General features: G+C 45.0%; 160 protein-coding genes, 7 tRNA genes and 2 rRNA genes. 96 read left to right on the forward strand and 73 right to left on the reverse strand.

Annotated features, from left to right (window positions below; genetic code table 11):
- The 3 genes from L870_RS0104355 to L870_RS0104365 form a co-directional block, all read left to right on the forward strand.
- A 23S ribosomal RNA gene (locus tag L870_RS0104355) occupies positions 1 to 150 on the forward strand; the annotation flags it as partial.
- Positions 151 to 223: 73 nt separating this feature from the next.
- Positions 224 to 340: ribosomal RNA gene (rrf, locus tag L870_RS0104360) — 5S ribosomal RNA — on the forward strand.
- Between the two features lie 287 nt (positions 341 to 627).
- Entirely contained in the window at positions 628 to 2,193 is a 1,566-nt protein-coding gene (locus L870_RS0104365; RefSeq protein WP_242836486.1) for an ArnT family glycosyltransferase, read from the forward strand.
- A 42-nt stretch (positions 2,194 to 2,235) separates the two neighbouring features.
- On the opposite strand, the gene L870_RS0104370 is transcribed toward L870_RS0104365, so the two are convergent.
- From L870_RS0104370 to rplM, 5 genes are all read right to left on the reverse strand, one after another.
- Positions 2,236 to 3,492, reverse strand: a complete 1,257-nt coding sequence (locus L870_RS0104370) for an AbiH family protein (protein WP_028517095.1) — start codon at positions 3,490 to 3,492, stop codon at positions 2,236 to 2,238.
- A 114-nt stretch (positions 3,493 to 3,606) separates the two neighbouring features.
- Positions 3,607 to 5,130, reverse strand: coding sequence for a diguanylate cyclase domain-containing protein (locus tag L870_RS0104375; protein ID WP_028517096.1), 1,524 nt, complete (start codon positions 5,128 to 5,130; stop codon positions 3,607 to 3,609).
- A gap of 31 nt (positions 5,131 to 5,161) precedes the next feature.
- Complete coding sequence (locus L870_RS0104380; protein ID WP_028517097.1) at positions 5,162 to 5,878, reverse strand: cytidine deaminase; 717 nt, start codon at positions 5,876 to 5,878, stop codon at positions 5,162 to 5,164.
- A 1,203-nt stretch (positions 5,879 to 7,081) separates the two neighbouring features.
- On the reverse strand, positions 7,082 to 7,483 hold the full coding sequence (gene rpsI, locus L870_RS0104385) for a 30S ribosomal protein S9 (protein WP_028517098.1): 402 nt from the start codon (positions 7,481 to 7,483) through the stop codon (positions 7,082 to 7,084).
- A gap of 17 nt (positions 7,484 to 7,500) precedes the next feature.
- A complete protein-coding gene (gene rplM / locus L870_RS0104390; RefSeq protein ID WP_028517099.1) occupies positions 7,501 to 7,929 on the reverse strand; it encodes a 50S ribosomal protein L13 in 429 nt (142 codons plus the stop codon).
- 807 nt (positions 7,930 to 8,736) lie between these two features.
- Between rplM and L870_RS0104395 the strand changes: the two genes are divergently transcribed.
- From L870_RS0104395 to nifU, 7 genes are all read left to right on the forward strand, one after another.
- Entirely contained in the window at positions 8,737 to 10,785 is a 2,049-nt protein-coding gene (locus tag L870_RS0104395) for an endo-1,4-beta-xylanase (RefSeq protein WP_028517100.1), read from the forward strand.
- A 162-nt stretch (positions 10,786 to 10,947) separates the two neighbouring features.
- A complete protein-coding gene (locus L870_RS0104400) occupies positions 10,948 to 11,631 on the forward strand; it encodes a hypothetical protein (protein ID WP_028517101.1) in 684 nt (227 codons plus the stop codon).
- Between the two features lie 103 nt (positions 11,632 to 11,734).
- Positions 11,735 to 13,180: a proline--tRNA ligase gene (proS, locus tag L870_RS0104405; RefSeq protein WP_028517102.1), complete on the forward strand. Its 1,446-nt coding sequence runs from the start codon at positions 11,735 to 11,737 to the stop codon at positions 13,178 to 13,180.
- Between the two features lie 177 nt (positions 13,181 to 13,357).
- Positions 13,358 to 13,798, forward strand: a complete 441-nt coding sequence (gene rnhA, locus L870_RS0104410; protein ID WP_028517103.1) for a ribonuclease HI — start codon at positions 13,358 to 13,360, stop codon at positions 13,796 to 13,798.
- A gap of 12 nt (positions 13,799 to 13,810) precedes the next feature.
- Entirely contained in the window at positions 13,811 to 15,001 is a 1,191-nt protein-coding gene (gene nifS / locus L870_RS0104415) for a cysteine desulfurase NifS (RefSeq protein ID WP_028517104.1), read from the forward strand.
- Positions 15,002 to 15,025: 24 nt separating this feature from the next.
- Positions 15,026 to 15,430: an EF-Tu/IF-2/RF-3 family GTPase gene (locus L870_RS0104420; protein ID WP_028517105.1), complete on the forward strand. Its 405-nt coding sequence runs from the start codon at positions 15,026 to 15,028 to the stop codon at positions 15,428 to 15,430.
- Positions 15,431 to 15,504: 74 nt separating this feature from the next.
- On the forward strand, positions 15,505 to 15,921 hold the full coding sequence (gene nifU, locus L870_RS0104425) for a Fe-S cluster assembly scaffold protein NifU (RefSeq protein WP_028517106.1): 417 nt from the start codon (positions 15,505 to 15,507) through the stop codon (positions 15,919 to 15,921).
- Between the two features lie 28 nt (positions 15,922 to 15,949).
- Here the strand turns inward: nifU and L870_RS0104430 are convergent, their stop codons facing one another.
- From L870_RS0104430 to L870_RS0104460, 7 genes are all read right to left on the reverse strand, one after another.
- Positions 15,950 to 17,479, reverse strand: coding sequence for a leucine-rich repeat domain-containing protein (locus L870_RS0104430; protein WP_028517107.1), 1,530 nt, complete (start codon positions 17,477 to 17,479; stop codon positions 15,950 to 15,952).
- Complete coding sequence (locus L870_RS0104435; protein WP_028517108.1) at positions 17,469 to 19,799, reverse strand: leucine-rich repeat domain-containing protein; 2,331 nt, start codon at positions 19,797 to 19,799, stop codon at positions 17,469 to 17,471. The genes L870_RS0104430 and L870_RS0104435 overlap by 11 nt, the downstream gene beginning before the upstream one ends.
- Before the next feature lie 117 nt (positions 19,800 to 19,916).
- On the reverse strand, positions 19,917 to 20,963 hold the full coding sequence (fliB, locus tag L870_RS0104440) for a flagellin lysine-N-methylase (protein WP_028517109.1): 1,047 nt from the start codon (positions 20,961 to 20,963) through the stop codon (positions 19,917 to 19,919).
- A 38-nt stretch (positions 20,964 to 21,001) separates the two neighbouring features.
- A complete protein-coding gene (locus tag L870_RS0104445) occupies positions 21,002 to 22,948 on the reverse strand; it encodes a polysaccharide biosynthesis protein (protein WP_028517110.1) in 1,947 nt (648 codons plus the stop codon).
- Between the two features lie 39 nt (positions 22,949 to 22,987).
- Entirely contained in the window at positions 22,988 to 23,710 is a 723-nt protein-coding gene (locus L870_RS16635) for a CpsB/CapC family capsule biosynthesis tyrosine phosphatase (protein ID WP_207637711.1), read from the reverse strand.
- 302 nt (positions 23,711 to 24,012) lie between these two features.
- Complete coding sequence (locus tag L870_RS0104455; RefSeq protein WP_028517111.1) at positions 24,013 to 26,286, reverse strand: cellulase family glycosylhydrolase; 2,274 nt, start codon at positions 26,284 to 26,286, stop codon at positions 24,013 to 24,015.
- Positions 26,287 to 26,662: 376 nt separating this feature from the next.
- Complete coding sequence (locus L870_RS0104460; RefSeq protein ID WP_028517112.1) at positions 26,663 to 30,166, reverse strand: YfhO family protein; 3,504 nt, start codon at positions 30,164 to 30,166, stop codon at positions 26,663 to 26,665.
- A gap of 279 nt (positions 30,167 to 30,445) precedes the next feature.
- Here L870_RS0104460 and L870_RS0104465 point away from each other — a divergent pair, with 279 nt between their 5' ends.
- From L870_RS0104465 to L870_RS0104480, 4 genes are all read left to right on the forward strand, one after another.
- Complete coding sequence (locus L870_RS0104465) at positions 30,446 to 31,996, forward strand: glucosyltransferase domain-containing protein (RefSeq protein WP_028517113.1); 1,551 nt, start codon at positions 30,446 to 30,448, stop codon at positions 31,994 to 31,996.
- 272 nt (positions 31,997 to 32,268) lie between these two features.
- A complete protein-coding gene (glmM, locus tag L870_RS0104470; protein WP_028517114.1) occupies positions 32,269 to 33,654 on the forward strand; it encodes a phosphoglucosamine mutase in 1,386 nt (461 codons plus the stop codon).
- A gap of 215 nt (positions 33,655 to 33,869) precedes the next feature.
- On the forward strand, positions 33,870 to 35,450 hold the full coding sequence (locus tag L870_RS0104475; RefSeq protein WP_028517115.1) for an LPS biosynthesis protein: 1,581 nt from the start codon (positions 33,870 to 33,872) through the stop codon (positions 35,448 to 35,450).
- A 147-nt stretch (positions 35,451 to 35,597) separates the two neighbouring features.
- Positions 35,598 to 37,406: a Na/Pi cotransporter family protein gene (locus L870_RS0104480; protein ID WP_028517116.1), complete on the forward strand. Its 1,809-nt coding sequence runs from the start codon at positions 35,598 to 35,600 to the stop codon at positions 37,404 to 37,406.
- Positions 37,407 to 37,734: 328 nt separating this feature from the next.
- Here L870_RS0104480 and L870_RS0104485 read toward each other — a convergent pair whose 3' ends face one another.
- From L870_RS0104485 to L870_RS0104510, 6 genes are all read right to left on the reverse strand, one after another.
- A complete protein-coding gene (locus L870_RS0104485) occupies positions 37,735 to 38,511 on the reverse strand; it encodes a hypothetical protein (RefSeq protein WP_028517117.1) in 777 nt (258 codons plus the stop codon).
- Positions 38,508 to 40,688, reverse strand: coding sequence for a ribonuclease R (gene rnr, locus L870_RS0104490; protein ID WP_242836487.1), 2,181 nt, complete (start codon positions 40,686 to 40,688; stop codon positions 38,508 to 38,510). Before rnr ends, L870_RS0104485 begins: the two co-directional genes overlap by 4 nt.
- 71 nt (positions 40,689 to 40,759) lie before the next feature.
- Complete coding sequence (gene secG / locus L870_RS0104495) at positions 40,760 to 41,017, reverse strand: preprotein translocase subunit SecG (RefSeq protein WP_028517119.1); 258 nt, start codon at positions 41,015 to 41,017, stop codon at positions 40,760 to 40,762.
- A gap of 217 nt (positions 41,018 to 41,234) precedes the next feature.
- Complete coding sequence (locus L870_RS18360; RefSeq protein WP_051411412.1) at positions 41,235 to 43,871, reverse strand: glycoside hydrolase family 9 protein; 2,637 nt, start codon at positions 43,869 to 43,871, stop codon at positions 41,235 to 41,237.
- 257 nt (positions 43,872 to 44,128) lie between these two features.
- Positions 44,129 to 46,627: a glycoside hydrolase family 9 protein gene (locus tag L870_RS18365; RefSeq protein ID WP_051411413.1), complete on the reverse strand. Its 2,499-nt coding sequence runs from the start codon at positions 46,625 to 46,627 to the stop codon at positions 44,129 to 44,131.
- A 251-nt stretch (positions 46,628 to 46,878) separates the two neighbouring features.
- On the reverse strand, positions 46,879 to 48,276 hold the full coding sequence (locus L870_RS0104510) for an ABC transporter substrate-binding protein (RefSeq protein ID WP_028517120.1): 1,398 nt from the start codon (positions 48,274 to 48,276) through the stop codon (positions 46,879 to 46,881).
- Between the two features lie 346 nt (positions 48,277 to 48,622).
- On the opposite strand from L870_RS0104510, the gene L870_RS0104515 reads away from it, so the two are divergent.
- The 12 genes from L870_RS0104515 to L870_RS0104570 all read left to right on the forward strand — a co-directional run bounded on the left by L870_RS0104515 (position 48,623) and on the right by L870_RS0104570 (position 57,060).
- The gene (locus tag L870_RS0104515; protein WP_028517121.1) at positions 48,623 to 49,747 is read left to right on the forward strand and encodes a D-alanyl-D-alanine carboxypeptidase family protein; all 1,125 of its coding nucleotides are present in this window, start codon (positions 48,623 to 48,625) and stop codon (positions 49,745 to 49,747) included.
- Between the two features lie 221 nt (positions 49,748 to 49,968).
- Positions 49,969 to 50,694: an RsmE family RNA methyltransferase gene (locus tag L870_RS0104520; RefSeq protein WP_028517122.1), complete on the forward strand. Its 726-nt coding sequence runs from the start codon at positions 49,969 to 49,971 to the stop codon at positions 50,692 to 50,694.
- 109 nt (positions 50,695 to 50,803) lie between these two features.
- Positions 50,804 to 51,076, forward strand: coding sequence for a YtxH domain-containing protein (locus L870_RS0104525; RefSeq protein WP_028517123.1), 273 nt, complete (start codon positions 50,804 to 50,806; stop codon positions 51,074 to 51,076).
- A gap of 169 nt (positions 51,077 to 51,245) precedes the next feature.
- A tRNA-Pro gene (locus L870_RS0104530) sits at positions 51,246 to 51,322 on the forward strand.
- Positions 51,323 to 51,397: 75 nt separating this feature from the next.
- Positions 51,398 to 51,473 (forward strand) — tRNA-Thr (locus tag L870_RS0104535).
- 36 nt (positions 51,474 to 51,509) lie between these two features.
- Positions 51,510 to 51,595 (forward strand) — tRNA-Tyr (locus tag L870_RS0104540).
- Positions 51,596 to 51,759: 164 nt separating this feature from the next.
- Positions 51,760 to 52,290: a hypothetical protein gene (locus tag L870_RS0104545; RefSeq protein ID WP_028517124.1), complete on the forward strand. Its 531-nt coding sequence runs from the start codon at positions 51,760 to 51,762 to the stop codon at positions 52,288 to 52,290.
- A gap of 1 nt (position 52,291) precedes the next feature.
- On the forward strand, positions 52,292 to 52,930 hold the full coding sequence (locus L870_RS0104550; RefSeq protein WP_028517125.1) for a hypothetical protein: 639 nt from the start codon (positions 52,292 to 52,294) through the stop codon (positions 52,928 to 52,930).
- A gap of 67 nt (positions 52,931 to 52,997) precedes the next feature.
- Positions 52,998 to 54,821 (forward strand): translational GTPase TypA, encoded by a 1,824-nt coding sequence (gene typA / locus L870_RS0104555; RefSeq protein WP_028517126.1) that lies wholly within the window; start codon positions 52,998 to 53,000, stop codon positions 54,819 to 54,821.
- 58 nt (positions 54,822 to 54,879) lie between these two features.
- On the forward strand, positions 54,880 to 55,566 hold the full coding sequence (locus L870_RS0104560) for a leucine-rich repeat domain-containing protein (RefSeq protein ID WP_028517127.1): 687 nt from the start codon (positions 54,880 to 54,882) through the stop codon (positions 55,564 to 55,566).
- A gap of 25 nt (positions 55,567 to 55,591) precedes the next feature.
- Positions 55,592 to 56,377, forward strand: a complete 786-nt coding sequence (locus L870_RS0104565) for a hypothetical protein (RefSeq protein ID WP_028517128.1) — start codon at positions 55,592 to 55,594, stop codon at positions 56,375 to 56,377.
- Positions 56,378 to 56,391: 14 nt separating this feature from the next.
- The gene (locus L870_RS0104570; RefSeq protein ID WP_028517129.1) at positions 56,392 to 57,060 is read left to right on the forward strand and encodes a hypothetical protein; all 669 of its coding nucleotides are present in this window, start codon (positions 56,392 to 56,394) and stop codon (positions 57,058 to 57,060) included.
- Positions 57,061 to 57,189: 129 nt separating this feature from the next.
- Here the strand turns inward: L870_RS0104570 and guaB are convergent, their stop codons facing one another.
- The 8 genes from guaB to fabD form a co-directional block, all read right to left on the reverse strand.
- Entirely contained in the window at positions 57,190 to 58,662 is a 1,473-nt protein-coding gene (guaB, locus tag L870_RS0104575) for an IMP dehydrogenase (RefSeq protein ID WP_028517130.1), read from the reverse strand.
- A gap of 157 nt (positions 58,663 to 58,819) precedes the next feature.
- Complete coding sequence (locus L870_RS0104580; protein ID WP_028517131.1) at positions 58,820 to 60,028, reverse strand: leucine-rich repeat protein; 1,209 nt, start codon at positions 60,026 to 60,028, stop codon at positions 58,820 to 58,822.
- A 1-nt stretch (position 60,029) separates the two neighbouring features.
- Positions 60,030 to 61,199: an amidohydrolase gene (locus L870_RS0104585; protein ID WP_028517132.1), complete on the reverse strand. Its 1,170-nt coding sequence runs from the start codon at positions 61,197 to 61,199 to the stop codon at positions 60,030 to 60,032.
- Between the two features lie 7 nt (positions 61,200 to 61,206).
- Positions 61,207 to 61,704 (reverse strand): shikimate kinase, encoded by a 498-nt coding sequence (locus L870_RS0104590; protein ID WP_028517133.1) that lies wholly within the window; start codon positions 61,702 to 61,704, stop codon positions 61,207 to 61,209.
- Between the two features lie 13 nt (positions 61,705 to 61,717).
- A complete protein-coding gene (locus L870_RS0104595) occupies positions 61,718 to 62,605 on the reverse strand; it encodes a CE1 family esterase (RefSeq protein WP_028517134.1) in 888 nt (295 codons plus the stop codon).
- Positions 62,602 to 63,057 carry a GNAT family N-acetyltransferase gene (locus L870_RS0104600; RefSeq protein ID WP_028517135.1) on the reverse strand — a complete coding sequence of 152 codons (456 nt, stop codon included), beginning with the start codon at positions 63,055 to 63,057 and terminating at the stop codon, positions 62,602 to 62,604. Before L870_RS0104600 ends, L870_RS0104595 begins: the two co-directional genes overlap by 4 nt.
- Position 63,058: 1 nt before the next feature.
- Entirely contained in the window at positions 63,059 to 63,895 is an 837-nt protein-coding gene (locus L870_RS0104605; RefSeq protein ID WP_028517136.1) for a shikimate dehydrogenase family protein, read from the reverse strand.
- Positions 63,892 to 64,800, reverse strand: a complete 909-nt coding sequence (fabD, locus tag L870_RS0104610; RefSeq protein WP_028517137.1) for an ACP S-malonyltransferase — start codon at positions 64,798 to 64,800, stop codon at positions 63,892 to 63,894. The genes L870_RS0104605 and fabD overlap by 4 nt, the downstream gene beginning before the upstream one ends.
- 287 nt (positions 64,801 to 65,087) lie before the next feature.
- On the opposite strand from fabD, the gene L870_RS0104615 reads away from it, so the two are divergent.
- The 21 genes from L870_RS0104615 to L870_RS0104715 all read left to right on the forward strand — a co-directional run bounded on the left by L870_RS0104615 (position 65,088) and on the right by L870_RS0104715 (position 81,851).
- Complete coding sequence (locus tag L870_RS0104615; protein ID WP_028517138.1) at positions 65,088 to 66,074, forward strand: beta-ketoacyl-ACP synthase III; 987 nt, start codon at positions 65,088 to 65,090, stop codon at positions 66,072 to 66,074.
- Between the two features lie 107 nt (positions 66,075 to 66,181).
- Complete coding sequence (fabK, locus tag L870_RS0104620) at positions 66,182 to 67,108, forward strand: enoyl-[acyl-carrier-protein] reductase FabK (RefSeq protein ID WP_028517139.1); 927 nt, start codon at positions 66,182 to 66,184, stop codon at positions 67,106 to 67,108.
- Positions 67,105 to 67,311 (forward strand): DUF4177 domain-containing protein, encoded by a 207-nt coding sequence (locus tag L870_RS16655; protein ID WP_037271224.1) that lies wholly within the window; start codon positions 67,105 to 67,107, stop codon positions 67,309 to 67,311. The genes fabK and L870_RS16655 overlap by 4 nt, the downstream gene beginning before the upstream one ends.
- Before the next feature lie 108 nt (positions 67,312 to 67,419).
- On the forward strand, positions 67,420 to 68,160 hold the full coding sequence (gene fabG, locus L870_RS0104630; RefSeq protein WP_028517140.1) for a 3-oxoacyl-[acyl-carrier-protein] reductase: 741 nt from the start codon (positions 67,420 to 67,422) through the stop codon (positions 68,158 to 68,160).
- Between the two features lie 75 nt (positions 68,161 to 68,235).
- A complete protein-coding gene (gene fabF, locus L870_RS0104635; RefSeq protein WP_028517141.1) occupies positions 68,236 to 69,492 on the forward strand; it encodes a beta-ketoacyl-ACP synthase II in 1,257 nt (418 codons plus the stop codon).
- Between the two features lie 12 nt (positions 69,493 to 69,504).
- Entirely contained in the window at positions 69,505 to 69,975 is a 471-nt protein-coding gene (accB, locus tag L870_RS0104640; RefSeq protein WP_028517142.1) for an acetyl-CoA carboxylase biotin carboxyl carrier protein, read from the forward strand.
- Positions 69,975 to 70,550: a DmsC/YnfH family molybdoenzyme membrane anchor subunit gene (locus L870_RS0104645; protein ID WP_028517143.1), complete on the forward strand. Its 576-nt coding sequence runs from the start codon at positions 69,975 to 69,977 to the stop codon at positions 70,548 to 70,550. The genes accB and L870_RS0104645 overlap by 1 nt, the downstream gene beginning before the upstream one ends.
- Positions 70,551 to 70,554: 4 nt before the next feature.
- Entirely contained in the window at positions 70,555 to 71,217 is a 663-nt protein-coding gene (locus tag L870_RS0104650) for a hypothetical protein (protein ID WP_028517144.1), read from the forward strand.
- Between the two features lie 5 nt (positions 71,218 to 71,222).
- Positions 71,223 to 71,666 (forward strand): 3-hydroxyacyl-ACP dehydratase FabZ, encoded by a 444-nt coding sequence (gene fabZ, locus L870_RS0104655; protein ID WP_037271227.1) that lies wholly within the window; start codon positions 71,223 to 71,225, stop codon positions 71,664 to 71,666.
- A 22-nt stretch (positions 71,667 to 71,688) separates the two neighbouring features.
- Positions 71,689 to 73,041, forward strand: coding sequence for an acetyl-CoA carboxylase biotin carboxylase subunit (gene accC, locus L870_RS0104660; RefSeq protein ID WP_028517146.1), 1,353 nt, complete (start codon positions 71,689 to 71,691; stop codon positions 73,039 to 73,041).
- A 9-nt stretch (positions 73,042 to 73,050) separates the two neighbouring features.
- Entirely contained in the window at positions 73,051 to 73,911 is an 861-nt protein-coding gene (accD, locus tag L870_RS0104665; RefSeq protein ID WP_051411414.1) for an acetyl-CoA carboxylase, carboxyltransferase subunit beta, read from the forward strand.
- A gap of 2 nt (positions 73,912 to 73,913) precedes the next feature.
- The gene (locus tag L870_RS0104670; RefSeq protein WP_028517148.1) at positions 73,914 to 74,720 is read left to right on the forward strand and encodes an acetyl-CoA carboxylase carboxyltransferase subunit alpha; all 807 of its coding nucleotides are present in this window, start codon (positions 73,914 to 73,916) and stop codon (positions 74,718 to 74,720) included.
- Positions 74,721 to 74,762: 42 nt separating this feature from the next.
- Positions 74,763 to 74,999 (forward strand): acyl carrier protein, encoded by a 237-nt coding sequence (acpP, locus tag L870_RS0104675; protein ID WP_028517149.1) that lies wholly within the window; start codon positions 74,763 to 74,765, stop codon positions 74,997 to 74,999.
- Positions 75,000 to 75,177: 178 nt separating this feature from the next.
- Positions 75,178 to 75,744, forward strand: coding sequence for an RNA polymerase sigma factor (locus L870_RS0104680; RefSeq protein WP_028517150.1), 567 nt, complete (start codon positions 75,178 to 75,180; stop codon positions 75,742 to 75,744).
- Between the two features lie 13 nt (positions 75,745 to 75,757).
- Positions 75,758 to 77,698, forward strand: a complete 1,941-nt coding sequence (locus tag L870_RS0104685) for a hypothetical protein (RefSeq protein WP_028517151.1) — start codon at positions 75,758 to 75,760, stop codon at positions 77,696 to 77,698.
- A gap of 246 nt (positions 77,699 to 77,944) precedes the next feature.
- A complete protein-coding gene (locus L870_RS0104690) occupies positions 77,945 to 78,601 on the forward strand; it encodes a cobalamin biosynthesis protein CobQ (RefSeq protein ID WP_028517152.1) in 657 nt (218 codons plus the stop codon).
- Between the two features lie 125 nt (positions 78,602 to 78,726).
- Positions 78,727 to 78,933 (forward strand): 4Fe-4S dicluster domain-containing protein, encoded by a 207-nt coding sequence (locus L870_RS0104695; protein ID WP_019680241.1) that lies wholly within the window; start codon positions 78,727 to 78,729, stop codon positions 78,931 to 78,933.
- A gap of 45 nt (positions 78,934 to 78,978) precedes the next feature.
- A complete protein-coding gene (locus L870_RS0104700) occupies positions 78,979 to 80,022 on the forward strand; it encodes a 3-methyl-2-oxobutanoate dehydrogenase subunit VorB (RefSeq protein ID WP_037271267.1) in 1,044 nt (347 codons plus the stop codon).
- Positions 80,022 to 80,795, forward strand: coding sequence for a thiamine pyrophosphate-dependent enzyme (locus L870_RS0104705; RefSeq protein ID WP_028517154.1), 774 nt, complete (start codon positions 80,022 to 80,024; stop codon positions 80,793 to 80,795). The genes L870_RS0104700 and L870_RS0104705 overlap by 1 nt, the downstream gene beginning before the upstream one ends.
- Entirely contained in the window at positions 80,795 to 81,328 is a 534-nt protein-coding gene (locus tag L870_RS0104710) for a 2-oxoacid:acceptor oxidoreductase family protein (protein WP_028517155.1), read from the forward strand. Before L870_RS0104705 ends, L870_RS0104710 begins: the two co-directional genes overlap by 1 nt.
- A 55-nt stretch (positions 81,329 to 81,383) precedes the next feature.
- Positions 81,384 to 81,851, forward strand: coding sequence for a hypothetical protein (locus L870_RS0104715; RefSeq protein ID WP_028517156.1), 468 nt, complete (start codon positions 81,384 to 81,386; stop codon positions 81,849 to 81,851).
- Between the two features lie 186 nt (positions 81,852 to 82,037).
- Here the strand turns inward: L870_RS0104715 and L870_RS18370 are convergent, their stop codons facing one another.
- Positions 82,038 to 82,967, reverse strand: a complete 930-nt coding sequence (locus tag L870_RS18370) for a hypothetical protein (RefSeq protein WP_028517157.1) — start codon at positions 82,965 to 82,967, stop codon at positions 82,038 to 82,040.
- Positions 82,964 to 84,019, reverse strand: a complete 1,056-nt coding sequence (locus L870_RS0104725; RefSeq protein ID WP_028517158.1) for a TFIIB-type zinc ribbon-containing protein — start codon at positions 84,017 to 84,019, stop codon at positions 82,964 to 82,966. Before L870_RS0104725 ends, L870_RS18370 begins: the two co-directional genes overlap by 4 nt.
- A gap of 228 nt (positions 84,020 to 84,247) precedes the next feature.
- Here L870_RS0104725 and L870_RS0104730 point away from each other — a divergent pair, with 228 nt between their 5' ends.
- From L870_RS0104730 to L870_RS0104760, 7 genes are all read left to right on the forward strand, one after another.
- Positions 84,248 to 85,615: a citrate/2-methylcitrate synthase gene (locus L870_RS0104730; protein WP_028517159.1), complete on the forward strand. Its 1,368-nt coding sequence runs from the start codon at positions 84,248 to 84,250 to the stop codon at positions 85,613 to 85,615.
- Between the two features lie 8 nt (positions 85,616 to 85,623).
- Complete coding sequence (locus tag L870_RS0104735; protein WP_028517160.1) at positions 85,624 to 86,058, forward strand: hypothetical protein; 435 nt, start codon at positions 85,624 to 85,626, stop codon at positions 86,056 to 86,058.
- 64 nt (positions 86,059 to 86,122) lie between these two features.
- Positions 86,123 to 87,136, forward strand: a complete 1,014-nt coding sequence (locus L870_RS0104740; RefSeq protein WP_028517161.1) for an aldose 1-epimerase — start codon at positions 86,123 to 86,125, stop codon at positions 87,134 to 87,136.
- A gap of 877 nt (positions 87,137 to 88,013) precedes the next feature.
- Positions 88,014 to 88,478: a hypothetical protein gene (locus L870_RS0104745; protein ID WP_028517162.1), complete on the forward strand. Its 465-nt coding sequence runs from the start codon at positions 88,014 to 88,016 to the stop codon at positions 88,476 to 88,478.
- A gap of 1 nt (position 88,479) precedes the next feature.
- Complete coding sequence (locus L870_RS0104750) at positions 88,480 to 88,872, forward strand: hypothetical protein (RefSeq protein ID WP_028517163.1); 393 nt, start codon at positions 88,480 to 88,482, stop codon at positions 88,870 to 88,872.
- Positions 88,872 to 89,075 (forward strand): helix-turn-helix transcriptional regulator, encoded by a 204-nt coding sequence (locus tag L870_RS0104755; RefSeq protein WP_028517164.1) that lies wholly within the window; start codon positions 88,872 to 88,874, stop codon positions 89,073 to 89,075. Before L870_RS0104750 ends, L870_RS0104755 begins: the two co-directional genes overlap by 1 nt.
- A 148-nt stretch (positions 89,076 to 89,223) precedes the next feature.
- Positions 89,224 to 91,710, forward strand: a complete 2,487-nt coding sequence (locus L870_RS0104760) for a glycoside hydrolase family 94 protein (protein ID WP_028517165.1) — start codon at positions 89,224 to 89,226, stop codon at positions 91,708 to 91,710.
- A 233-nt stretch (positions 91,711 to 91,943) separates the two neighbouring features.
- Here the strand turns inward: L870_RS0104760 and L870_RS18375 are convergent, their stop codons facing one another.
- Positions 91,944 to 92,357 carry a zinc-ribbon domain-containing protein gene (locus L870_RS18375; protein ID WP_051411415.1) on the reverse strand — a complete coding sequence of 138 codons (414 nt, stop codon included), beginning with the start codon at positions 92,355 to 92,357 and terminating at the stop codon, positions 91,944 to 91,946.
- A 117-nt stretch (positions 92,358 to 92,474) separates the two neighbouring features.
- Here L870_RS18375 and L870_RS0104770 point away from each other — a divergent pair, with 117 nt between their 5' ends.
- Both L870_RS0104770 and L870_RS0104775 read left to right on the forward strand, forming a co-directional pair.
- Positions 92,475 to 92,711, forward strand: a complete 237-nt coding sequence (locus L870_RS0104770) for a helix-turn-helix domain-containing protein (protein WP_028517166.1) — start codon at positions 92,475 to 92,477, stop codon at positions 92,709 to 92,711.
- Positions 92,712 to 92,887: 176 nt separating this feature from the next.
- Complete coding sequence (locus tag L870_RS0104775; RefSeq protein ID WP_028517167.1) at positions 92,888 to 93,613, forward strand: hypothetical protein; 726 nt, start codon at positions 92,888 to 92,890, stop codon at positions 93,611 to 93,613.
- A gap of 40 nt (positions 93,614 to 93,653) precedes the next feature.
- Here L870_RS0104775 and L870_RS0104780 read toward each other — a convergent pair whose 3' ends face one another.
- The 5 genes from L870_RS0104780 to L870_RS18380 form a co-directional block, all read right to left on the reverse strand.
- Positions 93,654 to 94,184: a TIGR04002 family protein gene (locus L870_RS0104780; protein ID WP_037271236.1), complete on the reverse strand. Its 531-nt coding sequence runs from the start codon at positions 94,182 to 94,184 to the stop codon at positions 93,654 to 93,656.
- A gap of 159 nt (positions 94,185 to 94,343) precedes the next feature.
- Positions 94,344 to 94,643, reverse strand: coding sequence for an AzlD domain-containing protein (locus L870_RS0104785; RefSeq protein WP_028517169.1), 300 nt, complete (start codon positions 94,641 to 94,643; stop codon positions 94,344 to 94,346).
- The gene (locus tag L870_RS0104790) at positions 94,640 to 95,344 is read right to left on the reverse strand and encodes an AzlC family ABC transporter permease (RefSeq protein WP_028517170.1); all 705 of its coding nucleotides are present in this window, start codon (positions 95,342 to 95,344) and stop codon (positions 94,640 to 94,642) included. Before L870_RS0104790 ends, L870_RS0104785 begins: the two co-directional genes overlap by 4 nt.
- A 58-nt stretch (positions 95,345 to 95,402) precedes the next feature.
- Positions 95,403 to 96,206 (reverse strand): LytR/AlgR family response regulator transcription factor, encoded by an 804-nt coding sequence (locus L870_RS0104795; protein WP_028517171.1) that lies wholly within the window; start codon positions 96,204 to 96,206, stop codon positions 95,403 to 95,405.
- Positions 96,184 to 97,503 carry a sensor histidine kinase gene (locus L870_RS18380; RefSeq protein WP_051411416.1) on the reverse strand — a complete coding sequence of 440 codons (1,320 nt, stop codon included), beginning with the start codon at positions 97,501 to 97,503 and terminating at the stop codon, positions 96,184 to 96,186. The genes L870_RS0104795 and L870_RS18380 overlap by 23 nt, the downstream gene beginning before the upstream one ends.
- Before the next feature lie 811 nt (positions 97,504 to 98,314).
- On the opposite strand from L870_RS18380, the gene L870_RS0104805 reads away from it, so the two are divergent.
- Both L870_RS0104805 and L870_RS0104810 read left to right on the forward strand, forming a co-directional pair.
- Entirely contained in the window at positions 98,315 to 101,107 is a 2,793-nt protein-coding gene (locus tag L870_RS0104805; RefSeq protein ID WP_028517172.1) for a 1,4-beta-glucanase, read from the forward strand.
- Positions 101,108 to 101,222: 115 nt separating this feature from the next.
- Positions 101,223 to 103,094: a leucine-rich repeat protein gene (locus L870_RS0104810; protein ID WP_028517173.1), complete on the forward strand. Its 1,872-nt coding sequence runs from the start codon at positions 101,223 to 101,225 to the stop codon at positions 103,092 to 103,094.
- Positions 103,095 to 103,150: 56 nt separating this feature from the next.
- Here L870_RS0104810 and L870_RS0104815 read toward each other — a convergent pair whose 3' ends face one another.
- From L870_RS0104815 to L870_RS0104855, 9 genes are all read right to left on the reverse strand, one after another.
- Complete coding sequence (locus tag L870_RS0104815; RefSeq protein ID WP_028517174.1) at positions 103,151 to 104,074, reverse strand: hypothetical protein; 924 nt, start codon at positions 104,072 to 104,074, stop codon at positions 103,151 to 103,153.
- On the reverse strand, positions 104,071 to 104,460 hold the full coding sequence (locus L870_RS0104820) for a hypothetical protein (RefSeq protein ID WP_028517175.1): 390 nt from the start codon (positions 104,458 to 104,460) through the stop codon (positions 104,071 to 104,073). Before L870_RS0104820 ends, L870_RS0104815 begins: the two co-directional genes overlap by 4 nt.
- Entirely contained in the window at positions 104,457 to 104,867 is a 411-nt protein-coding gene (locus tag L870_RS0104825; protein ID WP_028517176.1) for a hypothetical protein, read from the reverse strand. Before L870_RS0104825 ends, L870_RS0104820 begins: the two co-directional genes overlap by 4 nt.
- Positions 104,867 to 105,235, reverse strand: coding sequence for a hypothetical protein (locus tag L870_RS0104830; RefSeq protein ID WP_028517177.1), 369 nt, complete (start codon positions 105,233 to 105,235; stop codon positions 104,867 to 104,869). The genes L870_RS0104825 and L870_RS0104830 overlap by 1 nt, the downstream gene beginning before the upstream one ends.
- A 9-nt stretch (positions 105,236 to 105,244) precedes the next feature.
- Positions 105,245 to 106,075, reverse strand: a complete 831-nt coding sequence (locus L870_RS16675; RefSeq protein ID WP_051411417.1) for a hypothetical protein — start codon at positions 106,073 to 106,075, stop codon at positions 105,245 to 105,247.
- A gap of 195 nt (positions 106,076 to 106,270) precedes the next feature.
- Positions 106,271 to 107,236 (reverse strand): phage major capsid protein, encoded by a 966-nt coding sequence (locus L870_RS0104840; protein WP_028517178.1) that lies wholly within the window; start codon positions 107,234 to 107,236, stop codon positions 106,271 to 106,273.
- A gap of 13 nt (positions 107,237 to 107,249) precedes the next feature.
- Positions 107,250 to 108,386: a hypothetical protein gene (locus tag L870_RS0104845; RefSeq protein WP_028517179.1), complete on the reverse strand. Its 1,137-nt coding sequence runs from the start codon at positions 108,384 to 108,386 to the stop codon at positions 107,250 to 107,252.
- 36 nt (positions 108,387 to 108,422) lie between these two features.
- Positions 108,423 to 109,670 carry a PBSX family phage terminase large subunit gene (locus L870_RS0104850; RefSeq protein ID WP_028517180.1) on the reverse strand — a complete coding sequence of 416 codons (1,248 nt, stop codon included), beginning with the start codon at positions 109,668 to 109,670 and terminating at the stop codon, positions 108,423 to 108,425.
- The gene (locus tag L870_RS0104855; RefSeq protein WP_028517181.1) at positions 109,657 to 110,142 is read right to left on the reverse strand and encodes a terminase small subunit; all 486 of its coding nucleotides are present in this window, start codon (positions 110,140 to 110,142) and stop codon (positions 109,657 to 109,659) included. The genes L870_RS0104850 and L870_RS0104855 overlap by 14 nt, the downstream gene beginning before the upstream one ends.
- 427 nt (positions 110,143 to 110,569) lie before the next feature.
- Between L870_RS0104855 and L870_RS0104860 the strand changes: the two genes are divergently transcribed.
- Complete coding sequence (locus tag L870_RS0104860) at positions 110,570 to 111,112, forward strand: hypothetical protein (RefSeq protein ID WP_028517182.1); 543 nt, start codon at positions 110,570 to 110,572, stop codon at positions 111,110 to 111,112.
- Between the two features lie 136 nt (positions 111,113 to 111,248).
- Here L870_RS0104860 and ispD read toward each other — a convergent pair whose 3' ends face one another.
- The 4 genes from ispD to L870_RS18385 form a co-directional block, all read right to left on the reverse strand.
- The gene (gene ispD / locus L870_RS0104865; protein ID WP_028517183.1) at positions 111,249 to 111,923 is read right to left on the reverse strand and encodes a 2-C-methyl-D-erythritol 4-phosphate cytidylyltransferase; all 675 of its coding nucleotides are present in this window, start codon (positions 111,921 to 111,923) and stop codon (positions 111,249 to 111,251) included.
- A 33-nt stretch (positions 111,924 to 111,956) separates the two neighbouring features.
- Positions 111,957 to 112,826, reverse strand: coding sequence for an alpha/beta hydrolase (locus tag L870_RS0104870; protein ID WP_037271243.1), 870 nt, complete (start codon positions 112,824 to 112,826; stop codon positions 111,957 to 111,959).
- A gap of 33 nt (positions 112,827 to 112,859) precedes the next feature.
- Positions 112,860 to 113,393 (reverse strand): dCTP deaminase, encoded by a 534-nt coding sequence (gene dcd, locus L870_RS0104875; RefSeq protein ID WP_028517185.1) that lies wholly within the window; start codon positions 113,391 to 113,393, stop codon positions 112,860 to 112,862.
- 69 nt (positions 113,394 to 113,462) lie between these two features.
- Entirely contained in the window at positions 113,463 to 114,191 is a 729-nt protein-coding gene (locus L870_RS18385; RefSeq protein WP_028517186.1) for a M48 family metallopeptidase, read from the reverse strand.
- Positions 114,192 to 114,354: 163 nt separating this feature from the next.
- Between L870_RS18385 and L870_RS0104885 the strand changes: the two genes are divergently transcribed.
- Both L870_RS0104885 and L870_RS0104890 read left to right on the forward strand, forming a co-directional pair.
- Positions 114,355 to 116,052: a S41 family peptidase gene (locus L870_RS0104885; protein WP_028517187.1), complete on the forward strand. Its 1,698-nt coding sequence runs from the start codon at positions 114,355 to 114,357 to the stop codon at positions 116,050 to 116,052.
- Between the two features lie 122 nt (positions 116,053 to 116,174).
- Positions 116,175 to 117,566, forward strand: coding sequence for a sensor domain-containing diguanylate cyclase (locus L870_RS0104890; protein WP_028517188.1), 1,392 nt, complete (start codon positions 116,175 to 116,177; stop codon positions 117,564 to 117,566).
- Between the two features lie 94 nt (positions 117,567 to 117,660).
- Here L870_RS0104890 and L870_RS0104895 read toward each other — a convergent pair whose 3' ends face one another.
- From L870_RS0104895 to L870_RS0104975, 16 genes are all read right to left on the reverse strand, one after another.
- Positions 117,661 to 118,122, reverse strand: a complete 462-nt coding sequence (locus L870_RS0104895; protein ID WP_028517189.1) for an NUDIX hydrolase — start codon at positions 118,120 to 118,122, stop codon at positions 117,661 to 117,663.
- Between the two features lie 129 nt (positions 118,123 to 118,251).
- Positions 118,252 to 119,019: a hypothetical protein gene (locus L870_RS0104900; protein WP_028517190.1), complete on the reverse strand. Its 768-nt coding sequence runs from the start codon at positions 119,017 to 119,019 to the stop codon at positions 118,252 to 118,254.
- Between the two features lie 246 nt (positions 119,020 to 119,265).
- Complete coding sequence (locus tag L870_RS0104910; RefSeq protein ID WP_028517192.1) at positions 119,266 to 119,721, reverse strand: S-ribosylhomocysteine lyase; 456 nt, start codon at positions 119,719 to 119,721, stop codon at positions 119,266 to 119,268.
- Between the two features lie 4 nt (positions 119,722 to 119,725).
- The gene (locus L870_RS0104915; RefSeq protein ID WP_028517193.1) at positions 119,726 to 120,892 is read right to left on the reverse strand and encodes a pyridoxal phosphate-dependent aminotransferase; all 1,167 of its coding nucleotides are present in this window, start codon (positions 120,890 to 120,892) and stop codon (positions 119,726 to 119,728) included.
- A 164-nt stretch (positions 120,893 to 121,056) separates the two neighbouring features.
- Positions 121,057 to 122,397, reverse strand: a complete 1,341-nt coding sequence (locus L870_RS0104920) for a phenylacetate--CoA ligase family protein (protein WP_028517194.1) — start codon at positions 122,395 to 122,397, stop codon at positions 121,057 to 121,059.
- Between the two features lie 205 nt (positions 122,398 to 122,602).
- Positions 122,603 to 123,496, reverse strand: a complete 894-nt coding sequence (locus L870_RS0104925) for a thiamine pyrophosphate-dependent enzyme (RefSeq protein ID WP_028517195.1) — start codon at positions 123,494 to 123,496, stop codon at positions 122,603 to 122,605.
- Positions 123,486 to 124,658 (reverse strand): transketolase C-terminal domain-containing protein, encoded by a 1,173-nt coding sequence (locus L870_RS0104930; RefSeq protein WP_028517196.1) that lies wholly within the window; start codon positions 124,656 to 124,658, stop codon positions 123,486 to 123,488. The genes L870_RS0104925 and L870_RS0104930 overlap by 11 nt, the downstream gene beginning before the upstream one ends.
- Entirely contained in the window at positions 124,655 to 124,948 is a 294-nt protein-coding gene (locus L870_RS0104935) for a 4Fe-4S binding protein (RefSeq protein WP_028517197.1), read from the reverse strand. Before L870_RS0104935 ends, L870_RS0104930 begins: the two co-directional genes overlap by 4 nt.
- The gene (locus L870_RS0104940; protein WP_028517198.1) at positions 124,945 to 125,460 is read right to left on the reverse strand and encodes a 2-oxoacid:acceptor oxidoreductase family protein; all 516 of its coding nucleotides are present in this window, start codon (positions 125,458 to 125,460) and stop codon (positions 124,945 to 124,947) included. The genes L870_RS0104935 and L870_RS0104940 overlap by 4 nt, the downstream gene beginning before the upstream one ends.
- 89 nt (positions 125,461 to 125,549) lie before the next feature.
- Positions 125,550 to 126,461 (reverse strand): LysR family transcriptional regulator, encoded by a 912-nt coding sequence (locus tag L870_RS0104945; protein ID WP_028517199.1) that lies wholly within the window; start codon positions 126,459 to 126,461, stop codon positions 125,550 to 125,552.
- A gap of 69 nt (positions 126,462 to 126,530) precedes the next feature.
- Positions 126,531 to 127,442 carry a PLP-dependent cysteine synthase family protein gene (locus L870_RS0104950; RefSeq protein WP_028517200.1) on the reverse strand — a complete coding sequence of 304 codons (912 nt, stop codon included), beginning with the start codon at positions 127,440 to 127,442 and terminating at the stop codon, positions 126,531 to 126,533.
- Between the two features lie 10 nt (positions 127,443 to 127,452).
- Positions 127,453 to 128,613 carry a trans-sulfuration enzyme family protein gene (locus L870_RS0104955; protein WP_028517201.1) on the reverse strand — a complete coding sequence of 387 codons (1,161 nt, stop codon included), beginning with the start codon at positions 128,611 to 128,613 and terminating at the stop codon, positions 127,453 to 127,455.
- A gap of 258 nt (positions 128,614 to 128,871) precedes the next feature.
- On the reverse strand, positions 128,872 to 129,768 hold the full coding sequence (locus tag L870_RS0104960; RefSeq protein ID WP_028517202.1) for a class I SAM-dependent methyltransferase: 897 nt from the start codon (positions 129,766 to 129,768) through the stop codon (positions 128,872 to 128,874).
- A gap of 666 nt (positions 129,769 to 130,434) precedes the next feature.
- A complete protein-coding gene (locus tag L870_RS0104965) occupies positions 130,435 to 131,355 on the reverse strand; it encodes an ABC transporter permease (RefSeq protein WP_028517203.1) in 921 nt (306 codons plus the stop codon).
- Positions 131,352 to 132,170, reverse strand: coding sequence for an ABC transporter ATP-binding protein (locus L870_RS0104970; RefSeq protein WP_028517204.1), 819 nt, complete (start codon positions 132,168 to 132,170; stop codon positions 131,352 to 131,354). The genes L870_RS0104965 and L870_RS0104970 overlap by 4 nt, the downstream gene beginning before the upstream one ends.
- The gene (locus tag L870_RS0104975; protein ID WP_028517205.1) at positions 132,157 to 133,362 is read right to left on the reverse strand and encodes an ABC transporter substrate-binding protein; all 1,206 of its coding nucleotides are present in this window, start codon (positions 133,360 to 133,362) and stop codon (positions 132,157 to 132,159) included. The genes L870_RS0104970 and L870_RS0104975 overlap by 14 nt, the downstream gene beginning before the upstream one ends.
- 446 nt (positions 133,363 to 133,808) lie before the next feature.
- Between L870_RS0104975 and L870_RS0104980 the strand changes: the two genes are divergently transcribed.
- Complete coding sequence (locus L870_RS0104980) at positions 133,809 to 134,294, forward strand: hypothetical protein (RefSeq protein WP_028517206.1); 486 nt, start codon at positions 133,809 to 133,811, stop codon at positions 134,292 to 134,294.
- Between the two features lie 212 nt (positions 134,295 to 134,506).
- Here the strand turns inward: L870_RS0104980 and L870_RS0104985 are convergent, their stop codons facing one another.
- The 3 genes from L870_RS0104985 to ppdK form a co-directional block, all read right to left on the reverse strand.
- Complete coding sequence (locus tag L870_RS0104985; protein WP_028517207.1) at positions 134,507 to 134,998, reverse strand: methylated-DNA--[protein]-cysteine S-methyltransferase; 492 nt, start codon at positions 134,996 to 134,998, stop codon at positions 134,507 to 134,509.
- Positions 134,999 to 135,013: 15 nt separating this feature from the next.
- The gene (locus L870_RS0104990; RefSeq protein ID WP_028517208.1) at positions 135,014 to 135,478 is read right to left on the reverse strand and encodes a hypothetical protein; all 465 of its coding nucleotides are present in this window, start codon (positions 135,476 to 135,478) and stop codon (positions 135,014 to 135,016) included.
- Positions 135,479 to 135,824: 346 nt separating this feature from the next.
- Entirely contained in the window at positions 135,825 to 138,452 is a 2,628-nt protein-coding gene (ppdK, locus tag L870_RS0105000) for a pyruvate, phosphate dikinase (RefSeq protein WP_028517209.1), read from the reverse strand.
- A gap of 303 nt (positions 138,453 to 138,755) precedes the next feature.
- Here ppdK and L870_RS18390 point away from each other — a divergent pair, with 303 nt between their 5' ends.
- Genes L870_RS18390 through glmU form a run of 3 tightly spaced genes read left to right on the forward strand, consistent with a single transcriptional unit; the run spans position 138,756 to position 142,148 of the window.
- Positions 138,756 to 139,556 carry a hypothetical protein gene (locus L870_RS18390; protein ID WP_028517210.1) on the forward strand — a complete coding sequence of 267 codons (801 nt, stop codon included), beginning with the start codon at positions 138,756 to 138,758 and terminating at the stop codon, positions 139,554 to 139,556.
- Positions 139,557 to 139,590: 34 nt separating this feature from the next.
- On the forward strand, positions 139,591 to 140,742 hold the full coding sequence (locus tag L870_RS16690) for an alpha/beta hydrolase (RefSeq protein ID WP_051411418.1): 1,152 nt from the start codon (positions 139,591 to 139,593) through the stop codon (positions 140,740 to 140,742).
- A 26-nt stretch (positions 140,743 to 140,768) separates the two neighbouring features.
- Entirely contained in the window at positions 140,769 to 142,148 is a 1,380-nt protein-coding gene (gene glmU / locus L870_RS0105015; RefSeq protein ID WP_080676353.1) for a bifunctional UDP-N-acetylglucosamine diphosphorylase/glucosamine-1-phosphate N-acetyltransferase GlmU, read from the forward strand.
- A gap of 1,106 nt (positions 142,149 to 143,254) precedes the next feature.
- On the opposite strand, the gene L870_RS0105020 is transcribed toward glmU, so the two are convergent.
- Complete coding sequence (locus tag L870_RS0105020) at positions 143,255 to 143,956, reverse strand: hypothetical protein (RefSeq protein ID WP_028517212.1); 702 nt, start codon at positions 143,954 to 143,956, stop codon at positions 143,255 to 143,257.
- 336 nt (positions 143,957 to 144,292) lie between these two features.
- On the opposite strand from L870_RS0105020, the gene L870_RS0105025 reads away from it, so the two are divergent.
- Complete coding sequence (locus tag L870_RS0105025; RefSeq protein WP_028517213.1) at positions 144,293 to 144,961, forward strand: response regulator transcription factor; 669 nt, start codon at positions 144,293 to 144,295, stop codon at positions 144,959 to 144,961.
- A gap of 17 nt (positions 144,962 to 144,978) precedes the next feature.
- Complete coding sequence (locus L870_RS18395) at positions 144,979 to 147,084, forward strand: sensor histidine kinase (RefSeq protein ID WP_051411419.1); 2,106 nt, start codon at positions 144,979 to 144,981, stop codon at positions 147,082 to 147,084.
- 277 nt (positions 147,085 to 147,361) lie between these two features.
- On the opposite strand, the gene L870_RS0105035 is transcribed toward L870_RS18395, so the two are convergent.
- Positions 147,362 to 148,684: a hemolysin family protein gene (locus L870_RS0105035; protein WP_028517214.1), complete on the reverse strand. Its 1,323-nt coding sequence runs from the start codon at positions 148,682 to 148,684 to the stop codon at positions 147,362 to 147,364.
- A gap of 374 nt (positions 148,685 to 149,058) precedes the next feature.
- Positions 149,059 to 149,337 (reverse strand): hypothetical protein, encoded by a 279-nt coding sequence (locus tag L870_RS0105040; protein WP_028517215.1) that lies wholly within the window; start codon positions 149,335 to 149,337, stop codon positions 149,059 to 149,061.
- 182 nt (positions 149,338 to 149,519) lie between these two features.
- On the opposite strand from L870_RS0105040, the gene L870_RS0105045 reads away from it, so the two are divergent.
- The 4 genes from L870_RS0105045 to L870_RS0105060 all read left to right on the forward strand — a co-directional run bounded on the left by L870_RS0105045 (position 149,520) and on the right by L870_RS0105060 (position 155,893).
- Complete coding sequence (locus L870_RS0105045; RefSeq protein ID WP_028517216.1) at positions 149,520 to 150,293, forward strand: histidinol-phosphatase; 774 nt, start codon at positions 149,520 to 149,522, stop codon at positions 150,291 to 150,293.
- 147 nt (positions 150,294 to 150,440) lie between these two features.
- Positions 150,441 to 151,067, forward strand: a complete 627-nt coding sequence (gene pth, locus L870_RS0105050; RefSeq protein ID WP_028517217.1) for an aminoacyl-tRNA hydrolase — start codon at positions 150,441 to 150,443, stop codon at positions 151,065 to 151,067.
- Between the two features lie 17 nt (positions 151,068 to 151,084).
- On the forward strand, positions 151,085 to 154,546 hold the full coding sequence (gene mfd, locus L870_RS0105055; protein ID WP_028517218.1) for a transcription-repair coupling factor: 3,462 nt from the start codon (positions 151,085 to 151,087) through the stop codon (positions 154,544 to 154,546).
- Between the two features lie 213 nt (positions 154,547 to 154,759).
- Entirely contained in the window at positions 154,760 to 155,893 is a 1,134-nt protein-coding gene (locus tag L870_RS0105060; protein ID WP_028517219.1) for a hypothetical protein, read from the forward strand.
- Positions 155,894 to 155,933: 40 nt separating this feature from the next.
- On the opposite strand, the gene L870_RS0105065 is transcribed toward L870_RS0105060, so the two are convergent.
- From L870_RS0105065 to L870_RS0105080, 4 genes are all read right to left on the reverse strand, one after another.
- Positions 155,934 to 156,143: a helix-turn-helix transcriptional regulator gene (locus L870_RS0105065; RefSeq protein ID WP_028517220.1), complete on the reverse strand. Its 210-nt coding sequence runs from the start codon at positions 156,141 to 156,143 to the stop codon at positions 155,934 to 155,936.
- A 15-nt stretch (positions 156,144 to 156,158) separates the two neighbouring features.
- The gene (locus tag L870_RS0105070; RefSeq protein WP_028517221.1) at positions 156,159 to 156,488 is read right to left on the reverse strand and encodes a DUF6442 family protein; all 330 of its coding nucleotides are present in this window, start codon (positions 156,486 to 156,488) and stop codon (positions 156,159 to 156,161) included.
- Positions 156,489 to 156,502: 14 nt separating this feature from the next.
- Positions 156,503 to 156,826 carry a DUF6442 family protein gene (locus tag L870_RS0105075; RefSeq protein ID WP_028517222.1) on the reverse strand — a complete coding sequence of 108 codons (324 nt, stop codon included), beginning with the start codon at positions 156,824 to 156,826 and terminating at the stop codon, positions 156,503 to 156,505.
- 504 nt (positions 156,827 to 157,330) lie between these two features.
- Positions 157,331 to 159,748, reverse strand: coding sequence for a glycoside hydrolase family 94 protein (locus tag L870_RS0105080; protein ID WP_028517223.1), 2,418 nt, complete (start codon positions 159,746 to 159,748; stop codon positions 157,331 to 157,333).
- Between the two features lie 499 nt (positions 159,749 to 160,247).
- Between L870_RS0105080 and L870_RS0105090 the strand changes: the two genes are divergently transcribed.
- The 25 genes from L870_RS0105090 (at position 160,248) to L870_RS18400 (ending at position 180,001) form a co-directional block, all read left to right on the forward strand.
- The gene (locus tag L870_RS0105090; protein WP_028517225.1) at positions 160,248 to 160,769 is read left to right on the forward strand and encodes a hypothetical protein; all 522 of its coding nucleotides are present in this window, start codon (positions 160,248 to 160,250) and stop codon (positions 160,767 to 160,769) included.
- Between the two features lie 323 nt (positions 160,770 to 161,092).
- A complete protein-coding gene (locus L870_RS0105095; RefSeq protein ID WP_028517226.1) occupies positions 161,093 to 161,566 on the forward strand; it encodes a ribosome maturation factor RimP in 474 nt (157 codons plus the stop codon).
- 44 nt (positions 161,567 to 161,610) lie between these two features.
- On the forward strand, positions 161,611 to 162,846 hold the full coding sequence (gene nusA, locus L870_RS0105100) for a transcription termination factor NusA (protein ID WP_028517227.1): 1,236 nt from the start codon (positions 161,611 to 161,613) through the stop codon (positions 162,844 to 162,846).
- 2 nt (positions 162,847 to 162,848) lie between these two features.
- Positions 162,849 to 163,127, forward strand: a complete 279-nt coding sequence (rnpM, locus tag L870_RS0105105; RefSeq protein ID WP_028517228.1) for an RNase P modulator RnpM — start codon at positions 162,849 to 162,851, stop codon at positions 163,125 to 163,127.
- On the forward strand, positions 163,096 to 163,410 hold the full coding sequence (locus tag L870_RS0105110) for a L7Ae/L30e/S12e/Gadd45 family ribosomal protein (protein ID WP_028517229.1): 315 nt from the start codon (positions 163,096 to 163,098) through the stop codon (positions 163,408 to 163,410). Before rnpM ends, L870_RS0105110 begins: the two co-directional genes overlap by 32 nt.
- Positions 163,411 to 163,493: 83 nt before the next feature.
- Positions 163,494 to 166,235 (forward strand): translation initiation factor IF-2, encoded by a 2,742-nt coding sequence (gene infB, locus L870_RS18935; RefSeq protein WP_028517230.1) that lies wholly within the window; start codon positions 163,494 to 163,496, stop codon positions 166,233 to 166,235.
- Positions 166,236 to 166,276: 41 nt separating this feature from the next.
- Complete coding sequence (locus L870_RS0105120; protein ID WP_028517231.1) at positions 166,277 to 166,828, forward strand: hypothetical protein; 552 nt, start codon at positions 166,277 to 166,279, stop codon at positions 166,826 to 166,828.
- Between the two features lie 17 nt (positions 166,829 to 166,845).
- Positions 166,846 to 167,184 (forward strand): 30S ribosome-binding factor RbfA, encoded by a 339-nt coding sequence (gene rbfA, locus L870_RS0105125; protein ID WP_028517232.1) that lies wholly within the window; start codon positions 166,846 to 166,848, stop codon positions 167,182 to 167,184.
- A gap of 11 nt (positions 167,185 to 167,195) precedes the next feature.
- On the forward strand, positions 167,196 to 168,152 hold the full coding sequence (locus L870_RS0105130) for a DHH family phosphoesterase (protein WP_028517233.1): 957 nt from the start codon (positions 167,196 to 167,198) through the stop codon (positions 168,150 to 168,152).
- Positions 168,149 to 169,042: a tRNA pseudouridine(55) synthase TruB gene (gene truB / locus L870_RS0105135; protein ID WP_028517234.1), complete on the forward strand. Its 894-nt coding sequence runs from the start codon at positions 168,149 to 168,151 to the stop codon at positions 169,040 to 169,042. The genes L870_RS0105130 and truB overlap by 4 nt, the downstream gene beginning before the upstream one ends.
- Before the next feature lie 4 nt (positions 169,043 to 169,046).
- Complete coding sequence (gene ribF / locus L870_RS0105140) at positions 169,047 to 169,931, forward strand: riboflavin biosynthesis protein RibF (protein WP_028517235.1); 885 nt, start codon at positions 169,047 to 169,049, stop codon at positions 169,929 to 169,931.
- Between the two features lie 119 nt (positions 169,932 to 170,050).
- Entirely contained in the window at positions 170,051 to 171,172 is a 1,122-nt protein-coding gene (locus L870_RS0105145; protein ID WP_028517236.1) for an ABC transporter ATP-binding protein, read from the forward strand.
- Positions 171,172 to 171,891 (forward strand): ABC transporter permease subunit, encoded by a 720-nt coding sequence (locus tag L870_RS0105150; protein WP_028517237.1) that lies wholly within the window; start codon positions 171,172 to 171,174, stop codon positions 171,889 to 171,891. The genes L870_RS0105145 and L870_RS0105150 overlap by 1 nt, the downstream gene beginning before the upstream one ends.
- 29 nt (positions 171,892 to 171,920) lie before the next feature.
- Entirely contained in the window at positions 171,921 to 173,513 is a 1,593-nt protein-coding gene (locus tag L870_RS0105155; RefSeq protein WP_028517238.1) for a motility-associated ABC transporter substrate-binding family protein, read from the forward strand.
- Positions 173,510 to 175,036 (forward strand): DUF4340 domain-containing protein, encoded by a 1,527-nt coding sequence (locus L870_RS0105160; protein WP_028517239.1) that lies wholly within the window; start codon positions 173,510 to 173,512, stop codon positions 175,034 to 175,036. The genes L870_RS0105155 and L870_RS0105160 overlap by 4 nt, the downstream gene beginning before the upstream one ends.
- Positions 175,037 to 175,055: 19 nt before the next feature.
- Positions 175,056 to 175,337, forward strand: a complete 282-nt coding sequence (locus L870_RS0105165; RefSeq protein WP_028517240.1) for a hypothetical protein — start codon at positions 175,056 to 175,058, stop codon at positions 175,335 to 175,337.
- A gap of 277 nt (positions 175,338 to 175,614) precedes the next feature.
- Positions 175,615 to 175,690: transfer RNA gene (locus L870_RS0105170), tRNA-Val, on the forward strand.
- Positions 175,691 to 175,693: 3 nt separating this feature from the next.
- A tRNA-Asp gene (locus tag L870_RS0105175) sits at positions 175,694 to 175,770 on the forward strand.
- A 4-nt stretch (positions 175,771 to 175,774) separates the two neighbouring features.
- A tRNA-Phe gene (locus tag L870_RS0105180) sits at positions 175,775 to 175,850 on the forward strand.
- Between the two features lie 30 nt (positions 175,851 to 175,880).
- Positions 175,881 to 175,956, forward strand: a tRNA-Gly gene (locus L870_RS0105185).
- Positions 175,957 to 176,062: 106 nt separating this feature from the next.
- Entirely contained in the window at positions 176,063 to 176,587 is a 525-nt protein-coding gene (locus L870_RS0105190) for a hypothetical protein (protein ID WP_028517241.1), read from the forward strand.
- A 22-nt stretch (positions 176,588 to 176,609) separates the two neighbouring features.
- Positions 176,610 to 177,143: a hypothetical protein gene (locus tag L870_RS0105195; RefSeq protein WP_028517242.1), complete on the forward strand. Its 534-nt coding sequence runs from the start codon at positions 176,610 to 176,612 to the stop codon at positions 177,141 to 177,143.
- Between the two features lie 63 nt (positions 177,144 to 177,206).
- Positions 177,207 to 177,725 (forward strand): hypothetical protein, encoded by a 519-nt coding sequence (locus L870_RS0105200; protein ID WP_028517243.1) that lies wholly within the window; start codon positions 177,207 to 177,209, stop codon positions 177,723 to 177,725.
- A 253-nt stretch (positions 177,726 to 177,978) separates the two neighbouring features.
- Complete coding sequence (locus tag L870_RS0105205; protein ID WP_028517244.1) at positions 177,979 to 178,890, forward strand: NYN domain-containing protein; 912 nt, start codon at positions 177,979 to 177,981, stop codon at positions 178,888 to 178,890.
- Between the two features lies 1 nt (position 178,891).
- Positions 178,892 to 180,001, forward strand: a complete 1,110-nt coding sequence (locus L870_RS18400) for a transglutaminase domain-containing protein (protein WP_028517245.1) — start codon at positions 178,892 to 178,894, stop codon at positions 179,999 to 180,001.
- Positions 180,002 to 180,248: the final 247 nt, after the last annotated feature.

Genomic DNA, 180,248 nt, shown 5'->3' on the forward strand with positions numbered 1-180,248 from the left:
GAAGGCATCTAAGCGTGAAGCCGACCTTAAGATAAGATATCCCTTCGTAAGAGTAAGACCTCTCAAAGACTATGAGTTTGATAGGCTCAAAGTGTAAGCGTGGTGACACGTTCAGCTTGCGAGTACTAATCGGTCGAGGGCTTTTCCTTTTTACTTCATTAAGAGTTCTTGCCTCGCATTACGCTTTATTCGTTTCAAAACTTCAAAAGTATGTATATATTAAGTCGGTGCTTATGGCAATGAGGTCACACCCGTTCCCATTCCGAACACGGAAGTTAAGCTCATTCGCGTTGACGATACTTGGCTGGTGACGGCCCGGGAAACTAAATCAGTGCCGACACTTTAAAGGACTACTTCACGTAGTCCTTTTTTATTTGACATCTTTTCTCTTATATGATAAAATTAAATATCTGATAAAATAAGGAGTATTATATGAATAATAATTCGACCTGCGAAAAAGGATCTGAGAACGCGTTAAGCCGCTTATTTTGCTTTTTCGCTGCTCACTCGTATATTACAGCTTTTCTGCTCTGTATAGCGACTGTTCCGTTGTTTTTTTGTTCGATAGATACGTCAGCAGGCTGTTCGGTATATGTATTGCTTATTGTCTACTGTTTAACGGCAGGCTTGGCTGTCGCTGTACAGTGTATAAAGAACGGTTTTGATCTGAAGGTATCACTGCCTCTGACTGTCGCGGCTGTAGCAGTCGGGCTGCTGGGGGTTACATATTTTGAAGATCACAAGCAAAGGCTCACAACGGTTTTTGTATTTGGTATACTTATTTCTTTTGCGCTGTATGCTGCACTTTTTAATGAGAAATTCAAGCGTCAGTGCAATGCGCTGCTTATATTCTGTCTTAGCTTTACGGTGAAGCTCACATACGTACTTGGCACATCTGTTTATGAGCGTCAGCATGATGTTAACTGGTTCGGAGCTCCCGACGAAGCAGCTCCCGGACATCTTGGCTATGTGGCTTATCTGTTTTATAATCATAAGCTTTATGACGCTGATTACAGAGGGATATCCCAGTATTGCCATCCGCCTCTGCATCACGCTTTATGTGCTGTATGGATAAATCTTATGAACGGGGTATTCGGTGTGGATATGAACAAGGCGGTGGAGTCGGTGCAGATCCTTCCTATGTTTTACTCATTGACTATAATCATCACAGCATATAAGATATTCCGCCATTTCAGGCTTGACGGAGCGGCTCTTTATATTCCTTTTATAATTACTGCATTTCACCCGTGTTTTACGTTCCTTGCAAGCCTTGTAAACAATGATGCTCTTGCGTGGGCGCTGACTATGGGAGCTGTTCTTCTCACCCTTAAATGGTACAAAGAGCCGACGCTGAAGAACATCATAGGCATTGCTCTTTGCATTGGTCTTGGTATGATGGCGAAGCTCTCTGCTGCTCTGATAGCTATACCTGTTGCAATTGTATTTCTTGTGGTTTTAATAAGGAGCTTCAAGAAATTGTGGAAGAAGCTTCTGGGACATTTTGTGGCTTTCGGAGCTGTATGTGCTCCTCTCGGGCTCTGGTTCCCTGTGCGCGGACTTATCCGCTGGGGCATACCCCTTACGTATGTGCAGGAGCTCCCCGAAATGGATCAGTCTATAAAGGGGATAACCTTCTGGGAGCGCATTACGGATTTCTCTCTTGTACAGGTGAAAAATGTCTACGAAAACTGGCTGTGGCGCGATGAATATGGCGAACCTCAGGGCTTTAACGAGCATAATCCGCTGATCGCTATTCTCAAGAACTCCGTTTTTGGTGAGTTCATCAACGGAAATAATTTTGCGACAAGGCAGTATATGAATAAAGTCTGCGCTGTATTTTTCTGGCTTGCTGTATTTATTGCTGCTGTAGCTTTTGTGTGCATAATTACGGGAACTATCAGAAAAGGCGCAGCAGACAGAGTTCAGAAGGTATTTTTGGTGTATACCTACGCTTTCCTTGTAGGCAATCTTTATGTTCTTTCGATGAATTATCGGTTTGTTTGCAGTATGAATTTCCGCTATCTCATGCCGACTGTCATTATCGGAGCACTTTTCCTCGGCTTTGAGCTTTCAAATGCGGAGAAAAGCGGCATAGCAGCTGCAAAGGCGCTGAAGATATGTCTTGCACCTGCCTCGGTGGTTTTTGCGGTTTTGTCATCGTTTATTTATTTTATGGTAGCCTTAGGCGAATGAAAAAAGTCCGAAAGTGTTTTGCTTTCGGACTTTTTTGTCATTTTATGCTTCTTCAAAAATGATGCTTTGATTATCGGCTGAGGTGCGTGTTATAAGTTCTTCTTCGCCTATTATCTGTACAAGGTTAAGGATAATATCATGCAATGCACTTTTACTATGGTAGTAGATCGTTGTTGATTTAGATGCTTTTATAAGATCTTCTATTATATCGCCGTCTGTTGTTGCAACCGAATGACCGTAAATATATGTATTTATATTTCTGCCCATGCTTAGCCAGTTTTTGTAATTATCTCCTGTTCCCTTGAAGATGCGCTGATAGAATTTCTTGAATTCTATATACTCGTTGTCTTTATTTTTATCATCGCCTTCGAGGTATTCTTCTATTCCAAGGACAAGATCGCAGGTCTTTGTTTTATATTCCTTTACAAATTTATCATGATATTTTATTGTTTTATCTTCGGCTAATTTCTCTTTTAGTTTTTCCTCCAATTCTTTATTGCTTATTTTCTCGTATTGTTCTTTTATTTCTTTTTTGATCTTTTCTTTGAATATCTTTTCTGCTTCGTCGTTAAGTTCTTGTTCTGTTTTATTACGTGCTCGGCCGTGTATGTAGTTGCTTGCGCTGTTTACCTCATCTTTTTTTATTTTTTTATACACTCGATTAAAAGTATCTGTATAATTGAAGTTCAGAACATGAATCGGCATCATTTTTTTGAAAAATTCTTTTTCAGTGCAATCACTATATTTTATAAAGTCGGAAAGATATAATTCGAGACATCGTGTAAGGCGGTCTAAGTCATCAATAAGCTTTTCTTTAAGTTCCTTTATTTTTTTTGTAGAATTATTTTGGCTTGTTAGATATGGTGCTAAAGACATAAGAATGTCGTAATTTTGATTAATTTCAATGTTTGTGTTGGGGTTTTTTGTAATATTATATTGTATTACTTCCTTTCTTATTCTGTCCAATTCCTGTACAACATCTGATATTTCTGCTTCAAAATCCAGCCAGTTCTGTTTTTCTTTCAGATTATTTTGAAAGGCTTTGTCGAAATGGTGAAACCATAGGTTGTTTTCTATTAACGACAGATATTCATCTCGGACTGATTTCTCCATTTTTTCAAAGTATTCACGATATTTTTCGTAATGTTCTTCATTTCCGTAAGGTTTAAATTCTTCTATTTTATCAAGATTTAAAGAACATTTTTTTTTAAAGAAAGCTACAAACTCCAGAAAATCCTGATACTTTGTAGGCAGTCCGTGTGCAATATCAAATCCGTTGCCGATGACAAGAATATTCATAAATATCTCCTCCGTCGAATAGTGTAGAAAAGAGTCGGTTTTTAACATTATATCACGATGAGCAGGAGCTTGTCAACAAAAAAAGTCCCTGCAAAAGCAGGGACTTGTGAGGTATTATGAATCAAGGTCATTGTAAGTGATCTGACCTACTGTTGCATTGCTGTTTTTGTTTATCATATCCTTGAGGACAGTGATAACAGAAGTATTGATATTTCCGCTCTTCTTACATACAGATGATCTGAATTCAAAATTGATTCTTCCCATAGGGGTATTCTGACCTGCTGTAAGACGTTTGTAAGCGTCTGTAGCGTCCTCGATTATGTCTGTATAAGCAACATCGTTGATATTGCCCTTTATTGCAACGATGAACTCGTCTGAGCCTGTACGGTAGATCCTGCTGCCCTTGAATACCTGATTGATTATATCAACTGTTCTGACGAGCAGCCAGTCGCCGACGTCGTTGCCGTACTGGGTATTTACTCTGCTGAAGTTGTTTATATTATACATAACGAAGTAATAAGGTTCATCGGGAGTAGCATCTTTTCCCTCAAAATCCATAGAGAAAGCGATTCTGTTTCCGACTTCTGTAAGAACATCCTTGAACATAGCAGTATAAAGTGATTCCTTGGTTTTGTTGCTTTTGATGATAGTAGAAGCAAGCTTCTGGTTTGCTTTTTCCTGCATCTTGTTGATGAAGTTGAATATTATCATAAGGATAAAAACAGCAACACCGAATATTGCCATATAGATACGCATTACATTTGTAAGCGAATAAACCTCGCTCTTGGTATCATTGAGAATGAATATCCAGTTATAGTCAGGTATATAGGAGTATATACCGATATACTTCTTGCCGTTTTCCTTATATTCAAAGCTGCCCTGAGCTGCTTCCGCAGTACCGCTGAGCTTTTTGCAGATAGCCTTTATCTCTTTATTTTCTGCGGCAGTACCGATAAGCTCTGAGTCGTTATTGAAAACGAAGTTACCGCTCTCAACGTTTACCATTGTGTAGGTAACATCTTTTACGCCATTGATAGGGAGCTGATTAAGGGTGTCAATAAGACCTGCTGTATAGATACCGAGTCCCACGAAGCCGACAGGCTCTCCGTTGTCATCGTATACAGCTTTATACATTGAAACTATCTGTTTTCCCGAAGCGGGCGAGATTATCATACCTGTGTTGTAAACACCGTTTCCTGCCTTTACCAGTGCGTCCTGAAGCTGGCGGAGCGAATCGGCTTCTTTTCTTGTAGTGATACCGACTGTTTCGGGATTTGTATGTGCGATACAGTGGGTATTCCATTCGCCTATCCAGAGACCTTCAAGATTGTCTATATCGTTTGAATAATCCTCTGTGTAAGCCTGAGCCTCAGCCTGAAGTGCAGTATTTTCGGGGCTTTTAAGGAACTTCTTGACAATGGACGCTTTACTGAAGTAAGTGAGCTTGTCCTCAGAGTTCTTAACGTAGGCCTCGATAATACTTGCGCGTTCGTTGGTGATAGTTTTAAGATTACGGATAGAATTGTTTCGTGTTGCTGAGCTGACGGTCATTGTGATGACCAGAGACAGCACAAGCAAGATAATAAGCTGTACTATAAGCACTATGCTTACAGTTGACATCTTTTTTTGTCCTCTCATATTAAAAAATCCTCCCTGTTTTTACTTCATATCACTTCCTGAAAAAGCCGAACTTCTTTTTCTTTGTCGGCAGACTTTCAAGAAACTCATCAGTGTCATCGTCAACAGATCTTAAAAGGCTGTTGACTTTGTTTTTCAGCAGATCGCCTTTGGCGTTTTCCGTGTTTGCTGTGGAAGTTTCTCTGACAGTTTTGATATCAGGTTCCTGTATTTCTTCAGGTTCTGATGAAGGGACAGGTTCGGGAGCTTGTGGAGCAGCAGGTGCAGTAATTGGTTGAGGGACAGGTGGTGGAGCGACAGCGTGTGCTGAAATAAATTGCGGCTGTACAGGTGTATGTCCGACGAAATTAGGGTTATCCATCATTCCGCCCATAGGCGCGGCAAACATTCCGACCTCGTTTATGCTGATCATCCTGTCCTGAAGCATGACCATACACCCGATATTTTCCTGTGCAAGCGACAAAATATAGCCAAGACAATTATTGCAAGGCAGCATAGGAGTCCTCATCTGTGTGCTGATCAGAAGAAGCCCTATTATGATATTTTCGCCTGCTGCGAGCATATTCCTTACCGCGTCCACTTCTGCGTGGATCGAGTTATTCATATCTGTATGGCTGATGCCTGTATAGATCCTGCCTGAATCGGTCTGCAAAGCGCAGACTGTATCGGACGGGGTAACGAAAGCTCCTGATTCTAAAAGTCTGATAGCTGTTGAATGAGCAGCATTAAATATCGCCTCTGAATTCATTATTTCACCTCACATCTTAAATTAGTAGCCATTAGCATTTCGTGTTTGGTGATAAAAAAATCCCTCTTAATCGAAATACTAATTGATTTTGATCGGAAGGCTTGTTACTGCATATGTTCTTTATAATAAAATTATACACCTAAATGCAAATTTGCTCAACCCCAAAAATGAAGAAAAGGTGCATTTTTTAACTCCAAAAAATGTTCGTATTGTGCTATAAGATGCGCATTTGACAGCTGAGCGTTTTTGCAAACGGCAGATTTTAGACATATTTCAGCATTAAATAAAAAGTATGCGCTGTTAACTGAAAATTCATAATACATATATAATATTAAATAAAAATAAATACTCCAAGTATAAATGGTAATCTCTGATTATAAAAACCATATATCGTTAAACAGTATGTATATATCAAAAACTTTAAGTATTTAAGCTTATAATAACAATATTTATACTTTTTGAGCGGCAAGGCACAAGAAAATAGCGGTTTTTACGGGAGTTATTGTGGCTTTTGACGAAATGAAGGCGAGGCAAACTGCCCCGAATCAGAGGGCGATATAATAATACTATATGATGAGATATAGGTACGGTTTTTATATAAAAAATGAGCGATTTTAAGTGCTGAACAGCGCCACGATAGCCAAAATGTGATATTTTTGATGAGATATCCCTTTTGTAGAACCTTCAATGTATACGGCGTATGCATTTTTTACTACGGAGAATAACAATTTTTTGCATCAAATTTAATGGAAAACTCGATAGGAGAATACCTGCGATTTTTTTGTGGGCTTATCGAACTTTTTATTTTCAGAGCTTCTGAACGGCGGGCCTGATCTGTAGTTCTGTAAATCTCACCGGTTCCGGCAAAAGGTGTCCGGCCTGTATTTGCTAAGTGCAATCTGTATTTGATAGTGTATATATGTGGAAACAATATAAATGCTTTGTTAGCTACCGCTGGCCGAGGAGTACATTTCTGAATAAAAAAATTCCCGATTCGCTTGGAATCGGGAATTCTGTGTAATCCCAGCAGGGATAAAATTATCTCTTTGAGAACTGTCGGGGCGTTAAGAAAACAGTCCTGTGGACTGTTTTTAGCCATGACCGCAGCAGCTGAGCTGCGAGGATTTCTCAGAGGTAAAAGAAAAGTACCTCTGCAAAGCAAAGGTACTTGTATTTCTTTGAATTCTCTCAGCAGGGATAAAATTATCTCTTTGAGAACTGAGGAGCGCGACGAGCAGCCTTGAGACCGTACTTCTTTCTCTCCTTCATTCTTGGGTCACGAGTGAGGAAGCCAGCCTTCTTGAGGGTTGGACGGAGCTCGGGATCGAATTCAAGAAGAGCTCTTGAAACGCCGTGTCTGATAGCGCCAGCCTGACCTGTAACGCCGCCGCCTGCAACAGTGCAAACGATATCGAACTTCTCAACATTGTCAGTAAGAGCGAGAGGCTGACGAACGATGAGCTTGAGTGTTTCGAGACCGAAATACTCATCAATGCCTCTGCCATTTATAGTAACATTACCTGAACCTGGGTAAATTCTTACTCTTGCTACGGAGTGCTTTCTTCTGCCTGTTCCGTAGTAGTATTTAACTTTTGATTCGTACATTTAAAAGCACCTCCTAATTAAAGCTCGTAAGCAACAGGCTTCTGAGCCTCCTGCTTGTGATTAGCGTCCTTGTAGGTTCTGAGTCTCTTGAGCTGAGCTCTGCCGAGGCTGTTGTTAGGGAGCATACCGTTAACAGCGATCATCATAGCTCTGTCAGCCTGCTCAGCCATCATATCCTTGTAAGAAATGGACTTGAGACCGCCGATCCAGCCTGTGTGCCAGTAGTACTTCTTCTGCTCGAGCTTTCTTCCTGTAAGAACAGCCTTAGCGCAGTTAATAACGATAACGTGATCTCCGCAATCTACGTTGGGAGTATAAGTAGGCTTATGCTTGCCTCTGAGAATGTGAGCAGCCTTAGCAGCAACACGACCGAGGGACTGACCCTCAGCGTCGAGGATATACCAAGTACGGCTTACTTCAGCGGGTTTTGCCAGTGTAGTTGACATAATATTTTCCTCCTGTAATTATATTTCGGAAGGAAAGCGAATTCGGAAACAAGAGGCAGAGCCTCCGAATAAAGCTTTAAGGACCTGCCTCTTGCTTCCCGAAAAAACGCCTGTTCCTTCACAGTGCAAGATTTATTATACACGATATAAAGTAGTATGTCAAGGGATTTTTAAGGATTTTTTTAATATATACCCTATTTTCTCTTAAAATCTCTCGCTTATGCTCTGTTTCTCTCTGTTTCTCATGTTTCATTTCATCTTTTTGAAGTAGAAAAATGCGGAGATATTCCGTGAAATTGTGTGCAAATTGTCGAGCGTTAGCCCTTAGCCTTTAGCTTGTAGGGGCTGCCTTTGGCAGCCCGTTGATTTCGATGATACACCTCGTGCTGAGAAACGACTGCCATTTTGATGATATGCGAGCGAGCAAGGGGTGCAGGCTCTGCGTCCGTGATTCCTTTACGCAATAAATACTATAATATGTTATTGTAGGGACGCGCATTGCGCGTCCGCAAACATACAACATCAGATACGGACACGGACAGCCAGCTCTGCATATGGCATTGCTAACCAAATCAAAGATTTGGAGCACTGCTTAAATGGTCGTCTATACGATTCGCTCATGTGCCTGCAGCGTAATTAACGGATAATATCCGCCCCTACGACTAACTCGTACGCTGCCTGACCATTTTTATTGTCATATATGTAATCTTGCCAATTATTGCTCTTTATGCCCTGTAATCATTGACTTATTTGTACAAACATGATACAATATATACACAAAAATTTATTTTTGGAGGGAATTTTACTATGAAAGGAAAACACATCAACAAGCTGATTGCAGGTGTTATGGGTGCAGCTATGACACTGACAGCAACAGCATCAGCTGTTCATGCAGTAGCACTCGCAGACGTACAGCTGTCAAACAACAAGGTATCCGCATCAGCAGAGGGTAAAGTAGTATTCGACCTCGGCTTTGAGAGTGAGGACGATCTCGCTAACTGGTCAAACAGAGGCGGCGACGATACTACAAAGGTGTCAATTTCGGCAGATGCTGCAAAGAGCGGCAAGAGCGGACTTCTTGCAAGCGGCAGAAGCGAGAGCTGGAACGGTCCTGCATTCCGTCTTGACGGCGTACTCGAACCAAATAAGCAGTATTACCTCAGTGCTTCTGTAAAGGGTAAGTACTACACAAGCGCAATGCTCAGCTTCCAGTCAACAGCTGACGGAGTTACATCTTACTCCAACCTCGTTCAGAACCTGAACGGCAGCGACTGGTCAACAGTCAAGGACGTACCGATCAGCTACAGCGACGGTATGGAGGGAGTTTACGTTTACTTTGAGGGCGGCTCGGACGATCTTTACATTGACGACTTCAAGATCGTTGAAGCTCCGCATATAGATATCGAGAAGGATCTTCCTTCACTCAGTGAGTTATACAAGGATCAGTTCAAGGTAGGTACTGCTCTTACTCCTGATGACCTCGCTTCACAGCCATTTATGGATCTGGTTCAGAAGCACTTCGGCGAGAGCATTACAGTCGGCAACCAGATGAAGCCCGATTATGTTCTTAACAAGGAAGCTACACTTAAATATTTCGAGGAGACAGGCGACGATACGACTCCTCAGATAAGCTTTGCACAGGCTAAGCCTGTTCTCAATTATGCAAGAAAATACGGTATTCCTGTAAGAGTTCACACTCTCGTATGGCACAGCCAGACTCCTGAGTGGTTCTTCAAGGAGGACTTTGATGAGAAGAAAGACTATGTTTCTCCCGATAAGATGAAGAAGCGTATGGAGAACTATATAAAGGCATATTTCGAGACTCTTACAAAGCTTTACCCTGATATAGACTTCTATGCCTGCGACGTTGTAAACGAAGCATGGACAGATGACGGTAAGCCGCGTGAGGCAGGTCACTGCGCTCAGTCAAACAACTACGCTGCCTCTGACTGGGTAGCTGTATTCGGCGACAACTCATTTATCGACTACGCTTTTGAGTATGCAAGAAAGTATGCTCCTGAGGGCTGCAAGCTCTATTACAATGACTTTAACGAGTACATGACAGGCAAGATGAATGCTGTATGCGAAATGGCTGAAAGGATCAAGAAGGCAGGCAATATCGACGGTATCGGTATGCAGTCTCACCTTGATGTAAGAGAGAGCCTTTCAGCAGCATTCCCGTCACTTGGTATGTATGAGACAGCTCTCAAGAATTACACAGAACTCGGTCTTGATGTTCAGATCACAGAGCTCGATGCTACTGTACAGGATAAATCGGGCGACAAGTATTTCGATGTTCAGGCTGATTACTACAAGGGACTCTTCAAGCTCTATGAGAAGTATGCAGACAAGATCTCAGCTGTTATCTTCTGGGGCGTTACAGATACAAAGAGCTGGAGAGCTTCGCAGAATCCGCTTATCTTCGATAAGGACTTCATGGCTAAGCCTGCATTCAAGGCTATCGTAGGCGACAGAACTGCTTCTGATCCTGTAAGAACTACTATTGCAGACGGCGGCAAGGTAACTACAACAACAACTACTACAACCACGACTACATCAGTTACAACTTCTGCTCAGACAACAACATCTGTGGTTGAAGAAGTTAAGGCAACTAAGCTCGGCGACGCAAATAACGACAGCCAGATCGACATGGGCGACGTTGTTATCATCATGCAGGCACTTGCTAACCCTAACAAGTACGGCATCGGCGGTACAGACGAGCATGCTATCACAAAGCAGGGCTGGGCAAACGCTGATATAGCAGGTACAAGCAAGGGCATTACAAATGACGATGCACTTGCAATACAGGAGCATCTCCTCGGCAAGCGCAGTCTTGAAGAGAAGATCGCTGATTGATCTGTGATTTACGTGATATAGTTAATATAAAAGGCTGCACGGCGAGTCTGTGCAGCCTTTTGCTGTATATTGACATTTTTCGGCAATTGTGATATCATAGACCTATATCATGCACCCCGTAAATATCAATATTCTTACGAATACTATCAAAGGAGAATTATAATGGATCTTAGAAATTTTTCAGATGGGAATCCCACATTTGAGGGTGGCAGGAAAAATGTATCGCCTGTACCTGCTATAATAGTATTAGCTGTTTTGGCAGTACTGGGCTTGTTTATGGGCATATCAGGTATGACCAAGAAAAGCCAGTCACTTGATGATGCTTTCAAATTTGGATATAAGGACGGCAGCTGCGTAAGCGGTGAGCCGGCATATGGCGCACATCACCCGAATTTTGAGTATTCTCATAGAATATGCGGTTTGCCGATACTGAAAGAATACTACTATATCATTCTGTCAGATGATGAGCAGAGCGGACTGTTGGTACGTGCCGATAAGGACTTCGGCGAAAATTTCGACAGCGAGAATTATAATAACATAAGCGGCATCAAAATAAAGGGCAACGTCAAGAGCACAAGCCGAAAGGTAAAGGAAAACTTCTCAGGCTCGGATTACAGAATACTCCCAAATGAATACTACATTGATCTGCTCAGCAATAAAATGAATATCAGATGGCTCATAATAGGCATTTACAATGCTCTGGCAGTGGTGCTTCTGACAATACATTTCATAAAGAACCGCGGTTCAGCTCCCGAAACAGCTGTCGGAAAGATCATGGCGGCAGTAATGATCATCGGTGCTTTGGTCTGCACATACCTGCTCTTATATATGATAGTTCAGATATAAGCAAGGAAATTGCGTAAATTGGGTATGCTCCGATTGACAACAGTAAAAATAGATGATATAATAATTGTATCTATTGAAATATAACAGAAAGAGGTCATAATATATGGCAAAAGATAAAAAGCTGGTATCCGAGATAACCTCAATGGACGAGGATTTTGCTCAGTGGTATACCGATATCTGCAAAAAGGCAGAGCTTATCGAATATACAAGCGTTAAGGGCTGTATGGTAATACGTCCCTATGGTTACGCTATATGGGAGAATATGCAGCATATCCTTGATACTACTTTCAAGGAGCTGGGACACGAGAATGTTTGTATGCCTATGTTTATCCCCGAGAGCCTTCTCCAGAAGGAAAAGGATCACGTTGAGGGCTTTGCTCCCGAGGTTGCATGGGTAACTCACGGCGGCAGCGAAAAGCTTGAGGACAGGCTCTGTGTACGTCCTACTTCCGAGACTCTTTTCTGTGAGCATTATGCTAATATAGTTCATTCATACCGTGATCTCCCTAAGCTCTACAACCAGTGGGTAAGCGTTGTGCGCTGGGAAAAGACAACTCGTCCTTTCCTCCGTTCAAGAGAGTTCCTCTGGCAGGAGGGTCATACTATCCACGCAACAGCTGAGGAAGCTATCGAAGAGACAGAGCGTATGCTCAATGTGTATGCTGATTTCTGCGAAAAGTCTCTCGCTATGCCTGTTGTAAAGGGCAAAAAGACAGAGAGTGACAAGTTCGCAGGTGCTGTTTCCACCTACGCTATCGAAGCTCTTATGCACGACGGTAAGGCTTTACAGGCAGGTACTTCACACTATTTCGGCGATGGCTTTGCAAAGGCTTTCGGCATTGAATATACAGATAAGGAAAACAAGAGAGTAAATCCTCATCAGACAAGCTGGGGCGTAACGACTCGTCTTATCGGTGCAGTTATCATGACTCACGGCGACAACAGCGGACTTGTTCTCCCACCTGCTGTAGCTCCGATTCAGGCTGTTATCGTACCTATCGCACAGCACAAGGAGGGCGTTCTCGACAAGGCTGGCGAGCTTCTCAACGAGCTCAAAGCCGCAGGCATCAGAGTAAAGGTCGATGACAGCGAGAACTCACCGGGCTGGAAGTTTGCCGAGTACGAAATGAAGGGCGTACCTGTTCGTATCGAGATAGGACCTCGTGATATAGAAGAAAATCAGTGCATCGTAGCTGTACGTTACAGCGGCGAAAAGAAAACAGTAGCTCTCGGCGATCTTGCTGTATATGTAAAGGCTCTCCTTGAAAAGGAGATACCCGAGGGTATGTTCAATAAGGCTGCCGAGAACCGTGCAAACAGGACTTATACCTGCACAACTCTCGACGAGATCAAAAATGCTCTTGAAGAGAAGGGCGACGGCTTCGTAAAGGCAATGTGGTGCGGCGAAGAGGCTTGCGAGGACGAGGTAAAGGAAAAGACAGGCGTTGGCTCAAGATGTATCCCATTCGAGCAGGAACAGATCAGCGACAAGTGCGTATGCTGCGGCAAGCCTGCTAAGTATATGGTTTACTGGGGCAAGGCTTATTGATAAGTCTGTGAGATCACAAAGCCTGAGAAATAAAAGCTTTCTCAGGCTTTATTTATATGTACTATAATTATTGACTGCGAATATGAAATATTTTAGGTTTACCAAGGTTAACACCTACCAATTTTGTATATTTAATATGATAGAATATATCATGTAAAGTTTTCAGAGGTGAGAGATATAAAAACAGTTGAGATATTCACTGACGGCGCATGCAGCGGCAATCCCGGACCCGGAGGCTACGGCGTGGTACTTCGTTTTGGCAGCATCGAAAAGGAACTTTCGGGCGGAGACAGCGCAACTACCAATAACAGAATGGAGCTTCTCGGAGTCATTACGGGACTTTCGGCTTTGAAAGAGCCGTGCAAAGTCATTCTTACCACCGACAGCAAATACGTTGTAGACAGCGTAACAAAGGGCTGGGTATACGGTTGGAAGAAGAAAGGCTGGATAAAATCCGACAAAAAGCCTGCTCTGAATGTTGACCTGTGGGAACAGCTTCTGCCGCTCCTTGAAAAGCACGATGTTACATTTAATTGGGTAAAAGGACACGCAGGACACCCCGAAAACGAACGCTGCGACAGGCTTGCAGTCGAGCAGCGTGATAAATATGCAAAATAGGAGGATAAATCGTTGGAAAAAAGATTTATTTACGCAGATAATGCAGCGACTACCGCGGTTTCGGAGGAAGTTCTGAACGCTATGCTCCCTTATTTCAGAACGGCTTACGGAAATGCATCAAGTATATACAAGCTTGGACGCGATGCACAGAGAGATGTTGAGATCGCCCGTGAAAAGGTAGCAAAGGCTCTGGGAGCTGAGCCGAGGGAGATATTCTTTACAAGCTGCGGTTCAGAGTCCGACAACTGGGCTATCAAGGGTACTGCGGAGCTTATGGCTAAAAAGGGAAAGAAACACATCGTTACTTCCGTATTTGAGCACCATGCAGTTCTTCATACCTGTGAATACCTTGAAAAGCACGGCTTTGAGGTAACATATGTGCCTGTAAGCGACAAGGGCCTCATCGACCCCGAGGACGTAAAAAAGGCTATCCGCGAGGATACCGCACTTGTTACCATAATGTATGCAAATAACGAGATAGGCACTATACAGCCTATTGAAGAAATAGCCGCAGTCTGCAAGGAAAAGGGCGTTCTTTTCCATACCGATGCAGTACAGGCTGTGGGACATATTGATATAGATGTCCACAAGCAGGGAATAGATATGCTTTCCCTTTCAGGACATAAGATACACGCCCAGAAGGGCATAGGCGCACTTTATATCCGCAAGGGTATAGTTCTGCCTAATCTTATACACGGCGGCGGTCAGGAACGCGCAAAACGTGCAGGCACGGAAAATGTACCTGCTATCGTAGGTCTCGGAGTTGCTATCGAGGCTGCAACACGCAATATTGCCGAAAAGGCTGCTGTCATAACTCCAAGGAGAAACCGTCTTATAGACGAGCTTCTCAAGATACCGTATACCCGTCTTAACGGCGACAGAGACAAGAGACTCCCCGGAAATCTGAATATTTCCTTTGAGGGCTTGGAGGGAGAATCACTCCTGCTCATGCTCGACCTTAACGGTATATGCGGTTCATCGGGCTCAGCCTGCACATCAGGCTCACTCGACCCGTCACACGTTCTGCTTTCCATCGGTCTCGTTCATGCAGTTGCTCATGGTTCGCTGAGACTTTCTATCGAGGAAGATGTAACAGATGAGGATATCGACTATATCCTTGAAGTTATCCCGAAGGTAGTGGACAAGCTGCGTTCAATGTCACCTGTATGGGAGAGAATGATGAAGGGCGAGAAATACGAATAAAACACCATAATAGGGGGCGTATTTATGAATTTTCTGGATAAGCTCAAGGAAATGATATTTAACCGCGATAAGTCTGATACAGGATTTATGACTGATGATGAAAAAGAGCTTCGTGAATACGAGGCGTATTATACCCCGCAGTCAGGAGTTGCCGAAGGTACCTATTCTGAGTTCGTTGTTACAGATGTATTCACTATATCAGGAAGAGGAACAGTAGTTACAGGTACAGTAACAGGCGGTATATTTCGTGTTGGCGATGAGGTTCTGCTCATACACAATGGAAATGCAGGTACTCCGACGACTATCGTTGGTATAGAGCAGTTCCGTAAGGTCTGTGAATTTATTTCCGAGGGTGCAAATGCAGGTATCATGCTGAAGGATATCGACAGGAAGCAAGTATCCAGAAACGACATAATCAAGAAGAAGTGATTCCCTGTTAATATACTTTTTTCGTGAAATACAGCGGCATGAGACCGCGAAAGAATAACAAAGGAGCGATTTTTATGTTATACAGTGAAAAGGTAATGGATCATTTCTCAAATCCGAGAAATGTTGGTGAGATAGAGGACGCTGACGGCGTAGGCGAGATCGGTAACGCAAAATGCGGCGATATTATGAAAATGTATCTGAAGATAGACAATAATATCATCACAGATGCAAAGTTCAAGACATTCGGCTGCGGTGCGGCAGTTGCCACATCTTCAATGGCTACAGAGCTTATAAAGGGCAAGTCTGTAGATGACGCACTGAAGCTCACAAACGAGGCTGTTGTGGAGGCTCTTGACGGACTTCCGGCAGTAAAGATACACTGCTCAGTGCTTGCGGAGCAGGCTGTAAGATCGGCACTTTCCGATTACTATACAAAGCAGGGCATTGACCCTATACCGATAGTCGGCGAGATCAAAGAACCAGAAGAATAAAAAAGAGGACGGCGTGAGCCGTCCTTTTTTATTCATTATCTTCATCTGATTCATCATCAGATTCTTCGTCCTCGTCGCTGTCTTCCTCGTCTTCTTCCTCATCAGCCTCGTCTTCTTCCTCATCAGCCTCGTCATCGCCAATGATCTTTTTGTATTCCTTTTCCTCTGCCTCTTCCTTGGCTTTTTGTGCAGCAGCCTTTGCAGCTTTTCTTGCATTTGCAGGAGCAGACTTTTTGCTGCGCTTCATAAGGACTAAAGCAAATACTATAACGATAATGACAATGCCTATCATTGCGGTGATAAAAGCGATCTTGGCGATATTTACGTCCTTGGCATCATACTTTATACTCTGAGCCTTTGCGTATTTTTCGCCTGCCGAGCCTGAGAACACGCTCATTGAGAAGCCCTCAACAGCCTGACGCTGCTCGTTTTCGTAGGTAAAGCCGAAAGCGTCCTCGTCTATCTGGGTAACGCTTTTAGGGATATTTACCTGTTTAAGCTCTTCGCAGGCAAGAAAGGCTTCCTTGCCTATGGTCTTGATGCCCTCAGTAAATATGACCCTGTTGAGCTTCATACAGTACGCAAAACCGTATTGATCTATTTTTTCGAGAGAAGCAGGCAGGTCAACGGATTCAAGAGCCATATCGAACATGAAAGAACCGAAGCCTATGCTTTTGAGTCCGTCAGTAAAATCAACTTTTTGGATAGACGAGCAGTTCCTGAAAGCCTCGTCGTCTATGTATACCAGTGAAGATGGCAGGAACACGTTGGTTATATCCGCACAGGTGGAAAAAGCACCGCCCTTGACAGTGTTTATGCCGTCAGGGATAACAACATCTCCGCTTATATCCGTTGATGCACGATAGACAGAGTGTTTGCCGCTGTCCATGAGCATATCGTTTTCATAGATGAAATTAGCTGCTGCGGAAGCGTCTATATCCTTTACAGAGAACCAGCAGCCCATAGCGTTATCGCCTATTTCCGTAAGCGAAGCAGGAAGGCGGAAGGATTCTATCATGCCGCACTGATAAAAGGCATATTCACCTATTGAGGTTATTGTATCGGGCAGCTCTACATCTTGCAGATTGTCGCAGAGAGCAAATGTAAACGGCGAGACCTCTGTAAGAGTATCGGGCAGCTTTACGCTTTCAAGGGAGCTGCATGAGAAAAACGCATATTCGCCGAGAGTTTTCAGTTTTTTCGGCAAGGTAACGGATTTAAGGGAAGTACAGCCATAAAATGCTCTTGCATCTATGGAAGTGATAGAATCGGGGATAGTGAGCTGTGATATTCCGGTGCAGTTTAAAAAAGCCCCTTCGCCTATAGCAGTAACAGCAGTACCGTTTCTCATTGAAGGCACCGAGTCTACTATTGTTGCCGTACATTGTTTTATCTTGTAAGTATTGTCATCTTGGAGCTCATAGACGAATGAACCATCGGTAAGCGGATCGTCCCCTGCGCCCTGTAAATTATCGGCAGCGGCGCTGAAAGGCATACTGCATAATGTCATAAGTCCTGCCGCAATAAAGGCGGCAGCCTTTTTAATATCAATCCTCATCGGATTCGTCCTCCTCATTGTCGTCCTCGTATTCATCATCATTTTCTTCAGCTTCGTCCTCGGCAGCTTCTTCCTCAGCCTTCTTCTTGCTGCGGAGCTCGGCTGCTTTTTCTTTTCTTTTGGCTTTTTCGGCAGCAGCCTTTTTCTTTTTTGCGCTCTTGCCGATAAGGATTCCAAGCACGGTGAGGACAGCTGCACCGATTATTCCTATGAGTGCATAAAGGAAACGGGTATCCATATTCTTTCCGAATATCTCTGTTGTATTTGCGATGACTTCTATGCCGTTTGCCTTAGCGAATTTATAAGCTTCGGAGCCCTCAGGTGCATAAAGCTTGAAGCCCTCAACAACAGCGTCCTTGCCGTTTTCGTCGTCTTCGGTCTCGGAGTCGGTGTCAGAGTCGGCATCAGAGCTGTCGGCAGAATGGTCTTTGTAGTATCCGAAAGCATAGGGCCCGATAGTTTTGAGGTTTTCGTAGAGTCTCAGGCTTTTCAGTGAGGTACAGTTATAAAAAGCGTCAGCTTCAAGGGTATTAAGGCATTCGGAGACCTCAACGGAGCTGAGATTTGAGCAGCCCTCAAATGCATATGCCAGTATTTTTTCCACCTTTGACATTTTCACGCTTTTGATATTCTTATTGTTAAGGAAAGCTGAAATGCCTATCTCTTTTACACTGTCGGGTACAGTGAAGCTGTCGCCCGATTTATTTGCAGGGTAGCAGAGAAGAGTAGTCTTGTCTTTTGAGTAGAGTATGCCGTTATCAGAGCTGTAGTTTCCGTCGCCTTCACCGATGTTTATTTCTTCAAGCATCGGGCAGTATACGAAAGGCTCTTCGTCCTGCCATTCCTTCAGACAGCCTGCGGCTGTTACCTTTTTCAGTGCGCCGCAGCCGCTGAAAATACCGCGTCCTATGGTCTCAGCGCCCTTGAATTCGATAGTCTCGAGCTTTGCGCACTCAGCGAAAGCAGCTTCGCCTATTTTCTTTACACTCTCGGGTACAGTAATGGTTTTCAGCTCGGGACATTGCAGGAAAGCACTTTCTCTTATTTCCGTAACAGTGTCAGGGAGGACTATCTCCTCAGCCTGACAAAGTGAAAAACAGCCCGGATATATTACGGTTATTGTATTTCCGTCTATTTCCGAAGGAACATTAACGGTCGTACCCTCGGCTCTGCATGAGATGAGAAGTGTGTTATTGTTCTTTATAGCGTAGGTATAGTCGCCCGAATTGACAGTTTCGAGATCCATGATCTCTTTTTCCTGAGTATACTGTTCACGGGTAAGGAAGGTAAAGTCGTTCTTGTAATCATAGTCGCTGTCTGAGTCTGTAGAATAGGTGTAAGCTGCACCGCCGATACTGCCGACTAATGTAAAGTCGTTCATAGGTATTATACCGCCGTTTGGCGATGAACGGTATCCGAAAGCGGAATAGCCTATATCCTGTACAGAATCGGGGATAATTGCGGTATCGAGACCTGCATCCACGAAAGCGTACTGTCCGATAGAGGTCAGGGATTCGGGGAACTCTATATCCTTGATACCGGTACAGCCTGCAAAAGCACCGCCTCCGATAACTGTAAGAGCGCTTGGGAATATTACATTTTCCAGCGCACTGCACTGTGAAAAGGCATAGTTGGAGATCTCTGTTACAGCAGTTTTGCTGAGATCGGCTGATTTGAGATTTGTCATATCGCCGAATGCGAAAGCGTCCAGTTCTGCCAGAGAAGACGGAAACTCAAGAGAAACGGGCTTTGCGTTGTAGAACGCAGCAAAACCGATAGTTGTAACTCCCTCGGGGACAGTAAAGCTGTCACCCTCTTTGCAGCATGGGTAGCTCAGGAGAGTTTTCCTGTCCTTGCTGTAGAGAACGTCGTCCTCGGCGGTATATTCAGTATTTCCGCTTTCCACCTTTATTTCCTGAAGGTATGTGCAGTACATAAAAGGATTATCGGCGGAGATATATTTGATAGAAGCAGGGATTGTAACAGAGAGATAAGGATTGTTTTCCTGATCAGTTCCCAGCGCGGTCCTGCCAAGCTCTGTTACCTTTTTGCCGTCGAGAGTATCAGGTATGACAAGAGACTCCGCACCGCTGGTGCAGCCCTCGATACGTACATTTCCCTCGGAAGTAAGAGAATACTTGAAATCGCCGCTGTACTTGTAATCATTTTCCTCAGCGGCATCTGTGGTTGCTTCGCTGCCGTCCTCGTCTTCGACGAGCGCACCGTCAATGGCAGCAAAAGATACCAAAGGTGAAGCCGCAGATGAAGCGCAGAGTATAAGACCTGCGATAAAAGCGGCAGTTTTTTTACAGTTAAACATAAATATTACCCTCTCATTATTTATGCGGCAGAAGCCGTTAATTCTCATTCATTATATCATAAAACGTGTTTTTTTTCAATGAATTTCACTCAGTTTTCGCATTTAAAGGCGGATATTTCAGATATTGTCCACATTTCCGCCCAATATTTCTTTCAGCTGAGCTTTCAGAGACGATATGCTGAAAAAGGGCTCGTCTGCGAAAAGTTCAAGGAGCTTTTCCATATTTTCCTCGCAGTACTCTGTCTCTTTTGAGTAGTTTTTGGCAATTTCGGCATAGTCCGAAAGGCTGAGGTCTGGCTGTTTCAGTGCGGAATATCTGAACAGGCAGCCGATAATGATAATGCTCACTGCGGCAAACTTGGTATATCCCAGTATTTCGCCGTCATAAACGCTTTTCAGCAGGTATCGGAATATGAGATACTGTGCTATCCTGCGGAGATATACGTCAGCGGAGTCGTTGTGGGCAGGCAGACAGTCAAGGTGCTCGGTGCAGTCCTTTATGTAGGGAAGCCAGTTTTCGTCAATAGGCTCAAGCTCTGCAAAGCAGCCGAAAATACAGCGTAGATCGCTGCCGCTGACTTTGGTTTCCGTGTCGGGAAAGGGCATATCAATGCTTTCCTGTACATCTGCGGCAATATCAAGGATACGGCAAAGTGCGTCGGCAGGGGAGATGCTTTCATCACCGAGTATACCAAGCATATGACTTCTTGCGGAGAAGATAAGCGAGAAAAGCTCCTCGTCATAGCTGCCTGCTGCTCCCTCATCGGGGATATCAGTCTCGGACAGGGTGAACGGACGGGAGAGTATAAGCTCCGCAGCGGCTTCACAGCAAAGTCCCGTGCCACCCTCCTTGAGTCCGTCGAACCACTCGAAGTACCGCGGGTGATCGGAGCATATGCGGCACAGCCTGTCCTCGCCAAGCTCGGTATAGATATCACAGAGCCCTTTCTTATTCAGAAAGGGGCAGCGTTCATCTTCCGTGAGGACAAAGCAGCCGTCACGGATATTGTCCCTGAGTCTTTTGCCGAATTCTCCGCCTACGCTGTTGTAATACTTCGCGGTGTCGGGGTCAATGTCTATCTCCCAGCCCTTACAGCAGCTGTCCCTGCATTTATCTGCGATACAGCAGAAATCCCTGCAGTATTCGGGTGTCCTGTATATCATATGGCATCTCCTTTACGGCAATAGTAAAGGGACTGAAGTCAGTCCCTTACATTTTCGATAAATTCTGTTTTGCTGTGCTTGATTATCTCGGCTCTGTTGAACTCCTCTGGAGTAATGAAAGTAGGAACTATCTCATGGAGCTGAGCAATAACGGTCTCGCAAAGATTTTCGTTTGCGGCATTGCGCAGCCTTCTGAGCTTTCTGATGAAGTCATCGCCGTCAAGCTCTATCTGCTGACCGATAAAGATAAGCTCGTTTGAGGTCTTTCTGAGACCTTCCTCGTTCATGAGAAGCTCTTCGCGTAGCTTTTCGCCGGGACGGAGACCTGTGAACTTGATCTCAACATCTTTATATGGCTCTTTTCCGTACATACGTATAAGGTTTTCTGCAAGCTTTACGATATGTACGGGCTTACCCATATCAAGCACGAATATCTCTCCGCCCTGTGCAATGGCAGCGGCTTCGAGGACGAGGCTGACAGCCTCCGGAATGGTCATAAAGTATCTTATAACGTCGGGGTGAGTTACAGTAACGGGCTTGCCCTGCTCTATCTGCTTCTTGAAGAGCGGTATTACAGAGCCGTTAGAGCCGAGAACGTTTCCGAAACGTGTTGTTACGAACTCGGTACAGCCGTCCTTCTGCTGTGAGAGGTACTGTATTATCATTTCGCAGCAGCGTTTTGAAGCGCCCATGACGTTGGTCGGATTGACAGCCTTATCCGTAGATATCATAACGAATTTCTTTACCTTGTGGAACTGTGCCAGCGAAGCGGTATTGAAGGTACCTATAACGTTGTTCTTGATAGCCTCCATAGGCGAATTTTCCATAAGAGGAACGTGCTTGTGTGCAGCTGCATGGAACACGATATCGGGCTTGTACTTTTCAAATATGCGGTTCATGCGGTAATAGTCTCTTACAGAAGCGATAAGCACGGTAAGATTAAGACTGTCGCCGTAGTCCATGACAAGCTCCTGCTGGATAGCGTAGGCGTTGTTCTCGTAGATATCCACAATGATTATCTGCTGAGGACCGTATTTTGCGATCTGGCGTACAAGCTCAGAGCCGATGGAACCGCCTCCGCCTGTTACCATACAGACCTTGCCGTATATGAAATGGCGTATTTCTTCGTTATCGAATTTTATCGGAGCGCGTCCGAGAAGGTCCTCCACATTGATGTCGCGCATCTGTGTAAGGAGCGGAGTATTTCCGTTGTCAAAGATAAGGTTTCCGATGAAGGGAACTACCTTGACAGGGAGATTTGTTCCCGAACAGATATCGAGGATACGTTTTCTTTCGTCCTCAAGACATGAGGGGATAGCGAAGATGATCTGCTCGATATGCTGCTGGTCAGCGAACTTTATTATCTCGTTTGTATTGCCGACAACAGTAACTCCGTCTATTACGGTGCCTATCTTTGATCTGTCATCGTCGATGATGCATACAGGCTCATACTGAGCGCTTATCTTGTCGTCAGCCAGAGATGAAGCAGTGGCATTTTTTATTTCTGTAAGTATCATGCGGCAGGTCTGACCGCCGCCGACGATCATGGTACGTTTTTTGCCGCTGTCGCTTATAGAGTTTTTAAATGTAACGAAGGTCTCTTTAAAAAACAGTCTGAAGAGGCATATGCCTGTAAGAGCTATAGCTCCGTGAACGCAGGCAAAGGTTATGTCTACGTTTTTCCTGATGATGTAAACAAAGACACTTGCAACGACAAATCCGCAAATGACTCCGTAAACACAGGAGAGGTAATCACGCTTGTGGAAGAATCTCCACAGCTTATTGTAAGCTCCGAATATCAGCAGCGCACCACAGCAGGTGACGGAGCAGACCACAAAGCTCATAAGCATATCAGAGCGCGAGATCTCCGAACCGAAGAACGAAAGAACGAAATTTGCGATAAGTGCAGAGGCTATGACAATAAAAGCATCTGCAAAGGCGAGAATTACTCTGCGGAAACTGAACTTTTCTAATAAATTTTTCATCTTTTTCCCCCATAAGCTCATTATATAAAGCCGCTTAAATTATTCCCCCTGCTCCTCGGCCACTATGGGAGCAGCTTCCTGAAGCGGTTCTGCGTTTACTTTCAGCAGATCATTTGAAGCTTCAAGGATCTCAGGGTCACATACCTCCAAACAAACATCCCAGTTCGGACACCTCGTGTCCGTATTGTGCGCATCGCTTCCGAAAACGATAGTCCGTTTCTCCTTGACCAGCCGTTTTAACAAGTCTCTCTCTCTCTGTAATAAGAACGCATCATTATTAAACTGAAAAACAGCGTCGGTTTTGAGAATCTTTTCAAAATTTTCGGGCGAATAATATGTGAGGTATCGGTGTATGTGGGCAAGCACTATCGTCAGCCCGTACTCCGAAGCGATAGCGTTTATTTCCTCAGACATCCAATCCTCATAATCGCGGAACGGCAGCTCGAGAAGTATCATTCCTGAATCCTCTATAGCAAGCTGCTCTATTCCGTGGATTTTCGATATTCCGTGTTCTATGGCGACCTCTGCGCCAAGGATTATATTGGGTATTGCAGAAAAATCGGCAATACTTTCAAAGGCGTCCTCACGCCTCAGCAGATATTCTGTCAGTGAACGCTCCTCATGGGCATAGAAATGAGGAGTTGCGACGATCCTTTCAACGCCCTGCTCCTTCATTATATCTATCATATCCAGAGCAGTGTCAGCGTCAGGTGCACCGTCGTCCATACCGGGCAGAATATGGCAATGGTAATCAGTAAGCATATTCAGTTGTCTTCCTTTTTTCTACATTAGTGCGAATTTATACAAGATAAAAAGCATATTTTTCTCTTTGCTTTTTGTTATAAAATTTGTCTTATTGGCACAACTGCTTCTCATTATCTGTACAGCGATACCGTTATAATTATATAACAGTTCCTATTGTTTTGTCAATAGGTAACAAATGTTAATATTATTTCATAATTGACTTAGGATAAGAAATTATTATATTTTCGTGAAATAGAAAATGCAGCTGCAAAATGCAGCTGCATTCAGAGGTATATGAGAACCTATATTGCGGTGTAGAATTAGTCTACTACTGTGCCTTCTGCAACAGGGAGTGAATTAACCTTGTGGAGAAGGAAGAGCTGGATAACCTGAGCGTCCTTTACAGTAACGCCGTCGTTGCCGTAAACGTCAGCAGCCTTAGCAGCAGCATCGCTGAGCTGATACTTGTTAGGATTTGCGAGAGACTGCATGATAAGAACTACGTCGCTCATGTCAACTTCGCCGTCCTGGTTAGCATCGCCGTTGCCTGTGCTCTTTGTGTTAGGAGTGCTTACTGTTGTTGTCTCAGTAACAGTAGTTGTTGCACTTGTAGTTGTAGTAGTAGATGTAACTGTTGTAGTAGTTGTGGTTGTAGTAGTTGTAGATGTAGTAGTTGTTGTTGTCTGCTGAGCAGCACCGACCTTATAATCCTTCATCTCAACCTTCTCTGGGTTGTACCAGATCTGGAACTCTATAGAAGTTGCATCAGCAGGGATCTTATCAAGAGCGATAGTAACTGCTGCTGTACCGTCAGAACCGATAGTTGTTTCCCACTCGATCTGTGTCCAGTCAGGAGTCTTGAAGCCGAGGCAGCCGTTTGTAAGTGTGCCAGCTTCACCTGTGAGGTTGATTGTGAGGTTGCCGTTTCTGTTGCTGTCGAGGTCGATCTTGTACTTCTTTGTCTTGTCAACAGGAACTTCAACTTCTACGTCAGGAGCATTGAGAACTACCATCTGCTTAACAACTGTAACAGCAGCAGTTCTTGCCTGAATGTGGTTAACGTTTGAGAGATCGCCGCTCCATGAAGCAGGGAGCTGCTTGTCAACGAGATAGTAAGCAATACCGTTCTTCTCGTCTACTGTGTAAGGTGAGATCTCTGTCCAGTTGTCATAGCTCTTGTCTGAGAAGCAAAGAACAGGTGTATCGCCTGTGTACTTTATAGCAACTTCCTTGCCCTTGAGATCGTTCCATGAGATCTCTACGCCCGGAGTTGTGTTTCCGTATACAGGAGCAGCAGCCTTAGCAGCGTCGATCTCAACGTCTGAGCTGATGAGAGCCTTGCCTGCTGAGAGATCCTGATGGCTGTACTCAGGCATCTTGCCTTCGCTGCCCCAAACGATAGAATCATCGTTCATGATCTCCATCATCTTGTTGATGATAGGAAGGCTTGAAGAATACCATTCACCAGTCTCACGGTTGATATAGCCGTGGCACTCGCCGGGAGCCTTAGGATTTGACTCAATGTTGTTGTCCCAGAGACAGCATGGGATACCGTACTTCTTAGTTGTTGTGAAGTACTGAGTTGTCCAGTCTACACGAGCCTGTGTGTTGCCGAAGTTAGATGTACCCATCTCACCGATAACTACAGGAACGTCCTTATTGATGAACATATCGCGGAAGTTCTGGAGGTTGTAAGCGAGGTCGTTGCTGAACTCCTTTGTGAAGGTGTCGTGATATGCACCTTCCTTCTCGTTTGTGTTCATTGTGAAGTTGTAAGGAGTGTAAGCGTGGATAGAAACAGCGAGGAAGTCGTCATTCTCGGGAAGAACGATCTGATTGAGGAAGGTCTTGTCAGAGCTTGCAACATAGCCCGGGAGCATAAGAAGTCTGGTCTTTGCGTAGGGACCGTCCATGCCTCTGATGAGCTTAACGAAGTCAGCCTCCAGCTTGTTGATAACGTCAGCCTCAGCAACAGGTGTTGCATACCACCATTCGTGGTCTGTGCCCTTAGCACGTGGCTCGTTCATGCACTCAAATATGAGGTGCTGATCGTAATCCTTGAATTCTGTAGCGATCTGCTCCCAGAGCTTCAGGAGTCTGGGCTTGATATCGTCATAAGCTGTAGCGAGATCGGGTCTGTTGATCCAGCCCTCCTCGTGGTGAATGTTGAGGATAACGTACATACCGTTCTTGTAAGCGTAGTCAACTACCTCGTGAACTCTTGCCATCCATGCAGGGTCAACGTTGTCGTTTGAGTCAAGGTGCTGGAACCATGTTGTAGGGATACGAACAGTGTTGAAGCCCTTTGCCTTGAGAGACTTGAAGAGTGTCTCATTTGCCTTCGGGCAGCCCCAGCAGGTCTCTGAATCAAGACCGTAGGTGCTGAGAGCAACGCCGTTCTCGTCCTGAGCATAAGCATCAAGTGTGTTACCGAGATTCCAGCCCACCTTCATATTCTGTGTGATCTGAAAAGCCGTCATTGTGTTTGCTGCCTTTGCGTAGTTGATCGGAGCTACGCTGAGTGTAGATAAGAGGCATGCTGCAGCAGCAGAGATGCTAACAAAACGTTTAACATTCTTTGAACCAATAAACATAATGTTTTCCTCCTTAATAATAATGATATTTGATTTATTCGATCGAAGCTCAGTGCAAAAAGCTTCAATCTAACTTTACACCTAAATTTTATCATATGTGTAGAATAAAGTCAAGCGGATTTGTGCAAATTACATAATATGTTATATAGAATTATAATTTGTTATTTTAGTACAATTGTCCAGAGAAAAGCTATATACCGAGGAATGATTGTTTCTAATTTTTTATTTTGATATAACATTTCACACGTATAGAAAAAGTTGTTACTTTTTATGATAAAGGAGTTAATAATGTAACTATTTATTAATATATAAGTTCTCATTTTACTATGTATTTTTGCAAAAGGAAAAGCCCCCGCACATTTGCGGGGGCATGATATTACTTCTTCTTTTTCTTGTTTTTATTGTTTGAAGACTTAGAAGCAGGATTTTTTACGGCTTCCTTTACAGTCTCAGTTGCATTTTGTGCAGCCTCTTCGACTTCCTCTGCTGCTTCCTCAGCAGTTTCCTCAACTGCTTCTTCTGCTGCATTTTTCATCTCTGCGGCAGTCTCGTCAACAGCGTCTTCGATGGCTTTTAATGCATCTTTTGATATAGTCTCGGTCTTTTCCTTGACCTCTTCTGCGGTATCCTCGGCTTTTTCCTCAGCTTTTTTGAGTGACTCTTCGGCAACCGCACCCTTTGATTTGATTATCTGTGACTTTTTCTTGCCCTTCTTCTTTACTGCCTTTTCCTGAGCAGCTATCTCAGCAAGATATTCGTCAGCCTTGCCGCTCTTGATTATCTCTTTAGCCTTCTGCATTTCGAGGAGCACCTTGTTGTGCTTCTTGTCATACATATAGAACAGTACAAGGATAGCTATGCCGAGTATAAGTGTGAATATACCGAAGTTAAATCCGGGAGGAGTATACTTCATTGAAACGGTATGGTGACCTGCGGGGAGTCGTACACCTATCATAGCACCGAGAACGAGGACCTCGCCTGTTACATTTGCATTTTTGGGGAGAGCTTTGTCCTGGTTTTTTAGTGTAGGCTTGTCGGAGCCTTCAGGTATTACTTCTTCAATAAGGCTGTCAACAGTTTTACCGTCGATCTGTATCTTCCAGCCGGGCTCGTAAGGAATGGTGGTCATGAGTATCTCGCCTTCCTGAGCATCAACATCACCTACGAGGTAACGGTCGGTAGTCTTGCTCATATCGAGATTCCACTGACGCTCCTTGAGCTTGTTGATATCCTCAGCAAAAGCATCTTCATCAAGGTAATAGAAGTTGAAGCCCTGATCCTTTCTTACCATGATGTACTCGTTGCTTCCTGTGTATCTGCCGTCTGTAGGCGGGATAGTGAGTCTTATCTCAACTTCGTCTCCTGCCTCGAACGGGCCCATTCTTACAATAGGTGAAGAGTTGGTGTTGAAGTAAGTGCCGTAGCCGTCATAAGCTTCTGTACCTGACTTCTGACCTCTGTATACGCCGTCCTCGCCCTTTACAGCGACCCATACGTTACAGGTCTTTCTCATTTCAGAGCCGAGGTGCATATAGATGTTTCCGTCCTTCGGAACAGTAACATCAACGTTTACAACAGCGTCGTCAACGCCTGCAAATGCTTCGTAGCAGTCGTGGAGAGTGCCGTTGTTATTATAATCGTGGAGGTATACCTTTGTATCGTCGTAGCTGACTGTGCAGTCGAAAGGAACGTAATACTGCTTAGGAACTATCGGAATAGTTGAGTAATCAGTTGTGTTTCCTGTCATTGAGCTGAGGAAGTTGTTAAGGCTGTTGAAGGGGTTGTCGTTGCCGAGACCTGAAAGCTTCAGGATATCGTCGTTAGCCATATAACCGATATTCAGCGCATTGGGGTTTTCGTAGATATCAACTGTTGCAGGAACGTCCTTGTCCTTGGTGTAGGAAGTTGAGAAACGATAGATGTAGGAATGATCCAGCATTTCGGTGCTGCCGCTGCTTCTTGCAGGGTCATCGAGGATATACTTGAATCCGAGGATAGAGTCGGCAACAGGGTTGCAGCCCTCATACTTTGACTCAAAGCTCTGAGTGAAATAGCCCATAGCCTCGATGAATGTGATAGCTCTTGCGTTCATTACCGAGCTGGAGTGGGAAATACCCTTGAGACCGTATGCAAGGTCGTCGTTTACCATACGTGAATAGGTCTTTTCAGCGCGGTAGAAGCCGTTGTCGTAGTTTTCGAGTTCCTTTACCACATCGGGAGCGGAAAGGATCTCGGTATAGGTGCTCTTGTCGGAGTTTCCGACTTCCTTGAATATCTTTCTGAAGGAGTCGTAGCAGTTATAGCCTGTCTCAAAGAATATGAGCAGAGCGCATACGACGGATATAGCGTTTTTAGCCTTGCGTGTCTTTGAATGGCTGTAAAGGTAAACGCCTGTCAGATAGATACCTGCAAGTATCATACCGAAAGCGATAGTGCCGAGCCATACCTCTTCCCAGTTTTCAGAGCCGCGCTCCATTTTATCCGTGTAGGGGAGTATAGCAACGTACTTGTATTTGCTCTCGTTATAGTCGAAGGATTTCATCATCTTGCAGAATACTGCTGTCAATATACCGATAACAGCTGCCGATGAACCTACACTCAGCGGTGAAAGCTTATAGCCGTCAAGCTTTGAGAATACCTCTGCTGCCATTGATACAAGAACGAATGAGAGCAGGAAAGAATATCTGTATGGGAGCCAGTTAGGATCCTGACCGCCGTGCCACATCATGTTGATAGGCTTTACATACATACTGAACAGAAGGGCAAAGGTCATAAGACCGTAGCCTATCTTGTTGTTTGTCTTTATCTTCTTGTTCATGAAGAACAGCGGGAGAAGAACGAATGTGAGTACGCCGCAGTATATCTCGGGGCGTCCGTAGAAACGAGTTCCCTCGTCAACGTTTACCGAGTAATACTGGTTCGGGAGCAGACAAGGAACAAGCTCGATAGGATTGAACATAGCTCTGTAGCTGTAATCAGGAACAGAGAAGTCAAACTTACCAAGTGCAAGAGCGTTGTAGACAGGCAGTATCATGAACATGCTGCAAAGCAGTACAACAATGGTGGAAATGCCCATAAGACCTATAGTCTTTGCGTATTCCTCTATGCTCTTGAATTTGCGCTTAGTACCGAAGAACAGGTAGTAAACGAAGTAAATGGCAATGAATATGGCTATCATGAAGCCGATATAGAAGTTAGCCACGAACATTATGGCTGTAGGAATTATGAAATCCAGCTTTCTGCCGTCATCAATAAGGCGTTCAAGGCCGAGGATTATGAGTGGCAGGAATATAGGACCGTCGATCCACATTGGGTCGATGAGCTGGATAACAACATATGCCATCATGGAGTACATTGTTGAGAACATGATGGACTGGAGCGGTCTGAGTCCCTTGGACTTCTGTGCGTAGATACAGAATGTAAGACCTGCCGCACCCACCTTTGTCATCTGCATTATCATAACGCTTTCGATTATCATTTTTCTCGGAAGTATCATGACGATCAGGGTGAACGGGCTTGCGAGGTAGTATCCTATGATACCCATGAAGCCGCCCGAAAGGTTTCGGCTCCAGTTGTAGAAAATACTTCCGTCGCCCCAGAAAGCATCTCTCAATGCTTCAAAGTAGTAGATGTACTGACCGTTAAGGTCAAGCGTCAGTACAGAACGCTCGCCGAATGGATAGACATCAAAGCAGATGTACGACACGAATGTCAGAAGAAAAGGTACAAGAAAAGCAACGACATAGTAAAGCGGCTTGAACTTCTGTCCCTTTTTCTCGGCTATGATGTCTGCGGCAGTGATTGCAGGTCTGATGCTGCCGATCTTGTTGCGGGATGAGGACGAAGCAGTCTTCGTTCCCGTAGCTGTTGACTTAGCCAATTTTGTTCCTCCTTTTGTTTCGGGCGATGAAAGCCATAATACCCGATTTTAATACTATTTTCTATTATACTACAAAACTCCGCGCTTTGCAATAGAAATTTTATCTTGTCTGTGTAAAAAACAAGCATCTACTACTTAGACGTATTTGTCATGCTTTTCTCTCGGCAAAACAATGCGGAAATTTTGAAAAAACGGATGCAGGAAGAGAAGCATTGACAGGGCTTGAGGATTTGATGTATAATATGTTTAACGGCAGTATGCAAACGGGGGGGATGTACTTTGCTGAATGAAAAGAAATATGACATAAAGCGGCTCGCACATTTTTTTGCGGTCAGCTGGATATTATGCACACTTGCCTATATCGTACTGATATCAAATGAGCTGACGAATACATATGACGGACTCTGGAAGGGCTCATACGATATCGGATATCAGTGGGTGATTTCTATAGGAAGGTGGTTCTGGCCTACTATAGGAAGATTGAGGGAGAATTATTCCCCCGAACCCTTTACATCAATGTTTTCGTTAGCCTGTCATGTATGCGGCGGTATCATTGTGGCATATATTTTCGGGCTGAAGGACTCGTTCAGGGGATATATCGTTGTTCTCATAAGTGTAGTAAATACTGCGGTATGTTCGTTTTTGTCATATCGCTATATGTCTCCGACCTTTGCGTTTGCGTATCTTTTTGCTGTGATAGGAGCATGGCAGCTCAGGGACTGCTCTGTCAGGTCGCTTATCATATCAATAGTTATGTTTACGCTTTCGCTGGGCTGTTATCAGATGAATATAGGCTGTGCCTGCGTCCTTATCCTTGTACTTTTATTATGGTATCTGCAAAATGAAGCTGAAAACAGGAAGATAGTAAAATTCATGGGATATGCCGTTGTCTCAATGCTGATCTCATTTATCAGCTACAAGATAATATGGGACATTTTCCTGAAACTCAATCATGTGGAAGCGAGCGCATATAAATCTGCTGATAAGATATCCTTGATCTCGCTTATAAAGTCATTTCCGAAAACATTTGTAAAGACATATACTACCTTTGCAGAGTTCTTTTTTAATGACAATTTGAAACAGAATGTTTATGAAAATACTGTTATATTCAAAGTAGGCATCGTTGTCTTTCTCCTGCTTGCATGTGCTCATATCGTATCCGTTGCGCGTTCAAAAGATCAAAAACGGGCGATCTTTGCTTTGGCAGCGTTTATTCTGCTGCCGCCCGCTGCAAATGCGGCACTTATTTTAGCTCCCGGAGCTGACGACTTTCAGATACAGATGTCACTGCCTATGGTGCTGATTCTGCCTCTTTTGCTTTGCATCATTGATGTTGATGTGGCAAAAGAAAAGATCATGAAAAATATAGAAAAGGCTTATCCATTTGCATTTGTTATGCTGCTTGCAGGCAATTTCATAATGATATCCATAGATCAGCATACCATGCTTTCGGGCAGGACAGCCTCTGCGTCTGTTCTGAACATGATCGCAAATGATCTGGATTTTGACGAGATCGAGGGAAAAGAATGCGCTTTTATAGGAAGAATATCTGACAATCCTATGTTTGTGAAGGATGAACTGTGGAGCTGCTCAAATGATTACGCACAATACGGTGATATATGGCTTGTAAATATCTGCTCCACTCAGTCTTACTGGGGGATGATGAGAGATTCGGGAATAAAGATAAATCAGATAAACGATCCTGATGTCGGGCATGAACTCGAAAGATCGGAGGAAGTGAAAGCTATGCCTTTGTACCCGCATGATGGCTGTATGAAGGAAATAGACGGAGTGATAGTTATCAAGCTCTCAGAACCTGAGATCACATAAATATGCAAACGTCGGTGCTGCTGCGCCGGCGTTTTTATTTTGTTGCTGAGAGGCTTTTGCATAAAATATGCCGGAACAGCAGATGAAGCTTTTGTATCAGCTATTAGAAATTTTAAATAAAAATGAGCGGCAGTGTTGCAGTCTTTTGTAAATTTTCTTGGCAAGGCATTGACTTACATTACATAAAGTGCTATAATTTGAATGTTATGGGTCTGTTACAGGATCTTGAATCTGTACAATTATAATAATTTATTTTAAGGAGATAATTAATAGTGGGTAAATATTTTGGAACTGACGGCTTCAGAGGAACAGCAAACGAAAACCTTACTGCTGACCATGCTTATAAAGTAGGCCGCTTTCTTGGCTGGTATTATGGAGAGCTTAAAAGAAGAAACGGTTCGGACGAAGCTCCGCGTATCGTTATAGGCAAGGATACACGCCGTTCAAGCTATATGTTCGAGTATTCGCTTGTTGGCGGACTTACTGCTTCGGGTGCTGATGCATATCTTCTTCACGTTACAACAACACCTTCTGTAGCTTATATATCAAGAGTTGACAGCTTTGACTGCGGAATAATGATATCCGCAAGCCATAACCCTTACTATGACAACGGTATCAAGCTTATCAACGGACAGGGCGAAAAGATGGAAGATACAGTCATCGACCTTGTTGAGGCATATCTGGACGGAAATCTCAAGGCTTTCGGTCAGGAGTGGAAGGAAGTTCCCTTTGCTCACGGTGACAAGATAGGCAAGAGTGTTGACTATGTTTCAGGCAGAAACCGCTATCTCGGTTATCTTATATCCCTCGGAATGTACTCATTCAGAGGAATGAAGATAGGACTTGACTGCGCAAACGGTGCAGCATGGAATATTGCAAAGTCGGTATTTGATGCTCTGGGTGCAGAGACTTACGTAATAAATGCAGAGCCTACAGGCGTTAACATCAATAACAATGCAGGCTCAACACATATTGAAGGACTCCAGAAATTTGTGGTCGAAAAGGGTCTTGATGCAGGCTTTGCCTATGACGGCGATGCTGACCGCTGCCTCTGTGTTGACGAAAAGGGCAATGTCATCACAGGCGACCATATCCTCTATATATACGGAAGATATATGAAGGAGCGCGGAAAGCTCATAAACAATACTGTAGTAACTACCGTTATGTCAAACTTCGGACTTTACAGAGCTTTTGACGAGATCGGTATAGACTATGCAAAGACAGCAGTCGGCGATAAGTACGTATATGAGTATATGAAGGAGAATAACTGCTGCATCGGCGGCGAGCAGTCAGGACATATAATCTTCTCCAAGTATGCTTCAACAGGTGACGGTATCCTTACCAGCCTGAAGATAATGCAGGTAATAATGTCACGTGAGAAGAAGCTCAGCGAGCTTGCTGCACCTTTCACAGTATATCCTCAGGTGCTTGAGAATGTAAAGGTAAAGGACAAGGCTGCTGCACAGGCTGACCCCGATGTACGTGCAGAGGTAGACAAGGTTGCCGCAGAGCTCGGTGACGGAGGAAGAATACTTGTCCGTGAAAGCGGTACAGAGCCTCTTGTAAGAGTAATGGTAGAAGCTCAGGACGAGTCTGTATGCAGAAGCTGTGTTGACAGGGTAGTTTCAGTAATCAAGTCCAAGGGTCATGCAGTCTGATATATTATAATAGTAGTAGTATAGCGGCGCTCCGAAACAGGAACGCCGCTTTTGGTTAGTGTGATATGTCAAAGTCATAAAGCAGCAAAATTATAAATTAGGTCAAATACTGGAAATTTCATAAAACTATTGACGAGGATTTTTTTTGGTGATATAATGATTATTACGGCGTGTTGTGCCGTAAAATAAGTATACGTAGTTAATTGGAGGTCAAAATGGCTAAGAATAATGAGCGCAATCTGAATGTTACGATCAAAAATAATGATGAAGATAAGGACGCGATCGTTTTATCCTTGTCTACAATAATCAAACAGCTTAAAAGATTTTTGGTTTTATGGCTCGTAGTAGCTATTATAGCAGGTATTCTTGTTTTCTCATTATCCGCAATAAAAACTTTTTCCAAAGTATCGCCTGCGAAGGCACTTGTAAGCTTTTCATACAGCGGAATTGAAAAAGGACTTGATCCTGCGGGACGAAAGTTTGATATCAATTCAATGAAAAATCCGCTTGTTATTGAAAGAACACTTACAAAGATGGGTCTTGATCTTGAAAAGGTAGAGGCTATAAGAGAAAATATTACTTTTGATTCAAAGATACCTCAGGACGCTTATGAGAGACTTACTACATATAAAAGTGTAATGGAAAGTGCTTCAAACGGAAACCTTGCAGCAGCACAGTCCATGCTCGATGTTACATGGTATCCTACACAGTTTACGGTATATTTTGATTTCGGAAAAGCAGGCTTTGACAGAACAGAGGGCGTTGAGTTCCTAAACACTATGCTTAAATGCTACAGTGATGTTTTCTATGAGCAGTACGGATATAACGAGTCTCTCGGAGCAGCTGTAAAGGTCGTTGATTACGAAAACTATGACTATTCACAGCAGATAGATCTTTTCAGAAATTCACTCAGAACAGTAAGAAATTACATCGCATCACTTTCAAACGATGATAATACTGCATTCCGTTCAAGCGTTACAGGCTATAGCTTCAAGGATCTTTCCGAGTATGCAAAAACAGTATACAGCATCGACCTTGACAGAATATCTTCTTACATCTCTGTAAACAACGTAACAAAGGATAAGGATGCAGCAATTGCATACTATGAATACAGAATAGAAAATCTCAACCGTGATAAGGATGAGTACGCAGAGCGCCTTGCTTCTATTGATTCTTCTATATCACAGTATCAGAAGGATAATATCACTGTATACGGAGATAACGTAAATTCAGAGTCTACAGTTCATTCAGACCAGTACGATTTGCTGTTCAGACAGAAGACATCAGTACAGTCAAGTCTTGCACAGGTAAAGCAGGATATCAAGTTCTATGAATCAAGAAGAGATGCTCTCAAGGAAAATAAGAACAGCTCAAAGGCAAACATTGAAAAGGTAGAGGCTGATATCAAGTCACTTGACGAGAAGGTATCAAAGATAGTTGAGCTTACAGAGCAGACAGCTGATGATTATTACGAGAATGTTCAGTTTGCCCATGCATATAATATCCTCGTTCCTGCTTCAAGATCTGTTGCAGCAGGAATAAAGGAAGCTGTAAGTGATTCAATGAAGGTTATCGTTGTTGTTGAAGCACTTCTCTTTGTTATTTATCTTTGTGTGGCATTTGCTTCTGCTCTAAGCCTTGACAGTAAGAAAAGAGCAAAGGCTGTAATGGCTTCAGGAGATGACGATGATGCGGAAGAAGTCGAGCTCGATGAAATCGCCGATATCATCGAGGAAGAAGCCGACAAGGCAAAAAACGCATCACAGAAAAACGCAAATAAAAACAAGAAAAAGTAATATATAAGGGCTGCCTGAGGGCAGCCTTTTTCTTTTGCGGTCAATGTTAAATCCACGTAAAAAAATAGGAGGAATTATTGACTTGTCTCTCTTTCCTGTTATAATAAATATTAGAAAGAATAAAGGGAAAAGGAACAGGAGAGAAATATGGAAGAGTTTTCGATATTTAATATTTTCACACTTCTTGGAGGACTTGCTTTCTTCCTCTACGGAATGAATGTAATGTCAACAGGACTTGAAAAGCTTACAGGAGGCAAGCTTGAAGTCGCACTTAAAAAAATGACCGAGAACAAGCTTAAAGCTATTCTTCTCGGAATGGGCGTTACAGTTGCAATACAGTCCTCATCGGCTATGACGGTAATGCTTGTGGGATTTGTTAACTCAGGCATTATGACTCTTGAACAGACTATCGGAGTCTGTTTCGGTTCAAATATAGGCACGACCTTTACAGCATGGATCCTTTGTCTTGACGGCATACAGGATTCGGGTGAGGGCGGTGTCGTAAGCTTTATACTCAGACTATTGAAGCCTGTGTCGTTCTCGCCGCTCATAGCTCTTGCAGGAACGATACTCATAATGTTCGCAAAGAAGAACAAGAAAAAGGATGTAGGACGTATCCTTGTAGGATTTGCTGTTCTTATGACAGGTATGTCCCTCATGTCTCAATCTGTTGATCCATTGGCAAATTCACCTGACTTCCAGAAGACACTTACTGCTTTTAAAAATCCGATTCTCGGCGTACTTGTAGGTACGGTATTTACAGGCATAATCCAGAGCTCGGCAGGTTCTATCGGTATTCTTCAGGCGTTTTCAAAGACAGGCGGACTGACATGGGGAATGTCGCTTCCTATAATCATGGGCTGCAATATCGGTACTTGTGTGACTGCGCTTCTTTCAACAGTCGGCGTAAGCAAGGACGCAAAGAGAGTTGCATGGACTCATATAATCATCAAGATAATCGGTACACTTGTGCTCCTTCCTGTTATAATACTGCTTCAGAATGTTATTAATCTCGGTATTATGGAAAAAACTGTCGGCTACGTAGGCATCGCCATAATGCATACCATATTCAATGTGGCTACTACAGTAATGTTCATGCCTTTCACAAAGCAGCTCGTAAAGCTGTCAAAGATACTTGTAAAGGACGGCAAGGAAGAGGTCAAGGATCCGAGAAGAACTCTTACAGGTCTGGACGATATCCTTCTCAAGACTCCTGCTGTAGCTGTTCATACCTGTTTATCCGCTACTTCGCAGATGGCAGAGCTTACAAGAGAGACTATCATCATGGCATTGAAGCTCCTTGTAGAGTATAACGGCGAGGCTTGCGAGACGGTTATCGAGAACGAGGATATAATCGACAGCTTTGAGGACAAGATAAACAGCTATCTGATAAAGATAGCAAAGAGCAGTGTTACAGGCGCAGACAGCCGAAGCGTATCGAAGATGATGCATTGTGTGGGCAATTTCGAGCGTATTTCCGACCACGCTGTAAACCTTGTGGAATCGGCTCAGGAGATGCACGAAAAGGGTATAAACTTCTCTGAGGAGTGCATAAACGAGATAATCGTTATCACTGACGCTATCACGGAGAACGTAAACAAGGCATTCGATTCGTATGAGAATAACGACCTCGCTATCGCACATAAGGTCGAGCCGCTCGAAGAGGTAGTGGATAATCTGAGCACAGAGCTTAAAAACAGACATATCCGCAGACTCCAGAACGACGAATGTACAGTTGAGCTGGGATATATCTTCCAGGATGTTCTTACCAATCTGGAGCGTATTTCCGACCATTGTTCAAATATTGCAGGCTGTCTTATCGAGACAGACGAAAAGACCAATATCCACGCATATCTCCACGATGTAAAGGAGAATGACGAGGGATTCAGAAACGAGTACAGAGAGTATGCAGAGGAATATTTCCGCAGACTCGGTGCATCGGAAGTTAAAGTATAAAAACAAGCGGCTGACATTTCGTCAGCCGCTTTTGCGTATATAACGGTATTTTGATATCTTGTGTGCAGGGGAGGATAATATCCGCCCGTCAATTACGCATAATCTCTAAATGACATACTGTAGGGGCTGGCGTTCTCGACAGCCCGTTATAATCCCATTATACTTTGCGGACGCGCAATGCGCGTCCCTACAATCGTTTTATAAGCGCAAGGTGCAGCGTCACGTATTCACGCGATGATATTTTCCTATTGATTTATTATCCTCTCGCGGCTGTTTTTGATTGTCATAAGCATTTCGGCGCGGAGAAAGTATGCAGCGTCACGCTGTCTTAATACGGAAGTACGAACTGTCCTGCTTTCCACACGCCGTTCTCGATTACTACCGAGAAATCATCGGTTTCGGTATAGGACTCATCGCCGTAATCGCTTCCGTCGTAGAAATTATCCACTGAGAATAATATCTCATCATCGGACTTTGACTTTATCTCTGTGACCTTTGATGAGGAGTAGAAGATATTGCCGCCGCGGTTGCCGCAAAGTGCATAGAGCGAGCCGTCTTTTTCGAGATAGAGCTTGGAAAGCTCTGCACATGGATAACGTGAGCTGAATACCTTGAAGTATTCTTTTTCCATGTCGCTGAATGACTTTATTTTGCTGTCGGTTATACGATAGAAGCTCCAGCCCATATCGTTCTGAGCGATGTCATTATAATCAACATCGAAGGGACAGCCTACAGTGAAGCTCATCTGAGTATTGCAGGCGGACTCGAAAAGAGCCTGAGCAGCTGCAATGAGTGTACGGTCATCGGCTTTATCCTTGTCGGCTTCAAATACGACAGCACCGTCCTCGTTGTATGAGAAAGCACCGCCGCCCAGCGGATCAGCCTGTGTAGTTTTTACTGTAGTGACCGCAGTTGTAGTAACAGCCTTTGTGGTAGTCTTTGCAGTTGTGGTAACTGTGGTAGTGGTATCGGTCGTTTCTGTCTGTGTAGTTGCCTCAGTAGGCTTTTTCTTAGCGGTATTAGGAGATTTGCCTGTTTTCTCTCCGCATGAAACGGCTGAAATTGCAATGGCTGATACTGCGATGATTGATAATATTTTTTTCATTCTTCTTCCTCCTGTTCGTCATCGTCAAGGACGAAATCAATAGTTCCGTCACTGACATTAACAGCGGCACATATTACCTGAACGGTCTGTCCGAGAGTATAGGAAACGCCGCTGAATTTCTCTGTAAGTGCAACGGGCTCGGTATAGTCATATTCGCCCTCGGGGAGAGTCCTTATGTGGACAAGTCCCTCAACTGTATTTGGCAGCTCGGCATAGAAACCAAACTCGGTAACACCTGATATCTTAGCTGTGAAGCTCTCGCCTATGTGAGCTTTCATATACTCAGCCTTGTAGCAGTCCTCGCATTCGCGCTCGATAGTTACAGCGCGTACCTCCGCAGCAGAAGAACGTTCCGAAGCATTGACAGCGAAGCCCGAATAGCGTTTGCTGAGCCATTCGTTGTTGTAGCCTGCAAGTATATCCGTGATTATGCGGTGTATAGCAAGGTCGGGATAACGTCTGATAGGCGAGGTGAAGTGGGCATAGTCATCGAGCACAAGACCGAAATGTCCGAGAGGCTCGGGAGAATACTTCGCCTTAGCCATTGAGCGGAGCACAAGCATATTGATAGCCTCGAACTTCTCCGTACCTCTTGCACTTTCCAATATTTTTGCTGCATGAGCAGGCTTGAACTCGCTGAATGGCGGACATTCAAAGCCGTATTTCGGCAGCATTTCGTGAAGAAGCTCTGATTTTTCCTCGGGGGGAGCTTCGTGTATGCGGTAAACGAATGGGACTTTCTTATCCTTTGCAAGCTTTGCGGCAGCTTCATTGGCTGTGAGCATGAATTCCTCGATTATACGCTCAGCCTTTCCGCGCTCACGGGGCTGTACATCGCAGCATATGCCGTCCTCATTGATAATGAGCTTGCTTTCGGTAGTTTCTATCTCGGGAGCATGACGGAGCTGCTTTTTGGCGATAAGCTTGTCCGCAAGCTCGTTCATAAGCGTGATATTATCGCGGACAGCCCCGTATTTTTCAGCTATCTCGGCAGTTTCCGAGCCCTCAAGTATACGGTTTATCTCAGAGTAAACACCCTTGACTCTTGAACGGATAACGCTCTTGCAGAAGCGGTAGGAAAGCATATTGCCGTCCTTGTCAAGCTCCATGAAGGCTGACAGCGTGAGCCTGTCCTCATTTGGATTGAGGGAGCATATGCCGTTTGAAAGCTCCTTCGGCAGCATAGGTATGACCTTATCAGCGTAGTAGATACTTGTTCCGCGCATGAGAGCTTCCTTGTCGAGGGCACTGTTGCCCTTTACGTAGTGGGAAACGTCAGCGATATGGACTCCGAGGCAATAGCCTTTTTTAGTTTTCTGCACCGATACCGCGTCATCGAGATCCTTTGATTCCGCACCGTCAATGGTGAATATGGTCATATTGCGGAGATCCTCGCGGTTGTTGAAGCAGTATTCCTGCACACCGCCCTCGGATATTTTTCTTGCCTCCTTCAGTACTTCATCGGGGAAGGCTGTGGGAGCACCGTGCATTACAAGTATTGAAGCGGCAGTAGAAGCTGCGTATTCCGAGCTTCCGAAAACAAGGGTTATCTTGACCTTGTGCTCGGCGTGTCGTCTGCCGCGGTAAACTATCTCAGCCAGTACCTTATCGCCGTTTTCAAAGGGGATACTTTCCTCGCGGACGATGATGATATGATTCCGTGAAGCTGTGTCGGGGACGAGATAGGGTCTGCCGTCCTCGAATTCGATCTTGCCTGTAAGCTGCGAGCTTCCGAATTCAAGTATATCCAGCACCTCGCCCTCAGGCTCACCCGAGCGCGAAGCAATAGGGGAGATGAGCACCCTGTCATTTGGCATAGCGCCAAGCATACATTTTCCCGGGATAAAGTATTCCACGCCGTCATCTGTCATGGCAAAGCCGAATGTACGGCTCAGGCGTGTGACAGTTCCGGGATAAGCCTTTACACGTGAACACAAAGCAGCCTTCATGCCCTTTTTCATCATGATAACGCCTTCGGTGCGGAGCTGTGAAAAAGCTTCGGTGAAGTTTTCTCTGCCTGATTTCTTGGTCTTGCATTTGGACTCAAGCTCGCTCAGGGGCATGGACTTTTTACCGTAAGCTTTCAGGAAAGTGACTATTTTATTTTTATAGCTCTCAACTGATGCAGCAGAGCTGTTCTTTTTGATTATCTGCTTCTTTTTATTTTTTTCAGACATACAAGTCTCCTTTTGCAGTTTATCCCATAAAAATTTAAGCCCCATGACTGTTAGTCACAGGGCGGCTTTTCTTACTTTGTGAAGATCGGTACGATATTAACAGCAAGGATTACAACGAAAAGGAGTATCGCAAGAAATCTTGTTATCTTAGCGAGAATAGCTTCCTTTGTTCTGCCCTCGTTTTTACCGTAGAATGAATCAGCACTTGCACCTGTGAGAGCAGCTGTCATGCTGTCCTGTGATTTCTGCTCTTGTGAAAGGCAAAGCATAATTGTAAGAAGACTGATTACAAGAATTGCAATTCCGCCGATTATCTCTAATGTTGACATAAAAAACTACCTCCGAAAAAACAGTTATAGATTACGGCATAAGCCGATACATTTCAATTAGCTATACTATTATATCACAGTCTTAGCTGATTTGCAAGGGTTTTCACTGAAAAAGCGAGACAAAAAATACAGTTAAAATTGTTGAAATCATACAACTTGCCGTCATACAAACAAAAAAGCAGCTCCGAAGAGCTGCTTTTCGATGTTCGTTTTAAGATCAAACGTTATCAGGTTGTAATGATACAAGACCGAGGCAGTATTTCTGTATAGCCAGAGCATCGTTTGAAGAAACGCCGTTGCCTCTCTTGTGAACGTCTGCGTTTACCCAACCCTGAGCTGAGATACGGTGACGGTCTGTACCGCTTACGCCGTACTTGTTAGGATTAGCAAGAGCCTGCATGATGATAACAGCGTCTGAAAGGTCGATACCTCCGTCGTTGTTAGCATCGCCGAGGATTGTTGGCTGAAGAGGAGGATCAGTAACTACATATGGCTCAGTTACTACAGGAGCTGTTGTAGTAGTTGTAGTAGTAACCTTCTTTGTTGTAGTTGTTGTTACCTTTGTAGTAGTTGTTGTCTGAACAGAAGGTGTTGAATTACCGTCCATGTGGAGAACTATCTTTTCGATAGTAACATCGTCATCGTGCGGCCACCAAACCATAGCCTTGATAGTTGCACCTACGTTTGAAGGAACCTTATAGTCGATAGCAACTGTCTTGTCAGAGTTGATCTTGACACCTGAGAACTCTTCCTGCTCCCATTCGCCTGTCCATGTACCGAAACCGCCTGAAACCTCAGTATCGTTTGAGTTAACCTTGAGGTACATAGTAACTGACTTAGCGCCCTGTGGCTTGAACTCAGCAACATTGTTGATAGCGCCGTCTGTCTGGCTTTCTTCCTTCTTAGCGTTGAGGCTTGAGCCTGAGAGAACGATGTCGTTTCCGCTTGAAGGTGTTGAAGGCTCGTACTTGGTTGTAGTAGTAACTACCGGTGGATTTGTTCTTGTTGTTGTAGTAACAGAAGGTGTAGATGGAGTTGAGCTGCCCTTGTGGAGAACGATCTTCTCGATAGTAACATCGTCATCGTGCGGCCACCAAACCATAGCCTTGATAGTTGCGCCTACGTTTGAAGGTACAGTGTAGTCGATAGCAACTGTCTTGTCAGCGCCTACCTTTACGCCTGAGAACTCTTCCTGCTCCCATTCGCCTGTCCATGTACCGAAACCGCCTGATACCTCAGTGTCGTTTGAATTTACCTTGAGGTACATTGTAACTGACTTAGCGCCCTGTGGCTTGAATTCAGCAACATTGTTGATAGCGCCGTCTGTCTGGCTTTCTTCCTTCTTAGCGTTGAGGCTTGAGCCTGTGAGAACGATATCATCGCCGTCTGAAGGTGTGCCCGGATTGTAAGAAGTTGTAGTTGTAACTACAGAAGGATTGTTCTGAGTTGTAGTTGTTACAGAAGGTGTAATTGTTGAACCGCCCGCCGGGTAGATCTTTGATACACCTGTGATAGTTGTGTCAATAGAGCCTGTCTTATAGAAGTGGTAAAGACCTGCTGCTGCACCAACGAGACCTGCGTTATAGTCGATAGCTACCTCGTTGCCCTGATAGTCTGAACGGATATCCTGATATGTTCCGTTAGCATCTAAAGGACCGCCGCAGAGAGCACCTATAAGGAGATACTTGTTCTGGATTCCGTCATTCTGCTTGCCTGCGTCTGCATCAGGAGAAGCAGCTCTGTGGTGAGGATTCTTTGAAGAATTAGACTTGAAGCCTACAACGAGACAGTGTGACTGTCCGTTAGCGAATGACTTGTCACCTGTGAGGTACTGCATCTGACCCTTAGCCCATGAGGAGTCTGCCTTATTGTACTTAGCAGCTACGAGAGAACAGAGCTGAGCTGTTGCATTGTGTCTTGCGCTGCCCCACTCGTTAGCGAAGTAGTAGTTGTTGCCCTGGAACTTGCCGAGCTCTGCTGCGCTGCCCCAGTCGCCTGTGATCTCACCCTTGAGGATAGCAGCACCGAGCTGAACGCTTTCCCATGAGTGTACTGAATAAGCTGTAGGACAGTTCTTGAGGTCATTGAGGTAACCCTGATCCTTTGTAGCAAGGTAGAGCCAGCCTGCTGCCCAAGCCATTTCGTCGGAAGAACCTGTCCAGTGAGCATCATAGAAAGTACCTGCTGAATAATAGCCTGTATCCTTCTTTGAGAACTCATAAAGAGCCTTAGCGTACTTGAGGTCGTCAGCGTTGCCGAAGTTTACGTAGTTAGCTGCAAGAGCTGCTGCGTATTCAGCAGTAACGTTAGCTGCACCGCCTGTTGTCCAGAGCATACGTCTGTTTCCGCTCTGAGTCTCGGGAGCGCCCCAGTAAGCGTGGTCGGAATCACCGTCACCCTTTTCGATAAGAACTCTTGATACTGTATTTCCGTTGAGCTCTGTAGCGTCACGGAAGAATTTAGCGAATTTGTCTGTTATAACCTTAAGGTGAGCACCCTGTCCTGTAGCCTCGTATGCGTCTTTGAATTCGTAGTAGGACCAGCCAAGTGTAGAAGCTGCGTAGCCCTGTGGCTGACCGAACATTACGTGGTCGCCTGCGTCGTGGAAACCGCCCGGCTTTTCGTCATTTGTATGGCAGTTACCTCTCCATGAGAGACCGCAGTCCGAGTTGTTGCCGCACATATTTGCGTCATAAAGATAGAGGGAGTACTGAAGGAGCTTTGCATAGTTATCACCGTCTGCCGCTGTTGCTGGGAGAGGGGTAGCAACCATCGAAGAGAATGGGGCAGCAAATGAAGTAAGAGCTACAGCTCCACTGATTAATGCAGATTTAAACCTATTGAGTTTATGCATATTATCACACTTCTTTCATAAGTCTTTGCCTATAATATGTCTCATAGTACATTATACAGGGTTTGTCTGCAAAAGTAGTTACAAAATGGTGACAAAAATATTACAATATGGTAAAAAATAGCTATAAATGGTCAAATTCGGCATAGTGCGCAAAAAACGCACACTCCTATTGGTCACAATCACGATGAAAATATGCGGTTGAGGTGGACAAAACAAAGGAGCAGGATATCGCTGTCCTGCTCCTTGTCTTAGATATTTTATTTTCCGTTATAGAAATATGGTATCCTATCAATACTGTGGAGCAGGTAAAGCTGCAATACCATAGCATCGTTAACTGTTATGCCTTCTGATGAAAGGTCAACATCGGCATTTGCCATGCCTGTTTCGGTGATATGGGTCGGGTCTGAGCCGTTTTCACCGTATTTATTCGGATTAGCCATAGCCTGCATTATGAGTACAACGTCTGCAAGGTCTACCTGACCGTCGCAGTTTGCATCGCCCGGATCAACATATATCTCTACAGCTATCCAGAGGTACTTGCTCTGACCTGAAGGAGCTGTGAAAGTAAGCTTTGTCTGACCTGATTTCAGAGCCTTGATAGTGAATGAACTGTCAGCATTCTCTGTAAATGATATGATCTTGTCATCATAATCAAATCTGCCGAAGGGGATAAGGTTCGCGCCCTTTGAGAATGTGAGCGTAGCTGTCTGACCGATGTAAAGCTTGTCGCGGTTAATGTCCATTTCAAAGTCAGAGCCTGTAAGCCCGGTGGTCACTGTAGGTGTAGATGTCGTTGGGGGAGTGGTGGTGGTCACACTGTTTCCGACAATGGTTATCTCGTAATCAAATTCTACATCGTTAAGCTCGATATTTGTACCAATGACGCCGCCGCTGTATTTTGCAGTGTATTTGCCTGCGGGAAGAGTGTTCATCTCGGTAGCCTTGAACTCCTGTCCGTTTGCGTTTACGAGAGTTACTGACTCAGGTCTGACACCATAGGTGATAGTTTCTTTTTTGTCGATATAAGTTACCTTGCCTGATGCGTGTACAGCAGAATAGCGTGTGATGACGTTTATCTTGATATCCTCGGGCGTGAAGCTGTCACCCGTATTGTAAACAGTCTTTGTTGGGTATGTAGCCACACTGTCGAACTTCTGGCTGTCGAAATATGTAAGAGTAACATCTGCTGTTGTTACTGTAGTAGTAACTACAGTCGTAGTTGCTGTGGTAGTAGTTACAACAGGAGCGCTGTTACCGAACTTGAAGTCAGCGTTTATCTCAGCCGCACTCTTTGCAAGTGCAGGCATCGAAGTCGGATCACCGCCGTAAAGATCAGCTATACCTGCGCAGGCGATAGCGAAACAGCCGTTGTAGTCGAGAGCACCCTCTGTGTACTGGTATTTGTCGGTCTGATCCTGATATCCGCTCTTGTCGTCGCCGCCTACGAGGAGACCGTAAGCTGTGTACTTAGCGGACGGATTTCCCGAAGCACCTGTGCTGTCCGTACCCGGGTTAGCAGCACGGTGGTGGATATGAACAGGCCATTTGTCGCCGTATCCGAGGAGGAAACTATAGCCTAAGCTGTTGTCTCCGAGGATGTGATCCATCTGATACTTGGCAGCCTTTGCGTAGCTTGACTCAGGGTCGCCCTTTGCAAGAGCGAGAGCGTCCATTTGCTTAGCGCAGTTATAACGTGAAGCTCCCCAGCCGTCGGCATTGTAAGTGCCTACTGTAAGGTCGCCCTGCTTCTTGAGCTCGGTCTGGAGCTCATCTGCAAAAGCCTGTTCGCCTGTAGCTTTATACATAAGAGCTGCATATCCCTGCCAAACCTTGTTCCAGCAGTATATCCAGCCGTCGTATTGATTGTCGCCGTAATTTGCGTCCTTTGGAACGCGGGTAGGCTTGTCTGCTGCACCGTTTATCCAGAGCCATGCATTTGCCCATGCTTCTTCGTCCTGATACTGAGCCTCGGTGTCGTAGAATGGGGATAGTCCGCTGGTATTGTTTCCAACGTTCTTCTTGCCGAACTCATATATAGCCTTTGCGTATTTCAGGCACTTTTCAGCATAATCGGGCTCTGACTCCTTCACAACGTAAGCGGTACCTGCGAGAGCCGCAGCCATTTCGCCGCATACAGCAGAATTGTTATTGCCTGCTGTAAGCCAGTAAGCAGGTCTTTCATATGTCTGAGTCTCAGGCGGACCCCAGAAATCGTGGTCGTTGCCGCCTGCGACAACGTGTGCGATCGCAGCAACATTTCCCGAGCTGTCGAGGAATGTTGTTTTCATAAGGTAATCTGCGCCCCATTTCAGTTCATAGATAAGGTGGTCTTTGCAGCCTGCCTTTTCGTATACTCCCGGGTTAAGGTAGTCAGAGAGTGCAAGGCTCGACATACCGAAACCGATAGTGAGATTGAACTTGATGTGGTCGCCTGCGTCGTGGAATCCTCCCGAAAGATCGACTTTTCCGTCGCCGTCAGGGTCAACAGCGGATTTTGCAGAGCCGTCGAGACTTCCCACAGCACAGCTGCTGTCGTAAGTGTGGCAGTCGCCTCTCCATGTGAGCGGACCGTCGGAAATTCCCTTTCCGCAGGCATTGGCGTCGTACATATAAAGCGACATTGCCAGAGCTTCGTAGTAGTTCTTATCCGCAGCGTGTGCTACAGCAGGCACGGACACTCCGAGTGAGGTCACAGCCATGACAGCTGATGCTGCCGCCGCAGTCAGCTTCCGGGATAACTTCTTTAAATTCTTCATTGTTAAAAACTCCTCTCATAAATACGTCTTTAAAGAAGACATACTTCCTCACTATCATTATAACATTTTTACCACTGCTTTTGTGAACAATTTATGTAAAACTGCATAAATAGCGGTAACTTTGGAGAATGTGATAAAAAAGGGGTTTTCTTATTGTTGGATTTTACTATCATAAAAATCCGATATCATGTATATACTATTATAAAAAAGTCCCCGAGGAATTCGGGGGCTGAAATATCATTATATTGCCATTAGTTGTTGTATTGTGCTATCTGCTCATCAATGACGGGAGAGAATGTATTTTTGAGTGCCTCCCAGTCTTTGCCGACTTCGGTATCGGTGATGCGGTACATCACACCTCTTGTGTCGTTGGTGTATATTCCGTAGCCTGTCATAGCTTCGCCCATGCCGTATCCGTAATCGAAAACGGGAGTGACTTTGGAAAGGTCTGTGTATTCCATAAGTGCGTCGTACTGCTCTTCGGTGACGAAGCTCCTGAAAGTGCCAGACTGATGCTTGACAACAGTTGTAGCAGCTTCCTTTGCGGCTTTTTTCATCTTTTCATCGGAAGCTGCAAGGCGTTCACATTTTATATAGGTTGCTACAGCCTTGCTCTTGTCGGAATTCTTTACCAGCATACGCGCGTCAAAATTGCAGGAGATATAGTTCTTGTCTGCATTTGGAGCCTTCGGGAAAGGCACTATCATAAGGTCTGCTTCTGGATTTGCCGCATTGGATATGGGCAGAGTCCAGTCAGACGACGCAAGGAACAGCGTATTGAAATCCGTAGGGAATGTATCGCGCCAGTTTGCGCTGTACCAGCCGTTGAGCAGTATATCGTTGGTAAGACTTACGGCGTTTGCTATTTCGGGGTCATACATATTGTTTTTAAGTGTATTGCCGTCAAAATCCACTACTTTATGACCTGTAGACGCTAAGGCAGCCTGTCCGTACCAACCGTTTATGCCCCATCTGTAAGCGCCGGGGTTGTTGGATATGAATTTTTCTATCATGGACTTCATTGCATTCCAGTCCCATTTGCCTTCCTGCCAGAGCTTGCGCGGGTCGTCGATGCCCTCCGACTGCATGAGCTTGCGGCTGTAGGTCAACAGGAAAGGGTCTGATATCGAATAGGGTACAACATAGTGCTGACCCTTGTAGGCAAACATATCCATAACGCCCGACATCTCGTCCCAGAGACCGCTGTCGTTCATGCCCATATCCTCGAAATAAGGGTCGAGGGGGTCAAAAAGCTGCTTCATTACGCCGTTAGGAAAGGCTGCTGCATCGTATGGGAACATATCCACAGCTGCGCCTGCGTTTATCTGTGAAGCAAGCTCGTTGTACTTATCCTCGGCAGTTGTGGGAAGGTAGGTCACCTTTCCGCCGTAAACGTCCTCGAAGAGAGAAAGAGCCACCGACTTCTTTTCAGCCTCTCCCGGGTTGATATCATAGTCGGAGAGCCAGTATATCTCCATTGAGGGATCGGGTGTATCAGACGAAACAGCGACTGTTTCTGTGGTAGTCTGAGCTTCTGTGGTGTTTTCTTTTTTATTGCCGTCCTTCTTTTTGCTGCTGCACGAAACGGCAGTTGACATTACAGCTGTAACAGCAAGGATAGCTGCTGTCAGCCGTTTTGAATCTTTCATGTGCTTAACTCCTTTCATGACCGCCTATCTTATCTTTAATGCGGTATGAACCACTCTATATTATACTCGTTCACAGCCAAACTGTCAAGGCGGTACTGCGGAACGGGTTTAAGCGAAAATTTACTGTAAGAAATTGCGTATTTGCAGCTAAAGGGGCGGATATTGCGAAATGCTTTGTTAAAAAATGCCAAAAATGAGCGGCGTTATATGTGAAGTTGTTAAAAATTTGCGGAATTGAAGTAAAATTGCGTGACATTTCATAATCATTATGTTATAATGTTAATAAGATTTTTATGCAGATGCGAAGAAGGTCTGCATCAGTATACATCAGGAAGGGATTTATAATATGGACAATAACAGATACGATAGATACGATTCACATCGTCCCCGTAAAAGAGTATCCCGTAAAACGCTGAGAAGGAGACAGCTCACTGCACTTTTCATAATTGCATTGCTGGTTCTGCTGCTTATTCTTCTTATAGCTCACGCTTGTTCGGGTAAGCCGAAGAAGGAGGAAAAGGGCAAGGTAGGCAAGGCGACCACAACAACTACTACAGCTGTAGTTACCAATACAGATCCTGCCATAACCACCACAACAGTGACTACAACTTCGGCAGATCCTGTAAATAAGAGCGATTTCAAGCTTGACAAGTATTCTGTATTTATCGAAGTCGGCGAGACTGATACACCTATGGTACAGCAGTATCCTGACGGTGCATCTGAAGCTGATGAACGCTGGTCATCAGGCGATAATACTATTGCTACAGTAGATGACTACGGTCACATCAAGGGCGTTTCGCCGGGAACCTGCTACGTTACACTTAGATCTGCACAGGATGCAAATCAGGAAGTAATGATAAAGGTAACTGTCCGCGGCGACGGAACTACAAACGATACAGCTTCGCCTCAGTCCAACAGGACTGAGGCTCCTGAGCCCCCTGTTTATGATGCAGAGGGGCTTACTTATGTACAGGGAGTTTTGATAGCCAATAAGAGCTACAGCCTTCCGTCCACATTTGAACCCGGACTTGAGCCGCTGGTCTATGAGCAGTTCCAGAAGCTTTCAAGCGACGCCGCAAAAGAGGATCTGAAAATATACGTAGGTTCGGGATACCGTTCATACAGCGATCAGGAAAAGATATACGACAACTATGTACAGCAGGATGGCAAGGAAGCAGCCGATACCTATTCTGCCCGTCCGGGGTATTCTGAGCATCAGACGGGGCTTGTTATCGACGTAAATACCATCGACGATGCATTCGGATATACTCCCGAAGCTGCATGGCTCGCGGAACACGCTCACGAGTACGGATTTATAATCCGTTATCCGCAGGGCAAGGAAGCTTATACAGGCTATAAGTACGAGCCTTGGCATATAAGATATGTAGGCTCAAAGCTGGCAACAAAGCTCTATAACAGCGGACAGTGCCTCGAGGAGTACCTCGGCATCAAATCCGAATACAAGGAATAATTGATCCCCTGTCAGCAGACGGGGGGATTTTTGTTAGCTGAGAGTTTAGATTTGAAAGTTGTGGAGTCGCCTGCGGCGATATTACTTTAATAATGTGAGCGAAGCGAACACTTTAATTCTCAATTCTCAACTTCATATTTTTGCTGCGCAAAAATATGATTTATTGACTATTCTTCGGATATGTGGTAAAATCAGAGTACAGAATGTAAAGGCGGTGCGGTATGCCAAGATTTTTTACGAATGAACTTGATGAAAACAACATAGTACTTACAGGCAGCGATGCCAACCATATAGGGCGCTCCCTGCGAATGAGAGCAGGCGAGGAGGTGACGGTCTGCTGCAACGGCATAGACCATCACTGTACCATAAGAAGCATAACTCCCGATGAAGTCTATCTCGACCTTGTGGACAAGCAGATATGCGCAGCAGAGCCCGATATCGAGGTGACTTTGTTTCAGGCAGTGCCTAAGCTTGACAAGCTGGAGTATATAATCCAGAAAAGCGTGGAGCTCGGTGTTTCGAGGATAGTTCCCGTACTTACAAGACGCTGTGTATCCCGTCCCGATGAAAAGGACTTCACAAAGAAAAAGCTGCCCCGTCTGAACAAAATTGCTGAGGGAGCTGCAAAGCAGTCGGGCAGAGGTATGATCCCCGAGGTCACACCAATGGTGAGTCTTAAAGAAGCTCTTGAAATGATGAAGCAGCTTGACCGTAATATTCTGCTTTACGAAGAAGAGGGCGGAGTATCCTTCGGAGAGGTGAAGCTTGACGGCGCAAAGACTGTGGGACTGTTTATAGGCAGCGAGGGCGGTTTCGACAAGGAAGAGGCGGAAGCGGCAGTAAATATCGGTGCTTCGCAGGTTTGGCTTGGCAAGAGAATACTGCGTTGTGAAACAGCACCAATAACAGCCCTTTCAATTTTGATGTTTTTAACAAATAATATGTAAAGAGTTGAAATTGGAAAAAAAGTATGTTATAATAATTTATAGATTATCGTAATCCGATCGCAAGCGGTTCGGTAAGTACTATTTCTTGCGGAGAAAAGAGGAAAATAAAATGAATAAGTTTTTAGGTGCTATTTTAGGTATTGGTGCAATATCTGTAGTAGGTTATATCGCATCACAGGTTCTCAAGGATAAGCCCTCAGATTCAGATTATGATGACGATGATTACGATGATTTCGATAATTTTGATACAGACGAGAGCATCGACTTCGAAATCAGCGATGATGTAAAGGACGCTGCTGAGGAGATAAAGGACAAGGCAGAAGATATTGCAGATGATATCAAGGATGCTGCTGAAGACATCGTTGACGATATCAAGGACTAATGACTTTGAGGGAGCTTAAAGCTCCCTTTTTTGTCACCTGAACAATTAACGCGTAGAATAATGTTGAATATTGTGCAGTTATACAAAAACTGAAATTTTGTATTGACAACTTGACATTGCTTTGATATAATATAAAAGCTGTTTATCACGGGTACAGCTTTATGAGTTTCGAGGCGTAACTCAGTTTGGTAGAGTGCTTGCTTTGGGAGCAAGATGCCGCAGGTTCGAGTCCTGTCGCCTCGACCAGAAATTTTTTGAAAAAATTCAAAAAAAGGTCTTGACAACTCGAAAGAAATGTGATATAATAATTAAGCGTTAAACGCTGGTGTAGCTCAGTTGGTAGAGCAGCTGATTTGTAATCAGCAGGTCGGGGGTTCGAGTCCGTCCACCAGCTCCATTATTTTGCCTTGATGCAAAAAACAATCTAATCAATGGGAGAGTTCCCGAGTGGCCAAAGGGGGCAGACTGTAAATCTGTTGCTTTTCAGCTTCGATGGTCCGAATCCATCCTCTCCCACCAGAAACGCCCCGAAAAATTCGGGGCTGTTTTTGTTTCCGACTATCCGCCGCACTGACCTTGCAAATCCTCTGCAAGGGCTTTTTTATGCCTGAAAAAAAAGAGAAATTGTACGGAAACGCAGTTTCTGTGTTAAGAATTTTATAAGGAATGTAGGAGAAGTCGCTATGAAGATCGAGGTAAAAGATTTTGATATAAGGCATTATTCCGCACTTGTAAACAATTCGCCTTTGTATAACAGAATAAAGAAGTTCACTGTATTATGCGGAGCTGCATTCGTTTTTGTGGCTTTGCTTACAATACTGGTCGCACTTAAAGATCATAAGGCCGATCCTGTGATGATAATATGCCTTACAACTATATTCTTCGTGTTTGCCATATATGTACACAGGACAAGGAAGTCAAATCCTGCTGTCAGCTTTAATAAATTCACTGCAAAAAATCCCGATTATAAGCTGAAGGTCTCTTTTGAGGAGGAAGATATCGTCCTCAATTCCAGCACATCGGTCTCAAATACCAACAGTACATATAAATATGTCCGCCTTGCAAATGCAGCGGAAAAAGACGGATTTTTCGTCATACTGATCGAAGGTACGGGCTATATCGTGTTCGATCACAGCGAGATAACAGAAGGCACAGCAGAAGAGATGAGAGCTTTGCTTCACAGCAAGCTTGGCCGTAAGTTCAGGGAGAAGTAATATGACAGTATGCAGGATAGATGACGCAGACAGACTTCACACTACATATCAGAGTAAGATGTCCGCGGGAACAGGCGTTACAATAATACTTTCGGTACTTATATTGTTTTTTGGACTGGTGGCATATGGCTTTATCGCTCTTTCCGACAGCGGTATAAAAGCAGGCTTCATTCTGTTTCTGATACCTCTGCTGATCGTGCTTCTGCTGATTCTGAGGATAATAAGAAAAACAAAGAATGCAGGCTATTTCATGGCTTATGTTATTGATGAAAATGAAGTGTTTCAGATAGATATTGCAAAAGCCTGTACAAATGATACGCTTTTCGGTGAGCAGTACAGCATACTTCTGGACAGCGGTCTTGCGCGTATGAACCGCATTATGAAAAATCTGAAAAAGCTCCCCACATCTTCTTATGTAGATGAATTCGTCTGCAACAGACGGGTGGCTGAATACAGCGGAAGCGTTATAGACAAGGTATTTTCCATCAGTGAGGGCAAGGAGTTCCTTACAGTAAAGGCACAGCTTACTGTTGTGAATAAGAGCTCCACTTTTGTTCCAACACGTAAGAAAACACTTTATATCCCACAGACATTCACGAATATGGACCAGCTCCGTTCGCGTCTGGAATATCTTATGTAAAAATCGGTGAAAGCCGTTTGCATATAAAGAAAGTTCAAAGTTAAATATAACTTGGAGGAAAGAAAATATGATAAGAGAAGATTTAAGAAACATCGCCATTATCGCTCACGTTGACCACGGTAAGACTACCCTTGTTGACGAAATGCTCAAGCAGGGCGGCGTGTTCCGTGAAAATCAAGAAGTTGCCGAGCGTGTAATGGACTCAAACGACATCGAGAGGGAAAGAGGTATCACTATCCTTGCGAAGAATACCTCAGTAATGTACAACGGTACCAAGATCAACATTATCGACACCCCGGGCCATGCTGACTTCGGCGGCGAGGTAGAGCGTGTACTTGAAATGGTTGACGGCGTACTCCTGCTTGTTGATGCAGCAGAAGGCCCTATGCCCCAGACACGTTTCGTACTTTCAAAGGCTCTCGAAATGGGTCACAAGATAATCGTAGTCGTAAACAAGATAGACCGTCCTGACGCTCGTCTTGACGAGATAGGCGACGAAGTTCTCGAGCTTCTCCTTGATCTTGACGCAAACGAGGAACAGCTCGAAAGCCCGCTCCTTTTCTGTTCGGGCAGAAGCGGTACAGCTTCACTCAGCCAGTATGAGGCAGGTACAGACCTGAAGCCTCTTTTCGATACTATCATCAACTACATCGAGCCTCCGAAGGGCGAGGAGAATGATCCTCTCCAGATGCTCATTTCCTCTATCGACTATAACGAATACGTAGGACGTATCGGTATCGGACGTATCGTAAGAGGTAAGATAGGTGTAAACCAGCAGGTAACAGTCTGTGATTATACAGGTTCAAAGAAGAACTACAATGCCAAGATAGTTTCACTTCTCCAGATACAGGGACTCAACCGTGTTCCGGTTCAGGAAGCACAGATGGGCGATATCGTATGGATATCGGGTATCGAGAACATCACTATCGGCGATACTATATGTGCAACAGATGCTCCTGATCCGCTCCCGTTCGTAAAGATCAGCGAGCCTACAGTTGAAATGACATTCTCCGTAAACGACAGCCCCTTTGCAGGACGCGAGGGCAAATTCGTTACTTCCCGTCAGCTCCGTGAGAGACTTTTCAAGGAGCTTCTCAAGGATGTTTCTCTCCGTGTTGAGGAAACAGAGTCTACAGACGCATTCCGCGTAGCAGGCAGAGGTGAGATGCACCTGTCTATCCTCATCGAGAATATGCGCCGTGAGGGCTATGAGCTGGGAGTATCGACTCCGCGTGTACTCTTCAAGCAGGACGAGAACGGCAGAAAGCTTGAGCCAATCGAGCGCCTCGTTATCGACGTTCCCGAGGACTGCGTTGGCTCTGTAATGGAGAAGATAGGCGCACGTAAGGGCGATATGGTTGATATGCACCCGCAGGGAAGCCGTATGCGTATCGAGTTTCTTATCCCTGCAAGAGGACTTTTCGGCTATAAGAGCGAATTCCTCACTGATACAAAGGGCGAGGGCATCATGAGCCACGTATTCGACGGCTATCAGCCGTACAAGGGCGATATCGAGCGCAGAAACACAGGCTCTCTTGTATCCTTCGAGACAGGCGAGGCTGTAACATACGGTCTTTACAACGCACAGGAGCGCGGACAGCTCTTTATCACATCGGGTACTCCTGTATATGAGGGCATGATCGTAGGTGCTTCACCTAAGACAGAGGATCTTGTTGTAAACGTCTGCAAGAAAAAGCATCTTACAAATACACGTGCAAGCGGAAGCGATGACGCTCTCAGACTTGTACCTCCGAGAGTTCTCAGCCTTGAGGATTGTCTTGAATTCCTTGCTGATGACGAGCTCCTTGAAGTAACTCCCGAGTCGCTCAGAATCAGAAAGAGAGTCCTCAGCAATACACAGAGAGCTAAGGACAGAAGTAAAAAAGCTTGATTTTTTCACAGAATCAACACATATAAACCATATAATTTGCAGAATTTGAGGTTATAATATGAAAAAGCTTATTATGACATCGCTTTTATCAGCTGTATTGATAACTCTGACAGGGTGCGGAGATAAAGTCAAGGGCAGCACTGAAAAGCCCACAGAGAAAGAAACGACTTCCACCGCCGGTGAAGAGACTACAGAAGCAGGCTCCTATGCGCAGCTTGCCACTGTACGTGAGCGTAATATAGTTTCATCTGATAATTATGATTATGAGATATATGAGGGCGGAGTCATCATAACAAAGTATAAAGGCAAGGATACAGCGGTAGAGATACCTGCCGAGATAGATGGTACTCCCGTAAGAGAGATAGGCTTCTTTGCATTTGAAGCCAATGAGAATATCACCTCGGCGGCTCTTCCCGAAAGCATTCAGACTGTCGGAGAAGGCGCGTTTATCGACTGCACCTCGCTTAAAGAGATAAATTTACCCACAGGGCTTACCACAATAGAAAGAGGAGCTTTTGCAGGCTGTACATCTATTGAGGAAATAACTATACCTGAGGGAGTACAGAGCATACATGACGGCGCTTTTGCAGGCTGTATTGCTCTTTCTCAAATGACGGTGCTGAGCCGCGAACTTAAATATGAGAACTGGGGATTGGATGAACTTCCGAATTTGGTGATATCTGCACCTGAGGACTCGGCAGCTGCCGAGTGGGCGAGTGCAATGGGAAAATACACCATATACTAAATTATTTTTTACTGGGAGGAAAACCATGAAAAACATGAAACTTACAGCAGCAGTTTTAGCTGTTGCAGCTGCACTCCAGTGCTTTACAGGCTGCGGAAAGAAAGATCAGATCAAGGTCGAGGAAACAACTGCTCCGTCAGTCGGCGGCAGCGAGCTTTCGGGAGAAAACTTCGATCAGGAAGCTTACTTCAACAAGGTAATGGAAAAGATCCAGAATGCAGAAGTAGCCACCGAAGCACCTAAGCTTGGAACTCTCGGAGATAAGGTCACACCTGCCGAGGACTCCGAAGAAGCTAATTTAGGACCATATTATGTCAGCAGCAACGGCGTGAAGATGTACTTTAACGACGAAGATTTCTCAAGCAACCTCATGCTCACACTTGAGCAGTATTTCCTTTCATTCCCTTCAGCTGACTATACTAAGTATACAAGCTGTGTGTTCCCGAGCTATATTGATGAAATGGGAGCATTTCTCCAGAAGGATTATAATTATGACCTCAAGACTTCATTTGCTAAGCAGTGCTCAAGCCTTGCAAAGCTTATGAACGGCGACTATAAGATAACACGTATCAGAGTTGAAAAGCCCGAGCAGTATACAGAGGGCGTAGACAACCTTGATAATTACTTCAAATCACTTGACGACGTATTCGGCAAGGCATATTACGATCAGGTAAAGAGCGAAAGCGACGGTATCGTTGATGCCTGCTTCTATGTAATGGGTCAGGATTCCACAGGAAAAGAGACTATGATAGTAAGCGGATACGAAATAGTCTTTGCTCAGAAAGACGGCAGATATTATACATTTGGATAAGAGGCGACTTTTTAATGTATAGGTTTATCACAAGGGCAGCAGCTTTGATAGCAGCTGTGACGATATCGTTTACAGCTGTATCGTGCAGCAGTGAAAAGAAAAGCGAAGAAAAGAATGCAGGTGCTCATCAGGATCATAATATGGCAGCAGTAAGCGCTGACGACGGTGATTATACTGACTATGCCGAAACAGAGCTGAAGCCCGATACTTCAGATGTGCCGCTGATGATAACTTTCCGCAAGACATTTGCCACAGATGCAGAGGCTGCGAAGGTAGCTGAATTCTACTATTCGATATCCGAAAAGAGCGTGGAGTATCTGGAGAGCAGTGTTCAGCCCGATGTGCTCAAATACAAGCTTGACGGCTCGGACGAACAGGAATACCTTGATGCTGAGTATGACTATATAAAGGATACTCTTGTCAAAGATGATTACAAGTTCACGGCAGTCACAATTGATGATGATGCCTCAAGCGATGAAAATATAAGCTATTATGATTCGCTGCTTGCAAAGGCGGCACCTGACTTAAAGCCAACAAGCAAAAAGGTGTTCAAGGTAAACTGCCTTTACGAAAAGGGCGACGGCGGACAGCTTTCACTGGCAGCAAGACTGAGCGAAAACAATATGGACGAAATACAGGTAGCGGTCTATACCATAGACGGCAAGCCCTATGTCATATTCTGATAAAAAGCAAAGGGACGGCATATGCCGTCCTTTTTCATTTGGAATATGTAATTATAGGGGACGGCGTCCTCGCCGTCCCCTATAAAGGCTAACAGATGAAAAAGGCGGACATCAAGTCCGCCTTTGCTGTTATATCTGAGTTGAATAGTTAGGAGCTTCCTTAGTGATATATATATCATGTGGATGGCTCTCTTTAAGGCCAGCGCCTGTGATACGAATGAACTTAGCCTTTTCGTGGAGAGTCGGGATATCCACACAGCCGCAGTAGCCCATACCTGAACGGATACCGCCCACAAGCTGGAAGATAGTATCAGCAACAGGACCCTTGAAAGGTACACGACCTTCAACGCCCTCAGGAACGAGCTTCTTTGCACCTTCCTGGAAATATCTGTCCTTAGAGCCGTTAGCCATAGCGCCGAGGCTTCCCATACCTCTGTATACCTTGAACTGACGACCCTGATAGATCTCTGTTTCACCTGGAGCTTCTGCACAGCCTGCAAGGAGTGAGCCGAGCATAACAACGTTAGCTCCTGCTGCGAGAGCCTTAACGATATCACCGGAGTACTTGATACCGCCGTCGGCAATAACAGGGATACCGTACTTCTGAGCAACACAGGCTACGTCATAAACAGCAGTGATCTGCGGAACACCGATACCAGCAACTACACGGGTAGTACAGATAGAGCCCGGGCCGATACCAACCTTGAGGCAGTCTGCACCTGCTGCGATAAGAGCCTCAGCAGCCTCAGCAGTAGCGATATTACCTGCGATAACAGGGATATCGGGATAAGCTTCCTTGACCATCTTCAGGCACTTGATGATGTTTGCGCTGTGACCGTGAGCCGAGTCAAGAACGAGAACGTCAGCCTGAGCGTCAATAAGAGCCTTAGCTCTTTCGAGTACATTAGCTGTAACGCCGATAGCAGCGCCGCAGAGAAGTCTGCCCTTGCTGTCACGGGCTGAATTAGGATACTGAACTGACTTTTCGATATCCTTTATGGTGATAAGTCCCTTGAGGATACCAGCCTCATCAACGAGCGGGAGCTTTTCGATCTTATGTGCACGGAGAATTTCCTGAGCCTGCTCCAGAGTAGTACCTACGGGAGCTGTGATAAGGTTGTCCTTAGTCATTACCTCTGAGATCTTAGCGGTGAAGTCTGTAAGGAATCGCATATCTCTGTTAGTAATGATACCAACGAGCTTGCCGTTTCCGTCAACGATCGGAACGCCTGAGATCTTGAATTTACCCATAAGCTCGTCTGCATCGGCAACGATGTGATCCTCGGTAAGGGAGAAGGGATTTACGATAACGCCGTTTTCACTTCTCTTTACCTTGTCCACTTCTTCTGCCTGCTGTTCGATGGACATATTCTTGTGGATAATACCGATACCACCCTCACGAGCGATAGCGATAGCCATACGAGAATCTGTAACTGTGTCCATAGCTGCGGTCATAATCGGAGTATTGAGACGGACAGTTTTTGTGAGCTGTGTACCGATCTGGATCATGTTGGGAGTAACATTTGATTCAGCGGGTATCAGCAGCACATCATCGAAGGTAAGACCTTCCTTCTGAAATTTGCTGTTCATGTCGGTCAGCATAATAAAATTCCTCCTTGCATTGATATTAACTTTAATGATACTATTTTTCGCGGCTTCTGTCAATAGTTTGGACGGTTTATGAACGTGAAAAATTTATGGTCAAATATGGTCGGGTTTTGGCGAAAAAAGCAATTTGATATATTAAAGTAACCAAGTGTTAAAGCGTCTGCACTCTTGCGTACTCGGCAAGAATAGCGGAAGCGTCCACGGAATCAATATTTCCGTCGCTGTTCCAGTCCGCAGCCTTTGACTGTTCCTCGGTAAATTTTCCTTTTTTGCCCGATGAGAGCAGAGCATACTCGGCAAGTACAGCGGAAGCGTCTACAGAGTCGATCTTGCCGTCGCCGTTCACATCTCCTCTGGTATCCTTACCCGTAAGGAAAGATATTTCCTGCTCCGAAGCATATTTCTCCGCAGCCGAGCCTTTTTCTCCTCTTAGCTGAAATCCTGAGATATTTATAGCGTCAGAGTTCAGGGAAATGTATTTTTTTCCGACAGCGTCTGTTCCGATAGATTTAACGGTGGGCGGGATATATATACCGCTGATATCCGCACAGCAGTAAAAGGCTCTGTCGCCTATAGATGTGATATTATCGGGAATTGATATATCACTCAGAGCGGTGCAGCAATAAAAGCAGTTTTCGGGTATCTCCGTCACGGACTTGCCGAATATGACGCTTTGCATGGCATTACAGCTCATAAAGCAGCCTTTTCCCAGTTTTGTCACAGAGTCGGGGATAGTTATTTTTTTCAGTGAAAGACAGCCCGAAAAGGCGTGGTCATCTATAGTTTTTACAGTGTTTGGCAGAGTCACGGAAGTGATATCAGCCTTGCCGAAGAAAGCTCCCTTGCGAATGACAGTAGTCTTTTCGTATATCTCAGCGTCCTTGTCGCCTGCATAAAGCAGGAGAGTATCGCTGTTTTCGTAAAGACAGCCGTTTATATTGCTGTAGGTTGGATTTTTCTTGCTCACGTCGATATACAGGAGCGACGGGCAGGCAGTAAAGGCGTAATCGCCTATTTTTGCAACGCTGCTTCCGAGAGTTATTGTAGTAAGCTCAGTGCAGGCACTGAAAGCTCTTGCACCTATAGTCTTTACACTGTCGGGTATCATGCATACGGTTATATTCTCATTGCCCGAAAAAGCGTTTTCGGCAATTGAAGTAACGGGACAGCCTTCTATCTCGGAGGGTATCTGGAGCAATACATCATTTCCTGTACAGCCCGTGACGCTGACCTCCTTATTGCTTATTGTATAGCTGAGCTTGAAGCCTTCGTATATATTTTCGGCGCATACGGGAGCAGCCGAAAAGGCTGCGCTGATAATAACAGCAACGGCAGCTATAGCAGAGATCTGCCTTTTCATTTTATACCTCCCTGCGGCATATCTCGCCGCTTACCATTACGAGAACCGGTTCGCACATAAGGTCGAGGGGATTATCGCCCTTGCGGTAGAGCTGCAAGTCAGCGTCCTTATCCTCAATGAGTGAGCCTGTGACATCGTCTATACCCAGTATCTCAGCAGGGTACAGGGTAATAGTCTTTACAGCCTCATCGAAGCTGAGACCGCCCTTTACAGCTGCCTGAGCCGAAAGAGGGAGGTACTGTATAGGGGTAACTGTATGATCTGTGCATATGGCTATCTTTACTCCGTTTTCGTGGAGCACCGCAGCGTTTTTCAGTTCAAGTCCGCGCATTTCGGGCTTGCAGCGGTCACACATGAGAGGACCACATATCACAGGGACTTTTTCCTCAGCAATGATATCGGCTATCTTGTGACCCTCGGTTCCGTGTATGATAACGGGGTCAAGTGCAAATTCCGAAGCTATGCGCATAGCCGTGCAGATATCGTCTGCGCGGTGACAGTGGAAGAAAGCCTTTATCTTACGTTCCAGCAGTGGCATGAGAGCCTCGCATTTGATATCGTACTCAGGGGGATCGTAGTTCTCGCTGTCGGAGTAATAGCTGTCCATATCGTGAACATAGCGGCGAGCCTTGTAGAGTCCCTCGCGTATAAGAGCGGTTATCGCCATGCGTGTAATGGGAGTTTCTTCCCGTCCGTTGTACACATTCTTGGGATTTTCACCCAGAGCGAACTTGATGCCGCACTTCTTTATGAGCATATTGTCTACGCGCCTGCCGTTTGTCTTTATGGCAGCTATCTCGCCGCCGCAGGGGTTTGCACTTCCGGGGCTTGAAGCCGCAGCGGTTATGCCGCGCATACGTGCTTCCTCAAAGCAGCGGTCGAAAGGGTTGATGCCGTCGATAGCTCTCATCTGAGGGGTGAACGGGTCTGTGGACTCGTTGCAGTCATCGCCCTCAAAGTCGAGGCCGTCCTCAATTATACCGAGGTGAGTATGAGCGTCGATAAAGCCGGGCATGAGCAGACCGCCCTGAGCATTGATGCTGCCCTCGGGTATCTCCTCGGGAGCCCCCTCGCCTATAGCCTTTATCTTGCTGTTTTCGGTTTCTATCCAGCCGTTTTCGATGACTCCGCGGGAGTCAAGGGTGTGTATCTCAGCATTGTAGATAAGCATGGTATGCTCACTTTCTCAGGACTTCAACGATCCTGTCTGTGTTTTCAACGGGGCTGCCCGTGCAGTCTATCCTTGCTGTGCAGTGTTTGAGGTAGATATCTCTGCGAGAATTATAAAGTGCCTCAAGCTCTTCCTTTGTAGACTTTACAACGATAGGACGGTTAGTATCGTCCTTGATGCGCTGATAGCAGGTCTCGAAAGGAACATCGAGGAAGATAACAGCCGAGCCCGAATCCTTTGCTGCCTTTGCAGTATCGGGATTGAGCATAGCACCGCCGCCGCAGGCTGCAACAGTAGTCTTGCCGCAGAGTGACTTCACTATCTCCGCCTCTGTCTGACGGAAGAATGGTTCGCCTTTTTTCTCAAATATCTCGGGGATAGTCATTTCGAGAGTTCTTACGATTATGTCATCGGTGTCGCAGAAGCCGCAGCCCAGTTTTTTAGCTGCAAGCTTGCCTATAGTTGATTTTCCGCAGCCCATAAAGCCGCATAAGAATACAGTCATATTTTACTCCTTTTTACTTTTGAGTCTCAAAGAAATCAAGTATCAGTTCATTCGTATCGAATCTGTTGTATTTTTCGGAATACCACGAATGACCGCCGCCCTTTACAGTAAGCTCCCGGATCTGTCTGTGAGTTTTAGGATTTTCGTATATGTTCAGCACCGAACCGTTGCCGACTTCGTGGGACTCAGACAAATCGGCATTTATGGAGCTTATTCTGTGCTCCATGACCTTTTCTATGGACGGTGCGGGATTAGTCTCGGCAGTACCGTCCCATTCCTTCGGAACAAAATCATCATTTTCGCCTGTAAGCTGGAAAAAGCTTATATCCGAGCCTTTCCGCTTATCCCATATGCTCTTCTGCATATATCCTGCAACACAGGCAAGTGCAGAGAAGGTGCCGTCCGCCTTTTCGGCAAGGGTATGCATCATACACGCACCGTTGCTGAAGCCTGCGGCGTATATCCTGTCTTTGTCGAGGGAATACTTATTTTGCAGATATTCAGCCAGTGATACAAGAAATTCCGTATCCTTGTTGTCGAATGGGACAGCAGCCGAATTCCAGCCGTTTGCAGAGGTTTTGTCTCTCGGGGAAGGTGCTCCCGTAACATATACCACGGCATATCCGAGGGGATTGGCTTTTTCTTCAAAACGGATACTGTTCCGGAAGCCTTCCGCCGAGTCTCCATAGCCGTGAAGCATTATCACAAGAGGAGCATTTTCAGTATTATGGGGCATATCTGCGATAAAATCATGCTTTACGCCGTCAAATGTGCAGGAATACTTGTTTCCGCCTATGCAGGAAATATCCTGAAGCCGAAGCTTTTCAGCCTTTTTCTGTTCGCAGCCCGAAAGGACTATTGCGGCAGCCAGCAGAAAAGCAGCTGTTTTTGTGACTTTCATTTTTTTGCACTCAGTGCCATTTTTGAAAGGGGCACCTTGTCATCTTCTATCATTTTCTCACCTGTAAACTCGAAGCCGTGGTGCTTATAGAAGGCTTTTGCGCGTATATTGTATTCAAGGACCCACAGCCATGCTGCGCCCAGTTCATTTACAGCATAGTTAAGAAGAGTCTGACCGATGCGCATATTCTGAAATTGCGGTTCTACGAAGAGCTTTTCTATCTCATCGCCCTTTACACGGACAACGCCCTTGACTACGCCGCAGTCATCATAGACCCATGTATTTTTCAGTTCTTCCGATCCGGCTGCATATTCCGAAGCCATATCCACAACATTCAGCTCGTTGAAGTAGTAATCGTCGTTGAGAAAATAAGGATAGAAGTTCACGCGGTAATTTGTTATGATTATTTCTGCGATTCGTGAAGCATCGCGGGCTTTGGCAGGTCTTATCATATTACTTGTTCATGCTTTCAACAGCATTTTCCACATCGGTGATTATCTTAGCGATATCTTCGGCTGCGAACTGACCGCCGTACCATATCTCATGAGCCTTTACAGCCTGATATACAAGCATTGAAGCTCCGCCTACAGCTGTTTTGCCGAGAGCACGGGCTTTTTTCATGAGCAGTGTCTCGATAGGGTTATAAATAACGTCGAATACGCTGCCGCTGTTTTCGATGACCTTATCGCTTACAGCGCAGGCATCTGCCTTCGGATACATACCAACGGGAGTTGCATTTATGAGCAGGTCGAAGCTGCCTTCAAGTGCCGATATCTCCACTATCTTTATTGAAGCGCCGCTGCACTTTGACATTATCTCAGCCATGAGGAGCTGAGCGTTCTTGAAGTCCTGAGGTATAACAGCGAGAGTTATATTGCCGCCGTGACGTGCGACCTCGATAGCTATCATTCTGCCGACACCGCCGCAGCCAAGTATAGCAACATTTCCGCCGATAGGGAGCTTCTCTGCCGAGCGCAGGAAGCCGTCACAGTCCGTATTGTAGCCTGTGAGCTTTCCGTCCTTGTTGCTGATGCAGTTTACGGAGTTATAGCGGAGAGCACTTTCTGCAAGCTCGTCCAGAAGCGGTATAACAGCCTGCTTGTGAGGGATAGTAACGTTGAGTCCGCGGAGACTTTCGAGAAGTCCGCGGCTGTTTGCCATATCCTCGGGAGCTATGTCGATAAGCTCGTATGAAGTATCGTCAAGTCCGCTTAGAGCGAACAGTTTTTCGTGGATAAGAGGAGACATGGAGTGTCCGAGAGGGTGTCCGATAAGCGCAAATTTATTCATGATAATGCTCCTTCGAGAGTTTCGAGATTTTCAACATTTACAGCTGTTACATCTTTGAGAGTCTTTTTAACAAGACCTGTGAGAGTTCTTCCGGGACCGAATTCAACGAACCTGTCCGCACCTGCCTCCTGCATAGCAGCAAGCTCGGAAGTGAAGCGTACAGGGGAAACGATATGCTTTGCAAGCATTGAAGCCATATCTGAGAAGTCATTGAGCTCGCCGCCTGTGAGGTTTGAGTAATACTTCACCTGCGGAGCCTTGAAAGTGATAGTCTTTGCTGTTTCGTAGAATTTATCCGCAGCAGGCTGCATGAGCTTTGAATGGAAAGCACCTGCAACGTTGAGAGGGATAACTCTTGCCTTCATTTCGGCAAATATCGCGCTTACCTCAGCGATGCCCTCGGGAGTGCCTGCGATAACGGTCTGTACAGGGGAGTTGTAGTTTACAGCGGTGACATATTCCTTAGCCTCGCCGCATACTCTTTCAACTTCCTCGGGAGCTATCTTCATTATAGCAGCCATTGCACCCTTAGTGGAAGCCGTAGCCTCCTCCATAGCAGCAGCTCTTGCCTTTATAAGGCGGAAAGCGTCCTCAAGGGTTATCATTCCCGATGCGTACATAGCAGCGTATTCACCGAGAGAGTGACCTGCAACGCCGTCAAATGTGAAGCCCTTAGCCTGTGCAGCTTTAAGGCACACGATAGAAGTAGCCATGATAGCAGGCTGAGAGTTTATAGTTCTTGAAAGCTCATCAAGAGGCGCATTGAAGCATATATCCTTCAGATCAGCGCCAAGTACAGCCGAACCTGTTTCATAGACTTCCGCCAGTTCAGGCATGGCTTCCGCAATATCCTTTCCCATACCTTCATACTGCGAGCCCTGTCCTGAAAATAGTGAAATTGTCATAATAGATAACATCCTTTCTGTGTGGTATACACAAACCAATGGTGAAAATATCTGAATGCTATATTGTAAATTTGTGAGAAATGACGATATTTTGATTTCGGGGTGTTAAAGTGACAAAATATCGTTGCAAAAAAACTCAAAATGCTTTACAATATATTATGTGTGGTATTATGTCCGTACAGATGATAGACTGTATGACTATATACTGATATTACTACTATAACACAAAATTTTGGTTTTTACAACCATGTTCAAATAATTTTTTATAGAATCTAAGGAGCTTTTTGATGGGAATCAGCATTTTGGGAATGGGCAGGTATGTGCCCGAGCAGAAATTGAAAAACGATGATCTTACCCGTTTTATTGAGACAAACGATGAGTGGATAAGAACAAGAACGGGCATAACAGAGCGTCCTATGGCAGGCTGGGAGCCCACATGGTATATGGGAAAGCAGGCTTCCCTCAAAGCAATAGAAGCAGCAGGCATCGACCCTTCGCAGATAGGTCTGGTAATATCCTGCACTATAACTTCCGATTTTCTTACTCCGAGCATGGCAAGTGTCATACAGCATGAGATAGGAGCTGTGAATGCAGCAGCCTTTGATCTTGGTGCAGCCTGTACGGGATTCGTTTACGGCGTGGATACCGCAAGGCGTTTCCTTGAGACAGACAGCTCGCTTAAATACGTGCTGGTAGTTGCCAACGAAGCTCTTTCACGCTTCCTTGATTTCAGTGACCGTACTACCTGTATACTGTTCGGTGACGGTGCGGCAGCAGCAGTCCTTGAAAGAAGCGATAAGCTGTTCTCGTCTGCACTTTTCTCGGACGGCGGCGGTGCAAAGCATCTCTTTGCAAGATCACTCAGTCCTGCTCCCGAGGTGGCAACAGAGAGCGATTTTGAAGATCCTTTCCCCGACGCACCTATGCACAAGCTCCAGCAGAACGGCAAAGAGGTGTACAAATTTGCAACACAGGCTCTGCCTAAGGCGTTTGAAAGTGCAGCAGAAAAGATCGGCATAACAAAGGACGATATAGACTGGTTCGTGCCTCATCAGGCAAATATAAGGATAATCGAAACAGCTGCAAAAAAGCTCGATGTATCCATGGATAAATTCATAATCACCCTTGACCACTACGGGAATACCTCCAGTGCGTCCATACCGCTGGCACTTTCCGAGGGTATAGAAAAGGGACTTATCAAGCGCGGACAGAAGATCGCTCTCATAGGCTTCGGAGCAGGTCTTACCTACGGCGGAATAATACTTGAGTATTGATCAAGAACTAAGTGTAGGGGCTGGCGTCCTCGACAGCCCGTCAGTTTTGATCATATTTACGGGACGTCGAGACACCGTCCCCTACAAAGGCAAAAAGGAGAACTATTATGAAAACACGCATTACTGAACTTCTCGGCTGCGAATACCCCATAATACAGGGCGGTATGGCTTGGGTAGCCGAGCATACACTCGCTTCCGCAGTATCCAACGCAGGCGGTATCGGACTTATCGCAGGCGGCAGCGCACCTATCGACTATCTTCGTGAGCAGATACGTCTCTGCAAGGAAAAGACAAACAAGCCTTTCGGCGTAAATATCATGCTTATGAGCCCCAATGCCGACGACCTTGCACAGCTCTGCATCGATGAGGGCGTAAAGGTTATAACAACAGGCGCGGGCAATCCTGGCAAATACATGGCTGCATGGAAAGAGGCAGATATAAAGGTAATGCCTGTTGTACCGTCAGTAGCACTTGCAAAGAGAATGGAAAAGGCAGGAGCTGACGCTGTTATCGCTGAGGGAACAGAGTCGGGCGGACATATCGGTGAGAATACAACAATGTGTCTCGTGCCTCAGGTAGTAGACGCAGTTGAGATACCTGTTATCGCAGCAGGCGGTATTGCAGACGGCAGAGGAATGGCAGCAGCCTTCATGCTGGGCGCCGTGGGCGTTCAGATAGGCACACGCTTCCTTGCTTCCGAGGAGTGCCAGATACACCCTACCTTCAAGGACCTTGTAATAAAGGCAAAGGATACCGATAATATCGTAACAGGAAGATATACAGGTCACCCTTGCAGAAATATCAAGACAAAGTTCGCAAAGAAGCTCGCTATGGGCGAAAAGGAAGGTACTCTTACTCCCGATGAGTTTGAAAAGCTCACACTTGGTGCACTCCGCAGAGCTGTAGTTGACGGCGATGTGGACAGCGGTTCATTCCTTTGCGGAGCTATCTCAGGTATGGTAAACGATATAAAGCCGTGTGCCGAGATAGTCAAGGAAATAAACGACGGAGCAGAAAAGCTCCTGAAGCTATGATAAGATATAAGTATGTAAGGATCAGGAGCAGCATCGGCGGCACCTATTATTACAAAGGCGAAAACGGAAAGATCAGTCCGCGTCAGGTGATAGATGATTTGGCGGCTCAGGGCTACAGGTATGTGGGAAATATACCGATAAAGCAGGGCGGCTACGGCTCTTTGATGGAGTATGACATGATATTTGAATACTGCTGTCAATAAAAAAGTTACATATGTAACTATGAAAAGTGACATTTTTCCCGTTAACAAACTGCGGAAAAAGTGATAAAATAAAAGTATCAAAAAACACCATAAACGGAGGTAAACAATATGGCAACAGCAATTATAACAGGTGCATCACAGGGTATAGGTGCCTGTATCGCAAAAAGACTTGCACAGGACGGTTTTGACGTAGTAATAAATCATTATCCAAGCGACGGTGATAAGGAAAAGGCACTTGCGGTTGCTGAGGAGTGCCGTTCATTCGGTGTAAAGGCTGAATGCTATGCGGCTGACGTATCAAAATTCGACCAGTGCGAGGCTATGGTAAAGCAGATAAAGACTGATTTCGGAACAATAGACGCACTTGTAAACAACGCAGGCATCACAAAGGATAAGCTTCTTGCAAGAATGAGCGAGGAGGAATACGATGCAGTCATTGCTGTAAACCAGAAGAGCGTTTTCAATATGACAAAGAATGTGACAGCTGTAATGATGAAGCAGAGACACGGAAAGATAGTAAATGTGGCTTCTGTTGCAGGACTCTACGGAAATCCCGGACAGATGAATTACTCTGCATCAAAGGCAGCTATCATAGGTATGACAAAGACAACAGCCAAAGAGTTCGGTTCGCGCAATATCACCTGCAACGCAGTAGCTCCCGGATTTATACATACACCCATGACAGATGTGCTTTCCGAAGAGTTAAAGGCTAAAATGATAGAAGCCATAGCACTCAGACGTTACGGTGAACCCGAGGAAATAGCTTCCGTGGTATCATTCCTTGTATCCGAAAACGCTTCTTATGTTACGGGTCAGGTCATCGAGATATCAGGCGGACTTGCTATGTAAGACCTTTAATATTCGCAGCATGGAGCGCAGGCTCTGATCACACTAAGTACAGAGAGGTTTAAGAAAGGAAAAAATATGAGCAGAAGAGTAGTTATCACAGGACTTGGGGCAGTTACTCCCCTTGGAACAGGAGTCAAGAAATTCTGGGAGGGCATCAGGGCAAACAAGCTTGGCATCTCCTATATAGATATGTTTGAAACAGAGCGCATAGGTGTCAAGATAGCGGGAATAATACGCGATTTCGATGAAGAGCAGTATTATGATGTTGAGGGCTGCTTCGACAAAAAAGAAGCCAAGCGCATGGATACATTCACAAAGTATGCCGTAGTTGCTGCACACGAGGCTCTTACAGATGCAGGAACAGACTTCAAGGACATTGACCCTTACAGAGTGGGCGTACTTGTAGGTTCTGGCATCGGCGGTGTAGACCTTACACTTACAGAGCATAACAAGTATCTCGAAAAAGGTCCGGGAAGAATGTCTGCATTCTATGTTCCCATGATGATAAGCAATATGGCAGCAGGCACTATCTCCATGAAAACAGGCTTCAGAGGAGCAAACTTCGATGTGACCACAGCCTGCGCTTCAGGAACAAATTCCATCGGTGAAGCATTCAGAAAGATAAAGGACGGCTACCTTGATGCTTGTCTCGCAGGCGGTACAGAGTCCACAAGAGTAGAGTTCACATTCGGCGGCTTTGCAAATATGAAGGCTCTTACAAAGAGCGAGGACCTCACAAGAGCTTCCATACCTTTCGACAAGGAGCGCAGCGGCTTCGTTCTCGGCGAGGGAAGTGCAGTACTGGTACTTGAAGAATACGAACACGCAAAGGCAAGAGGAGCTAAGATATACGCAGAGGTAGCAGGCTACGGAGCTACCTGTGACGGCTACCACATGACATCACCTATGCCCAGCGGCGAAGCCGCAGGCAAGGGCATGAGCCTTGCAATGGAAGAGGCAGGACTTACTCCTGCTGACATAGATTATATAAATGCACACGGCACTTCCACAGGTCTCAACGACAAGTATGAGACTGCCGCTATAAAGCTTGCTTTCGGCGACGAGGCAAAGAACGTAAAGATAAGCTCAACAAAGTCCATGATAGGACATCTTCTCGGTGCAGCAGGAGCAGTTGAGGCTGTAGTCTGCGCAAAGAGCATCGAAGAAGGATTTATCCACGCAACAGTCGGCTATAAGGTGCCTGATGAGGAGTGCGACCTTGATTACTGCGGAAGCGGTAATATTGAACAGGAGGTAAATGCTGTGCTTTCAAATTCACTTGGATTTGGCGGACACAATGCAACTCTCTGTTTCAAAAAGGTAAAGGATTGAGGAGGACATTAAATGGAGAAAATCTACGGTCAGTTTGACCTTGAAACCATAGAAAAACTGGCAGACATAATCAATAAGAAGGAGCTCTCGGAGCTTACTATATCAAGCGGCGACAACACCATTACTATCAAGGGCAAGAAGAGCGTTCCCGCAATGTCCGTACCTATGATGGCAGCTGCTCCCGCACAGCCGGCCTCTATAGACAGCACCCTTGCTGCAAGCGAGGCATCAATGGCTGAGGAGGTAAGCGGAAAGATAGTAAAATCACCTATAGTCGGCACATTCTACTCAGCACCTTCACCTGATAAGCCGCCTTTCGTAAAGACAGGCGACGAGGTCAAGAAGGGCGATGTTATTATGATAATCGAGTCAATGAAGCTCATGAACGAGATACAGTCGGAATATGACGGCGTTGTAGAGCAGATACTCGTATCAGACGGACAGGCAGTAGAATTCGACCAGCCTATCATGGTCATAAAGTAATGGATTACAAGTACCTCACTCAGGAAGTAATAGATTCGGGCGGCAGGAACATAACCTCTCCGGAAATGTTCGCGGAAGCCCGTCTGTATAACATTGAGGCTATGAAGAACAATGTCAGGCGCCGCCGCGTACACGCATTGTTCAACACATGGGTAATAACCCAGTATGTACTTGTTATCTGGTTCATGTTTTCGCTTATAATGGTATATAGCAATGATTATGTACCAGACTGGCGGATAGCACTGGCAGCATTGGGATTTTTTGGCTATCTTATACTGGTGACCTATTTCGTATACATGAAGAACTGTCGTGAAAGGTATGTACTATGCCTTGTGTCACTGCCTGCCATACTGATATCATTTATTTTTCTGCTATTCCCTGTGGCGAATTTCGGAATCGGCTGGTATTACAACAACGAAGAGAACAAGCTTTCAAAAGAGCTTGGCTATCCCTCGTTCCCGAGGCTGCTGATAACTACCGTAAACAGCGATGCAGACAGAATAACTAATCTGACATACGACAGCATACGTGAAAAGGCTAACAGAGACCACCCACACGACGGTACTTTTCTTTGATATTATGGAACTTAAATTTATAACACAGGACAATATAGACGAGTCTCACATCAACATTACCTCTGCGGAGATGTACACCGAATTCAAGGAATACAATCAGCATATGCTTGATATGCAGAAGAAGCGCTGGAGATTTCTCCGCGATTTCTGGGCATTGTGGATAATGAACGCCATACTTCTCTTTGTGGGTATAATGACTGCTTTAATGTTAATGTGGAACGGCTCGCTGATATACATGGCAAGCGGAACGTTCATGCCCTGTTGGCTGCTTGTAGCCATATACCTGTTTCTGATGATATACTTTATAGGTATACGCAAGCTGTACAGCTGGAAGGCAGGGCTTCTGATATCTGCCATACTTGTACCCGTAAACCTTGCGTTTATAGCCCTTGCTGCTGCAAATGCCGTTGTTATCTATTTCATGGATAAGGAGGACAGCAGCATCAGGAACGAGATCGGCTATCCCCATTTCGCGCAGCTTGTAGGCTCGTTCAAGAGCTTTGTCAAGGACGGCGAGGTATACGGAGTAGGAGATGGCGTTGTTTACGGAGCAGGGCTTCAGTCCGAAAGTGCAGAGCAGGTACCCGAGGATCCGTTTGCGAAATACAGGATAAAACCCGAAGATGATATGGGTATGCTTGCGGATAACGATATAAATAAGGAGTAATCAAAATGGCTGATATACTTATGAATAAAGAACAGATAATGGAAATAATCCCTCATCGCGATCCCTTCCTTCTCATAGATGAGATATTGGAACTGGAAGTAGGCATGAAGGTACACGCAAGAAAGTACATCAAGGAAGATGATTTCTGGTTTAAGGGACATTTTCCGGGATATCCTGTTACCCCCGGTGTGCTTATGGTTGAGATGATAGCACAGGCAGGAGCAGTATGTCTGCTGTCAAAGCCCGAATTCAAGGGTAAAGTAGGACTTTTTGGCGGTATTGACAAGGCTAAGTTCCGCAGACAGGTAGTTCCCGGTGACGTACTTGACATTGAAGTTGAGATGATACGCCAGCGCGGTCCTGTAGGAACAGGCAAGGCTGTTGCATCAGTAGGTGGTGAAAAGGCTGTATCTTGCGAGATAACATTTATCATTGCAGATAAAAAATAAGTGACACAGGAGATCAGTATAAATGTTCAGAAAAGTTCTTATCGCCAACAGAGGCGAGATAGCTGTACGAATAATAAGAGCCTGCCGAGAGCTGAGTATACGCTGCGTAGCAGTATATTCCACAGCTGACCGCAATTCGCTCCATGCTCAGATAGCAGACGAGGCAGTATGCATAGGACCTGCTGCAACAAAGGACAGCTATCTGAATATGAACGCTATCGTACAGGCGGCGTTGAATACGGGAGCTGACGCAATCCACCCGGGCTTTGGTTTTCTCTCTGAGAATGCAGAATTTGCAAAGCTCTGTGAGGCAAACGGAATAGTTTTCATCGGTCCGTCATATAAGTCTATAGAAATGCTTGGCGACAAGGCAGCTGCAAAGGAGACTATGGCAGCAGCAGGAGTACCCGTTATCCCGGGCTCTAAGGGAGCTGTAAAGTCTCTTGAGGAAGCCCGCAAGATAGCCGACAAGGCAGGCTACCCCGTACTTGTAAAGGCTTCGGCAGGCGGCGGCGGACGCGGTATACGCCGTGTTGACAGCGCAGATGAGCTTGAAGCTCAGATGACAGCCGCACAGCAGGAGGCTAAGAACTTCTTCGGCGATGACGCGGTATATATCGAGAAATTCCTTATAAATCCGCATCATGTTGAGATACAGATAATTGCTGACAAGTACGGAAATTATTTACATCTCTGCGAGCGTGACTGCTCAATGCAGCGCCGCAACCAGAAGATGATAGAGGAGTGCCCCAGCCCTATAGTTGACGCAGAGCTCCGTGCAAAAATGGGTGCAGCAGCAGTTACTGCGGCTAAGGAGTGCGGCTACTACAACGCAGGTACTATCGAGTTTCTCGTTGACGAGAACCACGACTTCTATTTTATGGAAATGAATACTCGTATACAGGTTGAACACCCTATAACCGAGGAAGTTACGGGCTTTGATATAGTAAAGGCACAGATAGAGATAGCAGACGGCAAGCCTCTTGAGGTAAAGCAGGAGGATATAGTAATGCGCGGTCACGCTATCGAATGCAGAATAAACGCAGAGGACCCTTCTCACGGTTTCAGGCCGTCACCGGGTACCATCACGGCACTTTATATGCCCGGCGGTCCCGGAATAAGAATAGACGGAGCCGTATATCAGGGCTATACCATAACACCTTTCTACGATTCTATGATAAGCAAGCTAATTGCTCACGGCTCTGACCGCGAGGACGCAATAAACAAGATGAGATGGGCACTTTCGGAATTTATCGTGGAAGGCGTTGACACAAATATAGATTTTCAGCTGGAAATGATAAGGAATGCCGATTTCAGAGCAGGCAAGTATGATATCGGTTTCCTCGGAAGATATATGGAAGAAAAGAAGAACTAATAATAGTGAATGGGGAGAAAACAATTGTTTGAAGATTTTTTTAACGTTGTAAAGAAACGCTTCAATGACGGTGAGGAAGAATACAAACCGCCTATGTTCAAATGCCCGCGCTGTCAGGATACGAGTCCTCTGTCGAAGTATGAGGAGCTTCACAGAGTATGCCCTAAGTGTAATTACCACGGAAGGCTTTCATCTGCCGAGCGTATCGCCATAACAGTAGACAAGGGAAGCTTCAAGGAGCTTTTCGGCGGCATGAAGAGCGCAAATCCGCTGGATTTTCCTGATTATTCCGAAAAGCAGGCGGAGCTTCGTGCAGCTACAGGTCTCAGTGAGGCAGTCATCACAGGTACGGCAACCATCAAGGGCTCACCTGTAGTTATCGGCGTAATGGACTCACGTTTTATGATGGGTTCTATGGGAAGTGTCGTAGGCGAAAAGATAACCCGCGCCTTTGAGTATGCAACAGAGAATAAGCTCCCTGTTGTAATGTTTACGGCTTCGGGCGGAGCACGTATGCAGGAGGGTATCGTTTCTCTCATGCAGATGGCTAAGACATCGGGAGCTGTAAAGCTCCACAGCGATGCAGGCGGACTTTATATAGCAGTAATGACAGATCCGACAACAGGCGGCGTTACAGCCAGCTTTGCGTCACTTGGCGATATAATCATCGCAGAGCCTAAGGTGCTTATCGGTTTTGCAGGCAGAAGAGTTATCGAGGGAACTATCAAGCAGAGACTTCCCGAGGACTTCCAGCTTGCAGAATTCATGTACGACAAGGGCTTTGTGGATATGATAGTTGAGCGCAGAAAGATGAGGAGCGTACTCTCGCATCTTCTGAAGCTCCACGGATTTTACCCTAAGGAGGCGTGAGCATGGAAGACAAGAAAACAGCGTGGGAACGCCTTCAGCTCATTCACACCAAGGGCAGACCCACTATAAAGGACTATATACCGCAGGTATTCACAGATTGGTATGAAATGCACGGCGACCGTCTTTTCGGCGATGACAGAGCTATCATCGGCGGACTTGCAAGACTTGACGGCGAGCCTGTTACAATAATAGCAGAGGTAAAGGGCAGGGATATCAACGAGAATAAATCCTGCAACTTTGCAATGCCCCACCCCGAGGGCTACAGAAAGGCACTCAGGATAGCCCGTCAGGCTGAGAAGTTCCACAGACCAATAATATGCTTTATAGATACTCCCGGCGCATTCTGCGGAGTTGCTGCTGAGGAGCGCGGACAGGGCGAGGCTATCGCAAAGAATATCGCAGAGTTTATGACTCTCCGTACACCTATAATATCTATCGTGCTTGGTGAAGGCGGAAGCGGCGGCGCACTTGCTCTCGGCGTATGTGATGAGCTTGCTATGCTTGAAAATGCAGAATACTCCGTATTATCGCCAAGAGGCTTTGCAAGCATACTCTGGAAGGACGCATCACGCGAGCAGGAAGCAAGCGAAATAATGAAGATAACCGCAGAGGATATGGTGCGTTTGGGCGTTGCCGAAGCCATAATCGAAGAGCCTCTCGGAGGCGCACATAACGATTTAGACAAAATTTCAGAAAATATACACGAATATTTGTCACAGAAAATACCTGAAAAATGCAAAAAAGATATTGACGTTTTGCTTAAAGAACGCTATACTAAATTTAGAAAAATCGGAGCGTTCACAGAATGATCCGGTTTTGAGAAAAAATAAAGAAAAATGGAGGACCTTGTAATGATTTTTGAAAAACTCAAAGATATTATTGCAGAACAGCTCAGCGTAGAGGCAGATGAGGTTAGCCTTGAATCTAATATCCAGGATGATCTCGGTGCAGATTCACTCGACGTTGTAGATCTTATCACAACTATCGAGGACGAATTTGACATCTCTATCCCCGATGAGGCTGTAGAGGAGATAAAGACAGTAGGAGATATAGTTAACTACATCGAGAAGAATACAGACGCTGAGTAATAAGCGTATAACTTCCCCCGATTTATAGTCGGGGGATTTTTTTATTATTGCGGCGGTGTAAAAAGTATGGTAATATAAAATAAGAAATTTTTTTTGTAATTTTGCAGCACTTTCGTTTTTTCACCGAATGTTATTTATGAAAGGTCGATCTTCATTATATAGATAAGGAGGGAAGAACATGACAGGGAACGAGCTGAAGGAGCTTCTCGGCACATCTCCTGCGGAATGCCACAGGAGACTTATGAAGGAATACGGCAGATATGTTTATGCTATAGTGTTCAATAAGCTGAGAAGCTGCGGCGTACGTGAGGATATCGAGGAGTGTGTCTGCGATGTGTTCACAGATATATTCATAAAGTTCGAGTACGACGAGAAATACGTAAACGATATCAAAGGCTATATCGGAACTATCGCAAAGCGCAAGGCAATAGACCGTTTCAGAGTCCTTTCAGCCGCAAACATTCATAACGCATACACAGACGAAGAGGAAATGGCGGAGCTTGTTTCCGATTTCAGCGTTGATGAACACGTTGACAGTTCTGAACTCCGCAAGATCCTCCTTCAGAAGATAAAAGAGCTGGGCGAGCCTGATAGCACCATACTTATGCAGAAATTCTATTACAACCGCAAATCAACGGAGATAGCGGAGGCTGTATCTATGACGGCATCGTCCGTTCGCTCTCGATGTACAAGGGCTATGGAGAAACTTCGCAGAAAGCTTGCCGAAGTCGGTATTACAAGGTAAAGGAGGAGCAGCTATGAAAAAAATAGATCTATTCGATACGTTTGAGAATGCTGAGGACGAGCTTATGGAAGATTTTACTGATATGAGTCCCGAGATAAGCGATGAAAAGCTTGATAAGCTGCTCGCGGTAAGTGAAAGGAACTATGAAAAGAAAAAGGCAGAAATAGAAAGAACAAGGAAAGCAGATAATACAGATGATGAGAATATGGTAAGTGGCGTTGAACGTGTAAAGAGAACCGTATGGCTCAGACCTGCTGCAATGGCGGCATCTTTCGTGCTCATAGCAGGCACGGTAATCGGCAGCATAGTTTTGTTTAACAGGGGTAAAAGCAAAAAGGATCTGTTTAATAGCGATGACCTGAGCAATACGGATAATGGTGCTTTGCCGGATGTCTATACCGATAAAGAGGCTCTTATCGAACTCTGTTCCAATGCAACAAAACATTATGACAAGATTGAAGCAACATATGTACACGAGTTTTCAAATAGCGATTATATAAGGACCACAAATACTAAACTTGAATATGATGTCAAAGGAAATTATTTGTTTGCCGATGAAAAAGAACGTCAGGACAGTTTAAAAGGATTATACTCAACCTTTGATAGTCGGTTTGTTAGCTACTTTTACAACAATAAAGGGGTACACATTAATAATGAAGAAACATTCGAGGTATCTACTTACGAGGATGATTGGTATAAAGAAAATGTATATATAGTATGTGAGGATTTCTATGATCCGAAATACATCTTTAGTACAGAGCCTGACAGTTATATCAGATCGGAAAGAATAAAAAGATCAGATACATGGTCGATAACAGGCAAGGACACCGTCTGCGGCAGAGAATGTGTAGTTGTTGAGACAGAACATGAATACGGTAAGGAGACTGAGTATATTGATGCTGAGACAGGAGTAGAGCTAAAATATGTATATGACGGAAACTACGATGATGAAAAGGCAAAATTTGAGGTAACGGATATAAATTATAATGACGAAGCTCATGTTACTTCTCCTCTTGAATTCAGACAGAGGATAGAAGAGAACGGTTATGAGTCCTTCGTAAGCTTTGCAATTGATGAAAACGGCAACAGAGTTGACCCTGCCGTTCAAAACAACCTTGATTTCCTCGGTATCCCCGATAAGCCGTTCACAACGGCAGCAAAGACTACGGCTGTAGCTACTACAGAGACTGCAACAACAGAGACGATACGGGCAGACTCGTCTTATACTGATGATATGGATCAGGAAAGCATCATAAAGCTTTGTAAGACTGCTGCCAAGCATTATGACAGAGCATATGCCGTTTACAAGGAAGAAAGTACGACCAAGGAAAGCGGTGAAAAAAACACAAGAAAATATTTGGTGCAATATGATACGATAAATAAAACTATCATGTCTGAATGTAATGAAGTTTCTTCAGGCGGTGATGATGGAAATGATTTTGAAAGAAATACTGTTGGTTATTGGTATAAGGACAGAAATGTCACCGTACACCCCGAGAACGGAACTTATGATATAGCAGATACATCCGAGAATCCGAAAATGTTTTATAGATATGAATTTGCGCTTGATCTGTCATCTGATATGTTTGCCGAAGAATTGGAACGTGAAAAGCAGTACTGGTCGATAACGGGCAGAGATACGGTTTGCGGCAGGGAATGTATAGTTATAACTATGGAATATCCATACACGGGCTCTTATATATATATCGACATTGAAACAGGTGCAGTACTGAAGAAAATATGCGATTTGGGCAGTACAAATTATGAACTTCAGGCATTGACTGTAAAATATGATGATGAAGCGGGAGAATTTATGACACCTGCCGAATTTAAAAAGAGAATTGAAGATGTCGGATTTAAGCTTAACAAAAAGTATAAGGCTGACGGAATGGCAGCAATGGAGACCGATGACCCCCTTGACCTCAATTTTCTTGATATACCGCTTGTAAGATAGAACGTGACATCACAAAAACATGATATAAAAATTATTGGGGAAAATAATTTATATAGGGTATTACAATAACTTGCAGCGGATAAAAAAGAAAATTTGTGTTTAAAGCCCCGACTTTACAGTCGGGGCTTTTGCCTGCTTTCACAAAAATCCGGCTGTTGAATGTTAAAAATTCCACTTGCAATTGACTATTTAAAGTGGTATAATATAAGTTGTAGGATTTTTCACAAACAAGCTAAGAGGATATTTATGAAGAATATAAAGATAATCACAGGTCATTACGGAAGCGGAAAGACCAATTTCTCGGTAAATCTTGCGGTAAAAGCCGCAGCCGAGGGAAAGTCCGCAGCCATAGTCGATCTTGATATAGTAAATCCCTATTTCCGAACAGCGGATTTTCGTGATCTTTTCGAGGAAAAGGGCATAAGGCTCATCGCTCCCGATTTTGCAAGGAGCAATCTCGATATCCCGTCCATACAGTTCGATGTAGTCGAGCTGGCTACCGATGAGGACTGCCTTATAATAGATGTAGGCGGCGACGACGCAGGTGCTGTTGCACTTGGACGCTATGCCGATGATCTTGAGCAGTTCAAGGACAGTATCGAGATGTATTACGTCATCAATCAGCGCCGCTACCTTACCAATACAGCAGAAGAGGTAACAAAGCTGATGTATGAGATAGAGGCTGCATCACGCATGAGGCATACCGCTATCATAAACAACACAAATCTCGGATGTGAGACAAGTCTTGAGATAATAGATCAGTCCCGCAGCTTTGCTGAAGAGACCTCAAGACTCACAGGACTTCCCGTGAAGTATACGGTATATCCCGAGGACATCGCAGAGCTTTCAGACAAGCCCGATGTTTTTTCGGCTAAGATATATGTAAAGCCCATCTGGGGCTGATTATGATAATTCGGAATGCGGAATTCGGAATGCGGAATTGAGTGTGAAAGCTTGATCACGGATTCCAAACCCCGAATTCCTGATTAGACCATAGAATTTATCAATCTGAAAGGAGCGAAAGGTGTATGGAAAAAATGACAGTAATAACTGAACGCTGCAAAGGCTGCGGACTGTGTACAGCTGCCTGTCCTAAGAAGATCGTTGTTCTTCAGAAGGAGCACCGTAACAAGAAGGGCTATTTCTATGCAGAGTGTACCGACCAGTCAGCTTGCATAAGCTGTGCAATGTGCGCAACAATGTGTCCTGACTGTGCTATCGTTATTCAAAAATAATTTATATTCGTTGAAAGGAGCTGTTTAGCTTTGGAAAGAAATCTTATGAAGGGTAACGAAGCACTGGCAGAGGCTGCTATCAGAGCAGGCTGTAAATGCTTCTTCGGCTACCCGATCACTCCTCAGACAGAGCTTGCCGCTTATATGGCAAAGCGTATGCATAAGGCAGGCGGCGTATTCTTACAGGCAGAGTCCGAGATCGCTGCTATCAACATGGTACTCGGCGCAGCATCAACAGGTGTTCGTGCAATGACATCATCATCTTCACCCGGAATCTCACTTAAGAGTGAAGGTGTATCATATATCGCAGGTTCAGATCTTCCTGCTGTAATCATCAACGTAGAGAGAGGCGGCCCGGGTCTCGGCGGTATCCAGCCATCACAGGCTGACTACTGGCAGGCTACAAAGGCTCTCGGTCACGGCGACTTCCAGCTCCTCGTATATGCTCCTGCATCAGTACAGGAAATGGTAGACTACGTTGTAAAGGCTTTCGACCGTGCTGACAAGTACCGTATGCCTGCAATGATCCTTGCAGACGGACTTCTCGGACAGATGATGGAGCCTGTTACATTCCCTGAGATCAACCCCGAAGCTTACGACAAGAGCGGCTGGGCTGCAAACGGACATAAGATGAAGAGAGAGCATCACATCATCAACTCACTTTATCTTAAGCCTGACGAGCTTGAAAATTCTATCCTTGACCGTTACAAGAGATACGAGATAATCAAGGAGACAGAGACAGAAGCAGAGCTTTACCTCACAGAGGACTGTGATATACTCGTATGCGCATTCGGTGCAACAGCAAGAGTTGCAAAGTCTGCTGTAAACGATGCAAGAGCACAGGGCATCAAGGCTGGTCTCTTCCGTCCAAAGACACTGTGGCCATTCCCTGTAAAGGAGATCAACGAGGCTGCTAAGAACGCTAAGAAGCTTCTCAGCGTAGAAATGTCAATGGGACAGATGATAGAGGATATCAAGCTTGCTATCAACTGCTCAAAGCCTGTAGAGTTCTTCGGAAGAACAGGCGGCGTAATCCCTTCACCTGCTGAGGTGCTGGGCGAGATCAAGAGAATGGGAGGTGCTCTCTGATGGCTGTAGTATTTGAAAGACCAAAGTCACTTATCGATATTCCTACACATTACTGCCCGGGATGCACACATGGTATAGTTCACAGAATACTCTGTGAAGTTATCGACGAAATGGGCATCGAGGGCGATACTATCGGAGTATGTCCTGTTGGCTGCTCTGTTATGGCATATGATTACTTCAACTGTGATATGATCGAGGCTGCACACGGACGTGCACCTGCTGTAGCTACAGGCGTAAAGCGTACAAATCCTGATAAGTTCGTATTTACATATCAGGGCGACGGCGACCTTGCTGCTATCGGTACTGCCGAGACAGTTCACGTTGCAACAAGAGGCGAGAATATCGTCGTTATCTTCATCAACAACACTATCTACGGAATGACAGGCGGTCAGATGGCTCCTACAACACTTCCGGGACAGATAACACAGACAACACCTTTCGGAAGAAGCCCTGAGCTTGCAGGCTATCCTGTAAAGGTATGTGAGATGCTCTCAACACTTACAGGTACAGCATATGCTGAGCGTGTTGCAGTTGACAGCGTACCACACATCAAGGCTGCAAAGAAGGCTATCCGCAAGGCATTCGAGAACCAGAAGGCAGGAAAGGGCTTCTCTATCGTAGAGGTACTTTCAACTTGTCCTACAAACTGGGGACTTGCCCCTCTTGACGCTATCAAGAGACTTCAGGACGAAATGATCCCATACTATCCTCTCGGCGTATACAAGGACGTTGAAGAGGGCGTATTCCCAAAGACAGAAGGAGGTAACGAGTAATGGCTACTACAGAAATACTTCTTGCTGGCTTCGGCGGACAGGGTATCCTTTTCGCAGGAAAGATACTTGCATACTGCGGACTTATGGACAATAAGGAGCTTTCATGGCTCCCTTCATACGGTCCTGAGATGAGAGGCGGTACTTGTAACTGTTCAGTTACTATCTCCGATGATCCGATCGGTTCACCACTCGTACTTACACCACATCTCCTCATCGCTATGAACCAGCCTTCATTCGACAAGTTTGTAAGCTGTGTACGTCCCGGCGGTAAGGTATTCTTCGACAGCACAATGATCGAGCCTGATACAGACAGAACTGACATCGAGCTTCACGGTATTCCGTCACAGCAGATGGCTGATGATAACGAGCTCAAGGGCGGTTCAAACATTATCCTTCTCGGCAAGCTTCTCAAGGAGACAAATATCTGTTCACTTGAGACAATGCAGAAGGCTATTGAAAAGGTAGTTCCGCCTAAAAAGGCAGCACTTATCCCTAACAACTTCAAGGCTATCGAGCTTGGTATGAACGCATAATAGATCATATGGCGGCAAAGAGTATTTGCCGCCATATTTGTTATTGAGGATATTTATGGAAAAAGAGATTTTAATAAGCTGTTCGGGAGCAAATCTTGAATTGATAATCGTAGCAATTATGATACTTATCAAGATCAAGATAGCTTATACCCCAAAACAGTTTGCGTGTCTGGCATCATGGGTGGTAAGTTCGGTTATGGCATTTGTTATTGATTATTATTTGTACGTAAATGACAGTATTAAGGCGGTTCCGGTTATGCTTGTAATGCTGTGTGTGATAATACCGCTAAATATCGTGTTTGCTCAGAGAGTATTTTGCGGATTTGAAGTTGTAGATGCCTATGTTTACGTGTCAAAGTTTATACTATATTTGATTCTTATAATAACTTCCATAATACAGTTGTTCACGGATTATGGAAGGTTAGGCCTTATAGCAACAGGTCTTGGCATTACATTTGCCATATTTGAACTTAATGAGATGATGCTCGAAATGAAAAAGCGATGTAAAGGAAAAAACTCCTGACCAATGTCAGGAGCTTTTTTAGTTTGTAGGAACTGATGCCTACATCAGCCCGTAAGTGTTTAGTTATTAGTAGGGGCGCATTCCGTGCGCCCGTCGGTTGCGCATAAATCACAAATGCCACATGGTGTTTAAAAAAGCCCGAAAGCAATTGTACTTTCGGGCTTTTATGCATATTCATGCAGCTTATCATCTGTGATGACCGCCGCCGCCGAAGCCGCCGCTGCTGTGATGACTGCCACCGCCGCCACCGCCGCGTGAACCGCCGCCGCTGCTTGTCTCGATCTTGTGCTTTGTCACATATGAGCGGATAAGCGTATCTGATCTTTCAGTAAAATTCACATCATTGCCTGCAAGATAAACACTTGGATTGGTCTTGCTTTTGAATTTGTAATTGCTTTTTGCCACGAAATAGGTGATAAGACCCACAAGAGCGCCTATAGCAGCACATACAAGGAATATGTACATCCAGATCATGAACGGCTTACTCTTTGATACCGTAAAATTGCCGTCTTTGTAATAAAAATACTTACCTGTTTTTTTGTCGTGATAATAAGCAAATGAAGAAGGCTTGTTTTCCGAGTAGTAGCTCAGCTGAGACAGGAAGGAGTTTACAGCGTCGTATATATCCTGTTCATATATTGGCTGACCTGAGGCAGGCAGGTAATTATCAAGGTGATCGAAAATATCGTTCTTGTTTTTCTCATAAAGCAGGACAGCTTTGCCTGATGTGGCAATATAATCGTAAGCAGGCGACTTGCCTGAGAGGTCAATGTAATAGAACACGCCGTCGGTATCTTCTCCGAAGTTTTCGGTATATGTATCTCTGCAAAGCCATTCTGTATCATCATCGCTTCTGTACATACCGCCGATGTACACGATGATGTTCATTTCAAGGTCTCTTGCGTAGGTGCGTATCTTTTCGTTAAGATTATTCCTGTTATCCTGCGAGAAAAGTCCCGAATTGCCGTATTCGTTATCTACAAGCTTTGAAGCTCTCCAGTCACCGTCCCAACCCTGATAGTAATTATCCTCTGCATGAGCATTGAGCACCGTAAATGGCAGCAGACACATACAAATTACGCATGAAGCTATGAGAGAGATGAATCTTTTCATCATAGGATAGCACCTCCTATAGCGGTAAGTATACCTGCCACTGCAAGACCTACTCCTGCGCAGAAGAGTGCCAGCTTACCCTTTGAAAGAGGCGGAGTGCCTGCAAGCTTTCCTGTCTGACCGTTTACAGCGAATTCGTATACTCTGCCCTTGTAGTTGTAGGACAGGAACCAGACAGGCAGCATGGTATAGTTCCAGTCGGTGTTGGTGATATTGTACTGCTGAACAGAAGGTATTACCGAAGCATAACCGCTTATGGTGCTGTTTATGAGAGAAGTACACGCCTGAGTTGAGCGAACACGTATACGCGGGAATACGGCAGCCTTGTCAACATCGTATTTATCTGCATAGAAGCCGCTGAGGTAGGACATAGAGAAGTCCTTGAGCTCGCGGTAGTCAAAAGGCTCGATAGCCTCCATGAGCAGGTCCTCTATCTTGGTCTCACCGTCGGCAGGAATGCCTCTTGTGACCAGATTGCCCTGACGGATAACGCGGAATTCCTTAGTCTCCGTGTATCTGTAGCTGCCCGAGGTCCAGCTGCGTATCTGCTTGCCGATAGCGCGGTAGTCCGCATTTACATGGCAGTCAGCCAGCCAGAAGGGGACGTACAGCCCCGTGAGCTTTTCTATCTGCTGTTCAGATTTGAAGTCCGATGGCACGAACCAGCGCTTTTTTACCCAGTTTTCAAAGCTTGCTATAGCGTTTTCCTTGGTCAGCTTGAAGGCAATGACCTTATCGGGCTTGAATTCGCCGCCCATTTTACCAGAAAGGATAACAGGATTATGGCAGTAATAGCAGAAAAGAGCGGTCTGCTCGCTGTCCGCCATGATCTCCGCACCGCAGCTCTTGCAGCGGTAAAGATGAGTATTATTTTCAAAATCTTCCTTCAGCTGAACAGCCTCGGGAGGGATACTGTTTTCTGTATTTGCACAGATCTGTTTTATCTCATCGACAGTGAAAGAACTGAGACAGTATTCACAGTCGAGCTTTTGTGACTGAGGATTGAATTTAAGGTCCGCATTACAATTGGGACATTTGTATTCTACAGCTTCCAAATGATCATCTCCTTTATCTGAAACGGTCAGAGACCGATACATATATATATTACCATAATACTCAGTATTTTTCAAGAGAAAAGGTCGAAAAATACTGATAAAATAAATATTTTCGTTTGTAAACACAAATAACATTTTGTAGAGCCTTGACAAAATTATTGAAATCTAATATAATTGTAATATGCATATTTAATGTTACAAATTGTAAAAAGAAAGGGATGACGATACATGAGATATAAATTTTCAGAACTGACTCCGGAAATAATCAGACTTGCAGATATGTCACTTGATGGCTATAGGATAGACCCGGAGCTCTACACTCAGTATGACGTAAAACGCGGGCTTCGTGACATAAACGGCAACGGCGTAGTTGCGGGTCTTACAAATATAAGCACCATAAAAGTACTTGATATGGGCGACGGTATGCCTAATCACGGCGACGGCAAATTATACTACAGAGGAATAGACGTAGAAGATATAGTAGCAGGCTTTATAAAAGAAAAGCGTTTCGGATTTGAAGAGACCGTGTATCTTCTCCTTTTTGGCAAAATGCCTTCAGAGGCAGAGCTTGCAGAGTTCAAAAAGATACTTGCGGAATTCCGTGAGCTCCCGTCCAATTTCATGAGAGACGTTATAATGAAAGCCCCGACAGATAACATGATGAATACTCTTGCAAAGAGTGTTCTTTCACTGTATTCCTATGACAACAGGGCTAATGATATATCTATACCAAACGTGCTGAGACAGAGCATAGAGCTCATAACTCTTTTCCCTGTTATATCAGCCTACGCTTATCATGCTTACAAGTATGCAAGACTTGGCGGAAGCCTGTTCATACACAGTCCTCAGCCTGATCTTTCAATAGCTGAAAACCTGCTTTATATGCTCCGTGAGGACAGAAGGTATACCGAGCTGGAAGCACGTATACTCGACCTTGCAATGGTGCTGCATGCAGAGCATGGCGGCGGAAACAATTCAACATTTACCGTTCATGTCGTATCATCATCGGGTACAGATACCTATTCCGCAATAGCTGCTGCACTTGGTTCGCTGAAAGGCCCTAAGCACGGCGGTGCGAATATAAAGGTAGTCATGATGATAGATGATATGAAGAAGAATGTGAAGGACTGGACTGACGAGGAGGAGGTAAAGGGTTATCTCCGCAAGCTTCTCCATAAGGAAGCCTTTGACCATGCAGGTCTTATCTACGGTATGGGTCACGCTGTATATTCACAGTCAGACCCGAGAGCGAAGGTGTTCAAGGGCTTTGTAGAAAAGCTCAGCTCGGAAAAGAACAGACACGAGGAATTCGCGCTGTACTCACTGGTAGAGCGTCTTGCTCCCGAGGTAATAGCAGAGGAACGCCGCATATATAAGGGAGTCTGTGCTAATGTTGACTTCTACAGCGGCTTTGTATACAGAATGTTAGGCATACCCGACGAGCTGTTCACACCGCTTTTTGCAACGGCAAGAATAGCAGGCTGGTCTGCACACAGAATAGAGGAGCTTATCAACTCCAACAAGATCATACGTCCCGCATATAAAGCTATATCGCCTATGCGCGAGTATACCGACATGGAGAACCGCATAGACTGACGCAGCGTATGAAGAAAAGGCATCTTTTAAGATTTTTCCTTATGGGATATTTCATACCTCTTTCGATATTCCTGATATCGGACCTTATTGATATAATCTGTAAGGAGTACGGAGTTATGGGGCTCCTTGTGCTTGAAGGCTCAGCGCTTTTTATACTTCCCATAATAATGCTTGGCAAGGAGCAGAGAGCGCCAAAGGGTAAAGCGTTAAAGCGGACTTCGGTGATGTTTCTGTGCGGATATGCAGCAGCTGCTATAACGGCATTGATAATACAGATGATAATTGAGGATACAGATCTTGCTGACAAGCTGTTTCCGGGAGTATTTTTGCGCGGAATAGGATTTACGCTTATATGCATGGTATTGGTGGGCGGCTTTTTCTGGGCAGTCATCTTCCGTGTAACAGTAGCTATGATACGCTTTATAAAAAGCAAGAAAAAATAACGGGGATATGCCGTCGGCATTGACGGCTTTCGATAAAACATAAATAAAAAGGAATGTGGTAAAAATGGCAAACACAGCAGAATTATTTGAATGGAAGGGAACTACCTGCGTAAAACTCAGCGCAGGGGGCTATGAAGCATGGGTGGCAAACGAGATAGGCTCAAACGTTATCCGACTCCGCGACAATGTGAACGGACTGGAGTTTTTCCGCTTCAGCGATGAAAATACAGCCGATACTATAAAGCAGTCCGCAGAGGTATGGGGACTCCCCACACTTTATCTGCCTAACCGTTTTGCAGACGGTATACTCAAGACATCTGATGCAGTATATCATCTTCCCGTAAACGAGAAAGCTCCGTATAACAATCATATACACGGATTTATCCACAGAAGGAAGCACGAAGTCGTTGAATACAAGGCTGACGACAACTGCGCATGGGTAAAGACACGTTATGTATATGACGAAAAGGACGAGTTCTTCCAGTATCTTCCTGTAAGATTTACAGCCGAGTACACATTCACACTGTCAGCACAGGGACTTGAGCAGAATATCCGCTTCATCAACACAGACGGAGAAAAGGTGCTTCCTATGTCTCTTGCATCGCATACAGCTATCAGCTCACCGTTCGTTGACGGCGGAAAGGAAGAGGATATCCGCCTCACTGTGCCGATAGGAAAGAGATGCGAGCTCAATGAGCGCTGCCTGCCGACAGAGCAGCTGAAAGCTCCTACAATGCACGACCTTGAGTACAAGAACGGTGTAAAGAAGCCTGTATTGCAGGTAGTTGACAACGAGATGTACTTCGGCGAGTATATCGACATTGACGGCGAGAAGTTCCACGGTGTTATCGCAGAGGATATTGCAAGCGGCAAGAAGCTCTGCTACGAGGTATCCGAGGAGTACGGCTTCTGGATAATCTGGAACGACCGCGGCTTCAATCATTACTTCTGTCCCGAGCCGATGACAGCAATGATAGACGCTCCGAACCTTAGTCTGCCTGCTGATGTAACAGGCTACCGCGAGGTAAAGCCTGGAGACACATTCGAGACACACGAAAGATTTTTCACTAAATTATGATAAAAAGCGGACTTTAAAGTCGATACTGATATATAAGTATAGCCCCAACGCATTTGAACTGCTTTGGGGCTATTTTTTTAAATATGATTCACCAAATACTTGCTGAATGTATGAACGGGATTCCAAAGGGACTGTGTTCCTTTGGCAGAGTGACTCCCCATAAAATGGGGAGATGTCCGTAGGACAGAGGGGACGTACCGGTTAGGTCAGAGACGGCGTCTCTGGTCGCTGTTCCAAGCTTTAAGAGAACAGCGAAATAATACGAAGGCGCACCGCAAGGGTGAATTCCGAAAACAATCCAGTGAATTGTTTTAGGAAGAGGGTGACTCCCCACGGTGTGGGGAGATGTCGCAGCGCGACAGAGGGGACGGACCCGATTAGGGGGTCCTGCAAGAGAGGGCGTCCTTATAATCAATTAACCTTCTATCTCTATATGAGCATAACGATTATGTCCGTTTTTTGTTATATTATGAGTAATGACGGACGACCAGCTCTGCATATAGCATTGCCGGTCAAATCACAGATTTGGGGCACTGCTTAAATGGTCGTCCCTACAAGGCTAACGGCTTTGGCGGATATTATCCGCCCCTACACTGAATACGTGTTTTTTATTACGCAGGGCACAAACGGGCGCGCGGAACGCGCCCCTACAAGGGACGCCATTTCGGCGTCCCTTTCTGATCACTAACCACTAATCACTACACACTAACCACTGTTTCATGTGACAAATGTATCACACTGCACTAAAAACCGACTCCTTGATTGTGCACTCTTCCAAAAGTGATAAATTTATCACTTTTACTGTTGACAAACGGATATGCGAGTGATATAATTGTCACAGAAAGTGATGAATACATCACTCCAAGGAGGGAACATTATGAAAAATAAAGGACGGAAAACGCTTTCACTGAAGGCACAGGCAGTATCAGAACTTATATTAGCTATGATAATGATAGTGCTTTTTATTGGAAAAATGTACGAAAACATATTCCATAGTCGTGCATTGCATAATATTATCAATTATGGTGCGCCGTTTATAATCATTGCAATATCAGCAGTTTTTGTGATCGCTGTAAAATTCAGATACCAGCCCAATGACGAGCTTTCCCGCGAGCTGACGCTGAAGGCAACGGAAATAGCGGTAAAGATCGAATTGTGCGTAGCTGTGTTCTGCGGAATAATCATGCATTTGCAGGGCAATAGAAGCGGTGATGAGTATTACAGGATAATGGGCAGTGATGTGTGTATGTTCGGAGTATTTCTCAGCGGAGTCTTTTTTGCAGCCAAGAACATTGTTTTCCTCTGGCTCGACAGAACACCAAAAGCAGAGGAGGAAGAATGATATGGAAAAGAATAATTACCGCAATATCCATATAATCAGTATAATAAGTATCGTAGGTGTAATGCTGGTTTATATTTTATGTGATATTTTCCCGAATAAAAAGTGGGTCACGCTCGTTATCTCGTTAGCTAATATAACTCTTATCGGCAAGTTCGGCGGACCATATGAAAATAAAGATGAGCTCACAAGGCTCACTCTCGGCAGGGCTAACGGGATAACTCTTATCGTTGTCATAGCCGCCTTGTTCGTAATAAGCCTTATTGGTCAGAATTCCGCAAACAAAGAGCTGTTTGCAGGCGATGTATATGTATTTACTGCGTTGGCTGCACTATTATTGAGAAGTATTTTGTTCCTTTTCTTAGACAGAACGCCTAAGGCTGAGGAGGACGAATAATGCCCGAGCTAAAGACAAAACTTAAAGAATACCGTGCAAAGCACGACATGAAGCAGGGAGAGCTCGCAGAGCTTGTGGGAGTCCGCCGTGAGACCATAATCCGACTTGAAAAGGGACTGTACAATCCGTCCCTGAAACTTGCAATGGACATTGCGAAGGTGTTCGGCACAACAGTCGAGGAACTTTTCTCCTTTGAGGAATGAGCGTAAGGCAATGTGCACAAAAAACGCCCATAAAAAAATACAACGCAATTTTTGATAAATCTATTGTATTATATGCAAAAATATGGTATAATAAATCAAATGCGGTTGTTTTGACCGCCTTTGTCACCAAAAATAAAGGAGTATTATTATGAAGTTCGGATTTTTTGACGACGCTAAGAAGGAATATGTTATCAATTCCCCAAGAACTCCCTATCCGTGGATAAACTACCTCGGAAATCAGGGCTTTTTCTCACTTATTTCCAATACAGCAGGCGGCTACTGCTTCTATAAGGACGCTCGCCTCAGACGTATCACACGTTATCGCTACAACAACGTACCTCTCGATATGGGCGGACGTTATTTCTATATCAACGACAACGGAACTATATGGAACCCGGGCTGGTCACCTGTAAAGACAGAACTCGACGAGTATGAGTGCCGTCACGGTATGGGCTATACAGTTATCACAGGTAAGAAGAACGGACTCAAGGCTGAGGTAACATTCTTTGTTCCGCAGAATTACGATGGCGAAGTACAGCAGGTAGTTCTCACAAACGAGAGCAAGGAAGCTAAGAGCTTCTCTATCTTCTCAATTGCTGAATGGTGTCTCTGGGACGCTCAGGACGACTGCACAAACTTCCAGAGAAACTTCTCAACAGGTCGTGTTGAGATAGAGGGTTCAACTATCTACCACGTAACAGAGTACAGAGACAGACGTAACCACTACGCTTTCTATACTGTAAACGATGAGATCGACGGATATGATACAGACCGTGATTCCTTCCTCGGAAGCATCTACAACGGCTGGGACAATCCTGAGACAGTAAAGGCTGACAAGCCTGCAAACTCATTTGCTGACGGCTGGTCACCAGTTGCTTCACACTACAAGAAGGTAACTCTTGCTCCCGGCGAGTCAAAGACTCTCATCTATATCCTCGGTTATGCTGAGAACCCACAGGACAAGAAGTTTGCTGCTGAAAAGCCTGCTAACCTTCTTACAAGAGAGACATGGGTACTCAACAAGGAAAAGGCTTATGCAATGATCGAGAAGTACAACACACCTGAAAAGGTTGCAGCAGGTCTTGCAGAGCTCCGCAGCACATGGGAGGATCTCCTTTCAATATTCAACGTTAATACACCTGATGACAAGGTAAACAGAATGGTAAATATCTGGAACCAGTATCAGTGTATGGTAACATTCAACCTTTCACGTTCTGCTTCTTACTTCGAGAGCGGTATCGGTCGTGGAATGGGCTTCCGTGACTCAAATCAGGATATCCTCGGCTTTGTACACCAGATTCCTGAGCGTGCAAGAGAGAGACTGATCGACATTGCTTCAACACAGCTTTCAGACGGCGGCTGCTACCACCAGTACCAGCCTCTTACAAAGAAGGGCAACGCTGATATCGGCGGCGACTTCTCAGACGATCCGCTCTGGATGATTCTTTCTGTTGCAGCTTATATCAAGGAAACAGGCGACTGGGGAATTCTTGATGCAAACGTTCCTTTCGATGACGACCCGAACGGCAAGCACACAATGCTCGAGCACCTCAATGTTTCCTTCTATCACATCGTAAACAACCTCGGACCTCATGGTCTCCCGCTTGCAATGAGAGCTGACTGGAATGACTGTATCAACCTTTCATGCTTCTCAGACACACCCGGTGAGAGCTTCCAGACTTATACAAATCCTAAGTTCAAGGCTGAGGGCGGCTACTCCAAGATAGCAGAGTCTGCATTCGTTGCAGCACTCTTCACATACACAGGTCCTGCATTCGTAGGCATCTTAGAGCACCTCGGCAAGAAGGACGAAGCTGCAAAGGCTCAGGCTGAGATCGACAAGATGAAGAAGAATGTTATGGAATCTGCATTCGACGGAGACTGGTTCATCAGAGCTTACGACGCTAACGGTGAGAAGATGGGCTCCAAGGAGTGCGAGGAAGGCAAGATATTCATCGAGCCGCAGGGCTTTGCAGTTATGTCCGAGATAGGTAAGGATCAGGGCGCAGACATCAAGACACTCAACTCCATTGATAAGTACCTCAACTGCGAGTTCGGTCTTGTTCTCAACAATCCTGCATTCACAAAGTACTATATACAGTACGGTGAAATTTCCACATATCCCGGCGGATATAAGGAGAATGCCGGTATCTTCACACACAACAATGCATGGATAATCTGTGCTGAGGCATATGTAGGACGCGGTGACAAGGCATTTGAGTACTACAGCAAGATAGCTCCTGCTTTCACTGAGGAGACATCTGATATCCACAAGACAGAACCATATGTATACGGTCAGATGATCGGCGGTAAGGACGCAAAGAACTTCGGTCAGGGCAAGAACTCATGGCTCACAGGTACAGCTGCATGGAACATGGTAGCTATTTCCCAGTACATTCTTGGTGTACAGCCTGTATTTGACGGACTCAAGGTTGATCCTTCCATTCCTCACGAGTGGGATGGCTTCACAGCAGTTCGTAAGTTCAGAGGCGCAACATTCAACATCACAGTCAAGAATCCTGCACACGTATGCAAGGGTGTAAAGACAATGACAGTTGACGGCAAGGCAGTAGAGGGATGTGTAATTCCTGTATGCAATGGCGGCACACACGAAGTTGAAATCGTAATGGGTTAATAAAAAGGCGGACTTAATGTCCGCCTTTTTTAATTTGTAGGGGACGATGCCTACATCGCCCCGTTTGATTTGTTGCATTTGTAGGGACGACCATTTAAGCAGTGCCCCAAATCTGTGATTTGGCTGGCAATGCTTAAATGGTCGTCCGCTTTCATATCCGCCCGTAACGCTTTGTAGGGGACGGCGACCTCGACGTCCCGAAAAAATATTGCATAATTATCCGCCCTTGCTGATCATCGTGAAAGCGAAGGTATTAAATCGCTAATAAACGCCAAAGCTCCGAAAATACTTACAAAATAGATAATAATAAAAGCAACGGATATACCGAGCCCAATGGCTCCAAGTTTTGATCCCCATTTGGCGTAATCTTTTCCCGGACGTTTCTGGTCGAGAGATATCTTTCCCAGAACGATTGAAGTTATAGCGCATAGAAGAGAGAACCATATTGCCAGAAAAGCAGTCGGGATAGAGCATATTCCGAATACAAGCGAAGCTATAGCCATATTGGCAGTCGGCTCAGCGGCTGATTTAGTCGGAGCAGTCTGCTGAACACTGTTAGGCTTGCTGTCTTCCGAGAAAGATTTGCCGCAGGCATTGCAAAATTTAGCGTCATTTGGATTTTCTTTTCCGCAGTAAGTACAAAACATAATCATTCCCCTTTCAGTTTTACTTTAATAAATTATAACACATATGTATTCAAAATGTCAACATATGTATTCAATATTTACAAAAAATTCGTATATCATATTATCAGAGGTGATAATATGTATATACCAACACTTGATTCTAAGATCGTAGGCGAAGTAATAGCGGAGTTCCGCAAGAAAAAGGGGATATCGCAGGAGGTAATAAGCGGACTTGCCGATATAGGGCGTACACACCTCAGTGCAATAGAACGAGGCGAAAGGAAGCCGACTCTTGAGACATTGTATCGTATATCAAACGCGCTCGGCGTAAAAATGAGCGATATTGTAATGGCAATCGAAGAAAAAATAGATTGATATGCAGGGGCGCACAGTGTGCGCACATTTATGTTCTGTAATGCTTTGTAGGGACGGCCATTGGTCGTCCGCTTTCATATCCGTCCGCTTTTGCCTGTAACGCTTTGCAGTGGTGTACTTGACAAAAGACTGTAATTATGATACAATGATTAAAATTTTTGTAGGGGGGATTTGCCTTGAAAAAAGCAATATTAGTTCTTAGCTTACTGGTTGTTGTGTCGGCGGCAGTATCCTGCGGCAATAAAAAAGCGACGCTTGACCCGATAGAGGTAACAGCTGAGGAAATGCAGACGGTAGCGGATTATAAGCCCATAGAGACTGAACCCATCGCTACAACTACCGAAGACGTTACGGAAGAGCAAACACCGTTCAGCGATGCAGGCGAGGGTACAAGCTTCAAAAACGGCACAGCAAAGGGGACTGTATATACTTCCGAATATGCAGGAATGAAGGTAACATTTCCCGATAATACAGCGCTGAACGACAGAGCGGCAAATGATGAAGAGATCAGGAAAAATTGGTCATCGCTGGATAAACGTACTCAGGATGAGCAGAACAGCCGCATTACAGACCTTGTTGCAAACGGCATGGATACCACATATGTTTTCCAGTTTTACAATACAAAGCTGATGTTCCCCGATAAGGAAAATGTTACTGTAGACGAGTTCATGGAAAAGCAGATAGCTTTTAGTGAATCAGAGGATATAACGCTTTCAAAACCAGAAAAAACAACTCTTGGCGGCAAGGAATATACAAAAGAGACTGTAGTGATAGAGCAGCTGGGCTTGGAGCTTGTATACTACGTGAGAAAGATAGACGATGATTTTGTGCTGGTCATAAATTCGCATGGCGAAGCAGGATTTGACCATATGATACTCGAAAAAGCTATCGAAGCAATATAACAAAAAAGGACTGCTATGCAGTCCTTTTTATTTCGCTTGGTTATATAAGATGTGATTTTTTAAGACCTGATTTGTCCAGAGCAAGTCCTGTAACGATAAACAGTACAGTGCTTGCGGCTATCTGTACGCAATAAGCAGGAGTCTGTCCGAAAGCAGCAATAATAGCGGCAGTGGAGAAGCCCTTGGTTATAACGATGCCTTCGTAAAGGCTGTATCCGACCACACAGAGTATAAGTGATGGGATAATACCAAGAAGATTGCGTTTTGTGATTATCTTATCTGATTTATTGGTAAAAAACAGAGCTGTGATCGCTTTTATAACGATAGTTGCAGGTATCCAGATAGGGAAGCCCGAAAGTCCGTCAGCCAGTCCTCCGCCGATAACTCCTGCTGCAATAGCATAGGGTGTGGGAAGGATACTTGCGGCGAGGTATATGAGTCCGTCACCTGCGTGGGTATAGCCTGCACCTGTAGGCACATGGATATAGGCGGTGAATACGAATATCAGTGCGGAAAAAAGACTCGTAAGCACCATTTTTTTGATTTTGTCTGTCTGAGCTGTTCTTGTCATAACAATGCCTCCTTAAAACTACTAATCCTATATGTATTGGTTTAGCTTATTATAACACTATACATACGTTTTTTCAATATAAAAGATACACAAACTTTGCAAACGCAAATTTGCCGAAAGTGTTACAGATGTCGCAATATAGGGGAAAATTATAACCGCTTATAAAAACAATCCTATAAGGAAAGCACTTCCCGAGGCTGCAAGAGCAACCACTATAAGAGGCATTTCCAGAAAAGCCAGTATAATAGCGACAGCCGTACCTGCAACAGCAGTATAGATGTTATGGGTGGTATAGAATATAGCAGGTATAGTCATAGCGCTGAGAACGGCGTATGGGATATAGTACAGGAAGCTCCTGAAAAAGCGTGATTTTATTTTCTTTCGGAAGAAAGTGAACGGCACCATACGTATGAGGTAGGTCACGCCTGCCATTACGAAAATATATACAGCAAGGCTCATTCTGTCGCCTCCTCATCTTTTATGGGGAAAAGAAGCGCAGCCGCCACAGAAGCGGTGATCGCCGATATGATTATAGCAAATCCCTCGCTTATAAAGGGCAGGCAGTATTTGAATACTACGCTAAGAGCTGCAGCAATAATTACAACGAAGAGAACGCTGTGCTGCTTTTTTGCAGGTGGTATTATTATAGCGATGAACATACCGTACAGCACTATCTCCATAGCCGTACTTACCGAAGCAGGCAGAAGCTCACCTGCTGCCGCGCCGAGAGCAGTACCTGCTATCCAGCCTACAGCGGCAATGAATATCATACCGTACATATAGGCAGGTACAAGAGGCTTTTTCTGAGCCGAGCATACACCGAATATCTCATCGGTTATGCCGAATGATGCAATAAGCCGGTGAGGCGTAGTAAAACTTTTGTCAAGCTTCTGTGAGAGTGAGAGTGCCATAAGTGAATAGCGTATATTTATGGTTAGCTGGAGCAGTATCATTTCGATGATAGTGCCTCCTGCCGCAATGACATCTATACCTGCTTTCTGCCCCGCGGAAGTAAGGCAGGTAGCAGATATGGCAGATGCCTGAAAAACGGAAAGCCCTGCTTTATTTACGCAGAGTATCCCGAGTCCGAAAGACACAGAGAGGTATCCCAGAAATATAGGGATACCGTGTGACATTCCGCGAAGAAAGTTGTTTTTCATAATGACTGCACCCGCAGTCCTGAGATAATTGACATATTTATCCTCCGAGATAATATAGTTACAGCGATTTTATCCTTTCGGCAGAATCGCTTATCTCTGCCCATGAATAGTCTATCATGTATTCACCGTGGTAGGATTTGAGGGCAGAGGCGTCACCTGAAAACAGGTCGTACAGGTCGCAGTTTACAGCTTCCTTGTTTATCTGTATCTGTCTGTTTTGTTTTATAATTACATTGCTGAAGCCTGCGGCTTCTATATCCTTGATAAGGTCAGAGACATACTGCGAGACCTTTTTTGAAGTAGGTCTGTCGAAGTCCTCAACTTCAAGAACATCGGCAGCTATCTCCTTGCTTGTGACAGGATAGCCGCACTGGTCTATGAGGTAAGCGAATATTTCCTTGGAAATAGTGCGCGAAAATTTTATAGGCACATTATCCTTGCCGAATACGCGGAAATTGCCGAATGTGCGTATTTTCAGCCTGTTGTCGTCCTTTTGCTCGGGAACGGCTGAGTATCTGAAATTATCGAATTCATTGCGTATATCCTGTTCGGTGTACGGCTTCATTATGTATCCGCTTGGACGCATCTGTATAGCTGCAAAGGCGTATTCCGAATAACTCGTAACGAAAACGATATTGCACATAGGAGAATGCTTTTTCAGTTCTATAGCCACCTGAATGCCTGACATCTTGCCTATGCGGATATCTAGGAAGGCAGCGTCGAAGGACTTTTTGTCATCGTATTCAAGGAACTGTGCAGCTCTTCTGAATGCTACGACCTCTGCATCGGGCTTTACTTTTTTGATAGTTTCTACGAGAAGCTGGAGTGCATATTTTTCATCATCTATTGCCAGAATTTTCATCGTTTTTCTCCTTTGGGATAAGAATAACGCATACAGTTCCCTCATCGGGAACACTGTTTATGATAAGTTCACCGCCGCATTCGTCCTCAAGACGTTTGCGGACGTTGTTTATGCCTATATGGCTTTCATCGAGATTGTCGAGGGCGGAGGTATCGAAGCCTGCGCCGTCGTCCATAATGGTTATCCTGTGGTGAGTTTCAGTCTCATCGGTGATGATGCGGACAGTGCCGCAGCCGCTTTCAGAGCTGTTTATGCCGTGCTTTACAGCATTTTCCACCATTGGCTGTACCGTGAGTACAGGCAGCATGAACATTTCGTTCCTGATATCGAATTCGATATTCAGGTCGTCGTCAAATCTGAGTTTTTCCAGAGAGAGGTATATCTTTGTATGCTCAAGCTCCTCCTTGATGCTCACAAGACCGTTTCTGCTCATGGCGTCAAGATTTTGTCTCAGATACTTTGAGAAGTCGATAAGGGCGTTTTTGGTCTTTTGCGTATCCTTATCGCAAAGATATATTATCGAAGTAAGAGAATTGTACATAAAATGGGGCTGTATCTGCGAAAGAGTCAGCACCCTTCGGCTTTTTTCGAGCTCAAGCTCGCTTGTCCTGAGCTTTGTTTCCATTTCGCGCTGATATATGGATATAAGGTAGAAATAGAAGATTATAACGTCGAGAGCAACTATTTCGTCCATAAGGTCTACGACGATATAGGCGGCTTCAAGATAGCACTCGAATATGGTCAGGAAAACTATGAATATAACGGTGGCACCCTTGGTACGCTCCTTTGATTTGAAGAAGCGGATAGAGTACCTCAGCAGGAGCAGCATATATATCATGCCCGTGAAATAAGGGGAGAGGAACAATATCCTGTTCTCATAGTCAAGGTGCTTGTCAAAGCTGAAAATTATCTTCGGACCGAAAAGGTTGATTATTTCCGCCAGTATAAGTATGCCCTCGGGAATGAAAAGCAGATACCTTTTTACGTTTGGCGTAACGAGCAGTATCTCGATATAGGCTATCATGGGGAAGAGGATATGCTCTACTGTTGAACGGAAATACATAAAGTACATTGCAGGGTCGCCGCGGTAATCGTAGCTTGCGTCGTAGGATTCTTTCAGGAAAAGCTCTCTGAAGAAGGTATTTGCAACGATAATGGTTAGCAGCAGGACTATAACAGCGATATGCTCGGTACCGCGCGGACGTTCCTTGCGGTTTTCGATGAGCAGTACGATGATACCGATAATAAGAGCAACAGAGACGAAATTATAGCTGATAAGATACGAGACTAATTCCATAACAGTTCTCCTTGTGATTATGTATAATACAGCAGACTGCATTTTGACCATATAATGCTATTATAACACATTCTGCACTGTTTGTAAAGAAAAGGGAAGCCGTTTTTTGTGTGTATTATTCATAAAAAATCACCTGACAGCGGCAGAATTTGTAGTTGAAAATCGTTGAAATGACGAAATTGCGAAAAATTCTTAAAATTGAATAAAAAGGGGCTTTTTTGTTGAACCGTGTGGAACATCTTATGTTATAATAATGGTGGGATATGATATACATATATTGTGGCAGTAGGGTTCAGACGCTGCGGTTGGTAGTAAAACTGGGGGGAAACAGTTGCGGAGGTTGTAATATTACCTGCCGAAGCGGGCTGCGGTGTCTCTTCTCCTACGTTAAAGAGCAAATTAAGATCATCTGATGGTTTCCGTGAAACGCGGAAGGGGTTCACTATTATTTTGATTTCGAGGGATTGCTATACCTTCATTGTTCAATATTTTTTCAGGCGCAGTCATAGTGGCTGCGCACTTTTTTTAATTTATTAAAGATATGAAAATAGTAAAAAACTGCGGTTCTGTACAATCGTATTCTCATTATATCCGATAATGTCATAACACGGGAAATCCATTGACACCGATGTTTTGAAATGATAAAATGTAGTCGAAAAGTAAACGTGAAAAAATTTTTCAACAGGGCATTTATAAAAAACATTTGATTAAGGAAAAACAGATAGGTGCGGCAGATGTCGTGCATAGCTGTTTTTTCTCAAAAGGGGTTTTTAGAGATGTCCAATGTATAAACAGAAAGGAAAGAAAACAAATGAAAGCAATTAAAAAGACTTTGGCGGGTCTTTGTGCTGTCTGCATCAGTGCAGGAAGCCTTTCCGTAATAGGCGCATCAGAATATGGCAGCGTGGCTGAGGCAGCATCAAAGGATATTTCTTCGACAATGGAGTGGGACACACTGAAAATGGGCGGTGCAGGCTTCGTGTCGGGCATCGTTGCAGGACAGAAGGAAATGTATCTTCGTACAGACGTAGGCGGCGCGTACAGATACGACTATGACAAGAAGAGATGGGTACAGCTTTTCGGCTTCATCAACGAGGACGACCGCGGACTTCTCAGCTGTAAGGGCATCGCTATCGACCCGACAGACGATCTGACAGCTTATTTCCTCTGCGGCTGTGCATACTTCTCAAATGCAAAGACAGTTATCTATAAGACTACAGACGGCGGCAAGACATTTACAGGCGTTGATGTCACAGATCATATACAGGTACACGGAAACGGCGACGGCCGTGAGTGTATCGAGCCTATCGCAGTTGATCCCGATAACCCTGATACCATATATGCAGGCGGCGATGTTACCGCAGGCAAGTCAGCACTTATCAAGTCAACAGACGGCGGTAAATCATGGAAGCCTGTAGAGGGGTATGATGCACTCGGACTTTTCACAGGAGAGATCAAGTACCCTTCATGGACGGATAATCTGGTAAGAGGCACAGAGCCAAGCAAGCTCTACAACCAGCAGAACGGTATCGGATGTGTTTATGTCGAGGGCGGCAAGGTGTACGTCGGAACCTCCGTAACAGGACAGGCAAATGTCCACGTAGCAAGCGTCAAGGACGACAAGTTCGAGCCAATAAAGGCGCTCCCGAATGCAAACTATCCTCTTTCAATAACAAGTGACCATAACGGAAATCTTTTCTTTACATATATCGCAGGACTTGCTTTTGCAGGTGCATCAGGCGGTGCATACAAGTACAATATTGCTTCAGGCAAGGCTGAAAAGCTTACAGTTTCAGACAATTCTATCGGTATGATAGATGTTGACAAGAAGGATCCCAACAAGATGTTCGCACGTACCTGCGGTGTATTCTCAGACCAGTGGTTCGGCGATGAATGGATACAGGACGACCCCAGCACTCCCGAAAACGAGGGTACTATCGCATGGGGTGACCACTTCTTCCGCTCAAATGACGGCGGCAAGACATGGGAAGATATAACTCCCGGTGCAGGTCCTACAGACTACTCAACAGGAGTAGGCGTAAAGAATTTCATCTCACTTCCTATGGATCTGAACGGCTATGACTGGATATACGGCAAGGCTTGCCATTGGGGCAGCAGCATCGTTATCGACCCAAGAGACCCTGAGGGAGACAGACTTCTCCTCACATCAGGAAACGGCGTATTTGCCTGCGACAATGCATGGGACGAAAAGGGCATACAATTCTACTTCCAGCCTGACGGAGTTGAGGAATGCGTAAGCCTTGATTTCTACAGCACAGCTGACGGTCTCGACCTTTCGGCTATCGGCGACTATGACGGCTTCATTCATACTACTGTTGACGGCATACCTGAGCAGTACAAGCCGAATATGGGCTCTACCTCAGCTATAACAGTCTGCCCTCAGAATACTGATGTTTGGGCAAGAACTGCCAACGGCGACGGAAACAATACAGGCAGCGGATATTATACTTTAGACCGCGGCAAGACATGGAAGACCTTCAAGCCTGCCTGCACAGGCGGCAAGCTCTCCATTACAGAGCTTTCAAAGGGCAAGTACAGAGTTATAAATACAAGTGCAAAGGGCGCTGCTTCCTACTCTGATGACTGGGGTGCAACATGGAAGACCTGCGAAGGAATAAAGGCAACAAAGGGCGTTTACACACTGGTCGATCCCGAGAATGCAAAGATAGTTTACGCTGTAGGTGCTCAGTTCAATGAATACTGGTCATCTGATATATCCAAGAAAGAGCCTACCTACGACGAGTCACACTACTCATACTACATCAGTGAGGACTACGGCGCAACCTTCACAGAGACACGTATCTGCCCGTATAACTGGCAGCTCACATGGAAGTTCGAGGAAACAGGCGATCCTGCATACCTCGGAAACGGCACTATAGCTTTTGCAGGTGCAGAAGAGGGCGTTTTCCTCATCTCCGACAAGGGCAAGACCATCAAGAAGCTGGACAACGTGGCATATGCAAAGTGTATCGGCTACGGTGCACCAGAGAAGAAGGGCGATGTGAATACACTCTTCATCTACGGCAAGCCCGAGAAGGATGACAAGGAAGGCATCTACCGTTCAACAGATGCAGGAAAGACATGGGTGTGCATCAATACAGATCACCTCTACGGCGGTACAGGCAACGGTAACTACCTCGTTGGCGATATGGACGAGTTCGGTAAGGTATATATGTCAACAGTAGGCTGTGGTATAGTTTACGGACAGATAAAGGGCAGTGCTCCTTCAACTCCGTCAACAACTACAACAACTACGAAAAAGACCACGACTACAACAAAGGTAACTACTACAACTAAGGCAGCAACTACGACTGTATCCACAACTCCAAAGACAACAAGCAAGGACTACAAGGCAGGCGATGCAAACTGCGACGGCGGAGTAGACCTTTCAGATGCAGTTATCATCATGCAGGCACTTGCAAATCCGAATAAGTACGGCGAGAGCGGTTCTGACAAAACTCACATCACAAAGCAGGGCATCGAGAATGCAGACGTTATCGGTAACGATGGCATGACAACAAACGATGCACAGGCTATCCAGAGATATCTCCTGAAACTTGTAACAGAGCTGCCTATCAAATAATAACGCAAAACGGCTCCCAAAATGGAAGCCGTTTTTGTTCACAAAAAATATATTGATTTTTGTTTTTTGTTCTGCTATAATATGGGATATATTTTAATGATATGGAGGATTTAAAATGAAAAAAACAATTTCGATCGTCACATCTTTATGCATTTCCGCAGGTGCTTTACTTGCACCTTATGCATCAGGCTATGGGGTAAAAGCCAATGCATACACGGCTGCATTAAGTGAAACAACTATCATCGAGCCATCTGTTGTCGGTGAGACTTCAGGAACTTGCGGCGAAAATGCTACATGGACGCTTGATGACAGCGGTACGCTTACAATAAGCGGTACAGGCGAAATGACACGTGATTATTATTCATTCAAAGAAATTATAAAATCAGTAATTATTGAAAAAGGAATAACCACAATATGTGTGAGTGCTTTTGAGAATTATGTCAATCTTGAATCTGTAACAATACCCGATACAGTTACAGATATAGGTCATTTAGCATTTGGAGATTGCAGCAGCTTGAAATCTATAGAAATACCTGCTTCTGTTAAAAAAATAGATTCTATGGCATTTAATAAATGCACAGGTCTTAAAGAACTTGTATTTTCAGGTTCTGATATAGACATAGATGATTCAGCATTTTATAAGTGTGACAATATTGAAACTCTTATACTGCCAAATGGAGCTGCACATTTGGGTCATGATCTTTTAAATGACTTTGATAACCTCAAGTCCTTAACTATACCTCAGAATTTTTCGAATGATGATATAATTATTATGCATGGTGAAAATCTTAAAACATTAACGGTACTGAATCCTGATTTTGATTTCAATAAGATTCATTTTCATTTTATGAGTGATTCGGTAATATGTGGATATACAGGTTCAACAGCTCAGGAATATGCCGAAAAAGAATATTTAAAATTTGTGGCTTTAGATGCTGCCGAAACAACGACAACAACTTCAGCAATTACAACGTCGGTTACAACAACGACCACAACTGCAATAAATGAAACAACTCTTCCTGTGTCATCGGTTGTCCGCGAGACATCAGGAACTTACGGTGAAAATGCAACATGGAAACTTGATGACAACGGTACTCTTACAATAAGCGGTACAGGTGAAATGGCAGATACTTATACTTTATTTTTGAAAATTAGAAAGGATATAAAATCTGTCATTATTGAAGAAGGAATAACTTCGATAAATGCCTATACGTTTTGTGATTGCATCAATCTTGAATCTGTAACGATCCCCAATACAGTTACAAGTTTAGAGAAGGGCACTTTTGCAGGTTGCAACAGCCTGAAATCTATTATAATACCTGATTCTGTTACAAGCATAGGTATGTATGCATTTTATAATTGCAGCAGCCTTGAATCAATAAAGATTCCTTCTTCTGTTACATTGATAGATTATTGTGCATTTTATGGATGCACAGGACTGAAAGAACTTGTATTTCCAGCTTCTGATATAAACATAGATGATACAGCATTTTATGGTTGTAAAAATATTCAAACATTAACGATGCTGAATCCTGATTTTAATTTTAATAAGATCCATTTTGATTGTACAAGAGATACGACAATATACGGATATGTCGGTTCAACAGCTCAGGAATATGCCGAAAAAGAATATTTAAAATTTGTGGCTTTAGATGCTGCCGAAACTACCACAACATCTTCAACAACAACTACAACGTCAGGCACAGCAACCACGACTGTATCTACAACTCCAAAGACAACAAGCAAGGACTACAAGGCAGGCGATGCAAACTGCGACGGCGGAGTAGACCTTTCAGATGCAGTTCTCATCATGCAGGCACTTGCAAATCCTAACAAGTACGGCGAGAGCGGTTCTGACAAAACTCACATCACAAAGCAGGGCATCGAGAATGCAGACGTTATCGGCAACGACGGCATGACAACAAACGATGCACAGGCTATCCAGAGATATCTCCTGAAGCTTGTGACAGAGCTGCCTATCAAATAATAACGCGAAACGGCTTCCGAAATGGAAGCCGTTTTTATGTTTATTCGTATGTATTGTCAGTGCGGAAATTTATCAATGAAAACTCCAACCTCTGTAAAAACACCCTTGCTGCTGCCCTTTACAGTTACAGAGCCGATACGCTGAGCTGTGATATTGCCGAAGCTTACCACATCATAAAGATCTTCACCGAGGAAGCCGCTGTATGAGCAGAACACTTTTTTGTGACCGCGGAAATCGTATTTATCGCGGAATATCAGAGCCTGCTGCGGATCATAGAGAAAGCGCATATCAAGATCGAAGTATTTATGGCGTACTATTTTCAGTGCAGCCGCATCACTGTCGGTAAGATCGAAGGTGCCGTAATTTCCGTTGATATCTGCCATATGGTAATCACTGGCGATGTGCGAACAGGCAAGCTCAGTACCGTAAGTGAGCAGCTTTGTGTTTGTGTGATCGAATATCTCAGGTGCAGGGAAAGCACTTATCATAACTGTGTTCGTGTCTCTGATATAAGGATAAGTACCGAGGAGCTTGTAGGAAAGATTTGAAGCGGCGTCCCACATGGAGGTGTTGGATCTTACGTAGATATAGCTGCTGTCATCGGCATTATTTTCGTGAGTTACATAAGGCAGGGTGTAGAAATTGTCCATGAGCATATTGAACGAGATATTCATTTTAAGTCCCGGCTCTATCTGGTTCTGACAAAGCAGCGATGTGAAGCCCCTTGACGTAACGCTGAGGAAATACTCACCGCCTGCTTTTTCGACTTTGAGCTTGTCGATTAGTCCGTGATGTATGAGAGTATTGTCAAGTGCGAGCAGTACCTCTGCGGCGTTATCGAAGCTTGTATGCGAAGTACGTACCTTTGCGGACAGGGAAGTGTAAGGAGTATATATATCCTTCCTGAAACTGAATGAGAGGATATTTTCCTCAGCAAGGATAGTCCCGTCCTTATTTTTTATACTGAGAACAGCTGTCAAGTATCATCGCTCCTTACAATATTATCGTCAGTCATCAGCGTGACCGATACATCTGCCCAGTCGCCTTTCTTGTTGTCGAAGGTATAGGACAGCAGACGGCAGTTACTGAAGCAAAGCCCCATATACTCCACGTTGAAGAGTGCGGAGTTTTTCACAAGTGCATTGAAGCTGAAAACAAAATCCGCGGCAAAATCCGAGAACACTCTTCCCGAAAAGGTGAGCTTTGTACTGCGGCTTGCGTCATTGGTGAACACGCTTCCGCCGTCAGCCGTGGATTCTTCGTTTATGCTTCTTGCAGCCGAGGCTTTGAAGCTGTCGCAGTATATAACCGCTGAGGCAATATTAACGGGCACAGCCTCATGCTTGGTAAGCTCTGTGGTACTCATGGGCTGCTCCTTTCTATCCTTGTGATACCGCTTGCGGAGAGCCTGACTGTAAGCACAAGACGCTGTATATTGGAGTCGAATTTTATGCTCATTTTCGACAGCGAGCAGGTAAGTCCGCACATATCGGATATGACAGGCTCGATGCTTGTATCATAAAGGCTGTATATCTCGGCTACGGAGCTTTTATGTGGAGCTGTTATGCTTATCTCAATATCGGCTTTGAAGGGGATAAAGATAGTGTAAGGTGAATAAATAGGCGAAAACGACTCAAATCCGCCTATGCCCACAACAGTGAATATCCCTTTTTCTTTCTTTGCGATATCCACCGCATCAAAGGCACTGTAAACGGCTGTAACGCCGCTGTCTGTGAGCTTTTCTATTACATCGTTTATTATCTCGCGCAGCATTATAACCTCTCCTCTCCGCTTGAAAAGCTGCCGAAAACAAAGGTATCCGCAGTAATAAGGCTTTTGCACATCTGCAAGTAATCTTTAAGGAGCTGCTTTGCATACTCATATGCAGTATTCTGCGACTCCTTCAGCATCTTTCCTGCGTAGGTGACATCTGCTCTTTCTCTTGCAGCAAGTATCTGCTGTAGTCTGTAAAAAGCGAGGGCAGCGCAGAGAAAGCACAGCCTCAGGTCGCTTATATCCGCATTTGGTCTGAGGATATCGTCTACCTCACGCATGGAAACGTATATCAGCTTCATGTATTCGGTGCTGTTTGACTCGCCTGTCATAAGCTCGAATATTTCGGTTATTTTTTGAATATCCATACTGCCTCCTTATTTCATGGTGAAGCTGTCGGCGGTATCCTCTGACTCTGCACCGTATTCCAGCTGCACCTCAGTTTTTGATTTCCTGCACTGCAGCTCAAATGACCTGCGCAGGGTGATAAGCTGCTGAGTATTCATATTTGCAGCCGATACGGAAGCTATGTCAGCCGCCGCCCTGCCGCCTGCAAAATATGCAAATTTGCGGATATCGCGGCGGAGCTCCTCATCGCAGAGCTGTATATCCTTAGCCTGTGACTTTATGGTATCATCGTCGCTGTATTTCTTCGTAACACCTGCATTTACCTGAGCAGGCACGGCAACGAAGCTCCATTCGTAAGCGTCCGTGATATCATCGAGAACGGTATGGCACATATTTCCGCTGTACTTTTTTCCCTTAACGTGATTGCAGGTGGATATATTCTTATCGTTACCGCAGACAGAGCATATCCTCTTGGCTGCGGAGCAGGAAATGCTGACTTCCTTTTTGATACCGCCGTCAATTTCGGCAATAAGGTTCTTGTTTTCATCAGTCCTCACCATGTACGCCATAGCTTTGAGGTAAACGTAAGGCTTGCCGAACTGTGTGAGCAGTGTATCATCGGTGACAAGCTCCGTATCGAAGATACGCGCATTCTGATTTGATGTGGAGGCATCATGGTCGAATATACCTGTTTTGCCGATGAATTTTTCTCTGAGGGTATCAAGAGCATTTTCCGAGAAGCGTTCACAGTCGCGGTCGATATCGTTATCACAGAGTATGACCGAGAATACATATACCTCGTCCTCAGAGAGAGGACGGCGTGTGAATTTATTGATCTTATCGAGAATAGACTTGTCCATATTATCTCCTTTCGGTTTATTTGTAGGGACGCCCATTGGGCGTCCGTCAGATCTGTGTTATCTTTCATAAGGACGACCAATTAAGCAGTGTCCAAAATCTTTGATTTGGCTGGCAATGCTATATGCAGAGCTGGTCGTCCCTACAGGATTTTTATGTAGGGGCTGCCTTTGGCAGCCCGCAACACAAAAACGGTTTTATTCACCAGTTGTAATAGTAAGCACCTTAACAGCATCTGGAGTTATCTTTCTGAAACCGCAGGTGATAGAAACTGTCATCTGATCGAGCTGACGGTCGATGAGCTTGTCGGTCTCCATGATAAGGTCTGTGCTTGTGATGAATTCAAGTGCGAAATTGCGGTCGATACCGATGATGGTATCATTATCGGCAGCCGATGTCTTGACCAATTCCGAGCCGAATGGGAGAATGAGCTTGCCGTCTGCATTTGCAGAGCACTCCTTGAGCTGATCCATGGCAGCTATTTTTGAAGCTACAGCAGGAGAAGCGATGACAGTAGTCATATCGAAGCAGTCAAATTCGCCGTAGAGTGCAGCAAGGTCATCGTATGTGAGTGCGGAAGTAGTGATAGGAGTTGTATCTGCTTCAAGTACGGCAACAGCCTTTTTTACTACCGACACAGCAAGTCTTGCACCCACGCTTCTGAGCATAACGCCGAAAACATCGAGTCTCTGCTGACGGATAGCTTCATAGGAAGCACTGATAAGTCTGCCGAACTTTTCAAGCACAGTAGCTGTAGTGCTTTCTGTAACTGTAGCCTCTGGGAGAGTTTCTGCCTGATCTGTAGTTGTGTAAGTCTCGGTGTCATCGAGTACGCAGCCCAGATACTGACCGCTTGCACATACGGTCTTTGCAGCACATACGGTATTGAGTACAGTTTCATCGAAGCCCTTTCTGATGCAGCGTGTAACGAATTCGGGGAAGAGAACGGCAGTCTCCGTAGTCGAGAAGAACTTCTCAACGCAGTCGCAGTCCTGACCGTTTATCCTGATATTGAAACGCTTGAGCTGTCTCTCAAAAGCGTCCAGCTTTTCAAGTGGAGTACCTGCGTATGCCGAGGAGGGGTCAAGCTCCTCAAGAGCAGCAGTGAATGACTTTCCGCTGAGATTGTAAAGACCCTTTTCAAGTTTGATATCGTTATACATATAGTTACCTCCGTTATTCTTCATTTTTTTCAAGGCGGAGCTCTATCTCTCGCGCCTGAGCGTTTTTCAGCCTTGCTTCCGCAAGAGCTGTTTCGTCCTGTAGATTGATATTGTCCCACTCTACAGAGCAGGAAGCTTCCGCACCTATGGAAGCAAGGAATGAATTGCCCACATCGCATATGACAGGTGTGAGAAGTCTGCGGTAGTATTCAAGCTCCGATGTGAGTATGTCTGCCTGTTGAGATGACATTCTCTCCGTAGAGCTCCACGAGAGTCCCAGCAGAAACGGCGGTATTGAGAGCTTTGCAATTAGCTGTTCGAGTATCTGTCTCACAGGGACATTTGTATCAAAGAGCTGATTTTCAGCACCTATGACCTTGATATCTACATCTCCAACAGCCACAAAGTCCTTTACCTGACCGTATTTGGCTGAGTTCATACCGTCTGCCCACTCACGGGCTATCTGCTGAGCCCGTTCACGGGAGTTCAGCATATCTCCTGCCTGTCCCGATGGCTTATAGGTCACTGCATAGCGGACATTTCCTGCGCGGTCGAAATTCTGACCGATGCATTCGTATATCCTCATAAGGATACCGCTGAGTGACGGAAGCCCTCTGAGCAGGGAGTTTCCCCCTGTAAGAGAAGCATAGAGTATGCGTTCGGGGTGAGCTATTTTTCGGGAACTGCCGTCGGGAGCGATGACAGTATAGCTCCTGCTGAAGGGGTCAGCTCCTGCGGACAGCCTTATGCGTGAAACATCTCCGTTCCAAAGCCCTGCAATGCGCTGTTCTTCGCTGTCGGGAACTATCTCACCTGCGGCACTTCCGTAGGTGATGAGACTGTCGAGGAAATTATCCGCAAAGCAGCCTATCGAGCGTCCTGTAAGACCTACGGGAACGTTTGCAAGGAAGTCGTCAAGCTCCTGCTGATATTTCTCGTCCGAGGATATAACGCGGAAGCCGCCTGTGAGTCTGATGATTTTCATAATAGCCGCATCAATGATAGGTACAGCATATCGAAGCCTGTCGTAAAGCTCCTTTTCATATGGCTGAACAGCCGCAGGAAGAGCGAATTTCTCACAGCATGAACGCTGTGTGCTTATAAGCTCGGGAGCAGTTTTCGGAGTGTTTTTCTTCTGAAAAAGCTTCATGATTCCTCCTTATTTGATTATTACTGAACGGTAGTTTTATCGGGTTACGGACAGTGCGATAAGGTCGCCGCTGTCCTGAGAATTGAGCATATCCGCCACAAAATAGCGCATATCGTCCATAGCGTGGTCGTTTTCCTTTATGGGAGCGTCTGTGCCTGCTTTTTCATTCCAGCTGTACAGCGTGAACTCCCTCAGTATATCCCTGCACGATGAATGGAATTTCAGCCTGCCCTGTTTAAGAGCAGTGCTTACCTGCCTTATGCCCGAAATAACATCGTTATCGGCTTTGACTACGGGATATTTTCCATGTCTGCGGATACATTCGATGAAGCTTGCTGCGGACGGGTCAACGATGACTTTTTCGATATGCCGCGAGCCTGCAAGCTCCTCAAGTGCTGCATAGTGCTCCTCATCGGTACGGGATAAGCCCTCGCGGCGTGAGTCGTAGTAGTATTCACTGAGCCTGTACCATATGCCGCCGCTGAGTCCCCAAAGCCCGAAGGACGAGGGATTGACAGTGCCGTAATCGCAGGATATGACGTATTTTTCACACTGTATATCGCCGCTGATAACGTGTTCGCTTTCGCTGAACATAGGGTAGACTACTCCCTGTGAAGCCGTCCATTTGCCCAGTATGAAACGGTCGTAGAAAGTGCCCGAGTACATACGCTCATAGCGTTTTCTGACGCTTTTCGACAGTGACGGATTATCCGCCATAGTGAAGTGCAGATACAGAGCATTTTTCTCTTTGCGTTTCTTTATCCACTCGTTGTAGAACCAGTGTGACGGATTATCGGGATTGCAGTTGAACCACATTTTCGAGCCGTTCACCGAGCATCTTGCCAGAGCCTGTTCAACGAATGAACGGGGCATGAGTGCCACCTCATCGAAGAATACTCCCGACAGAGTCATACCCTGTATAAGAGCAGCGGAGCTTTCGTCCTTGCCGCCGAAAAGGTATATTCTGTTGGTACAGCCGTTAAAGGTCATATCGAAGTAATTTCCGCTGACCTTTTCGCTTATGATGTATCCCTGTTCTTTCAGAAAAGGGATCAGGGGAGTCACAACGTTTCTGCGGAGCGAGGTTATAGTCTTTCCGCACATGGCGAAAGCTCCGCCGTTAAATCGCTGACTTGCCCAGAATATGAATCCCAGTGACATTGAAAGAGTCTTGCCGCTTCGCACAGCTCCGTCGCATATTATAGCGTCATAGCCGCTGAACTTCTGTGAAGCCCACCACCTCATGGCTATTTTTTGTTTGAGTGAGAGCTTAGTTATCTTCAAAGTCCTCACACTCCTCTTGGGCGGTCATTGCTCTTATGAGACTTGCCGCCTTGTCGCGGTCGCTGTAGGCGTTTTCAAGCTCGAACAGCTTTTCGAGAGATTTCATTCTGTCGAAGAATTTTACTTCTACGCCGCCTCCTTTTACACGTTTTATCTCGGAAACGTTGAAAAGATCAAGCTTTCCGATAGTTTTCGCAGGCGGCAGCTCATCGGCGAACACAAGATATACCGCGTCGGTGCAGCTGCCGAAAGCAAGCCTTTTCAGACCTGATATAATGCTGCCGCTGTCGGAGAGGATATCTCTTATCCGTGCGATAGTATCCTGACATTCTTTTGCTTTGAGAAGCTCGATGCCTGCGGTGAGGGCATTTTCACGGGGAAAGCCTGCTTTCAAAGCAGCTTCCTCCGCACTTCCGAGTGTAACATAGTTACAGCAGAAGATATTGAGTTTTGCTTTAGTGTTTCTGTTCAAAAAAGTATGACCTCCTTTCAGTCCCGAACAAAACCACCGTTCATAAGGGGGCTGAAAAAAGGTCAAATTCAATGCATACCCGTTGAATATTGAAAAAATAATTTTTCACTTTGTATATCTGCACAATTCGTGCAGGCTTTTATTGTACAGACTAAATAAAAAGGACTGCCGAAGCAGTCCTGAACAGATTTTTGTAGGGACGACCAGCTCTGCATATAGCATTGCCAGCCAAATCAAAGATTTGGGGCACTGTTTAATTGGTCGTCCGTTCCGTGATTGATGTTGTATGTTTGAGGACGCGCAATGCGCGTCCTCTACATTAAACCATAGTATTTGTATTGACAGTACAGCGATGTTGTGCTATAATTGTTGCTAACATCAATCGGAATTTTACAGAGTAATCTCAAATATGAAAGAGAGCCAAGGAATGAATAAAAAAACCAAACTATTGCTTTACACTGTTGTATCAATAATACTTTTGTTAATACTGTATATTCTATTTCATGAATTAGGTCATTTGATCGTCATGCTTTCCGTCGGAGAAGTTATTGATGATTTCAGTATACTTGGAGCTCATGTCAGCGGACATGGCGGAGAATACACATTTGCTTCCACCTTGTGGCTTCACGCAAATGGAGCAGTTTTACCTCTGATCATTTCTATGGTGTATTTATTGTTCTACAAAAAAGATCGGCAAAACACTTTTTACCGAATATTTTCTTTTTTCGCAGTTTTTGTGCCGATATTTTCTTTATTTGCGTGGGTATTTGTTCCTATTGTCTATATCAAAGGAACTGCGCCGCCCAGTGACGATGTCACAAAGTTCCTTACGTCTTTTTCTCAGATCGCCAATCCGTTGTTCGTAAGTATAGCTGCTTTGGTTATCATTGCACTATGCAGCATATTTTTTATAAAAAAAGGTGTTTTTCGCAATTATATCTGCGAATTAAAAGAAGCAAACAAGAAATGACTATAAATTCTGATTTATCTTAGTACCAATATGATAAAACAATGCCCCGAGCGTGTCAAAAACGCTTCGGGGCATAGCTTATATATGGGTATCCGTTTTATGGCGTTACCTAATGGGACGTCGAGGACGCCGTCCCCTACATTTTCAGCAGAACTTCCGCAATAGCGATATCTTCGGGAGTCGTTATCTTTATATTTGTATAATCTCCCACAGTCATTGCGACCTTGCCGCCGATAGCTTCAACAAGCTGGCAGTCATCTGTGAAATCAAGTCCGTGTTCGAGAGCAAAGTCTATACCCTCAAAGTAAAGTGTACGCTTGAATATCTGCGGAGTCTGAGTGATATAAAGAGAGCTTCTCGGTGGAGTATCAATGATAAGTCCGCCGTCAACGGTCTTGATAGTGTCCTTTACGGGAACTCCGAGAGTTGCACCGCCGAATACAGAAGCGTCCTTGATGACCTTTTCGATATGCTCGGGCTTTACAAGGGGGCGCGCACCGTCATGTATGGCAACAAGCTCGGTCTCCTTGGATATCTTCTTTATACCGTTGATAACGCTTTCCTGACGGGTAGAGCCTCCTGTAGTGCAGGCTGCAAGCTTGGTTATGCCTGCGGCTTCTGCCTCCTCCTGTATTGCAGGTATATCGCTCTCACGAGAAACGATAACAATTTCCGTTATGCTTTCGCACTGCTGAAAAGCCTGCATGGTCACACCTATGACCTTTCTTTCGCCCAGTGGCAGCAGTATCTTATTGACACCGCCCATTCTTGTTGAATTGCCTGCACAGACAATAACTGCCGATGTTTTCATATTACCTCTATTCCGCCGCACTGCGGCTGTGTTTTATTTAATTAATCCCTTGAAAAATGCGCACTCATCATCGTTTGCGGCTGCCGCATCGTCAGACTTTACATTGCAGTGAAAAACGTGAGAGAGCGGATTATTTTCATCGCCGTATACCTTGTATACGTATTTTACTCCCAGATGGTCAAGTTTTTCCGCAAGCAGGGGAGACTGATAGTTCAGGAAGTCCTCATTTGATGTCATAATGAAGCAGGGTGGGAAATCCGCGGTCACATTATCGACTACGTTCAGCTGTTTAAGCAGAGAAAGGGGATACTTTTTAGGCAGATAATCCTTTAAAGTTCCTACACTATCTTCCTTAAAGATATCATAAATGCCGCAGTTTAGCCCAAGTCCCTTTATTTTCAGTCCCTCGGGTATCCTGAATTTGTAGTTTTTTGCGTACTTGGGGTCAGTCACCATGCAGGCATACAGAGCTATTCCCATTGCGCCTGCTGAGTCCCCCACAGCGAAGATATTATCCGTATCGAAGCCAAGTTTATCGGCGTTTTTCAGTATCCAGCGAAAGACTGCGTTAGTATCATGGTAGGGAGCAGGGTGGCGGTATTTCGGAGCAAGTCTGTACGTGTAGTTTACGACTGCAAAGCCGCGTTTTGCAAGGTCCATGCAGTAAAACTGATAAGTCTCTTTAGTACCGTAGGTCCAGCCGCCGCCGTGAAAGCTTACGATAACAGGGAGCTTGCCTTTAGCAGCTTTAGGTCGGTAAATGTCCATTATCTGCCATTTTCTGTTCTTTCCGTACTGAATATTGTCAAAGCGTCTTATCTCGGGCGGAGTCGTAAGACCTGCGTCACGTTTCCTGTCGCTTTTAGTACACATTCTATTGAAAATTAAACTGTTCAGTGACATTGCAAAGCTCCTTTCATGTTATTTTATATACGATCATTTATCTTTATCCATGAAAACTCTTGAACCAGTTGCACCTTTCTGTCCCTGATACTTACCGTTATATGGAGCAAGGGCGTGGTCGTCCATCTGGGCGAATACCAGCTGTCCGACTCTTCTGCCTGCCTTTAATTCGATAGCACATCTGTTGGCGTTGAAGAGCTCGAGAGTTATCTCGCCCTTGAAGCCGGGATCCACCCAGCCTGCGTTCTGAATGAACAGTCCCATGCGTCCGAGGGAGCTTCTTCCTTCCACAAATGCGGTGAGGTCATCGGGCAGCTCGAAATATTCCATAGTCGTAGCAAGTACGAACTGTCCCGGTAGTAAAAGATATGTGTCTGTGGTGATAGTCTTGTAGTTTATGCTCCCGTCAAGAGTGATAATTCCCGATGGCGAATCGTCAACGATGCTGAAAGTATTTCCCAGCCTTATATCCACGCTCGCAGGCTGTATCTGTTCCTTTGTTACGGGCTCGATGACAAGAGTTTTTTCATCAAGCATTTTCAGTATAGTTTTATCCGACAGTATCATATCTTAACCTCCGTGATCTGCATTTATACTAATTATATATTAAAAGCGCAATGTTGTCAATGAAAGCGGTCACAGTATCACCAGCTTTTCAAGGAGCTTTTTGTCCTCGCGCCATGTGGGGCACATCTTATCAAGCAGGGTATAGAACTTCGCTGAATGATCGGGGTGGATAAAGTGGCAGAATTCGTGTGTTACCACATGGGAGATGCAGTTCAGAGGAGCTTCTATCATGCGCCTGTTGAGGACTATCATTTTCTTGTAGGTGTGGCAGCTGCCCCAGCGAGCGGTCATGGAGCGTATTTTCAGCTTGGGGAAATCAATGCCCAGCGGTACGAACTTACTATGCACATCATGCATGACGGAGAGAAATACCTCTTCTGTAAAGGCTTTCAGCCATGCGTTGTATATACTTATTTTCCTTGCGCTGTCGCTTGTATCTTTCATATGTATGATGATGCAGTTATTGGCTTTTTCGGCGTATTCGCGGCGGTCAGCCATAGTTTTTACTGTGTATTCCTCTCCGAGTATAAAGACCTTTCCGTCGGACAGATTTTTCTGCCTTTCTTTCATAAGCTCACGGGCTGCAAAGCTTTTTACAGCCTGCTGTATCATGCTGCTCCTGCTTATGACGAACTCATCGGCAGTCTTTGCAGGTACTCTTTTAGGTGCGGAAACATATACGTTCCCGTCATGCTTTACGCGCAGATTTATGTTCTTGACCTTTTTGCGCTGGAAAGTGTACGTTATCTCTCCGAATGGAGTCGTAACTGTGCGGATATCGGTTGAAATGGTGTTCATAAGCACCTCCGTAAAGACGTAAATATCATTGAAATTATAAGTCTTTTTCGGCGCAATGTCAAGTCGTTTTCTGAGCAGCGTGACGCTGCCCCAATTGATATTTCAAAGTTTATATGGTATAATTTCCATGCAGATACTTTAATAATATTGAAAGGGGATATAAATGAGTAATTTCATCGGAACACTGCGTCATAACCTTGACGGGGGAGAAAAAATACATATCATATGGTGCGGAGCGATAATGCTTACAATGCTGATACTTGCAATACTTCATCATAAATGGCGGTTCTATGAGCAGAAGCTGAAAAAATGGCAGGATCTTTGCTTTATACCGCTTCTCATAACTATTGTGCATTTTTGTATCTATGTGAGGGATGTTTCGCTTGTAAACAGCTGTACTTCAATGTATCTTATAGCAGTGCTTGCTCTGCTGATGATGCCCCTTGCAAATATGAGGAAAGGCTACAGGATCATAGGTTCTGTGGCGGGAGTATTGACTTTGGTGTTCGGTGTATATTTCTGTGCGTTTCCTAAAAACGCCCATAATTTTATGGGTAAGAGCTACAGCGAGTCATTTCATGCACTGGCGCAGGAAATGGACAGGAGCTATGTACTTAAAGAGTGGAAAGATGTCGATTTTTCCGCCCTTGAAAATAAGTATATGCCTATGGTGAAAGAGGCGGAGCAGGAAAAGGATCCCGGAAAATTTGCGGACGCTGTAGAAATGTTCTGCAATGAGCTCCACGACGGACATATTATGGTACAGCGCAATTATGATACCGAAAAATATCCCTCTGTTTTTGAGCTTCGCGAATACGGTCTTGCCATGATAGGTCTTGACAGCGGCGAAGTCATTGCTGTATGCACGACTGACGAGGTGAACAGACTTGGCATAGAGGACGGAACAGTTATTACCAAGTGGAACGGAAAGCCTGTGCAGCAGGCTGCCGAGGAAGATGTTCTTGATCGGGGCGAACCTGTAAAAGCTAATGCGGATAAGGTCAGTGCTATGTACCTTTCGGGCACAGGCGGAGATACGGTGGAAGTCTCGTTCCTTGACAAGTCGGGAAAAGAACAGACCGCTGTGCTCAGTGATCTGGGCGAAAACAATACATTTTATGAGGCTTATGATGCCTTTACACAGATACGGAAAGCAGAGCAGCCCAATTTCAGCACAAAGATGCTGAATGACAAATGCGGCTATATTACGATGAATGCTCAGAGCTCGGGCAGTGGTCTGCGTGATATAATAAACGATTTCAGCGGCAGAAGCGATTATCTGAAGAAGATATTCCGCAAAAAGCTCAGCAGTCTGAAAGAGCAGGGCATGGAGTATCTTGTCATTGATCTCCGTGACAATATGGGCGGCTGTGATGCTCCGACAGTTTCATTCTGCGAACTGCTTACCAATGAGAAATATTTTACCCACGGACTCGGCTTGTACCGCAGCGGTGAATATATCTGCGCTGCAGAGCGATATATCCGCGGCACAGGTGAATTTGCAGATCTGAAGGTAGTTGCACTTACCAATCTTGAATGTATAAGTGCAGGCGATGCGGCTTCGCTGTATCTTTCAAAGCTGCCTAATGTGACTCTTGCGGGCATTACCGATCCCAGCGGCAGCGGTCAGGAAACAGGGGGCTGCTGTGTGCTTTCAGACTCTGTTGTGGGAGTTTTGTATCCCACAGGTCTGCTGCTTGGTGAGGATGGCGTACCCTATATAGATACAAGAGCAGATCGCGTAAGCCGCGATCCTGTTGAGGTGCGCATACCTTTCGACTATGATGCGGCAATGAAGATATTCCGTGACGGAGAGGACTATGAGCTTGAATGGGCGGTAAGCTATCTCAGTGAGCAGTAAAACATATGAACCTTGTAAGAATAGACATTATAAATTTAGTGATATAGCGAATTGACTTCTAAGGTAAAAAGTGATATAATATACAATATAGACAAAATATTCACGCACGAGGAGGATTAAATATGAATTTTGATGAGATGATTAATGGGTATAGCGCAAAGACCTGTGTAATGTCCGTTGAAAGATTTCCTGACGGCTCTTACGGCAATATACGCATAGCCGCAGGCAACAGGGCTCATTGTGAGGACATGATGAATACCATGCATCGTTCTTTCATACCAAATTCCCCCTATGAGGAGTACTTCCCTGAGAATAAAAACTTTGAGGACTTCTGTTTCCGCAGTGCTTTTATGGGTCAGCTCCTTCATTCATATGTAAGGCTTCCGCAAATGGGATTATGGCTGAATATGTTCCTGCTTCCTCTTGGATCTGACGAGGAAAATATCGGCTATTGCATATATTCTTATGACGTAACGCCAAATGTTGATCTGGAGCAGAGAGCAAGCCTTTCTGCCGATACATCTTCGGCTGTCATAAAGACCTGTATCAAGCTGCGCGGTACAGGTGATATACATAAGACCTTTAATGAAGTAATCGAAGATATTCGTCAGATATGCGACTCCGATCACTGCTGCATACTTCTTCTGAATAAGGAGGAGCACAACTGTGTGAATTTCTGTGAAGCTATAAAGTACGGCAGTGGAATGAAGCCTTTGGATCATTATCTTGATGAAAAATTCTTTAATATCGCAAGTACATGGGACGATACTTTAGGCGACAGTACCTGTATCATAATCAAGGATCAGCATGATATGGAGTGGCTCAGATCAATAAATCCTTTGTGGCATGAATTCCTTGCACAGGCAGGTGCAAAGAGTATCGTACTCTTTCCGCTGAAACATAACGGCTGTACTATCGGGTATATCTGGGCTATAAACTTCAATATCGAAAATACGGTAAAAATAAAGGAAACACTGGAGCTGACAACTTTCTTCCTTGCTTCTGAGATAGCCAACTATCAGCTTATGCAGAAACTTGAGATACTCAGCTCTGTGGATATGCTGACAGGAGTTAAGAACCGTAATACCATGAATAATACGGTAGATGAGATAGTTGAGGGAAAGCGGAAAATGAGCTATCCTTATGCGGTCGCATTTGCCGACCTTAACGGACTCAAACGCGTGAACGATGAAGAAGGTCACATTGCAGGAGATCAGCTGCTGAAAAATGCTGCGGCTATACTTCGCGGAGTTTTCTACGACAGCGAGGTGTACCGTGCAGGCGGTGACGAGTTCATGCTCATAGCTGACGGACTCGATGAAGCAGCAATGGAAGCAAGAGTAAAACAGCTCACCGATCAGGCTGCGAATACGAGAAATGTGCATTTTGCCGTGGGTACTTGTATAGTCAATGAAGGCGATGATATCCGCAGTGCGATGCATATTGCCGATGAGCGTATGTACGCCGATAAGAATGAATACTACAAAAATCACCCCGAGCGTAAGTACAGGTAAGTATGGTACGCATATATAAATTCAGCCCCGAGGCAATTAAAGTGCTTCGGGGCATTTTATTGACTATCAGTTTAGAGTTTTTTCGGTATTACAGTTAACTGTGAGTGGAGAGATATTCCCTGAGCTTGTCAAAGATCCCGAGTCCTCGCGGATCGTTCTTCGCAGGAAGTTCATCGAGAGGGAAGAACCTCTGTGTGATAACTTCGTCATCGCTCTCTTTCAGCTCGCCCGAAAAATCACGGCATACATATATTATCACTGCGGCGTAGGTCTGGTCGCCGTTGGGGTATTCGTAGAAGGAGTCCTTTCCCGACAGATCCATAAAGAATTCAAGCTTGCCGCAGGTAAGACCTGTTTCTTCCAGCACCTCTCTCCGTGCGCACTCCTCAAAGCTCTCGCCAAGCTCCATTGAGCCGGCAGGGTAGTCCCAGAAGCCGTTGTCGCTGCGCTTTTGAAGCAGTATCTCATTTTTATCATTTACGATTATGACTCCTGCGCCTGCCATGATAAGTGGTATGCTGCCCAGTGTTTTGCGAAGTTCCAATATATATCCCATAGTTGCTGCCTCCGTCAGACGATTTTTACCAATTATACCACAGCAGGAAAAACAAGTCAATAATAAGCAAGTCCCCACAGCCGAAGCTATGAGGACTTACTATATTTATTAAGGAGATTGTAACAGACTTTAGTCAAGAGCTGAAAGGTCATCAAATGTATATTGATTTCCTACAGCTGTCCAGTTCTTTGAGCTGAATTCATTGTGAGCGATGTTGTATTCATCTTCATTTACAGTATCATCGTTCACTGTGTAAGTAACATTCTCTTTACCCACTGCGCCTGAGTCCTCGAAAGTTCTCTGAACAAATGTGAGTCTGTGGTTTTCGTATTTATGCATAACGGAATAATTCAGTCCCTGCTTTACATCTTCGATCCCGATAAGACTTTCCTCGGGGCAGATCAATACGCCGCCGTATGCGCCGTAACGCAGAGGATTTCTGTTATCGTCAAGAACAGGAACTGCATTCCCGTTCTCGTAATAATAGAACATAACACCTGTAATATGGTACTGAGATTCGGATATGAGCAGTTCAGGAGTTCCGTCGTTATCAATGTCCTGTATATCCCATGTTGACATCTCACCGAAGTTTTCCGAATCCATAAAATCTTTAAGAGTATTCTTGTATGCTGTTTTCCAGTCTGCGGTATTATCCGCATCAATGTTCAAAGCATTATTCATAGGCACAGCAGCTTCAGCGGAGGTATCGGAAACAGCCGCAGTATCAGTCGTTACGGCAGGATCTGCTGATGTTGTGACATTGCTGCTTATTAACGTAGTTGATGCGGTGGTCATGATACTGTTCATAGCATTGCTGCTGGCAGTTTTTGCTGCTTCACAGCCGATAAGTCCTAAAGCTACGGTGGTTAATACAGTGATAAATAATGCCTTTCTCATTTTGATAGTCTCCTTTATTTATATTTACAAGAATGTCTTTGACAGCTCCTGTATTTTTGCTTTCATTAATAATATTCGCAAAAAGAGTCCTAAGTGTTACAAAAACAGTGAAATTTCTACTCCTATTTTTGCACAAAAAATGAGATGCGGTTTTGTGTATTTTTCAGCTGATACAAAAAAGGCATACCCTCAACAAGAAGAGTATGCCATATATACGTAGATCCGCAGCAGAAAAAACAGTATTTTTTAATAATTCAGTTGTCCTTCGGTATATCCGTCAAGCACTGTAAGCATATCCTTTGCAACAGCCTTTGCACCGTCAAGATCGTGGAGCAGATAGTTTCCGCATTCCTTGCGCTCAGAGCCCGGTATCTTACCGCTGAAATCAGCCACAAAGCGGAAGCTGTCCTGTACAAGGCGTATTGCCTGTTCATGTGATACATTATCACGGAGTATCAGATAAAAGCCTGTCAGGCAGCCCATTGGTCCGACATAGATAACGCTGTCGGAGTATTCGCTGTTTCGTGCATAGGTTGCAAATAAATGCTCGAAGGTATGCAGTGCGCCGTTAGTGAGATAGTCGCCGCCGTTGGGCTTTTTCATGCGTATATCATAGGTAACTGCGTCACCGTCGATTCGTGAGATATACATTCCCTTTTCCAGCTTGTCGTGGTCAACCGTAAAGCTTGCGATAGTTTTCATAGATTCACTCCCTCGGCATTTTCTTTCTTATGTCGTTAAGACGTTCAAGTGCCGCATTGAGAGTTACGTTCTTCTTTGCGTAGTGGAAACGAATGTAACGATTCTCGGGCTCCTTGAAGAAGCTGGAACCCGGAACAGCTCCAACTCCCACATATTCAGCCAGCTTTTCGCAGAACACAAGGTCGCTCTTGTAGCCGAACTCTGAGATGTCAAGAAGTATGTAATACGCTCCCTGAGGAACTGTATGCTGTATTCCGATATCATCGAGACCTTTAAGGAAGAGGTCTCGCTTCTCGGTGTACTTGACCTGTAACCACTTGTAGTAATCGTCACCAAAGCGAAGTCCCGTAACTGCGGCTTCCTGCAAAGGCGCAGCAGCTCCTACTGTTAGAAAATCGTGGACTTTCTTGACTGTGTCTATGATATTAGGCGGAGCTATGACATAGCCCAGTCTCCAGCCGGTGATAGAATAGGTCTTGGACAGGGACGAGCAGGAAATAGTTCTCTCCCACATATTGGGGAGTGAAGCAAAGTAAACGTGCTTATGCGGTGCATAGACGATATGCTCGTAAACCTCGTCTGTGATAACGAATGTATCATACTTCTTTGCGAGATCAGCGATTATCTGCAATTCTTCAAGTGTGAACACCTTGCCGCACGGGTTGGACGGATTACAGAGTATCAGTGCCTTGGGGTGCTGCTTGAAAGCTGCTTCGAGAACATCTGCGTCAAAGCTGAACTCGGGTGGGATAAGCGGAACGTATATCGGCTCTGCGCCTGAGAGTATGGTATCTGCACCGTAGTTTTCATAAAAAGGTGAGAACACGATGACCTTGTCGCCCGGATTGGTAACGGACATCATTGCAGCCATCATAGCCTCTGTACTTCCGCAGGTAACAACTATTTCGCCGTTGGGGTCGATGTTTCTTCCCATGAGGCGGGACTGCTTTTCTGCAAGTGCTTCGCGGAAGTTCTGAGCTCCCCATGTTATTGAATACTGGTGGAAGTCCTCTTTTGTTACCTCTGCAAGTCTGTCGAGTATCTCCTTCGGCGGTTCAAAATCAGGAAATCCCTGTGATAGATTGATAGCGCCGTATTTATTTGAAATTCTCGTCATACGTCTTATGACGGAATCGGTAAATGTAGCTGTTCTGTTTGAAAGCTGTGGCATATAAAAACCTCCGGTTTTAAAAAATTAAGAATTCGGAATGCGGAATGCGGAATTAATGGAGTCCGCCTTACGGCGTAAGGATCTGAATTTTTGATCCGTTGGCAAAGCCAACTCCACAATTCCGAACTCCTAATTCCGAATTCCGAATTACTATTATATCATCATTAAATGTTGTAGTCAATATTTCTCTCGTCGATGACACGTCTTGACTTGTGCTCGGAACGTGTATTCAGTCCGCCGTCAGGGTGAACTACAACTCTTGCAGGCTTAACACCTGTACGAGCCTTGAGTGCTGCGCTTACCTGCTCTGCAACCTCATCGTCGGTCTTGTTATTGTCAGCCTTCTTCTCTATTTCAACTGCGTACTTGCTTGTGAAGTCCTTCTCAAAGATACGGATAAGGTACTCACCTGTGATGCCGCTCTGCTCACGGATAACAGCTTCGATATCGCTTGGGAATACGTTAACAGCGGAAACAATGAACATATCGTCCTTTCTGCCGAGAATACTGATTCTGCCGTGTGTACGTCCGCATTTGCAGGGGGTAGTGTCGATACGTCCGATATCACCTGTCTTGAATCTGATAAGCGGACGAGCGTGTTTACGGAGAGTTGTGAATACAAGCTCACCTGTCTGACCGGGTTCGAGAACCTCGCCTGTATGGATATCAACAGTCTCAACGAGAATGTGATTCTCAGCAATGTGAAGTCCGTCGTGGTATTCGCACTGTGCAGCGCAAGCGCCGAATATATCGGACAGACCGTAGAAGTCGTATACCTCAGCTCCCCAGAGCTCTTCGATAGCCTTTCTTGTAGCGTCGATAGAGCCGCCAAGCTCGCCTGCAACGATGATCTTCTTGATGTTGAAGTCCTTCTTCGGGTCGTAGCCAGCCTTTACAGCCTTTTCACCCAGCTGCCAAGCATAAGATGGTGAAGTCCAGATAATTGTTGGCTTGTAGGTCTTTAAGATGAAGAGAAGTCTCTCGCTTGGGAGAGTACCGCCCCAGATACATAATGCACCAAGGTTCTGTGCACCGATTACGTCAGGTCCGCCAACGTAGAGTGAGAAGTTGAGAGCGTGTACGTAACGGTCATTCGGTCTCATTCCTATCTGCCAGAACCAGCGGCTCTCAGTATCCTGAAACTCGTCAAAGTCCTTCTTTGTGAACGGGCTCATGGTAGGTACGCCTGTTGAACCTGATGATGTTGAGATGAACACTACGTCATCTTCGGGAACTGCTGCAAGCTCACCTAAGAATGAACCTACGCCCTGAGTGTCACGCTGTGTCTTTTTGTTGATGAAGGGGAACTTCTCGATGTCCTTGAGAGTCTTGATGTCCTCAGGTTTAACGCCTGCCTCATCGAATGAACGCTTGTAGTATGGAGCATGGTCGTAAGCGAACTTCACAATCTCCTTTAAGTCCTCAAGCTGTCTCTTTTCCAGTTCCTCACGGGGAAGAGTTTCAAGCTCCTCGTCCCAGAATTTGTTATTAATATCTCTGCTCATTTTATTTATCCTCCAATATCATATATTTCATATCTGTTTGGTATGATTACATTATACAGCACATTTCTGTATTTGTCCAATACCAATGGACTATGATGAGTTATAAGCTTTTTTTATAACTCGAATTGTATCATTTAGGGACGTAGGGGACGCCGTCCCCTACAAAAGTTAATTATATGGGACGATGCTTACATCGCCCCGTAAATTACAACTCGAAATTCTTTTTTATGAACTCCCACTTCTTGTCGCGGGAAGCTGTAATTATCTGTATATCCTCATCTGTGAGATGCCTGAAGCGTCCCTGCTTTTTAAGGTAAGCGCTCACGTCGGTGAATTCCTTTGGCTTATGGTTAAGCTTGAACGTACCGTTTTCGTACTCTGCAAGATACCACAGTCCGCAGTCAACGACTTCCTTTGCGATGTCAACTGTGGCATCGGGAGCAACTCCCCAGCCTGTGGGACATGGAGCGATAACGTGGATATACTTTGTCCCCTGTATCTGTGAAGCCTTCTGTACCTTTGCAATAAAGTCAGGGAGATAACCTACGCTTGCAGTTGCAGCGTACGGGATATCGTGTGCGGCGGCTATCTCGAACATATTCTTCTTGGGACGGATATTTCCGTGGATATTCGAGCCTGCGGGAGTAGTTGTGGTCTTTGCGCCGAAGGGAGTAAGTCCGCTTTTCTGTATGCCCGTGTTCATGTATGCTTCGTTATCGTAGCAGATGTAGATGATATTGTCATTGCGGTCGATAGCTCCCGAAAGAGCCTGTATACCGATGTCAGCAGTACCGCCGTCACCTGCAAAGCCTACTGCTGTGAAGTCCTTGTAGCCTCTTGCGCGGAGACCTGCCTCAACTCCTGTGAGCATTGAAGCTGTACCTGCAAAGGTTGAGATTATGGAATTGTTTGAGAAGCACAGCTGCGGAAAGTTAAAGCCTACCGCTGACATACAGCCTGCGGGAAGTACAGATACCGCATTGGGGCCGAGGACTTTAAGTGCAGCTCTTACTGCAAGACTTCCGCCGCAGCCTGCACAGGCTTTATGTCCGTAGAAAAATTCTTCACGGGATATGCTGTCTGCAACCTTATTTGCCATTGTCCTCGCCTCCTATGCCTATAAAATTAACACTGTCAGTGCCATTTGCAATGCTTGTATAGATATTTTCAATGTCAGAGGCAGAAATGTTTCTTCCGCCCAGACCACCGATGAAGTTATAGCCCTTAATGTCAATGCCTGCCTTTTTAAGTGCGGAGTTGACATTGGTGAAAACCGTACCCTCATTGCCGAAGCTGATGTCCTTTTCGAGAACTGCATAAGCCTTGACATTTCTCAGAACATCGGCAATTTCCTTGTTCGGGAAAGGTCTCATGTAACGTATGCGCACAACGCCTGCCTTTACACCCTGCTCGCGGAGCTTATCCGCAGTTTCGCGGCACAGTCCGGCGATACTTCCGAGGGTGACAATGATGTATTCAGCATCATCTGTGCGGTAATTCTCGGTAAGTCCGCTGTATTTTCTTCCGAATATGTCAGCGAATTCCTTTTCGGTCTCATTGATGACCTCAGCCGCCGAAAGAAGTCCCTTATGCTCCTTATACTTGAATATGTAGTTTGTATCAGGACCTGCTGAGAACGCCATATTCTTGGGGTTCTCGAAGTCTATGCGGTTGTCTGTCTCATATGGAGGCAGGAATTTGTCTGCCTGTTCATGTGTGGGAATGTCCACAGTCTCGTATGTATGTGTAAGTACGAAGCCGTCAAGATTTGCCATATATGGTGTCTGCACACGCTTATCCTCGGCTATCTTATAGCTCATCAGCGCGAGGTCGAGAGCCTCCTGTGCATTCTCGGCGTAGGACTGTATCCAGCCGCTGTCAAGCTGTGAAAGGCTGTCACGCTGGTCGCCGTAAATATTCCACGGGAGAGCTGTGGAACGGTCTGCGTTCATCATAACAATAGGGAAGCGTCCGCCTGACGCATAGTAAAGACATTCAGCCATGTAGAGAAGTCCCTGTGATGAAGTCGCTGTAAATGCTCTTGCACCTGCGGCACTTGCTCCGATAGCACATGAAAGAGCTGAATGCTCAGACTCAACGTGTACGTATTCAGCGTTGAGACTGCCGTCCTCCACCATTTCCGAAAGGCGTTCAACAACTATGGTCTGGGGAGTGATCGGGTAAGCCGAAATGACCTGCGGACGTGCAAGGCGTATGCCTTCGGCAAATGCCTCGTTGCCTGATAAAAACTTTCTGCTCATTTGCGCTCCGCCTCCATTTCAATTGCCTTTATTTTACAGATCTTAGCACATATTCCGCAGCCCTTGCAGAAGTCGTAGTCAATGGCTGCCTTGCCGTCTTTTATTGATATAACGCCGTCGGGACAGTAGAGATAACACTGTTCACAGCCCACACATTTTACACCGTTTATAACGGGTCTGATACTTCTCCAGCCGCTGTTTACAGTGGTGAGATAGCCTGCCTCAAAGGACGTATTCTCGGGAACTTCGCTGAACGAGAAGTCCTTTTTTTCTCTTACGTAAGGTCTCATTCTGCCACCTCCTGCACAGCTTTAAGGAGTGCGCTGATGTTGCGCTCCTGTATTTTCGCAGGCATATAGCCCTTGATAGCTTTAACAGCTTCATCTGATGTGACAACTCCCGAAAGTCCCACTAAAAGTCCGAACATCACGGTATTCGCAGTCGGGAGTCTGAACTCAGCCGCAATGCTGTCAGCGTCAAATGTGAGAGCAACGTCTATAGTGTTTTTCGAGTTCACTATTATCTTTCCTGTGGGCTTCAGAAGTCCCTGAAGCTGCGGACTGTACAGCGTATCGTCGATTATAACGATATAGTCAGCCTTTTCGGTCTGGCTTCTGTCAACTACAGGTTTGGTATCAAGCTTTGTGAAAGCTCTTACAGGTGCGCCTCGCCTCTCAGGTCCGAATGAGGGAAAAGCAAGTGCGTACTTATTATCATCATCTATGGTATAGGCTGCTCCGAGGAGCTTTGCGGCAGTGAATGCACCCTGTCCGCCTCGTCCGAGCCATAATACTTCTGTCATAGCAGTTCTCCTATCATTTTAGTATGTTTTAATTATATACCTCTCCGCATATTCTGTCCAATACAGGACTTCTATGCGGAGCTATAGGCTCAGTCTATATGAAGATAGGCTTTTATCTCGCGGATATATATTTCCGCCATTTCGCTGAGAATAACGTTTTTCAGCGTGATATAGCCGATCTCCATTACCTCGTCGGACTCGTCCTCAAAAGGCACAGCGATATAATCATCGCCGTTGAGTTCCTCGCAGATAATGCCCGAGCACAGCGTATAGCCGCCCAGACCTATCATCAGATTCAGCATTGTAGCACGGTCGTTAGCCTTGATAGTGCGCTGATAGTCAGCTGTGCTGAGCAGTTCCTCAGCCAGATAGAATGTACTGTTGTCGCCCTGCTCAAAGGAAAGACATGGATAGTCCGCAAGCTGCTCAAAGGTTATCTTCTTCTCCTTAGCGAGTGGGTGACCTTTCCAGAGGTAAACAAAGGGACTGCACTTGGTAAGCGTATGGAACTCCAGACCGTTGGAGTGGAGCAGCTTTGTTATGGATTTGCGGTTAAAGTCGTTGAGGTAGATGATACCTATCTCACTTTTCATAGTGGAAACGTCGCTGATGACCTCGGCAGTCTTGGTCTCGCGGACAGCAAACTCGTACTCCGCAGTATCGAACTCCTTGACCATTTCCACAAAGGCTTTTACTGCAAAGGAGTAGTGCTGAGTGGATACACCGAACTTTTTCTTGACATTGCCCTTGCCGCTGTATTTCTCAGCGAGAACGTCGAACTGTCCGACTACCTGACGGGCGTACTGTACGAACTCTACACCGTCATTGGTAAGAGTAACACCGCGTCCGCTGCGATTGAAAATCTTTATGCCGATTTCTTTTTCAAGCTCCTGCACCGATGAGGTGAGGGAAGGCTGTGACACATAAAGCTGTTCCGCAGCCTTGTTCATTGAGCCTGTTGAAGATATTGCAAGTATGTATTTAAGCTGCTGTAAAGTCATTGTTTACCTCCGTTTTATTCTCATTTGAGGGTATGCGGGCGGCGTAACGCCGCCCCTGCTCTCTACTAACTAATCAAAGAGTCCTGTGCTGAAATAGCGGTCTCCGCGGTCGGGGAATACAGTGACGATATTGCCCTTTGCGCCGCTGTTTACAAGCTTGAGCACTGCTGCCATAGCTGCTCCCGAGGAAGAGCCTGCGATGATACCCTCGGTCTTTGCAAGAAGTCTTGCTGTACTGAATGCTTCTTCATCGTTCATCTTTATAACATCGTCCACAAGGGACATATCCATAGTTTCTGCAATGAAATCGTTGCCGATTCCCTCTATGTTGTAGTCGGAATGCTCACCGCCGCCCATAGTAGAGCCAACGGGATCAGCGAGTATACCCTTTGCATTGGGATTTCTCTCCTTGATATAGCGGAGTATGCCGGTGTAAGTACCGCCGCTGCCTGCACCCGCCACAACATAGTCGATGTGACCGTCAAGTGCTTCGTATATCTCGCGTCCGGTAGTTTCGTAGTGGGCGAGGGGATTACTCTGATTCTTGAACTGCTCCAGCGATATTGAATCGGGTATCTGAGCCTTTATCTCCTCAGCCTTTGCAACTGCTCCGAGCATACCAAGCTCACGGGGAGTATTTACTACCTCCGCACCGAGAGCGCGGAGAAGAGACTGCTTCTCAGCCGAGAACTTCGTAGGTACTACGAAAATTATTTTATAGCCGCGGTTCAGAGCCGCAAAAGCAATGCCAAGACCTGTATTGCCTGCGGTAGCTTCGACAATAGTGCCGCCCTTTTTCAGGAGTCCTTTTTTTTCGGCATCGTTTATCATGTACAGACCTGTGCGGTCCTTGACGCTGCCCGAGGGATTGTAGAGCTCAAGTTTTGCGAATACGTTGACTCCCTCAGCCCTGACTATATTTCCCAGTCTCACCAGCGGCGTGTTGCCGATGAGTGCCTGCATTGAATCATAGTATCTCATATCTATTATCTCACTTTCTCTCGGATTTTGCAATAGCCTGTTCAATATCTGCTATAATATCCTCAATATTTTCAATTCCGACTGAGAGGCGGATAAGTCCGTCTGTGATACCGACTTTCTTACGGATATCCGCAGGAATTGAAGCGTGTGTCATTGTTGCAGGGTGGCATACAAGTGACTCAACGCCGCCGAGGCTCTCAGCAAGTGAAACAAGCTCAAGGCTCTCGAAGAAAGTGTTTATATCGTAATTCTCATGGAGCTCAAATGAGATCATCGCACCGCCGTTTTTAGCCTGCTTTTTGTTGATCTCATAGCCCTTGTCGCTTTTCAGTCCCGGATAGTAGACATTCTTCACTGCCTTATGGTTCAGGAGATATTCCGATACCTTTTCTGCGTTCTCAACGTGCCTGTCCATGCGGACTGCAAGAGTTTTTATACCGCGGATAAGCAGGAACGAGTCGAATGGTCCGAGGACTCCGCCTGTGGAGTTCTGAATGAATGCAATCTTCTCGGCAAGCTCGGGAGTGCTTACAACTGCAAGTCCCGATACAACGTCACTGTGTCCGCCGAGGTACTTTGTAGCGCTGTGTACGACTATATCTGCACCGAGAGAAAGAGGCTTCTGCAAGTAAGGAGTCATAAATGTATTGTCCACGATAACGAGAAGTCCGTGTCTGTGGGATACCTCTGCAATTGCCTTTATATCGGTAATTGTCATAAGCGGATTTGCAGGACTCTCGATAATTACTGCCTTAACGTCGTCGGTTATCTGGCTCTCGTAAACATCGGGGTGCTCAGTGTCTGCAATGGTGTAAGTAAAGTCGAAATGGTCGAACACCTTACTCAGCAGTCGGAATGTGCCGCCGTAAACGTTGCTTGATATAAGCACTCTGTCGCCGCTGTGGAGCAGACTGAGTACAGCCGTCAGGGCTGCCATTCCCGAGCCGAAAGCAAAGCCTGCATAGCCGCCCTCAAGGTCTCTGATGAGTGCTTCGAGAGCCTCACGGGTGGGGTTGCCTGTGCGTGAATACTCATATCCGCGCATTTTTCCGAGACCGTCCTGTTTATAGGTGGAGGTCTGGTAGATCGGCACATTTACTGCGCCTGTACGCTCGTCAATGGAGATACCTCCGTGGATAAGTGCTGTTTCTGTATTTTTATAATTACTCATAATAATTCTCCTTTTTCTAAGCCGTCAGCCATTAGCCGTTAGCCTTTAGCTTTATCGGAACGCCGAGGGTTACTCCCTACAGTGTAGGGAGATGTCAGCAAAGCTGACAGAGGGTCGCGGCTCCTGTTGGGAGGCGTTCCCTACAAATTTCCTTTGTAGGGGCTGATGCCCACATCAGCCCACTGGTAATACATTTTATTTAAATCCGTCCGCGTCAGCGGACACCATAATTCCTAATTCCGCATTACGAATTCCGAATTACTCATAATCGTAGCCTGCGGTATATGTTGCCGAGATCAGGCTCACGTTTTCAAATGCTTTAAGTCCGTCCGTGCGTCCGTCGAAGTATTCCTTCTGGACTTTCTCAGGCGGCATATATGTGTCTATCTGGAAGCCGAGGGAGTAAAGTGCACGTGAAACTTCACTGTAATCATAACCGCCGCGCATGACCTCTCCGAGGGCTTCCGTCATAAGTTCAAGTCTTTCCACTCTGCGAGGAAACTCACCTGTCTTTATAGGATAATCGAACACTAACTCGCTGCCGAGAGCCGATAGCTCAGCCATTTGCTTCAGAGTATCCGTGAACACATCAAGTGTAAGATAATAGGTAACTCCCAGTATGCTGAAAAATGTCTTTTTATTCGGATCAAAGCCTGATTCAAGAAGCTTGTCGCACATTCGCTCCTTCTCGAAATCAACGGGTACGTAGTGTACATTGGGACGTAAATTCCATTCAAGCTCCCTTATCTTTTCAAGTTTGTAGCGCTGAGTGTCGGGGTGGTCTATCTCAAACACCTCGATATTCTCGTTGTCATTGCGGAATGAAAATGTGTCCGAGCCTGCCCCGCATATTACGTACTGGACTTTTCCGTTTTCCCTTGCGAAGTCCGCAAGCCTGCTCTCGTTGAAGTGTATCCTCGACAGCGGTATGGGAGCGAAGTATTCGCTTATTATCTGCTCGGTGTCCTCGCGTGAGAACTGCTGCGAGCCGTCAAGTCCGCTGCTGATAAGCTCATATATATTGTCGTATTCTTCCTTGCCAAGCATATCGTAGGCAAGGTAATCATCGTATATCTTCTGGCGCGAAAGGTTTGAGTGCCATGCTCTCACAAACGCGCATATCTTAGCGGTAACGCTTTCTCTTTCATTGACCATATTGACCTCCAAAATACAAAAAACGCGGAATGTATGACACACTCCGCGCATAACAGCTTACGCTGAATTTACTCAATGACATCAGGAAAAAGCGCAACATCGCTGAGCATAAGTAAGCGGAATGCGTGGGCACATCATATTACACATACAACAACACATTTTATAAATAGCTCTCATGTTCAGCCGTCCTTTCTGTTAAACTCTGTATTCCTATCGGAACAATATGAATTATATCATATAACAGTGAAATTGTCAATAGTTTCAGTCTATATTCAGCGATAGTTATAGAATTATTCTATTATTCCTGTAGGTTTTATAGATTTTGTTGATTCAGAACTAAGATTGTAGGGACGACCAATGGTCGTCCGCCAATCCCGATGATATTCCCCGAGTCGAGAAGCAACTGCCCTGTTGATGATACGCAGACGAGCAAGGGTGCAGCGTCACGCTGCCCGAGCTTTACGATGCAAGAGGGAACGATATAAACATTCCTTCTTCCTTCCTTGCACTCTTGAACAATTTAAATCGCTAAAGTACATTGCATAGAAAATATAGTAAGGAGCAAGGGTGAAAGGAAGGAAGGAAGGAAGAAAGAGTGCAAGAGTGCAACAAAAAAGCCAAAGAACGAACAATCATCGCTCTCCGGCTTTATCATCTTATATTTATTCATCGTTTCCACCTTAAAAGACGGTTCTGAAGCTTATTGAACAGGAATGTAACTGCAATTACAACAAAACCGATAACGAGAAGTCCTGTGATAGTGCGTGTGTAGTCTCCGAAGTCTGAATAATACTTAACGTAATAGCCCATTCCGTCACGTGCGCCTATCATCTCAGCAGATGTGAGAAGTATGAATGATACGCTGAGTCCCTGATTGCAGCCGAGGAATATCTGCTGTAATGAAGCAGGAAGTATAACTCTGAACAGCATTTCAGGCTTGCTTACGTTGAGCACCTTTGCCGAGTCGATTATTTTCTTGTCAACTCCGAGCACACCGCTCATTGTACCTGCGAATACAGGCCAGAAGGTCGCAAGGAAGATAACGAATACTGATACTGACTTGAATGTGGGGAGAAGTGCGATACCGTATGGTATGTAAACTATAGGCGGTATCGAGCTGAAAAACTTTGTGATATATGTAGCAGCTCCGCCTATTCTTGCACTCCAGCCTATGAAAAGTCCGAGAGGTATCGCAACCGCAGCGGCGATCAGGAAGCCCTTTACGGTAGTTCCCAGTGAGCTTACTATATTTGTTAATATAGCCGATCTGTCCTCAGTAAACTGATGTATTACCTTGCCAGGTGCAGGGAAAAGCAGGTCGTTGAGAATATTGTACTTTGCTGTAGCCAGTGACCATACTCCTAAAAGTACGTACACAAAGCCTGTAATATCAAGGAGAAGCGAAAGGCTTTCCTCTTTTTTTATTAATGCTGAAGCTGCAAGCACGATGACTTCAAGTCCCACAGCAAAGGTCACAAGTGAGCTTGTAAATACTTCCTTTGTGGACTTATCGGGCAGAAGCTGTATAAGCAGAAGTACTATGAAAAGCAGATGTGTGATACGGAGATAACGTCTTTTCGCTGTCATAATACCACCTCATCTCCGCCGATACGCTCGGCAATATCACTGTAGAGAAGTGAAAGCAGCTTATTGCGGAACTTTCCGTACTCCTCGGTCTTTACTAAGTCATCACGTCTGCGTGGGCGGTCAAATGGTACGTTTACCACTTCATTCACAGTACCGGGGTGAGCTGTGAGAACTACTATCTTATCAGAAAGAAGAATAGCCTCGTCGATATCGTGAGTAACGAATACTACAGTCTTGCGCGGCTCTGAGCCGTCACCCTCCCATAATTTAAGGAGAAGCTCCTGTAATATAACACGGTTCTTTGCGTCGATAGCGCTGAAGGGTTCGTCCATGAGAAGTATCTGCGTATCCATTGCAAGTGCTCTTGCGATAGCTGCTCTCTGCTGCATACCGCCTGAAAGCTGTGAGGGATATTTGCTGCCGAAGCCTGTAAGTCCTACCTTTGTGAGGAATTCGTCAGCTATTTTAGCGCGTTCACTGCGCTTTACATCGTGTCTGGACTGCTTTATGCCAAACTCGATGTTCTTTCTTGTGGTCATCCACGGGAACAGTGAATAGTGCTGGAAAACAACTCCGCGCTCTGTACCTGTGCCGTGAAGCTCCTTGCCGTCTATCTGTACTGTGCCGCCGGCAGGGGCATAAAGCCCCTCCAGGACACTGAGCAGAGTTGATTTGCCGCAGCCGCTTGCACCGATAACGCTTACGAACTCGCCGTCAGCAACGCCGAATGAAACGTCGTGGAGTGCGTTGAAGCTGCGCTTGTTTTCTATGTAATTTACGGTAAGATCTTTAATTTCGATTTTATTCGTAGTCATTGAAATGCTCCTCTAACGATTTATAAATATCATCGGAGTTCTCAGCTAAGATACTGTCAAGTGCATTCTTGTATATATCTGTATTGTAATACGGCTCAATGTCGTAATCGTTTGTATATCCAAGCTCTATAATAGTATCTTTAAGTGTGAGAGTACCCTGCTTGTCAGGATCGGGGCTTGATACGCTGTATCCGCCGTAAACCTCTGTGTCTATGAACTCCTCGTCAATGTCGATGTACTTCTTAACGTCCTTGATAGTCTTATCATGGTCGGACTGTGTGAAGTGATAAGCTTTGATGAATGCTCTCTCGATAGCAGTATATGTATTGGGATTATCATTGAGAGCTGATGTCTTGGCTACCTGACGGCAGCATGGCTGATTTTCAAGTGCCTTTTCGTGTGCGCAGTAGTAAACTACCTTGTAGCCCTGTGACTTTGCAAGTGAAGCATAAGGTGAATATACGGAAGCTGCGTCGATAGAGCTGTTGAGCAGTGCTGCGTAAGCGTCCTTCTGGCTGTCAAAGTAAACGATATTTACCTTGTCCTTGCCCTCGCCTATCTCGATGCCTGCATTCTTCAGAAGTATCTGGAGCTCTGCATCCTGAACGCTGTTCTTTACGGAAGCAACGTTTCTGCCCTTGAGTATCTCTACGCCAAGCTCGTCCTTGTCTGCGAACTCGGACTTGATAACATAGCCGTGACCGTTTGTCATTGCTCCACCGAATATTGAAACGTCATGTCCCTGACTCTGGAATGTAAGTGTTGGTACTGAACCGATGAATGCAACGTCAAGCTTGTCAGACTCAAGTCCGTTTACAAGCTCGGCAGCACTGGAGAACTGTGTAAGAGTAACTTTAAGTCCCTCTTCTTTGAAGTAGCCTTCCTCCTGTGCAACGAATGCAAGAAGATGTGCTGTGGAGTTGAGGTATCCGATATTTATATCTGTTTTCTCAGGTGTACCGATAACTGCCTCTGCACTGTCACCGCAGCAGTCAGCCACACCGTCCTTGCAGCAGTCCTTATCTTTATCCTCACAGCAGTCCTTTGTTTCTTCCGCAGCTGATGCATCAGGCTGTGCAGCTGTCTTTGCCTCTGTTTTCGTTTCAGAGCTCTGTGAGTTGTTATTGAATGCACCGCAGCCTGTAAGTAAGGAAAGTGCTGCAAGTGCGGAAACGATTTTATACTTATTCATATTTATCACCTTTCAAATTAAAAACTTATTATTCTTTCGGACTTATCAGATGCAACATCGCATTCGCTCCGAATTGGTGATATGTCTGTGTTTTCTCATGTTATTATCACTCCTTGTTTTTCTCTATGCACTAATCATACCATACCTATAGGCTTTTGTCTAATACAAAAGCACTATTGTTCTTTATAGGTAAAGTCTATAGCCTGATATGGATGATAGTTCTTTTATATCACACTTAAAACGAATTGACGAGGCAAAGAAGCAAGTTCCATTATCAAATGAAATAGTCGGAGCTATAGTTATACTTCCCGATACGCGTGATAAAGCAGGCGACCCTAAAGACGCACTGCGTGCGGTTTTGCTGAAACAAACCGTATTACTCAGTTCATTACCCCCGATGGATCAAAAAAGATGATCCGCCTGAACACAGAGTAAGAGGTGCTGTTATGGATTTGCTGCGGCAATTCGGGTACACAGAGTTCTGCGAAAAACGTGGTATGAAGAATAATCCGGCTTTTGGTGCAGATACAGTAGGTATGTATATACTCCATCAGCTAAGACCGCTATGGGCAGAAAAATCCAAACTGGCTAAAGATACTGCACGTTTTCTGCCTGTGTATGTTACATACAATGTCCGAAGCGGTAAAGTATCTGTAGATTCCGATCTGTTAGAAAAGCGGCATTTGTCATATCCGGAAGCACTGATCGAGTTTTCAAAGTTGTCACGGGATAAAGATTTTGTACAGAAATGTGTTGATTCATCCAGAAGCGGATTTCGTACAAAGTTGCTTGGGCTGCACAGCTTATATAGCAATGAAAATGCACTTGTTCTTTCTCAAGCAAACGGAATTACAAGACAGCTTTGGCATGATTTAACAGATAAAAAAATATCTGATTATAAATATAACCGTCAATATGTTCCTGAAGAATAGAGATTGGCATGAAAAGTTATTCAGATATGAGATCATTCTGTAATACAGGACTAAGAATTCGAGAAAATTATAGTACTCATGAAGTGCCGGATTATTATACAGAGTTTAACGATAAAGGAGATTGCGTATCTGCCAGCGGCATTCTAAAGGCGGTATTCCATACGCATAAGATCCCCCTGAACCGATATGATTCAGGGGGATCGTTATTAACATCAGTTATTCTCAAGTTTAAGCAGGGCAGTCTTTTTATCCAGTCCGCCTGCATAGCCTGTCAGACTGCCGTCTGCTCCGACAACTCTGTGACAGGGAATTATTATCGAGATAGGGTTATGTCCAACAGCGCTGCCGACTGTCTGAGCTGACATACGCTCAACTCCTTGCTGTTCTGCGAGTATACGGGCAATCTCTCCGTAGGTCATGGTCTGTCCGTAGGGTATCGTCAGAAGTATGTCGTATACTGCCTTTCTGAATGGTGTTGTGTGCAGACTTATAGGCAGAGTGAAGCTCGGCTTTTTTCCGCCAAAATAAATATCGAGCCATTTGACGGTTTCGGTAAATATCGGCAGTTTCACTTTGGAACTTTCTGCTACCAAGTTCTGGGGATAGTATTTCTGTCCCTCAAACCATAGTCCTGTCAGTGTTTCACTGTCACTGGCGAGGGTTATTCCGCCGATGGGAGAGGTACAATGATATGTATAAACCATGATATGTTTCTTTCTTCAGTGAAATCGTGAAAAGTCAGTACACAAATATTTTTCAAACTGCTTTTTGCAGTATTCTTTTTTTATTCCTGTTGTCCTATCCTTTTTATTTCCGTTAAACCAAATACTGCGCTTACCCTTGTTTTTGCCATTTTTATTTGTGACGCATTCTTTCAAAAACTCTTCCGACGACATTATCCACATTGAATCAAGCCGCTCAGAATAAAATACAAAATAGAAATTAGGTGTCAATTCATGTGTAATGGCTGAAAATAGTGCAGCATCTCCGTCAGTAACTTCATTTGATCTTGCTTTGATTTGGATCTCGATAAAAGAACCATCTGCTCTTTTGATAATACAATCTACACCATGATCATCAACAAGCGGAAGATATACATCTAACCCTTCCATCAGCATCTTTCCAACAAGATTATACTCCATACGTTTTCCAAAACCGGCAGAGTGTCTGAACGATATTCCCACGACCAATCCTCCTTATCTTATTTAAATGGCTGCCTATATTATAACTTTTTATACTTGAAAAGTCAATGCCAGATAAATGAATAATCATTGGAATAAATGATACTGTATTGATTACAACTATAACGTCATCAGACCAGTGATCCAACCAATTCCATACACAAAAAATCCCCCTGAACCATAGTAGTTCAGGGGGACTGTTATTAACATCAGTTATCCGCATATGCGAACTTCAACATTGATATCTTCCCATATTTTGGATTTTATCGTTTGTCCGTTCGCGGCTCTGAAAGCCTTTGCTTCTTCCAATGTTATATCGAATTTGCACATTAACTCTAACGAGTCGAACTTACCTCTTATCTGCGATAGCAGCCTGAGCAGCAGCGAGACGAGCGATCGGAACACGGAAAGGTGAGCAAGATACATAGTCGAGGCCGATCTTGTGGCAGAACTCAACAGATGTAGGATCACCGCCGTGCTCACCGCAGATACCGCAGTGGAGCTTAGGATTAACAGGCTTACCGAGCTTGATAGCCATTTCCATGAGCTTACCAACGCCAGCCTGATCGAGCTTAGCGAAAGGATCGTTCTCGAAGATCTTCTTGTCATAGTAAGCGCCGAGGAACTTGCCTGCGTCGTCACGTGAGAAGCCGTATGTCATCTGTGTAAGGTCGTTAGTACCGAAGCAGAAGAAGTCAGCGTTCTTAGCGATCTCGTCAGCTGTAAGAGCAGCTCTTGGGATCTCGATCATTGTACCAACTTCGTACTCGAGGTTAGCGCCAGCTTCCTTGATAACAGCGTCAGCAGTCTCAACAACTACCTTCTTAACGTACTTGAGCTCCTTAACATCGCCAACGAGTGGGATCATGATCTCAGGCTTAACGTTCCAGTCAGCGTGCTTCTTCTTAACGTTGATAGCAGCCTTGATAACAGCCTTTGTCTGCATAGCAGCGATCTCAGGATATGTTACAGCAAGACGGCATCCTCTGTGACCCATCATTGGGTTGAACTCGTGGAGAGAAGCGATGATGTTCTTGATGTCAGCAACTGACTTGCCCTGAGCCTTAGCGAGAGCAGCGATATCATCTTCCTCAGTAGGAACGAATTCGTGGAGAGGTGGATCTAAGAAACGGATAGTAACCGGGTTACCCTCGAGAGCCTCATAGAGAGCTTCGAAGTCGCTCTGCTGCATTGGCTCAATCTTAGCGAGAGCAGCTTCTCTTCCTTCAACTGTATCTGAGCAGATCATCTCACGGAAAGCAGCGATTCTGTCAGCCTCGAAGAACATGTGCTCTGTACGGCAGAGACCGATACCCTCAGCGCCGAGCTCTCTTGCCTTCTTAGCGTCAGCAGGAGTATCAGCATTTGTTCTAACCTTGAGAGTTCTGTACTTATCAGCCCAAGCCATGATTCTTCCGAACTCACCTGCGATCTGAGCGTCAACTGTAGCGATAACGCCGTCGTAGATGTTACCTGTTGTACCGTCGATTGAGATGTAGTCTCCTTCAACGAATGTCTTTCCGCCGAGCTCGAACTTCTTGTTAGCTTCGTCCATCTTGATATCGCCGCAGCCTGAAACGCAGCACTCACCCATACCACGAGCAACAACAGCAGCGTGTGATGTCATACCGCCGCGAACTGTGAGGATACCCTGTGCAGCCTTCATACCTGTGATATCTTCAGGTGATGTTTCGAGACGAACGAGAACGACCTTCTCGCCCTTAGCAGCCCACTCTACAGCGTCGTCAGCTGTGAATACGATCTTACCGCAAGCAGCTCCAGGTGAAGCACCGAGACCCTTGCCGATAGGAGTAGCAGCCTTGAGAGCCTTTGTATCGAACTGTGGGTGGAGAAGTGTATCGAGGTTTCTTGGGTCGATCATTGCAACAGCTTCCTGCTCTGTCTTCATGCCCTCATCAACGAGGTCACAAGCGATCTTGAGAGCAGCCTGTGCAGTTCTCTTACCGTTTCTTGTCTGGAGCATATAGAGCTTCTTGTTTTCAACAGTGAACTCCATATCCTGCATATCGTGATAGTGATTTTCGAGAGTCTGGCAAACTTCCTTGAACTGAGCGAAAGCCTCAGGGAATGTCTCAGCCATCTGCTGGATAGGCATAGGAGTACGAACGCCTGCAACAACGTCTTCGCCCTGTGCGTTTGTAAGGAACTCACCCATGAGCTTCTTCTCACCTGTAGCAGGGTCACGAGTAAATGCAACACCTGTACCGCAATCGTCGCCCATGTTACCGAATGCCATTGACTGTACGTTTACAGCAGTACCCCAAGAGAATGGGATATCGTTATCTCTTCTGTATACGTTAGCTCTTGGGTTATCCCATGAACGGAATACAGCCTTGATAGCACCCATGAGCTGCTCCTTAGGATCGTCAGGGAAGTCAACGCCGATCTTAGACTTGTATTCAGCCTTGAACTGACCAGCAAGTGTCTTGAGGTCGTCAGCTGTGAGCTCAACGTCCTGAGTTACACCCTTTTCAGCCTTCATCTTGTCGATGAGCTCTTCAAAGTACTTCTTACCAACTTCCATAACTACGTCAGAATACATCTGAATGAATCTTCTGTAGCAGTCCCAAGCCCATCTTGGGTTATTTGACTTTTCAGCAATTGTGTTAACAACAGTCTCATTAAGACCGAGGTTAAGGATTGTATCCATCATACCAGGCATTGAAGCTCTTGCACCTGAACGAACAGATACGAGGAGAGGATTCTCCTTATCGCCGAACTTCTTTCCTGTGATTCCTTCCATTTTAACGATATACTCGTTGATCTCAGCCTGGATCTCATCAGAGATACCGCCGTCCTCATAATACTGAGTACAAGCCTCTGTTGTGATCGTGAAACCCTGAGGAACAGGGAGACCGATGTTTGTCATCTCAGCCAGGTTAGCACCCTTACCGCCGAGAAGCTCTCTCATGTTGGCATTACCTTCAGAGAAAAGGTAACAATACTTATTTGCCATTGGTGTATACCTCCATTTTAAACATTACCGAACGATCCCAGAAAGACATCATTCGAGTTATACCTATTATAACACATCTCGGAAAAAAATACCATATATGCGATGACAAAAAATAGCCGTTAAAATCGCTGTACTTTGTATAAAAATCAACAAAGAAAATTGTTTTCTGCAAAAAAGGCTTGCAATTATTATTAAAGTATGTAAAAATGATTAGGTAAAGATACATTTCTGCTAATATTATGTTTTAACATATATTGCGGTGAAATGGAAGATCATATCAAGAGAAGAGAGGAATAATCACATATGAAAAAGCTTACAGCTATACTTATGACATGCACTATGCTTATTTGTGCAGCAGCTTCATGCGGTGAAACAAAGGAAAAGGACAAGGAGTCGTCATCGAAAAAGTCTGAGACAACTACTGTTGCAGAAACAACAGAGGATAAGGACGATGAAGAAAGCGATGATGAGAAGAAGTCTGATGACGATGAGAAGAGCGATGATGAGAAGAAGTCTGATGACGATGAGAAGAGCGATGATGAGAAGAAGTCTGATGACGATGAGAAGAGCGATGATAAAAAGTCAGACGATAAGAAATCAGATGATGACAAGGACGCAGGCAAGCCTGCTTCTGAGGATATGATCTCTGAGGTCAACGAGATGATATACAAATTTGCAAGCTCAATGCTGGATAAAAAGACCGATGATGCTATTGCCTGTATGTATCCTGCCGAGCTTATCAAGGCTATGAAGGAAGCAGACGATTACGAGAATTGGGCAGAAGATGCTCTGGAAGAAGATGATGAAGGCAAGCTCATCGAGGCAAGTGCTCAGGACGTAAAAGAGCTCAGTCAGAAGGCATTGTCGGGTGCTGCTAATTACTTCAATCTGTTTATGGAAATGGAAGGCAAGGAAGCAGGCAATTTCATCGTAGAAAAAGGCTGCTCCTTCAAGCTGGACATAAAGTCTGAAGTAAACGGTGAGCGCGACGATATGAACGAAGATGCTTGTGCTGTTTATATAAAGGGTGACGGCTGGCTTCTCATTCCTGTTGGTGAGGAAGAGCTTGAGGAGATGAGCGAAGTAGAAAATCCCTTAGGATAATTTATAATCGAAAAACATGATGAAGAAATATTTATTGCTTTTTATTTGCAGCCTGCTTGCTGTGTCTGCTGCATCATGTGCAAATAAGGATACGGATAATTCGGCGGCTGAGCCGACCGCGGAGCAGGTGACGGAAGAAGCTGTTGAACAGACCACAGAAACCCAAACAGAACCTGCTACGGAAAAGCCGACTGCTCCACCGATCGAGTACTATGACGGACTTACATATCCCGATACCATGACCGATAAGGAAAGAGAAAATACCAGTTATCGCGAGTTTACTCTGCTTTATCCTGAGAAAGCCTTTCAGATAGGTGTTAATCGCCTTTCCTACGGTATACCGCAGGAAACTGGCGATGTTGTACATAAAAAGGTGAAGAGCATTGAGGAAAATATCCGCGAGCTGAAAATCTACGATGAACAGCTTGATGCAAATTTTCTCTCACATATAATACTGCCGCCGAATTACGATGAAAACAAGGAATATCCTGTATTTCTGGTCTGCGACGCGGAGTACTGGCTTACAAAATTGCCTGATGCGTGGCAGCTTATAAACGAAGGAGAAGCCGCGCCTGTTATATTTGTTACACTTGGTCACGATTACGATACGGACGGCGTTGATGACAATATTCGTTTTGACAAGTTTGCTGTAAAGCAGGATAAGATGCTGGATTTCATAACCAATGACCTTATGCAGCTGATCGCTGCCAATTATAAGGTGGACAGCAGCCGCAGCGTTTTATTCGGACATTCGCTGGGCGGTCTGTTTTCTCACTACGCTCTCTGCAATTCCGACAAGTATGAATATCAGCCTTTCGCAAACTATATAATTGCAAGTCCAGCGTTATGGTCTTACTATTACGACAGCGGTGATAAAATGGACTTGAAAAGTATTTCAGATCCATATGCATACAGGAATGAGTTCGGTTATTTCGACCGCAACGAGACAATGGACAAAAAAGTGTTTATTTGTGCAGGCGAAAACGAGGCATACAGGTTCAGAAATCAAAAACCCGAAGAATATGCAGATCTGCCGACTATCCCCGAAGATGCAAAGTCTGTTTACGAAAGACTGACAGCTCACGGTGTATCTGCTGATCTGATGATATATGAAAACAGCTACCACAGGAGCTATGTAGGAAATATGTTTTGTGAATATTTGAAGCAGAATTTCCCGACAGAATAATTATATATAATACAGGAGGAATAGACATGAATAAGGCAATAATCTTAGCCGGCGGACAGGGCAAGCGCATGAAGGCTGATATGCCTAAGCCGCTTTTCAAGGTTCTCGGTGAACCTATGCTGAATTGGGTAATATCTGCCTGTGAAGCTGCGGATATAAAGGATATCTGCGTAGTCAAGGGCTTCAAGGGCGAGATGATAGACGAATATCTCGGCGGTAAATACAGAACAGTATTACAGGCTGAAAGACTCGGTACAGGTCATGCGGTTATGCAGGCAATACCTTTCCTTGAAGAGGATACAGACGGAAATACTCTCGTGCTTTGCGGAGATGCTCCGTTTATCGACGCTGAGACTATAAAAGAGTCCCTTATCATACACAAGCAGCAGAACAACGCAGTTACAGTTATCACAGCTGAGCTTGATAATCCTTTCGGCTACGGAAGAATAATCCGTTCGGCAGGGGGCATAAGCGGCATTGTCGAGCAGAAGGACGCTACGGAGGAGCAGCGTCAGATAAAGGAAGTAAATTCGGGCACATACTGGTTCAAAACATCTGAGCTTATCGGACTTCTCGGTAAGATCAAAAACGACAATGTACAGAATGAGTATTACCTGACGGATACTATTTCCATAGCTCTTTCCGAGGGCAAGAACGCAGGAGCTTATAAGTCCGAGAATGCTGATATCATCAAGGGTGCAAACGACAGAAAAGACCTGCTTGCACTGAATACATACGCAAGAATGGCGGTTATCGAAAAGCACCTTGCAAACGGCGTTGAGTTCACCTGCACAGACGGAATTGTTATTGAGCGCGGAGTTGAGATAGGCGTTGGCACAGAGATACTCCCGAATACAATTATACGCAAGAATACCACTATCGGTACGAACTGCAAGATCGGACCTAACACAGTTATCGAGAACTGCAAGATAGGGGACGATGTAAACCTTCATACGGTTCAGGCATACGAGTCCGAGATAGAAGCAGGAGTAAAGATAGGACCTTATGTTCATATCCGTCCTGACAGCGTTGTTAAGTCGGGCGCTAAGATAGGAGACTTTGTTGAGATAAAGAATTCGACTATAGGTGAAAAGACAGCTATTGCACACCTTGCTTACGTGGGTGACAGCGATGTTGGAAAACGTGTAAATATAGGCTGCGGAACTGTTACCGTAAACTATGACGGTATTGCAAAGAGCCGCTGTGTTATCGGTGATAACTGCTTCGTGGGCTGCAATACCAACCTTATCGCACCTGTAAAGCTTGGCAAGGCAGTATATACTGCCGCAGGAACTACAGTTACAAGAGATGTTCCCGATTATGCGCTTGCTATCGACAGAGGCGTTATGAAAATAAACGAGGGCTACACCCTCAGAAAGCTCAAGAGCAAGCTTGGTAATAAGTAAAAAAACGGGCGGATATTCCGCCCGTTTTTTTAGTTGAGAGTTAAGATTGTAGGGGCGGATATTATCCGCCTGTTTTTCTGTTAGCTTGTAGGGAACGCCTCCCAACAGGAGCCGCGACCCTCTGTCAGCTTTGCTGACATCTCCCTACACTGTAGGGAGTAACCCTCGGCGTTCCGATAAAACCGATGCAGGTGCAGCGTCACGCTGCAAGTAAAAAAGCTGCCCGTAGGACAGCTTCTTTATAATAGGTATAGAACCGGAACTGGCAAAATAATAACGACCTTTATTGACACCCTCTCAAAAGCCAATCAAGGTCGCTATCGAGTTGGCTTCTGCGCACCCTCTATACGCATCTGCCTTACGGCGGGCACAAATTCCGAAGTGCCATATATCTGTTTGCTTTGGTATCACGATTGTGCTGACGTTTCAAGGAACTGAAAGACTGTTTTAGGCGATTAAACATATTATAGGCATTAATGTTTAATAACAGTCGAGGGAGTGGGATGTGTAGTGAAACCAGTTAGTGCTATTGATGCGGCGGAGTTTAAAAACCGCATAGAGCAATACAGGATATAATTGCCGATTTTTGTTACAGGACACATAATATATCTTTAATTATGCGATCGGAGAGATTAGCCGAAGTATCGGCATTTGTCTCTTCCAACAATTGTATTATAAAACATAGGAACGGGAAGTTCAATTGATTATATTGCTGAGAATTAGCACTATATTGCTAAAATAAGTACAAACATTTATATTAATAGAATATTAACAGAATAATATATATAATCAGTACATATTTCATGGGACATTTTCCTCAGAAGATAATTTTATGCCAATTAAACGGAATGTTGATTTTTGAAGCCTCGAAAATACGTTGTTTTTTTATCAGTGTAAATTAATAGCACGAAAACAACATCTTTTAACGATAGAATGCCGCTGTGAAAAATTCTTCGTTCTTTGTTAAAGGTTAAAAATAATAAAAAACTCTTTGTGAATTTTTTTAGAGCAGTTTTTTAATATTTCATATATATTTTTTTGTTTTAACTATAATTGTCGGCAGTAATTGCAGCAAAAAGCTCCGAAGTTTTTCTTCGGAGCGTGTTTTACAGTATTCCGTTGGCGGCGTTTTCGATACGCTCGCGGTAGTATTCGCCCTGCCACGGAAAATCGAAATCCTTGAAAAGTGCCAGACAGCATTCTGCATTGTGGAGAGCACCTTCAAGTCCTTCTTTATCATTTGCCTTGGCAAAGATATAGACTGCCGTGATAAAGATCTCCAGCAGGGTCGTATCCTTTGAGCCCTGAGGCTTGTAGCCGAATTTCAACAGCTTTAGTCCCTGACGATAATTTTTTGCGGCGCAGTCTGTGACAGCAAGAGCCATATACAGTGCTGCCTGCATATTAAGTGAAGCCTTCTCGGAATGCTTTTGCAGAAAACTGATATTATTCGTGCGAAAATTTTCAGCCTCGCGCCAGTTGCCGATCTTACCGAGAATGGTAAGAACTTCGACACAGAAGAAAAATCTGTCGTCTCCGCCCAGCTTCTTTTCCGTCAGCTTTTCAAGATAAAAAAAGGCTGTCTTATGGTCGTGGATCCTGTCATAAAGTGCAGCCAGTTGAACTATATCAAAAGGAGAGGGCTTTTTTACGTTATCCAGAAAAGCGTCTGCATATGCATCACAAAGCTCCTTTGAATAGCCGTTTTCTGCAAAAAGGCTGTAGACCTCGGCATATTTTTTCATTTCTGCATTGGCAGATGCAAGAAGAGGAAAACCTATCTTTTTGCGCTCGTTTGGTGAGATCATTTGCCGTCCCTCCTATTCCACCATATATAATAGTATATAATATATTTATATTGAGTAAAAACAGTGAATTATACTCCTCTGTTTGTATATACAATTTTATCACAAATTAATTACATAGTCAACAATTGTTGGTGAATAAAAGATAAAACTGTTGATGTGCACAAAAAAACTAAATAATTTTTTCCTAATCAACATATTGAACTATTCATATTTTTTAAGACTATTTCAATAATGTGTGGTATAATGATATTAGAGTGGAATGGTGTACTCTTTTGACACCATAATTATGAAAAAACAAGCTGTTTTAAAGCATGAAATTTCAAGGGGGTAATTTGTATGAGACTTCTCGTTGTTGAGGACGAGATGCAGCTGGCAGATGCGCTTTCAGAGATCCTGAAAAGAAATATGTATAATGTTGATACTGTATATGACGGAGTGAGCGGACTTGACAATGCGCTTACGGGAGTATACGATTGTATCATACTTGATATAATGCTTCCCGGAATGAGCGGCATGGAGGTGCTGAGGAATATGCGAAGAGAGCATATAAACACACCTGTGCTTCTTCTTACGGCACGAAGCGAGATAGAGGACAAGATAAACGGACTGGACTGCGGTGCGGACGATTATCTTACAAAGCCCTTTGTTACGGGCGAGCTGCTGGCGAGAGTCCGTGCGCTTACAAGAAGAAAAGGCGAGATCGTTGACGAAAACAGGCTCGATTACAACGGGCTTGAACTTAATAAGAATACCTGTTCTGTTATGTGGAAGGGTAATGATGTAAAGCTTTCACTTAAAGAATACCAGATAATGGAGCTTCTTATCTCCAATCCTCACCAGATACTGCCGAAGGAGCGTATCATTGAAAAGATATGGGGCTATGAGAGCGATGTTGAGTACAATAATATAGAGGTATACATATCGTTCCTGCGAAAGAAGCTTTCTGTGATATCAGCTCCTGTACAGATAAAAACTGCCAGAGGCATCGGTTATTCACTTGAATAAAAAGGAGGAATGCTGTTATGTTCAAAAAGGCACATGACAAAATGTTCAAAAAAGCGCAGATGAGGCTTTTTACAATGATCGTAAGTATTCTTCTTGTGGTCTTTGTAGCACTTATAAGCTCCATCAATGTTATAACAAAAGCCGTAATGCGCGGACAGTCCAAGGAAGTCCTTATGCAGATCGCTTCGGGAATAGAGTATGACGAGAAAGAGTCGAGATTCAAGTACCTTGTTCCAATGAGTGAGGAAAACCGTGATGACAGACGCGGCGATAAGGGGAAAAAGCCTTTGGAGACTAAACCTACCGATCCGACTACTACGGAAAAGCCGGCTGCTACCGAGGCGCTGACATCTACCGAAAAGGCAAAGGAAAAGGTGACAGATGCTCCTACAGATCCGACTCAGGAGGATACACAGGCATTTGAGGAGTATCAGGAGCCCTATGAAGAGCCTCATGATGAACAGCCTAACGAGTCTGTACCGCCTGAAACTCAGGCACCTGAAACTCAGCCGGCTGAAACACAGCCTCCTGCAACAGACGCTTCATCGGGAGCAACTCCTTCATGGGACCCGAACAGCGGACAGTGGAACGGTCAATGGGGTGATCCTAACAATTACGGACAGTGGAATGGTCAGTGGGGCGACCAGAACAATAACGGACAGTATGACTGGAGTCAGTGGGGCGGTCAGAATGGCGGACAGTATGACTGGAATAACTGGAACAATCAGAATAACGGTCAATGGAACGGTCAGTGGGTATATCCGTGGTATCCGTGGATGTATGCATGGGGCACATGGGAACAGCCAAAGGCTTACTCAAGTGAGTACCCTGTAAGCCGTAATGATCACGGCGAAATGGATCCTCGTTATGAAGGCAGAAATGACCACGGTGAAATGGACCCACGCTATGATACTGTTGAAGAAAATGAAACTGATGCAAAGACTGACGAAATAATTGCAGAAAAGACTGCATACAGCTACAGTGATGATATGTCGGAGTATATAAAGCCTCTGGCAAACAAAACGGATTCCCCCGATGCTTCATCTGATACAGCTGTCGGACAGCCGAATGCTGCATACCGTCAGAATTATTCTATGAGTATGCCTAAGGAAGAGCCTATCCCGAAATCCCTCGGTTCTATAGATTACTTCGTTATCATGGCGGATAAGAACGGCAAGTACCTCAATACAGAAAATAATGATGATATGAATGCTGAAACGGCACAGAATTACATCACAAAGATACTTGAAGAGAATATTGATACAGGTATGGTGAATTCGTATCAGTTCTATCAGACTTCAAAGCCTAACGGAACTCTTATGGTATTTACTGACAAGAGCTATGAGATGGATATGCTCAGACAGCTCAAGAGAACAACTGTGATAATCGGTTCTATTGCGCTTGTTATCCTTTCTGTACTTGCATATTTCCTCAGCAAGAGAAGCATTCAGCCTATCAAGACTGCTTTCGATAAGCAGAAGCAGTTCGTATCGGACGCAAGCCATGAGCTGAAAACTCCTCTTACAGTAATATCTGCAAATGCAGATGTACTTGAGGGCGAGATAGGCGATAACAAGTGGCTGAAGTACATCAAGGCACAGACCGACCGAATGAGCGTACTTGTAAACGATCTGCTCAACCTTACAAGACTCGAAAACAATAATTCCGAGCTTGAACGCAAATACTTCAATCTCAGCAAGGCTATCATCAATACCGCACTGCCTTTCGAGTGTCAGGCGTTTGAGAACAATAAGAAGTTCGAGGTGAACGTTGACGAGGACGTAATGCTCAGCGGCAGCGAAAAGCATATCAAGCAGATGGCGGCTATCTTTATTGATAACGCACTGAAATACTCAAACGAGGGCGGTACTGTAAGGGTGACGCTGAAGAAAGTCGGCGACAGAAAGATGTTCTCGGTATATAACACAGGTGACGGACTCAAGGAAGAGGAGACTGAAAAGATATTCGAGAGATTCTATCGAAGCGATCAGTCTAGAAACCGTGCAACAGGCGGATACGGTCTTGGACTTGCTATTGCAAAATCCATAATCGACAAGCATAAGTTCAAGATACATATTATGAATCAGCCCGGAAAGAGCATCTGCTTCGTAATAACAATGTAATTGTAAAGCCCGTAAGCTTTTAGCTTACGGGCTTTTTTCTGCGTATAATACAAAAATGATACGGAGTGCCGAGGACTTGCGAAAGGAGCTGTGTGCTTCTGTCAGCTTCGCTGAAAAATGGATGTCGAGGACTCCCAACAGGAGCCGCGCCCCTCTGTCAGCTATGCTGACATCTCCCTACACTGTAGGGAGTCACCGTCCCCTACATATATTACTTTTAACGTAACACAAAGGGGCTGCCTTAGGCAGCCCCTGCACTAATAACTGATCACTGCTATTATTCTTCTTCCTTTTTCTCAGCAGTTGGCAGCTTCTTTACACGACAGACTTCGATTCGGTGATGCTTGACTTCAAGTATCTCTATGTGGAGACCGTCGCTGTCAAGGGTGAGCTGAGAGCCGTCCTTTGGTATTTCACCAAGCTCGGCGATGATATATCCGCCGAAGGTCTCATACTTATCCGCAGGGAGAGTAACTTCAAGCTCCTCGCATACGTCGCTGAGAGAGGTCATACCCGGAACTGTCCAGATATTTTCCTCTGTCTCTTCAAGTCTTGCAGCAGGCTCGTCCTCAGGGTCGTCAGCGAAGTCGCCGACAAGCTCCTCAACAAGGTCGGTAATAGTGATAATACCGCTCATGCCGCCGTATTCGTCTACAACTATTGCAAAATGATCTGCACCGCGCTGCTTCATCTGATCGAAAAGGCGGTCAGCCTTCATGCTTTCGTGAACGAAGCAAGGCTCGCGGACAGCTTCCTTCATTATATTTTCACGGGTCTTGTCATCAAGTCTGAAATAGTCCTTTGCGTTGAGGACTCCGATAACATTGTCCACGCTCTCTCCGCAGATCGGGAAAGATGAATGACGGGTACGGTGTATTGTTTCTTCCCATACTGAGATATCGTCATTGCTCCAGAGCACATCAACATCCGTTCTGTGAGTGCAAACCTGTTCGGCTGTGGTATCGTCAAAGGCAAAAACGTTTTTGATGATGCGGTTCTCGTCCTCGTCGATAGTGCCTTTTTCAGCACCTGCGTCGGACATCATAAGTATCTCTTCCTCAGTAACTGTGTCGTCCTCGCTTTCGGGGTCGATACCGATAAGTCTCAGGATACCGTTAGCTGATGTGTTGAGAAGCCATACGAGGGGAGCAAATAGCTTTGCGACCAAAGATATGGTCTTGCTCATGGCAAGGGCAATCTTTTCGGGATTTTTCATTGCTACGCGCTTTGGTACAAGTTCACCGAAGACGAGGGTGAAGTAAGAAAGTATCAGTGTAATAAGAACTACTGATATCTTTTTGATCACGGCTGCGGGGATTCCGATGCCTGTTTTAACAATGGCAGAGGTCAGGTATTCCGAGAAGCTGTCGGCAGCAAAGGCTGCACCGATGAAGCCTGCAAGAGTGATAGCGACCTGTATCGTAGCAAGGAAGCGTGTGGGTGAGTCTGTGAGTTTTTTCAGCCTTATGGCTTTTTTGTTGCCGCTGGCGGCAAGCTTTTCAAGCCTTACATCGCTTGTTGAGATGACCGCCACCTCAGTGCAGGCGAAAAGCGCATTCAGCGCGATGAGTATTATTTGCAGAATTATCTGCCCTATCATTTCATATCCTCCGTTAGATAAAGTATTTATTTTTGTATTTTATATATGTGTGTAACCTCATAAAGGCACAGTCTAACACAAACGATAGTGAAGACTATGCCTTATAAATACGTATTTAACGAAGTATTTCCCGTAATAATTTGGATTACTGCCGTCAGGGGCACCGTCCATTGTGAGTGTCATCTCCTGTTCTATTAATTTATAACATTATACATTATAATTGTTATTTTGTCAAGAGCGGCGAACGCCGTCTTCGGCGTTACGAGTGAGTAGTGAGTAGAATTGTAGTGGCGGCGTTTCGCCGCCCGGTGACCGATAACATTATCAACACATAAAAAGCTCTCCGTATAGGAGAGCTTTAAGGGAATAATTAATCAATATTTTCCATGTCCGAATACCTGTCCGCATTTGGGGCAATAATCAACATATCCACGTACCATTTGATGAACTCTGATTTTTATACCAAAGAAATTAATTATATCTACCGATTCTTCTACCAATTCATCTTTCCTTGCTGTACTATGATTGCAAGCTGCACTTGCAACGAGGGTGTTGTCAGACTTTGGTGAAAATGTGTTGATTACGGTTGTTCCTGTGCCGAGAAGGGTAAATGCCATAGCGACTGCTGCGATTTTTTTGACTGCTTTTTTCATTTGTGATACGTCCTTTACATAATATTTAAGGTCAGAATATATCCTTATGTGTTTATTTTACAGCATCAATCAACAAATGTCAATAGTTATTGTTACTGATTTTATGATTGTTTGTATAAAGTTCTGTGCTTGAATTTTTTCCTCAAACGTGGTATAATCATAGTTTGAAAGGAGCACGGCTCATGTTTGCAAATTATCACACACATACTTCCCGATGTCATCATGCAATAGGCGAGGACAGGGAATATGTAGAGCACGCCATATCACACGGAATGAAGGAACTGGGATTTTCAGACCATTGTCCGTGGGTATTTGATGACGGATATATTTCACATATACGAATGACTCCGAAAGAGGTCGAGGGCTATTTCAGGTCGCTGACCGATCTCAGGCAGGAGTACGCATCTGACATAAAGATTTACATAGGCTTTGAAGCGGAGTATATCCCGCAGCTCATTGAAAAGCAGGACAGGCTGCTTGAGGATTATCCCGTTGACTATATGATAATGGGACAGCACTTCAACGATCCCGAAACTTGGGGAGCATATATGGGCGTTCCGACCTCTGACGAAAGACTCCTTGTGCAGTACGTTGACCACATAATCGAGGGAATGGAGTCGGGGAGATACCTTTATCTTGCACATCCCGATCTGCTGTGCTTTACAGGCAGCGATGAGCTTTATGAAAAGGAATTCACGCGGCTGTGTACTTATTTAAAAGGGAAGGATATACCGCTGGAGATTAATCTCCTCGGACTAAGAGACGGCAGACACTATCCCTGTGATAAATTTTTTCGTATAGCACAGAAGGTGGGCAACAAAGCTATAATCGGCTGTGATGCACATTTTCCACAGGCACTCTCGGACGAAGAACCTATAGAAAAGTGCAGACGCTTTGCTGAAAAGTACGGACTTGAACTGGTTGAGAAGCTTGAGCCATTAGCCCTTAGCCGTTAGCAATGTAGGGACGACCATTGGTCGTCCGCTGCGTGTGTTATTTCATTTCGGACGCCCAATGGGCGTCCCTACAAAGGGAAATATTGATCTTTAGCCAATGAGTAGGGGGCGGATATTATCCGCCCGTTAAAGGAGAATAGAAAAACAATGAGTATTTTTGATGTATTCGACAGGATTTCCGCAAATTCTTCCTCGTCAAGAGGTAAAATAGAATATGTGATAGCAGGTCTGGGCAATCCCGGACTTGAATATGAAAACACAAGACACAATGCAGGCTTTATGGTGCTTGATATGCTTGCTGAGCAGCTGGGCGAAAAGATAGACCGCCTGAAGTTCAAGGGCAAGACCGCTGAAGTTACTATCGGTGACAAACGCTGTCTGCTGCTGAAGCCTACCACTTACATGAACAACAGCGGCGAAGCAATAGTGCAGGCTCTGGAGTTCTACAAGATAGACGCTGTGAACCTCATAGTCGTATGTGATGATATATCGCTGGACTGCGGTAAGCTCAGGATACGCCGAAAGGGCAGCCACGGCGGACATAACGGACTTCGCAGCATATGTGAGCTCACAGGCAGGGACGATTATCCGCGCATAAAAATGGGAGTGGGTAAGAAGCCACACCCCGATTACGACCTTGCAAAGTGGGTACTGGGAAAGTTCGGCAAGGAGGACGGCGAGCTCATGAAGCAGTCCGCTGAAAACGCCTGCGAGTGCATAAAGCTCATGGTACAGGGCAAGACCGATGAAGCCATGAACAAGTACAATTCCTGATCCCTACGGAGAATGCGATGAAACTGTTTAAAGATCTATTTACCGAGCTTGCAGGCTATAAGAGCCTGCGTGAAGCCATTGACAAGAAGATATCACCTGTCTCTGTGACAGGTCTTTCCCATATACACAGGGCGCAGCTTATCTACTCCCTGTGCGGTGAAAAGATAGACCTTGTAATAACGGGCTCGGAGGCAGAGGCAAAGAAGCTCTGCGACGATATAAACATGATGGCAGGCAGCGAAGAGGCTGTGCTGTTCCCGTCAAAGGAGCTTGTATTCACTCCTGTTGACAGTACCAACCACGAATACGAGCATATGCGTATAGCCGCCCTTATAAAGGCGGCTAAAGGTCGTTGCAGCGTAATCTGCGCAAGTATCGAGGCTGTAATGCAGCCTGTTATACCTGAGGGAGTCCTTATTGCAGCAGGTATGGAGCTTAAACAGGGTATAGAAGTGAACCTTTCGGAGCTTGCGCTGACTCTGGCAAAGTGCGGATATCAGCGCTGCGAAAAGGTAGAGGGGGCATCGCAGTTCTCAATAAGAGGCTCTATAGTGGATATATTCCCTGTACAGTCGGATAAGCCTGTGCGTATAGAGCTGTGGGGCGATGAGATAGACACGATATCTGAGTTCGAGACAGACTCACAGCGCCGTACCGATGCACTTGAAAGTGTTGAGATATACCCGTCAGGCGAAGTCCTTTATAATAATGAAGAGCTTGCCGACAAAATAGAGGAACTGTGCAAGAAAGTACGCGGCAAGCATATGGACGCAGTCCGCGAGCATCTGGGTGCGGACGTACACAGACTCAGGGCAGGGGAGATACTTGCTCACGGCGTTAAGTATTATCCTCTTGTCTACGGTGAGCCCTCAACGGTATTTGATTACATAGGCGGCTCTGTAATATTCAGCGATTATTCCGATGTTATGGACAACGCCGCAGGAGTCCTCACACGCCATAATGAGGATATAAAGATACTTATTGAGGACGGACAGCTCTGCAAGGGACTTGACGGCTATGTTCTGGAGCTTGCAGAAGTACAGCATATCGCCGAAAAGCGCGTATGTCTCTATATGAGCAGCTTCATGCAGGGCGGCGAGAGGATAGATTTTCGCAGACTTGTAAGCTTTGAGGCTATGCAGACTGCACCGTGGAGCGGCGAGATGAAGCAGCTTGTGGAGGACTTGGAGGACTACAAGCACCGCGGCTACAGAATGGTGCTTGCGGCAGGAAGTGAAAAGACTCTGCCTATAATACAGCAGGACCTCAATGATAACGGCATACCTTGTGATATCGCATCTGACGAGATAGAGCCGAAGGTGGGAAGGGTACTTCTCATGTCGGGAAGCTTCGGCGGCGGCTTTGAGTATCCCGAGAACAAGACTGTGCTCATAACACAGGGGCGTTCAATGGACTCCGTTCGGAAAAAACGCCGCAAAAAGAAGAACAAGGCGGAGGAGATACGCTCACTGGCGGATATTACCGAGGGCGACCTTGTTGTACATTCGGGACACGGTATCGGTCGCTTCATCGGTATCCGAAAGCTTGAGATGGACGGCGTTACAAAGGATTATATCACCATACAGTACGCAGGTACGGATAAGCTCTATATCCCAGTAACTCAGCTGGATATGGTGTCTAAATACATAGGTCCGAGAGATGACAGCGGCGTGAAGCTGAACAAGCTCAGCTCGGGGGAATGGCAGAAAACAAGAAGCAATGTAAAACGTGCCGTAAAGGATATGGCACAGGAGCTTATCGCGCTCTATGCAAAGCGCGAAAAAAGCGTGGGCTTCGCATTCTATCCCGATGACGAGATACAGCACGACTTCGAGGAGCGTTTCCCTTACGTGGAGACTGACGACCAGTTACAGTCCATTGCCGAGATAAAGGCAGATATGGAGCGTCCCCGTCCTATGGAGCGACTGCTCTGCGGAGACGTTGGCTTCGGCAAGACAGAGGTAGCTCTGAGAGCTGCCATGAAATGTGTGCTTTCGGGCAAGCAGTGCGCTATACTTGCACCAACAACAGTTCTTGCATATCAGCATTATCAGACAGCACTCCGCCGTTTTGAGCACTTCCCTGTGCAGATAGAGCTCCTCAGCCGTTACCGTTCCCCCAAGCAGCAGGAGGAGATAATCAAGAAGCTGAAACAGGGAAGAATAGATATTATAATAGGTACACACAAGATAATCCAGAAGTCCGTAGTGTTCAAGGACTTGGGACTTGCCATAATCGACGAGGAACAGCGTTTCGGCGTAGCTCACAAGGAACGCTTCAAGGAAAGCTTTACGGGAGTTGATGTGCTGATGCTGTCGGCTACCCCTATCCCGCGTACACTTAATATGGCAATGAGCGGCATACGTGATATGTCCGTAATTGAAGAGCCTCCGCAGGACAGATACCCTGTGCAGACCTATGTTATCGAGTACAATATCGGTACTGTGGTACAGGCGATAGTCAGGGAGCTTCGCCGCGGCGGACAGGTGTACTATATCCACAACCGAGTGGAGACCATAACTGCCTGTGCAGCACGTTTGCAGGAGTTTCTCCCCGAAGCAAGGATAGCAGTTGCTCACGGTCAGATGAGTGAGGACGAAATGTCCGACATCTGGGAGCAGCTGGTGGAGCATGAGGTGGATATCCTTGTCTGCACTACTATCATTGAAACGGGCGTAGATGTGCCGAACGTAAATACCCTTATTATAGAGGATTCCGACCGCTTCGGGCTTTCACAGCTGTATCAGCTCCGCGGTCGTGTGGGACGTTCAAACCGCAGAGGATATGCTTACTTTACGTACAAGCGTGACAAGGTGCTCACTGAGATAGCTACAAAGCGACTTAACGCAATGCGCGAGTTCACACAGTTCGGAAGCGGATTCCGCATAGCACTCCGTGACCTTGAAATAAGAGGAGCAGGCAGTATTCTCGGCGGCAGGCAGCACGGACACATGGAAGCTGTTGGATACGATATGTATTTGCAGCTGCTCTCGGAAGCTATCGCAGAGGAAAAGGGCATACAGCCCGAAAAGGTGCCTGAGTGCCTTGTGGATATACAGATAGATGCGCATATACCTGAGAAGTACATTTCAAGCCTTAATCAGCGAATAGATATGTACCGCAAGATAATGCTTGTCAATGAGGATAACGACAAGACCGACCTTATCGACGAGCTTATAGACCGTTACGGCGAACCGCCGAAATCGGTTGTGGGACTCATTGATGTCTCGCTGCTCAGAAACAAGGCTGCGCATCTGGGTATTACAGAAATATCTCAGAAAAACGGAGCAATGTATTTCTATACGGAATACCTTGTGCCCGAGCAGATAGCTGCATTGCAGCAGGCGTACAAGGGCAGGATAACCTTCAACGGCGTAGGAAAATCCTATGTTTCTGTGAAGATATCACCGAAAATACGCCCCTTCGACATGATGAGAGAAACTGTCGAAATATTTTATCAGAACAGAGAAAAGAAATAGATAATACCGTCAGCAATAATTGGTCAGACCGCATTATTATCGCAATTTTTGTATATTGTGTTGCAAAAAATGTACTGTGATTTGGGCGATATGTTACTTTACAAACCTGTGTTTTTTATGCTACAATGAAGATATAAATAAAGAGAAGCACTGTTATGCAGAGCACAGTGTATTAAAGTAAAAACGTACAGATTTGTACAGGGAGAAGCAAAGATGAATTACAGAAATTTTATCGCAGGTGCGATGGCTTTTGCCCTTGCAGCCTGTGCTGCCGGATGCAGCGATAAGAAGGGCAGCGATTCAGGTTCGGATACAGTTACTGTTGAAACAACTACAGAGGAGCTCGTGCCTCCGACGCCTACAGAAGCTACAGACCCTAACGCAATAACCTTTGATGACGGAAAATTTGATTTTGCCTTTGCAAAGACTGAGGATAAGGACTGCGCAAAGGGTGAGCTTTCGGTTGCGGAGCTCATGGGCAATAAAATGCTTAAATTCACCGATGATAATACTATCCCCCTTGAGGGCAAGGTGCAGAAAATAGGCATAAGCGTAACTAAGCTGCTTGGCAGTGAAGGAGCAGCAAGGGTTCGCAGGATAGAGTTTGATATGTATGCCGAGGCTACAGCAGACCACCTCAAGACTGACGATGCAGAGGGCGTAAGAGCTCCTGGCTGGATCGGCGGCGGCGGCGGTACAGTTACCGCACAGGAAAAGTGGTACGATTTTCAGGAATTCTCAGGCGGCGAGTATAATTTTGAAGCATCGGGCGCAGTCCATGCGCAGTTCAAGTTCCTGCTTGCCGACAGCGGACAGTGCTGGAGCGAGGATATGGACGATGCAAACTTCCTTATCATGCGCTGGGGCATAGCCAACGAGTCGGATATGTATATCGACAATATCATTTTCTACGATGAGAACGGCAATTCCATACCCATATCGCCTGTTTCCGATGCAGAGACTCTCAAGAACAAGGCGGAAGAAACGATCGAAGATATTAAGGCTGATATTGAAAAGAAAAAGGACGAGCTCAAGTCAAAATACGAAGAAGCTGTAGAAAATGCAGAAACAGCTGTTACTGATCCGCAGGTCAGAGAAGAACTGAAGGCTGAGTATGAAAAGCTCATGGAGGACGTAAAGAATTCCGAAGAGTTTGAAAAAGCCGAGGAAAAGATGAAGGCTTTTGAAGAAAAGCTTAAAGAGTCAATAAGCAATACGTCCGAAGCCGAACAGCAGATCATTGACCAGATCGAAAAAGCTAAAGAAGAGGCGACAAAGGTAAATGCCGATGTGCAGGAAGCTATTGACGGAGCTTCAGTCATAATCGGAAAAATGGAGGACAGATAAAAGCGAAACGCTTCCGAGCATATCGGAAGCGTTTTTTGTATCAGTCGAAATAAAATATGTCCTCGAATTTCTTATCGAGAGCAATGCAAAGTACCAATGCAAGCTTAGCCGTGGGACTGAACTGCCCTGTCTCTATGGAGCTTATGGTATTACGAGATACACCTACCATTTTCGCAAGCTCGTCCTGTGAGAGATGCTGCTCTTTGCGTATCTCTTTCAGCCTGTTTCGGAGTATAAGTGAATCGTCTATCATAGAGTCACCGCCTTATGGTTTGAAGCCGAAAAGCTCACATATGGCTATAGCAAAGAATATGAGAAATGTGAAAGCTGAGCTTGCCGCACAGAAAATATCAACTGTTTTTTTGCCTTTAATGGCTTTATACAGGTGCATTGAGAATATCATAAAGAACTCTGTTGCGATAACAGCAAAATTCACACGCCATGTAACGATTATGGAAAGCAGAGTCCATAGGCAGGTAAAGCCTATACTGCACATCAGAGCGAAAAAAGTGCTTTTTTTCATGCGGTCTATCTCGACGTAATCGCGGTTCTTGTTTTCATGACGGCTTTTTTCGAGTATTTCTTCTTTATTCATATTGATACACCACCTTATTTTTTAAACAGTTCCGTTATTGCCACAAATGAGAACATAAGAAATGCTGCTCCCATAAGGACTGCATATAATATATGTTCGCTTTTTCTTGTTTTTATTGACTTGTGCAGATAAACTGCAAACATAATGCAGGTCTCCATAGCTGCAATGCCTTTGTTTAAAGGCTTATGAGCTATCATAGTAAGCGTTGAATATATAATATAAAAGGCAAGGCTGAATATGATAGCAAATCTTGAAGCGTCCTTTGTCTGAGAAATTTCGGAAATATCACGGTTTTTATTTTCGTGTCTGCTTTTTTCGAGTATTTCTTCCTTGTTCATAGTAGTACCTCCCATATCATGTAATGCGTTTTGCCAAGTTTACTTGGTAATTGTATTATATCACTGCCAAGTATACTTGTCAAGTTTTTGCAAAGCAAACTTGTCAGGATTGTGTGAGTGCACAATTGTAGTTGAGCAGAATATTGCTGATTGCACAATAAAAGTAGGGGAGGATAGTATCCGCCCGAAAGTGATTAGTGTAGGGGACGGCGTCCCGTAAATAACCGTAAAAAATCAAATGACGATATGTAGGGACGACCATTGGTCGTCCGTTCGGGAATTATCGTATTAATGCGGACGCGCAATGCGCGTCCCTACAAGCTAACTGCTCGGAACGCCGAGGGTGACTCCCTACAGTGTAGGGAGATGTCAGCAGAGCTGACAGAGGGACGCGGCTCCTGTTGGGCGGCGTTCCCTACACATTGTCATTTGCGCATAAAAAGGCACTGTGGAAATCACAGTGCCTTAATTCTAAGTTCTTAGCTCTTAGTTCTTAGTTCTGACTTAACCAAGTACTACGTTTATCTCGTTTACAGCAGAAAGCTTATCGGCAGGAACGTAGTTACCAGCCAGCTTTTCGCCGTTGAGAGTGATCTCCTTAACGCCGCTCTGAACGTGTGCGGAGTTGTCGATATTGATGTTGAGCTTCTTGCCGCGGAAGTTCTTCTCGATCTTGAAGCCGTCCCACTTAGAAGGGATAGACGGAGCGATAGTAAGTCCGTTAAGGTCAGGACGCATACCGCAGATACCTTCAACACAGCCCACCATAACAGTTGAAGCTGTACCTGTGAGCCAGTGAACGTGTGAACGTCCCTCGTAAGGTGAAGCCTTTGACTCGGTGAACTGACCGTGAACGTATGGCTCCATAACACGTATCTCAGCCTTGTCGTTCATAGCAGCAGGTGAGCTTTCGAGGAAATACTCGAATGCGCGGTCGCCGTGACCGAGGAGAGACTCGGCAAGTATGAGCCAGCCCTGTGACTGTGAGAATATACCGCCGTTTTCCTTTGTATCAAGGTTGAATACCTGCATGAGCGCACCCTCAAAGTGGTGATATTTGTAAGGTGGTTCGAGGAGCTTAGCACCGTAAGGTGTATTGAGTATATCGTGAACGCTGTTCATAGCCTTTTCAGCCTGATCGTCAGAAGCAAAGCGTGAAATAACGCTCCAGCTCTGAGGATTGAGCCACATATTAGCCTCAGGATCCTTCTTTGCACCAACGATAACGCCGTTGTCGCGGATACCGCGGATAAATCTGTCCTCGTCCCAGCACTTTTCAAGAGCTGCTCCCAGCTTCTTCTGAGCACCGTCAAGGTATGCGATATATTCTGTGTCGTTCTTGTCCTTAGCCATGTCGCGCATAACGTTCATAGCGTAGTAGAGCTGGAATGCTACGAATGTAGACTCGCCCTTTGCGCCGAGGCGGAGACAGTCGTTCCAGTCAGCGTGGAGACCTGCGGGCATATCGTGATCGCCGAGACGCTCCATAGAGAAGCGGATAGCGTTCTTGAGATGCTCGTAAACTGTAGCCTTTCCGCCGCCCTCTTCTGCGTAGGTGATGACTTCGTCGAGGAAGCCCTTGTTGCCGCTTTCACCGAGGTACTTAACGATAGTCGGGAAGAGCCAGAGTGCATCGTCTGCACGGTATGAGGGGTGACCTGTTTCCTTAGCGTAAACGCTGTGCTCGTCGTTCTCGTCGGGACAAGTCTCATGACCTGCGTTGTGGTCGAACTTAACAAGCGGAAGTCCGCCGCCGTTGCTTACCTGAGCAGAAAGCATGAAGCGTATCTTCTCTGCTGCCATTTCGGGGTCAAGGTGTATGATACCCTGAATATCCTGAACTGTATCGCGGTAGCCGTAGCCGTTTCTCAGACCGCAGTATACGAATGAAGCTGCTCTTGACCAGATGAATGTGATGAAGCACTGATAAGCGTTCCATACATTTATCATGTTGTTGAACTCGTCGGAAGGAGTCTCTACCTTGAAGTTTGAGAGCTGACCGTGCCAGTAGTCCTTGAGCTGTTTAACTTCTGCGTCTACCTTGCCTGCTGCCTTGTATTCTTCAAGTATAGCAGCAGCCTCGGGATCCTTACGCTCGCCAAGTACGAAAACGAATTCCTTAGTCTCGCCGGGAGCAAGTGTGATATCGCTCTGGAGAGCGCCGCAGGAGTTGGAGTTATAGTTCATAACGCCGCTGCACTTGCCGTTCTCGACAGCGATAGGATTTGAGAAAGTTCTGTAAGGTCCGATGAAGTCGCTGAAGCTTCCGCAGCAGCCTGTAACGGGCTGACCTACCATGCCGAAGAAGCGCTCCTGACCGTTGTAGCCGTTCTCATCAAAGCCCGTGTTCTCGTTCATGTGCTGGAGGATACGGTTTCCGCCCTCAAAGCTTGTACGAGTGATGAACAGTGTGTACTGGAGGTTTACCTGATCCTGCTCATAGTTCGGCTCGTTTGTGAACTCTATAAAACCGAATACAGAGAGCTTTCTTTCTTTATTTGAGTTGTTTGTTACCTTTGCTCTCCATACCTCGTATGTCTTGCCGTAAGGAACATAGTATGTAGTTTCGGACTTGATCTCTGCGTACTCAGCTGAAATGACTGTATAAGCAGTACCGTGACGGCACTCGCTCTTGTATTTGTCAAGGGGCTTGCCTACAGGCTGCCATGATGCTGACCAGTAATCAGCGGTATCGTTATCTCTTATATAAATGTAACGACCCGGGAGAGCCATATCAGAATTGAAGCGGAAACGTGAAAGACGTCCGTTAGCGCCTGACTTAACGAAGCTGTAGCCAGCTGCGTTATTTGAGATCATAGCACCGTACTCAGGGTCTCCGAGGTAGTTAGCCCACGGTGCGGGGGTAGCGGGGTTAGTAATGACATATTCTTTGTTTTCAAGATCAAAATGTCCATACTGCATAATTACATTTCTCCTTCTCAGCTGCCGTTGGACAGTGCTCTCCGCAGGCAGAAAATATCACACTAATTATACCATTAAACGGGAGTTTTGACAAGGGGGTAATAATGAATAAATCGTTAACAACAGCAAAAAACGGCAAGTTTTTACTACATTTCGTAATATTCTATTATAATTACTCTAAATGTTATATCATTTTTATGTCAAACTTATACATTATGTTTTATTCAGAGATTGTTGTGCAGGCTATCGGTTCCACAGCAAGGAATGTAGCGGATATCGAACTGAAAATAGGGCTGTCTGACCGCTTTGTGCGTTCATGGTTACATATGTCATTCAGGAAGTGACAAATGTCACTCACAAAGTGACATATTTCACCTTTGCAAATCATGATAAATGAGTATAATAAAAGCATAGGGTTGCGCAACACCTTTAATGAATATCAAGCACAGCAAATATCCCGTACATTTTTGTTTATTTTATTTATTAAGGAGAGAATATTATGAAAGCTACAATCAAAAAGGCGATCGCAGGAATTTTAGCAACAGCAATGTGTGCAATACCAATGGCAAGCGCAATGCCGGCAAGTGCAGCAGATACTATTTCGGCAACAAGAGTTGAAACTCGGCTTATGACAAGAAAAGTATCCGAGAAAAACATCATTGAGTTTCAGGGGGATTCAACCGCAATAAAAGCTTTAAAGAGCAATAAAGAATTCATAAACAAGCTTGAGACTACTTCATATGATGCTGTAGCTGAGCTTGAAGGAGAATGGTGCGGAAACGGACTTAAATATAAGTTCCGTAAGGAAAGAAAAAGAGTAATAATCATAATTATCGTTATCGGACCTATCATTGTTTGGCCAACACCTGTTGATCCGCCAAGACCTGATTATCTGCTTGCAAATATTGCTGAAAAAAAGACAGCTGTAGTTTCGGGAATTAAACAGGCATCTGTAAAGGAAGCAGTATCTATCAAGGAGTCGATTTCCATAAAGGGAACAGCTGCTTTAAATATTAAGTAACAGAGTTCCGGATATTTTTTAACAGTTTTAAAAATGATATTAATAAGAGATTTATAAAAAGGGTATTAATAAGGGATTTAATGATATATATTGAAAGCTCCTCTCAGTGCCGCCGCAGGCATTATGAGAGGAGCTTTTTCGTATTCCCTTATATAATAAGAAGTTTTTTTGAAAAAAATTCCGAAAAACACTTGATTTTTGCGAAAAACCGTGGTATAATACTTTATGATGATAGTAAACCCAAAGACCGGAAACCTTCCGGTCTTTAGTATTTATATCGAAACTATGAAAGGAGATAACCGATATATCGGGAAAAACTGCCTATGAAATTCAAAAAATTCGGCGGTACGGAACAAAAGGTATACGATCTTATCAAGCCTATCACAGATGAGCTGGGCTACTACCTCTGGGACGTTTGCTACGAAAAGGAAGGCGCGATGTGGTACCTGAGAGTCTTTATAGATCAGGACGAGGGGATAACAATTGCGGACTGTGAACGTGCAAATGCTCCTATAAGTGATATCCTCGATGAGAAAGATCCCATCGCTCAGAGCTATATGCTGGAAGTCGGTTCGGCAGGTCTTGAGCGCGAGCTTGTAAAAGAGGAACACTTTGAGGTGTGTCAGGGCGATGACGTTAAGATACGTTTTATAAGAGCCGTTGACGGGGAAAAGGAAATAGTTGCAAAGCTTGTGTGCGCAGATAAAGAGGGCGTTACCGTGGCTCTCGAAAGCGGTGAGGAGAAGAAATTCCCTCTGGCGGATATAGCTTTCGTAAAGCTTTATCTTGATTTCTGAATCACATAAAAACAAAATATAATATATTGGAGGAATTTACAGACATGAACATGAATAAGGACTTTTTCAAGGCACTTGAGGCTCTTGGCGAAGAAAACAGTGTGGAGACAGAGCTGCTTATCGAAAAGGTAAAGTCAGCTATGCTCAAGGCAGCAAGAAGAGCTTATCCGCACAGCGAAGAGAGGATAACAGTTGAGATTGATCCTAAAACTAAGAAGTTTGAAATGTATATCAGACAGGATATCATCGACGATGAGCCTATCGACGAAAACGAAGTAAATATCGACGTTGCAAGAACTATGGATCCAAATGCTATGGTGGGCGGAACTATAATGAAAGAGCTTGACATATCAAAGCTTGGCAGAATGGCTGCTCTTTCAGCTAAACAGTCCATCAAGGGCGACCTCAGAGAGATCAACCGCGAGCAGATGCTCAGCAAGTTTGAGCAGAAGGAACACGAATGTATCACTGCAAAGGTTTCTCAGGTAGAGCCCGGCAGAGGTACTGTTACAGTGGTTTATGACGGAACTGAGCTCTATCTCTTCCGCAACGAGCAGATACCCGGCGAGAACCTTGAGGAAGGAAAGTCAGTAAAGGTATATATCACAGGCATTATCGGCAAGAACAAGAAGCCTGTAGTAAAGATATCACGTACTCACAAGGACCTCGTAAAGAGACTCTTCGAGCAGGAGGTTCCCGAGATATATGACGGTACTGTTGAAGTAAAGTCCATCTCCCGTGAGGCAGGTTCAAGAACAAAGATCGCAGTATGGTCAAAGGACGAGAACGTTGACGCAGTAGGCGCTTGTATCGGTCCTAAGCGTTCAAGAATAACAGCTGTAGTAAACGAGCTCAGCGGCGAGAAGATCGACATTATCCCGTGGAGCGAAGTGCCCGAGGAATTCATTGCAAGAGCTCTTGCTCCTGCTGAGGTGCTCAAGACAGTTATCATTTCTATGGAAGAAAAGATATGCACAGTTATCGTTCCCAACAATCAGCTCTCACTTGCTATCGGCAACAAGGGCCAGAACGCAAAGCTTGCTGCAAAGCTCACAGGCTTCAAGATAGACATCAAGCCTCAGTTCGATAATGCAACAGGCGAGGAAGCTCCTGAGATGAGTCCTGACTTTGTTGCTCCTGTATTTGAAGCTGCTCCTGCTGAAGCAGAGGGCGAGGAGACTGCTCCTGCCGCTGAAGATGAAAAGGCTGAGACAGCAGTTGAGGAAACTCCTGAAGCAGCCGATGAAACTGCTGAAGCTCCTGCTGCTGACGAGGAATAATTATGAAGCCGAAAAAGACACCTATGAGAATGTGTCTCGGCTGCGGTGAGATGAAGCCCAAAAAAGATCTTATACGTGTGGTAAAGTCTCCCGAAGGCGAGATAAGTCTTGACTTCAAGGGCAAAGCCGCAGGCAGAGGTGCTTATATCTGCCGCAGTACGGATTGTCTGGAAAAGGCAAGAAAAGCAAGAAGATTTGAAAAATCCTTCTCATGCAAGATCGAAGAAAGCGTTTATGAGGTGATGATGAATGAGCTCAGAGAAGAGCCGCAGGACAGCTAATCTTCTCGGTATCTGTATCAGAGCGGGCAAGACTGTAAAGGGCTTCGACAGTGCAGTCGAGGCTGTGAAAAACGGTACGGCTTTCTGCTTGCTTACCGCTTCTGACGCTTCGGAAAAGACCGTCAAGGAAGTAAGGTTCTACTGTGAAAAATACGGTATAAAGTTTCTGGCAACGGAAATGAGCAAGGCTGATATCGGAAAGCTTTGCGGAAAAGAAACTGCCGTTATAGCAGTCACAGACAAGGGCTTTGCGGACGGTTTTGAGAGGATAATATCTGATTGACCGCAGTAATGCGTTGATATAGATACGTATATATATCACTGCCGTACATATACGGCATAGACAAATTGGAGGTAATCAGGCCTATGGCAAAAAAAATAAAGTTAAGCGACGCTGCAAAGGATATAAATATTCCTGCACAGGAATTGATCGACTTTTTCGCTGAAAAAGGCGACAATAAAAAGAAAACGGGTTCTTCTCTTACAGAAGAGGAAATGAATTCGGTTCTTGAGCATTACACAAATGAGCGTTATTCTGTAAGCTCACTGAATGATTATTTCAACTCAAAGAACGACCCGAAGCCTGTCAAGGAAGAAGCTGCAAAAGAAGAAAAAAAGACTACAGCTGCTAAGAAGCCTGCTGAGAAAAAGAACATTGAAGAGCCTAAAAAGGTAGAAAAGAAGGCTGCTGCCGCAGCAGCTCCCGCTCCTGTAAAGAAGGCAGAAAAGTCTGCCGAGCCAAAGAAGGAAGAAAAGGTACAGGAAGCTCCCGTTAAAAAGGCTGAGCCCGAGAAGAAACAGGAGGCCGCTCCTGCTGTTAAGGAAGCTCCTAAGGCAGAGCCTAAGCAGGAAGTAAAGCCAGAACCAAAACAGGAAGTAAAGCCTGAACCAAAGCAGGAAGCAAAGTCTGAACCCAAGCAGGAAGCAAAGCCCGAGCCAAAGGCTGAGCCTGCAAAGACCGAGGAAAAGCCTGCTGAGCCAAAGAAGGAAGAAAAGCCGCAGGAAGCTCCGAAGCCAGCAGTCCATGATAAGAAAAAGGACAAGAAGAAGGAGCAGGCTAAGGCTCAGGACAGAGGCGAGAGAACAAAGTTCAATGCTGCATTCAGTTCGGAAACAGCACAGACTTCCACACAGAGAAGAACTGTAGATACAAGAGGAAGCTACGTTGATCTCGATAAGTACAACGAGAGATACGACCAGATGGCTACCTCAAACAAGCATAAGAACGACAACTATTCTTCTAAGAAGCAGAAGATAAATCAGAAGTCAGCTCAGAGAAACCGTCAGCAGTTCTCAAAGAAGGAGAGCGAGGCTGAGAAGCTCAAGAGACTTGAGCTTGAAAGAGCAAGAAAGCAGCAGCTCAAGGTACTTATCCCCGATAATATCACTGTCGGCGAGCTTGCTACACGTCTTAAAGCTACTGCTACAGACGTTATCAAGCAGCTCATGAAGCTGGGCGTTATGGCTTCTATAAATCAGGAGATAGATTTCGATACAGCTGCTCTCGTTGCAGACGAGATGGGTGCAAAGGTAGAAAAGGAAGTTATCGTTACTATTGAGGAGCGTCTTATCGACGATACAGATGATGACGATACAAACCTCCAGCCGCGCTGCCCTGTTGTAGTTGTTATGGGTCACGTTGACCACGGTAAGACTTCTATCCTTGACCGCATCAGAAATGCTCACGTTGCCGCAGGCGAAGCAGGCGGTATCACACAGCACATCGGTGCTTATCAGGTAAATATCAACGGACAGGACATCACATTCCTCGATACTCCCGGACATGAGGCTTTCACTTCAATGCGTGCAAGAGGTGCCAATATCACTGATATCGCTATCCTCGTTGTTGCTGCTGATGACGGTATCATGCCGCAGACAATAGAGTCTATCAACCATGCTAAGGCAGCAGGCGTATCCATCATCGTTGCTATCAACAAGATGGATAAGGAAGGCGCTAACCCTGACCGTATCAAGGAAGAGCTCACAAAGTATGACCTCGTTTGCGAGGACTGGGGCGGCGACGTTATCTGCGTTCCTGTTTCAGCTAAGACAGGCGATGGTATAGATGAGCTCCTCGAAAACGTTCTTCTCGTTGCTGAGGTCAAGGAGCTCAAGGCTAACCCTGACAGACTTGCAAAGGGTACTGTTATCGAGGCTCGTCTTGACAAGGGCAGAGGTCCTATAGCTACACTTCTCGTACAGAACGGTACTCTCAAGCAGGGCGATGTTCTTATCGCAGGTACTGCTGTAGGTCGTGTAAGAGTTATGACAAACGACAAGGGCAGAACCGTAAAGGAAGCAGGTCCTTCTGTTCCTGTTGAGATAACAGGTCTTGCAGAAGTACCGAGCGCAGGCGATATCTTCAACGCTGTTGAGGACGAAAGACTTGCACGTGAGCTCGTTGAGCAGAGAAAGCACGAGCAGAAGCAGGAGCAGTTCAATGCTTACCGCAAGGTAACTCTCGATAACCTGTTCAGCCAGATCGCTGAGGGCGAGATCAAGGAGCTCCCGATCGTTGTAAAGGCTGACGTTCAGGGTTCTGTTGAAGCTGTTAAGCAGTCGCTTGAAAAGCTCTCGAACAACGAGGTAAGAGTAAGAGTTATCCACGGCGCAGTCGGTGCTGTAAAGGAAAGCGACGTTATGCTTGCAGCTGCTTCAAATGCTATTATCGTCGGCTTCAATGTAAGACCGGATCCTGTTGCTGCCGAGAACGCAGTCCGCGACGGTGTTGATATCAGACTCTATCGTATCATCTATGATGCTATCGAGGAGATCACAACTGCTATGAAGGGTATGCTTGCTCCTAAGACACGTGAGGTAGAGCTCGGACGAGTAGAAGTAAGACAGGTATACAAGATATCCAACGTTGGTATGGTAGCAGGAAGCTATGTACTCAGCGGTAAGGTAACAAGAGGAAGTCAGGTACGAGTAGTACGTGACGGAATCATCATCGCAGATGATAAGATATCAGGACTCAAGCGTTTCAAGGACGACGCTAAGGAGGTAGCAGAAGGCTACGAGTGCGGTATCAGTCTCGAGAAGTTCAGCGACGTTAAGGAAGGCGATATCTTCGAGGCTTATATCGTTGAGGAATACCGTGAAGATTAAACATTAAATTATTCTCATCAATGATAAAGGGGGAATTTCTCATGGATAACAGCAGAATGAGTACGGCAGATATGCTGCAGTACTGCAATGAGGCACTTGCCTGGGACGATTTCGGACCTATCGACATATTCTTTTTTGAGTCGGTAAAGAAGATCCTTCTCGGACAGTGCAGCGCATTTGAAGAACCTGAAGCATACACAGATGATCTTATGGGCATCGAGCGTCCTGTACGCGATGTGGAGCTTGAACCCGAGTACGGCAATTATGCCGATATATACTACGGCGAAGAGGGCGATGAGGAGATACCCGACTACAGCCGCAGCGATGAAGATGTAGCTTTTTCTGCGGATATATTCGGCGACGGCTTTTTCTCAGAGCCTGAGCAGGCAGCTGAGGGTGTTGCTGCTGCTGAGGCAGAGACTGAGGAACATGAGCCCGAGCCCGAAAATGTAAAGAATGAAGAAAAAAAGGCTGCCGAGGCAAAGCCTGCAAAAAAGCAGACAAAAAAGCCTGCTAAGAAAAAGGCTGAAAAAGCTGCCGACTCAGATAAGCATGAAGAGAAAAAAGAGGGCGGTTTCACCGTCAGCTTGTGACACGAGGAAGGATTACCATGCCTAATTTCAAGAACAGCCGTATGGCTGAAGATATAAAAAGGGAAATGACAGCAATTCTCAGAGAGCTTAAAGATCCGCGCATAGATAAGATGCTCACCATAGTAAGAGCTGATCTTTCAGGCGATATGTCAAGCTGTAAGATATACGTATCAAGCTTTGAAGGCATTGAAAGAGCAAAACAGTCTGTTGAGGGACTTAAAAGCGCGGCAGGATTTATCAAGAGAGAGCTTTTCCACAGGCTCAAAATGCGGAAGGCTCCCGACCTTACCTTCGTTGCCGATAATTCTATCGAAAGAAGCGCGGAGATAAGCAAAAAACTCCATGACTTGCTGTAAGGAGGATCGCTATGTTCATCGGTTTCAGTGAGGCTGAGCTCTTTCTCAGAAACTGCGAGGACGCAGTTATTATCACTCATCGTAATCCCGACGGTGACTGTATAGGTGCAGGCTTTGGATTGAAGGATATACTTGCTCAGCTCGGTATCCGCAGCAGAGTCGTGTGCCATGACGGTTTTCCTTCGCCGCGCTATGATTTTCTTACAAGCGAGGGCGCAGGAGAGGAGTTTGAGCCTAAGACGATCATCGCGGTGGATATCGCCGACGAGACTCTTATGGGTGACTATAAGGATATCTACGGCGGAAAGGTGCAGCTCTGCATCGACCACCACATCTCAAATAAAAACTATGCGGAGAAAACTCTGCTCCGCAGCGACGCTACTGCTGCCTGCGAGATAATCTATGATCTTGCACAGTATATGGGCGTGAAGATAACAAGGCACTGCGCTATATGCCTTTATACAGGCATAGCTACAGACTCGGGCTGCTTCAAGTACGACTGTACTACTCCCCGTGCTCATGAGATAGCAGCAGAGATGATGCGCAGCTATGATATCAATTTCGCAAGAATAAACCGTTATATGTTCGATGTGAAGTCTATGGGCAGACTGAAGCTTGAAGCTAAGGTAAACGAGCTCATGGAATACTGCCTCGGCGGAAAGCTGGCTATAGCAGCTGTCACACAGGACATGATGAAGTCCATGAACGTCTCTATGGAGGAGCTTGAGGGCTTTGCTCCGCTGACTATACAGCTGGAGGAAACAGAGGTCGGTATCCTTATGCGCGAGCGTGAGGACGGCGTTTTCAAGTGCTCGTTCCGTTCGGCAAATGACGTTAATGTTTCGGCTATATGCCAGATGATAGGCGGCGGCGGTCACGCAAAGGCAGCAGGCTGCACTATTGACGGTCCTCTTGAAGAGGCTAAGAAATACCTCATCAGTGCTGTTGAAGGAGCTCTCAGCAAATGAACGGTATTCTCTGCGTAAACAAACCACAGGATTTTACTTCATTTGATGTTGTCGCTAAACTCCGCGGCATACTTCAGATGAAAAGGCTCGGACACGGCGGTACTCTTGACCCTATGGCTACGGGAGTATTGCCTGTATTCGTGGGTAATGCCACGAAAGCCTGCGATATCATGCCCGATAATACCAAAAGCTACCGTGCGGGCTTCCGTCTCGGTGCAGTGTCGGATACGCAGGATATCTGGGGCGAGGTCAGTGAAAAGTCGGATATGGCAGTGGAAAAAGCTGCTGTAGAAGCTGTAATACCTGAATTTACAGGTAAGATAATGCAGCTTCCGCCTATGTATTCGGCTGTTCAGGTGGGCGGAAAGCGCCTTTATGACCTTGCGAGGCAGGGGATAGAAGTCGAGCGCGAGGCTCGCGAAATAGAAGTATCAGAGCTTGTGCTGGAGGAATACGACAGCAGTACCCGTGAGGGCGTAATGTCTATAGCCTGCGGCAAGGGTACTTATATAAGGACTATAATCAGCGATATCGGTGAAAGGCTGGGCTGCGGAGGTATAATGACCTCACTGGTAAGGACTTTCTCAGGCGGCTTTAGTCTTGATGAATGCTTTTCACTGGAAGATATACAGAATGCAAAGGACGAGGACAGGCTGGAAGAGCTTATCCTGCCTATCGAAAGAGTCTTTGAAAAGCTGCCTAAGCTCAGGCTGGGCGAGGCTCAGACAAGAATGTACAGAAACGGCGTTAAGCTTGACCTTTCAAAGCTTCGCGGCATACGCGATGATGCGGAATGCTACGGGGTATACGGCTTTGACGGCGCTTTTATCGGTACTGCCTTTGCTGACCGCGAGGGCGGTATCCTTCGTGTGGGAAAGAATTTAGGGTGACGGCATGGGAAGTAAAAAAACTGCTGTTGCTTTAGGGCTTTTCGACGGAGTGCATCTTGGTCACAGAGCTGTTATAAATGCGGCTCTCGCTCAGCGCAAAAACGGACTTTCGGCTTCGGTATTTACCTTCGAGCCCGACTGCGTCCTGAGAAAATCAGGCGGCGCTTCGGGGTATATCTATACAAAGAGCGAAAAGGAGATACTCCTCCGTGAGCAGATAGGCGTGGACGATATAGTCAGTCCGTTATTTGAAAGCTTTTGCGGGCTTACGGGAGAAGAATTCGCACAGGAGATACTTTGCAGGCAAATTGGCGCAGCTCATGTGTGCTGCGGAAATGATTTCAGATTCGGCAAAAATGCTGCATGGGGTGCGCAGGAGCTTATGGAATTCGGGAAGCGATTCGGCTTTGAAGTTGAAGTGGTCGGCGCAGTTGAATACGGCGGCAGTATCGTTTCGTCAAGCCGCATAAGAGAGCTTCTGCTGAATGGCGATATTGCTTCTGCAAACGAGCTGCTCGACTCTGCTTATTTCATAAGCGCAGAGGTAACGGACGGGAATCATATCGGCAGGACTATCGACTTCCCGACTATAAATCAGGACTTTGCCGAAGGACAGCTTGTGCTGAGATACGGCGTTTACAGTACGCTTACGAATGTGGGCGGAAAGGTGCTGCCGTCGGTGACAAATGTGGGAGTAAAGCCTACTATCGAGGGAGTCCGCAGACCTCTTGCGGAGACTCACATCATCGGATACAGCGGCGACCTTTACGGAAAAAACGTAGATGTATGCTTTAAAAGCTTTATCCGTCCCGAAATGAAATTCGGTTCTCTCGATGAGCTGAAAGCACAGATAAAAGCCGATATACAGGCAGCTGTCAATATCTCTTGAAAAATTCGCACTGCTTTCATTTTGTTATCACAAACAAGTATTACCATAGATATTGCTGAAAATGCGGCTCGTCATGCCGCAAAACCTCTGAATTATTATAATAAGGAGTGTAAAACCCAATGATAGAGGTCAGAAACCTTACTAAAAAATACGGCTCAAAAACAGCCGTAAACAATATCAGCTTCAAGGTCGAAAAGGGTGAGATACTCGGCTTCCTCGGACCAAACGGTGCAGGAAAGTCAACGACCATGAATATGCTGACAGGATATATATCGTCAACTTCGGGAGAGGTGCTTATAGACGGTACGGATATTCTTGAAGAGCCTAAAAAGGCTAAGTCAAAGATAGGCTATCTCCCTGAGATACCGCCTCTTTATGTTGATATGACCGTTGATGCTTATCTCAATTTCATGTATGACCTGAAAAAGTGCAAGCTTCCGAGAAAAGCTCACCTCAAGGATATATGCACACGCTGTATGTTACAGGACGTAAGACACAGGATAATCAAGAATCTTTCAAAAGGTTACCGTCAGAGAGTAGGTCTTGCTCAGGCACTTATCAACAATCCCCCTGTGCTTATCCTCGACGAGCCTACAGTTGGTCTTGACCCAAGCCAGATCATAGAGATAAGAACTCTTATCAAAAAGCTGGGAAAGAGACATACAGTTATTCTTTCGTCCCATATCCTTCCCGAGATACAGGCTGTATGCGACAGAATAATCATCATAAACAGGGGTGAGGTAGCTGCCGACGGTACTGCCGACGAGATAGCGCGTGATATCACCAATGAGCATAAAATGGTGCTCCGTATAGAGGGACTTACTCATACTGCCGATGATAAGCGTGAGATAGCCGACGCTCTCAGGGCTGTAAGCGGTGTTAAGTATGTCCGCGCTGACATGGAGCGTGAAAAGGGTATCTACGATTACGACGTTGAGACAGACGGCAAGACAGATGTCCGCCGTGATATAAACAAGCTTTGTGCTGAAAAAGGCTGGAATATCCTTATGCTCCAGCTCTCAGACCTCACTCTTGAGGACATATTCCTTAAGATCACTATGGACGATGGTCTTAACAAGCAGAATGACGGAAAAGATGACAGTTCCAAACCGAAGATAGCTATAAAGCGCACTCAGAACGGCAAGCTCAAGGCTGTTCAGGAAGATGCAGAAGAAAAGGCTGATGAAAATGCTGAGGAAGGCTCGGCAGACAGCAGCGAAAATAACGGAGGTGAGGAATAATGTCTGCTATTTACAGGCGCGAAATGGGCGCATTCTTTACGTCAGGCATAGCTTATGTATTTCTTACTGTGTTCTGGCTGGTTTCAGGTATATTCTTCTTTACGGGAACTATAATGTCAAATACAACAAACGTAGCAAATATGTTCAGCTCTATGTTCTTTGTTGTGCTTTGTCTTATTCCTGTACTCACAATGAAATTGCTCAGTGAGGAAAAGAAGAACAAAACAGATCAGGGACTTCTTACAGCTCCTATAAGTCTGTGGGATATAGTTCTCGGAAAATACTTTGCAGCTCTTACGCTGTACATTATAGCCGAGTCTATCGTATTCGTATACGCTTTTATTCTCAATTATCTCGGCGAGATCGCATGGACTCCGCTCCTCGGCAACTATTTTGCAATGCTGTTCCTCGGTGCAGCTTTCATAGCTGTGGGATTATTCGTATCCTCACTTACCGAGAACCAGATGGCATCAGCTGTTGTAAGCCTTGTCCTGCTCTTCGTTCTGTACCTTTCGGAGATGCTCGTATCAGGTTTCGCAAACGGAAACTGGTTCAAGAAGGGCATTTATAAGATAGTTACCTCTGTAGCCTTCTATTCAAGATACATTGAATTTACAAGGGGAGTATTCAGTCTCACCAGTGTATTATTCTTTATCAGTGTAGCGTTTCTCTTCAATTTCTTCACCGTTAAGGTGCTTGAGAAGAGACGCTGGAGCTGATCTACATGAAAGGAAGGTTTTGATTACAGATGAGTATTAAAGATACTGATGAGTCGAAGGTAACAGGAACAGAAGTGTCCGAAGAAGCAGCTCCTGCAAAGAAAAACTTCAAGAAGCTGAAATACGGCACTATGTTCTATACTACCATTGCGCTCGTTGCTGCGATAGTCGTTGTGTTCAACATCATGGCAGGCATTATGGCTAAGCGCAAGCCTATGAAGCTGGATATAACTCCCGACAGCAGATATGAGCTTACGGAGCAGTCTATAGACGCCTTAAAGCGTCTTACAAAGGACGTTGATATTGTCGTTACTTCCGAGAGAGACTATTTTGAGACACTCGGAAACAGCATTGAAAGACAGTATGCCGGACAGGGTATCATGATCGAGATACCGTTTGAGATCATTCCCGAGCTCCTCGACAAGTATTCTGTATATGCCGAGCAGGGCGAAGGCAGCATCAATGTAAAGTACGTTGATATGGACAAGGATCCTGATATCATAAACAAGTATAAGGAACACTATAACGGCGATATAGCTCATAATAACATCATTATCGCTTCCGGGGAAAGAGTAGAGGTACTCACAGAGAATGACGTTATGGGCATGATCGCTCCCGACAACTCAACCATGAGCTTTAATTTCGTTGGTGAGAGCACTATTACTTCTGCTATTACCAATGTTACAGATGCTCACCCTGTAAAGGTGGCTTTTGTTCAGACTATGAACGGTGCAGCAGTCTATAATGCTGATACCTATTCTTATGTTGTTGAATCATTTGAGAATACTCTTCTCGCAAAGAACGGCTATGACTGTACAGATATCGACATCGCTACAGACGAGCTTGATCCTGCTCTGTACGATATGGTAGTAGTTTATGCTCCTTCCGTTGACTTTACAGAGCCTATTATCAACAAGCTTGATGATTTCCTTAAAAACGGCGGAAAATACGACAGGAGCATGGTATATGTACCTGACTATTCATCGTCAAATCTCACTAATATAGACGCATTTCTTGCTGACTGGAGCATAAAGGTAGAAGATAATCTTATCATAGACGAGAAAAATGCTGAAATGAGTGCGGCATCTATCATGCTGAATGTAAATGATCCTGACTCAGTTGGCAAGCTCCCTAATGAGAAGCTCCCTGTTATTGCTCCTCTTTCAAGAGAGCTTACAGTTATCTCAAAGAAGAACGAGGACGTTGTAAAGGAGATCCTTAAATCCTGCGACGAGTCATATACAGTTGATCTGAAGGATATGCAGACACAGACAGGTGAAGCAGGTCCGAGAACAGTTGTAATGCTCTCACAGAAGCAGCGTACCGAGCAGATACAGACTGTTACAAGCAGCCTCCTTGTTATTGGCAGCTCTGCAATGACTAACAACACTTACCTTACACAGACTTCGGCATACAATAACGGCAGTGTTCTCCTTAACATACTGAATAATATGTCAGGCAAGGAGAGCGGCGTTATAGTTCCCGACAAGGTATTGCAGCAGTCGTTTATCACAACTACCGCAAAGCAGGCAAAGGTGATACAGATCATCGTAATATGGATAATTCCGATCATCGTTGCTGCTATAGGCGTAATTGTTCTTTTAAGGAGAAGAAATAAATGAAAAAACAGGCAAAGGGTATCATCGCGCTCAGTGCAGTCCTTGTGGCTATGCTGGGAGGCGGATATGCCTATATGAAGCTTACTCCCGAGGACGGAAACGGCAGCGGAGACAACAATTCAACAACTATGGAGCTTCTCGCTACTCAGGCTGTGGGACAGGGAACTGTCCTCGTCAGCGATGATGGCGATGCTGCGACTGTAAAAAGTGCTGTTGTAAAAAACAGCAAAGGCACTATTAACGTAATTATGCAGGAAGCACCGAAAGAGGAAGGAGAAGATCCTGTTTATACTCTTGAGGGCTATGAGGATATGAATGTTGACAATTCCATGGTCAGCACTCTTATCAATAATGGAAACGGCATAGAGGCACAGTCTCTTATTGCAGAGGGCTGTGATGACCTCGGAAAATACGGCCTCGAAAACCCTGCCGCCGAGGTGGAGTTCACATATGAATCAGGAAAAAAAGTAAAGTTCTATGTGGGCGATGAAACACCTTCAGGCAGTACATCATATTTTATGGTGGACGGTCAAAATGATGTATATGTCGTTAATTCCTCCACTGTCCACAACTACGGATTAGGTGTGAACGACTTCATCTCAAAGGTCATTCTCGCAAAGCCTGCCGATGACGCGTATCCTATTATTAACAGTCTCAGGATAAACAGAGGTGATATGGATAAGGATATCCTTATCGAATATGATAAGAAGAGCGAGGGTGAGAATTCAGGTGGTACTTCTGCTTCACATAAGCTGGTATCTCCTGTAGAGAGCTATCTTGCCGTAGAAAAGTCCACAGATATCACAACAGGTATGTTCGGGCTTACAGCTGCCGATATCCATACCCTCGGCTGCAAGGACGAGGATATAGCAGAGGCAGGTCTTGATGAGCCTTTCTGCACAGTTACTATGGAATGCGATGACGGAAACACATATAAGCTCCTTCTCAGCGAGCCATTTGATGATGAGGAGTCAGGTGCGAAGTGCAGCTATGCTATGCTCGAGGGCGGAAAAATAATCTATACTGTTTCGGCTGAAAGTGCTAAATGGCTGACTGTACAGCCTATTGATATAGTTACACGTCTCCTTATCACAAACTATGTATGGAATATCACCGAGCTCTCTGCAAGCGGCGGAGGAGAAAAGGCTGATTTTGTTATTGAGCCAAAGGATAAGGATAATGTCCCTGACAGTCCTAAATCTGAGGATTTCATTGTTACCAACAACGGCAAGGAGTTCGATTCTGAAAGATACAGACTCTTCTACTCGTTCCTTGCAGGTACAAATGCAGAGGAATTTGCAATTGATGTGCCTGTACCTGACGGTGAGCCGATGGCAACAATAAAGTATACGGATAAGTATAATAATACAACTACAACTTATGATTTCTATGATGAATCATTAATGCGTGCCCTTATCGTTATAAACGGCGATAGCAGGTATTACTGCACAAAGTCCTATGTGAAGACCCTCATTGAAAATATCAAGCGCATAGGCACAGGAGAGGATTACATTAAAAACTGGTAAAATTCCAAGGAGGTATATAATGAACGCAAAATTCAACACATATAAGGGCTACCCTCTGGTAAGAAACGGAAATGATATATACTACGGATTTATGTCGGACCCTTACGTTATTTTCATTCAGATACTTGATACCAAAGAAGAAAACGGCGAAAAGGTGACATCAAAGGTAAGAGTCGTTCAGATGGATACCAACGAGCCCAACCCCCTGAAGGCGTTTGTTAAGAATACAGAGAGAGAATGCGGCCTTTACGAAGCACTGGATATTGCAAGTGTGTGGCTTGAAAAGGCTCTGAAAAACTAAGCTCGCGCCGAAAGCGCGTTTATAATAACTTTAAGCCATAGCGTCTCACGGTCAGAGATGCTGTGGCTTTTCTGTTAGCTGATAGTTATTAGTGGTCAGTAATTAGTGAGCGATATCATTGTATAGTTTTTTGCTGAAAATAGGCTTTTTCGGACTTTTTTAAAAAAATCCGAAATTTTTTTCAAAAAACGCTTGACAAATGGAAAATACTGTGGTATAATTATTTTCGTCGTCAGGGATAAGACGCCTGAAACGACAGAATAAAGCAATGCGATGTGGGGGTTTAGCTCAGCTGGGAGAGCATCTGCCTTACAAGCAGAGGGTCACAGGTTCGAGCCCTGTAGTCCCCACCACATGGCCTCGTAGTTCAGTTGGTTAGAACGCCTGCCTGTCACGCAGGAGGTCGACAGTTCGAGTCTGTTCGGGGTCGCCAACACGCTTCTGTAGCTCAGTCGGTAGAGCAGGGGACTGAAAATCCCCGTGTCGTTGGTTCGATTCCGACCGGAAGCACCATATAGAACGCTGATGCGTTCTATATACAATGCGGATTTAGCTCATCTGGTAGAGCGCCACCTTGCCAAGGTGGAGGTAGCGAGTTCGAGCCTCGTAATCCGCTCCATAGTACTGGGGTAATAACCTTGGTATTACGTAAATCCCGAAGCAATAGTTTCGGGATTTTTTAATTAATATGGGGTAATAGGGATAACACTAAAAGGGGTATAAATATGAAAAAATTTAAAGTAACGGCTCTCGTTCTGGCACTGCTCAGCGGTATTGCCTGCTTTATTGTGGGATTTGCTGATAGTAATAGTAAAGACCTTATTCTTCTTTTCGGCTTCAGAGAGGCTTTTGTGGAATGGGTCTTGTTCCTGCTGGTGCTGTTCTTCCTTGGAGTAGCTTCATTTGCGCTTTTTATTGAAAAAATAAAGAATGGCGAAAAGCATAAAGGACTCTGGCTGTTCGGAACATTTGTCTTGGTCGGTTCAGCTGTGCTCATGTTCTGCATGTCGAAAAACGATGAATTTTATGTAGGTTCAAGAGAGGTCAAAAGTCCCGGAGGCAGACACTCCGTGATCTATATTACAAAGGATACAAGATCCGGCAAGACTTATAATTATTACCGCAGAGTCGGAACATTTACCTATGAGTATCTGTTTGCCAGCGATGAACCTGCTGAAATAGAATGGGGAGATCAGTTTTTTAATGTTGACGGAAAGCAATATCCGTGTTCTCCTTATGATGACAAATAATATATAATTGTTGAGGCAGAATATGAAGATACTGAAAATAGTTTTATTGGTTGCAGCCTTGGTCTGCGTTGGCGGTATATTTTATTTTGAAAGTACACAGAGTTCCCTTGACGATCATGCTGTAAGAGTTTTCTGCGGAATGCCCGAAAACTTTATATCTAATCTGTGCTTTGTGGGGGTGCCGCTTTTTATTGGAGCAGCAGCTGTTATCTCCCTCGTTGAAAGGATACGCGAAAACAGAAACGGCATAATTATTCTTGGATTTGTTGCGCTGCTCTGCGGAGGTGCTCTTGGACTTATCTATGCTATAACGAGCGGCCATATCGGAGATTTTATGCATGAGATGGAAAGTCCTGACGGAAAGCACTCGGTCTATTACGTGAGAAACAAGTATTCGGGTGATGTTGAGTGGCTGCGCAAGGGCGACGGACACATATATTATATTATCAAAAGAACAGATTCGGGTGCTCTTGATGATATAGAATGGAAAGACGATGCACTGTCTGTGGACGGTGAGATGTTTGAATATGATTTGCTTGAAAATAATAGATCCTAAAATTAAGTCTTGGTTTAAATGCAGCAGTAATTTCTATAATATTATGAAAAAAGAGGTCTAAAAATGAAACTTATAAAAGCATTGAAATGGATATTCCTTGTTCTGGGCGTACTTTGCCTCGGAGCTATGATATTTCTTATATTGTTTATCGGTGATACGAACGAGCTCATAGCAGTATGGAAATTCACCGAAAGATTTATGATCAATGTGCTTGCACTTGCTGCGCCTGCTTTTTTGTGTCTCGGTACTTTTATGGCGTTTTTGCAGATATGGAAAAGACAATACGGCGGAAAAAGACTTCCGTCGGTGCTTTCACTGGTATTTCTCGGTGCATTGGGCTTTTCTTTCCTTATATTCGGTACTGACTGGCTCGGTGAGTCGCTTGGAAGCCTGAAAAGTCCTGACGGCAAGCATACTCTTTATTATATAGAGGGCAGCAGCGATGAGCAGGGCAGCCGCTCTGTATACCGCAAAAACGGTATGTTTGAGTATGAGCGTATTTTCTATTCCGACAAGAGCTTCAGTGACTTTAAATGGTCTGATGACGGCGTTGAGCACAACGGAAAGTTCTTTAAATACTGATACATAAGCTTTAAGCCATAGTATTTCCGAAATATCGGAAGTGCTATGGCTTTAATTATGATCGGCTGTATCTTAATTCCGCACAAAGACGGCTCTTTGTCTTTGTGCGGAATTACTATATACAAAATCTTATATAAATGTTATAATAAATATATCACATTCCGCTGTGCGGTATTGCCCCGAACTGTGTTAAGGGGCGCAGATCCTTTAATAGACACATTCCGCTTGCGGTAGAATTTACAGGAGTGAGAAAATGGAAAAAGAAACACGATATGCAGTGCTTATTGATGCAGATAACGTTGCAGCGAAATATACAAAGTACATTCTTGATGAGGTATCTAACTACGGTGTTGTGACTTACAAAAGGGTCTACGGCGACTGGACAAGACCTAATCTTGCAGGATGGAAAAATATGGCTCTTGACAATGCTATCACTCCTGTTCAGCAGTACAGCTATACCACGGGAAAGAATGCTACCGACTCAGCCATGATAATTGATGCTATGGATATACTGTATTCTCATAATGTTGACGGTTTCTGCATAGTGTCAAGTGACAGCGACTTCACAAGACTTGCTATACGCCTGCGCGAATCGGGTATGCACGTTATAGGCATGGGAGAGCAGAAAACCCCGAAGCCTTTCAGTACAGCCTGCAACGCATTCAAATATCTTGAGATACTTGCTGATGAAGAGCTTCAGGGTACTGTTGAGAGCGAAAAGGTAGAGCTTAAAACACTTGAATCGGCTATAGTAAGAATAATAACTGAAAATGCAAATCTTCAGGACGAGATCAATATTGGCGAGCTTGGAAGCCGACTTCTCAACCGCTATCCTGATTTCGATGTGAGAAACTACGGCTATTCAAAGTTTTCACAGTTCCTTAAAGAGTTTGACAGTCTGAGCTTCAGACAGGTGGGCAGCAGCATACTTGTTTCACAGAAATCAAGCATGACAGACCTTGAAAGAATAGAGTCGGCTATTGCGGCGATTGTCCGCACAAACGGCAGCAAAGGCTATAATCTTGGCGAGCTGAAAAAACAGCTCTGTACTAAAATACCCGAATTTGATGTTAAGTCCTATGGATATTCAAAATTCAGCAAGTTTGTGGAAAATCTGCCGTCATTCAAAATACGCAACAACACAGTGATGATAACGGAGAACTGATTTGGGAAAGAAACTGATAACAGCATTGTTCTGTATTGTCTGCGTGGGCTGTTTGTTTATGGCGTGGAGATATATCAAGAAATCGGGCATAATGAAGGATTATCCCGATGTCGAGTATCTCACCGAAAAGGAAAAGGCTCAGCGCCCGATATACAAGCAACTCTCGACAAAGGAGAAAGGTATATATACTGCACTTTATCGCGGAATATCCGAGAGGAAAGAGATGATACCTCTGCCCTATGAAGTGGACGGCAACACCTATTCCAAGGTCTACTGTATTCTTGAGAAGCAGGAAAGTGAGTTTTATTACCTTGATTCCGTCTATTATACAGCGCAGAAGGTACGCGATGCGAAGATAGTATACAGAGATATGACGAGGCCTCACCAGAAGGAAGAGGATCTTGACAGCGCGGTTGAAGCTGCTTTGTCGGAGACAGACAAGCTGGTCACAGACGAGGAAAAGGCGAGGTATATCAATGATTACATTGTCAGAAAGTGTAAATATATAACGGGCGATGACAGCGAATTTGCGTCAACGGTCTATGGCTGTCTTGTCAGAGGCGAAGCAAACTGCGAAGGCTATGCTAAGGCATTCAATCTGCTTGCAGGAAAATTGGGACTTGAAAGCGTTGTTATAACAGGCACTACCGATAAGGGTGAAAATCACGCATGGAATCAGGTGAAGATAGACAACGAATGGTATAATATCGACGTAACATGGGCTGATACAGATGTTATAGGAGAAATGAGACAGATGTACTTCCTGTGCTCAGATGCTGATTTCTCGAAAACACACTATGCAGATGATACGCTTTTTACACCGTTCCCCTGTATAAGCAACAAGTGGAATTACTACGTAAAGAGCGGACTCTATGCGGATACATATGAGGATGCAGAGGAGATAGTCCGCAGAGAGCTGACCAATGGAAACGGTACAATAGAGATACGTTTTTCAAATTCAAAAGTGTATGAGAAGTTCAGAGATAAGTTTATAACTGAGGAAAATGTATTCAAAATGCTTGATGAAACAGGCTTCCGGTACGGTGAGGAAGTTACGCTTTCTCTCAAGGAAAACGAACAGGAATTGTGCCTTACCATGCTGTTCTCATAAGAGTTGTAAAAATATACACAATTCGACGAGATACAACAGATAAGGTTGGCACAATTAACGTGTTGACATTTCATTCCAAACCTGCTATAATAAATAAGTCGCCGCGAGGGAAAGACGCTGAAAAGTAAGACTGCCGGAGCAGCATTGGAGGCGAAAAGACGGAGCGGGTGACAAAAAAGAAATCGCAAAAATTTCCGAAAAGGTATTGACAAAGGAAATGAGTTGTGATATAATATTAAAGCTGTCT

It is taken from the genome of Ruminococcus flavefaciens ATCC 19208, assembly GCF_000518765.1.
Lineage (GTDB): Bacteria > Bacillota > Clostridia > Oscillospirales > Ruminococcaceae > Ruminococcus > Ruminococcus flavefaciens.

Excerpts from the sequence above, each read along its gene's own strand:
- L870_RS18385 (WP_028517186.1), bottom strand. The coding sequence starts at position 114,191 with ATGAACACCATTTCAACCGATATCCGCACAGTTACGACTCCATTCGGA.
- fabG (WP_028517140.1), top strand. The coding sequence starts at position 67,420 with ATGGCAACAGCAATTATAACAGGTGCATCACAGGGTATAGGTGCCTGT.
- L870_RS0104925 (WP_028517195.1), bottom strand. The coding sequence starts at position 123,496 with ATGGCAAATAAGGTTGCAGACAGCATATCCCGTGAAGAATTTTTCTAC.
- L870_RS0104965 (WP_028517203.1), bottom strand. The coding sequence starts at position 131,355 with ATGACAGCGAAAAGACGTTATCTCCGTATCACACATCTGCTTTTCATA.
- pth (WP_028517217.1), top strand. The coding sequence starts at position 150,441 with ATGAGTATTTTTGATGTATTCGACAGGATTTCCGCAAATTCTTCCTCG.
- fabF (WP_028517141.1), top strand. The coding sequence starts at position 68,236 with ATGAGCAGAAGAGTAGTTATCACAGGACTTGGGGCAGTTACTCCCCTT.
- L870_RS18375 (WP_051411415.1), bottom strand. The coding sequence starts at position 92,357 with ATGTTTTGTACTTACTGCGGAAAAGAAAATCCAAATGACGCTAAATTT.
- fabD (WP_028517137.1), bottom strand. The coding sequence starts at position 64,800 with ATGACAATTTCACTATTTTCAGGACAGGGCTCGCAGTATGAAGGTATG.
- L870_RS0105040 (WP_028517215.1), bottom strand. The coding sequence starts at position 149,337 with ATGAAAAAAGCAGTCAAAAAAATCGCAGCAGTCGCTATGGCATTTACC.
- truB (WP_028517234.1), top strand. The coding sequence starts at position 168,149 with ATGAACGGTATTCTCTGCGTAAACAAACCACAGGATTTTACTTCATTT.
- L870_RS0104710 (WP_028517155.1), top strand. The coding sequence starts at position 80,795 with ATGGCTACTACAGAAATACTTCTTGCTGGCTTCGGCGGACAGGGTATC.
- rbfA (WP_028517232.1), top strand. The coding sequence starts at position 166,846 with ATGCCTAATTTCAAGAACAGCCGTATGGCTGAAGATATAAAAAGGGAA.
- L870_RS0104650 (WP_028517144.1), top strand. The coding sequence starts at position 70,555 with ATGGAACTTAAATTTATAACACAGGACAATATAGACGAGTCTCACATC.
- L870_RS0104890 (WP_028517188.1), top strand. The coding sequence starts at position 116,175 with ATGAATTTTGATGAGATGATTAATGGGTATAGCGCAAAGACCTGTGTA.
- L870_RS0104735 (WP_028517160.1), top strand. The coding sequence starts at position 85,624 with ATGAAGAAAAGGCATCTTTTAAGATTTTTCCTTATGGGATATTTCATA.
- acpP (WP_028517149.1), top strand. The coding sequence starts at position 74,763 with ATGATTTTTGAAAAACTCAAAGATATTATTGCAGAACAGCTCAGCGTA.
- L870_RS0104785 (WP_028517169.1), bottom strand. The coding sequence starts at position 94,643 with ATGAGCCTTGCTGTATATATTTTCGTAATGGCAGGCGTGACCTACCTC.
- L870_RS0104740 (WP_028517161.1), top strand. The coding sequence starts at position 86,123 with ATGGCAAACACAGCAGAATTATTTGAATGGAAGGGAACTACCTGCGTA.
- ispD (WP_028517183.1), bottom strand. The coding sequence starts at position 111,923 with ATGAAAACATCGGCAGTTATTGTCTGTGCAGGCAATTCAACAAGAATG.
- L870_RS0104695 (WP_019680241.1), top strand. The coding sequence starts at position 78,727 with ATGGAAAAAATGACAGTAATAACTGAACGCTGCAAAGGCTGCGGACTG.
- accB (WP_028517142.1), top strand. The coding sequence starts at position 69,505 with ATGGAGAAAATCTACGGTCAGTTTGACCTTGAAACCATAGAAAAACTG.
- rnr (WP_242836487.1), bottom strand. The coding sequence starts at position 40,688 with ATGTCTGAAAAAAATAAAAAGAAGCAGATAATCAAAAAGAACAGCTCT.
- L870_RS0104445 (WP_028517110.1), bottom strand. The coding sequence starts at position 22,948 with ATGAAAAATTTATTAGAAAAGTTCAGTTTCCGCAGAGTAATTCTCGCC.
- rplM (WP_028517099.1), bottom strand. The coding sequence starts at position 7,929 with ATGTCAACTACACTGGCAAAACCCGCTGAAGTAAGCCGTACTTGGTAT.
- L870_RS18380 (WP_051411416.1), bottom strand. The coding sequence starts at position 97,503 with ATGGAATTAGTCTCGTATCTTATCAGCTATAATTTCGTCTCTGTTGCT.
- L870_RS0104510 (WP_028517120.1), bottom strand. The coding sequence starts at position 48,276 with ATGAAAGATTCAAAACGGCTGACAGCAGCTATCCTTGCTGTTACAGCT.
- infB (WP_028517230.1), top strand. The coding sequence starts at position 163,494 with ATGGCAAAAAAAATAAAGTTAAGCGACGCTGCAAAGGATATAAATATT.
- L870_RS0104565 (WP_028517128.1), top strand. The coding sequence starts at position 55,592 with ATGAAAAACATGAAACTTACAGCAGCAGTTTTAGCTGTTGCAGCTGCA.
- L870_RS0104980 (WP_028517206.1), top strand. The coding sequence starts at position 133,809 with ATGGATTTGCTGCGGCAATTCGGGTACACAGAGTTCTGCGAAAAACGT.
- L870_RS0104745 (WP_028517162.1), top strand. The coding sequence starts at position 88,014 with ATGAAAAATAAAGGACGGAAAACGCTTTCACTGAAGGCACAGGCAGTA.
- L870_RS0104550 (WP_028517125.1), top strand. The coding sequence starts at position 52,292 with ATGACAGTATGCAGGATAGATGACGCAGACAGACTTCACACTACATAT.
- L870_RS0104595 (WP_028517134.1), bottom strand. The coding sequence starts at position 62,605 with ATGAAAGTCACAAAAACAGCTGCTTTTCTGCTGGCTGCCGCAATAGTC.
- L870_RS0104730 (WP_028517159.1), top strand. The coding sequence starts at position 84,248 with ATGAGATATAAATTTTCAGAACTGACTCCGGAAATAATCAGACTTGCA.
- L870_RS16675 (WP_051411417.1), bottom strand. The coding sequence starts at position 106,075 with ATGGACAAGTCTATTCTCGATAAGATCAATAAATTCACACGCCGTCCT.
- L870_RS0105155 (WP_028517238.1), top strand. The coding sequence starts at position 171,921 with ATGAGTATTAAAGATACTGATGAGTCGAAGGTAACAGGAACAGAAGTG.
- L870_RS0104585 (WP_028517132.1), bottom strand. The coding sequence starts at position 61,199 with ATGCTTATCTACAATGCTGAGATACACACCCTTGACTCCCGCGGAGTC.
- L870_RS0104950 (WP_028517200.1), bottom strand. The coding sequence starts at position 127,442 with ATGAGATACTATGATTCAATGCAGGCACTCATCGGCAACACGCCGCTG.
- L870_RS0104400 (WP_028517101.1), top strand. The coding sequence starts at position 10,948 with ATGGATCTTAGAAATTTTTCAGATGGGAATCCCACATTTGAGGGTGGC.
- mfd (WP_028517218.1), top strand. The coding sequence starts at position 151,085 with ATGAAACTGTTTAAAGATCTATTTACCGAGCTTGCAGGCTATAAGAGC.
- L870_RS0104895 (WP_028517189.1), bottom strand. The coding sequence starts at position 118,122 with ATGGGATATATATTGGAACTTCGCAAAACACTGGGCAGCATACCACTT.
- L870_RS0105205 (WP_028517244.1), top strand. The coding sequence starts at position 177,979 with ATGGAAAAAGAAACACGATATGCAGTGCTTATTGATGCAGATAACGTT.
- L870_RS0104920 (WP_028517194.1), bottom strand. The coding sequence starts at position 122,397 with ATGAGCAGAGATATTAATAACAAATTCTGGGACGAGGAGCTTGAAACT.
- L870_RS0105080 (WP_028517223.1), bottom strand. The coding sequence starts at position 159,748 with ATGCAGTATGGACATTTTGATCTTGAAAACAAAGAATATGTCATTACT.
- L870_RS0104830 (WP_028517177.1), bottom strand. The coding sequence starts at position 105,235 with ATGGATATTCAAAAAATAACCGAAATATTCGAGCTTATGACAGGCGAG.
- L870_RS0104870 (WP_037271243.1), bottom strand. The coding sequence starts at position 112,826 with ATGTCACTGAACAGTTTAATTTTCAATAGAATGTGTACTAAAAGCGAC.
- L870_RS0104985 (WP_028517207.1), bottom strand. The coding sequence starts at position 134,998 with ATGGTTTATACATATCATTGTACCTCTCCCATCGGCGGAATAACCCTC.
- rpsI (WP_028517098.1), bottom strand. The coding sequence starts at position 7,483 with ATGTACGAATCAAAAGTTAAATACTACTACGGAACAGGCAGAAGAAAG.
- L870_RS0104795 (WP_028517171.1), bottom strand. The coding sequence starts at position 96,206 with ATGAAAATTCTGGCAATAGATGATGAAAAATATGCACTCCAGCTTCTC.
- fliB (WP_028517109.1), bottom strand. The coding sequence starts at position 20,963 with ATGATATACAGGACACCCGAATACTGCAGGGATTTCTGCTGTATCGCA.
- L870_RS0104805 (WP_028517172.1), top strand. The coding sequence starts at position 98,315 with ATGAAAGCAATTAAAAAGACTTTGGCGGGTCTTTGTGCTGTCTGCATC.
- secG (WP_028517119.1), bottom strand. The coding sequence starts at position 41,017 with ATGTCAACATTAGAGATAATCGGCGGAATTGCAATTCTTGTAATCAGT.
- L870_RS0104570 (WP_028517129.1), top strand. The coding sequence starts at position 56,392 with ATGTATAGGTTTATCACAAGGGCAGCAGCTTTGATAGCAGCTGTGACG.
- glmU (WP_080676353.1), top strand. The coding sequence starts at position 140,769 with ATGAATAAGGCAATAATCTTAGCCGGCGGACAGGGCAAGCGCATGAAG.
- typA (WP_028517126.1), top strand. The coding sequence starts at position 52,998 with ATGATAAGAGAAGATTTAAGAAACATCGCCATTATCGCTCACGTTGAC.
- L870_RS0104525 (WP_028517123.1), top strand. The coding sequence starts at position 50,804 with ATGAATAAGTTTTTAGGTGCTATTTTAGGTATTGGTGCAATATCTGTA.
- L870_RS0104545 (WP_028517124.1), top strand. The coding sequence starts at position 51,760 with ATGAAGATCGAGGTAAAAGATTTTGATATAAGGCATTATTCCGCACTT.
- L870_RS0104715 (WP_028517156.1), top strand. The coding sequence starts at position 81,384 with ATGGAAAAAGAGATTTTAATAAGCTGTTCGGGAGCAAATCTTGAATTG.
- L870_RS0105020 (WP_028517212.1), bottom strand. The coding sequence starts at position 143,956 with ATGATCTCACCAAACGAGCGCAAAAAGATAGGTTTTCCTCTTCTTGCA.
- L870_RS0104975 (WP_028517205.1), bottom strand. The coding sequence starts at position 133,362 with ATGAATAAGTATAAAATCGTTTCCGCACTTGCAGCACTTTCCTTACTT.
- nifU (WP_028517106.1), top strand. The coding sequence starts at position 15,505 with ATGTTATACAGTGAAAAGGTAATGGATCATTTCTCAAATCCGAGAAAT.
- L870_RS0104935 (WP_028517197.1), bottom strand. The coding sequence starts at position 124,948 with ATGAGACCTTACGTAAGAGAAAAAAAGGACTTCTCGTTCAGCGAAGTT.
- L870_RS0105045 (WP_028517216.1), top strand. The coding sequence starts at position 149,520 with ATGTTTGCAAATTATCACACACATACTTCCCGATGTCATCATGCAATA.
- L870_RS0104430 (WP_028517107.1), bottom strand. The coding sequence starts at position 17,479 with ATGAGGATTGATATTAAAAAGGCTGCCGCCTTTATTGCGGCAGGACTT.
- L870_RS0105190 (WP_028517241.1), top strand. The coding sequence starts at position 176,063 with ATGAAAAAATTTAAAGTAACGGCTCTCGTTCTGGCACTGCTCAGCGGT.
- L870_RS0104420 (WP_028517105.1), top strand. The coding sequence starts at position 15,026 with ATGAATTTTCTGGATAAGCTCAAGGAAATGATATTTAACCGCGATAAG.
- L870_RS18360 (WP_051411412.1), bottom strand. The coding sequence starts at position 43,871 with ATGCATAAACTCAATAGGTTTAAATCTGCATTAATCAGTGGAGCTGTA.
- L870_RS0104580 (WP_028517131.1), bottom strand. The coding sequence starts at position 60,028 with ATGAAAAGGCAGATCTCTGCTATAGCTGCCGTTGCTGTTATTATCAGC.
- L870_RS0104790 (WP_028517170.1), bottom strand. The coding sequence starts at position 95,344 with ATGAAAAACAACTTTCTTCGCGGAATGTCACACGGTATCCCTATATTT.
- L870_RS0104960 (WP_028517202.1), bottom strand. The coding sequence starts at position 129,768 with ATGGTCAATGAAAGAGAAAGCGTTACCGCTAAGATATGCGCGTTTGTG.
- L870_RS0105090 (WP_028517225.1), top strand. The coding sequence starts at position 160,248 with ATGAAAGCTACAATCAAAAAGGCGATCGCAGGAATTTTAGCAACAGCA.
- L870_RS0105160 (WP_028517239.1), top strand. The coding sequence starts at position 173,510 with ATGAAAAAACAGGCAAAGGGTATCATCGCGCTCAGTGCAGTCCTTGTG.
- L870_RS0104615 (WP_028517138.1), top strand. The coding sequence starts at position 65,088 with ATGGGAATCAGCATTTTGGGAATGGGCAGGTATGTGCCCGAGCAGAAA.
- L870_RS18390 (WP_028517210.1), top strand. The coding sequence starts at position 138,756 with ATGAAAAAGCTTACAGCTATACTTATGACATGCACTATGCTTATTTGT.
- fabZ (WP_037271227.1), top strand. The coding sequence starts at position 71,223 with ATGGCTGATATACTTATGAATAAAGAACAGATAATGGAAATAATCCCT.
- L870_RS0104485 (WP_028517117.1), bottom strand. The coding sequence starts at position 38,511 with ATGAAAAAAATATTATCAATCATCGCAGTATCAGCCATTGCAATTTCA.
- nusA (WP_028517227.1), top strand. The coding sequence starts at position 161,611 with ATGAACATGAATAAGGACTTTTTCAAGGCACTTGAGGCTCTTGGCGAA.
- L870_RS0105200 (WP_028517243.1), top strand. The coding sequence starts at position 177,207 with ATGAAACTTATAAAAGCATTGAAATGGATATTCCTTGTTCTGGGCGTA.
- L870_RS0105195 (WP_028517242.1), top strand. The coding sequence starts at position 176,610 with ATGAAGATACTGAAAATAGTTTTATTGGTTGCAGCCTTGGTCTGCGTT.
- L870_RS0104690 (WP_028517152.1), top strand. The coding sequence starts at position 77,945 with ATGAAGAATATAAAGATAATCACAGGTCATTACGGAAGCGGAAAGACC.
- L870_RS0104840 (WP_028517178.1), bottom strand. The coding sequence starts at position 107,236 with ATGTATAACGATATCAAACTTGAAAAGGGTCTTTACAATCTCAGCGGA.
- L870_RS0105120 (WP_028517231.1), top strand. The coding sequence starts at position 166,277 with ATGGATAACAGCAGAATGAGTACGGCAGATATGCTGCAGTACTGCAAT.
- L870_RS0104590 (WP_028517133.1), bottom strand. The coding sequence starts at position 61,704 with ATGACTGTATTCTTATGCGGCTTTATGGGCTGCGGAAAATCAACTATA.
- L870_RS0104520 (WP_028517122.1), top strand. The coding sequence starts at position 49,969 with ATGCCAAGATTTTTTACGAATGAACTTGATGAAAACAACATAGTACTT.
- L870_RS18395 (WP_051411419.1), top strand. The coding sequence starts at position 144,979 with ATGTTCAAAAAGGCACATGACAAAATGTTCAAAAAAGCGCAGATGAGG.
- L870_RS16655 (WP_037271224.1), top strand. The coding sequence starts at position 67,105 with ATGATAAGATATAAGTATGTAAGGATCAGGAGCAGCATCGGCGGCACC.
- L870_RS0104955 (WP_028517201.1), bottom strand. The coding sequence starts at position 128,613 with ATGAGTAATTATAAAAATACAGAAACAGCACTTATCCACGGAGGTATC.
- L870_RS0105070 (WP_028517221.1), bottom strand. The coding sequence starts at position 156,488 with ATGAATAAAGAAGAAATACTCGAAAAAAGCCGTCATGAAAACAAGAAC.
- L870_RS0104760 (WP_028517165.1), top strand. The coding sequence starts at position 89,224 with ATGAAGTTCGGATTTTTTGACGACGCTAAGAAGGAATATGTTATCAAT.
- L870_RS0104560 (WP_028517127.1), top strand. The coding sequence starts at position 54,880 with ATGAAAAAGCTTATTATGACATCGCTTTTATCAGCTGTATTGATAACT.
- L870_RS0105035 (WP_028517214.1), bottom strand. The coding sequence starts at position 148,684 with ATGATAGGGCAGATAATTCTGCAAATAATACTCATCGCGCTGAATGCG.
- L870_RS0104900 (WP_028517190.1), bottom strand. The coding sequence starts at position 119,019 with ATGAGAAAGGCATTATTTATCACTGTATTAACCACCGTAGCTTTAGGA.
- L870_RS0105025 (WP_028517213.1), top strand. The coding sequence starts at position 144,293 with ATGAGACTTCTCGTTGTTGAGGACGAGATGCAGCTGGCAGATGCGCTT.
- L870_RS0104475 (WP_028517115.1), top strand. The coding sequence starts at position 33,870 with ATGGCTAAGAATAATGAGCGCAATCTGAATGTTACGATCAAAAATAAT.
- L870_RS0105130 (WP_028517233.1), top strand. The coding sequence starts at position 167,196 with ATGTTCATCGGTTTCAGTGAGGCTGAGCTCTTTCTCAGAAACTGCGAG.
- L870_RS0104700 (WP_037271267.1), top strand. The coding sequence starts at position 78,979 with ATGAAGGGTAACGAAGCACTGGCAGAGGCTGCTATCAGAGCAGGCTGT.
- fabK (WP_028517139.1), top strand. The coding sequence starts at position 66,182 with ATGAAAACACGCATTACTGAACTTCTCGGCTGCGAATACCCCATAATA.
- L870_RS0104435 (WP_028517108.1), bottom strand. The coding sequence starts at position 19,799 with ATGTTTAACTGTAAAAAAACTGCCGCTTTTATCGCAGGTCTTATACTC.
- rnpM (WP_028517228.1), top strand. The coding sequence starts at position 162,849 with ATGAAGCCGAAAAAGACACCTATGAGAATGTGTCTCGGCTGCGGTGAG.
- proS (WP_028517102.1), top strand. The coding sequence starts at position 11,735 with ATGGCAAAAGATAAAAAGCTGGTATCCGAGATAACCTCAATGGACGAG.
- L870_RS0104860 (WP_028517182.1), top strand. The coding sequence starts at position 110,570 with ATGAATAAAAAAACCAAACTATTGCTTTACACTGTTGTATCAATAATA.
- L870_RS0104825 (WP_028517176.1), bottom strand. The coding sequence starts at position 104,867 with ATGCTGCGCGAGATAATAAACGATGTAATAGAAAAGCTCACAGACAGC.
- L870_RS0104600 (WP_028517135.1), bottom strand. The coding sequence starts at position 63,057 with ATGATAAGACCTGCCAAAGCCCGCGATGCTTCACGAATCGCAGAAATA.
- L870_RS0104885 (WP_028517187.1), top strand. The coding sequence starts at position 114,355 with ATGAGTAATTTCATCGGAACACTGCGTCATAACCTTGACGGGGGAGAA.
- L870_RS0104910 (WP_028517192.1), bottom strand. The coding sequence starts at position 119,721 with ATGAAAACTATCGCAAGCTTTACGGTTGACCACGACAAGCTGGAAAAG.
- accC (WP_028517146.1), top strand. The coding sequence starts at position 71,689 with ATGTTCAGAAAAGTTCTTATCGCCAACAGAGGCGAGATAGCTGTACGA.
- L870_RS0104770 (WP_028517166.1), top strand. The coding sequence starts at position 92,475 with ATGTATATACCAACACTTGATTCTAAGATCGTAGGCGAAGTAATAGCG.
- L870_RS0104480 (WP_028517116.1), top strand. The coding sequence starts at position 35,598 with ATGGAAGAGTTTTCGATATTTAATATTTTCACACTTCTTGGAGGACTT.
- L870_RS0104680 (WP_028517150.1), top strand. The coding sequence starts at position 75,178 with ATGACAGGGAACGAGCTGAAGGAGCTTCTCGGCACATCTCCTGCGGAA.
- L870_RS0104915 (WP_028517193.1), bottom strand. The coding sequence starts at position 120,892 with ATGCCACAGCTTTCAAACAGAACAGCTACATTTACCGATTCCGTCATA.
- L870_RS0104370 (WP_028517095.1), bottom strand. The coding sequence starts at position 3,492 with ATGAATATTCTTGTCATCGGCAACGGATTTGATATTGCACACGGACTG.
- ppdK (WP_028517209.1), bottom strand. The coding sequence starts at position 138,452 with ATGGCAAATAAGTATTGTTACCTTTTCTCTGAAGGTAATGCCAACATG.
- L870_RS0104930 (WP_028517196.1), bottom strand. The coding sequence starts at position 124,658 with ATGAGCAGAAAGTTTTTATCAGGCAACGAGGCATTTGCCGAAGGCATA.
- guaB (WP_028517130.1), bottom strand. The coding sequence starts at position 58,662 with ATGCTGACCGACATGAACAGCAAATTTCAGAAGGAAGGTCTTACCTTC.
- L870_RS0105165 (WP_028517240.1), top strand. The coding sequence starts at position 175,056 with ATGAACGCAAAATTCAACACATATAAGGGCTACCCTCTGGTAAGAAAC.
- L870_RS0104395 (WP_028517100.1), top strand. The coding sequence starts at position 8,737 with ATGAAAGGAAAACACATCAACAAGCTGATTGCAGGTGTTATGGGTGCA.
- L870_RS0104755 (WP_028517164.1), top strand. The coding sequence starts at position 88,872 with ATGCCCGAGCTAAAGACAAAACTTAAAGAATACCGTGCAAAGCACGAC.
- L870_RS0104970 (WP_028517204.1), bottom strand. The coding sequence starts at position 132,170 with ATGACTACGAATAAAATCGAAATTAAAGATCTTACCGTAAATTACATA.
- L870_RS0104810 (WP_028517173.1), top strand. The coding sequence starts at position 101,223 with ATGAAAAAAACAATTTCGATCGTCACATCTTTATGCATTTCCGCAGGT.
- L870_RS0104670 (WP_028517148.1), top strand. The coding sequence starts at position 73,914 with ATGGAAGACAAGAAAACAGCGTGGGAACGCCTTCAGCTCATTCACACC.
- L870_RS0105060 (WP_028517219.1), top strand. The coding sequence starts at position 154,760 with ATGAATTACAGAAATTTTATCGCAGGTGCGATGGCTTTTGCCCTTGCA.
- L870_RS0105145 (WP_028517236.1), top strand. The coding sequence starts at position 170,051 with ATGATAGAGGTCAGAAACCTTACTAAAAAATACGGCTCAAAAACAGCC.
- L870_RS0104750 (WP_028517163.1), top strand. The coding sequence starts at position 88,480 with ATGGAAAAGAATAATTACCGCAATATCCATATAATCAGTATAATAAGT.
- L870_RS0105110 (WP_028517229.1), top strand. The coding sequence starts at position 163,096 with ATGAGCTCAGAGAAGAGCCGCAGGACAGCTAATCTTCTCGGTATCTGT.
- L870_RS0104945 (WP_028517199.1), bottom strand. The coding sequence starts at position 126,461 with ATGACTTTACAGCAGCTTAAATACATACTTGCAATATCTTCAACAGGC.
- L870_RS0105150 (WP_028517237.1), top strand. The coding sequence starts at position 171,172 with ATGTCTGCTATTTACAGGCGCGAAATGGGCGCATTCTTTACGTCAGGC.
- L870_RS0104685 (WP_028517151.1), top strand. The coding sequence starts at position 75,758 with ATGAAAAAAATAGATCTATTCGATACGTTTGAGAATGCTGAGGACGAG.
- L870_RS0104455 (WP_028517111.1), bottom strand. The coding sequence starts at position 26,286 with ATGTTTATTGGTTCAAAGAATGTTAAACGTTTTGTTAGCATCTCTGCT.
- L870_RS0104645 (WP_028517143.1), top strand. The coding sequence starts at position 69,975 with ATGGATTACAAGTACCTCACTCAGGAAGTAATAGATTCGGGCGGCAGG.
- L870_RS0104705 (WP_028517154.1), top strand. The coding sequence starts at position 80,022 with ATGGCTGTAGTATTTGAAAGACCAAAGTCACTTATCGATATTCCTACA.
- L870_RS0104605 (WP_028517136.1), bottom strand. The coding sequence starts at position 63,895 with ATGAATAAATTTGCGCTTATCGGACACCCTCTCGGACACTCCATGTCT.
- L870_RS0104845 (WP_028517179.1), bottom strand. The coding sequence starts at position 108,386 with ATGAAGCTTTTTCAGAAGAAAAACACTCCGAAAACTGCTCCCGAGCTT.
- L870_RS0104375 (WP_028517096.1), bottom strand. The coding sequence starts at position 5,130 with ATGAGAGGACAAAAAAAGATGTCAACTGTAAGCATAGTGCTTATAGTA.
- L870_RS18370 (WP_028517157.1), bottom strand. The coding sequence starts at position 82,967 with ATGATGAAAAGATTCATCTCTCTCATAGCTTCATGCGTAATTTGTATG.
- dcd (WP_028517185.1), bottom strand. The coding sequence starts at position 113,393 with ATGATACTGTCGGATAAAACTATACTGAAAATGCTTGATGAAAAAACT.
- ribF (WP_028517235.1), top strand. The coding sequence starts at position 169,047 with ATGGGAAGTAAAAAAACTGCTGTTGCTTTAGGGCTTTTCGACGGAGTG.
- L870_RS0104940 (WP_028517198.1), bottom strand. The coding sequence starts at position 125,460 with ATGACAGAAGTATTATGGCTCGGACGAGGCGGACAGGGTGCATTCACT.
- L870_RS0104780 (WP_037271236.1), bottom strand. The coding sequence starts at position 94,184 with ATGACAAGAACAGCTCAGACAGACAAAATCAAAAAAATGGTGCTTACG.
- L870_RS0105095 (WP_028517226.1), top strand. The coding sequence starts at position 161,093 with ATGAAATTCAAAAAATTCGGCGGTACGGAACAAAAGGTATACGATCTT.
- L870_RS16635 (WP_207637711.1), bottom strand. The coding sequence starts at position 23,710 with ATGCTTACTGATTACCATTGCCATATTCTGCCCGGTATGGACGACGGT.
- L870_RS0104380 (WP_028517097.1), bottom strand. The coding sequence starts at position 5,878 with ATGAATTCAGAGGCGATATTTAATGCTGCTCATTCAACAGCTATCAGA.
- L870_RS18365 (WP_051411413.1), bottom strand. The coding sequence starts at position 46,627 with ATGAAGAATTTAAAGAAGTTATCCCGGAAGCTGACTGCGGCGGCAGCA.
- L870_RS0105075 (WP_028517222.1), bottom strand. The coding sequence starts at position 156,826 with ATGAACAAGGAAGAAATACTCGAAAAAAGCAGACACGAAAATAAAAAC.
- L870_RS0104820 (WP_028517175.1), bottom strand. The coding sequence starts at position 104,460 with ATGAGTACCACAGAGCTTACCAAGCATGAGGCTGTGCCCGTTAATATT.
- L870_RS0104515 (WP_028517121.1), top strand. The coding sequence starts at position 48,623 with ATGGACAATAACAGATACGATAGATACGATTCACATCGTCCCCGTAAA.
- accD (WP_051411414.1), top strand. The coding sequence starts at position 73,051 with ATGGGGAGAAAACAATTGTTTGAAGATTTTTTTAACGTTGTAAAGAAA.